Source organism: Novosphingobium sp. YAF33, assembly GCF_052113265.1.
Lineage (GTDB): Bacteria > Pseudomonadota > Alphaproteobacteria > Sphingomonadales > Sphingomonadaceae > Novosphingobium.
The window spans coordinates 341,100-563,406 of sequence record NZ_JBFRCW010000001.1 but is presented as its reverse complement, the minus strand read 5'-3'; the positions used below and the strand labels follow the sequence as shown (position 1 = coordinate 563,406).

The window sequence follows — 222,307 nt, the reverse complement described above, 5'->3', positions numbered from 1 at the left end:
TGACCGGCGAGGAACGAGGCAAGCGCCGGGGAATTGGTCACCGCGCCGGTGGGATAGGCGATCTGGCTGGTACGCAGGTAGACGCCGCTCGGGGTGGTGTCGTGCGAGTAGAGGTAGTCGCCCGAGAGGGTGAGCTTCAGGGTGTCGGTGGGCGTGGCTTCGATCTTGGCGCGGGCGCCGTAACGCTCGTAGCCGTTGACCTCGTTGCCGGTGGTGACGTTGCGGACGTTGCCGTCGTAATTGGCGTAGAGGCCGTCGATCCGCGCGGAGACGTTCGGGGCAAGGCCGCCGGTGACGCCCGCCTTGATGCGGTATTCCTCATCGGTCGTGGCCGAACCTTCGGCGTAGGCGTGGAATTCCTGCGACGGGGCCGCGGTGACGACGCTGATGACGCCGGCGGAGGCGTTCTTGCCGAACAGTGTGCCCTGCGGGCCGCGCAGCACTTCGATGCGCGAGACTTCGCCCACGTCCAGCGTGGCCTGGCCCGGGCGGGTCAGCACGACGCCGTCGAGCACGGTGGAGACCGAGGATTCCACACCCGGCGAGGTGCTGATGGTGCCGACGCCGCGGATGAAGACCGTGCGGTCCTTGTTGGAGGCGCCGTTGCGGAAGTCGACCGAGGGCACCGTGGCGCTCAGGTCCTGGAGGTTGTGGATCGCGCGGTCGTTCAGCGATGCGCCGCTGACGGCGGTAATGGCGATCGGCACTTGCTGCAGCGATTCGTCGCGGTAGCGCGCGGTCACGACGATCTCGCCGGACGCGGTGTCCGGTGCCTCGTCGGCATAAGCGGCGGCCGGGAACAGTACCGCGGAGGCCAGCAGCAGGGTGCGGGCGGCGCGGAGCGAGGTCATGGTCATTCGGATCTCCCTTGGTCGCGCGGATCTATAGTCAACCGTTTTGGTTGAGAAAGATAGTTTTCCTTTAGTCGCCCTATGCGTGGGACGAGGTGGTGTCCTCTGCCGGGACAATCCGGGGCATGGTGAGCTGAATCCAGCCGAGTGCAAGCAGGTAGGAAACCGCAGCAAAACCGAAGAGCGGGCCGTAGCCCAGCCCCGCCGCCAGCACGAGACCGGCGATCTTGCTGATCGCGGTGCCGCCGAGGTTGCCGCAGAACGCGCCGAAGCCGGTCACGCGGCCCACTTTGTGGCGCGGGGTCACGTCGGCGATCAGGCCGAACAGGTTGGTCGAGAAGCCCTGGTGCCCGGCCAGGGTCAGCGCCATCAGGCCCACGGCGGGCCAGTAGCCCTCGACGTATAGCGCCAGCGGCACCGGCACCACGCAGAGCGCGGAAATCAGCATCAGCGTCTTGCGCGTGCGGTTGGCGCTCCAGCCGCTGGAAAGCAGGCGGTTGGCCGCGAAGCCCGAGATCAGCGAGCCCGCTGCCGAGCCGCAATAGGCCAAGGCCAGCGGCGGCCCCAACTCGGTGCCGGAGAGGCCGAACTGCCGGTTGAAGTAGTCCGGCATCCAGAACAGCATCAGCCACCAGGTCGCGTCCGACAGCACTTTGGCCAGGGCGATGGTCCAGGTACGGCCTTCCTTCAGGAACAGCTTGTCGCCCGAAATCAGGTTGCCCGTGGCGGAAGGCTGGCGGTCGCCGAAGTCCACCCCGCGCGACGCCAGGAGCCAGGCCGCGACCCAGAACAGGCCAACCACGCCCGCCAGCACGAAGGCGGCGCGCCAGCCCCAGACCGCCGCGACCACCGGGATCGCCAGCGGCGCCAGGATCGCGCCAAGGCTGTTCATCGCATTGGAAAGCCCGAAGCCCAGAGAGCGCAGGTTCGGCGGGAAGATCGTGGCGATGGTCTTCACACCAGCGGGTGTGCCCATCGATTCCGTGGCGCCCAGCCCGACGCGGCAGAGCACGAACTGGCTGAAACTGTGCGCCCAGCCATGAGTCATCGCCGCCAGCGACCACGCCGCCACGCCCGCCGCATTGGCCCATTTCGCACCCAGCCGGTCCACCAGCCACCCCGCCGCGAGGAAGCCGAACGCCGCGCCGGCCTGGAACCAGGCGGCCAGGGTGCCGTAGTCGTCGTCGCTCCAGCCGAGATCGGCGGCGATCGTCGGCTTCAGTACCGAGATGATCTGGCGATCCACGAGATTGAGCACGCCCGCCGTCAGCGCGAGAGCGAACAGCAGCCAGCGGCGGCGCGGGGACAGGGTCATGCGCGGCACGTCCGGGCTTTGGGGAAAATCTGCATCCCGGATCGTCTAGCGATGGGGGAGAGCAGGGGCGAACAAGAAATTCTAGGGCAGAGAGGGAAGAGAAGTCCTGGGGGATGATCCCCCAGACCCTCGGAATGTCGATGCCGTGCGCTACCGATCCGTCGTGCGCTCCTTGCGGCGCAGCTTGTATGTTGCCGACGCAGTCAATGTCCGCCCCGGCCTCTTTTGCTCTCCCAACTCGTCATTGCGAGGAGGCGAAGCCGACGCGGCAATCCAGAGCGGCGCGGAACCGCTCTGGATTGCTTCGCTGCGCTCGCAATGACGAAGATTGGCTGGGGTATTGAGGTTAAAAAGCCAGCGGCCCGTGATCGATCCGGGGCAGCACATGCCGCGCGAACAGGTCCGCCTCGCGCGCATGGGGGTAGCCGGACAGGATGAAGGCATCGATCCCGGCCTCGCGATAGGCCTGGAGCTTGGCCAGCACCTGATCCGGATCGCCGACGATCGCCGCGCCGCAGCCCGAGCGGGCGCGGCCGATGCCGGTCCAGAGGTTGTCCTCGGCATAGCCGTCGTCGCTGGCGGTCTCGCGCAGCGCGGCCTGCGCCTGCACGCCGACCGACTGGGAGTCGAGCGAACGCGCGCGGATCGCCGCGCCCTCTGCCGCATCGAGGCGGGAGAGCAGGCGGTCGGCCGCGCCGCGGGCTTCCACTTCGGTCTCGCGCACGATGACGTGGACGCGGTAGCCGAAGCGCATGGCGCGGCCGTATTTCGCGGCGCGGGCGCGCATGTCGGCGATGGTTTCCTTCACCGCTTCCATGCGGTCCGGCCACATCAGGTAGACGTCACAGCCCTTGGCGGCCACTTCTCGGGCGGGTTCGGAAAGGCCGCCGAAGTAGAGCGGCGGGCACTTCGAACCCGGTGCGATCATGCGCGGCGCATCCAGCTTCAGGTTCCAGAACCGGCCCTGATGGTCGAGCGACCGGCCCGAGAGCAGGGTGCGCAGGATCTCGATGGCCTCGGTGGTGCGTTCGTAGCGGGCGGGGCCGTCGAGCGTTTCGCCGGGCATCTCGCTGGAGATGATATTGATGTTCAGGCGGCCGCCGCCCTCGCGGCCACCCAGGATCTGGTCGATCGTGGCGATCTGGCGCGCGAGCTGGGCCGGCCACATCTCGCCGATGCGCACGGCCATCAGCAGCTTGATGCGGCGGACCTCGGCGGCGATGGCGGCGGCAAAGGCGGTGGTGTCGATGCCGAGCGCATAGCCGGAAGGCAGCAGCACATTGTCGAAACCGCCTTCCTCGGCGGCCATGACGATGTTGCGGCAATGCTCCCAGCTGGAGCGCAGCATCGGGTCCGGCTGGCCGAGGAATTCGTAGTCATCGTCGCAGAGCGCCGAAAACCAGCTGATCTCGCAAGGGTCCAGCGCGCTCACGGCAGGCGTGCTCCCATCGCGGCTTCGAGCACCGCATACCATTCCGGCGCCGTCCATTCGACCTTGAGCGCATCGCGCGAGGCGAGGATGCGCTCGGGGGTCTGCGAGCCGACGATGGGAATCGCGCGCGAGGGGTGGGCCATGATCCACGACAGTGCGGCAGCGGCAGCATCGGTGCCGTAACGCGCGCCTTGCGCGGCGATCAGCTTCGCGACGGGGTCTTGCGAACCGGCGGCAAGGCGTCCGCCGCCCAGCGGCGACCATGCCAGCACCGCCACGTCGCGGGCCATCGCCTGGTCGAGCGTGCCGTCATAGAGCGGCGCATAGCGCGCGGCCGAGAACTCGGGCTGGGTCGAGACGATGGGGAAGGGCAGGTAGGCCTGAAGCGCGTCGAATTCGGCCGGGCTGTAGTTGGAAACGCCGATGGCCTTGACCTTGCCGCTCTCGACCATGGCGCCCAGCGTTTCGGCCACGTTGCGCGGGTGGGCCAGGAAGTCGCGGCGGTGGATCTGGTAGAGTTCGACCGAAGGCAGGCCAAGACGGTCGAGCGAGGCTGCGAGCGCCTTGTTCAGGTAGTCCGGGCTCGAATCGTAGGGCACGCCCAGGACGATGCCGCCCTTGGTGGCGATGGTCATCCGTTCGCGCAGGTCCGGGCGGGCGGCGAGCGCCTTGCCCAGCAGCAGTTCCGCGCCGCCGAAGCCGAGCGCGGCGTCGCAGCCGTAGATGTCGGCGGTGTCGAACAGGGTCACGCCTGCCTCAAGCGCCGCCTCGATGCGGGCGACAATGGCGCCGATGTCGTCGTTACCGTCGGGTCGGGCGAGCCGCCACATGCCCCAGGCAATCGGGAAAACGGAAATTCCGCTCTTGCCGAGCGGGACGGGTTGGGCCGATAGGCGCATCGTCGTTGGGGAGGTCATGGATCGCCACATGGCACACGGAGTTGCGAAATGGTAGATACGCTGCGTTACGGAATTGTCGGAACCGGAATGATGGGTGTCGAGCACATCCACAACCTCAAGATCCTCGAAGGCGCCGAAGTGGTTGCCATCGCCGATCCCGAGCCGACCTCGCTCGGCTGGGCCAAGGATGCCCTGGGCGACAAGGCCGAAGGCGTGGCCGAATATGCCGACAGCGCCAGCATGATCGCCAGTGCCGGGCTCGATGCCGTGGTGGTCGTCTCGCCCAATTTCACGCACCGCGCGGTGCTGGAGCCGCTGCTGGACAGCGACGTGGCGATCCTCTGCGAAAAGCCGCTCTGCACGACGATGGCAGACGCGCGCTGGGTGATGGAGCGGGCCGAGGCCCGCAAGGCGCCGTTCTGGACGGGCATGGAATACCGCTTCAGTCCGCCCGCCAAGGCCTTCATCGACGAGATTCACGGCGGCAAGGTCGGCCGTCTGCAGATGCTCTCGATCCGCGAGCATCGTTTCCCGTTCCTGGTGAAAGTGCGCGACTGGAACCGTTTCTCGGTCAACACCGGCGGCACCATGGTGGAGAAGTGCTGCCACTTCTTCGACCTCATGCGCTTGATCACCCGTTCGGAGCCGGTGCGCGTCTACTGCTCGGGCGCGATGGACGTGAACCACGTCGACGAGCGCTATGACGGCCGCCAGCCCGACATCATCGACAACAGCTTCACCACCGTGGACTTCGCCGACGGCAGCCGTGCGCTGCTCGACCTTTGCATGTTCGCCGAGGGCGCCGAACATCAGGAAGAGATGAGCGCGACGGGCGACAAGGGGCGCCTCGACGTGCTGATCCCGCCGGGCGATCTCGTCTGGTCGCCGCGCGTGCCGTGGCCGGGACCGAAGGCGGTCGAGCGTTGGCACGTCGCGGTGGACGAGGCGGCGATGGATGCCGGCTCGCACCACGGCGCGACGTTCTACCAGCACGAGGCCTTCGCCCGCGCCGTTCGCGGCGAGGGCGAAGTGCAGGTGACCGCGCGCGACGGGTTGATGGCCGTGGCCATCGGCGCGGCGGCGGAACTCAGCGCGCGGGAGAAGCGCGTGGTGGAGATGGCCGAACTGCTGGGCTGAAGCACAGGCGCTGAATGCTGATTTGAAGAAGGCGTTGAAGAAGGCGTCGTCCCGAACTTGATCCGGGACCGCTGGCAGAGCCGCGCCCAATGTTCAGCGGGGCGCCGTTCTGCCATTTAGCGCCTAAAGAACCGCCAGCGGTCCCGGATCAAGTCCGGGACGACGTGTTTCTCTCCCCAACCTTTCGTCATTGCGAGCGTAGCGAAGCAATCCAGAGTCGCGCAGAGCCGCTCTGGATTGCTTCGCTACGCTCGCAATGACGAAGGGGGAGGGGGGAGGGGCGCGCTTTTTCCTGCATCCTCACCCTACCTCCAACGCCCGAACACGCGGGCGCCGGACGGAGAGACCGGTTCCCGGCCAAGGCAAAATAAGTTCGGCGACCATTTGGCGCGAAACCGCGATCCCGACGATCAATGGGCTCCAGACCCGCGGAAATGCAGGCAACCGGCCGGACAATGTCCGGAATTCCGCTTTGTGGAACTGTTGCACAGCCGTCACATATCGACCCACTTGCGCCCGGGATATACCCCTAATGGGCAACTTTGACCGTAGGATCGCCGTTTCCCGGTGACCCCCGACCTACTTCAAGGACCTATTATGAATATCAAAGCCACCACGATCGCCGCGCTTTTCGCGGCGGGGATCGCCGCGCAGCCTGCGTTCGCGCAGGAAGGTTCTGAAGTCGCTTCGAACGGCACGAGTTTCCGCGGTATCCGCGTCGAAGCCAATGCCGGCGGCGATCGCTTCCAGTCCGAAGGCAATCATAACGACAAGTTCGGTTATGGCGGCACCGTCGGCTTCGACGGTACGCTGGGCGACCGCTTCGTGATCGGCGCCGAAGGCAGCTACTGGCGCCCCGGCAACGGCAATGAGAACTGCACCGGCCTGGCCGACGGCAACAGCATCTGCCACAAGGGCTTCGAGGAATGGGGCGCCGCCGTGCGCGCCGGCTACCTCGCCACCCCGCAGCTGCTGGTCTTCGCCAAGGGCGGCTACGTCAACGGCGAACAGCGCCGCCGCATCGACGGCCCGACCGGCGACACCCTAGTCTACGATCACTACAAGGCGGACGGCTATCAGGTCGGCGGCGGCGTGGAATACACGCTCACGCAGGGACGCCTGCCGGTCTACGTCAATGCGCAGTACGTCTATTCGGACTACCACGGCCACTCGGCACGCCAGCGCGTGATGGGCGGCGTCGGTATCCGGTTCAAGTAATCCCGTAATCCGCGATTCTTCGCAGGGAGTGACCCGGGCCGTCTTTGCGGTGGCCCGGGTTTTCCTTGTCCAGCTTTCCCGCGTCCGGCCTTTTTTCTGCGCCCGCCCTCAGGCGCCCGCTACGCGCAGCGTCGTGAGCGAGGACGAATAGGGCACCACCAGCGCCGCCGCGCGCTTCCAGTCCCCCCGCAGCCAGAGATCGTGTGCTTCGGCCGGGAGGATCACCGGCATCGCGTCCCGGCCCTCGGCCCGCAGCGCAGCATTGGCCTCGCACGTGAGCAGGGCGAAGCTGGGCACTTCGCTGTCCTTCCACACAGCGGCCATCGCGAAGATCGGCTGGTCGGCAGCGCCGAACCAGTTCTGGCGGCGCTTGCCGTCGCGCGGGTCCACCTTGCCCCATTCCATGAACGCAGTGGCGGGCACCAGGCAGCGGAACTCGCTGTTGCGCAAGTTGCCGATCCAGAACGGGCTTTCCAGATTGCGCATGGTGAGGATGCCGTGGCGACGCTCGCCAAAGGCGGCGGGCGGGGGCGGCACACCCCAGAGGCGCGGCACCATGCGGCGCGGCTGGCGTTGCTCCGGCCGGGGTCCGGCCACGAATTCGCGCCCCATCGTCACCACCGGCGCGAACCCGCCACCCGAAACCGGGCCGCCGCGCCACGGGTCCTCTCCGGCTGCGGCGCCCATGGCACGGGCGACATCGCGGGCGGGTGCGTCGAGGCGATAGATGATCGGCATGTCGCCGGTCGGCCTAGACGGACGGGATCGCCCCGTCTATCGTCCGCCCATCCCCGGGGAGCTTGTGCCCAAGGTTTTCGTTTTGCGAGAACCGGAAGGAAACAAATGGCTGAGAGGGGCAGGTCACGCTGCCCGACCCGTTGAACCTGAACCCGTTAACACGGGCGGAGGGAAGGGCGGGCCACAGGACTCATCTGTCGCGACCTTTCTTTCGTCCATAAGCCCTAGGAAAATCGCTTATGGCCGACATCAATTCCACACTGGAAATCCCCCTCCCGGCAGGGCACTTTGATGTTACCACCGGGCCCATTCGCGGGTCGAAGAAGATTCATGTCGGGCCGCTTGGCGTTGCCATGCGGGAAATTTATCTGGAGCCGGGATCGGGCGAGGCGCCGGTGCGTGTCTACGACACCTCCGGTCCTTATACTGACCCGAACGTCACCATCGACATTTCCGCCGGCCTCGCCGCCAAACGTCGCGATTGGATTCTCGCCCGCGGCGATGTGGAGGACTATGCAGCCCGCGCGGTGAAGCCGGAGGACAACGGCCAACTCGGCCCGGACCGCTCGGGCGGCGTCCCGGCCTTCCCCAACGTCGTGAAGCGCCCGCTGCGCGCCAAGCCAGGCATGAACGTCAGCCAGATGCACTACGCGCGGCGCGGGATCATCACGCCGGAGATGGAATACGTAGCCGAGCGAGAGAACCTCGGCCGCGCGATGCTCAAGGAATATGCCCGCGACGGTCAGGACTGGGGCGCCGCCATCCCCGACTACGTCACGCCGGAGTTCGTGCGTGAGGAAGTGGCGCGCGGCCGGGCCATCATCCCCTCCAACATCAACCACCCCGAAAGCGAGCCGATGGCGATCGGGCGCAATTTCCTGGTCAAGATCAACGCCAATATCGGCAACTCCGCCGTGGCCTCCGACGTGGCGAGCGAGGTCGACAAGATGGTATGGTCGATCCGCTGGGGCGCGGACACAGTGATGGACCTCTCTACCGGCCGCAATATCCACGACACCCGCGAATGGATCATCCGCAACAGCCCCGTGCCGATCGGCACCGTGCCGATCTACCAGGCGCTGGAGAAAGTCGGCGGCATTGCCGAGGATCTGACCTGGGACGTGTTCCGCGACACGCTGATCGAACAGGCCGAGCAGGGCGTGGACTACTTCACGATCCACGCCGGCGTTCGCCTGCCTTTCGTGCCGCTCGCAGCCAAGCGCGTGACCGGGATCGTCAGCCGCGGCGGTTCGATCATGGCCAAGTGGTGCCTGGCGCATCACCGGGAATCGTTCCTCTACGAACGCTTCGACGAGATCACCGAGATCATGAAGGCCTACGATGTCGCCTATTCGCTGGGCGACGGCCTGCGCCCCGGCTCCATCGCCGACGCCAATGACGAGGCGCAGTTCGCCGAACTCTACACCTTGGGCGAACTCACCAAGCGCGCCTGGGCGCAGGACGTCCAGGTAATGATCGAGGGGCCGGGCCATGTGCCGATGCACAAGGTGAAGGAGAACATGGACAAGCAGCTTGAGGCTTGCGGCGAGGCGCCGTTCTACACCCTCGGGCCGCTCGTCACCGATATCGCGCCGGGCTACGACCACATCACCAGCGGCATCGGCGCGGCCATGATCGGCTGGTACGGCACGGCGATGCTCTGCTACGTCACGCCCAAGGAACACCTTGGCCTGCCCGACCGCGATGACGTGAAAGTCGGCGTCGTCACTTACAAGCTGGCCGCCCACGCCGCCGATCTCGCGAAAGGCCACCCCGCCGCCAAGGTCCGCGACGATGCCCTCAGCCGCGCCCGGTTCGAGTTCCGCTGGCGCGACCAGTTCAACCTCAGCCTCGATCCCGACACGGCGGAGCAGTACCACGACCAGACGCTTCCGGCCGAAGGCGCGAAATCCGCGCATTTCTGCTCGATGTGCGGGCCGAAGTTCTGCTCGATGAAGATCAGCCAGGAAGTGCGGGATTTCGCGGCAAAGCAGAACCAGCCGAGCACCGGCTTCATCGCGGCGGAAGAAGGCGGCAAGCTCGCCATTTCCGAGGCCGAGGCGGGCATGGCCGAAATGAGCAAGGTGTTCCGGGAAACCGGCAGCGAACTCTACATGGGCGCAGGAGTCCGCGAACACGACTGAGCGTATCGAAGCCGGTTGGAGATAACGCCGTCCCGGGCCCGGCCCGGGACGGCGGCCCATTCCGGCCTCAGCAATTCCCCTTCGCAGGAAACGATTGCGCTGCTACCATCGATTTCCATCTCGAAGGGTTCCCGAATGCCCCGCAATTCCAATGGCGACTGGATGAAGCTCGCCCATGACAGCTACTGGCTCTGGGCCGAATCCATGATGGTCATGGGAATGCGTACCACCGACATGATGACCGGGCGGGGCAGCAACCGCGAAAACATGCTGATGGTCACCGAAAAGCTCCAGGCCAATGCCGAACTGGCGATGAAGCTGGCGACCGGCGGTCTGGCCTCTCCGGAACAGACCGCGCACAAGGCCGTGCGCCACTATCGCAAGCGCGTTACCGCCAATCGCCGCCGCCTTTCGCGAAAGAAGGCCTGATGAGCGCCAGGGGGCCGGGCGAAGTGCACGTCGGCATCGGCGGCTGGAGCTACGACCCCTGGCGGGAAACCTTCTATCCCAAAGGCGTGTCCAAGGCCCGCGAGCTGGAATATGTCGGCCAGCACCTCACCGGTACCGAGATCAACGCCACCTTCTACGGCCGCCAGAAGCCGGCCAGCTTCGCCAAGTGGCGCGATACCGTGCCGGACGGGTTCAAGTTCGCGCTCAAGGGCTCGCGCTACTGCACCTACCGCAAGAACCTGGCTGAAGCGGGCGAAAGCGTCACCAACTTCGTTGAGCAGGGCCTGGTCGAGCTTGGCGACAGGCTGGGGCCGATCAACTGGCAACTCGCCGCCACCAAGCAGTTCGACCCCGACGAGATCGCCGCCTTCTTCGCCCTGCTGCCGGCAAAGCAGGAAGGCCTGGTCCTGCGCCACGCCATCGAGCCCCGGCACGAGAGTTTCCGCGATCCGGCTTTCCTGGACCTCGCCCGCAAGGCCGGCGTCGCGGTCATTCTCGCCGACAGCGCCAAATACCCCGCCTTCGAAGACGCGGCCGAGGACAGCCCCTTCATCTACGCCCGCCTCCAGAACGCGCAGTCGGACCTCGAGCAGGGCTACCCCTCCACCCAACTCACGCAATGGACAAAGCGCGCGCAGGATTGGTCGAAATCCGGCAAGGACGTCTTCCTGTTCTTCATCAACGGCGCCAAAGAACGAGCACCCGCTGCGGCAATGGCGCTGATCGAGAAGTTGAAAAACTGAGCCGCCGAACGAGAGCGCGACGGCTCGTTTCCCTGCCGTCTTTTACCGGGTGATCGCGAAGCCGATACGAAGCCGGCTCATGCGCCGGTTGTAGTCGAACAGGCTTTCGCCGTAGCCGGTGAAGCTCTGGACGAAGAGATAGAAATTCGGTCCACCCACGATCCGATCGATCGGATAGGACAAGTCGGTTTCCAGCGCACCCTTGCCCGAATTGAAGTTATACCGCCCCGAGGCCGAAAGCAGCAGGCCGTCGTCCTTGCCAAGGCTGACGTCCAGCGACGTCGCGCCGCGGTACGTCAGGATATCCGGGTTGCCTGCTTTGCCGCCTACCAGCAGCATTGCGCGCGGGGCCAGCGAGAGCCGGTAGCCGTCGCCCAAGTCCTGACTGATGGTAGGCGAGATATAGACATTGTTGACGCTGCGGCCCTGGATTTTGCCTGAGCGACCGTTCGATTCGTGTTGAAGGCCGACCTGCAATCCCGCACCTGTATGTCCGGAGAGGGCAAATTCCGGTGTCCGGTAGAACAGTTCCGGCAAATAGTTGGCATCGCGGAACGACGAATCGGATGCGATGTCCCAGAACAATTTGTTGGTGAAACCGAAATAGAGGCCATCCCGCCAACTCGGCCGGGCGCCATCGCTATGACTGCCAAGCAAATGATACTTGAAGCTGAGCTGGACGCGCCATTCGCTGTCCTTGGCATTTCCGAAGACGACGTAGCTCGGCTCGTAAGGCGAAAAATCGGTAAGAAAGCCGTTCTCTTCTCTTTCGAGTCGCGATTGCACGGGGCGATGTCCCGCCCCGCTGGTCGCCGCATTAGCCATCGGAGCAGCGGCCGAAGTAGCGGGAGCGGTCTGCTCCGACGCCATAGCGAGCGCAGGCGCAGATTGCGCCGGACCAGCTGCAACCTGGGCAGTATGCCATAGAGGAATGCTGATGAGCGGGGCGTGTCCTGCGGCCCATGGGTGTCCGCCAGCTGCCAGCCTGTAGTGGGCCTTTGCAAAACCGCCCGGTGCCACTGTCAGGCTGGCAGGCGTCTCGATCGACCTTTCTAGCGCGGCGATTTCCACCTTGCTGCTGCGCATTTCGGCATCGATCCTGGCCGGAATGTCAAAGGATCTTCCCGAGTCACCGTCATTGACCAGCAGAACTTCCACCAGGACGGAGCCATCCGCCCCGGTCTCGATTTCGGTGATCACTGCCTCGCGAAGAGGTTCCGCACACGCCGTCTGGGCGCAAAGCGCCGCCATTAGGGCGCTAGCGCCCGCAATCGTTTTCAATTTATGTCACCCTGTGCGCCCGATTATTTCTACCGCATCTGCGAAATGCGGAGAATTTGCAAAGCAAAATCAATCCGTAACGGTTTTTTCGGGCGAGAAATGGGTGCAAATCGGATGCGTTTTCGCAGGCTGTCGAAGGCTCCGGCGCTATTCTGGCGCGATGACCAGCAATCTTGGAAAAGCTCGACAACGCAACCTTTGGCCTCGGATGTGCATTGCGCTGTTCATGAAGAATCTCCTCACTGCATCGATCCTGGCCCTTGCACTTGCGGCCTGTTCGTCCGAGCCTGCGAAGGCGCCCGATCAGGCTAGCGAGGCTGCGACGTCCTCGGCGATGCCGGAAGAGGCCATGTCCGGGTCCGAGGGAGCCGCGCCGGCGTCCGAGGCCACGGCTACGGAGATGCCATCGGGGACTGCCGGGCCGGCTGCCAACCCCAAGGTGCTGGCGCTGGAAGGGCTGGGTAATTTGCGGCTGGGGCAGGCGGTGCCCTCAGGCTCATCGTGGGCGGAGCGCGGTGCGCAGGCATCGGATGCTTGCCGTACGGTCACTTCACCGGACTACCCGGGCGTTTACGCCATAGTCGAGAAAGGCAAAGTGCAGCGGATCACGCTTGGGCAGCGGTCGCAGGTCAAGCTCGTGGAGGGGGTCGGCGTCGGCTCCACCGAGGCGGACGTGAAGAAGTGGTTCGCCGGCTTCCGTGAGGAACCCCACAAATACGAGGCCGCGCCGGCCAAATATCTCACCGCACCCAATGCCAGGAGCGGGGATCCGGCCCTTCGCTTCGAGATCGGGCAGGACGGCAAGGTCAAGATGGTCCACGTCGGCATGATGCCGGTGCTGGGCTATGTCGAGGGATGTTCCTGATAGAAGAAGATGGCTGGACATGATCTCCTGAAGACGATGATCGTGCTTGGCATAACCTTCGTTTTTGCAGCTGTTTCTGCCTGGCTGTCGGTACGGGCCAATGCCCGCTTTCGGCATCACGAGCGGTTGCCGATGCAATGGTCACTTGCCGGAACGGTAAATTGGACCGCCCCTCGCGTGCTCGCGCTCTGCCTCGTTCCGGCTTTGGGGATTGGCGTGTTGGCGGTCATCACGGTGCTGACTTTCCTGGACGTCAGGCCAAGGCCCGGGCAGGAAAGCATGCTCCTGCCGGTGACGATGCTGATGGCCGTCACTTTCGTCGCGATTCAAATCCTGCATTACGGATTGATCGATAGGACCCTGAACCGGAACCGCCGCTAGAACCGGCCGCGAACGCCCCGTTTTCCGCTTCACGGTCTGGTGCGCTGAAATGTGCGAATGCGGGCGAGGCGACACATCCGGCGCATTTCGTGTAATGCGGATGGTCACACTTCGAAGCACGAGAGCCTCGCGATGAACCACTACCTTCTGACCTATCACCTCGCGCCGGATTATCTGGAGCGGCGCCCGGCGTTTCGTGACGCGCATCTCGCACTGGCCTGGGATGCGGCGGAGAGCGGCGGACTGGTTCTGGGCGGGGCGGTGGAGGATCCCGTCGACATGGCCCTTCTACTTTTCGCGGGCGAGGGGCCAGAAGGCGCAGAGGCCTTCGCCCGGGCGGACCCTTACGTCACGTCCGGGATCGTCCAGCGCTGGACGGTGCGGCGCTGGAACACCGTTGTCGGTGCGGGGGCCGCGAACCCGGTGCGGCCCGAGGGGCAGGCATGAGCGGGGCGGAACTGTCCATCCGTGCGCGCCGGGCGGCTTTCAACCGCGCGATTGCCGAAGGCGACGCTGCGGCCATTGCCCCGATTCTCGCGCGCGACTGCGTCATGGTCACCGGGACCGACAGCGCGCTGATTCAGGGGCGCATGGGCCAGGTTAAAGTGTGGCGGCGGGAATTTTCCGGTCCGGCGCGGCTGATCTACACCCGCACGACCCGTGAGGTCGTGCTCTCCCTGGTTGAGCCGATCGCGATGGAGCACGGGCGCTGGGAAGGGATAGACAGCACCTCGGACGTGCTTACCGCTTCGGGCACTTACTTTGCCAAGTGGCGCGAACTGGGCGGGCAGTGGGTGATCGAGGCGGAAGTCTTCCTCACCCTGGCCTGAACGTTCAGGCGCCCTCGCGCTCGGCAGCCAGGACGTCCGCCGCGGCGCCAGCGGCGCGGGCTGCGGAATCGGCGGCGGAATCCCGCGGCGCCGGGCCTGAAGTCCGGGTCTGAGGCGCGGCGGGCTGCGGCGCATAGCTGCGCGGTCCCGCTTGGTAGAGGCGCTGTTCGGAGGGCGGATAGGCACGGGGTGCGGCCATGTACGGGCGTTCCCCGCGCTCCGGGAATGGGGCGCCGCGTTCGTCCCGGTCGCCGTAGCGATCGCTGCCGCGGTCGTCGCGCCACGGGCGGGCGTAACCGGGGCCGCCGTCGTCAGCCCAGCCCGGGCCGTCCAGGATCACCATGCGCCCGCGCGGCGGTCCGTAGYCGGGCCGGTTGCCGCCAGAGGCGTCGTCCGCATAGCCCTCGTCTGGCAGGGCATAGTCCTCCTGCTCCCGATCGGCATAGCCGGATCGCCGGTCTTCACGGGCGGCAGGCCGATGCTCGCCCGACAGCGCGTAACGATCGGGATACTTCGTGATCTTGCCCGTGGTCATGCCCGCCACGACCACGCCGGCGCCGATTCCACCGGCAGCGAGCACCACGAACCACTTTGCGAAACCCATTTCAACTCCACATCACGCCAGCCCACCTACCTCATATAGGACTAACCGAGGTCCCATGTCGGCGAGGTGAATGCTTCGGGGAATATACCCATGCCTCGGGCAAGCAACCGTTCACGACCGGATGAGATGGTGAACGCATGTTTACGAAACGGTCAGACGCCTATTCGCTCACGCCCTGCTGGTTCACGCGCGTGCACGAGCCGGATGGACGGCGCGAGCGGGACGATGACGGCACGCTGGTCTGCACTTGCCGCTATTGCCGCAAGCGTATCCGTTCGCGGGAGGGCAAGACCTGGAACCTGGCCGATGGCCTCGATCTCGATGCCCTGGCCGCCTCGTGCATCGCCAGCCACTTCAGCGTGGTGGACGTGGAAGAGGGCATGGTGCTGGCGCGCTACCAGGTGCCGCCGGACACCGACGCCGGGGCCATTGCCGACATGCGTGCGGCCATCGCCGAAAAACACGGCTTTGTCCCGGGCGGCGATCTGGAGATACGCTTCGTGCGGCACGAAGACGTGCTTCAGAAGCGGCACTGAACCGGCGCCTGACGAAACACCCTGCGACATACCACGCGGGCAACAAAAAGGGCGCCGTTCCGATTGGAACGGCGCCCTTTTCTGTCTCAGGGACGAACCCTTACTGCGCAGCGGCGCCGGCCAGAGCGCCCTTGGCGTCGGCGAGGCGGAAGTTCACGTTGCGCGAGTTGTAGGTGCCGGTGACGCGGTTGCCAGCGACGTAAAGGCGGAAGGGAACCTGGCCCGAAGCGGTACCTTCGATCACGGTAACCTTGCCCTTCTGCTCAGTGGTGTAGTTGTAGTGCACGCCGTCGTGCGAGAAATCGCGCGAATCTTCAGCGTGAGCGGCAGTGGTGGCAACGGCGACGAGAGCGGCGCCAACAGCGAAAACGGTCTTCAGCATGGCAAAATCCTTAGTCTGAACGATAGGAGATTGCCTTGGGCACCCCTTATCTTGTTGCAGTGCAACATGGTTTTTTGACACCGCTGTCGCAATGGAATTACTTGCCACTGGTGTTGCAGAAACCGCAATTGTCCGGAAATCTGCGGCAAACGAGCATGTTAGCGGTAACGGAACTCTCGGAAAAACTTTCGCACATGCAAAATTTCACCGTCAGCGGAGAGACCGGCGTTCTCTTTCAGGCGAATCGCCCGAGCGCGGCGATGAGCAGAGGGGCGGCCTCATCTGGCGATTGCGCGTTTTGCGCGCGCGGACTAGGCCATGGTCATGGAACTGCGATCCGACGCTCCGCTGAGCCGTGCCGCCCTGGCGCTTGCCGCCGTCATGGTGCTTTCGGCCTGCCACAGCGGCGCCAAAAACGTGCCCGGCGATGCCCAGGACCATGCCCCGTTTCACGAGATCGGTTCAGGCGAGCGCATCCGCTTCGTGGGTACCGAGCCGTTCTGGGGCGGGGATGTCGTGGGAGAGCGCCTGACTTTTACTACGCCTGAAAATGCGAAGGGTGAGGCGATCGCCGTCAGCCGGTTCGCCGGGCGGGGCGGCCTGTCCTTCAGCGGCGAGCGCAAGGGCGCCTTGCTGACTCTCGCGATCGGGCCGGGCACCTGCACCGATGGCATGTCGGATCAGACATATCCTTACACCGCGATGCTGAAACTGGGCGACGAAACCCGGCAGGGTTGTGCCTGGACGGACCGTCAGCGGCCCAGCGGGCCTGAAGTGTCGGCAACGGAAAGCCGCTGAGGCTCCTGCGGCCGGGTCGGGGCGAGGTGCTGCTTCCGCTTGGCCGTATAGGCGTTCTCTGCCTTCGTATCGCCTTCCGAACCCGCCGGCAGGCATGCTCCGGCCAGGGCTCCGAAAGCGATGGCGCCGGCAACGGCGCCCATAACATTGATCTTCATCGGCAATGCGGATCTCCGCTCGCCCCCGTCCGATGAGCTAAACGTCGGGGCCTTGCTGCCGTTCCCTTGGCGGTCAGCGCTTGCGGACGAATTCCGCGCGCAGGACCAGGCCCTTGATGCCGGGATACTTGCAGTCGATCTCCTGCGGGTGGCCGGTCAGGCGGATCGACTTGATGAGCGTGCCCTGCTTGAGCGTCTGTCCGGCGCCCTTGACCTCAAGGTCCTTGATCAGCGTAACCTGGTCACCATCGGCCAGCACATTGCCCACGGCATCGCGCACTTCGACGCTGCTTTCGGCGGCGCGCTTGCTCGCCAGTTCGGACGCGGGCATCCATTCGCCGCTGTCCTCGTCATAGACGTAGTCTTCGTTGTCGCCTGCCATGGTCGTCCTTTCCATCAGGACGGACCCGCCATCCTCAAGGCAAGCGCCATGGCAGGCGCCACGTGGCTTTCCTAGCCCTCCAGCGACTTTTCGAGCGTGATCTCGCAATTGAGCAGCTTGGAGATGGGGCAACCGGCCTTGGCTTCGTCGGCCAGCTTCTCGAAGTCCTCGGCGCTGATGCCCGGCACGCTGGCCTTCAGGGTGAGCGCGGACTTGGTGACGGCGAAGCCGCCATCAGCGCTGTCCAGCGTCACGGTGCACTGGGTGTCCAGCGTGCCGTCCGAGAAGCCCGCCTTGGCCAGCGCGAAGCTGGTGGCCATGGTGAAGCAGGCGGCATGGGCGGCGGCGATCAGTTCTTCCGGATTGGTGCCGGGCTGGCCTTCGAAGCGCGTGCCGAAGCCGTAGGGCTGGTCGCTCAACACCCCGGAACGGGTGCTGATGGCGCCTTTGCCTTCCTTGCCGAGGCCCGAATAGCGTGCGGAGGCGGAATTGGTCGTCATGCCGGATTTCCTTTCATGAGGATCGTGCGTGCTTGGGGATGGAATCTTTCAGCCCGAGCCCGGTCGAATGGGGTTCGGGCGCGACGGGCAAACGCAAGGGCGGCGCGCCCTGTTCCCGATTCGCTGGATGGGGGCCCGGTCCGATGTGCAGGAACGGCCGAGACGCCGCGCCCGTGCGCTGGACCGCATCCGAGAAGAGGAAATCGACGTTAGCGAGTGCAGCATCGAATCGCCTCCAGGCCGGGCCGTGGGGCGGAAGCTATCGCGCCGAGGCGGGCTTTCACAAGCGCGATCCTGTCCGTGATCGACAAGGAACCGGCCGCCGGGGCGGGGGCAGGGCATGTCGGGCCTGCGCGGGGCGGCACAGGGCGGGTTCCAGCGCGGTGTTCGCGGGTGCCATATCTTTCTGTCGCAGCGCAAAATAACGGATTTCTGCGGGTTTGCGCCAATGACCGCTTCCGATTCTCCGGGGCGGATGTTATGTCTCCAGGACAAGAGAGGCGGCCCGCTATGATGGAGCCGTCAGGGAAGAGGATGGTGTCATGAAGCGATTCCTGACAGCATTGCAGGTGGGATTTGTCCTGTGCGCTGCGGCTTCGGCCGGCGCGGGCTGGGCAAGCGATTCCGGATCGGAGCCTACCGCGATGTCGCCGAACATGATCGGCGCCTACTTCATGAGAGAGAGTCTGGTTCCCCGAGCGGACGATCTCGCCCTCATCCAGCGCAAGCCGGCGCTTTACCTTGCCAGTTTCAACGACGGCATGGCGACGGTGGCCTATTCGCTGGATGATGGGCGGATCGTCTATCGGGTGGTTTCGGGTACAGTCAACGATACGGCGCGCGACGCGATCGACCGCGCTCTGGTGAGGCTGCAGCGCAAGCTGGCCTGACCGCAGGGAGAACAGGCGGCGCAAGCCGCAACGGCCGAGGGAAGGGAGAAGGTCAGGGCGCGGCGGACCAGAGTCCACGCGCCCTGATACCGCATTTGGCCGGATACCCTATCTGGTTTGCCGGCATTGATGTATTGCCGCCACGATCTCCGGAATTTCCACCGTATCCGAGCCTGTCGAGGCTGGACCGTCCTGGTGCGCCGCAGCATAAGGCGGCATGGAATTCGTCCACCATTACGAGCGCGCGATCACCTGGATCGTTGCGCAGTGCCCGGCCCCCGACAAGTTCGCGCATACTTATGCGGGCCTCACGATCTGGCTGCTGACGGCCATCGTGATGAAGAAGAAGCTCAGCTCCGCCTGGCCACTGGCGATGGTGGTGATCCTGGAGGCGGGCAACGAATATATCGATCGCCTGGCCCATGGCTCCTGGAGCTGGCACGACACCATTCGCGACGTGATCGCCACGCTGTTCTGGCCTTTCGTCATCTCCTTCGCGATGCGGCTGCGCCCCGCCATTCGCGGCTGATTTTTGGCCCCCGTCGAAGCGGGGCGGCATCAGGATTTGCAGCGCAGGCGGGAACCGGCGATGCTCGGGCGCGATTCGAAGAGACTTTCGAACGCGAAGGAGGAAGCCCGATGCAGCATCCGGACCCGCGCCCCTGGCTGGCCGGCGCCACTCTAATCCTTGTCATGGCCGGTCTGGCCGGGTGCAAGGGCGGTTCCGAGCCAAGCCCCGCAGCCTCTCCCACGATCGCGGAACAATCCGCCGCGGCCGAAGTGGAGCCATCAGAAGCCAGCGAGACGCCTTCGGGCGCGGTCGACAGCCTCTCGGTCTATGTCGGCAAGTATCCGCTGGACAAAGTGGGGGACTACACCTTCTTCCAGCATCCACGGGTGCAGGAAGGCGTTTCCCGCGCCGTGACCGACCCCAAGGTGCTCGATGCCATTGCCGCGATGAAGGGGCCGGTGGGCCCGGTCATGCGCAAGGACAACGATATCGGTGCCTCGCAGTGCGAACTGCACAACTGCGGCGCGCATAACTATGCCGTCCACGTCGATGCGACCACGAATGCGGTCTCTTCGGTCTGCTATTACGACGAAAAGGCCGGTCCGATCGCCACCTGGTATCGCCCCGACGGGTCCAAGACCAGCGAGGGCGGCGGCTGCTCGATCGGCTAGAGCCGGCCCAGCCACGCCTCGACAAGCGCCATGTGCCCCGCCCAGTCGGGCGCGCGGTAGTCTTGCAGCAAGCGGCGCTGGCGCGCGGCCTCTGTGCTGTCGCCCAGGCAGGCGATCACGGCATCCTGCCAGCCCTGTTCGTCGTCGGCGGCCAGGAACAGCGGAATGCCGGGCGCCAGTTCGCGATAGACCGCAAGGTCGGTGGCGATCACCGGCGTGCCGCGCGACAGTGCCTCCAGCACGGGCAGGCCATAGCCTTCGACATGGCTGGGCATGAGCAGGGCTCGGGCATCGTCGAGCCAGGCGGCCAGTTCGCTGTCGGTGCAGCGGGCGAGTTCGACGATCCGGCCATGATCGTGGCTTTCGGAATCGAGCAGGTCGAACGTGTCCTGCGCCTCCCACCCGCGCTGGCCGATCAGCACGAGATCGGGCGTGTTCGCGCCCAGTGTGCGGCGAAGGCCCTTCCAGGCGCGCAGCAGCAGGATGTGGTTCTTGCGCGCCTCGATGGTGCCCAGGCACAGGAAATAGGGCCGGTCCGTCGGCGCCGCTTTCGCACTCTCCGTAAAGGCGACGGCAGAGGCCGGCGCAGCGAGCGGCTCGATTCCCAGATGAGCGACGAGCGTGGGGGCAGGTTCCAGTCCCAGGCTGCGGGCGAAGCGGGTGAGGGCCCCGCCGGTATCGGCCGAATTGACGATGAACCCGTCCGCCGCAGCCAGGGCGTTACGCATCCTGGCAGCATGGCGCGCCGCCTCGCCGGCGCGGCAATATTGCGGGTGAGTGATCGGGATCAGGTCGTGGATGAGGAAGACCGGCCTCAGCGCCCGTGCGGCCAGCCAGTCCACCAGACCCGCTGCGTTCAACCCGGTGTGGCCGACGTTGAGGTAGATCTTGCCCGCGACTTTCGGGGGGCGAACCAGAGCGGCGGGAATCGCCGAAGCCAGCTGCGCGACCAGCGCCCCCCGGATCGGCTTGCCGACCCCGGCGCTCAGCACTGCGAAGAGGCGGTCGCTGGCACGCGGGCCGAGCACGATCCGGTGCTCGCGCCATTGCAGCATGGCCAGGGACCTGTCCGCGAACTCCTCGAGATAGGCCAGGCACACCCGGTCGATCCCGGTAGGCAGGCGCCCGGCCCAGAGGCGCCAGATCAGGCGGCTGACGTCGAGCACGAAAGGACGCGGATCGGCGCCGGTTCCAGTGCGGGATGTGGCGGTAGCGGGCGCCCGAGAAGACATGGCGGGCGCGTAGCAGCGGTCAGGATCGATTGGCAAGCGGCGCGCGAAGGGTTACTGGCGGGAGGATGTCCTTAGTGCAGCGTATTCTTCTCTGGGCCTTCCTGGCCTCGCTGGCCGGCAGCATGGTGCTGGCGTTCGCGGATCCGAGCTGGCTTGCCATCCCCGCGATGCTGGTCGCCTGGTATCTGGCGGATCTGCTGTCCGGCGTGATTCACATGTACATGGACTATCGGCCGTGCCGCCCGGGCATGGGGCTGGACACGATCTTCTTCTACGAAGGTTCGCGTGAGAGCGAGGAGTACCAAGGGCTCTTCCGCGAGCGGATGCGGCGGCTCAACCCGTTCGAGCGCATTTCCTACGATTTCAAGAACCACCACCCGCGCCCGGATGCGTTGGGGCGGCGGCAGCTGTGGCGGCTGATCGGCTCCACCGTGATCGCCGGCGCCTTGCCGATCTCGCTTCTGGGCAATGGGGCCGCGCTGATCTGGCCGATTCCCGGCTGGTTCATGGCCGGATTCGCCACGTTTCTCGTGGGCGGGGCCTTCGCCCAGTATTTCCACGGGACGCTGCACCGGCGAGACAACCCCTGGTTCATCCGCGGCATGCGCAAGCTGGGCCTGCTGATGTCGCCGGAGGCACACCAGATCCACCACGACACGCTGAAGCGCGACTTCGCCACGAATTCCGGCTGGTCGAACCCGCTGGTCAACCGCCTGTTCCGTTTCCTGCGTTCGCAAGGGCACTTGCCCGACGCGAACCTGGAGCCGTCTTCCTGAAGGCTCAGGGCAAATTGAACGCCGGCGGATAGCGACGGCGCACGGCGGGGCCTTCGGGGGCTTCCACGGGGACCAGCAGCCGGTCGACACTGTTTTCCACCAGGATGCGCGTGGCCGATTGGCTCGCGAGGCCGCCGCGCACCAGGCACTTGGCATGGAGCACTTTCTTGAAGGCTTCGTAGAGCTTGCTGTCGGGCAGTTCGGGGCTGCGCCAGAAGCGGTCGAGCGAGGCCTGGTGCGTGATGCCCGGCACGTCGTAGACGGCATCCCCCAGCACGATGACCGGCGTTCCCGAGGCCAGCGCCAGGGTGCCCGAGGTGCTGTTCACGCATACCATGCCGATCGAATTCTCGCAGAGCGGCTGAAGATCGCCGCCGTCGATATGCATGACCCGGCCGGCCAGCCCGAAATGGGCGGCGCGGCGGCGGATCGCCGAGCGCCAGTTGCGGAATCCGACGTCGAGCGGATGCTCCTTGATCACCAGCAGCGCATCCTTGGGCGCATGGCGCGCGAAGCTGGCCAGCACGTAGTCGAGCGCCATGGCCATCGACAGGAATGGCGAGTGCGACCGTATCTGGAAGTCGCCCGAAAGCTGGAGCGGGAACAGGAAATAGCGCTTGCCGTCGATCTCGCGCAGGGTGTCCTGCGCCTGCCGCGCGCGGCGGCCCCGGAGCGAGAAGCGGCGGATCCATCCGAAGCCCTCGAGCACGATCGATCCTTGGCGATGGGTGCGATAGAACGGGAAGCGCAGCAGCAGCCGTCCGGTCACGACATTGTGGTAATGCCAGTAACTGTCGTGCGCGCGCCGGTTGAACGAGGCGGTGATCGACGGGAGATCGGGAATATCGGGAAGCCTGGCCGCCGCGGAGAGCAGGTTCTGCGGATCGCGGTCGAACGAGGAATTGCCGTTCACGCCGTCACGCTCCAGCGTCATCCAGTCGGGCCGGATATAGCCTTCCTCGAAAACGTGGAAGTGGATGCCGCGCAGGCGCGCCAGGCGCATCGCCCGCATGTGCATGGGGCGGCAGTCCCCGAACAGCACCACGTCGGTGATGCCATTTTCCTGCACGTAGCGGTCGAAAAACAGCGGCCAGTCGCGCATCAGGCCGCGATAGTCGGTCGAACCGTCCGGCCAGTCGCGCCGGTCGCCTCCGGACAGGTTGATGCGATGGACCGCCGCGCCGCGGCGGCGCAGTTCTTCGCCCAGGGCGCGGAAAAACGGGCCGGGTGGTCCCTGAAGGAACAAGAACCGGCGATCCCCAGTCGTCAGCAGCAGATGCTTCATCGCCGGGTCATCCATCCAAGCACGCGGTTCATCCTCCCTTGAACTTCCCGCAGGCGAATAAGTGCTGATCGCACGTTGGCCTGCCCGCTTGCAATCCTGTCCACCAGCGTTTCCGGCCCGCACGGCAAACGCGTGACGGGATCGAGGTAGCGGGGATAGAGGATCAGCGTAGCCGCGACCAGTTCGTCCAGCGTCCGGCGGCGGGTGCGGCGCGCGGGTACTGCCCCAAGGTCGCGCGTCAGCCCCCAGCCCGCGTAGAAGGGCACCCCGTGCGTGACGACCTCGCGCCCGCGCATCAGCGCTTCGAACCCCGCCAGCGAGGTCAGAACGTGGACGGCATCGACTTGATCCAGCAGCGCCGCGATCGAGGATGTCCGGTCGATCGTGTCGGCGAATTCCAGCGCGCGCGCGTCGGGGACATGACCCTTGCGATGGCCGGCCTCCACGTCGGGATGCGGCTTGAAGACGATATGTGCGCCAGGTTCTTCGGCGCGGGCGCGGCGCAGCAGTTCCAGATTGTCCAGCCCGCCGCCGCCGCGCAGCACCGAGCGGTCGTCTTCGACCTGCCCGGTCACGAGCACGCGCTTGCGGCCGCCGATCCGGGCACCGCCTTCGCCGTCTGCCCGCGGCGCGCGCTCCGCGTCGAGGCCGTACTTGCTGATCCCGCCCGAAACGAGCCGTTCGCGCAAGGCACCGGCCCGTTCGATGACGGCCCGGGGGATTGCCGCGGTTTCGAGAATAATTTCGAGTTCGCTGGCCTGGGCCGGGTCGAAATGGGGGCCATTGGCATCGACGACGATCGAGAGCGGCGGCACGCAATTGGCGCCGAGGCCGGTCGAGCGGATCATGCCGTCCTCGATTTCACCGATGCGGATGCCGCGCGCTTCGAGATCCGCGAGGGCCTGTGCATCGCTGCGCGCGATCCAGGCCAGCGCCAGGGAGCTTTCGGCAGGCACTTGCGCGCCCTCGGCATGGCGCACCGGGCCGCTGCCGTCCCACAGCAGGTTGTCGGCGGTGATCCGCTTCCAGCGGGCGATGCCGTAGACGCCGGCGACCTTGCGGTTGGCGTCGATCAGGGTGCGCCAGCCTGCCAGCAGTCCAATGGCTTGCGCAGGTTCGAGCCTGCCTTCGCCGAAGGGGTCGCGATAGGTCCAGCGGCCGATTTCGCGGGCTGCGACGGCGTCCAGCGCCGCGGGATCCGAAAGCGCGGCGAAGCGCCCGGCCCCTAAGGGTGCGACCTTGCACCCGCAGAGGGCGGCGACCAGCAGCAGCTCGTCTTCGGCATCGGCTATCACTAGCGAGGCCGATGCGCAGGCGGTCCAGGGGTCGCCGTCCGACGGGAGAGAAGGGAGGTTTTCGAGGCTGACAATCGCGCCGCGCGCGGCCGCGCGTTCCGTCAGCCCAAGGTCTCCCAGATGTCTCGTGACTTCGCCGGCTGCCGCGGTGCCGGATGCGGAGGCCAGAACGTCGCGGCCTTCGGGCAGCACAGCGGGGGCTCCCCAGAACGTACTGCCGACGCGGGCCTGGCGCAGAAGCGAGGACAGGTCCGTCGCGGCGGGGGCCTCTCCGGGAGCGGGCTGAGCCAGGGGCGGTGCGCGGTGGCCCGGGAACGGCGGGATGCGCAGGAACGGGGTTGCCGTCATGCCGCCTCGACCGTCAGTGCCAAGGTTTCGCCCAGGCTTTCCAGCTGGCGCGCCGTACGGTCCCAGATGCCCGGATCGACGGCGGCGATCAGGCCCTCGCGCCGGTCGTCGCAGCGATAGGGGGTGCCGTCGGGCCGGGCGGCCCGGCCGCCTGCTTCATTGAGGAACAGCACGCCTGCGGCATGGTCCCAGGGGAGCGTGCGGGTGAACAGCGTGATGTCGTTCTCGCCCCCGGCGATGCGGGGGTACTGGTCGGCAGCGCAGCGCGGGCTGTCGATCACTTCGGCGCCTTCGGCCAATTCGGCGAGCAGTCGGGCGCGCCGGTCGGGGTCGGGAAGGAGGCGCGTCACGGCCATTACCGGGCGCGCGCGCGCTGCAGGAGCGGTGCGAAAAGCCAGGCCGTCGATGGTGGCGCCCTGGCCGGACAGGGCGGCGCAGAACCGGCCGGACAGGGGATCGAGTATCCAGCCGCCGACCGGAATGCCGTTGTCCGCCAGCGCCACCAGTAGCCCGAAGGGCCCGGTGCCCGCCGCGAAATTGGCAGTGCCGTCGAGCGGATCGACGATCCAGCACGTTCCGGCGCCGAGCCTGTCGAGCAGATCCGGCTGGTGATGCACGGCCTCTTCACCCACCACATGAGCGCCGGGGATCAGGCCGGCGAGGCGTTCGCTCAGGATCGCCTCGCATTCGCGGTCTGCGGCGGTAACCGGTTCGCTGCCACCATTGCCTTCGCGCTTGTCGGCCACGAGCGCGGCGCCCGCCGTGCCGAAGCGCGGCATGACGGCGAGGCGCGCTGCGTCGCGCATCGCCTGCTCGACGGCAGGCGTAAGGCTTTGGTTCATGATCAGCGTGCCTCGATGGCGTGTGATCGCCCAGTTACCAATGGCCGAACTCTCCATGCGTATCGACACGAACCGAGGTGTAGGGAAGCTGAACGTGATCGAGCACGGAGTAGGCGGCCTTGCCGAAGCGCGACTGCGAATTGCCCCAGAACAGCTCGCCCAGGTTCAGACCGACGCCGAAGAACAGGTGCCGCTTGGGCTCGATGCCCTTTTCCCGGTCGCTGTTGAGGAAGTCGGTGGCGTAATAGCCGACCTGGAGGTCCAGGAACCGCAGCGGCGTCTTCTGCAGGCCTTCGAAGCCCGCGCCCTTGAGCGAGAGCATGAAGCGCTGCTGGGCGTAGTGTTCCTTGCCGACGTGGCTGTAGATCTGGTCGTTCGGCATGATCTCGATCTTGAAGGCGATCTTTTCCTTCAGGCCGGGAATCGTGTTGCGCAGCACCGAGAGCGTCGCGCCGGTCAGGTTCATCGCGATGTCCTGCATCGAGTAGCCGCTGTCGGGCTCAATGGCGTCGGACACTTCGTTGAGCGCCATCAGGCCCGCGGCCAGCACGCCGGCCGTGACGGCGTCGCCTTCCGAGGCATTGGTGTTCTTGTGAAGGCGGGCATGAAGAATGTCCGCGATCAGGTAAGTGTTGAAGGCATGGGTCAGCTTGTCCATGCCGATGCTGGTCGTATCCTTGCCGAACCAGCCTTCGTCCTTGAAGTGGAACGGGGCGGTTTTCTTCGTCAGCTTGGGGATCGTCTGCACGCCCATGTAGACGGCCAGGACCGCCAATTCGGTCGTGATCGTGCCCGCCTGCTTGAAGAAGCCGCGGTACTGGGCATATTCGCGCGGAACGTGGCCGGTGCCGTTGAGGCTGACGCCGGGGGGCAGCGATGCGGCCGGGCCGGAAACCACCTGGTTCGTGGGGCCATAGACATCGGCCGGCGCGGCCGGCTCGGGCTCCAGGGCGGCAGGCGGCAGGGTCGTCAGGTCCGGCACCGCGCGGGGTGAAGAGATGTCGGCCAGGTTCCACCGCGAGACGGCGACGAGCTGCGGATCATTTCCGTCGCAAGACGCGGCACTGCCGATGCAGCTGGACGCCGTGATCGGGCCGGCGGCAAGCGCCTGATCCTCGATCCGACCCGTCGGAGCCGAAAAACCGGCCTCCGGAAGGGCTGCCGTGCCGCCGAACGCATCTGCCCAGGCGGGAGTGGCCGGCAGGCAGGCGGCCAGCGCCAGAACCGCCCGGCCGCGGGAACCCATCCTCATGTATCGTCTTACCCTGAAAAGTTATGCCATTTACCAGCCAAGGACATTCGACGATCCGAGGACCACGAAATCAGTTGCCAGCGACCTGTCAAAGGGGCCATTGCGAAGCCCTCCGAAATCGGTAGCCCTCTTCATATGATTGTTCTCAAGCCGGTCAAGTCGTTACTCATGCTACCTGTCTGGATCCTCCAGCTCGGCACCACTGCAAAGAGTTTTCTCGACAATCCGCTTCTGGGTTCGCGGCGATTGAACGGTTGGGGCCTGCACCGGGCGCGGGTGAAAGTGGCCGGGGCGCTGTGCAGCTGGCGACGGGCGCGCCTTGCGGGGAAAGTGCGGAAGGACTGGCGCGAGGCTTTCGACCGCGACGGTTTCGTCGCCATCGAGAATGTCATTCCGGCCGAAGAGTTTGCGGCGCTGCGCCAGGCGATCCTGGCATACGAGGGTGAAGCGCGCGAAATGCGGCAGGGCGATGCGATCACTCGCCGCCTCGCCGTCGATCCCGCGATGCTCCGGGTCATTCCCGCGCTGCGCCGCCTGCTCGACCGCGACGATCTCAAGGCGCTGTTCCACTATGTCGCCGGTTTTCGCATCGCACCGCTGCATTATATCCAGACCATCGTGACGCACGACGCCAGCAACGAGGCGGACCCGCAGGAATCGCTTCATGCCGATGCCTTCCACTCATCGCTGAAATCCTGGCTGTTCCTGAATGCGGTCACGGCCGACGAAGCGCCTTTCACCTTCGTGCCGGGATCGCACCGGTTGACCGCGGCGCGGCTGGACTGGGAATATCGCCGGAGTCTTGCCGATCCGCGCGCGATCGACCGGCTGTCCGCGCGCGGTTCGCCGCGGGTGCGGGCGGGGGACCTTGCCGAGATGGGCCTGCCCGCGCCGCGGCCGCTGGCCGTTCCCGCCAATACCTTGGTGGTGGCCGATACCCTGGGCTTCCACGCGCGCGGCGATTCGGTTCGGGCGATCGAGCGTGTCGAGATCTGGTCCTATTGCCGCCGCAATCCCTTTGTGCCTTGGCTGGGAGGCGATCTTCTCAGCCTTCCGGGCCTTGCCGAGCGCCGCGTCGGCTGGCTCTGGTCCTTGCGCGATCGGTTCGAGAAAGTTGCTGGGCAGCCCTGGCGCAGTGTCGGAATAAGGCGCGCGGTAGATTCGTTAGACTGATCCGCCTGCACTTCCTTGCCTCGGAACTGTCACGATTAAATTTCGTCAACTATATGTGACTTCTACCTGTCGGCGCTTGTGCGGAATTTGCGGCAGATCGAGCAATTCAGGGATTATGTGGGGTTTACATAGGGTGGTGTGCTGCGTAGCACAAATTCGCGGACTATGCCGGCGTCTAACAGTACATGTCAGGACTGTGGCGTTGTGCAGTGCGGCCAGCAAGGTGTAGGCGATGCGCAGCAATCGAAAGCACGCGAGCAGGGGGGTAAAGTTGTCGAATTCGGTCGTCCCGATAACAGTCGGGGCAAGCAATCTCATTATATCCAGAGCACGCGAAGTCATCGACATCGAAGCACGCACTCTGGATAGCCTGGCCGCATCGCTGGGCGCGAGTTTCACCAAAGCCTGCCAGCTTCTCGCCAGCGCCACTGGACGGATCGTCGTGGCTGGCGTCGGCAAGTCCGGGCATATCGGCCGCAAGATCGCCGCGACCCTCTCGGCAACCGGCTCGCCCGCCATGTACCTTCACCCCGGTGAGGCCGCCCACGGCGATCTCGGCATGGTGGTGGAGGGTGACGTGATCCTCGCCATTTCCAATTCCGGCAACACTGCCGAGCTGCAGGTCCTGTTCGACCATGCGGAGCGCTGCGAAATTCCGGTGGTCGGCATGACGTCTCATGCCGATTCGCTGGTGGAACGCCGCTCGGACATCTGCGTGTTGCTGCCGGTCGCGACCGAGGCCTGTCCCTCGAATATCGCGCCCACCAGCTCGACCACGCAGCAGCTGGCACTGGGCGACGCCATCGCCATGGTGCTGATGGACATGCAGGGCGTCTCGAAGGAGAGCCTCAAGGCGCTTCATCCGGGTGGTTCGATCGGCCTGCGTCTCGCTTCGGTCAGCCAGCTCATGCACGGCACCGACAAGCTTCCGCTCGTCGACCTCGACCTGCCGATGGACGGCGTCATCACGTGCATGACGTCCATGGGCTTCGGCATTGCCGGCGTCGTCGATCCGGCCGGACGCCTTGCCGGGATCATCACCGACGGTGACTTGCGCCGCCACTTCAAGGTGCTGGACCAGGTCTGCGCGCGCGACGTCATGACGCCGCGCCCCAAGATGCTGCGGGCGGACATGGCGGCGGAGGATGCCCTCCGTTTCCTCAACGATGCGCAGATCACATGCGCTTTCGTGGTCGGCGAAGACGGCCCGCGCTGCGCGGTGGTAGAGGACGAGATGGTGGCCACGATCAACCAGATCCCGGTTGGCATCATCCACCTGCACGATTTCCTTCGCACCGGGCTCAGCTGAACCTCCGTGACATCCCCGAATAGCGGCAACAGTTTTGCCATCATCATCCCTGCGCGCTTCGCGTCGAGCCGGTACCCCGGTAAGCCGCTGGTTCGCCTGGCCGGCGCCACCGGCGAGGAACGCAGCCTGATCCGCCGCAGCTGGGATTGCGCCATGGGCGTTCCCGGCGCGGCCGGCGTCTGGGTCGCCACTGACGACGACCGGATCTCCGCCGAAGTGGAGAGCTTCGGCGGGCAGGTCGTCATGACGTCGCCCGATTGCGCCAACGGCACCGAACGCTGCGCGGAAGCCATTGCCACGCTTGGGCCGGTCGCCGATGTCGTCGTGAACCTTCAGGGCGATGCGCCGCTTTCTCCCGCAGGTGTGGTCCCCGCGCTGGTCGAGCGCCTTTCGGCAGATCCGGAGGCCATCATGGCCACCCCCGCCGTGCGCGCCTCACGTACCGTTTACGAACATCTGGTCCAGGACCAGGCCGAGGGCCGGGTCGGCGGCACCACCGCCGTGATCGACGGCCGCGGCCGGGCGCTTTACTTCTCCAAGCGCGTGCTGCCCTATCTTCCGGCAGAGGCCGCCGCGCGGGAATTCCCGCCGGTCCACCTGCACCTCGGTCTCTATGCCTACCGCCGCGCCGCGCTGGAGCGCTACGTCGCCGCGCCGCCTTGCGAGCTGGAACTGCTGGAAGGCCTGGAACAACTGCGCTTCCTCGACCTTGGCCTGCCGGTCTCGGTCGTCACGCTCGATCCGCTGTCCTGGGATGCGATCGAGCTGAACAACCCGGGCGACAAGCCAGTGATCGAACGCATCCTCAAGGAACGCGGCATCGCCTGAAGGCGATTGCCGAAGGGGGCGGCGCCGCGAAGCAGCCGCCCTGTTTTCCTCAATCCCGGTTTCGCTTAGCCCCGGTTTCGTTCAATCCCGGTTTCGCTCAATCAATGTCGAGGGGCGGGAAGGCCTTGACCAGGCGGTCGATGGCCTGGACCTGTTCGAGATAGGCGCGCAGCCGGCCGAGCGGCAAGGCGCAGGGGCCATCGCAGAGCGCCTTGTCCGGATCGGGGTGCGCTTCCAGAAACAGCCCGGCGATACCGAGGGCCATGCCCGAACGGGTGAGGGCGGCAGCCTGCGTTCGGCGACCGTCGGCGCTGTCGACCCGGCCGCCCGGGCGTTGCAGCGCATGCGTCGCATCGAACACCACCGGTGCCATGGCCTTCATCTCGTCCATTCCCAGCATGTCGACGACGAGGTTGTTGTAGCCGAAGGAGGAACCGCGCTCGCACAGCAGCACGCGGCCATTGCCGGCCTCTTCGCATTTGCGGATGATGTGGCGCATCTCCTGCGGGGCGAGGAACTGCGGCTTCTTCACGTTGATGACCTTGCCGGTGCGGGCCAGGGCGACGACGAGGTCGGTCTGGCGGGCGAGGAAGGCCGGGAGCTGGAGAATATCGGCGACTTCCGCCACGGCCTCCGCCTGGAACGGTTCGTGCACGTCTGTCAGCACGGGCACGCCGAAGCGGTCCTTCACTTCGGCGAGGATCTTCATTCCTTCGTCCAGACCCGGACCCCGGAAGGACGAGATGGACGAGCGGTTCGCCTTGTCGAAGCTGGCCTTGAACACATAAGGAATGCCAAGCTCGCCGGTGACCCGCACGAATTCGGCGGCAACGTCCATCACCGCCTCGCGGCTTTCCATGACGTTCATGCCCCCGATCAGCACGAATGGCCGGTCGTTGGCGAAAGTCAGGTCGGGAAGCAGGGTAACGGAGGGAATCATGGCGTGGCTCGGTCCTCGTCGATCGGGAGAGAGGCCGTCGCCGGGCAGGCCGCCGCCGTCAAGGCGTTTCCGGCTTTCAGGCCCCAGAACCGGCGCGATACGCCATCGCCGCACTCTCCGGCCTGCCTGTCCCGAGGGCCGTTTGGGCGAGCTGCCGTGTCATCTGGGGCTATCGCGTGATGAAGGCTTCGCGGCGGCTGAAATGACGGCTATTCAGGGCGGCGTAACAGTCGCACCCGCCGTCACGAGGATAACACCATGCCCCACCCCTTAGGCATCGACAGCCGCACGGTCGCGGGGATGGGACCGCTCGAACATGTCCGCCTGGCGGGCGAAATGGGCTGCAAGGCGGTGTCGATGGGCCTGCAGCAGGAGGCCGGGCGGAGCGAGGGCTACGCAGCCTGGTCGCTGCGCGAGGATGCGGCCCTGCGGCGCGAAGCCCAGGCCGCGCTGGCGGACGCCGGCCTGCGCATCGGCCTGGGCGAGGGCATCAATGGATCGGCAACTCGCCCGCCCGAGGACCATGCCGCGGACATGGACATCTTCGCCCGGCTCGGCACCCGCCGCATCGGCGCCCGCGACAACGGGCTCGAACGGGAACATGCCTTCGACTACATGGCCCGCCTGGCCGAAATGGCGCGTGAGCGCGACATGGACTTCGGCTTCGAATTCTCTCCTGTCATGACCGTTCGCACGCTTCGCGAAGCCCTGGCTCTCGTGGCGCATATCGGCGAGGATCGGGTGAGCGTGACGGTCGACGCATTGCATTTCTTCCGCGCGGGCGGGGTGGCGCGTGAACTGGCGGAACTCGACGCCGCGCTGATCGGCCATGTCCGCCTTTGTGACGCCGCGCTCAAGGCCCTCGGCGATCATGCCGAGGAAGCCGAGCGCGGCCGCCTGATTCCGGGCGAGGGCGAACTGCCCCTTCGCGAATTCGTGGATGCCCTCCCGCGCGGCAAGACGCTGGGCCTGGACCTTTCGCTTCCGCAGGCGGCGCTGGGGGTGGACGCCGCGCGGGACTATCTCGTGGAAGTGGTCGCCCGCACGAGGGCGCTGCTGGCCTGAACGGCGCGCCGGGCTGGTTCTCGACGGATCACCGGCTGTCGGCCAGGATCATTTCCGCGCCTTTTTCCGCGATCATCATGGTCGGCGCATTGGTGTTGCCGGACGTGATGGTGGGCATCACCGAGGCATCGATCACGCGCAGGCCCTCCACCTGGAGAACGCGCAAGCGGGCATCGACCACGCTGCCCATCGCCGCGGTACCGACCGGGTGGAAGATGGTGGTGCCGATCGCGCCGGCTGCGCTGCGCAAGTCTTCCTCGCTCGCGCGTTCGGGGCCGGGCCGCAGTTCTTCCGGGGCATAGCGGGCGAGGGCGGGCCGGGCGACGATCTCGCGCGTGAGGCGGATCGACTGGGCCGCGACGGCACGGTCCTCTTCGGCAGAGAGATAGTTCGGGCGTATGCTCGGCGCGGCGGCGGGATCGCGGCCGGTCACATGCGTGCTGCCGCGACTTTCCGGCCGCAAGTTGCAGACGCTGGCGGTGAAGGCCGGGAAGGGGTCGAGCGCGCCGCCGAACGCTTCGAGGCTGAGCGGCTGTACGTGGTATTCCAGGTTCGGCGTGGCATAGCGGGCGTGGCTGCGGGTGAAGACGCCAAGCTGGCTCGGCGCCATGGCCATCGGACCGCTGCGGCTGAGCGCATATTCCAGGCCGATCAGCGCCTTGCCCATCAGATTGGCAGCGCGCTGGTTGAGCGTGGACACCCCCGTCACCCGCCAGGCGCAGCGCAGTTGCAGGTGGTCCTGCAGGTTCTCCCCCACTTGCGGCAAGTAGCGCAGAGCGGTGATGCCATGGCCGGAAAGCCGGTCTCCATCGCCGATGCCGCTGCGTTCGAGGATCGCCGGCGAACCGATGGCGCCTGCCGAAAGCACGACTTCGCCGCGCGCGCGGGCGGTTCTGGGCTGGCCGCCCACCGTATAGGCGACGCCGACGGCGCGGCCGTCCTCGATCAATACGCGCTCGACGCTGGCACCGGTCTCCACCTTGAGGTTGGCGCGGCTTCTTACCGGCTTGAGAAAGGCATCCGATGCGCTCCAGCGCCAACCCCGGCGCTGCGTGACCTGGAAGAAGCTGGATCCTTCGTTGTCGCCCCGGTTGAAATCGGGCACCGCGGGGATGCCCTGCTGGCTGCAGGCCTCGCGAAAGGCTTCGAGGATGTCCCAGCGCAGCCGCTGCTTCTCCACGCGGATTTCGCCGCCGCTGCCGTGAAACGCGCTGGGGCCTTCGTAATGATCTTCGGCGCGAGTGAAGTAGGGAAGGACCTCGTCCCAGCTCCAGCCCTCGTGACCGGCCTGCCGCCACTGGTCGTAGTCGGCGGCCTGGCCGCGCATATAGATCATGCCGTTGATCGAGGAACTGCCGCCCAGCACGGCTTCGGCCTCGGTGGACAGGCACCAGTCGGTACGGGGATTGCCGATGCAATAGAGATAGCCGACGGGGACGCGAATCCAGAGGTAGTCGTCCTTGCCGCCCGCTTCCAGCAGCAGCACCCGGCGGCGCGGGTCCGCGCTCAGCCGATTGGCAAGGACACAGCCCGCGCTTCCACCGCCGACGACGATGTAATCGAATTCTCCCATCACCAAGGGCTAGGCCGCGATTTCCCCGCGATCAAGCATTCCGCGAATCGCGCCGTAAACCCGCTCCGGCGATGCTGGAAAGGATGCGCCCGGCAGGGTTTCCGAAGCGTGTCGTTAAATTTCTGCAACGGACTGTCTTCCGTTCGGGACATGGCGAATACACCCGCCACCGAGACGGAGTATTCGGACGAGTAGAGGATGACGCGAAGGCGCCGTCCATACGAGGGCCGTCGGTGCAAGGGATCGATTGTTCGTCGGGGGGCGAGAGATCGATCCGGGGCGGGAGCGCAGCATGAACCCATGCCGCGCTCGGGACACGCTTCCATCGGCGGCTCATTTTTTCACGCACATCTTCGGCGATGTCCGGTTTCGGGCGAATTTTTTCGGCCGAATTCCAGAGGCCGGAGCGGGGTTCAGGGCGCCTCCAGATGGAAGCGCCCCACGTCACGCTTCAGGGTGAAGATTGCGCCGGGGCTTCCTGCTGGGCGCCTGCGGGCGCGAGATGATCGGGGTTGGGGCGGCTCCAGACGCCGATCGACAGCCAGAGAATGACGATGGCGATGGCGAACACGCCGAAGATTGCTGCCAGGATATGCGGAAGGATCGGCAAGGCGGCATCGCCGCCGCGCCGCAGGTCGCCGTCCTGAGCATGTATCGTTGTGGAATGCGTCGTAGTGGAAAGGCCCGTCCGCGCGGGATGGGATTCGGCCTTGTCGGCCCCTGCCGCAAAAGCTGTGTCCTGCATTCCTGTCTTCCTCTCCATGAGGATCCTGCGCCGCCACAAGGCAACGTCGGTCCTTCTCGTTTCTCCCGAGCACAGATCAGGACAAGTCGGCCCGTCAGGCAAGCAAATTCGGCAGGGTCAGTTGCCGAGTGCGTGCTCCTCGGCGGTCACGGGATGTCCCTGGGACGGCGGCTGGTCCCACCAGGCGCGCGAAATCCAGATCGCGGACATCGCCAGAATCGCCAGAATGAGGCTGGCCAGCAGTACATAGCGGACGATATGCGGCGTGCTGCCCGAACGGGCTTCGTCTTCGTCCAGATGAACTTCATCACCGACGCGTTGCATCTCGGCTCTCCCGTGGCCCGACAGCTTTGGGAGCGGCTCTGCGGCCGCCGTGCAATAAGGGCCAGTAAAGGAAACGCGCTGGCGGTGCTTCGGGTTCCCGAACGAGCGAAGCGCTAGGGATCCGGCGCGGTGCCGAGGAGCTGGAGCGTCCGTTCGTCCCGCTTGCCCTGGAAGAACCCATCGAGCGCGCGACCGAAACGCGCTTCGCCGCCGGCCGCTTCGAACAGCGTCATGGCGCTGCGAAACTTAATGGCATCGAGAGCGCCCAGGATCTCGGCCGCGCTGCGTTTGCCGAGCCAGTCCAGCATGATCTCGGTGCATTCATCGAGACGGGCGCCGAGAATTGGATGGGCCAGATAGGCGCGGGCCTCGCTCAGGTCTGAAATGGCGTAGAACTGCGAGGTTTCGCTTTGTCCCAGGCCGGCCACTTGCGGGAAGATGTACCAGATCCAGTGGCTGCGCTTGCTGCCGTGTTCCAGCTCCGCGATCACGCGGGCATAGTCGCGGGACTGGGCCTCGACGAAGCGCGCCAGCCCCGCCACGGGTCAACTTCCGGCCTTGCCTGCGGCCGGCTCGGGGCTCTGGACGCCGGGTTGGGACTGGGGATCGACATCGCCCCGCTGCACGGCTTCGCGGGTGTCGGCGGCGCCGCCGGTATCGTCCGGGGCCTTGACCGCGCCGAAGATCCAGATCGCGGACATGGCGGCAATGGCCAGGACCAGGCTGACAAGCAGGACGTAGCGGACGACATTGGGCGTCGCGCCGGCACGGGCTTCGGTCTTTTCGACGTGAACTTCCTCGCCGCGGGTATCCATGGGCATCTCCCGGTTTCCGGCCCGATCTTCGATCGCTTCAGGCCGATGTTCCAGGGATCAACGCCCCATCGCCCCTGCCGTTCCGAGGGAGCCGGATGCAGAAAGGGGCCGGACGCGCTGGCATCCGGCCCCTTTCGGACGGGATCGGTGAAGCGATCAGTCGCGCAGCAGCTCGTTGATGCCGGTCTTCGAGCGGGTCTGTGCGTCCACGGTCTTGACGATCACGGCGCAGTAGAGCGACGGGCCGGGGGTGCCGTCAGGCAGCGGCTTGCCGGGCAGCGAGCCGGGGACCACCACCGAGTAGGGCGGAACCTTGCCGATGTGGATTTCGCCGGTCGCGCGGTCGACGATCTTGGTCGACGCGCCCAGGAACACGCCCATCGAGATCACCGCGCCTTCGCCGACGACGACGCCTTCGGCCACTTCCGAACGGGCGCCGATGAAGCAGTTGTCCTCGATGATGACCGGGCCGGCCTGCAGCGGCTCAAGCACGCCGCCGATGCCGACGCCGCCCGAGATGTGGACGTTCTTGCCGATCTGCGCGCAGGAGCCGACGGTCGCCCAGGTGTCGACCATGGTGCCCTCGCCCACATAGGCGCCGATGTTCACGAAGCTGGGCATCAGCACCACGTTCTTCGAGATGAAGGTGCCGCGGCGGGCAACGGCGCCCGGGACGACGCGGAAGCCGGCCTTGCGGAAGTCTTCGTCGACCCAGCCTTCGAACTTCACCGGCACCTTGTCGAATGCAGGCGCGCCGCCGGCGCCGTGGGCGACGGGGGCGTTGTCGTTCAGGCGGAACGAGAGCAGCACGGCCTTCTTCAGCCACTGGTTGACCTTCCAGCCACCCTGACCGTCCGGCTCGGCGACGCGGGCCGCGCCCGATTCGATCAGGCCCAGCGCTTCGTCCACCAGCTTGCGCACGTCGGCGCTGGCGGGGGTGACGGTGTCGCGCGCATCCCAGGCGGCTTCGATCGCGGTTTCGAGTTCGGACATGTTCGCGTCTCCGGAAAGGTCGTTCAGATTTTCTGTTCCGGGCGCGCGTAGAGCCTGCGGTGGGCGAGGACAAGTAAGAAGGGCGCGCGGGACATAAGGCCGGCGCTCTCCGGGCAGGCGGGCGGCGGTTTCGGGCTCCGCCTCAGCGGACCGGCGAAAGCTGGGCGGAATCGATGTGCCAGCGCAGTTGCCCGGGCGTGGCCCCGTCCACACCGTTGACGCGGCGCAGGACGTACTTGCCGCGGAAGCGCTGGCTCGATCCGTCGTCCAGCGTTGCGTCCACCGTGACAGGCACCGTCTGGTAGACCGAGCCGGCCCCGGCGTCGCCGGGCTCCATCGCGCCGATGGCGACATGGGTGGCGCGGGTATGGGCGAAGCCGGCCGTGAACTGCGCCATCGTCTGGCGCGGCGGGCCGTCGTCGCCCCACTGCTGCCAGGCCGTCCCGAAGTCGCGGGCATTGAGCGCGGAGTAATAGCGCTCGACCACCGCGGCGGCGGCTTCCTTGCTCTTGGGCGCGGGGCGGCAGCCCGGCATGGGATCCCCCTTCGAATCGAACAAGGCGCAGCTGCGGGCGATCTCGTCCTCGATCATCGCGCAGCTGTTGGCGACATTGCAGGGAGGGCGTGTGGCCGGGGAGACGTTGCGGCACAGGTCCGCGCGGCGCTGGGCGGCGGTGGCGCCCAGTTCTTCCGCGCAGGAGAGCGGGCCGGAGCGCTGGGCCGCGCCGTTTTCCGCCAGCGCGGTCGGCGATCCAGCAGGCGAGGCCGATGGGGAGGCCGAGGTCGTGGCCGAGGCGCTTGCGGGGCCTTGCGGGTCCGAAGCAACCTCTTGCGAGTCCGGCTGCCGATCGGGCGCGGCGTTGCAGGCACCCAGCATGAGCAGGCCCGCCAGGGGCAGGCCCGACAGGCAGAGCGACCGGATCGCGGACTTTCGTGGCGGCATCATCGCTCTCTCCCGTGGCGCGCCCGAGCAGGGCCAGTTCCACATCTACGCGCCAGACGCCCGCAGGTGCCCGAACGAACGGGAAAAAATGCCGGACCGCCTGCTGGGCAGGGCGCGGAGAGGCAGCGGCGCGGCGCGCGGTTGCCCGTCACCCTCGCTGCTTTCCCGAAACCGCGATCAGGGCGTCATCAGCTCGCGGACGAAGCCGATCAGGCCGGTCTGGCGCGCGCGGCGCATGCGTTCCGCGGCGAGGATCTTCTTCACTTTCTCGAAGCAGGCTTCGATATCGTCATTGACGACGACATAGTCGTAGCCATCCCAGTGGCTGATTTCCGAGCGTGCACGTTCCATACGAGCGGCGATCACGTCCATCGAATCGGTGCCCCGGCCGGTAAGGCGGCGGCGCAGTTCGTCGATGCTCGGCGGCAGCAGGAACACGCGCACGACGTCGCGCTCCAGCTTCTGGTAGAGCTGCTGCGTGCCCTGCCAGTCGATGTCGAAGAGATAGTCCTGCCCGTCCTTCAGCCCGGCTTTCACCTGGGCCTTGGGCGTGCCGTAGCTGTGGCCGAAGACATGCGCCCATTCGAGGAACTCGCCTTCGTCCACCATGCGGTCGAACTCGGCCTGGCTGACGAAGAAGTAGTCCTTGCCGTCCACCTCACCCGGGCGGGGTTTGCGGGTGGTGCAGGACACCGAGTTGCAGATGTGCGAATCGTGCTCAAGCAGCATGCGCGAGATCGTCGTCTTGCCGGCGCCGGAAGGCGAGGACATGATGAGCATGAGGCCGCGCCGGGCGAGCGTGTCGGCGGGATTGTCCGGAGAATTGACCATGTGCCCCGATGCCGCCGCCGGGCGCGCAAATCAAGGGGTGAGGTGAAGCAGAGGATCGCGGAGCGAGCGGAGAGCCCTTCGCCCCGGATCAGGTCATTCTAGAATGTCGGGCACCAAGCCGGTTTCGTCTTCGCCGTCCTCGGCCATGTCCTGGATCTCGGCTTCGCCCTTGACGCTGGCCTTGCGGGCGCGGCTGCGGTCGTAGAGCGTCTTGGCCGCCAGTCCGCCGATCACCAGCGCCGCGCCGGGCGCGGAGCCCAGGGCCACGCGGGCAATGGCGGTATGGAGCATGGACTGGGTGAAGGAACGGCCGCGCAGGATCTGCTTGGCCTTTTCCGGGGTGTAGCGCTTGCCCAGCAGTGCGTGCTCGACCGCCCGGCGCGCGAAGAAAGTGCCGCTGCGCAGGGCGATGTCGGCAATGGCCAGGTTGGTGGCCGTGCTGGGGCTGGGCCCCCGCAAGGTGTTGGCGCGGGCGCGGGCCTTGGCGGCCGTGTTCTTGACCGCCGCTCCGGCCTTGCTCACGCCGCTGCCGACGCTTTTGCCGACTTTCTTCGGAACCGAGGTGACGCCCATGGACCTTGCTTTCCCGGGCCTTCTCCTGCCCGCCTTACTTCTTCTTGCCGAAATCGACCGAAACGACGTTCGATCCATCCTCGCTGGGAGTAATGCGCGAAGCAACGTCGCGTTCCGAATCGTTCTCGGGCGCGGAAAGCTCGTCTTCCTCGTCGTCGTCGGACATGGCCTGGAACTGCAGGCCGAAATCGACGGCCGGATCCACGAAAGCGGTGATCGCGGCGAAAGGGATCACCAGCTTGGACGGGAGCTGGTTGAAGCTCAGGCTAACGGTAAAGCCGTCTTCGCGCACCGCCAGGTCCCAGAACTTGTTCTGGAGGACGATGGTCATTTCGTCCGGGAACCGCGCCCGCAGCTCGGCAGGGATCGAGACCCCCGGCGCTCCGGTCTTGAAGGTGATATAGAAGTGGTGCGTACCCGGCAGCATGCCATTGCTGGCTTCCACCTGGCCTAGCACCCGGCCCACAACGGCGCGCAGGGCCTCCTGCACGATCTCATCGTAGGGGATCAGGCTGTCTTGTGGCGTATCGTTCATCGCGCCCTTGGTGCTCATGCTTCCGGTGCCGGTCAAGCGTGTTCAAGCGTAAAATAACACGTTCCGACGGGTTTTCCCTAGGTCGTTTGTGCCGGGCGTGAAAAATCGCCGCGACCAAAGATTACCTGAGAAACGCTTTTCGCGCACACTTGGTGCCGGGCGGAATTGATTCCCTGACATAGCGGGCTATAGGCCCTTGGCATGCGCACTGCCTCGATCACCCGCAAGACTCACGAGACCGACATCGCCGTGGAGGTCAACCTCGACGGCACCGGGGCCTATCAGGTTTCCACCGGAATCGGCTTCCTCGACCATATGATCGAGCAGTTCAGCCGCCATTCGCTGATCGACATCGCCTGCCGCATCAAGGGCGATCTCCATGTGGACCAGCACCACACCACCGAAGACAGCGCCATCGCCATCGGCCAGGCCATCAGCCAGGCCCTAGGCGACCGCGCGGGCATCGGCCGCTATGGTGACGTTCATTCGCCCATGGACGAGGCCCTGAGCCGCGTTTCTCTGGATATTTCGGGCCGCCCCTACCTGGTCTGGAAGGCCGGCTTCACGCAGGACAAGCTGGGCGAGTTCGATACCGAGATGGTCGAGCACTGGTTCCACTCGATCGCGCAGGCCGTGGGCATCACCCTGCACATCGAACTCCTCTACGGTTCCAACAACCACCACATCTGCGAAGGCATCTTCAAGGGCTTCGCGCGCGCGATGCGCACCGCGGTGGAACTTGACCCGCGCAAGGGCGGGGCGATTCCTTCCACCAAGGGCATTCTCGGACAGGACACGCTTTGATGGCCAGCTTCATCATCTCGCTTCGCTACACCGCCCCCGTCGAGGAAGTGGACGGCCTGCTGGCCGATCATGTCGCCTGGCTTCGCGCGAATCATGCGGCGGGCCATTTCCTCGGCTGGGGCCGCAAGGTTCCGCGTGACGGCGGGCTCATCCTGGCGAAGGGCAGCAATCGCAACGAGGTGGAAATCCTCGCCGCCGCCGATCCTTTCGTGGCGGGCGGCGTGGCCGAGTTCGAAGTGATCGAATGGGCGCACGGCTTCCTTGACGACAGCGTCGCCGGGCTCGCCGGATGACGGCAGGCCGGCCGATCCTGGCGCTGATCGACTACGGCGCGGGCAATCTGCACTCGGTGGCCAATGCCCTGCGCGCGGCCGGGGCCGAAGACGTCGCGATCACGGCCAATCCGGACGTGGTGCGCGCGGCGGACCGTATCGTCCTGCCCGGTGTCGGCTCCTTCCGCGCCTGTGCCGAGGGTCTCTGGGGCATTCGCGGCATGGTGGAGGCGATGACCGAGCGCGTCCATGTCGGCGGGGCGCCGTTCCTCGGCATATGCGTGGGCATGCAGCTGCTGGCCACGCGCGGGCTGGAACACGGGGTGACGCGCGGGCTCGACTGGATCGGCGGCCAGGTCCAGCGCATCGAGCGTACCGACCCTGCGATCAAGATCCCGCACATGGGCTGGAACGACGTTTCGCTCGGCCGCAAGGACCCGGCACAGGGCCTGATCGAGCCGGGCGAGGCCTATTTCCTGCATTCCTACCACTTCCAGCCCGACGACGGCGCGCATGTGGCGGCCATGACCGACCATGGCGGCGGCCTGGTCGCGGCCGTGGCGAAGGACAATATCGTGGGCGTGCAGTTCCACCCCGAAAAGAGCCAGGCCTACGGCCTCGCGCTGCTTTCCCGTTTCCTCGAATGGAAGCCCTGAGATGATCGTTTTTCCCGCCATCGACCTCAAGCAGGGCCAGGTCGTGCGCCTTGCCGAAGGCGACATGGACCGCGCCACCGTCTATGGCGACAATCCCGCCGCGCAGGCCATGCTCTTCGCCGAAGCGGGTTCGCAATATCTCCATGTCGTCGATCTCGACGGCTCCTTTGCGGGCCGGGCGGAGAACCGCGAGGCGGTGGAAGCGATCCTCGAAGCGTTCCCCGGCCATGTCCAGCTCGGCGGCGGCATTCGCACGCGCGAGGCGGTGGCCGGCTGGTTTGACCTCGGCGTTTCGCGCATCGTGATGGGCACGGCCGCGCTGAAGGACCCGCAGTTCGTCAAGGACATGGCGCGCGAATATCCCGGCGGCATCGTCGTCGCGGTGGACGCGCGCGACGGCATGGTCGCGACCGAGGGCTGGGCGGAAGTGTCCGACGTCTCGATCGTGGACATGGCCCGACGCTTCGAGGATGCGGGCGTGGCCAGCCTGCTCTTCACCGACATCGGCCGCGATGGCCTGCTCAAGGGCTGCAACATCGACGCCACCGTCGATCTCGCCCGCCGCACCGACATGCCGGTGATCGCCAGCGGCGGCGTGAAGGGCCTCGACGACATTCGCCTGCTGGCGCTCCATGCCGGTGACGGCATCGAAGGCGTGATAACCGGCCGCGCGCTCTACGACGGCCGCCTGGACCTGGCCGCCGCGATCGCCATGGCGGAGAAGGCGTGAACGAGAACCGCCTCGTCGCGGTCCTGGCGCTGGCCATCTTCGTGCCCGGCGCGCTCTATGCCCTGCGCGATTATCGCGAAGGCCGCGCGCGCCTGATGCTGTTCAGCCGGGCGCGGTCGAAAGTGGAAACCTCGCTTCAGGAGAACCCGCGCAAGTTCTGGGGCTACACCGCGTTCAACCTCGCCGTGTGCCTGACCGTGGGCGTGTTCTGCGTGCTGCTGTTCTTCAAGCCGGTGGAGTGATCCCATGACCGTCCGCATCCGCGTCATTCCCTGCCTCGACGTTGCCAACGGGCGCGTGGTCAAGGGCGTGAACTTCGTCGATCTCGTCGATGCCGGCGATCCCGTGGAACAGGCGCGCGCCTATGACGCCGCCGGGGCCGACGAATTGTGCTTCCTCGATATTTCCGCCAGCCACGAAGGGCGCGGCACCCTGCTCGACGTGGTCCAGCGCACGGCCGAAGTCTGCTTCATGCCGCTCACCGTCGGCGGGGGCGTGCGCACGGCCGAAGATGCCCGCGCCCTGTTGCTGGCCGGCGCGGACAAGGTAGCGGTCAACTCCGCCGCCGTCTCGCGGCCGGAAGTGGTGGCGGACATCGCCGAGAAGTTCGGATCGCAGTGCATCGTCGCCTCGGTGGATGCGCGCAGGGTTGCGCCCGGAAAGTGGGAGATATTCACTCACGGCGGCCGTAAAGCCACGGGGATCGACGCGCTCGAACACGCGGTGAAGCTTGCGGACTACGGCGCGGGCGAGCTGCTCGTCACCTCGATGGACGGCGATGGCACGCAGAGCGGCTACGACCTCGACCTCACCCGGCTGATCGCGGACAGCGTCTCGGTGCCGGTGATCGCCAGCGGCGGGGTGGGCAATCTCGATCATCTCGTGGCGGGCGTGACCGAGGGCAAGGCCAGTGCCGTGCTGGCGGCCTCGATCTTCCATTTCGGCAAGCACTCGATCGCGCAGGCCCATGCGGCGCTGCGCGCGGCGGGATTGCCCGCGCGCGGGTGAGGGCGGATGCCTGGGCGTCTTTCGGGACGACAGGACGGAAATGACCCATCCGATCATGCCCCGGATCGGGACAGGCCCCGATCATCCCTTGCCGTTCCCGGCAGGCCTGCCATGGGTCCTGTCAACAGTCCCCCGCAGGAGCCCCCCGTGCCTCGCTACCGCTGCCTGCCCGCTTTTGCGGCGATGGTCCTCGTTCCCCTGCCGGCTTTCGCCGCCGACGCCACGCGCCTGCCGGAGCCGAGCGGACTGTTCCTCCTGGCCCTGGGCGTCACCGGCGTGGCGATCGGCCGCCGCTTTTCCTCCAAGCCCCGGACTGATCGCCGGCCCGCGCATGTCGGGCCGGCCTTGACCCTGCCGCCCGCGCGTCGCATGGGCATGGCATGAGCAGCCCCGACACTCTCGCCCGCCTCGAAGCGACGATCGCCGCGCGCCGCGCCGCCGATCCCGACAGCAGCTATGTCGCCAAACTGCATGCCAAGGGGCTGGGCAAGATCGCGCAGAAGCTGGGCGAAGAGGCCACCGAAACGGTGATCGCCGCCCTGACGGAGGACGACAAGGCGCTGGTGGGCGAAGCCTCGGACCTGATTTTCCACCTCATGGTCCTGCTGGGCGCGCGCGACGTGCCTTTCGCGGCCGTACTGGCCGAACTCGACCGCCGCGAAGGCATCTCCGGCATTGCCGAGAAGGCTGCTCGCGCCGCGGACTGAATGCTCGCCCGTATTCGCATCTCCGGGAGAACCCCATGCCGATCGACCCCAAGCTGCCCTACGACGATAACAATATCTTCGCGAAGATCCTGCGCGGCGAACTGCCTTGCGACAAAGTCTACGAAGACGAATTCGCGCTTGCTTTCAACGACATCCGCCCGCAGGCGCCAGTCCATGTGCTGGTGATCCCCAAGGCCGCTCATGTGTCCTGGGACGATTTCACCGCCAATGCCGACGATGCGGAAATCGCCGGCTTCATGCGCGCGGTCGGCCATGTGACGCGCCAGCTCGAACTCGACGAGCCGGGCTACCGCCTGATGGTGAACATGGGCACCAACGGCCACCAGGAAGTGCCGCATCTTCACGTCCACATCTTCGGCGGCCGGCAGTTCTTCCAGATGATCGCGGAGTAAGGCGCGGATCGGGAAGTCTGCACATGGTCCCGGACCCGATCCGGGACCATGCCGACGCCAGGCAACGACAAATCCGACAATTACGACGCAATTAACCGTCCATCCGCCCGCACGCGCGGGATAAGTGCGACGAACGGATTGCGCTGCCGGTCTCGCCCGCTACACATTCCGGTGGCATGAGCAGCGACCCTATTCCCCCCAGCGGCGTCCTCGATGGACCGACCCACCGCTATGCGCTCCGTGTGTTCTATGAGGACACCGACGCCGGCGGCGTGGTCTATCACGCCAACTATATCCGCTGGATGGAACGGGCCCGCTCCGATCTGCTCGACCTGCTCGGCATAGACCAGCGCGCCGCGCTGGAGGCCGGGGAGGGGCTCTACACCGTGGCGGAAGTGAATATCCGCTACCTCTCGCCCGCGCGCCTCGGCGACGCGGTCGTGATCGACACTCACGCGCTTCAGGTCGGAAGGGTGAGCTGCACCCTTCGGCAAGTCGTGCGGCGCGGAGAAATTCGCCTTGCCGAAGCCACGGTAAAGGTCGGGTTCATCAGTCCTGAAGGACGACCGCGCAAACAGCCCGCCGCCTGGCAACATGCTTTCGCCTCGCTCATGCAAGAGCATCCGAGAGGACTAGAATGACGTTCGAACTGCTCGCCTCTGCCGTGACCATCGGCAGTGATTCCGATCACCTCAATCCGGTAAAACTGTTCCTCCACGCCGATATCGTCGTGCAGGCGATCATGGCCGGGCTGATCCTGGCGAGCGTCTGGGTCTGGGCCATCATCATCAGCTTCATGCTGCGCATCGGCAGCCTCAACCGCAAATGCGCGGATTRCGAGGAAGGCTTCTGGGAAGCCCAGAACTTCGAGGCCTACCAGAAGGAACGCCGCCGCGGCGACGTGCCGATGGGCAAAGTCGCCGGCGCGGGCCTGGCCGAATGGCGCCGCAATGCCGCCATGCCCAAGTTCGACCCCGAAGGCGCGCGCGAGCGCATCGGCCTGGCCATGACCTCCTCGGTCGGCGAGGAGAGCGACCGCATCTCCAATCGCCTGAACTTCCTGGCGACCGTGGGTTCGGTGGCGCCTTTCGTGGGCCTGTTCGGGACCGTCTGGGGCATCATGAACAGCTTCTTCCAGATCGGCCAGCAGCAGAACTCCTCGCTCGCCGTGGTTGCCCCCGGCATTTCCGAGGCCCTGTTCGCCACCGCCATCGGCCTGTTCGCGGCCATCCCGGCGGTCATCGCCTACAACCGCTTCTCGCACCGCGTGAACCTGTTCGAATCGCGCCTGCAGCGCTTCGCCGATCGCCTGCACTCCGCGCTCACGCGTGAGCTGGAGCAGCGCTGATGGGAATGGGCCTATCCGGCGGCGGCAGGCGCGGGCGCCGTAGCGGCGGCGGACGCACGCCGATGGCCGAAATCAACGTGACGCCGCTGGTCGACGTCATGCTGGTGCTGCTGATCATCTTCATGGTCACCGCGCCGCTGCTCAAGGCGGCGGTGCCGATCGAGCTGCCCGACAGCCGCGCCAAGGCCATGAACGAGGAGCAGGACCAGATCACGATCTCGGTCCAGCGCGACGGCACGATCTATTACGAGACCGAGTCACTGGCGCCCGGCGAACTGGCGGAGCGTCTCGCTTCGGTTCCGGACGGTGCCGATGGCCGCAAGCCGCAAGTCACCCTGCGCGCCGACAAGGCGCTCGACTATGGCCGGGTGATCGACGTGATGGGGGAACTCAACCACGCCGGATTCACGTCGATCTCGCTGGTGACGGGTGTCAGCAGCGGTTCAGGCGGCTGAGTTAGGCTGGCACGATGGCAATGCTGGGATTGCGCAAGGACGAAGGGCTGGGCCTTACGCTGGCTGTCGCACTGCATGTGGCGGTGCTGGCGGTGATGGTGCTGCGTCCGGCGCAGAACGAGGTGGTGAAGCCGCCTGAGCGCATCGAAGTGACATTGAGCGATCAGGTGGGCATGACGTCCACCTCGCCCGACCCCTATAGCCAGGCCGCGCCGGACATGGCGCCGGAACTGGGCGAAGCGGCCCCGCCGCCGGCTCCCGCTCCAGCCCCCGAGCCTCAGCCTCAGCCCCGTCCGGAGCCGCAGCCCGCGCCGGTGCCGCCGGCGCCCGCGCCGCGCCCGCAGCCGCCCCAACCTCGGCCTGCGCCCCGCCCCGCTCCGAAGCCTGCTCCGAAGCCCGCGCCCCCCAAGCCGGCGCCGCCGAAGCCCGCCGAAAAGCCCGCGCCGCCGAAGAAGGCTCCGGCCAAGCCCGCACCCAAGGCGCCCGCCAGCCGTGACAGCGCGATCGACCGGATCGTGGGCAAGCCCGGTTCGTCCGCGAGCAAGGCCACCACGCCGCCCAAGAAGGCAGGCGGCAGCCGCGTCGGCGCCGACTTCCTGTCGGGCGTTTCGGGTGCCACCTCGACGCAGGGCAAGGGACAGCCGGCCGCGGCGCTCGGCCCGGCAGCGGTTTCCGCGCTCAACGGCGCGATCAGCCGCCAGCTCAAGCCCCACTGGGCGGCCCCGCAAGGCGCCGATGCGGAACTTCTGGTGACGACCGTGCGCTTCCGCCTCAACAAGGATGGCAGCCTCGACGGGGAGCCGCAGGTCCTGCGCACGACCGGCCAGAACGCGGCCAACTCGGCGCAAGTCCAGCGGCACCAGGAACAGGCGATCCGCGCCGTGAAACTTGCCGCCCCGTTCAATCTGCCGGAAGACCTCTACAACGGTTGGAAGGTCATCACGACCAACTTCGACAGAAGGCTATCGCAATGAAAAAGATCATCCACCTTGCTGCATTTGGCCTGCTGCTTTCCGGTTCCGTGGCAGCTCTCGCGCAGAGCGCCCCGCCGGCAACGCCCGTCCAGCCCGCTCCCGCGGCGCCCGGCGCGCCTGCCGCGCCTGCCGACGAGGATGGCGGCCTTCAGGTGACCGTCTCGGACGATAGCGACTGGCAGGACCTCGGCATCGCCATCACCACCTTCGCGACCGATGCCGACGTGCCCACCGGCACCAATGCCGGCTCCACCGCCGCACTCGGCCGGGCGCTGTCGCAAGTGGTCGCCGCGGATCTCAAGAACAACGGCCTGTTCAAGCCCTCGGGCCCGGACGGTCTGCCGCAGCCGGCCTATGCCCAGATCCAGACCCCGGACTTTCCGGTATGGTCGGCCCGCAGCGCCGACATGCTGGTGCAGGGCTATGTCCGTGCCGGCGCTGGCGGCCAGCTCACGGTGGGCTGCTATCTCTACGACGTGGCGCTGAAGCAGCAGCTCGTGAAGGGCGGCTGGCAGGTTCCGCCTTCGGACTGGCGCCGCGCCGCGCACAAGTGCGCCGACATGGTCTACTCGCGCCTGTCGGGCGAGAGCCCGTTCTTCGATTCCAAGATCGCCTATATCGCCGAGACCGGTCCCAAGGACCACCGCATGAAGCGCCTGGCGATCATGGATTCGGACGGCGCGAACCACCGCTACCTGACCAGCGGCCAGTCCACCGCGCTGACCCCGCGCTATTCGCCGGACTATTCGAAGATCCTCTATCTGTCCTACCTCAACGGGCAGCCGAGCATCTATGTCTACGACCTGGGCAGCAACACCCAGAAGCTGATCGCCCGGACCGGCAACCCCACGATGGCGCCGCGCTGGTCGCCTGACGGCAAGTGGGTGCTCTATTCGATGGCTTCGGGCGGCAATACCGACATCTATCGCATCTCGTCGGCCGGCGGCGGCACGCCGCAGCGCCTGACCAACACGCCGGGCATCTCGATCGGCGGGTCCTATTCGCCCGACGGCAGCCAGATCGTGTTCGAGAGCGACCGCTCGGGCAACCAGCAGATCTATGTGATGGGCGCGGATGGCTCCAACCAGCGCCGCATCAGCTTCTTCGGCGGCCGCTCGGCCACGCCCGAGTGGAGCCCGCGCGGCGACCAGATCGCTTTCACCCATGTTGCCGGCAACTTGCGCATCGCCGTCATGAACCCGAACGGCGGCGGCATGCGCCACCTCACGGATTCGTGGCAGGACGAAGCGCCGACCTGGTCGCCCAACGGCCGCATCATCCAGTTCTTCCGTACCGCGAAGACGGCGGGAACGGCCTCCATCTGGCAGGTCGATCTCACCGGCCGCAACGAGCGCAGGCTGCCGACCCCGGTGGGTGCCTCGGACCCGGCATGGGGCCCCGTTCGCCCCTGATTACCCTCTGAGACCAGCGCCCTGTCAGATCTGCCTGGACGACGTGCCCAAGACGGGGCGTTCGTTCAGGTTGACAGGGTAATAAATTAATCGGAACTTCAAACTACGCAGGCCATTCATAATTGGCTGCGCACGATAGGAGATTGCCTCATGCCTGCCCTCATGTACCCCCGTCATGTGAAGACCGGATCGACAATGCTCCTCCTCGCCGGGGCTCTTGCCATGTCGGCTTGCGCGTCCAAGGCGCCCAAGGAACTGCCGCCCGAGCCGGGCCCGGCCACCACCACCCAGACCACGCCGCCGCCCAGCGGCCCGCAGCCGGGCAGCCAGGCCGATTTCGTGGCCCGCATGATGGGTTCGGACACCATCTACTTCCAGCTGAACGAAGATACCGTCGATTCGGCTGACCAGGCGGCGCTGTCGAAGCAGGCCCAGTGGCTGCAGCAGTACCCGAACAAGCGCGCCACGATCGAAGGCCATGCCGACGAGCGCGGCACCCGCGAATACAACCTCGCCCTGGGCGAGCGCCGCGCCAATGCGGCCAAGAACTACCTCATCAGCCTGGGCATCGACGCCTCGCGCCTGAACACCGTGAGCTACGGCAAGGAACGCCCGATCGCTCTGGGTTCGGACGAAGCCTCCTGGGCCCAGAACCGCCGCGCGGTTACCGTCACGGTAGACTGATCTCTCGGTCGCAAGATGTGAAGAAGGCCCGGTTCGCGATGGCGAGCCGGGCCTTTTGCATGAGGGATCCGAGGGTTTCCAGGCTGCCGGGCCGGCTGGAACCGGAATTCCCGCATGGACCTTGAGCCTTACGCACTTGCATTGGCTTCGGGTCGGCAGGTATCGCCCTTCGAATGAGTCGCGCAGGTCGATCGATGGATTGGGGTTTCCCGCGCTGGCGCAGCTACGGCAGCTCGCGCGAGGCTGCGCAAGTGCGCCTGTGCGATCGGCATGGTTGCACCGAGCCGGGCAATTGCCCCGCGCCCAAGAGCCCGAACAGTCCGGATCGCTGGTATTTCTGTCAGAAGCATGCCGCGGAATACAACGCGGGATGGGACTATTTCGCCGGGCTCGACGCCGAAGAGGCAGCGCGCCGGGAATCGGACGAGCGCACCGAGAGCGCGGGATTCAAGGAATCGGCGCACTATGGCTGGGGAGGCTCCGGCGACGGTTCGCGCAGCCGTGACGAATTGCGCGCGCTGGAAGCGCTGGGTCTCGATCCCGATGCGGAGTTCGATGCGGTGCGCAGGGCCTGGCGGACGAAGGCCAAGGAAGTGCACCCCGATGTGAAGCCCAACGATCCCGAGGCGGCCAAGGCGTTCCAGACCTACCAGCTAGCCTATGAAGTCCTGCGCGCAGCGGAAGAGCGCCGGGAGTGGAAGGGCTGAGAACCGGGAAGCCGGGCGTGGTTCACGGCTGATCCCGGTCATTCGTCATCAGGACGGCCATGACCATGCGGCCCAGAAACAACATGCGGCCCATAGACAAAGAGCGCGCCTTGCGGCGCGCTCTTCGTGTTTTTGCCGTGAATGACGGGCCGAATGCTTACTTGGGCGAAAGCACCATCAGCATCTGGCGGCCTTCCATGCGCGGATAGGCTTCAACCTTGGCAATGTCCGCGACGTCTTCCTGCACCTTGCGCAGCAGGTTCATGCCCAGCTGCTGGTGCGAAAGCTCACGACCGCGGAAGCGCAGGGTGACCTTCACCTTGTCGCCATCGAGAATGAACCGATGGACGTTGCGCATCTTCGTGTCGTAGTCGTGATCGTCGATGTTCGGACGCATCTTGATCTCTTTGATCTCCTGCGTCTTCTGGGTCTTGCGCGCGGCATTGGCCTTTTTCTGGGCCTCGTACCGGAACTTGCCGACATCCAGGAACTTGCACACCGGCGGATCCGCGTTGGGCGAGACCTCAACCAGGTCGAGGCCGACTTCGGCCGCCTGTTCGATCGCCTGGCGCGTATACATGACGCCGATGTTCTCGCCGTCCTGGTCGATAACCCGGACCTTGTCCGACTGGATCATGTTATTGTAGCGCGGGCCACTCTTGACCGGTGGCGTCATCATGCGCCGGGGTGGGGGTGCTATAAGCGTTCTCCTGAATCGTTTCTGTCGCTAGGCGAGTGGAGGCGTCATTAATGCGAATCGCGTCGACACGCAAAGCACGATTTCAAGGAAATCTATAGGACGCCTAAAGTGTCTTGTCCGGGCTCACGCCCGATAGTGGGCCGGTGCCGCAAACAACGACCGGATGGCCGTTTCTGTTCGGCCCTCGGATCGACCGAAAGTGCATATAGGTACTCAGGCGGCCGCGCGCCAGAGGGGGTAGCGCAGCAGCTGGTCCTTTGCCGAGAGAATCGCGTCGATCTCGCGCGCGGGTTGCAGGGCCTTGAGGATCGCCGGATCGGCAGCGTCCATGCCGCCCGTCAGGGCGCCGAAAGCAGGCAGGATCAATCGATTGCCGCTGTGGACCACGCAAGGCCGCGCGATTCGTCGGCCGCGGGCGTTGATGATCAGGCGCGGGTGGAAATGGCCCGACAGTTCGGGGCCGGTGGTACCCGGCCGCGCCTCGTGTCGCAGGGCGATACCCGCGACCTCGATTTCCTCTACCCGCGTGCCGCCAGCCTCGCTGCCGAGATGGGGGTCGTGGTTGCCGGTGATCCACACCCAGTCGAGCGCGCGGGTGAGAGCGCCCAGCATTCCGGCGGCATGGGGATCGAGCCGCTCGGTCCCCTTGCTGTCGTGGAAGTTGTCCCCCAGCGCGAAAACCCGGCGCGCGCCGGTCTGCCGTACCGCCAGCGCGATACGTTCCAGCGTCTCGCGGCTGTCGTAGGGAGGGAGCATCTGCCCGCTCCGGGCAAAATAGCTGGCCTTTTCCAGGTGCAGGTCCGCCACCAGCAGCGCCTGTTCGCGCGGCCAGTAGAGCGCGGCGCCCCGCGCGGCCCCGGAACCGGCCGGAGACCCGGCGGGCGGCGGGACCAGTTGCAACTCCTGTGAAAGGAACGAAAAGGGAACCATGGCTTTCCCTTGCCGCAGGCCGTGCGATTTGGCAAGCGCCCGGCGGAAGAGGAAATGCGATGACCGACTGGATTGCCCAAGACTGGAATGACCAAACCTGCCGAGCCCGCGCGTGGTTCGAAACCCTGCGCGACCGTATTTGCGCCGAGTTCGAGGCGATCGAGCGGGAGGCGGGGTCTTCGGCGGTTTTCGAATATACCCCCTGGCAGCGCGCCGCAGTGGAGGGCCGCGGGGAAGGCGAGGCCGGTGCCGAGACGGGCGGTGGCACGCGCGGGCTGATGAAGGGCAAGGTCTTCGAGAAAGTCGGCGTGAACGTCTCCACCGTCGTCGGGGCACTGTCGAAGGACTTTGCCGGCACGATCAACGGCGCCTCGGCCGAGCAGAACGCCTTTTCGGCCACGGGCATCAGCCTGGTCGCGCACATGGCCAATCCTCACGTCCCGGCCGTGCACATGAACACGCGCTTCCTCACGACGACCAAGGCCTGGTTCGGCGGCGGCGCCGATCTCAACCCGCCGATCCCCTATGCGCAGGATACGGACGAATTCCACGCCGAGCTAAAGGCGGCCTGCGATGCGCACGGGGCGGGCTACTATAACCGCTACAAGGCCTGGGCGGACGATTATTTCTACATCCCGCACCGCAAGGTCCATCGCGGTGTCGGCGGCATCTTCTACGATCACCTCGAATGCGCCGACGCGGCGGGATGGGAGGCGAACTTCGCCTTCACCCGCGCCGTGGGAGAGGCTTTCCTGGCGGTGTTCCCGCGCCTGGTGCGCAGGCGCATGGGCATGGACTTCACCGCCGGCGACAAGGCCGTGCAGCTGGAATGGCGCGGTCGCTATGCCGAATTCAATCTGGTATACGACAGGGGCACGCTGTTCGGCCTGAAGACCGGCGGCAATATCGACGCGATCCTCATGAGCCTGCCGCCCGAAGCCACCTGGTCCTGACCGCATCTGTGCGCCGCAAGCAAAACTGACCGGCTTGAAGCGGTCCTAATCGGCTTTCATTCTTTCCCCTATCTAGCGCCCCGACACCGCAAGTTTGCAAGAAGGATAGCTTCATGGATCTCAAGATCGCCGGAAAGACTGCGCTCGTAACCGGATCGACCGCCGGCATCGGCCTTGCCATCGCCGCGAAGCTGGCGGCGGAAGGCGCCGAAGTCATCGTCACCGGCCGCAACCAGGCCAAGCTCGACGCCGCTGCCCAGACGGTGGGCCAGCTGGGCAAAGTGCGTGCCGTGCTGGCCGACCCGGCGACGGCCGAAGGGGCCAGGGCGCTGACGGAGGCGGTTCCCCAGGTGGACATCCTGGTCAACAACCTGGGCATCTACGAGGCGCGCCCCTTCGTGGAAATCACCGACGAGGAATGGCGCGAGATCTTCGACGTCAACGTCCTCAGCGGGATCCGGCTTTCGCGCCACTATTTCCCGGGCATGCTGGAGCGCGATTGGGGGCGGGTGATCTTCATCTCCAGCGAGAGCGGCCTGATGACGCCGGGTGAGATGGTCCACTACGGCATGACCAAGACGGCGCAGCTGGCCGTGGCGCGCGGCATGGCGGACGCCACGCGCGGCACGCAGGTTACCGTGAACTCGGTGCTGCCGGGGCCCACGCGGTCGGAAGGGATCGTCGAGTTCATCCGCTCGGTGGTGGAGAACAAGGACGCCTCGGAAGCGGAGCGCGAAGAGGAATTCTTCACCAAGCTGCGCCCGCTCTCGCTGATTCGCCGCCTGATCGAGGCGGACGAGGTTGCCGCCATGGTCGCCTTCCTGGCCAGCCCGCTGGCGGCCGTCACCAATGGCGCGGCGATCCGGGCCGAGGGCGGCATCCTGCCGACCATTGCCTGATCGGCCTGGGCGCCTGATCGGCCCGAGTGTTTGACCGGCTCAGGCGCCTGATTCGTTCGGGCGCCTGGTCCACCCCGGCCGATAGGGGGCTCGGCCGGTGGCCGGCGATAGGGGAAGGCATCAGGCCGTCTCGGTATTTGCCCCGATAGGGTAGCCGCCATCCTGCGCGCATGATCCTCCCTCGTTGCCGCCGTGGCAGCGAGAGGGAGAGGCTCATGCAGGATCAGTCTTGGAAAGTCTTCAGCGGCGCCAGCTTCCTCCTGCTGGCCTGTGCCATCGTGCCGCGTGCCTGGAGCCAGGATCCGACGCCGCCCGCGGCACCGGCAGCCCCTGCGGCCCCTGCAGTCCCTTCCGAAGCCGATGCGCGCGACCGGGCCGTGGCCGCCTGCATGACCGAGGCCAAGGCCCGGGGCGCAAAGCTAGGCGCGGTGGACGTGGAAATGCGCCAGGTGGAAGACACCGACAAGAAGAGCGACGACCGCGCCTCGGTGCGGGCACTCGTCGATGTCGTGCTGCGCAAGAAGGACGGAACCACCAAGACGGTGAAGAAGACCTTCAAGTGCGACACCCGCGGCGGGGTGATCACCGCCTTCAAGTACTACTGATCCCGGACGGCCCCGTCGCCCATCGCCGTCGCGGCACCGTCCGGCTCCAGCATATGCAGGAAGTGGACATTGCGCCGCCGATTGGCAGCGCCAAGCGCTTCGACATCCAGCGTGCAGAACAGCTCTACCCCGAAGGCATGGCCTTCCACCCAGCGGACCTGGGCAAGATGCTCGACATTCTCGGGCAGGCGGATGCAGACGATCTCGTCGCCGAGCGGCAGGGCCTTGTAGCCGCCGTTCCCGGAATCGCCCTTGCAGGCAAGGCACATGCCGCGTTCGGAGACATTGCGGACGATGATGGTCTGCGCGGGCAGCATGTCGCGCAGCAGCGTGGCACTGATCAGGGTGCGCAGGCGCGGCGCGCGCGGCAGGTGATCGGGGGCGAAAGGACGCGGCGGCAGCAGAGCGGCCTCCACCAGCTCCGAATCGGTCATGCCCAGCAGGGCCGCATAGATCGCCGTTTCCATTTCGCTCGCCATGGCTGCCTCTCGTGCTTTCGAATCGGAGGGACGGCGGCTCCGGCGCTTCCAGACGCCGGAAAATCTCTTTCCAGGGTTCGGCGCGGTCCCGGCGCGATGGTGCCGCAGGTCATGTTCCTCGCGGCTTAACCGCAGACACCGGGGAATTCCGATGGAATCGATTGCTCGCCCGCCGGCGTCATACTCGCCGTCGCGCGCTCGAAAACGAGGTGGTGCCAATGTCACAGTTTCGTTGCATAATCTGCATGTGAAGACTCGGCCTCTTGCCGCGCCGCGAAAAATCCTGACATGAAGTCCGGGAATGCTGCGCCAGTACGAACTTGTCGAACGCGTGAAGGAATACGCGCCCCAGGCCGATGAGGCCCTGCTCAACCGTGCCTACGTCTATACCGTACAGAAGCACGGCACCCAGAAGCGCGCCTCGGGCGACCCCTACTTCAGCCATCCGGTGGAAGTGGCGGGCCTGATGACCGAGCTGAAGCTCGATCAGCAGACGATCATCACCGCGCTGCTCCACGATACCGTGGAAGACACGCTGGCGACGATCGAGGAGATCGAGAAGCTGTTCGGCCCGGACGTGGCCCGGCTGGTGGACGGCGTCACCAAGCTCTCCAAGATCGACGTGATGACCGAGAACGAGCGCGCGGCCGAGAACCTGCGCAAGTTCCTGCTCGCGATGAGCGAGGACTTGCGCGTCCTCCTCGTCAAGCTGGCCGACCGGCTGCACAACATGCGGACCCTCCACTACATCAAGAAGGAGGACAAGCGCCGCCGCATCGCCCGCGAGACCATGGATATCTACGCCCCGCTGGCCGAGCGCGTGGGCATGTACGAATATATGCGCGAGATGCAGATGCTCGCTTTCGAGCAGCTGGAGCCGGAGGGCTATGCCACGATCACCGGCCGTCTCGCGCAGATCCGCAGCGAGGAAGGCGGGCAGGTCGACGCCATCGCGCTGTCCATCAAGCAGGCGCTGGCGGAAGCGGGCCTGAATGTCGAGGTTTCGGGACGCGAAAAGCACCCCTACTCGATCTGGCGCAAGATGGCCGAGCGCCATGTGACCTTCGAGCAGATCACCGACATCATGGCCTTCCGCGTCCTGACGGACAATGTCGACGAATGCTACAAGGCGCTCGGTGTGCTGCACCAGACCTGGCAGATGATCCCCGGGCGGTTCAAGGACTACATCTCCACGCCGAAGTCGAACGGCTACCAGTCGCTGCACACGGCGCTGATCTTCGAGCGTTCGATGCGGATGGAAGTGCAGATCCGCACGCGCGACATGCACCGCCTCAACGAGTTCGGCCTGGCGGCGCACTGGGCCTACAAGCAGGGGGGTTCCCGTCCCGACGGGCAGGTCGGCTGGCTGCGCGACCTCATCGAGATTGTCGATGCCAGCCACGATGCCGAGGAACTGCTCGAAAATACCAAGATGGCGATCTACCAGGATCGCATCTTCGCCTTCACGCCCAAGGGCGCGCTGTTCCAGTTGCCCAAGGGTTCGACGGCGGTGGACTTCGCCTATGCCGTCCACACCAATCTCGGCAATGCCACGGTGGGTGCCAAGATCAACGGGCGCCACATGCCGCTGCGCACCCAGCTCGCCAATGGCGACGTGGTGGAGATCATCAAGAGCCCCACGTCCGAGCCGCAGCTCTCGTGGCTGGGCTTCGTCGTCACCGGCAAGGCGCGCGCCTCGATCCGCCGCGCGGTTCGCGCCAAGGAGCGGCAGGAAGTCTCGGAGATCGGCGCCAAGCTGCTGGACGAGATCGTCGGCCGCCTGCCGGGCCGCATCGGCAAGAAGGCCATCGACGGCGCCATCCAGCGCCTGGAAATGCGCGACGAGGAAGACCTGATGTTTGCCATCGGCTCCGCCCGCCTGACCGACCGACAAGTGATGGAGGCGCTGGTGCCGGGCAGTACCGCCGAACTCCCCGACGATGGCGAATGGGCTCATACCGAGCGTGCGATCTCGATCCGCGGGCTCACGCCCGGCGTCGGCTTCGAGCTGGGCGAATGTTGCCATCCCGTCCCCGGAGACCGCATCGTCGGCATCCGCCGTCCCGATCACAAGGTGGAAGTCCATGCGATCGACTGCCTCACCCTGGCCAATGGCGCCGATGTGGACTGGCTGGACCTCTCCTGGGGGGAACGCACCACGGGCGCCGTCGGCCGCCTGAGCCTGGTACTTTACAACCGTCCTGGCACGCTGGCGGAAGTGACGCAGATCCTGGCGACCAACCGCGCCAACGTCACCAATCTGCAGATGGTCCACCGCGACGAGCCTTTCGGCACCTACGAGGTGGACCTGGAAGTCAGCGACCTGGCTCACCTTACCCGCATCGTCAGCGCCTTGCGCGCCAGCGAGGCGGTAGCGGAAGCCTCCCGCATCTGACGGCTGCGAGGGAGGTCAGTATTCCAGGCTGACCTCCACCTCGTCGCCTTCCGCCAGCCCTTCGGCGCGGCGCACGCTGGCTTTCACCGGCAGCAGCCAGCCTCCGTCCGACTTGCTGGGGAAAACGGAGGTGGCGAAATGCGTCTCGCCGATCCGCGCCCTGACTTTCAGCGAGCCGAAGCCGCGGGCCGTGCCTTCCAGCTTGCGCATCACCGCCGTGCCCGAAAGGGCCTCGCCCGCCGCCCCCTCGATAGTGAGGAAGTGCCAGGGCCGCTGTTGGCGCCGCCGGTCCAGCGCCAGAGCAGGCCGGTGTGGTCGAATTGCTCGGTCAGGGTCACTGTGCTGCCTCGCGGATCGGCACCGGCACGTTGCAGGCGTCTACCCCGCCGGCGGGATGAACGTAGAAATCGTCCTGCCGATTCGCGCGCTTGTCCACATAGGCGGCGAAGCTGCGGCTGTCGGTGGAGAGATATTCATAAGCGGGCAGGCCGGGCACCTCGCTGCCCAGGCGAACCGAGCGGATCGCCGCGCGCTCGGCAGGCGTCTTGTAGAAACCGATCTCGCCGGTGCCGCGCGGCAGGGCGGAGAGGTTCTCGATGCCCGAGATGACGCGGCCGACAATGGCCACGTTCCGGTCGAGCTGTCGCGGCGCGTGGCCGATCACGGCGTAAAGCTCGGCGCCGGTGCCGGTGTCGGGCGCGTTGTTCCGGCCCACGCCGACATAGCCGTAGCAGTGGATCGGCCAGAGCGAGGCCTCTCGCTGCGAAAAGACGTCCGGGTTCCCGGCGGGGCTTGCGCTATCTGCAGGCCCGCGCTCTCCCATGGCCGCCGGCCAGCCATCGACGAACAAGGTGCGCTGGGCATAAGCGTCCCGGTCGCCGAGCATGGGCCGGGCGGTCTTCCTGCCGCCGTCCTCCAGAACAAGGTCGAGCCGGGCGCTGTCCCGGCTTCCGGCCTTGTCGAGGTGAAGGACGGAGGTCTTGACCTTCGCCGCATAATCCTCGCGCACCACCGCGAGGCCCTTGGGCAGTGGCTTGGCCTTCGCCGGGTTCTCCCCTTCGGGATCGCCCCATTGCGCCACGTAGTTGTCCTGGACCCGCACGACTGCAATCCCGTCGTACCAGCGCGCCGCCACGAGCCTGCGGATATTCCCGACCCAGCCTTGCGAGAAGGGCGCCGGGATCAGCTGGATCACCACCCGCCGCGCCTGGCCGGAAGGATCGGGGGCGAGGTCCATGACCAGGAGGTCGGACGGCGCGATCCTCACCCAGTCCCCGGCCGGTGCGCCCGCGACGATATCGTTCGGCGTTCGCGCTGCGGGGGCGTCCTGGGCCATGCCCGGAGCGGACAAAAGGGCGGAAACCACGAGGGCTGAAAAGAATTTTCGCATCGAGAGCGTGATGGCATGCCGAGACGGCTTGCGAAACCCTGCAACGCAGGCTAGGGCGCCCGCCTTACCAGTGCATGCGGAGCGGTGGCCGAGTGGTCGAAGGCGCTCGCCTGGAAAGTGAGTATACGCCAAAAGCGTATCGAGGGTTCGAATCCCTCCCGCTCCGCCATCTGTTCTCGATCCCACCTGCGAATGTGAAACGGGCCTTCGGGTCAAGCAGGCGGATCGCCGGGACATGTCCCGGATCGGCGCACCGAAAAATCTCCATCTCTGCGTTATTCGGTCGAAATCGTTCGAGCGGACGGCTATCTCCGGAATGTGGGTAGCAGTAATCTCCGTAGGACGATTCTGGTCGCGGTCTTGGCGGGCCTCTTCTATTTCGTCCTCGCCGCCATAGCTCTTCAGTTGACGAGGGGGGCCGACGGTATCGCCACCGTCTGGCCGGCCAGCGGCGTGGCCGTGGCCGCACTCCTGCTGGCGCAGCCCGGCGAGAGGCGATGGGTGCTGCTGTCGCTGACCGCGGCCAGCTTCCTCGCCAACTTCACCTGGAGCGGACTGCCCTTGCTCGCGCTGGGACAGACGGCCGCCAACGTGATCGAGGCGCTGGTCGCCTTCTGGATCATGCGCGACATCGAGCGGCGCAACGATTCCTTTTTCCACATCGCCGCCATCCTGCGTTTCTGCTTTGCCGCGATCCTGGCTGCCTCGGTCAGCGCGGCGATCGCCGCCCTGCTGATCGGGAACGGCTTCGGGCACATGTTCGTCTCCTGGCTGACGACGGCCGCGCTGGGCATCATGATCGTGGTGCCGCTGATCATGAACTTTGCTCACCCCGGGCCCGGCGGACCGACGAAGACGAGCAGCCATGCCGGCAGCACGGCGGTCGTGCTCGTGCTGGTCACGTTCCTGGCGGCGGCGGTCTTCACGCAATCGAGCTATCCGCTGCTGTTCCTGCCCCTGCTCGGCGTGCTGTTCGCGACCTATTTCCTGGGCGCGACCGGCGCCACCTGCAGCATCCTGATCATTGCGGCGATCGGTTCCGTGGCGATCTGGCAGGGTCGCGGGTCGATCAGCCTTCTGAGCGCGCATAGGGACACGGAACTGGAAGTGCTGTTCTTCCAGTTCTACCTCTTCACCCTGCTGGTCTCGGCGCTGCCCCTGGCCGCGCTGATGGCCATGCGCGACCGCAGCTTCGCGGAAGTGGAGCGCGGCAAGCGCTGGCTCGAGATGTCGGAGGGCATTGCCAAAGTGGGGCACTGGCGGCTCGAACTGGCCGAACAGCGGCTGTTCTGGTCGGGAGAGGTGTTCCGCATCCACGGCCTTGAAGCCAGTACGCATCCGGCGCTGGACACGGCGATGAACTTCTACCACCCCGAAGACCGGTCGCTGGTGCAGGACAAGCTGGCCCAGAGCCTGGAATCGCTGGAGCCTCTCGATTTCGAATCGCGAATCGTGCGCTCGGACGGGGAAATCCGCTACGTCTACAGCTGCAGCGAAGTGGAACTGCGCGAGGATGGCAAGCCCGGCGCGATCTTCGGCATCTTCCAGGACGTGACCAACCGCGTGCTTGCGGCAATGGAACTTGCGAGCGCGCGGGCCCGCGCCGAAGCCCGAGCGGACGAGGCGATCCATCTGGCCGAAACCGATTCGCTGACCGAGATCGCCAATCGCCGCAAGGTTCTGTCCTTCCTCGATACCGAGATCGCCAAGGCCGCCGTCCTGGGCGGGCCATTGTCCATCGCCGTGCTGGACATCGACCGCTTCAAGCAAATCAACGACCGTTTCGGCCATGCCGTGGGCGATCAGGTGATCCGCCGCGTGGCGCAAGTCTGCGCCCTGGCGATCCGGGGATCGGACCTCGTAGGCCGGGTCGGCGGCGAGGAATTCCTGATCGTCCTGCCGGCCACCGACGCGGAGATGGCCTTCGCCGTGGCCGAGCGCGTGCGCCGCACCGTCGAGGCCATCGATTGGGAGCCGCTCGACCTTCAGCAGGTGACGGTGAGCATCGGCCTCACGCCGCTCAAGGGCAATATCGACCGCGAGGAACTCATGGGCCGGGCCGATCGCGCGCTCTACCAGGCCAAGGACGAGGGACGGAACCTGCTGCGCCAGACCGGCTGACAGCTATCCCGGTGCCTCGCCGTGAGGATCCGGCCCCTTTACCCAAGGCCGGCCCTTTACCTTGTCCAGATCGAGCGAGGCGAGACGGCGGTGGGTTGCGGCGCATTCTGCGGAGACGATTGTTAACCATTGCATGGCATTGGGCTGCTCTCGATCCAAGCGAGTCCGATGACCTTTCCCGACGTCGATACCCTCCGCCTGTGCAGCATGCTGTCGTCGAGCGCCTTCGGGTTCGTGTTCGGCGTGCTCTGGTTGCGGGACCGATCCGCGCGGCATTTCGTCCACTGGGCGCTCTCGTCGTTTCTCTACACCGCCGTGCTCCTTGCCTTCACCGCCGCTCCGCGCGGTTCGCTGGCGGCGGGCATGGCGATCTATGCCGTGCTGGGACTGACCCAGGCGCTTCCGGTCGCCGGTGTCTATGCGCTGGAAGGCGGGCGGCCCTGGCGCTGGTGGATGATCGTGCCGGTGGCCAGCGCGGTCCTCGGCCACGTTCTCCCGGGCATGCTCGATGCGCTGGGCTGGATGGCGCGAACCGAGCGCGGGCAGAGCGTCTGCGATGCGGCGGGGCTGGCGATTTCCATGGGGCTGGCCGGATTCATACTGGCCTTCGGTCACGGCGCGCGGCGCTCGGTGGGCGGGCGCCTCGCCGGTCTGGCGATGTTGGGATATCTTCCCGGATATGCGCTCTCGATATGCGGCATGTTCTTCGAGCTGCCGGGGAAGAACCTCGTGGCGCTCCTGGCGCTGCTTTCTGACCAGGTGCTGCTGGGCGTGCTCAATCTGGCGCTGCTGGCGATTCCCGTCGAGCAGGTCCAGCGGGCCCTGCGCGCCGCTGCTCTGCGCGATCCGCTGACGGGTTGCTGGAACCGGGCGGGGCTGGAGCAAGTGGCGCTGCGCTTCCTGCGCCCCGGCGCGGCGGTCATCGCCATCGACGTCGACCATTTCAAGGCCATCAACGACCGTCACGGCCACGGCGCGGGGGATCAGGTGCTCATAAGCCTGGGCCGCGAGGCGGCTGCGCTGGCCGGTGAACACGCGGGCCAGGCCGCGCGACTGGGCGGCGACGAGTTCCTGGTGCTGTTGCCGGTAGAGTGCCGCGATCCCGAGGGCTTCATGACGCGCCTGCGCCGCCGTCTCGAAATGAGCGGGGCTCTCACCGACCGCTGGAGCGTGAGCATGGGGCTTGCCGCCGTGGAAGCGGACGACCGGCGGATCGACGACGTGATCGTCCGCGCGGATCGCTCGCTCTATCGGGCCAAGGCGTGCCGCGACCTCGAGGTCAGGGAACTCTGCTGATCGCCGCGTTCAGGGGCGCAGCACCCAGCCGCCATCGACATGGATGGTCTGGCCGGAAATCCACGCGCCTGCGTCCGAACACAGCAGCAGGGCCGTGCCGACCAGTTCGTCCGGCGCGCCGCGAGCCCTGAGCGCGCAAGTCATGTTGAGGAACTGGATGAACGGCGAATCGTCCGGCACCAGCATCTTGCCCGCGTCCGAGGTGACATTGCCCGGGGCGATGGCGTTGCAGGTGATGCCATCCTTGCCGAACTGCTTGGCCAGCGAAGTGGTCAGGCCGACCAGCGCCAGCTTGGTGATGCCGTAGAGCCCGGTTGCCGGGAAAGCACCGCCCGAGGTCTGGTTGACGATCCGCCCGCCACCGCGCGCGCGCATCGAGGGGATCACCGCGCGGGCACAGAGCAGCGCGCCGTTGAGGTTCACCGCGAAAGCCTTGTTCCAGGCGTCGAGGCCGATGGTCTCGCAATTGTCGTAGCTGACGTCGACCATCAGCGCGGCGTTGTTGATCAGGATGTCGACGCCGCCGAAGGCTTCCTTGGCAGCGGCGCCCATCGCGAGGGTGGAGGCTTCATCCGAAACATCCACCTGCACGCCCACGGCCTTGCCGCCGGCCGCGATGATCTCGTCCGCCACGGCCTTGGCACCATCGCCGTTGAGATCGGCGACGACGATCGAAGCGCCTGCGTTGGCAAGGCCAAGCGCATAGGCGCGGCCGATGGAATTGCCGCGTCCGCCCGCGCCGGTGACGACCGCCACTTTGCCGTCGAGGCGGAACTGGTCGAGTGAGAATGTCATTGCAATTGTCTCCTGTCAGCCTGCCGTGATGCCCGCATCGAGCGAGAGGCAGGCGCCGTGAAAGCCGCGACCGGCGGGCGAGGCGAGCAGCACGACAAGGTCGGCCACGTCCTCCACCTCCACTTGCCCGCGCAGGCCCGAAAAGCGCTTGAGCAGTTCGAAGTCGCAGCCTTCCGGCGGGGTGAAGTTGGTCGCGATATTGGTAATCATGCCGCCGGGCGCGACGGCGTTGATGCGGATGGGTTTCTTCTGGAATTCCATCGCCATGGCCTTGGTCATGCCGACGAGGCCCCACTTGCTGGCGCAATAGGCGGCGGCATAGGCCTCCCCGATGTAGGACGCACAGGAGGCGACGTTGACCACCGCGCCGTTCGCTTCCAGCAAGTGCGGGATCGCCGCCTGCGAGAGGAAGAACGGGGCGTTGAGATTGACGTCGATGGTGCGCTCGTACTGCGCCTGCGGCATCTGCGGTGTGTTGGCGAGGTAGATCAGCCCGGCGACGTTGCAGAGCGCGTCGAGCCGGCCGAATTTCTCCACCGCATGGGCGATCACGGCGTGGCAGGCGGCGGGATCGGACAAGTCCGCCACTTCGCTGCCGACCTTGCGGCCATGCGGGGCGAGCAGCTCGGTAGTTTCGGCGAGGCCCGCTTCGTTCACGTCCACCAGCCAGAGGTCGCAGCCGGCCTCCGCCAGTTTCAGCGCGGTCATGCGGCCAAGGCCCGATGCGGCGCCGGTGACGACGGCGGCCTTGCCGGTCATGTCCAGGGTCTTGAAGATCACACTCATGAGGCGGCTTGCTCCATTGCGGTCAGCGCCGCGTCGAGGAAGGGATCGGCGGCGTAGGCAAGCGCATTGTCGGGCGTGGTGATCGTGCCGAGCAGATCCACGTCCTTGCGCAGCAGCTTGCCGCCATGCGCAAAGGCGCTGGGTGAGGGCAGGCGGGCGTAGACCTCGAAACCGAAGCTGCGGCCGCTGGAATGCTTGACCAGATCGGCCAGCGCCGCGCGGTCGATGCCCAGTCCTTCGCCCAAGGAGAGCGCGGCATGGGCAAGGCCCATGTTGGCTGCCATCAGCGCGTTGTTGACGATCTTGGCGCGCTGGCCGGAGCCGACCGGGCCGAGCAGCACCGTCTTGCCTGCGAAGCTCTCGATCACGGGAAGGGCCTTGGCGAAGGCCGCTTCGCTGCCGCCGCACATGACGGTGAGCGTACCTGCCGCCGCACCCGCGCCGCCGCCACTGACCGGGGCATCGAGCACGGCGATGCCGCGTGCTTCGGCTTCGGTCGCCAATCGCTCGCAAGTCTGCGGCAGGATCGTGGAGTGGATGACGAGGACGCTGCCCGGCTTCATGACCGGGAGAAGCTCGGCGCAGATTTGCTCGACACCGGCATCGTCCACCACGCAGACGCCGACATGCCGGCAGCGCTCGCCAAGTTCGGCAACCGAGGCTGCACGATGCGCGCCTTTGGCGACGAGGTCATCGGTCGCCTCCGGCCGCCGCGCCCAGACGGTCAGTTCGTATCCGGCCGCCAGCATTCGCTCTGCCATCGGGCCGCCTTGTGAGCCGAGGCCGATGAAGCCGGTCGTGATCTTGTCACTTGCATGCCAGGGGAGCCCTTTTGCTACCTTGTCGATCATCTCCAGCACCACGCTCTGAATGCGCGAGGCCTTGGGCCAGCCGGCGTGCGTGCCATATTGCAGGCAGAATTCGAGCATCTCGGCAGGCTGGCAGTTACCGCTCGATATGGCCGCATGGATATGGCTGCGGATCGGGATTTCCGCGCCGGATTCGCAGACGCCGACCAGTGTGATCCAGCGGCGCGAAGGCTCGTCCAAGCCGCGACGGCACCACATCTCTCCGAACACGAAGTTGTTGATGCCTTCCAGATAGGGCGTTGCCGGCGGGCCGGGGGCGAAGGTCATGACCTTGGCGAATTCGTCATGCCCGCGCTGGCTGCGGACGTCCGGGTCCCATGGGTCGGGGCAGATCGCGGGGACTTCGGTAGGTGGCAGGCCGAGTTCTTTGGCCACGCGCGTGACCGCGCGGTCCAGCTTGCCGCCATTGCCCCAGCCTGCGTAGACGGCGAGGTGCAGTGCCGCCTCGCGCAGTTCGGCAAGGGTCAGAACCTCGGTGTTCAATGCGCCGCGCACGAAGTCATCGATCTGGCTGTCCTGCAATCCGCAGGTCACCGCGCTGGCGATCGCCACCAGGAAGCGCGGGCGGCGCGGCAGTCCGGGGCGGGTCCATACTTCGGCGAAGACGAAATCGCGCCACGATTGTTCGAACAGCGTCGCCGGTTCGTGGGCGGTGCGGCCGGTGACTTCGGCCTCGGTCTCAAGGCCGCGCTGGCCGCGTTCGATGGGGTCTAGCAGTGCCATGACCGTCTCCTCAGTCCTGAAGGTTGACCCAGACGTTGCGGACCTGCTGGAATTCGCGCAGGCCCTCGATCCCGCCCAGGCGGCCGTGTCCGGAATGCTTCATGCCGCCAAAGGGCACGCAAGGCGTCATCGCCTCGCCCGATCCGTTGACCTGCACTTGTCCTGCCATCATCCGCCCGGCGACGCGGTGGGCGCGGGTGAGATTGGTGGTGTGGACATAGGCGCCGAGGCCGTAGTCGCTGTCGTTGGCCAGCGCGATCGCCTCTTCCTCGCTGTCGAACGGGGTGACGACGAGGACCGGGCCGAACACTTCATTGCGGGCGATCTCGCTGGAGGGGGCGACACCGGCAAGAACGGTGATCGGATAGAAGTAGCCTTCGCCGTGATCGCCTTCCATCCGCGCGCCGCCGCAAAGCACTTCGCCGCCTTGCTCGACCCCGCGCTGGACCATGCCGTCGATGCGATCGAGCGCGGTTTCGGAGATCACCGGGCCCATGAAGGTGTCCATGGCGAAGGGATCACCCACCTTCACATGCGCGGCCATGGCCTTCAGCATCTGGAGATAGGGCTCGTAGACGGAGCGCTCCACCAAGAGGCGCGTGCCGTTGACGCAGCCCTGTCCATTGGCGCTGACCGCCCCGGACAGCCCCCGCTTGGCCGCCGCCTGCAAGTCCGCATCGCCGAACACCACCACGGCCGATTTGCCGCCGAGTTCGAGGCCGACAGGCTTCAACGTCTGCGCGGCGCTGGCGAGGATCTTCTTCGCCGTCGCGCCGCTGCCGATGAATTCGATCTTGTCGATGCCGGGGTGATCGACCATCGCCGCGCCCACGTCCGGCCCGCCGGTGACGAGGTTGACGACGCCTGCCGGGAAGCCGGCTTCGTGGATCGCCTCCATCAGCTTCATCAGCGACCACGGCGCCAGTTCCGGCGCCTTCAGCACCACGCAGTTGCCGGCGGCGAGCGCAGGCGCCATCACCATCGTGGCGGCGAACAGCGGGCCGTTCCAGGGGACGATCACGCCCAGTGTGCCGTAAGACTCGTACATCACGTAGTCGTGCGCCGGGCCGCCCCAGGTGGAGACGGTGCGCCCGTCGATCTTGTCCGCCCAGCCGCCGTAATAGCGGAACTTCTGCGCGGCATCGAGGCTCATGTGCCCGCCGGCAATCAGGATCGAGCCATTCTCGGCCGTAAGCAGAGGGCTCATTTCGGCGGCCTTGCTCTCGATCACCGAGGCAAGACGGAACATCAGGTCGCGCCGCTTGTCGCCGGGCAGGGCGCGCCATGCCGGCTGCGCGGCCTTGGCGGCGGCGACGGCGCGGTCGACATCGGCCGGGCTGGCAAGGCGAACTTCACGCGTGACGCGGCCGGTGCCGGGGTAGACATGGCCCCAGTCCGCGCCGCTGCCGGAACGTGCGCGTTCGTCGCCAATGACCAGCGAAATCTCGGGGAATGCCGAGATGTCGGGATGTTGGAAGCCCATCCTCTTTCGATCCTCTCCAGGGGCGGCGCTTGATGCCGCTCGGTTTCAGGCGAAAGGTATGAAGGCAAATATACGCGGTCAATTGACTTGAATTTGCCAAAATTGGGCCGAGAATGGCCATGAATGCCAAATAATAGGCACATTATGGAGAGTGTATGGATCTGTCGCCGGGACGCCGCAGGGGAACCAACCTGGTGGCACGCACGACCGAAACCTTGCGGGAACGCATTTTCGCCTGCGAAGACGGCGCCTTGCTCGGCTCGCTTCACCAGCTGGCCCGCGCGTTGGAAGTGGGCATCGTCACGCTGCAGCAGGCCGCGCGGGTGCTGGAACATGAGGGCCTGCTGGAAGTGCGGCGCGGCCCGGGCGGGGGCTATTACGGCACGCGGCCCGACGATGCGGCGCTGGAACGCGCCATGGTTTCCTACATGCGGATGAACCCGGCGGGTTACGAGGAGGCGCTCGACATGACCTCCCTGCTGTTCACCGAACTGGCGACGGCGGCCGCGCGATGCACCGACCAGGCCCTGCGGGACCGGCTGGCGGGGCTGGGCGAACGCGCGGCCGCCTTCCGCTCGATGGCGGAATTCGGGGCATTCGAGCTGGAGTTCCAGGAGCTGCTGTTTCAGATGGTCCGCAGGCCCTTGTTCGAAATGCTGACGCGCGTGACCCTGCACTATGCCTCGACCCGGGCCTCCCCGGTGGTCGAATCGTTCGGCGCGGGTGTCGGGCTCTGGCGGGCGGGGCGGCTGCGGATCATCGCGGCTATCCTGGACAACGACCCCGATCTCACCCGCTTCGAGGCAAACCGCCAGAACCGGGAAGTGGTGATGGCCAGTCTGCGCATCTGAGCAGGCCGGGCCGAAGCAGGAAGGACACGCCATCGGATTTACGGTCACGGCTATTGAGAATGCGATTGACTCGCAATATCGAGAAAATCTATGTCGCCGCCTGAGGAAACAGGGGGTTTCATGTTCAGATTTTCCGTATTGCTTACGGGCGTTGCCGCTGCCGCGCTCGCCGTTCCCGTCCAGGCGCAGCAGGGCGTGCCCGGCGATCCCGCGGCGGGGACTACCACCAGCCCGGACGATATCATCGTCACCGGCGAGAAAAGCGCCCGCACGCTTCAGGAAACGCCGACCAGCATCGCGGTCATCACGCCCGAGCGGATCGAGCGGGAAAACCTGATCACCATCCAGGACGTCTACAACCGCACCGCCAATCTGGCCGAGACTTACGGTTCGTCCGGCTTCACCATTCGCGGCATCAGCAATACCGGCGTGGGCGCGGGCGGGCAGGCCGATACGGCCAGCGTCTATGTCGACGGCGCGCCGATTCCCAAGTGGGCGCTCTATGGCGGCCCGACCGACATGTGGGACGTGCAGCAAGTGGAAGTGCTGCGCGGGCCGCAATCGACCATCCAGGGCCTCAATGCCCTGGCCGGCGGCATCGTCATCACCAGCAAGGACCCGTCGCTGGACCGCTGGACCGGCGACGCGCGCGTGCTCTGGAGCGAGCATGACGACCGCACCTTCTCGGCGGCCGTGGGCGGGCCGATCGTCCGCGACGAACTGGGCCTGCGCCTCTCGGCCGAGCGCCGCGCCGATCGCGGACTGATCCGCAACGTCACCCGCGGCGGTTATGACGATGAACTCAAGTCGCTGAACCTGCGCGGCAAGCTCAAGTGGACGCCGAGCGCCATTCCCGGTCTCGAAGCGGTGGCCAGCTACAACCGCGTGCGGCGCGACGGCGGCTACCTCTACGAATATGCCCGGACCGACGTGCCGGACTATTACGACCACCGCATCTCCACGGGCGACCAGCCCAGCCGCGGCAAGATCGACAGCGATCTGGCGGTCTTCAACATCAGCTATCCGCTGACCGACAGTCTCAAGCTGTCGAGCGTGACCTCGTGGAATCGTTCGAAGGTCCATTCGGTGATCGATACCGACGGCACGCCCGAGGACATCCAGGCGATCGACAATCGCTATCTCTACAAGACGCTGACGCAGGAGTTGCGCCTCAATTACGAGAGCGACTGGCTGAGCGGCCTGCTCGGCGCCTGGTATTATCGCCGCACCGGCGCAATCGACCAGAACAGCCGCGTCAACATCGCCACCCCCACCGCAACGATCGCGGGCCTGCTGCAATCGCGCGGCTTCAACGCCGCGACCTCGCAGTTCATCGCCAATGCCTACAGCGCCCAGCTTCCCGTGATCCCGGTGGCCTACAGCGCCGAGCAGCCCGAGAAGGTCGAGACCATGGCCCTGTTCGGCGATGCCCGCTTCAAGCTGGCGGACCGGCTGACGCTGATCGGCGGTTTCCGTTTCGATCACGAGCGCAACCGCTATGCGGCCGAGACCGTCGCCGCCTTCAACGGCACGCTGCCGGACGTGAACTTCATGGGCACGGCCTATGCGCCGGTCATCTCGGTCATCAACCAGGGCGTGCTCGGCCTCGTGTCCGACGCGTCTTCGCCGCTTGCGTCGAACAGCCGCACGTTCAATGCCTTCCTGCCCAAGGCGGGGATCAGCATGGACTGGACGCCGGACCTCACCACCGCCTTCACCGTGCAGCGGGCCTATCGCTCGGGTGGGTCGAGCCAGAACCCGGCCCGCGCCGAACTGATCCCCTACGATCCCGAATATAGCTGGAACTACGAGGCCTCGCTGCGCTCCAAGTGGCTGGACGGGCGGCTGACCCTCAACGCCAATCTGTTCTACATGGAGTGGAAGGACCAGCAGGTCACCGCCTACTTCGGGCTCAACGCCTACGACTACAACACGGTCAACGCCGCCGGATCGCACCTCTACGGCTTCGAGGTGGAGGCGAATGCAAACGTGGCGAAGGGCGTCGACCTCTATGCCTCGATCGGCCACGTTCGCACCAAGTTCGACGATTTCACCCTGCCTACGGGCGCGACGAGCACGGTGGACCTTCAGGGCACGCAGTTCCCCTATGCGCCGCGCTGGACGCTCTCGGGCGGCGCCAATGCGCAGTTCGGCGGCGGGTTCACCGCCAACGTCAATGCCAATTACCGCACCTCGGTCTATACCGGCGTCGGCCAGGACCAGTCGCAATACAAGGTCTCGGCCCGCACCCTGGTGAACGGCAAGCTCGGCTACGAGACGGAGAACTGGTCGCTGTTCCTCTTCGCGCGCAACATCTTCGACGAGAAGTACAAGCAGTACGAATATGCGGCGATCCATCAGGCGATCCTGGGCGAGCCGCAGACCTTCGGGCTGGGCGCGGGAGTGCATTGGTGATCTGGCCGGCCAGCCTCCTRCTGCTTGCGGGAGGTGCGCTCGGCGCCTTCCTGCTGCGGCGCTCGTGGCTGCGGCGTGACGGTTCGGCCCTCGGCATGATTGCCGGGGGCTGGGTCGTTCTGCTGGGCCTGCTGCTGGCCGCGGCGTTCCTGGTCGGGCCGGTGAAGGGCCTCGCGCTGGGGCTGGTCATGGAGGGCATCGGCGCGCTGGCGGTGGTCTGGCTGGGCCGCGTGCGGCGCAAGGCCGCGCGCCTGCGCGAGATGGAAGCGGCGCCCGAGCCGCTGGACGAGCCCGGGCGCTTGTGGCGCGGCGTGCTGCGGACCCTGCTGGCCGGCCCTTTGGGGATGACCGCCGCGATGGCGGTCGCCTTCTGCGTCACGGTCTACCTGCCGGGCGACCCGCGCACCCGCATCGTGATCGGCGGACTGCTGATGCCGGTGCTCTGGGGCCTCGCCATGACCTGGACCCTGGCCGACCGCCGCATCCTGCGCGCGACCGCGGTGCTGGTCGCCACCAGCGTAGTCGGCTTCGGCCTTGCCCATCTGGGAGCGTCGGCATGAGCAATACCCGCAAGAAACAATGGCGCTGGCCGCTTTCGCCCGAAACGGTGCGTTCGGTGCTCAGCAGCCATTCGATCCTGGGCCTCGCCTTCGCGGCGGTGATCTACCTCGTCTGCGTGACCGGCACGGTGGCCGTTTTCGCGCCCGATCTCGAACGCTGGGAAGTGCCCGCCACCCCGGTCGCGCGCAGCCTGAGCGATGCCGCTGCCGCGCGCGCCATTGCCGAAGGTGCGCAGCACGCGCCCGCCGATACCGCCCTTTACCTCGCCCTGCCCACACCTGCGAAGGAGGGCGCGTCGCTGGTTGCTTTCAGCCCGACTTTCGAGCGCAAGTGGGCCGTGGCCGAGGACGGCTCGCTGTCGGACCTCGAAGCCGGCTGGACCGATTTCCTGATCCACCTCCACGTCAACCTGCACTTGCCGCGTAGCTGGGGCGAATTCATCGTCGGGCTGACCGGGGTGGCGCTGCTGTCCTCGCTGGTTTCCGGGATCCTCGCCCATCCGCGCGTGCTGCGCGATGCCTTCCACTTGCGGCTCGGTGGTTCGCGCCGGTTGCAGGAGGCGGACTTGCACAACCGCCTGGGGATCTGGGCGCTGCCGTTCCACTTCACGCTGGCGCTGACCGGGGCGCTGCTCGGCCTCAGCACCATCATCGTCGCGGTGCTGGCCCTGCTGCTCTATCCGGAGGGCGGGATGAAGAAGGTCTACGAACTCTTCCTGGATGCGCCGCCGCCGGTCGATACGCGGGCGGTGCCGATGCCCGATATCGCGGCTCTCATCGCGCAGGCCCGCGCCCGTGCGCCGGATGCCGCGCCGCAGAACGTCATGGTCGAGCGCGCGGGCCGCGCCGACATGCGTGTCACCGTGCTCAGCGGCCGCGCGAAGCTGCTGGTCCAGCAGGACGAGACCCGGTTCGACGCGGCGGGCAAGGTGGTGGCCGACGAACACCCCGAAGACTTCGTGACCGGCACCCGCGTGCTTGGCGGCATCGGCCAGGTCCATTTCGGCTGGTATGGCGGACTGGCCGTGCGGCTTGCCTATGGATTGCTGGGCATCGCGCTGTGCGTGGTGACTTCCAGCGGCGTGACCATCTGGCTCGCCCGTCGCCGCGACCGGGGCCGCCCCGCACCGCAGTGGGAGCGGATCTGGGCTGCGGTGTGCTGGGGGCAGCCGGTCGTGCTCTGCCTTACCGCGCTGCTGGCACGGTTTGCGCCCGAAGCGTCCCTGCCCGCCGCCTGGCTCGCCTTCACCGTGCTTTCCATCCTGGCTTCGGCGCTGGCGAAGACGGTTCCCGGCCCCCGGCTGGCGCGTGCCTGGCGCTGGGCCCTGACGGCGTTGCTGGCGATCCTGGCCTTCATCCACGGAGCGGCGGCGCTGCCGCAAGGGGGTGCGGTGCTGATCGACGCCGTGTTGCTGGCCGGCAGCGCGGGCCTGCTCGCCTCGCTCCTGCGGGGAAGGACCAGGACCGCCGCCTGAGAAATCCATCGTCCCGGTCCTGATCCGGGAACGCTCTTTGATGAGCCTCGTTCATGACGGCATGTGATTTCACACAGTGCCGGAATCCGTCGCCGTGCGTTATCGTACCCGATGGACGGAAACTGCCGTCCTGGTGCGACAAGGACGGGCAATGAGCGAAACGGCGGATTTCGAGGTATCGCGGCGCGCGGTCCTGGCAGGCAGCGCGGCGAGCGTGGGGCTGACCGTGGTGCCCACGATGGCGGAAGGACAGGCTCCCATGGCGCGCAAGCCCCCGACGATGGCCGTTTCGTTCAAGGTCAACGAAAAGGCGCAGGCCTTGATGGTCGATACGCGCACCACGCTGCTGGACGCCTTGCGCGATCACCTGGGCCTGATGGGCACCAAGAAGGGCTGCGATCACGGTCAGTGCGGGGCCTGCACGGTGCTTGTGAACGGCACGCGGATCAATTCCTGCCTCAGCCTGGCGGTCATGCACGAAGGCGATGCGGTCACCACGATCGAGGGTCTCGGTACTCCGGAAGACCTGCATCCGATGCAGGCGGCCTTCGTGAAGCATGACGGCTTCCAGTGCGGCTATTGCACGCCGGGCCAGATCTGCTCGGCCGTCGCGGTGCTGGAAGAGATCAGGGCGGGTATTCCCAGCCATGTGCAGGAGGACGTCGGCGGCGCTCCCGAGATGACGGTTCTGGAAATGCGCGAGCGGATGAGCGGCAATATCTGCCGCTGCGGCGCCTATTCGAACATTGCCGAAGCGATGGCGGAAGTGGCGGGCGTCAAGCTTGCCGAGACTCACGGCGCGGAGATCGAGGCATGAAGGCTTTCACATACGAGCGCGCCAGGACGCCGGCCGCTGCCGCCGCCGCGGTCGCAGGGCACAAGGGCGCCAAGTTCATCGCCGGGGGCACCAACCTGCTCGACCTGATGAAGCTGGAGATCGAGACGCCGACGCATCTCGTGGACGTACAGGATCTCGGCCTCGACCGCATCGAGGAGACGCCGGAAGGCGGGCTGCGCATCGGTACGCTGGTCAGCAACACTGCGCTGGCCACGGACAAGCGCGTGCGGCGCGATTACGGCGTGCTCACGCGCGCCATCGTGGCAGGCGCCTCGGGCCAGCTGCGCAACAAGGCGACGACCGGCGGTAACCTGCTGCAGCGCACCCGCTGTCCTTATTTCTACGACACCAACCAGGCCTGCAACAAGCGCAAGCCCGGCTCCGGCTGCGCGGCGATCGGTGGTTTCAGCCGCCAGCTCGGCGTGGTCGGCACGAGCGAGGCCTGCATCGCCACGCACCCCAGCGACATGGCGGTGGCCCTGCGCGTGCTGGATGCCGCGGTGGAGACGGTCGATGCCCAGGGCAAGACGCGCAGCGTGCCGGTGGGCGAATTCCACCGCCTGCCGGGCGATACGCCGCACCTGGAGAACGTGCTCCAGCCGGGCGAGCTGATCACGGCCGTCACTCTGCCCAAGCCGCCGGGCGGACGGCATGTCTATCACAAGGTGCGCGACCGGGCCTCCTACGCCTTCGCGCTCGTTTCCGTGGCGGCGGTGCTGAACGAGGACGGCAGCGGACGAGTGGCCTTCGGCGGCGTCGCGCCGCGGCCCTGGCGGGTCGAAGCCGCCGACGCGCAGCTGCGCAACGGCGCGGGCGCCGTGACGCGCACGGCTTTCGCAGACGCGCGGTCAACCCATGAGAATGCCTTCAAGGTCACTCTGGCGGAGCGCACGCTGGCGGCGATCATCCAGGAGAACCGGGCATGAAGTTCGATACGCCTGCGGGCTCCAATCCCATCGACGCCATGAAAGTGATTGGCCAGGCGGTCGACCGCGTGGACGGCAAGCTCAAGACCACGGGGCAGGCCCCCTATGCTTACGAGCACAAGGACGTGCCGGCCAAGCCGGCCTACGGGTATGTGATCGGTGCCGGGATCGCCAAGGGGCGGGTCACGGCGATGAACACGGCCGAAGCCAAGCGCATGCCCGGCGTGCTCGCGGTGGTCAGCGCCGAAAATGCACAGCCGCTGGGCAAGGGCAGCATGAACACGGCCAAGCTGCTGGGCGGTCCCGCTGTCGACCATTACCATCAGGCGCTGGCGGTGGTCGTGGCCGAGAGCTTCGAGCAGGCGCGCAATGCCGCCAATGCCGTGCGGATCGAATACGAGCGCGGTAACGGCCGTTTCGATCTCGCCAAGGCGAAGCCCGGCGCGCAGCCGCTGACGGGCAGCGATGCCGACACCCATACCGGCGATTTCGAGGGCGCTTTCGCCTCGGCCGCGGTGCAGCTCGACCAGACTTACACCACGCCCGACCAGAACCACGCGATGATGGAGCCTTTCGCCACCATCGCCTGGTGGGAAGACGATGCGCTCTCGGTCTGGACGTCCAACCAGATGATCGCCTGGAACAAGAAGGAGCTGGCCGCCACCTTCAAGCTGCCGCCGGAGAAAGTCCATGTCCGCTCGCCCTTCATCGGCGGTGGTTTCGGGGGGAAGCTGTTCCTGCGCGCCGATGCGGTGATGGCGGCGCTGGGCGCGAAGGCCTGCGGCAGGCCGGTGAAGATCGCGATGCCGCGGCCCCTGATGCTCAACAACGCCACGCACCGCCCGGCCACGATCCAGCGCATCCGCATCGGCACCGGCAAGGACGGGCGCATCACCGCGATCGGCCATGAAAGCTGGTCCGGCGACCTTCCCGGCGGCGGCCCGGAATCGGCGACGCAGCAGACCAAGTTGCTCTATGCCGGCGCCAATCGCCTCACTGCCCTGCGGCTGGCCGAACTGGACCTGCCCGAAGCCAATGCCATGCGCGCACCCGGCGAAGCGCCCGGCCTCATGGCGCTGGAGATCGCCATCGACGAAGTGGCCGAGAAGCTGGGCATGGACCCGGTGCGGTTCCGCGTGCTCAACGATACGCAAGTCGATCCCGAGCATCCCGAGCGGCCCTTCTCGCAGCGCAACCTCGTGCGATGCCTGGAGGACGGTGCCAAGCGCTTCGGCTGGGAACGCCGCCAGACGCGTCCGGGCAAGATGCGTGACGGGCGCTGGCTGATCGGCATGGGCGTGGCGGCGGCGTTCCGCAACAACATCAACATGACATCGGCCGCGCGCGTGCGGCTGTCGAGCGACGGCGTGGTCACGGTGGAGACCGACATGACCGACATCGGCACCGGCTCCTACACCATCATCGCCCAGACCGCGGCGGAGATGATGGGCCTGCCGGTGGAGAAAGTGCGCGTGAAGCTGGGCGATTCCTCGTTCCCGGCCTCCGCAGGCTCCGGCGGGCAATGGGGCGCCAACAGCTCCACGTCTGGCGTCTATGCGGCCTGCGTGAAGCTGCGCGAAGCCGCGGCGCAGCGGCTCGGCATGGACCCCGCCACCGCGGAATTCGCCGATGGCGAAGTGCGCGCGGGCAACCGCTCCGCCGCCCTGGCCGAGGCGGCGAAGTCTGGCGAGATCGTTGCCGAAGAGACGATGCAGTGGGGCGACCTGGGCAAGAAGTTCCAGCAGTCGACCTTCGGCGCGCACTTCGTGGAAGCGGCCGTGGACGCCTATACCGGCGAGACGCGGGTGCGACGCATGCTGGCGGTCTGCGCGGCCGGACGTATCCTCAATCCCAAGACGGCGCGCAGTCAGGTGATCGGCGCCATGACCATGGGCGTGGGCGGCGCGCTGATGGAGGAACTGGCCGTCGACAAGCGCTTCGGGTTCTTCGTCAATCACGACCTTGCCGGGTACGAAGTGCCGGTCCACGCCGACATTCCGCACCAGGACGTGGTTTTCCTCGACGAGGCGGACGACAAGGTCTCGCCGATGAAGGCCAAGGGCGTGGGCGAACTCGGGCTCTGCGGCGTCGGCGCGGCCGTGGCCAACGCGGTCTACAACGCCACGGGGGTGCGCGTGCGGGACTATCCGCTCACGCTGGACAAGCACCTTGCGAAGCTGCCGGCTATCGCCTGAATCCCAGGTCGGCGGTTTGGCAGGTCAGCAGGTCGGCGATCAGCTCCGGCGCCGAGGGGAAGTAGAAGTGCATGTAGCTGGCCGTGAGCGGTCCGTGGCGGAACAGGCGTTCGCCCGGCCGCCCGTCCGGCGTGACGGCGCTGACGGTGGGCAAAAGGGACGTTTCCAGCCGCGAATAGTGGAACGTGTGGCCCCGCGCGACATGACCGCCCAGTTCCATCTCTTGCATGCCCAGCGCTGCCAGCCGCCTTTGCATCACGGCCCGCGCAGGCAGCAGGCCGAGCAGGGCGGCACTGGCGCCGTCGGTGCTTTCGAGCCTCTCGGAGGCGTAAAGCATGCCGCCGCATTCGGCCAGGATCGGCCGCCCTGCCTGGAAGTGGGCGCGGATCGCCGCGATCATCGGGCGATTGGCGGAAAGAGCGTCCAGGTGCAGCTCGGGATAGCCCCCGGGTAGCCACAAGCCGTCGCAAGGGGGCAGCATGGCATCGCGCAGCGGCGAGAAGAAGGCGAGCCGCGCCCCGGCCCGTTCCAGAAACGCGAGGTTGGCGGGATAGATGAAGCCGAATGCCTCGTCGCGGGCAATGGCGATGCGGCGGCCTGACAGCGCGGAAGGCGGCGCTTCGGCGGCTTCCGGGGCGGGGAAGGGCACCGGCTCGGGCAGCCAGAGCGCGGTTTCGGGCAGACTGTCGGCGGCGCGGTCTATGCGCGCCTCGATATCCGCCACCTCCCCGGCCTGCACCAGTCCGAGGTGCCGTTCGGGCAGGCCGAGCCCGGCATCGCGCCGGAGGGTGCCAAGCCATTCCACGCCGTCCGGCATGCCGCGCTCCAGCAGTTCGGCATGGCGCGCGCTGCCGACGCGGTTGGCCAGCACGGCGGCCAGGGTCACGTCGGCGCGGTAGGTGGAAAGGCCGTGGACCAGCGCACCGAACGTCTGCGCCATCGATGCCCCGTCGATCACCGCCATGACCGGCAGACCGAACAGGCGGGCAATGTCGGCGGAGGAGGGGGTGCCGTCGAACAGGCCCATCGCCCCTTCGACAAGGATCAGGTCGGCGTCCCGCGCGGCCTCGTGCAGCAGGGCGCGGCATTCCCGCTCTCCGCACATGAACAGGTCGAGCTGGTGGACGGGCGCGCCGCTGGCCCTTTCCAGCACCATCGGGTCCAGGAAGTCCGGCCCGCACTTGAACACCCGCACTTTGCGCCCGGCGCGGCGGTGGCGGCGGGCCAGCGCGGCGGTGACGAGGGTCTTGCCCTGTCCCGACGAGGGCGCGGTGACCAGCAGGGCGGGACAGGCCGTCATGCGGGCAGGCACGAATATCGTCCGGACGGAGCGGTATCCGAAAGGCGGAAGGGGCAGGGCGGCATGACGGTTCGATCCTCCTGGGCGCAAGTACGGCTTGTCGTCTCGCGAAAGACCGGGTCCGCGGGGAGCAGCGCTCCGCATCGGGCATGGCCCCCGTCCGCCCGGTTCATCCCGCCCGCGCGAAGGATCGACGGCTGGGGGCCGGTTTCCTGACTTCCTGGGCCCGATTTCTTGGAATCGGCGCGCCTTCCGCCGCCTTCTCGGCACCGCGCGGTGCCAATGGCGTGCTGGCGGGGCGCATCCCCGGTTACAGTTGCGGGAGCAGTGCCGGATTCCAGCGGAATTACCCCTCTGGCCCGGACTTCCCGATTAAGCCCTTGCGGGCACCCCTGGCCCGGCGGGCCTATGGTACTTCGCCAGAGAGCGCAAGCGCGGGACAAGGCAAGCGCAAGCGTCGGACAAGACCAGCGCAAGCGTCGGACATGACCAGCGCAAGCGCGGGACATGACCAGCGCAAGCGCCGGGCTCTTGCACGCGGCACCCCACCGGGATAGGGGCGCTCCAGCGACAGGTTCCCCGCAAGGGGATCAAAAGGGAACGCGGGTGAATGCCCGGGCTGCCCCTGCAACTGTAAGCGGCGAGCCGTGCGGCCAATTCGCCATTGGGGATGCAAGTCCCTGAGAAGGCGGCCGAAATGGCACTGACCCGTGAGCCAGGAGACCTGCCTGACGCCGTCGTTCTTCGACCGGACAGGGTGAGCCGGGCGAACGGGGCCATTCCTCGCGCAACGACAGCCATTGCCGTGCCGGCACGCGCCGCGCGGGAGGGGGGCGTCGTCCGCTGCATGGGCGGCAGAGGCCCTGCCTTTCGCATGCGTGCCGACCCGGCCGGGTCGATGCTCGTGCGAAGGACATGCCGTGAACTGCCGAATTCCCGCCGCCAGCCCCCTGGCTCTCGCGCTCGCCCTTGCAGGGGCGCTGCACCCGCTCGCGGCCCTGGCCGAGGAGGCCGATGCAGTGCCTCTGGACGAACGCATCGTGGTCACCGCCCTGCGCACGCCCGTTGCGGCCGACCGGGTGGCCGATACCGTCACCGTGCTCGACGAGGCGCAGATCGTTGCGGCCCAGCCGATCGCTCTGACCGATGTGCTGCTGCGCACGCCCGGCATCAGCATGTCGCGCAACGGCGGTTACGGCACCACCACGTCGCTGCGCATTCGCGGTGCCGATGCCGGGCAGACGGTGATGGTGATCGACGGGATGCGCCTGTCGGACGCCTCATCGACGGCGGGAGGCTATGGCTTTGCCAATTTCCTGATCGACGATGCCGATCGCATCGAGATCCTGCGCGGTCCGCAATCGATCCTCTGGGGCAGCGATGCCATCGGCGGTGTCGTCAACGTCCGCACTCGCCGCGCGGCCGCGCCGCTGGAAGGCAGCTTCGCGGTGGAAGCAGGAACCCATGACACCGTCTCGGCCCGCGCGGGTCTTGGCGGCACCTCCGAGGCCGTCGACTGGCGCATTGCCGCCTCGCGCTTCGCCACGGACGGCATCTCCGCGCGCGCGAACGGCAAGGAGGACGACGGCTACCGGCGCAGCGCGGCCAGCGGCACGATGACTTACCGCGTCGCGCCCGGCATCTCGCTGGATCTGCGCGGCTACTGGTCGGATTCGCGGAACGCGTTCGACGGTACCTCCGGCGACTCCCTGGCCTATGGCCGGACGCGCGAATGGTCGGGCTATGCCGGGGTGATCTTCGCGCTGCTGGACGGCCGGCTGGCGAACCGCGTGGCCGTGCTCCAGACCGAGACCGACCGCGAGAACTTCGACCCCGCGCGGCAGGTCCGCCAGCTCACGTTCGACGCCCATGGCCGCGTGCGCCGTTTCGAGTACCAGGGCACCTACACGTTCAGCGAGGCCATCCAGGCCGTGTTCGGCGCCGAGCGCGAGGAACAGCGGATGACCACCGCCTCGCCCGCGAACAGCACGGCGGCCTATGCCCTCGTGCCCAGCCGGGCGAATACCGAGAGCGTCTACGGCGAACTGCGCGTGACCCCGCTCACCGGGCTGACGCTCAATGGCGGCGCGCGCTACGATCACCAGTCGCGCTTCGGCGGCAACACGGTGTTCAGCGCGGGCGCGGTCTACACCCCCAATGGCGGCGCCACGATACTGCGTGCCAGTTATGACGAGGGTTTCAAGGCGCCCTCGCTCTATCAGCTCTTCAGCATGTACGGCGTGGCCGATCTCAAGCCGGAGAAGGCGAAAGGCTGGGAACTGGGCGCCGAGCAAGGCTTCGGCGAAGCCCTCCGCCTGTCGGCGACCTGGTTCGAGCGCGATACCGACAACCTGATCGACTTTGCCTACTGCCCCGCCAGCGGCACCCTGCCGGACATCTGCTACGTTCCCGGCACGGGCACGGGCACGGGCACGTCGCGCTTCGGCTACTATGGCAACGTCAAGGCCAGCCATGCCCGCGGGCTGGAACTCGCCGCGTCGGCCAAGTGGGGCGTTCTCTTCGCCCAGGGCAACTACAGCTGGATCGCGGCAGAGGATCGCACGCAAGGTAGCAGCACTTACGGCCGCCAGCTCCAGCGCGTGCCGCGTCATCTCGCCAATGCCGAGCTGGGCGTGGCGCTGCCGCAGGGCCTGCGCGCCAGCCTGGCCGCGCGCTATTCGGGTGAAAGCTACAATGCGGCGACCGGCACCGCCGTGCTGGACGACTACTGGCTGGTGGATGTGCGCGCGCAGTGGCAGGTCATGGAACGCCTGATTCTTCAAGGACGTATCGAAAACGTGGGCGATCAGAAGTACGAAACCGTGAGCGGCTACGGCACGCTTGGCCGCACCGTCTATTTCGGACTGAGGAGCCGGTTCTGATGCTGCTTCCAGTCGAACCCGGCCCGTCCGTAGTCGTGTGCAACACCTGCCGCCATTCCGCCGAAGTCCGCGAGGACGAGGACGGTCGGCGCGACGGTGCGGTCCTGGCAGAGGCCATGCGCGCGGCGCAGGCCGCCGATCCCGCGCTTCAGGGCGTGGCGGTGCAGGAAATGCCCTGCCTCTTCGCCTGCCAGCGCCATTGCACCGTGGCGATCCGGGCGCCGGGCAAGCTGGGCTACGTGCTCGGCGATTTCGCACCCGATGCGGAGGCGGCCCGCGCGATCCTTGAATATGCGGTGCGCCATGCCGCCAGCGAGGAGGGGCAGGTGCCCTATCGCGAGTGGCCACAGGGCGTGAAGGGCCACTTCATCACCCGCACCCCGCCGGAAGGGTACCTGGGCACATGATCCGCTTCGAGAACCGCGCCGCTTTCGCCGCCGCCCTGGCCGACCTGCCCGGACCGGACGCGCCCGCGCTGGCCGCCGCGCGTGCGCGCCAGGCGTCGCTCACCAAGCCTGCGGGCTCGCTCGGGCGGCTGGAGGACATCGCCGTGTTCATGGCTGGCTGGCAGGGGCGCATCCGGCCACGGGCCGAGCGGATCCGCGCCGTGGTCTTCGCGGGCAATCACGGGGTCGCGGCGCGCGGGGTGAGCGCCTATCCGAGCGAAGTCACGGCGCAGATGGTCGCCAATTTCGAGGCCGGCGGCGCGGCGATCAATGCGCTGACGGCGGCCTGCGGGGCGGCGCTCTCGGTCGTCCCGCTCGATCTCGACCGCCCGACCGGAGACATTACGCGAGAGCCCGCTCTCAGCGAGGCCGAGTGCCTCGAAGCGCTCGATCGCGGCGCTGCCGCGGTGTCGGCGGACAGCGATCTGTTCTTCGTGGGTGAAATGGGGATCGGCAATACCACCCCGGCGGCCGCGCTGACGGCGCAGGTCTTCGGCGGGGCTGCGGCCGACTGGGTAGGGCGCGGCACCGGGCTCGACGATGCCGGCGTGGCGCGCAAGGCCGAGGCGGTGACGGCGGCGCTCGCCCTGCACGGCGCGGCCTGCGACGATGCTTTCGAGACCCTGCGCCGCCTTGGCGGGCGTGAGATCGCGGCCATGGCGGGCGCCGTGCTGGCAGCGCGGCATTTGCGGGTGCCGGTCCTGCTTGACGGGTTCATCACTTGCGCGGCCATGGCGCCGCTGTTCGCTGGCAATCGCGATGTTCTGGCCCACTGCCTTGCCGCGCATTGTTCGGCCGAAGCGGGCCATGCGCGCCTGCTCGATCGCTTCGGGCTGGACCCGCTGCTCCACCTCGGCATGCGGCTGGGCGAAGGATCCGGCGCGGCGGTGGCGGCGCAGATCGTGCGCTCGGCCCTGGCGGCGCATGACGGCATGGCGACTTTTGCCGAGGCGGCAGTGGCATCCTCCGTGTCCGGGGCATCATGAGCGGCATCCTCGTCCACCTGATGCGCCACGGGGCGCCTTACGAGCCGGGCCTGCTGCTGGGCCACCGGGACGATGCGCCGACCCCGGTAGGCATCGCCCGCTGCGTGTCGCGCAGCGCGGCCCTGGCGTTCGAGCGGGTGATTTCCTCGGACTTGCGCCGCTCCAGCATTCCGGCCGCGCAGATCGCGGCCATGCGCCGCCTGCCGCACAGCCTCGACCCGCGGTGGCGGGAGATCGATTTCGGCGCCTGGGACGGCATGGCGCCGCATCAGCTCGATCCGGCCGTGCAGGCGCGGTTCTGGGACGATCCCGAGGCTTTCGCCCCGCCGGGAGGCGAGCGCTGGTCGCAGCTCTGCGCCCGCGTGGGAGAGGCCGTGGCGGGTATCGACAGGGCCAGTCTCATCCTCACGCACGGGGGGGCGATGCGCGCTGCGCTCTCGGTCCTGTTCGGGTTCGACCACCGCCAGGTCTGGGCTTTCGAACTCCCTTATGGCGCGCTGGTGAGCTTGCGCATCTGGCCGGGCGAGGGCCTGCCTGCCGCGCAGATCCTCTCGCTCGACAGTAGCAAGGCAGGATGAAGGGCAAGGCAGGATGAAGCAGCTCGTTCTAGCCCTCCAGTTCCTGACGCGGCTGCCGCTTCCGGCGGTTCGCGCCGATGCGGACGACTTCGCCCGGTCGATGCGCTGGTTCCCGGCGGCCGGACTGGCCGTCGGCGGTTCAGTGGCGCTGGCCTGGTGGCTGGCCCGCTCCGTGGCTCCGTTCATGGCCCCGTCCATGGGTGGCGGCAGCGGCGACGGTTGGATCGCGGCGCTTTGCGGCCTGGGCGCCTGGGTGGCGGTGACGGGCGCGCTGCATCTCGACGGGCTTGGCGACGTGGCCGATGGCGCGGGCGCGGCGCACAAGGATCCGGCGCGGCTCTCGGCGGTCATGGCCGATCCCCATGTCGGCAGCTTTGCGGTGGTGGCGATCGGCATGCAATTGCTGGCGAAGCTGGTGTTGCTCCATGCACTGGCGCCCGGGCAGGTCTGGGCCCTGCTGCTCGTCGCTCCGCTGGCGCGCGCGGCGCCGCTGGCCTGGACGCTGGCGCTGCCGCCGCTGCACGAAGGTCTGGGCAGCCGCTTTCGCAGCGCGGTGACATGGCGGCACCTGGCCTCGTGGAGTGTCATCGGGGCTGTCGCGGCGCTGCTCGTGGCACCCGCCCTGCTGGCGGTGTTCCTGGCGGTTCCGGCTTGGGGCTGGTGGCTTCGGCGCCGTATCGGCGGCATTTCGGGCGACGGGCATGGCGCCGGGATCGAGGTCGTCGAAACCCTGCTGCTGCTGGCGCTGGCGGTCGTGCGATGAGCGCGGCCTTCCTGTTTCATGGCGGCCGCGTAAGCGAGGCGGCGCGGGCTTTCGGCGGCACGCCGGAAGACTGGCTGGACCTCTCGACCGGCCTCAATCCACTGGCATTTCCCGCTTCGGGCATCGCGCCGGTCGACTGGACGGCCTTGCCCGATCCCGATGCGCTGCTTCGCCTCGAAGCCGCCGCCGCGCGCCATTTCGGCGTCGCGCCGGAACTTTGTTGCGCGGTGCCGGGCAGCGAGACCGCGCTGCGCCTGCTGGCCAGGGCGCTGGACCTGCCCGGCCGCGCGCTGGTGCCCGCCTATCGCACTCATCGGGAGGCTTTCGCCCCCTCGCGCCCGGCGCTGTTCGGCGAACAGCCGAAAGCCCGGGAAGTCTTCGTCTTCGCCAATCCCAACAATCCCGACGGCGTGCTGCGCGACCCCGAGGATGTGGTGGCCTGGGCGGAGCGCATCGATGCCACGGGCGGCTTTCTCATCGTCGACGAGGCTTTCGCGGACTGTCATCCCGGCGCCAGTGTCGCCCGCGCCGTAGCGCCGGGGTTCCGGTTGATCGTGCTGCGCTCGTTCGGGAAGTTCTTCGGACTGGCGGGTCTGCGCTTGGGTTTCGTGCTCGGCCCGCCGGCGCTCATGATGCTGCTGCGGCAATTGCTGGGGAGCTGGCCGGTCCATGCCGGGGCGCTGGCCATCGGCGCGGCGGCCTATGCCGATGGCGACTGGATCGCGCGCACCCGCAGCGCGTTGCCCGTGCGCGCCGCCGCGCTCGATGCCGTGCTGTACCGCCATGGGCTGGAGCCGCAGGGGGACTGTCCGCTGTTCCGTCTGGTGACCGGCTGCGCGGGCGGCGCGCTGTTCGATCGCCTGGCCCGCGCGCGCATTCTGGTGCGCCCTTTCGCGGATCGCCCCGACTGGCTGCGCTTCGGCGTGCCCGGCGATGCGAATGCGCTGGCGCGTCTGGACGCGGCATTGGCAGGCCGCGCGGCGTGATCGAGCCGATCGCTTTCGCCGCCATGGCGCTGGAGGGCGCGCTGGGCTGGCCGGGGCGGCTCCACGGGCTGATCGGTCATCCGGTCGGCCTCTTCGCCCGCGTGATCTCTGGCTGCGAGCGCAAGCTGAACCGTGCGGAGTGGTCGGACATGGCGCGGCGCATCGCCGGCCTGGGCGCCATGCTCGGCCTGATCGCGGCGGTGGTGCTGGCGACGATGCTGGTGGTCTGGCTGGTGCGCGGTGCGGCAGGGGACTGGGCCTGGCTCCTGCTGGCGGTGCTGGCATGGCCGGCCCTGGCGGCGCGCAGTCTCGATGACCACGTCCGGCCGGTGTTGGCCGCGCTGGAAGCGGACGACCTCGCGCAGGCGCGCCGCGCCGTCGGCATGATCGTCGGGCGGGACACGGCCGGGCTCGATGCCGCCGGGGTGGTCCGCGCGGCGATCGAGAGCCTTGCCGAAAGCTTTTGCGACGGGGTGGCCGCGCCGCTGTTCTGGCTTCTGCTGGGCGGCCTGCCGGGCGCCTGGGCCTACAAGGCGATCAACACGGCGGACAGCCTGATCGGCCATCCGGAAGAACCGCTGCGGGCCTATGGCTGGGCCGCCGCGCGGATCGACGATCTGGCCAATCTGCTCCCGGCCCGGCTGGCGGGCGCGGTGCTTTGTCTTGCCGCCGGAGTGGGCGGCCGGGCTGGCTGGCGCGTCATGCTGCGCGACCACGGCCGCCATGCCTCGCCCAATGCCGGCTGGCCCGAAGCGGCCATGGCGGGTGCGCTCGGCGTCAGGCTCGCCGGGCCGATCCTTTACGACGGCGTTCTTGCCCCGAAGCCCTGGATCGGGGAGGAGGGCCGGATCGCGGGCGCGGCGGACTTGCGACGGGCGCTGGCGATCTATCGCCGGGCCTGCGTCCTGCTGGCCTTTGGCGCATTCGCCGCGGCGTGGGGAGCAGTATGGCTGGCTTGATGTTGCAGGGGACGGGGTCGGATGTCGGCAAGTCCGTGCTCGTGGCGGGGCTATGCCGCGCGCTCACCCACCGCGGATTGAAGGTCCTGCCGTTCAAACCGCAGAACATGTCGAACAATGCCGCCGTCACCCCGGAGGGCGGCGAGATCGGCCGCGCCCAGGCGCTCCAAGCCCTGGCCGCGCGGGCACCGCTTCATGTCGACATGAACCCGGTCCTGCTGAAACCCCAGGCCGACCGGACCTCGCAGCTGGTGGTCCACGGCGAAGTGCGTGGCACCCTGGGCAGTGCCAATTTCCGCGAGGCGCGCCGCACGCTCCTGCCGGAAGTCATGGCGAGCTACCGCCGGTTGGAGGCGCGCTGCGATCTGGTGGTGGTGGAAGGGGCGGGTTCCCCGGCCGAAATCAACTTGCGCGCAGGGGACATCGCGAACATGGGCTTCGCGCGCGAGGCCGGGGTTCCGGTCGTGCTGGTCGGGGATATCGACCGGGGCGGCGTGATCGCGGCCGTGGCGGGCACCCGCGCGGTGATCGACGCCGATGACGCGGCGATGATCCGGGGCTTCCTCATCAACAAGTTCCGCGGCGATCCGGCGCTGTTCGCCGATGGCTATGCCGCCATCGCGCAGCTTTCCGGATGGCCCGGCTATGGCGTGATGCCGTGGTCCCGCGCCGTCTCGCGCCTGCCCAGCGAGGATGCCGTCGTGCTCGAAAGAGGGCTGGGCGGCGGCAACGGCAAGCTGCTCGTCGCTTGTCCGATCCTGCCCCGCATTGCCAATTTCGACGATCTCGATCCGCTGCGGCAGGAATCCGGCGTGGACGTGGCGATGATCCCGCCCGGCACGCCGATCCCGGCCGAAGCCGCGCTGGTCGTGCTGCCCGGCTCCAAGGCCACCATGGCGGACATGGCTTTCCTCCGCACCGAGGGCTGGGACATCGATGTGCTGGCGCATCGGCGGCGCGGCGGGCTGATCCTGGGCATCTGCGGCGGGTACCAGATGCTCGGCCACACGATCGCCGATCCGCTCGGCATCGAGGGGCCGCCGGGCGAGATTGCCGGGCTGGGCCTGCTCGACGTGACCACCGTGCTGGGAGACCGCAAGGCCCTGCGCGAGGTTTCCGGCACGGCGCTCGGCGCACGGATGACCGGCTACGAGATGCACATGGGCGTCACCCGGCGCGGCGGCGCGGCGCCTTTCGCCTTGCTCGGCGATGACCGGCCGGACGGTGCGGTCGATGCCTCGGGCCGGATCATGGGGACATATTGCCACGGGTTGCTCGCCTCGACCGGACTGCGCGCCGCGCTGCTGGCGCGACTGGGGGCGCAGAGCGACGGGCTCGACCACGGCGCTGCCGTCGATGCCGCGCTCGACGAACTGGCGGCGGACATGGAACGACATCTCGACATCGACGGCCTGCTGGCCCTCACGGAGTATCGCGCATGACGAGCACGCTGGTTCTGGGCGGCGCGCGGTCGGGCAAGAGCCGCCATGCGCAGGCGCTCGTCGAGGCGGGGCCGGGACGGTTGATCTATATCGCCACCGCCCAGCCGCTCGATGACGAGATGGAAGCGCGGATCGCTCGCCACCGAGAGGATCGCGGGCCGCGCTGGTCCACTCTGGAAGCGCCGATGGACCTGAGCGAGGCCATCGCGCGGGCCGCTAACGAGGCGGACGGGGTCCTGGTCGACTGCCTCACCCTGTGGCTGTCGAACCTGATGCTGGCGGAGGCGGCGTTGCAACCGCAGTTCGATGGTCTGTGCCGGGCGATCTCGGCATGCCCCAAGCCGCTGGTGCTGGTGGCGAACGAAGTGGGGCTGGGAATCGTGCCGGACACACCGCTCGGGCGGCGGTTTCGCGATGAGGCCGGGCGGCTCAACCAGCGTGTTGCCACCACGGTGGAGCGGGCGGTCTTCGTCGCCGCCGGCCTGCCGCTGGCGCTGAAATAGGGCAAAGAAAAAGCCGCCCGGGACAGGGCGGCTTTTCCGTTTTCAGCTTTCGGTGAACGCTTAGAAGTCCATCCAGTCGTCCGCCGTGGCGAGCGCTTTCATCGGCTTGCGGATCGCTGCCGGCTGCATCGGCTGAGCAGGGGCGAACGAGGCTGCTGCAACCGTACGGACCGGCGCGCGCATGCCTTCGTGTCCGGTGCGGAACATGGAAGCGCGATCCGAAAGCGAGGTGACCTCGCTGTTGAGGTTGCGTGCCGCGGCCGAGGTTTCCTCGACCATCGCCGCGTTCTGCTGCGTGGCCTGGTCCATCGTGCCGATCGTCGCGCTGATCTCGGTGATCGTCGAGGACTGCGCCTGGTTGTCGCTGGCGATGTCGCTCAGCAGCGAGTGCACTTCGGTGACGTCGCCCGAGATGTTCTGCAGGGCGCCGTCGACGCGCTGCACCGCTTCCACGGCAGTGCCGATGTCGGTCTGGGTGGCCGTGAGCTGTTCGCGGGCGCGCTTGGCTTCCTCTTCCGAGCGCATGGCGAGCGCCGAGACAAGATCGGCCACGACTGCGAAGCCGCGACCGGCATCGCCGGCACGCCCTGCTTCGACGGCGGCGTTCATGGCCAGCACGCGGGTCTGGAAGGCGATCTTGTCGAGACCTTCGATCACCGAGTCGATGCCCTTGGCGCTTTCGCTGACGCGGCCCATGGCCTGCACGGCCTCGTCGGCGATCTCACGGCCCGAGCCGACCACGTTCATCGCGCCATCGGCGCGCTGGACGGTGCGACCGGCGGCCGCGGCGGTGGCGCGCAGGCGTTCGTCCATCTGGGTGATGGCGGCGGAGGTTTCCTCAAGGCTGGCGGCGTTGCTCTCGGTGCGGCGGGCCAGGTCTTCCGAAGCCTGGGCGATTTCGCTGGAGCCGGTACGGATGGCCACGGCGCTTTCGGCCACGGCGCCGATCAGGTCGCGCAGGGCGCCGACGGCGGAGTTGAAGTTGCTCTTCAGTTCGCCATAGGCGGGCGGGAAGTCGGCATTGATGGTCTGGGTCAGGTCGCCTTCGCTGATCGCCTGGAGGCTGGAGCGCAAGGTGGACGTGACCAGTTCCTGTTCGCGGGCACCCTTGGCGTCCACTTCGGCGCGGCTTTCGGCGGCGGCGCGGAACTGTTCGACAGCCTCGGCGATCTCACCGATTTCATCGCCGCGCTCGCGGTAGGGGACTTCGGCCTTGCCGCCTTCGGCGAGCGTCGAGGTGACCTGGGCGATGCGGCTCATCGGTGCGGCGACCGAGCGGTTGATGAGCAGCCAGATGAAGACGATGAGCGCCATCGCGCCGAGCGCCAGCGTCACGCAGAGGATCATGGCGGTCCGGGCGGTCTGGGCGCCGTCTTCGGCCTTGGCGGCAACGCGTTCGCGGGTCAGTTCGATCAGCTTGTCGGTCTGCTCGATCATGTCGTGCGAGGCTTTCTTGCCGTCGCCCTTGATGAGCGCCATGGCGCCGTCGTTGTCGCCGGCGGTGCGCAGGGCGAAGATCCGGTCGTTGACCTGGGTGAGCGCCAGTGCGCGCGTGCGCAGGTCGGCGGTTTCGGCAGCGAAGGCTTCGTCGCCGATGACCTTGTAGGCTTCGACCGACTTCAGCAGGTCCTCATCCCCGGACTTCAGGCGGTCGCGCAGGTTCTGGGCGTCGGCGGCGGAAGCGGCGTTGTAGTAGCTGTAGACGATGATCCGCAGCTCCTTGACGTTGCTGATCACGTCGGTGAGCCCCGACATGCCGGCCATCCCGCGCGAGACATGCGCCTCGGCCACGGACTTCAGCTCGCGGGTCGAAAGGAAGCCGTTGATGCCGACGATGGCGATCATGATGTTGATGATCGAAAAGGCAGCCCACAATTTCTTGGGCAAACGCCAATTGTTCAGAAATTCAAGCATTTGTAGTCCAGTTCCTGCTTGGGGGGTCGGTCCCGCCGTGGGCGCGCCATTTTTATTATAGATCGACGGGCAAATCGCGGGCGTGGGAGGCGTGGAATTCCTTGCGAAACCGCCGTGAAGGCGGCTTGCGTGGCTGCGGCGCTCGATGAATTTTGGCGGCAATCTCAGGAAGGCTTCCGGTGCGTCTTCGGCCTCACCCCGCTTCATGGTTCCCGAAACGACAGAAGGCCGGGATGGCGAACCATCCCGGCCTTCCAGACGACCTGTCTCCCGGCGAACCGGGAGACCATCGATCTTCCGATTAACGGAAGAGCGACAGGATCGTCTGCGGCGCCTGGTTGGCGATCGACAGAGCCTGCGTGCCCAGCTGCTGCTGGACCTGAAGGGCCTGAAGCTTCGCCGATTCCTTGGCCAGGTCGGCGTCGACGAGGTTGCCCACGCCGGCGGTGACGACGTCGGTCAGCTTGCTGTTGAACGACAGCTGGCCGTCGATCTGACGCGAAGCCGAACCCAGTTCGCTGAGGCTGGTCTTGACCTCGTCGAAGAAGGTGTCGAGCTTGCCCGAGAAGGTGTCAGCCGCCGTCTTGGCCGTCGCACCATCAGCAGCAGCGGCGATGGCATCGATGTCGGTGTCGGTGCCTGCTGCGCCGAGAGCAGTCGTAGCCTTGGTGGTGAAGCCTTGGTTTCCGACCTGCAGCGTTTCGGTGCCCGAGATCGACTGCAGAGCGCTAACCCTGCCGTCCGTGGCAACCGGTGCAACTTCACCTGCGCCCTTCAGCAGGTTCGTACCGTTGAAGTCCGAACCGTCGATGATCGTGTTGATCTGCTTCTTCAGAGCGCTGAGGTCCTTTGCGATCGCCTTACGGCTTTCGGCATCCAGACCGGCGTCGGAAGTTTCGAGAGTCTTCGACTTCATCTGGTTGACGATGTCGGAGATCTGCTCGGCACCGGCAACAGCAACGTCCGTGACGCTCTTGGCGTTGTTGAGCGAGGTGGTGACCGCGCTCAGCTTGCCGAGGTCGCCGCGAAGCGTCTGGGCAACCGTGTACTTTGCCGAATCGTCCTTGGTCGAAGCGACATTGAAGCCGGTGTTGATGCGGCTCTGCACGGTGTTCATGCCTTTGTTGGTCGCGTTGAGGCTCTGGAGAGCGGCCATTGCGCCAGCATTGGTGTTAACCGAAAACGCCATTGTTTCTTCCTTCTAGAATACAGGCCAAGTTCTGCGGCCAGATAGCGGAAGCGCCGCCATGCGCGCAGCTGGTTCTTCCGGCTGCATGTTCATTCTAGGAAGACGGAAGAAGGCTTCGGATTTTATGGAAGAAAAAATTTGTCGCGGCGTTTCGGTGTACAGTTACCCCTCGTCATTGCGAGCGTAGCGAAGCAATCGAGGGCGGCTTGAGACCGACTCTGGATTGCTTCGCTACGCTCGCAATGACGAAATGAGGGGTGAACGGCGCGTAGATTGCGGATAGCGCGGTGTAAGGACTTTGCAAATACGCAGAAGACCCCTCCGGCTGATGCCGGAGAGGTGCAATTCACATCGCAATAGTACGCCTCGTCAGAACGGGAAGAGGGCGTCGTAGATCTGTTGTCCCCAGCGCGCCTGCTGCGCGTCGGTGAGCTGGCCGCGGCCGCCGTAGCTGATGCGGGCCTCCGCGATCTGGGAGTGCTTGATCGAATTGTCGCGGGCGATGTCCTCGGGCCGGATCACGCCGGTGACGACCAGCTCGCGCAGCTCGTAGTTGACGCGCACTTCCTGCTTGCCGCGGATCTGGAGGTTGCCGTTGGGCAGCACGCCGATGACGGTGGCGGCCACGGTCATGTTGATCTGCTCGCTGCGGGTCGTGTTGCCGACGCCGGTGGCGCTGGACTTCGAATCCGTGCTGACCAGCTTCGAGGGGTCTGGGTTGCCGGGCAGGATCTTGGGGATCACCGTTTCCAGACCGAGCAAGGCGGCGATGCCGCTGTTCTCGCTGCCGTTGCGGGTGCGCGTGGTGGAGTTCGCGACTTGCGCATTGTCGGCGATGTTGATGCGGATCGTCACGATGTCGCCCACGCGCGAGGCGCGCTGATCGCGGAAGAAGGCACCGCCGCCGGTGCGGAACAGGGAAGCGCCGCGCGCCGCGTCGGCCTGCTGACCGCCCGCCGCCAGCGCCCGGTCGTCCACCGAGTGGTTGCCGATCGAGGGTTCGAGGCGCGGGGCGACCGGGTCCTCGGCTTCCGACATCTTCGGCGCCTTGCCGACGTTCTTGAGCCGGCCCACCGAGCCGCAGCCCGAAACCAGGCTGGCGGCGAGGATCACGGAAGCGACGGTTGCGAAGCGGTTGTTCACGGCCAGTCTCCCTACTGCGCGGTGATGCGCACGTCGCCCGAGCCTTCGGCCACGGCGTCGAGCGTGCGGTTGGTGGCAAGGTTGAGCACGCGCACCTGCTCGCCCTTGGTACCGTCGCTGAGCGCGCGCCCGGGCGAGGAAATCTTCAGGTTGCCGGACACGAGCGAGATGGTCACCGCTTCCCCGCGGCGCACGAGACGCGGCGGGGTGAGGTCGGTGGAGCGCACGGGCGCGCCCGCGTTGAGGCGGCGCACCGCCTCCTGCCCCGCCGCTTCGGCCGGGCTCAGCGCATTGCGCGCAATGGCCGGGAAGACCGGGGCGGTGACGAAGTCCGCCTTCGACAGCACTTCGCCGCGTTCGACGGTGCGGGCGAGGACGGGCGCCGCTTCCCCGGCGGGAATCGCCGGGGCGGCGGCCAGTGCCGGGGCGAGAAGGAGTGCGGTGAGCATGGCTTCAGCTGATCTGCGTGGAGGTCTGGAGCATCTCGTCCGCGGTCTTGAGCACGCGGCTGTTCATCTCGTAGGCGCGCTGCGCGGTGATGAGCGAGGTGATTTCCGAGACCGGATTGACGTTCGAGGCTTCGATGAAGCCCTGGCTCAGCGTGCCGAACGAAGGCTGGCCCGGCGTCGAGACGGTGGGCTGGCCGGATGCGCCGGTTTCCAGGAACAGGTTCGAGCCGATCGCTTCCAGGCCGGCTTCGTTGACGAAAGTGGCCAGTTCGAGCTGGCCGACGGTCTGGAGTTCGGCCTGGCCGGCGATCTTCACCTGCACTTCGCCGGACTTCGAGACGGTCACGTCGAGCGCGCCCTGCGGGATCGTGATGTTCGGCTGAACGAGGTAGCCGTCGGTGGTGACGAGTTCGCCTTGGTCCGAAAGCTGGAAAGAGCCCGCGCGGGTATAGCCGACGTCGCCCGAGGGCATGGTGATCTGGAAGTAGCCGGGGCCGTCGATCGCCATGTCATACGTGTTGCCGGTATTGGTCAGCGCGCCCTGTTCGGTGATGCGGTAGACGCCGCCGGTGCGGACGCCCGCGCCGATCTGGATGCCGGTCGGCACTTTGGTGCCGCTGTCGCTGGTATTGGCGCCGGGGCGCGAGACCTGCTGGTAGAGCAGGTCCTGAAACTCCGCGCGCTGACGCTTGAACGCGGTGGTGTTCATGTTGGCGATGTTGTTCGAGATGACGTCGACGTTGGTCTGTTGGGCAAGCATGCCCGTCGAAGCGATGGAGAGCGAACGCATGATGGCTCCTCGTTAGAAAGGGATAGGCGTGAAAATGCTGTAAGGACGCAGGCCGTCAGCTGACCCGGCTCAGCCGGTCGATCGCCCGCTTGCGCATGTCGTTGAGATCGGCGGAGAGGCGCTGGCTGGTCTGGTAGGAGCGCAGGATCTCGACCATGTGCGTGGTCTCGGTGATCGGCTCGACGTTGGAGGCTTCCACCCCGCCGGTCTTGAGCTTGGTCTGCGCCGCCGTGAGCATGCGGCCGTTCGTGCCGGTCATCATGCCGTCGCCGCGCGGCTCCAGCATGTTCTCGTCGGCAAAGTTGGTCACGGCAAGGCGGCCGACCGGGCCGTCTCCCACCATGACCGAGCCGTCCTCGGTGATCGTCACCTGGTTGAGCTGATCGGTGGGCACGGCAATCGGCTGGCCGTTTTCGTCCAGCAGCCGCTGGCCGCCCGAAGTCGCCAGTTCGCCCGTGCTCAGGATCTTCACGAAGCCCGCGCGCGTATAAGCGACGCCGCCTTCGGGAGTCTCGACATTGAGGTAGCCGGGGCCGTCGATCATGACGTCCAGCGCATTGCCGGTCGACTGGAACGCGCCTTGCGACGTGTCGTGTACCGCGCCGAAATCCAGGACAAAGGATGTCTTGCGCGCATCCTCCACCGGAGCGTCCTTCACCGTCTCGACATATTCGTGGAACAGCGCCTGCTCGCGCTTGTACCCCACGGTACTGGTGTTCGCCATGTTGTTGGCGGTGATGTCGAGCTGACGGCGCAGGGCCTGCTCGTGGCTCAGCAGAACGAAGGAAGAGACGTCCATTCAAGCACCTTGCGAAAAAGTTCCAGATATTCGGCGCTAGGCAGATTTTGCCGTGTAGCTTTCCTATAATAGAGGCGAAATCGCGAAAGCGGATGCGCCGACACCATTTCGGTGAAGCGCGCATCCCGACAGCCAAGGGGATGAAAGTTGTCCAGCGACGACGTGATCGACATTACGGCGGTCGATGTGCCGGAGCCCAAGAAGTCCGGCCGGAAAATGCTGGTGATCGGCGGGGCCGCGGTCCTGGCGCTGCTTGCGGGCGGCGGCGGGGCCTGGTGGTTCATGCGCGGCGGCGACAGCGCCGAGGCAAGCGGCGAGCACGAGGCCGCGGCGGAAGCGCCAGAGGGTGAAGCCGGGTCTTCATCCTATATCGAAGTGCCGCCGATGATCGTAAACTTGCGCGGCAGTGACAGTCAGGCGCGCTTCCTGAAGCTGCGCTTCATCATCGTTGCGGCAGACGGCAAGACCGACAAGGTCAAGGACAAGCTGCCGGCGGTGCTCGATGCGCTGCAGCCCTTCCTGCGCGAGCTGCGCCCGGACGATCTCAACGGGTCGGCCGCGGTGTTCCGCATCAAGGAAGAGATGATGACGCGCGCCACCCAGGCGCTCGGCGCGGGCATGGTCAAGGACGTGCTGATCCAGGACCTCGTCCAGCAATGAGCGACGACTTCGACGACTTCGTCCTCCCCGATCCGCCCAAGATGGGCGCGATCAACGACGACATGTTCGACCAGGCCGGTATCGATGCCCTGTTCGGGTTCGACAGCGACATGCCCACCCAGCCCAAGAGCGGGTTGAAGGCCATGATCGAGTCCAACGTGATCAGCCACGAGCGCCTGCCCATGCTGGAAGTGGTGTGCGAGCGCATGGTGCGCTCTTTCGCCACGAGCATGCGCAACCTCACCTCGGACGCGATCGACGTCAGCCTGGAGGAAATCACCTCCACCCGCTTCGGCGAATTCATGAACCATGTGGCGCTCCCGGCGATGTTCGGCGTGTTCCAGGTGACCGAGTGGGAGAACTACGGCGTCGTCACGGTCGATTCCGGGCTGATCTACGCCGTCGTCGATGCGCTGCTCGGCGGCCGCAAGGGTTCGCGCCCGATGCGGGTCGAGGGGCGTGCCTTCACCACGATCGAGACGATGCTGGTCGCCAAGATGGTCCAGCTTGCTCTCGACGACCTGTCGCAGGCCTTCGAAGCGATCGAGCCGGTGACCATGGTGGTCGAGCGCATGGAATCGAGCCCGCGCTTCGCTGCCATTGCCGGACCCAGCAATATCGCTGCCGTCGCCACTTTCCGTGTCGACATGGAAGGGCGCGGGGGCAAGTTCTCGGTGCTGCTGCCCTATGCCACGATGGAGCCGGTGCGCGACAAGCTGCTGCAGCGCTTCATGGGCGAAAAGCTCGGCCGCGATCGCATGTGGGCGGCGCACATGGCCAGTGAACTCTACAATACCGAAGTCACCGTGGACGTTGTGCTCGGCGAAAAGCAGATGAGCCTGCGCGACGTCATGACTCTCAAGGTGGGGCAGACCATCGCCCTCAGCCACAGCCCGAACGATGCGCTTCAGGTCCAGTGCGGCGGTGTGCCGCTGGGCCGCGCGCATATCGGCCAGCGTTCGAGCAATATCGCCATTCGCATGGCCACCGACATTTCCAAGGGGTATCCGAAATGACTTTCGCCACCATGATCAATGTCGTGCTGATCCTGCTTTGCGTATCCGTGCTGGTGCAGAGCGCCCGCATGGGGCGCCGCATGAAGCAGCTGCGCGACACCCAGATTTCCGAAAGCGTGACCCAGATCGACCGCGCCACCAGCCAGGCCCGCGTCGTGCTGGGCGATCTCAAGCGCGTCCTGTCCACTGACGGCGCCGCCCAGGCCAGCGCCATTGCCGCGGCCGAGGAAATCCGCGACGAGCTGACCCTGATGGTGGGTATCGGCAATGCCGTGGCCGACCGTATCATGGATGCGGCCGCGCAGACCCCCAAGGTCGAGGAAGCGGCGCCGAAGAAGCGCGCCGTCCGCAAGCCCCGCGCCGCCAAGCCCAAGACGGCCGCCAAGACCGCTCCCAAGGCTGCTGCAGCCAAGTCCAGCGACGCGGAAAAGGTCGTTGCCGGCATTCTCGAAGCCGAGAAGGTCGTCGCTCCTGCCCCGGCCCGCACCCGTTCGCGCCGCAAGGTTGCCGTTCCGGCCGCTATCAACGACGTGACCCGCGGCGACACCACCGGCGTCGTGCGCGACATCGCCGCCGCCCGCGCATCGCGTGAAAGCGCGGTTGCATGACACGCCCTGAGGCTTCGGGACTGATGGCCGGCGTGCTCGCCCCGCTGCGTGCGCTGGTGACGCCCTCCCGGTTGATCTTCGGCGTGGCCGGCGTGGCGGCAGTGGCCAACGCCATTGCCCTCGCCGCGCCTGCGGTGGACAGCGGCAAGGGAGATTCGGGGCGTCTCGGCGCCTCGCTCCAGGACGCTTCGGTCCAGCGCGACCGCGTGCTGGCCGCCGAGCGGCGCAAGCTGGAAATGCGCGAGCAGGCGGTCAAGGCCGGCGAATCGCGCCTTGCCGGTCAGGCCCAGCAGAACCAGGCCGCGGCGGCGGCGCCCACGGGCGGCAAGAACGGTGCGCCCGAGCCGGAAGTGCCTTATGACAATCTGGCGCGCATCTACCAGACCATGAAGCCCCAGCGCGCCGCGCCGATTTTCGAGAAGCTCGACATCGAAGTGCAGGCGCAGGTCGCCCGCCGCATGCGCGAGCGTGCGACCGCGCAGATCATGGCTTACATGACGCCGAGTTCGGCCGTGGAACTGTCCATGGCGCTGGCCGGCCGCAAGGTCATCAAGGCGCCGCCGGCTCCTCTGCCGCAAGCGAAGCGCGGCAAGGCCCAGGCGCTGGCGGCCACGGCCAAGCCGGCCGGAGCCAAGCCGGCCGCAGCGCCCGCTGCGACGCCGGCGCAGTAACGACGCCCCAGGCAAAAACGAAAAAGCCCCCGTCCAGTCCGGACGGGGGCTTTTTTGCTGGACGACCTGGTTTGCTGCACGCCTGGCAGGGAAAGCCGTCAGCCTTCGTCGGCGGAGACCTTCACGATCAGCACTTTCTCGATGCCCTTGTCGAGCCGCTTGATCGGCGGCGCCATCATGGCGGAGAGCCGGGCGACGTTGACGGGCGTATAGGGGGAGGCGTGAAGGCGGGCGAACTCGATGGCGGCGGCCAGCGAGGCGGCCCGAAGTTCGGGCATGCGCTTCGCCAGTTCCGCGGCGTTCGCGGCAGATTTCGTCTTCACCGTGATCGAGACGTGGAGCACGCCGTCCAGTCGGCCGCTGTCCACGATCGGGGCGTCGATCGGCTCCATCACCACGAAAGAGGGATCGGGCGGGGGCAGGGGGTCGGGCTTCTTGGCTTCGGCCAGGGCCGGCGTCGTCACCGCCGTGGCCGCGAGGCTCGCGGCCAGCAGCGCTGCAAGCCGGGCGGCAAGCTTAGCGGCTCTGGGGGAACGGGCGGAACGCGGCATCGAAGACTCCAGATCGGGCCGACCAGGACGGACCGCCCGGCGGCTTGTTCCTCTATAATAGAACGAAACCCCAGGAGTCAGGTTAAGATGAGTGACGATCGGCGCCCGGCGAAAGTCAGGGTCTTCTCTTCCGGAACGCCGGACGGGAACGCCTCCTCCTCGCCGCAGGCCGGTGGAGCAGCCGGTAATGGTGTGCCCAACCCGGGACGCCGCCGCACCGATGCACCGCAGATAAGTGCAGGTGAGGCGCTCCCCACGGCGACCGGCAAAAGCGGCGGTGCGCTCTGGGTGGCTCTGGCGGTCCTGTTGTTCCTGATCGGCAGCGCGCTGGGCGGCGTGCTCTTTGCGACCTCGGTCCTGTTTCCCGGAGCCCTGCTGTGATCCTTACCCGTCTGCTGGCCACGGCCGCACTCGTCCCCGGCGCTGCGCTGCTCGCTGCCCCGGCGGCGTCGCCGCCTGCCACGCCGCTGGCCTCATTGCCTGCTTCTGCCCCTGCTCCTGCCCCTGCTCCTGCCACGCAGGCGTCGCTGGCGCCGCCGGGCGCTGCTGCGCCGAAGGCGGCCTTGCTGCCGCCCGCGCCGCGCCTGCCCGGCTTCGCCGCCGATCTCGCGCAGCAGCCCGCGATCGTGGGACCGGCCGCCTGGACCCGGATTTCCGACGCCGACGCCTGGACCCGACTGGCGCGCGTACCGCACCCCGAACGGCAGCAGGCGCGCTGGAACTACGCGCGCAGCCTGATCGGGCAGGAGCGCGGGGGCGAGGCATTCGGCGTGCTCGAAGTGATGCGGCAGGACGATCCGGACCTGGTCATGGTCGATACCTTCCGCCTGGCGCAAGGCGCGACGTTGACGCTTCTGGGCCGCTATCCCGAGGCACTGTCCGCGCTGGGCGCGCCCGGGCTCGGTACCAATCCCGAGGCCTGTGCCTGGCGTCTGCGGGCGCTGGCCCAGAGCGCGCTGGGGGAACAGGCGCTGCAGCAGCTCGATTGCGCAAGGTCCGCGCTCAAGACGCCGCGGCCCAAGGCCTTCGTGCTCGCGGCGGCCCGCGCCGGCGTGGAAGGCGGGGCGCCGGACAAGGCGCTGCAATGGCTGGCGCCGCTGCCTGACCGCGATCCGGCGGCCAATCTCTATCGCGGTCGCGCCGAGCTGGCACAGGGCCATGCCGACCAGGCCCGCCTGCGCTTCGCCCGCGTCGAGCGCTCGGGCACGATGGAGCAGCGCATGGACGCGCGCCTCAGCGAGATCGAATCCGAAGTCGCTCACAAGGCGGTCGGCCCCGAGGCGGCGCTCAAGCGGCTCGACGCGATCCGCTATGCCTGGCGGGGCGATGCCATCGAGGAGCGTGCCCTGCGCCTCACTTACCGGCTCTACGATGCGCGGGGCGACTTGTCCGGCGCGCTGGCGGCGGGGGCGGCCCTGTTCCGCTACCACGATGCGACGCGGCAGGGGGCGGACTTCCTGCCCGGCCTCCGGACCAAGCTGACGACCGCGCTGGACCCTGCGCGCAAGCTGCCGCTGGACAAGGCGGCCGGGCTCTATTGGGATTACCGCGACATCGCACCGGGCGGCGCCGAGGGAGACCTCATGGCCAGCCATCTTGCCGAGCGGCTCCAGCAGGCCGGGCTCTACGAACGTGCAGGCGACTTGCTCACCTACCAGCTTTTCGTGCGGGCGGGCGACCTTGCCCGCGGGCCGCTCTCGGCGCGGGTGGCGACGCTGTTCATCCTGGCGGGCCGCCCGGACCGCGCGCTGGAAACCTTGCGCAAGTCGGACGATCCCTCGTTCCCCGATGCCATGATCGCCGCGCGCAAGCGCGTGGAGGCCGCCGCGCTCAGCCAGATCGGCCGTATCGACGAGGCCATGGCCGTGCTTCAGGACGTGCCCGATGCGGATACCCTGCGCGCCGAGATCCTGTGGAAGCAGCGCGACTGGTCCCGCTATGCCGAGGCTTCGGCCGGTGGACTGCCCAAGGGCCGGGCGCTGGACGAAGTGGCGCAGGCCGTCGTGCTGCGCCATGCCATCTCCCTGGCCATGCTGGGCCGCGAGGAAGGCCTTGCCGGCCTTCATGCGCGCTATGCCGCGGCCTTCCAGGGGCTGCCTTCCGCACCCGTCTTCGAGATGCTGACCGGGCGTCCGGCAGAAAGCAACGGGCCGCAACTGGCGCGGGCCATGGCGGCCATGCCCTCGGCCAGCCCGGCGGGCGATTTTGCCGACCTGCTGGAGCGCGCACCCGGAAGCGCCGCGCCCAAGGGCTGACCGGAGCCGGGCGCGCGCTGCAAGCCGGACCCGGCTTCGTTGAACCGAGCTTTGCCGAACGGAAAAGGGCGCCGGGATCGAGATCCCGGCGCCCTTTCTCATGCGCTGCGCTGCCGCCCGGTGCCTATTTGAGGAACTGGGCCAGCGACATCGAATTGAGCTGGGCGAAGACCGAATAGCTCGCTTCCAGGATGGTCTGTCGCTGCGTGATGTCGATCGCGACCTGGCCGAGATCGGCGTCTTCCACCGAACCGATCACTTCCTTGAACAAGTTGATTCGGTCGTCCGCGCGGTCGGTCAGATTGTCGATCTTGTTCTGGTTGCGGCCATTGGTGGCGTTGACGTTGCGCAAGTCGGTGACGCCGGTGTCCAGCTGCGCGAGCGCATCGGTGATGGCCTGCTTCTGCGTATCCGTCAGCTTCTCGCCGAAGGGGCCGGCCTCGGCCAGGGTGCGGAACGCGGGGATCAGGTTGGTGGCGACGTCGCTGGCGCCGATGCCGTATTCAAGCTCGATGTTCTCGCCCACGCGGGTCGACTGGCGCACGTCGTCGTTGGCGAAGGCGTCCGCGGCGTCGAGGCCGACGGTGTCCTGCAGCGTCTTGGGCAGGAACGGGGAGCCCGAGGTCTGCGAGCCGGCGAAGAGGGGAATGCCGCCTTCGTTGGCGTTGAGCGCGGTGCGCAAGTCACCGAAGGCGCTTTCGATGGCGGCCTGAAGCCCCGGCGAATCCCCGGTGCCGATTGCGCTCAGAAGCTGGGTGCTGAGATCCGACAGCGAGGAATCGACCTGGTTGAGGTTGGCATCGTAGAGCGACAGCGTGGTCGAGACCCGGCCGGCATTGTCCTTGTACGATTCCTGCTGCGCCAGCATCGAACGGGCCGAGAGCGTACGCACGGCATCGAGGCCGAGGCCGGCATAGTCGGTGGCCTTCTTGCCCGACGTCAACTGCAGCTGGCTGGTGGCAAGGTTCTCCTGCGAGCGCGTGATGGCGCTGGCAAGCGTGCGCTGCAGGGGGATGGTGGCTACGCGGGTCATCTTCGTATCCTCTCTCTAACTCAGCGGAGCATGCCGATCAGGGTGTCGTACATGTCCGAGGCCGTGGTCATCACGCGTGCCGCGGCCGAATAGCTGTTCTGCAGGATCACCATCTGCGCGAGTTCCTCGTCGACATTGACGCCGGAGAAGGAATCGCGGCGGTCGAGCGCGTCGCTCAGCCGCGAGGAGGCGTCGTTGTAATTGGTCAGCGCCAGCGAGGCCTGCGAACCGGCGCTGCCGAGCAGGCGGTTGGCGAAAGTGCCGATGGTGAGGCTGCCGTCCTTGCCGAAATCGACCGCGCCGGAAAGCGCGTCGACGAAGCCGGAGACATTGCGGATGTCGCCTGAGCCGATGGCCTTTTCGCCCACCGCGGCCGTCAGCTGGAGCTGGGCGAGCGGCAGCCGCGTGGTATCCGCCAGCAGGCTGGCGGGCACTTCGGCCGAAGCGAGGCCGCTCGCCGCGCCGGTGAGACCCGAAAGCGAGGAGAAGGACAGGCCGGTGCCGTTCCGGTCGGTCGAATCCGAGGGGATCGAGATGGTCGAGCCCGAGCTTGCCGCATTGGTGTTGAACTGGATGCGGCCGCGGTCGTCGAGTTCGAAGCTGCCATAGGCGGAAAGCGGGCTGGCGTTGAGTTCGCCCACCAGGTCGCCCCAGGTCGATCCGGTGGAACCGGTAAGGGTATACTGGGTCAGGACCTTGCCGGTGGGATCGCGCAGGACGATCTGCGCGGTCTCGCCGGTGCCGAAACCGTGGGGATCGCTGGCGGTGAAGCCCGAAGGCGCCAGTGCGCTCGTGTCCGAGCGGATCAGGTTGTTGAGGCCGAAGAACTGCGAGAAGCCCACGCCGGCGCGGTCGCTCGGGCTGTCGGGGTCCTGGGCGATGGCGATGCCGTTCGCGCTCGATGCGGCGCCGATCGACAGGACGCCGTTGGTGAAGCTCGCGGTGCCGTCGGGCGAGAGGCCGGCGTTGATCGCGGCGATGGCGTCATCGACGGTGGCCGTGGGGCCCAGCGCATCGAAGTCGACGGTTGTCTTGGAAACCAGCGTGCCGTCCTTGCCGACGACCGCGAACGTGGCCTTCCCGGTGAAGCCCAGGCGGTCCGTGCCGATCAGGCCGTTCGGCTCGCCGGTCATCGTGTTCGGCGGGGGCAGGGTGGTGCCCGCGTTGGAAACCTTGTTCAGCGTCTCGGCAAGCCCGCTGAACAGCTGGCCCAGCTGTTCCGAGAAATTGGGCAGCGCGCGGTCGCGGATGTCCAGCAGTCCGCCCAGCTTGCCGCCGACGGCGGTGGAATCGATCTTCTCGCCGGTGGAGGCGCCCATCACGCCGCTGTCGGACGCGAAGCGGATGTCGATCGCCGGATAGGTCGCCTGCGAGGACGCGGCGCCGGAGGGGTAGCTGAGCTGGCGCAGGCGCTTGTCGAGCAGGACCTGGCCCGAGGCTGTGTCGATGGTCACGCGGCCGTCGCTCTGTTCGCGCACGGTCACGTCGACCAGGCCGCTGAGTTCCTCCAGCGCGGACATGCGCTCGTCGGCCGGGCCGGACACGCTCTTGCCCAGGCCCTGGAGCCGGGCGACTTCGCTGTTGAGGTCGTGGATCTTCTTGAGGAGCACGTTCGTGCGCTCGACCGTGTCGGAGACTTCGCTCTCGACATCGGCCTGAAGGTTGGAGACGTCGCCCCGGAGCTGGTTCAGGCTGTCGATGGTGTCGGACACGTTGCCGGTGAACAGCGCGATCGACTGCGCCGAGCCCTGGAGGCTGGCGATCTGGGATACCGACGTGGAAAGGGCGGTCAGCCTCGACGCGATGCCGGACTTGGAATCGGTGGCGCCGAGCAGCGACTGGAGACGGTCGAGGTAAGTGGCAGCCGCCTCGCTGCGCCCGGCGTTGCCCGCGCGCTGGTAGACGGCGTTCTCCAGGAACTTGTCCGCCACGCGCGAGGGTTCGCCGACCACGACCCCGTTGACCTTCCCTCCGGCCACTGCCGTGGAGAGCGTCGGCTTCTGGCGGGCGTAGCCCACCGTGCTGACGTTGGCGATATTGTTGGAGACCGTCTGCATTCCGGCTTGCGAGGCCGAAAGGCCGGACATGGCGGAATTGAGTATCTGGTTGAGGGACACGGTGCTGGTCTTCCTGAAAATATCGCCGGGAGAGGGAAGGTCTTGAGGGTAAGGGCCGAGATCAGCGCTTCAGGTTGCTGACTTCCTGAAGCATGTCGTCGACCGTGGTGATGATCTTCGACGAGGCGCTGTAGGCGCGCTGGAAGAGGATCATGTTCGAGAACTCGGCCGCCAGATCGACGTTCGAGGCTTCCAGCGTACCGGCCGAGATCGAGCCGCCGCCAAGGGCGCCGGGCTGGTTGATCGCGACGTTGCCCGAAGTGGCCGAGGCAACGTAGGCATTGCCGCTGATGCGGGTCAGGCCGTCCGGGTTCTGGAAGGTGGCGATCGGCAGCTGGTAGATCGCGCGGGTGGTGCCGTCGTCGAAGACGGCGCTGACGATGCCCGTGTCCGAGATTTCCACCGAGGACACGGTGCCCAGCACGCCGCCGTTGACGCTCGACGAAAGCAGGGCGGAATCGCTGCCGAACTGGGTCAGGCCGTCAAGGCCGCCGTTGGTGCCGAGGCCGAGGGTGATCGGCGTCGAACCGGCGCCATTGGCCCAGCCGATGTCCAGGTTGGCAAAGAGCGAGGGGTCCGAACCGGCCAGGTCGAGGCTGCCGTCGGGGTTGAACTTCACCACGCCGCTGGCCAGGACGCCATCGGTGATGCCGGTGCCGTTCGAGCTGGTGATTTCGCCGGGCGTGCCGGAGATTTCCGCAACCCACTCGTTGGGGCCGGTCTTGACGAAGTTGAAGGTCAGGCTGTGCGAGGTGCCCTGCGCGTCATAGACTTCCATCGGGCGGGAGAACTGCTCCGCGACCGCGCCCGATGCCATCGAGCCGCGCACGTAGCCTGCACTGCCGCCCGCCAGTTCGGCGGCCGTCGAGTCCAGGTTGGTGCGCATGGAAATCTTGGTGGTGGGCTGGGCAGCGCCGGTCAGCGAATTCGGCTTGATCGGTTCCAGCGAGTTCATGCTGCCGTTGTTGGTATAGCTGCCGTTGGCGTCGAGCGGCCAGCCGGTCAGGTAATAGCCGGCCGTGTTGCGCAGATAGCCGTCGGCGTCGGGCGTGAAGGAGCCGGCGCGGGTATAGGAAATCTGGCCGCTGGTATCCGAGCTGGAGCGCACGACGAAGAAGCCGGCGCCGTCGACGCCGATGTCGGTCAGGCTGCTCGAAGCCTGGAGCAGGCCCTGCTTCGAGATGAGCGCCTTGGGCGCGGCGGTGACGCCGCCGGCCGAATAGCTGCTCTTCATCTTGCCATCGGTGACGAGCGTCTGGAACTGGGCGGAAACGCCCTTGTAGCCGATGGTGTTGACGTTGGTAATGTTGTCCGCGACGGTGGCCATGGCGCTCGCCTGCGCGCCGAGGCCGGAAACGCCGGCGTAAAGAGCTGAATAAAGGCTCATTTCATTCTCCTGTGCGTGTCGGCCGGGAAAAGTGGCGTACCGGCCACCGAACAGAGGCATTGTAGGAAGAATGGCGCGGCCCGCGTTCGCAGGCGCACGAAAATTTATGACGCTTCGCCACGGACCTGTCTCAGTCATCCTATAACTGATGCAGATGTCTTGGGGGCAATTGACATGACACTTCGTATTTCGCTTCGCAACGGAGAGCCGGTGATCGTGAACGGCGCGGTTCTGCGCGCTGTCGGCCGCACCGATCTCGTCGTGGAGAACGAGGCCACCATCCTGCGCGGACGCGACGTCATGAAGCCGGAGGAAGCGACTTCTCCGGCTCGGCAGCTCTATTTCGCCTGCATGATGGCCTATATCGACCCGGCCGACCTTTCGCGGCACCAGCAGGTGCTGCTGGCCCGGCTGGAAGCGCTGATGCTGGCGCTGGAGACCGCAGAGGCCAAGGCCGTCTGCATCCGCTTCGCCCAGAAGGTGGCGACCGGCCAGTTCTATAATGCCCTGGCCGACTGCCGGTGGCTGATCGGTTACGAATCCGACGCGCTTTCGCGCATCGTGGTGGCGCCGAAGCCGGCACCTGCCGAACCTGCACCGGCGGTGGAAGCCGCGCCCGTCGTGGAGGTGGCCTCGGCCATCGCGGCCACGCCGGCCGCCTGACGCGAAGAAGCGCTCCTCCGATGGCCAGTCTCGCCGCCGCCGCTGCAGGTCTTCGCCTGCTTACCCCCGACCAGCGCTATGGCCGGGTCGTGGCCGTTCGCGGCGCCCTGATCGAGGTCGAGGGCCTTTCGGGCGCGGCGCAGATCGGCTCCCGCGTGACGCTGAATTCGCCGACCGGACAAGTCGAGGCGGAAGTCACCGGACTGGACCGGGGCATTGCACACTGCATGCCGTTCAGCGAGCCGCAGGGCATCGCCTCGGGATCGCGCGCAGACCTTTCCGCCAGCCAGTTCGCCTTGCGCCCATCGAGCGCCTGGCTCGGTCGCATGGTGGACGGCCTCGGCCGCCCGGTCGACGGCAAGGGGCCGCTCGAACAGGGCGCCCTGCTGCGCAAGATCAAGGCATCGCCGCCGCCCGCTTCGGCACGTGCGCGCGTGGGCTCGCGGCTTTCCACGGGCGTTCGCGCGCTCGATCTGTTCGCGCCGCTGTGCCGCGGCCAGCGGCTTGGGCTGTTTGCAGGCTCGGGCGTGGGCAAGTCGGTGTTGCTGTCGATGCTGGCGCGCTGGACCGAGTGCGATGTCGCCGTGATCGGTTTGATCGGCGAGCGCGGGCGCGAGGTTCAGGAATTCGTGCAGGACGACCTCGGCGAGGAAGGCCTGGCCCGCAGCGTCGTGGTGGTCGCCACTTCCGACGAGCCCGCCCTGATGCGCCGCCAGGCGGCATGGACCACCTTGACTGTGGCCGAACATTTTCGCGACCAGGGGCTCAATGTCCTGTGCCTGATGGACTCGGTCACCCGTTTCGCCATGGCGCAGCGCGAGATCGGCCTGGCCAGCGGTGAGCCGCCTGCGACCAAGGGCTACACGCCCACCGTCTTCGCCGAACTGCCGCGCCTGCTGGAGCGCGCCGGACCCGGGCTTCCGGGGCAGGGCGCGATCACCGGCCTGTTCACCGTCCTTGTCGACGGCGACGATCATAACGAGCCGGTGGCGGACGCCGTCCGCGGCATTCTCGATGGTCACATCGTCATTACCCGCCAGATTGCGGAACGCGGGCGCTATCCCGCGATCGACGTGCTCAAGTCCGTCTCGCGAACCCTGCCGCACTGCCTGGGCGAGGAGGAAAACCATATCCGCCTGGCCGCCCGCCGCGAGATGGCGACGTACAAGGACATGGAAGAAATGGTCCGCCTCGGTGCCTATCGCGCCGGGTCGAGCGCGGAAGTGGATCGCGCCGTGGCGCTGGCCCCGCGCATCGAGGACCTGCTCAAGCAGGGCAAGCAGGATCGCGGTTTCGCGCAGGAGAGTTTCGACGCGCTGGCGGCGCTGATGGAGGTCCCGGATGAAGACACCCTATGACGCCGCGCTGCGCGTGCAGCAGCGTGAGATCGACGAAATGAGCGCGGCGATCAGCAACCAGTCCGGTGTGCTGGGCGAAGTGGAAAAGGCGCGGGACCGCGTGGCCGTGTCGATGAGCCGCGAGGCCGATCTGGCGGCCGGCGATCTGGCGGTCTGCTCGCACGCCTATCTCCAGCGCATGCGCGGCGAGCGCCGGCTCCTGACGGTCCGCCAGGTGCAGCTCAAGGCCCGGCTCGACGAGCTGCGCGATCAGGCGGTCGATGCTTATGGCACGTTCCGCGCCATCGAGACGGCCGCGGACGGCTACCGGCAGGACGCCGAGCGGGTGCTCGCCAATGCCGAGCAGGCCGGGATCGACGACTTCGCCGCCATGTCCTTCATCAAGGCCCGCCGCGCCGTTCGGCGCGAGACCTCGTGATGATCGAGGGCGCAACCGCCCATGGCGCTCAGGCCGGCAGCCTCCAGGGCATGACGCCGGCGCAGAAGGCGCAGCTGATCTACAGCCAGGCCCGCAGCGAACTGTCGGGCCGGCTCTGGCGTGCGGCCCTGGGCGGCGAAGACGACACGCAGTCGAGAGGACTGGCCGACAAGCGTTCCGACCCGCTGGGACTGGACGGTTTGCTCACCCTGCTGGACGAACGCACCAGAGCGGCGAGCGGACAGGCCTCCGTGGCCGATCCGGCCATGCCCAAGGCTCCGGTGGAGGATCCGTCCTGCGGATCGGCTGCCGGCGGCTGGGACCGCGAGGCGCGGCGCGACAGCGGCGAGGGCAGGGGCGGCCGCAACGATGACGCAAGCGGCGCCCTGGCCATGCAGGAAGGGCCCAATGCCCGCTACGCCGGTACGCTCGGCACGGCGGCTTCGCGCACCGGCATTCCGGCGGCGGCACTCGCCACGATCGTGAATGCCGAGGCGGCGAAAGGCTCCGATGGCCGGTGGCTCCCTTATTCGCGCAACCCGCGATCCAGCGCCGCCGGGCTCGGGCAGTTTCTCAACCGGACCTGGGAAGGGCAGGCAGAGCGCCAGGGTACCTGGCTTCATGCCATGGCCCAGCAGAACGGCTGGCTCAACGAGCGCGGGCACGTTCGCGGCGAGAGCCGCGGTGCCTTGCTGGCGCTGCGCTACGACCCCCAGGCCGCGATCGAGACGATTGCGGACTATGCCCGCACCAACCTGGACGCCTTGCGCGGATCGGGCGTGCGGATCGGCGGAGACGTGGTCGAAGTCGCGCAGGCAGCTTATCTCGGTCACCATCTCGGCCTGGGCGATGCGGTGCGTTTCCTGAAGGGCGGGCTCTCTCCCGACCGCGCGCGCACCCTGCTCAATGCCCAGGTCGGCACCGCCAGTGCGAATCGCCGCATCGAAATGGCGGGCAGCGCAACGGCTGCGCACCGTTCTTGGCTGCTCGATTATGTCGGCCGCAACATCCGTCCGGACCGTTTCGCCGGCTGATATTACGGCAAAATGCACTTGGTTCCCGACGAAGTGAAAAAAATTATAGGAAATATAGGAAACACGTTTATAGGATTAACCTCGCGTTCAGAAATTCACGAGACAACAGGTCTTGTTGAAGTGGAGCAGCGGCGATGGGCGCCCGAGGCTCCTCTCTAACCGGGGGTTCAACATGTCGAAGATCACAATCGCTCTGGAAGCCGCGGTCGCCGCCGTCAGAGCGAACATGCCGGCCGATGGCCAGCCGCAGTCCGCACGTCAGCGCGTGCTCGTGGACCGCGCCTTCGCGCAGATCATCAAGCTGATCGCGCCGCGCATCCGCCACTTCATCCGCCAGTACGGTCTGGTCGCCCATTGGGACGACGCCGAGCAGGTATGCGCCATCGCGGTGCACCGCGGCATCCAGGCCTACGATCCCGAAAAGGCGCAGTTCACCACTTTCGTGAACTGGCAGATCCGCGGCGAGCTGCAGAGCCTGCGCTTCCGCCTGATGACCGACCAGCGTCCTTCCGCCAAGAAGGTCGAGGCGGTCACTGTATCGCTCGACGCGATCGCCGGGGGCGAGGACGGCGAGGGTCAGTCGATCGTGGCTTCGATCGAGGACGAGGATGCCCTGGGCCGCACGGAATCGGGCGCTTCGGACTATCTTGCCCGTCAGGCCATGGCCTCACTGACCGACAGCTATGTCGATCACTTGCGCAACATCGGCGTGGAGCGCATCCGCCGCAAGGCTCAGCCCAAGAAGGCGCCCCGTCCCGAGGCCGGCACGCGCCGCTCGGTCTGGCGCACCGGCAAGTCCATGCTCGATCCCACCGAACTGGCGGAACTGGAAGAGCGCCTGGAGCACAACCGCAAGGTCGTGGAAGGCCGTCTCTTCGAGATGACCGCGCTTGAGACGGCGGACGATGAAAACGGCGTGGCCAAGGAACGCGTGCGCCAGATCGCCAAGCGCGCCGCCAAGACCATGAGCGACCTGGCCGTGGCCGATCCGCGCTTCACGATGATGGCGGAATACCGCCAGTCGATGCTGGCGCCGGCCGCCGCGCACTGAGCGCGCCGGCGCGACCTGGGGCGCTGCCGCCGGGAAATGCGCGTACCGCGCGTGTCCCGGCCTGATCCAGAGACTTCGCAGCGGCCTTGTAACGCGGGGCCGCTGCACCCCCCGCTCTACCCGGCGCAAGGGGCTTTTTCATCGTTGCCGGGTGTGCTTTGAAGCTGCCAGGAAAATTGGACAGGGCTGAGGGCGAAAACCGGGATCCGGTCGCCTGCGGTTGCGGTCATTATCCTATAATGGACCGCTACTTCGGGAGATCGTGATGAGTGCCTGCCTGTTCGACCCGGTCCGCAAGGACTGGAATTTCGGTCCGCAATCCTGGCGCGCCCGCGCGCTGCTGGGCATGATGGGCGGCGGTCTGCTGCTCGTCGGACATACCGGCACTGCCCATGCCGACGGCCTGCTGGAAACCGCGGTCGGCGCGCCGGAAGGGCTGACCATCAAGGGCGAAGTCCGCGCCCGCGTCGAAGGGATCGACGGACAGTTCCGTCCCACCGCGGCCGAGGACGACGCCATGTTCTCCCTCAAGACCTCGCTCCTGGTCGAATACGATGGTGGGCCCTGGCGGGTCGGCGGCGAACTCTGGGACGCCCGCGCCTATGGCGAGAAGTCCAATTCCTCCGCGGGCACCGGCGAAGTCGATGCACTGGAAATGGTCCAGGCCTATGTCGGGCTGGACTTCGGCATGGGCGGCGGTTCCAAGGCGCAGCTCACGGCGGGTCGCTTCACGATGAACCTGGGATCGCGCCGCCTGGTCGCGCGCCAGTCGTTCCGCAACAGCACCAATGCCTTCACCGGCGTCAATTTCCAGTGGAAGGGCCGCGGCGGAGACCAGCTGACCCTGCTCTGGACGATGCCGCAGCTGCGCCTGCCCGATGATTCCGAAGGCATCCACGACAATTCGGTGAAGCGCGACGAAGAGACCACGGACCTCCAGTTCTATGGCGGCTCGCTGACCAAGGCCGGCGTGTTCGGCGGCTCTCTGGAAGTCTACGGCTATGGTCTGGCGGAACGCGACAGCGCCGACCGGCCGACCCGCAACCGCCACATCTTCACGCCTGGCCTGCGTGCCTATCGCGCGCCGAAGGCTGGCCATCTGGACTACGATGTCGAGGGTGCCTACCAGTTCGGCCGCACCCGGGCGACGACCGCGCCCACCGACCGGACCGACCTCGACGTCTCGGCCTACTTCATCCACGCCGAAGCGGGCAACACGTTCGCCGGCGGATGGAAGCCGCGCGTCTCGCTCGACTTCGACATCGCCAGCGGCGACCGTTCCAAGGCGGGGACCTACAACCGCTTCGACACGCTGTTCGGCGCCCGGCGGTTCGATTTCGGCCCGACCGGGCTCTACGGCGCGGTTGGCCGCTTCAACACGATTTCGGGCGGCGCGCGGCTTGAAGTGAAGCCGGACAAGAAGTCGGACGTGATGGTGATGTACCGCGCGCTCTGGCTGGATTCCAAGACCGATGCCTTTTCCAACACCGGCGTGAAGGACGTGTCCGGGCGGAGCGGCAGCTTTGCCGGCAACCAGGTGGAAGCCCGCTATCGGCGCACCCTGATCCCGGACGTGCTGCGGGTCGACACGGGCGTGGCCTATCTCGCCAAGGGCGGCTTCCTCAAGGACGCGCCCAATGCCCCGCAGACCGGCGACACCCGATACGGCTACGTGGATCTCTATTTCGACTTCTGAAGAATAACCGGCGTACCCTGTGGACCTGCCCCGTCCGGCCTCTCTCCTGAGCCGGGCGGGGCATCCCTGGTATCGCGAAAGCCGCCGCCCGAGCATCCGAGACGCGCGGCGGACTTTCGAAAGGCCCGGTCAATCCATCGGCACGAGGCCCGCCGCAAAGGCGATGCGCAGCACTTCGGAAAGGCTGCGCACCTGCAGCTTTTCCATCAGCTTGGCGCGGTAGATTTCCACCGTGCGCGGGCTGATGTCGAGCGCATGGGCAATGATCTTGTTCGATTGCCCGTCGATCAGGCCCTTGAGCACATCCAGCTCCCGCGGCGAAAGCTGCTCCAGCAGCGAGATCGCCTTTTCCTTGCGCCGCTCTTCCGCGGTCGAGACGGCCTGCTGGGTGAAAGCGGATTCCACCGCGTTCATCAGCTTGAGATGGTCGCAGGGCTTTTCGATGAAGTCGATCGCACCGAGCTTCATCGCCTGCACCGCCACGGAGACGTCGCCTTCCCCCGTGAGCACGATCGGCACGAACCGGGTCGGCCGCCCGCCCACCGTGCTGAGCACTTGCAGCCCTGACGCCCCCGGCATCTGCAAATCCAGCAGCAGGCAGCCCGGCTCCAGCAAGGGCGCCGCTTCCAGGAAGCTGTCCCCGGAATCGAAGCAGCTGATCCGGCTCTCCCCGATCATCGACAGCAGATATTCGAGCGAAGTGCGTACGGCCAGGTCGTCATCGACGATATAGATGCGCCGCGACGTCATCCTGCCCTGAGCTCCAGCTCGCTGTAGCTGGGCAGCGTGAATTCGACCGCCGCGCCCCCATCGGGGACGTTCCGCAAGGAGAAGCGCCCGCCATGCGCTTCCACGATGCGGCGGCAGATCGACAGACCAAGCCCCATGCCCGTCGTCTTGGTAGACGAAAAGGCCTCGAAGGGGCGGTTTATGATGGCTTCGGGCAAGCCCGGGCCGTTGTCGATAACACTGATCATGATGTGACCATCGTTCAGTTGGCGGGTTGAAAGAGTGATTTCCGGCAGCCTGTCGTTGAGGCCCGCGAGCGCGTCGAAGGCGTTGTTGAGGACGTTCACCAGCACCTGCTGCATTTGGATGCGATCGGCAAGGATGGATGGAGCCACGACACTGGGGCGATAGCTGAGACGGACCCCCGGTACCCGGCTGCGCGAGCGCGCAAGCTGCAGGGTTTCGGCGATCACCTCGTCCAGCGGCTCGGCGCGAATTTCCAGCTCGCCCTTGGAAACGAAGGCGCGCATGCGGCGGATGATGGAGCCGGCGCGCAGCACTTCCTGGCGCGCCAGTTCCAGCATGCAGCGGACCTGCTCGGGATCGCCGCCACGCGCCATCGCCAGGTCGATGGCGCCCAGCAGATTGGAAGTGGCGGTCAGCGGCTGGTTCAGCTCATGCGCCAGGCCGGCGCCCATCTCGCCCATGGCGCTGACCCGCGAGGCGTGGAGCACCTGCTCGCGCAGTTCGTTGAGGCGGGCCTGGGTGGCCATCTGCTCGCGCAAGTTGCGGATGAAGGCGATGGCGATCCGCTCGTTGCCCACATTGGCCGCGCCCACCGCGATTTCGATCGGCAGTTCGTTGCCGTTGCGGTCGAGGCCGGCGGTGATGCTGGTGATGGCGGGATTGCCCTGGCCGGGCAGCGCCGGGTCGGTGGAGGGCCGGACATAGCGCGGCAGCAGCAGGCGCACGTCCTTGCCCAGGACTTCGGCCGCGGCATAGCCGAACAGCGTTTCGGCGGTGGTCGAGAACGAGCGGATCTGCCCGCCCCCGTCGATGGTGATCATCGCCTCCGGCACGGTTTCCAGGATCGAGCGCAGTTCGGATTCGCGCGATTTCAGCATTTCGGCATGCTGTTCGCGCTGGGTGGCATCCATCACGATGCCGATCATCGAGACATCGTTCTCGCCCGGGCCGCGGTGGATATGCGCGGTTCCCTCGACGACTTTGACGACGCCTGCCTCCACCGCGACCAGGCGGAAGCCGTAGCGGCCCGCGCTCCAGGCTTCGGGCGGGCCGGGCATGCGGAAGGAGGTTCCGAACGTCTGGCGCAGATGGCGTTTCCAGGCGTCGATCCCGCCGTCGAACAGGCCGGGCTCCAGCCCGAACAGGCGCTCGGCATGGCCGTGAAAGACGAAGCGGTCAGTGGCAAGCGACCATTCGAAGATGCCGAGTTCGTGGAGGTCCACCGCCAGCGAGAGGCGCGCGTCACTGGCGAGCATGGCGTGTTCGGCGCGGGTGCGGGCGGTGATGTCGGTCATGGCATGGACCACCATGGGCGCGATGTCGGAGCGCGGCTGCACGGCCTGGCTGCTGTGCAGGACGCGCAGCATGGTGCCGTCCTTGCGATAGGCGGTCACTTCGCGCTCCTGCCGGGCACCGGCGAGCAGCGCCTCGATGTCGCTGGTGGCGATCGGCGGGGTGCCGGTGAGCTTCTGCTGGAAGCGGCCGAGCGCCTGCTCCGAGGTCCAGCCGTAAAGGCGCTCGCAGCCGGCCGACCAGCGCAGGATCCTGCCGTCGACATCGGTGATGGCGACCGGGGCGGAATCGAGCGCGAGGTTCACCGCCCAGCGGGCGCCGCTCTCGCGGGCGATGCGCATCCAGGCCCAGGCGATCAGGCCGCAGGACAGGGCCACCTGGGCCACGGCCTGGACGATCTCGATCATCTCGGCAGAGACCGCTCCCGAGCGCTCGACCCAGAAATGCGCCAGCGCGGAGACGACCGGCAGGGAGACGCAGAGCAGCAGGCAGGCCTGGAGAGTGGCGGAGCCGAACCCGCAATCGGGTTGCCGCGGCCAGGCGCTCTGGCGGCGCAGGGCGATGAGGCCCACCGCGAGCAGGCAGATGGTCACGGCCGTCGGCACGGACATGAGCGCGTGGCGGGTCTCCGGGCCCGGCGTGCTGATGCCCAGCGGCAGGAGCATGCCCGAAATCGCGGCGACGGCGATGGCGATGCAGGCGAAGACCACGGTGAGACGGCGTAGGGCGCGGCGCGAGGAACCGAGGGAGAGGGCGGAAAGAGCCAGCAGCACGAGGCCTAGCGCGGGCAGCACGCCCGGGCGGCCGGGGTAGGGCCGGGTCTGGTGAAGGACGCTGTCCGCAAACAGCAGGCGGTCCATGCCGAGCGAGACGCCTGCCCATTCCTGGATGAGCGAGGAACATCCTATGACGAGGGGTACGGCCATGGCCCATCGTGCGGCGCTGCGCCGGGAGGCGGCGCCGAGCAGGATACCGATGCCGATGGCGCTGCAGCCCACGGCCGTCAGCGGCTGCATGAGGAAGCCGTCCGTGCCGATTCCGGCAAGGCCCGGCATGCCGAAAGCCCAGCCGCAAAGGACGATGGCGCAGACAAGTTGGGCCGCGAGGACGAGGGCGGGAATGGCCGGTGCCATCCCGACAGGAAGCGACCCGCCCAAGCGCTGCGGCGGTGGATTCAATTCCTGCATTCCGACCCGCTTATTGCGCCTTGCACTTTGGCTTCAAGGCGAACGGGCAAATAGAGCTTTACGCATCTTTGTAAATAGACGGTCGAGATGGCAATCCGGTGCTTTCCGGTGGCAGACGAATAAGCGCTTGATTATCTTTTCTAAAAAAGATGAAGGAAATCGTTAAGTGATTTTCCTTAGTTGCCAGTACCGTTCTCGTTTGCAAGTCCTTCTATGATCGCGCGATTTACCACGATCAAATCGTCGATGGTGTCATGGCCTGTAATGACTTCCGACGTATACTTGTCCACCCACAGACCGATCGAGATGATCCGCGCACGCAAGTCGTCCGGTAGTTGATTGCCCTGGCCCGCGCACATTGAAGAGAAGGTGGACCAGGCCTGGCGATTGCGGTGAAGCGCGGGCGCAAGCTGTGCGCCGCGCAGGCCGGCATCGCGTGCGGCGATCATTTCGCCGGTGATCTGGCTCATCAGCCGGTATTCGTTCCGGCGAGGCGTCGCGGCGATCTGTTGCACGCGTTGGTAGGCATTGAGTGACATGATGGCTCCAGCAAGGACGTCCGCCTCCCTCATATAGGACAAAGACGTGCCGAGCGGTCGCAGGGCGGTCCGTTTTGCGATGCGCCGCGGCGGCATTCCCGATCCGGGACCGCCGAGGAGCCTGAGTCCGTCCTCCCGAAGGCGCCTGGCGATGGCGAGCACCAAAGGGGCCACTGCCGGATCCGCAAGGACGCCGCCGGGCATCGCTGCGCCTAATTTCCATCGCCCCGCACCGCCCCCGGCCCGAGCATCCTATAACTAACGCAGGGCTTCGGCCCCGTAACCTTTTGCGGCCATCAATCGCGGATCTTCTTCATGCTCAACGCCATCGGCCTCGTCGTCATCCTGCTGTGCGTCTTCGGCAGCTTCCTGATGTCGGGCGGTAACATAATGGTCATCGCTCACGCCCTGCCGCACGAAATGCTGGCCATTGCCGGCGCGGCGGTGGGTGCGTTCATCCTCGGCAACTCGATGACCACGGTCAAGAAGACCTGGGCGGGGATCCAGCGCGTCTTCAAGGGCGGACGCTGGACCGAGGTCGACTTCCGCGATCTCCTGGCGCTGCTCTTCACGCTGCTCGCCACTTTCCGCAAGGAAGGCGCGAACTCGATCGAGAAGCATCTCGACGCGCCCGAGGAAAGCAGCATCTTCATGCGCTATCCCCGCCTGCTGGGGGACGAGGGGCTGATCGAGTTCATCTGCGACTACTTGCGCATGATGACCGTCAACTTCGAGGACCCGCACCAGCTGGCCGAGGCGATGGAAGGTGACATCGAGCGCCACCATGCCGAGGAACTGGCCCCGCAGCACGCGCTGCAGATGATGGCCGACGGCCTGCCTGCCCTCGGCATCGTCGCCGCCGTTCTGGGCGTCATCAAGACCATGAGTTCGATCGACCAGCCCACCGAGATCCTCGGCGCGATGATCGGCGGCGCTCTGGTCGGTACGTTCCTGGGCGTGCTGCTGGCCTACTGCCTGGTCGGGCCGATCGCGCAGAAGCTGCAGCAGATCATCGATTCCGATTTCAAGCCCTACCTCATCGTCAAGACCGCGATCGTCGGACACGCGCAGGGCCAGCCGACCGAAGTGGCCATCGAGCTTGCGCGCCGCATGACGCCGTCTCCCTATGCCCCTTCGTTCACGCAGCTCGAGACCGCGCTCGACGAAGTGAAGGATCAGCTCAATGCCAAACCTGCCTGAACCCGTGCCGTTCGAAGAGTTCGGACTGGACGCCGCTGCCGCGGATTTCGCCGGAGAGGACCGCGCGCTGCAACTGCCGGTCCATGGCTCCACCGTGACGGCCGAAGACTTGCGTGTCCGCATGGTCCTGGCCTGCGACTTCGAAGGTGCGATGAACATCGACGCCAGCCGGGTCGAGACGGTGGGCCAGGCCGTGCTGCAACTCCTGGTCGCCGCGCGCACCGAGGCGCTGGACGCCGGCCACGAATTCGAAATCGTCAATCCCAGCACGGCCTTCGTCGAGCGCGTGCAGGCCTGCGGACTGGCAGAAGCCGTCGGCCTATCTGAAGAGGAATTCCCGTCGTGAGCAAACTCATCCTGACCGTCGACGATTCCGCCTCGATGCGGATGCTTCTCAAGGCCTCGCTGGCCGCGCAGGGCTTCCGCGTGGAAGCGGCCGATGACGGCGAGCACGGCCTCGAGCGCATGCACGAGGTGAAGCCCGACCTGCTCATCACCGATATCAACATGCCCAAGATGGACGGCTTCGAACTGATCGAGGCGGTCCGCTCGGTGCCCGAATTCCGCGGCACCCCGATCCTGGTGCTCTCCACCGAGTTCTCGGACGAGAAGAAGACCCGTGCCCGCGAAGCCGGGGCCACGGGCTGGATCACCAAGCCCTTCGAAGCCGCCAAGCTGGGAGCGGCTGTCCGCCGCGTCTGTCCGTGAGCGACGAACTCGACGAAATCCAGGGCATCTTCTTCGAGGAGTGCGCCGAAGGTCTTGCCGTGGCCGAACAGGGTCTTTCGGCGATGGCCGAAGGCGATGTCTCGTCCGAGACGATCGCCGGCGTGTTCCGCGCGGTCCACTCGATCAAGGGCGGTTCGGGCGCTTTCGGCCATGCCGCGCTGCTCGCCTTCTCGCACCGCTTCGAGAACGTGCTTGACGAAGTGCGCGCCGGCCGCATTCCCGCCAGCGGCGAAGTGACCCAGACCATGCTGGGCGCCTTCGACATCCTCTCGGATCATGTCACGGCGGCACAGGGCGGCACCGAGCCGCCGGCCGACGCAGTCATGCTGGAACAGCTCGACGCGATCCTGGAAAGCAAGGGCGCCGCCCCGCAGGCCTCGCCCGTCGTCGCTGCGCCCGAGCCGGTGGCCGAGCTGGATGATTTCGGCTTCATGCCGGTCGCGGCGGTGATCGACGACTTCGATCCCTTCGGCTTCGAGCCGGTGGCGGTCGAGCTGGACGATTTCGCCTCTCCGGAACCGGCGGAGCCTGCCGGATGGACCGTTCGCTTCGGCCCTTCGCGCGGCGCGCTGGCCAATGGCGGCGAACCGATGCTGGTCATCCGCGAACTGGAAGAGATGGGCGCGGCGGTCACCGCCGTCGATACCGGCGCGCTTCCGGGCCTGCGCGATCTCGATCCCGAGGACAGCTATTTCGTCTGGACCCTGACCCTGCCCGGCAGCGTGGCCGAACAGGACATCCGCGACTGCTTCGACTTCGTGGCCCCGGACTCGCTGATCGAGATCGAGCGTGCCGCCGCCGTGGTGATGGTGGTGGTCGAGGAGCCGGCCGCAGAGGACTTCGACGGCTTCGGCGTATTCGAGCCGCTGCCGGTTTCCCTGCCGGATCTTGACCTGGCACCAGCCGAGCCGATGCTGACGCTGGTGCCCGCGGCCGCTGCTCCGGCGGTACCGGCCCCTGTCGTGCAGGCGGCGCCTGCGAAAGCGGCACCGGCCCAGGCCGAAAAGCCCAAGGCGGAAGCCCGCCAGGGCAACGTCGAAGTGGCGCAGTCGATCCGCGTGGACTTGTCCAAGCTGGACCAGCTGCTCAACCTTGTGGGCGAACTGGTGATCCGCGGGTCGATCCTGTCGGACCGGCTCTCGCCCGCCGACCAGGAACGCGTCGAACTGCCGGAACTCTCGCGCCTGACGCGGCAGATCCAGGACAACGTGATGTCGCTGCGCGCGCAGCCGATCAAGCAGGCCTTCTCGCGCGTGCCGCGCATGCTGCGCGATCTCTCGGCCGAGACCGGCAAGAAGGTCGTGCTCGAAACCATCGGCGAGATGACCGAAGTGGACAAGGGCGTGATCGAGAAGATCGGCGACCCGCTGACCCACATGATCCGCAACGCAGTGGACCATGGCATCGAAAGCGCCGAGGAACGCCTTGCCGCCGGCAAGCCTGCCGAAGGCACGATCCACTTGTCCGCCGAGCAGAAGGGCGCGCGCATCATCGTGCGCGTACGGGACGACGGGCGCGGCATCAACCGCGAACGCGTGCGCGCCAAGGCGATCGAGCGCGGCATCATTTCCGCGGATGCGCCGATTTCCGACGAGGAGATCGACGGCCTGATCTGCGCGCCGGGCTTCTCCACGGCCGAGACGATCTCGAACATCTCGGGCCGGGGCGTGGGCATGGACGTGGTCCGTTCCAACGTCGAGGCCCTGGGCGGCCGCCTGGAGATCAACTCGGTACCGGGCGAGGGCACGACCTTCACGATGGCGCTGCCGCTGACTCTGGCGATCCTCGACGGCATGATCGTGCGCCTGGGAGACCAGCGCTTCGTGCTGCCGCTGGCCAATGTGATCGAGACCGTCCAGCCCGAGCCGGGCCAGGTCCAGGCGACTTCGCCCAGCTCCGAAGTGATCGAGCTGCGCGGGCAGTACCTGCCGGTGCGCCGCGTGGGCGAGCTGTTCGGCATGCGGTCCCACCGCGTGCCCGAGGACTCGCTCGTCATCATCGTCGAGAGCGAGACGGCCGGGAACGTCGGCCTCATGGTCGACACGATCGATAACCGCCGCGAAGTCGTGATCAAGAGCCTGGAGGACAACCTCCACCCGATCCGCGGCCTCGGCGGTGCGACCATCCTGGGCGACGGCTCGATCGCGCTGATCCTCGACATCGATGCCCTGGTCGCGCCGACCGGCGGCTCATCCAAGTATGCGCTGAAAGGAATGGCAGCATGAGCACCGAAGATAGCGAACTCGACGAACGCAAGATCGTCACTTTCACCCTGGGCAACCGCCTGTTCGGCATCGACATGCGCTCGCTGATCGAAATCCGCGAATGGGAAGAACCCACCCCGCTGCCGAGCGTGCCGCCTTATGTGAAGGGCGTGACCAACTTGCGCGGCTCGGTCGTGCCCGTGGTCGGCCTGTCCGAGCGCCTGGGCTGGGCGCCCAGCGAGCTGCACTCGCGTTCGTGCATCCTGGTCGTCACCATCGCCGGGCGCCATGCCGGCTTCCTGGTGGACGAAGTGCAGGACATCGTCGTGATCCAGGGCAGCGAGATCCAGCCCGCGCCGGATGTCGAGATCAACGAGCAGGGCGCCATCGCCGGTCTCGTCAAGATCGAACGCCGCACCCATGATGCCGCGGCCAATGCCGAGGCCATGTGCCTGCTGCTCGACCTCGACGCGCTGAGCCTCACCCGCCAGGTGCCGGACTTCGCATAATGACCGTGCTGGCTTCCCCTGAAGCGACGAGCGGCAGCGCGTTGGGCGGCACGGCCGAGCTGCGTCCTGCCCAGTTCCGCGACATTGCCGCGATCATGCAGCGAGAGGCGCGCATCCATCTGGTCGAGGCCAAGATGACGCTCGTCCACTCGCGGCTGAGCCGCCGCCTGCGCGAGCATGGGCTGACGAGCTTCGTGGACTACGTCGCGCTGGTCCAGCGCGATGCCGGGGAACGCCACGCCATGGTGGTGGCGCTGACCACCAACCACACGCATTTCTTCCGCGAGAACCACCACTTCGACCACTTGCGCCGCGACGTCCTGCCCAAGCTGCAGGACCGTGCGCGCAAGGGCGAGAAAGTGCGGATCTGGTCCGCCGGTTGCTCCAGTGGCGAGGAAGTCTATTCGATCGCCATGTGCCTGGCAGGAGACGGGCCGACCAGCGCGGCCTGGCTCCAGCAGGGCGACGTGCGCCTGCTCGCCACCGACATCGCCCCGCATGTCGTGCAGTCCGTGCAGGAGGCGCGCTATTCGGCGGCCACGGTCGAGCCGGTGCCCGAGACCTATCGCCGGCGCTGGATGCGGGCCGAAGCGAACGGCGACCATGTCGTGGCCGATCCGCTGCGCGAGCTGGTGGCGGCGCGGGTGCTCAACTTGTTCGAGCCCTGGCCGATGCGCCGCAAGTACGACGTGATCTTCTGCCGCAACGTGATGATCTACTTCGACGATACCGCCAAGGCCGAGCTGGAGGCGCGCTTCGTCGAGATGCTGGCGCCCGGCGGCTATCTCTACATCGGCCATTCGGAGCGCCTGATCGGCCCCGCCACCCGGCTGATGAAGCCGGCGGGGCAGACGATCTACGTCCGCAACGACGGAGGCGCGGCATGACCCTGGCGCCTGAAAAGACGCGCGTCCTGATCGTGGACGACAGCGCCGCCATGCGCGCGCTGCTGAACAAGTTGCTGAGCCACGACCCCGCCATCGAAGTGGTCGGCATGGCGCCAGAGCCCCACGCCGCGCGCGAGATGATCAAGTCGCTCAATCCCGACGTGGTCACGCTCGACATCGAGATGCCCGGGATGGACGGACTGTCTTTCCTCGAACGCATCATGCGCCTGCGGCCGATGCCGGTGGTCATGTGCTCCACCCTGACGGCGCGCGGCACCGAGGCGACCATCGAGGCCATGCGCCTGGGCGCCGTGGACTGCATCGCCAAGCCTTCCGGCAATCCGCTGGAGATCGCGCAGGACGGGGCGCTGCTGCGCAAGATCGTCAAGGCCGCGGCCCGTTCGTCGGTGCGCCGCACGGCCAGCCCGCCCACGCCGGTCAATGCCGCGCAGGGAAGCCTGCGCGACGTCGTTATCGCGGTGGGTGCCTCGACCGGCGGGGTGGAAGCCCTGTTCTCGATCATCGGCGCCCTGCCGCCCGATTGCCCGCCGGTCATGGTGGTACAGCACATGCCCGCGATCTTCACCGGCAGCTTCGCCACGCGGCTCGACAAGACCGCGCGGGTGCAGGTGGTGGAGGCCCAGAACGGCATGAACCTGCGCCGGGGCACGGTCTATCTCGCGCCCGGCGGCGGCCAGCACATGGAGCTGCTGGGCGGCACCAGTGGGCAGGTCAAGCTGGTGGCCGGCGACACGGTCAGCGGACACCGGCCTTCGGTGGACGTGCTGTTCCGTTCGGTCGCACGGCTCGGCTCGCGCGCGGTGGGGGTGATCCTCACCGGCATGGGTTCGGACGGCGCCATGGGCCTCAAGGCCATGCGCGACGCCGGCGCCCGCACGCTCGGGCAGAACCGCGATACTTGCGTGGTCTACGGAATGCCCCGCGCTGCCTTCGAGGCGGGCGCGGTGGAGAAGGAATTGAGTTTGTCCGCCATGCCCGAGGGAATCCTCGGCGCGTGTCGGAGGTAAATGGAGCGGTTCATGCCGGCAGCGTCTGCAATAAAAGTAATGGTGGTCGACGATCAGACGTCCATGCGCGCGATGATCCGTCGCACGCTACAGGATCTGGGTTTCAAGGACATTCGCGACAAGGGCGGCGCGGTGGAAGCACTCGCCTCCATCAAGACCGACCGGGTCCATCTGGTCATCTCGGACTACAACATGCCCGAAATGGACGGCCTGGAATTCCTGGAAGCCGTCCGCAACGATCCGGTGATCGGCAAGACCGTGTTCATCATGCTCACGGGTTCTGCCGACAAGGAAGTGGTCCAGAAGGCCGCGGCCCTGGGCGTGAACAACTATGTCGTGAAGCCTTTCGCGCCGGCGGCGCTGAAGGAAAAGATCGAACGCGTCTTCGGCGAACTGGTCTGAACGCCATGCGCCGCGTTGCCATCGTCCAGGGTGAATATCATGTGGTCAACCAGTCCGGCGTCGTCATCTCGACGCTGCTGGGCTCGTGCGTCGCGGCCTGCCTGCAGGACCCCGTCGCGCGGGTGGGCGGCATGAACCATTTCCTGCTGGGAGAGCCGGGCGCCGATGCGCCGGTGAACCCGGCGGACATGCAGCGCTACGGCGTCCATGCGATGGAACTGCTCATCAATGCCCTGATGAAGCGCGGCGCGCAGCGTTCGCGTCTGCGCGGCCACCTCTACGGCGGGGCGAACATCGTCGCCGGGCTGGGCGGGATCGGCACCAAGAACGGCCAGTTCGCGCGCAACTTCATGCAGACCGAAGGCATTGCGCTCGATCACAGTGACCTTGGCGGCACGCAAGCCCGCAAGGTGGAATTCATGCCTTACGAGGGCAGGGTGCGCGCGACGCTGGTGATGGACCAGCCGCTGCCGCCCGTCGTCCGTCCCAAGCCAATGCCGGTCTTCCAGCCGACCGGCGAACTGGAGCTGTTCTGATCATGGAACGGGCGGACATTCAGGGGGAAGCAATGACAATCGAATCCGAGGGACTCGGGACGGCACTGGGCACGGAACCGGGCCAGGGTCCGGCGGCCCCGCTCTGGCAGGCCCTGGCCCGCGAGATGCGCGTGGCCCGCGAACTGCTGGAACAGCTGGCCGGCGTGCTGGTGAACGACGAGCGCTTCGTGCTGGACTATATCGACCAGCTCCAGGCCTTCGACCTGATCGCCCAGCATGTGGATGAAAGCGCCGCGCTGCTCGACCGCGTGGCCGGCGGGCAGAGCCCCGGCGAGGCGATCGGCCAGGTGCGGCTGAGCGTCATGCAGGACCGGCTTCGCGCCGCCCTGGACTGAGGAATTCAAAGCGTGGCACGGGGCAACGAAGATCATCCCACGATCGTCATCCGCAAGGTCAAGAAGCATGCGCACGCTGGTCATCACGGCGGTGCGTGGAAGGTCGCCTATGCCGACTTCGTGACCGCGATGATGGCCTTCTTCATGCTGCTCTGGCTGCTGGCCAACCCGGACAAGGAGCAGCTCAAGGGCCTGGCGGAATACTTCTCGCCCAATGCCGACCGGTCTTCGCCGGCGACGACGCTGACCAACCAGCCCGGCTCGCAGCCGGGGCTCGGCGGGCACAGCCGCCGCAACCAGTCGGCCGACAACCGGGCCGTTGGCCAGCCTTCCGCCGAAGCCGGCACCAAGGGTGCGGCACGCGGCGGCACGGCCGATGTGCCCGAGGCGGCGCTGCGCGTCATGGCGCAAGAGATGCAGCTCTCGCTCGATCCGCCTGTCGATCCCAGCGAGGGCAAGCGCAGCGTCGACGTGGAGCCTTCGCGCGACGGCTTCCGCATCCACCTGATGGACAACGCCAACCGCTCGATGTTCAAGGGCCCGACCGCCCAGCTCAACGACTATGCCCGCAACCTGCTGGGCCGTATCGCTCACAAGCTGGCCGGTACCGGCGCCCAGGTCGCCATCGAAGGACATACGGACAGCACCGGCGGGCAGAGCGAGGCCAACTGGAACCTCTCCGCGCAGCGCGCCCTCTCGGCCCGCGCGGCCCTGGTCGCCTCCGGCCTGCCGGCGGATCGTTTCTCCGAAGTGGTGGCCAAGGCAGGGACCGAGCCGGTCTATCCCGACCGCCCGGACCGCCCGGAAAACCGCCGCATCACTATCGTCGTCATGGCCGAACCTTCTGCGCTGCCGCAGGATGCGAGCTTCAAGTTCTGAGAGCCCTCATAAAAATGGCTCGCATTTTTAGAACGGCACCGATTGGGGCCTGGGCCGGTGCCGCAAAATGCGCCTTCGGCGTATTTTCAGATAAACGAGACTGGAGACTATCGTGATCAAGCGGATCGTGATCGGCCTTGTCGCGCTGATCGCCGGCACCGGTGTCGGCATTGGCGGCGCCTATGCGGCCCGGCATTTCCTGCCGCAGGTCATGCCCGACCTTGGCCCTGTCCGGGTCGAGACCGAATTCGTGCCCACGGGCACCATCCTTGCCCCGCTGACATTCCCGGATGGCCGCCTGTCGGGCTACGTCTCGTTCGAGTGCCAGATCGAAGTCGACAAGGGCAAGGCCGAGGATGTGACCGGCCAGCTGCCGCTGCTGCTCAATGCCGTGAACATGCGCACCTATCGCACGCCGCTGGCCAGCGGGCCGGACGGCATGATCCCTGGCGTGGAGGCCTTCCGCCGGGTGGTGATGGACGCCGCCGTGGAAGTCTACGGCAAGGATCTCGTCCACCGCGTGGTGGTCACGCAGGCCTCGCCGGTCTGAGCGGGGCGGGGGAGAAAGACGCGATGCCCTTGTCATCGTCCGCCATGCCGCAGCCTGCAGGGGCCGTCCCGTCATCGTCGCCGGTGCCGCCGCGCGTTGCGCGCGGGCCGCGGGTCACGACGATCCTGCTCATCGGCAAGCTCGCCAGCCATTCGGGCGAGACGATCTGCCGCATCCGCAACATCTCGGACAACGGCTTCATGGCCGAAGTTCACGGTGCTTTCGCCGTGGACCAGAAGGTCGAGGCGACGCTCAAGGCCGGAGACGTGTTGCGCGGCAAAGTCCGCTGGTCGCTCAATGGCCGGATCGGCGTGGAGTTCGATGCGCCGGTCGACGTCGCGGGACTGCTCGGTCATGTCGCCAATCGCATCGGTCCCGAGGGCATTGCGCGCGGGCCGCGCTTCGACGTCGATTGCGGCGCCGAGCTGCTGGCTGCGCACCAGCGCCACGACGTCCGCCTGATCGACCTTTCGCAGGGAGGCGCACGCCTGGTCGCGGAAGTGCAGGTCGCGCGCGACAGCATCGTCAGGCTCACCCTTCCGGGCCTGGGCGAACGCGAAGCCGCGGTGCGCTGGGTGGGAGAGGGCGCCTATGGCCTCTCTTTCCTGGAACCCTTGCCCTTTGCGGACTTCGGCCCCTGGCTGATGAACCGCGTGCTGCGCTACGGCGCCTGATGACAAAAGGGGCGCGGCAGGCCTGATCCTGCCGCGCCCCCTTCAGGCGAACCGGACGGCGAAGGGCGCTACCCGGGCACCCCGAAACTCTTCACCAGCGACCCGGCGATCAGCGCCCAGCCGTCCACCAGCACGAAGAAGATGATCTTCATCGGCAGCGAGATCGTCGCGGGGGGCAGCATCATCATGCCCATGGCCATGAGCACGGCGGCCACTGCCAGGTCGATCACCAGGAACGGCAGCAGCAGCAGGAAGCCGATCTCGAAAGCGCGGCGCAGTTCGGAGATCATGAAGGCGGGCATCAGCGTCGTCATCGGCAGATCCGCGCGCGATGCGGGCACTTTGCCGGAGAGCTGGACGAACAGCTTCACGTCGTCGTCCCGGACCTGCTTGAGCATGAACGTGTGGAACGGCTTGCTGGCACGTTCCAGCGCCTGGGTCTCGTTGATGCGGCCCTGGTTGTAGGGGACCATGCCCTCTTTCCAGGCTGCATCGAACGTCGGGGCCATGACGAAGAACGACAGGAACAGCGCCAGGCTGATGATGACCGGGTTGGGCGGCACGCCCTGGGCGCCAAGGCCCGAGCGCAGCAGCGAAAGGGCAACGATGATGCGCGTGAACGAGGTGACCGTCATCAGGATGCCGGGCGCCAGGCTCAGCACCGTCATCAGCAGGACGAGCTGGATCACCCTTCCGGACATCGCGCCTTCGCCAAGGGCGCCGGCGGCCTTCTGGGCCATGGCGGCTTCGGGCAACACGGCAAGAATTGCCGCCCCGCACAGCGCGGCGGCAATGGCATAGCGTTTATGCATCGACAGGGGCTTTCGGTGTACTTTTCGGGGAGACCGGGCCGATGCACGGCGCGGAATCGAGCATGACGACGCCTTCGGGCGAGATCAGCAGGCTGATCTCGCGGTAATCGCGGCGGATGAGGACGACCGAGCGGCGGGGATCGATGGCAAGGCGCTCGATCAGTTCCAGCCGACGATCGGGACGAGCCTGGCCCATGCCGGCAAAAAGCTGGCCGTTCAGCCACTTCTGCGGCAGTTTCAGGTCATAGCGGCGCACCACCCAAAGCGCGCCGACCAGCATGCCGAGCACCACGCCCAATGCGCCGATGGTGCGCAGCAGAGAGAGAAAATCCATCCTCTCAGCGCTCGCGTTCGACGACCTTGGTGATCTCCAGCGACATCACCTCGCCGTTCACCAGGATCTTGCCTTCTGCCACCAGCTGGTCGTTCACATAGACGCGGGTGGGATCGTTGTGCCCGCAATCGAGCGGGATCATTGCGCCGCGGCTCATCTTGAGAACCTGCCGGATGGGGATGCTGGTCGATCCGAGTACGATCGACATGTCGATGGGAATGCCTTCGAGAACGGACATGACGCGTCTCCTTTCAAGCCTGCTTATAGGAATTATTTTATAGGAGCATGCCGCCGCTAGGCAAAAAATGCCTATAAGGATGCTGACTGCCGCAAGGGGCAGGGCAGGAGCTGTGTTGATGGAACTTCAGAACTCGATCGGCGTCTCGGCATCGGGCCTTCGCGCCCAGTCGCTGAGAATGCGCGTGATCGCGGAAAACCTGGCGAACTCGGATTCCGTGGCGAAGACGCCCGATGCCGATCCCTATCGCCGCCGGGTCGCCACCTTCACTGCCGAAGTCGACCGTGCCAGCGGTGCCACCCAGGTCGCCGTCAAGTCGATCGAAGGCGACAAGAGCCAGTTCGGGCGCGTCTACCAGCCGGGTAGCCCGGCCGCCGACGCGCAGGGCTATGTCAGCCAGCCCAACGTCAACCCGCTGATCGAGGCTGCCGACATGAAGGCGGCGCAGCGGTCCTACGAAGCCAACCTCAATGCGATCGAATCCGCGCGCGGCATGACCATGCGCACTATCGACCTGCTCAAGTAAGGAACATCTCCATGGCAATCGGAGCACTCGACGCCGCGGCCGCCTATGGCCGCGCGATGAAGACGGCTGGGCCGTCGGTCGGTGGTAGCGGGGGCGGCCTCGCCGGCCTCGGCGACATGGCCGGAGGCCTGTCCGGCGCGGTATCCGGCGCGGGCGGCAACTTCGGCACCATGGTGGAATCCATGGTGACCGACGCTTCGTCCTCGCTGCGCACCGCCGAGGCGGAAAGCGCCAAGCAAGTGGCCGGCAAGGGCGATCTGATCGACGTCGTCACCGCCATCGGCGCAGCGGAAAGCGCGCTCGACACCGTGGTGGCCGTGCGCGACCGCGTGGTCAGCGCCTATTCCGACATCATGCGGATGCAGATCTAGACGACCGCGCAGTGGCGGGGCCGGCCGGGACGGAATCCCGGCCTGCAACCGCCACATCCTGCAAACGCCACATCCTTCCACCGAAAGACAGACGGCAGTCATGACCTCACCCGAAGCCATCGAGATCGCGCGCGCGGCGCTGGTGCTGGTGCTGACCATCGCCGGCCCCATGCTGATCGCGGCGCTGATCGTCGGCGTCGCCATCGGCTTGCTTCAGGCCCTTACCCAGGTGCAGGAAATGACCCTGACATTCGTGCCCAAGATCCTGGTCCTGGGCGTGGTCATGCTGGTTTCGCTGCCCATGATCGGTCATGCCCTCGGCGCCTTCATGGACCGCATCGCCGACGCCATCGTCACCGGCTGAAACCATGGCCGGCGCATCCCTCGACATGGTGACCCTGGCGGCGCTGCCGATCGATGCGGCGACGTTCCTGATCCTGTTCTGCCGGGTGGGTGCGGTGATCATGCTGCTGCCGGCCTTCTCCGAAGATTCGGTGCCGCCGCAGATCCGGCTGGTGATGTCGCTGGGCTTCACGGTCGGCCTTTACGGCATGCTCCAGGGCCAGGTCGCGCCCGCGGTTAAGTCGGACGTTTCGTTGCCGCTCCTGGTGATCGGCGAAGTGCTGGTGGGCATCGCGATGGGCATGATCGTGAAGATCCTGTTCAGCGCGGCTGCCGTCGCCGGATCGATTGCCAGCCTGCATGTCGGCCTGGCCTCCGCGCTCGTGGCCGACCCCTCGATGGGCGGGCAGTCTCCGCTGCTCTCGCGCCTGTTCGGGATCGCGGCGGTGATCGTCTGCATGAGCCTGGGCGTCCACCACTTGTGGATCGCCTCGATCTTCCAGTCCTATTCGGTGTTCCCGGTAGGCGGACTGCCGCCCGCCGCGCAGTTCGCCGATCTTGCGGTGAAAGTCACCGGCCAGTCGCTGGCGCTGGGCGTCAGCCTGGCCGCGCCGCTGATCCTCTATGGCGCGCTGTTCAACGTCGGCCTCGGCCTGGCCGCCCGCGTGGCGCCGTCGATCCAGGTCTTCTTCATCACCCAGCCCCTCAACCTGCTGCTCGGCATCTCTTTGCTGGCGATGACTCTCGGCACGATGCTGACGGCCTTCGCGAACGCCATGGGCGCCTTCATGCAGAACGGATGGAGCCTCTAGAGCCATGGCCGAGAGCGACAAGGACCAGCGGACTCACGAGCCGACCCAGAAGAAGCTCGACGATGCCCGCAAGCGCGGCGAAGTGGCGATGGCGCCGGAAGTGCGCCACGCCACGATGATGGCCGGCGCGCTGATCGTCACGGGCTGGGTCGGCATTTCCGCGATCCGCCATCTCGGCATGATGTTGACCCGCCTCTGGGGCAGCGCCGAGGACTATCCGCTCGATCCCGATGGCGCGCAGAACCTGATGACCGGGGTGGCGCGCCATTTCATGCTCTCGATGCTGCCGGTGTTCGGCGTGCTGTTCGCCTGCGCGGTGGCCACGATGTTCCTTCAGGGCCGCGCCACACTGAGCTGGTCGCGCCTGAAGCCGAAGTGGTCCAAGCTCAACCCGGCCAGCGGGATGAAGCGCATCTTCGGCATGCGCGCGCTGGTGGAATTCGGCAAGACCCTGGCCAAGTTCAGCGCCATCGGCCTGGTGGTGTTCCTGGTGCTGAAGCCGCGCGTGACCGGGTTGGACCAGTTGGTCGGCTTCGCGCCGGGCGCGATCGGCGCCGCGGCGGGAACGCTGGCATACGAGGCGATCCGCGCAGTGCTGATGCTGGTCATGGCCCTGGCCCTGTTCGACTTCATCTATCAGCGCCGCGCCTTCATGAAGCGCATGATGATGACGTTCCAGGAAGTGAAGGACGAGCACAAGCAGAGCGACGGCGATCCCAAGATCAAGGCCAAGATCCGTCAGATCCAGATGCAGCGTTCGCGCAAACGCATGATGGCCGCGGTGCCCGAGGCCAGCGTCATCATCACCAACCCGACGCACTACGCCATCGCGCTGAAGTACGACCACGGTGCCATGGCCGCGCCGGTGGTGGTGGCCAAGGGCGTGGACGCCATTGCCCTGCGCATCCGCGAGATCGCCACCGAATCCAGGGTGCCGATCGTGGAGAGCCCGCCGCTCGCCCGCGCGCTCTACGCCGCCGTCGACATCGACCGGCCGATCCCGATCGAGCACTACGCCGCCGTGGCCGAGATCATCGGCTACGTCATGCGCCTGGCGCGCACGGGCAGCGGCGCCGGTGCGGCCCGGAAATACCCGTGAAAATCCCTGCCGCAGCCGCCGCCAGCCGCCTCTTTCTTCCTATAAGGACAGTGATGCCCAAGCCTTTCAAATCGAGGATGCAAGGTCCGCGTCTCGCCATGATGGCAGGCCTGGTGGCACTTGCTTCGGCGCTGGCGCCCACGGCGGCTTTCGCCGGGCCCCAGCCGCGCATCAAGGACATCGTCGATGTCGAGAACGTGCGGTCGAACCAGTTGGTCGGCTACGGTCTCGTCGTCGGCCTCCAGGGCACCGGCGACCGCATCCGCAACGTTCCCTTCACCGAAGAGACCTTGCAGGCCATGCTGGAGCGCATGGGCGTGAACATTCGCGGCACGCAGATGCTGACGCAGAACGTGGCCGCCGTGACGGTGACCGCGACCATGCCGGCCTTCGCCCGCGCGGGTTCCACCATCGACGTGCAGGTCTCCGCGCTCGGCGATTCCACCAGCCTGCAGGGCGGCATCCTGCTGGTCTCCTCGCTGCGCGCGCTCGATGGCGAGATCTACGCCGTGGCGCAGGGCCCCGTCGCGGTATCCGGCTTCAAGGCGCAGGGCGCGGCGGCCAAGCTCAGCCGCGGCGTGATGACCACCGCGCGCATCGCCGGCGGCGCCATCGTCGAGCGCGAGGTTCCCTATGACTTGCGCTCCGCCCAGACGCTGAAACTGGCGCTGAAGAATCCCGATTTCACCACCGCCCGCCAGATCGCCGCGACCATCAATCGCGAGGCGCCCGGCGCCGCCCAGGTGCTCGACCCCGGCACCGTGGAGATCAACCCGGCCGGCGGCTCGGTGATCGATCTCATCACCCGTGTCGAGAACCTGCCGGTACAAGTGGACCAGCCCGCGCGCATCGTCATCAACGAAGCCGCCGGCACCGTGGTCATGGGCGCGGACGTGCGCGTCAGCCCCGTTGCCATCGCGCAGGGCGGGCTGACCATCAGCGTCACCGAGACGCCGATCGTCTCGCAGCCCGCGCCGTTCTCCAGCGGCCAGACCACCGTGGTGCCGCGCACCAACGTCCAGGCGGACGACGGCAGCGGCGCCTCGCTGGCGGTGCTGAACGGCGGCACTTCGCTCCAGACCCTGGTTGCCGGGCTCAATGCCCTGGGCGTCAGCCCGCGCGACCTCATCACCATCCTGCAGGCGCTGCGCACGGCGGGCGCGCTGCAGGCCGAAATAGCGGTACAGTAAAGATGGCAGATCCGATTCTTGCTTCGCTTCCTTCCCGTCCCGCGGTCCAGACGCCGGATCGCAGCCCCGCCAAAGTGGCGCGCGATTTCGAAGGCGTCTTCGCAGGGCAGATCACCAAGATCATGCTGGAGACCGTCGAGCAGGGCGAGGATTTCAACGGCGGCCACGGCGAGGAAATGTTCCGCGGCGTCCTGGCCGAGCAGATCGGCACCCAGATCGCCAAGGGCAAGGGCCTGGGCATCGCTTCGGCGGTGGAAGCGCAGATCATCCGTTTGCAGGGAGGCAATGGCCATGCCCAATGAGCTGATCGAGATCATGACCTCGCTCTCGATGGTCATGCGCGAGGAGACCGAGCGTCTCGAAGGCCGCGAGCGCGCGCTCGAACTGGCCGAACTGGCGGCGGCGAAGACGCGGCTGGTGGGGTCGCTGGAAGAAGTCCTGGCGCGGCGCAACCGGCTCGACCCGGAATGGACCGAGCAGATGGACGACGAGACGCGCGAGCGCCTGGCCGAAGCCCTGGGCGAACTGCGCGCGGCCTCGCTGGTGAACTCGGCCCTGCTGGAGCGCCAGATCGAACTCTCGATGGAAATGATGGGCGCCATCGCCAACGAGGCCAAGCGTCTCTCTGGCAACCGCACTTATACCTATGGTTCCAAAGGCGACATCGCGCGCCTCGACCTGACCACGCCCATCTCGTTCAACAGCGAATACTGACCGGCAAGGCCCGGCGGGGGACCAGCGGTCTCTCGACCGGGCCTTGCCTGGTGTCGGGCTGGACCTTGTGCCAGCACCGGCGCGCACGGTTGCCTTCCGGCCGCACGGAAGCTGCGGCACGCGGCCTTTGCGGGATGGAAGTTCCGGGGCATGGCTCCGACGGTCCTGAAAGCTCTCGACCCTTCACGCGCTTCCATTGCGTTCCAACGGGACGCTGCTTGGCAATCCCGGCCAAACACCTCTTATGCGGAATTCGGACCCGCCCCGTGCGACATCAGGGGCGGCGAGGCGCGCCGATCAACAGGCCAGCGGAACCGTCAGGCCCCCCGCCAGGAGGGCGGCGGTCTCGTCGGCCGGCGCCGGGCGGCCGAACAGGTAGCCCTGGCCGAACGTGCAGCCCAGATCGGCGAGATAGCGTGCCTGCTGCTCGGTTTCGATCCCTTCGGCCGTCACGGGCATGGCAAGGCTCTGGCCGAGATCCACGACCACTTTCACCAGCTTGCGCCCGGCATCGCTGTCGAGCGACTGGACGAGCGTGCGGTCGATCTTGATCATGTCCAGCGGGATCTTGCACATGCGGCTGAGGCTGGCATAGCCCGAGCCGAAGTCGTCGAGCGCCACCTTGATGCCCGCCTCGCGCAAGGCGGCAACGGTGGCCTGGGCAGCGGCGACGTCGTGCATCACTGCATTCTCGGTGATCTCCACCGTCAGCCTGTCGGGCCTGAGTCCGCTGGCGAAGACGATCCGCAGCAGCCGCGAGGCGATGTGCGGTTCGCAGACCTGCCATGGCGACATATTGAGCGCGAGGCCGGTGCCGCCGCCCCACTCGTGCGCATCGCGGCAGGACTGGCGGAACATCGCATAAAGCAGGTCATCGTTGAGGCCCACGTCCTCGGCGATCGGCAGGAAGCTGTCCGGGGCGAGCAGGCCGCGCTGCGGATGTCGCCATCGCACCAGGGCCTCGAAGCGGACCACCCGGCGCGAGGCGAGCGCGACGATGGGCTGGTAATAGGGCACGAGTTCGCCGCGCAGCAGGCCGCCGCGCAAGTCCTCTTCCAGCGAGGCCCGCTCGGCCAGGCTGGCGAACATCTCGGGTGAAAAGCGCCGGGCGCAATCGCCGCCTGCATCCTTGGCATGAGTGAGGGCGATCGAGGCGCCGCGCAGCAGTTCCTCCGCGGGGACTGTTCCCGCGTGGTCCGTGGCGATGCCGATGGAGGCGGTCAGGTGCACCATGTGGCGGCCGAGGCTGACCGGTTCGCCGATCGCTTCCAGCAACTGCGCGGCGAGGCGCTCGGCAGGGATATCGGATGCGGTGATGCCTGATGCCGCGCGGGGCCGATCTTCGGGCAGGAAGCAGGCGAATTCGTCGGCACCGAGATGGATGACATGCGAGCGGCGCAGGACGCGGCGGCAGCGCTCGTGAACGATGTCGATCAGGAAGTCGCCGGTAGCAGGGCCGCAGAGATCGTTGATGAGCTTGAAACGGTCGAGATTGACCATCAGCAGCGAGACGGCCCGCGGTGGCATGGCCCGTGTGAAAGGCGCGCTTTCAGAGAGAGCGCTGCCGTCGGGAGGACGGGCTCCATCGGGCGCCCGGAGGCGGGCGAGGGCGTGCGAGACCAGCGTCAGCGGCGGAACGCGCGCGGCGGAGAAGCCCGCCGGGTCGGCCGTGGATCGCGGCGGGGGCCGCTTTCCATTCGGCTTGAACAGTTTAGGTATGCGCATCGTGCCTTCCGGGGGGTCTGACACATACCATTATATGGGGCCGGTCGGGACTATGGGCCCGGCCTCATGTCAATTGCTGTTACTATTCGAACACGGCCGCCAGGACCGTGGCCAGATTGGCCGGATCCAGCTCGTCTATGGCGACTTCGAGATCGGGGTTCTCGCTGTAGCCGAGCATCCGTCCATGACGGTCGAGCGTGACCGAGAGGACGCGCAGCCCTTCGGCTTCCGTCACCACGGCAAGGCCGCCGGCAGAGGGGAAGCGGTCGGGATCGACGATCAGAACCGAGCGTCCGGGAAGTCCGGCACCGAGCGTGGCCCGGCCCAGGCGCAGGCCATAGGCGCGGGGCCCGGCATTGCGCGGCGCTTCGACCTGGGCGCCGGCCGGCGTGAGGGCGATCAGTCCATCGGCCAGGGGGCTGCCGAAGACGGGCACGAGGCGAACGGAGGGGTGCTCCGCCACCATGGTATCGCCGCCAGCATCTTCCGCCAGAGCTTCCGCAGCGCGGCGCCTGCCGGCACCCCGTTCCAGCATGGGGCGCTCGCTCATGGCGCGGCCCAGGGAAGGACGATCGAGCGGCGGACGATCCAGCAGGGGATGCGGCACGGCGCGTGCGATGCCTTGCGCGCGAGAAGGGCCGTGCAGTTCGTCGCGCAGGGCGGCGATGCGACCGCGGGACTTGGCGATCCGCAGTTCCGGGTTCGCCACGAGCGGCAGCACCGGGTCCAGGTCTCCGCGCTGATGCGCCTCGGTGACGATGGCGATCAGTTCGCCGTCGTCCGCAGCCGCGAACAGCCGGCGCAGGGAAGCACGGACTTCCTCGTTCCAGCGATCGAAAGGCTTCAGGGCATTCTCGATACGCGACAGGATAACCGGGGCGATCCCATATTCGTGTTCGAGAGCGGCGATCGTCAGGGCATCGTCCGCCGCGCGGCGTGTGCGCAGGGCCGCCGCCAGAAGCACGGCGAAACGCTCGGCAGCGGGATCGACACGGTCGCTGCCATGGAGCGGATCCGCCCAGGCCGAGATGTCGAAATCGGGATCGTCGATGTCGATCAGGAGTTCGCCGGCATCGATGCCGAGGGCGGCCGCGATATCGCGCAGCTCTCCGGCACGCGCAAAGATCTCTCCCCTCTCGATCTTCGAAAGGCGAATATAGGTGATCGTCGGAAGCTTCTCCGACAACTCTAGCAGCGATCCAATATTCAGCTGCTTGCGAAATTTCCGGATGCGGTTCGGAAAGACGAGTGTTCGATATGCATCGATCTCGATTGCGGTCGGCGCCGTGGCAAGCGCCTTCCCAGTCCGCTTCTGCGATCCAAGCGGTTTTTGGGTCATTGAAGCTCTTATCTGGCTATGAATGAGGAATTTGTTCCACGGAACGCCCACTTGGTCAATAATCCATTATGTATATCGTACCAAAGTGGGTCGGATTGTCGTGACCGGCAATAACTTCCACCAGTTGCCTTCCTATTTTGCACCATAATGGCTAGTCTTGTGGTGTTTCCCGGAAATTTCAGCTTCGTTGCAGGAAAAACTTTCCTATCAAGTGCCGCTTGTCCAGGAGGCGTCCTCGTCCCGCAAAGGCAGAGTTAAAAAGCTGAAATACAAATAGTTTCGCTTTTGAACGTGCTGCGGCTTATCCAGTTCCCTCCTATCAGAATCGCTTCGTCGATTTTTTAGGATAAGGCAGGGGTAGATTGAAGGCAGGCTGAACGAACCCGCCTGATCGGCGATTCGCCTGCAGAGGGCGGCCTACCCCTTTCGAGGTATCGCACGCCGGATTTCACGCCTGTCGGATCGTCCTTTTACAGGGCGCGGCCCTCTGTGAGGTACCGCGCCCCTGGACATCCTCTCCCGAAGCGATTTAGCCGCGGCCGAGTGCCGTCTTCATGAGGCCCATCTGCTTGCGGTAGAGATTGGTCATGGCCGCGAAGTCGGCCTGGACCTGCCCCAGGGTCAGCAACTGGTCTTCCAGCGTGACATTGTTGCCGTCCGGCTTGGTTTCGGTTGTGTCGCCGTCCAGCACGACATGGCTGCCGGCCAGGGGCGGGCGGGCGCCGAGCGCGGACATGCCGCTGGACAGCTCCACTTTCGGCCGGGAGACGCGGGGCGTACCCGCTACGCCATATTGCGAGACGAGCGAGGAGAAGTCCGGCGCGTCCACGGTCCGCGCCTTGAACCCGGGCGTCTCGTTGTTGGCGATGTTCTCGGCGATCACGCGCTGGTGCTCGGCCATGTATTTCATGGCCTGGCCCATGCCATCGAAAATAGGAGGAAGAGAAGACATCAAGGTTTACCTCAGTAACCGGTAAGCCGCGACAAGGCGGCCTGGTAGTTGGCGAGCTGTTTCTGCTGGTAGACCGTGCCGCCGCCGGTAATCGCGCCGTCCACCAGGGTCGCCTTCGACGAGTCCCAATAGAGCGAGCGATAGGCGGTCTGGGTCATGGAGAGGGCGGACTTGATCTGCGCCAGCGCGACCGCAGCCGTCTTGGCATCCTTCACCGACAGGGTCGTGGCGAGGCCCAGGCTGTAGGTGCCGCCGGGCGTGACCTTGGGCGCATCGGCATCGGGTGCCTTGGAAGCGACCAGGCGGACAGGGTCTATGCCCAGTTTGGACAGGGCGTCCTTGTTGTCCGGACCGGAACCGAGTTCGACCTGGTAGCCGGACTTCACCTGGATCTTGAGCGTCGTCTGGCCGTTCACGCGCGGGGTGGTGATGGTGGCCTTGGTGCCGGTGATCTTCTGGATCTTCTGCGCCAGCGAGACCATCGTCTCGTCCTTGCCGATGGTAATGGTGCGCGTGGCCCCGCCATCGACGCGGATCGTGAACTTGTCGCCCGCCTGCAGGTTGGTCTGCGAGGAAAGGGTGGTCGATTCCTGCTCGTTCAGTGTGCCGCGGTTGAGGCCCAGCGCGCCCAGCACCGTGGAGCCGCCCGCCACGGCGGAGATCTTCACCGGCTCCGTGGTCGAGGTATACATGCCCCACTGCGAAATCTTCTCGATCGCGCCGGTGGAAGCATCGATCCGCGCGACGAAGCCGTCGACAGTGCCGGACTTCGTTCCCGACAGGTCTCCCGCCGTGCGGCCGCCGACATAGAGCGTGCCGTTCAGATACGTGACGCTGTCGGCCTGGTCGGTGGCCGACGTGCCGATATACGTCGTGCTGGCCGAGGACAGGGCGGCATCGATGCGGGTAACGAACGCGTCCTGTCCGCCATTGATGCTGTTGACCTGCGTGCCGCTCACCGCCGAACTCGTGGTGCCGACGACGGCAATCTCGCCGCTGTCGGACACGGCGATGGCGCGTGCAGAAACCTTGCCGAGCGTGATCGAGCCGAGATCGGTGGAGAGCGAGGTGGAGTCGATCCGATGGATCGTGGCCACRCCGCTTTCGCTGGTCAGGGCAAGGAGGTTGCCGTCGTTGTCGATGGCGAGCGAGGTGACGGAATCGAGGCCGCCGCTGTCGATCGCGCGGCGTTCCTGAAGCTTGCCGGTCGCATCGAGCTTGGCGATGAACGCATCGCCGCCGCCCGTCGATGATTTGCCCGCGACATAGATGCTGCCATCGTCGCCCACGGTCACGGCGCTTGCGGTTTCGTTACCGACCTGCCGGATGACGGTGGCGGAAAGCTGGTCGCCCTTGATGTTGTAGCGCGCGACCAGCATGTCGGTCTGGCTGTCGTCGCCGCCGTTGTAGGCACCGTCTACCGTGCCGGCGACCACGATGTCGCCATTGGCGGCAATGCTGACGGCGGCGCCCTGCGCGCTGCCTGCGGCGCCCAGGCTGCGCTGCCATACGACATTGCCCTCGCTGTCTACCTTGGTGAGGAACAGATCGTCGGAGCCGTCCGAGATGCGCGTGCCGACATCGCCGGCCGTGGTGCCGACGACATAGCTGAAGCCCTCGGAATCCGTCGCGATCGCCTTGGCCTGGGTGGCCGCGGCGACCGTATAGTCCTTGTCCTCGTCGTCAGTGGAGGATGCGTTCGCCTTGGCGTCTGCCGTGGCGGTGCCGTCTACCGCGTTGAGCTTGCTCAGGCGCTGCCAGGACAGGGAATCGTCCAGGTCTTCCACCCGGTACACGCGCGCAGCGGTGGCGGCATCCTTCGCGGTCTCGCCGCTGGCCACCATCAGTGCGTCGCCGCCGCCAACCTGGTCGATGGCGACCTTCTCGCTGCCCGCCGGATTGAAGACGAGCCCCCATTTGCCGTCGTTCTTTTCGACGGTGAAGTTCGACTTCCACTTGCTGATCGGGTCGCCATTGGCATCGACCGCGGGATTGCCGCTGGTGTCCAGTGCCTGGCTGCTGCCGATGGCGGCATTGAGCGCGGCTGCGACYGAATCGAGCGTGGGCGGCTGTGTCGTTGCCGAAAGGTCGACGTTGACGGTCTCGGTGGTGCTGCCCTTGGTCAGCTTGATCTGCAGCACTTCGCTGCCGGTCATGCCGGAGATGGCCGCGTTGCGCGTGGCCGATACGCCTTCACCGATGACCGCGCCGCTGGAGTTCGTGGACTTGATCGCGACGGAAGTGGCGTTGCTGGTCTTCGATCCGAAATAGAGCGAGACGAGATCGGTGTCGGCCGAACCCAGGAAGGACTGAAGGTCCAGCAGCCCTTGCGCGAACGTCTTCTGGAGCGAGGTGCGCTCCGTGGACGACGTCGTGGCCTTGGCGGCGCTTTCGGCCAGGATGCGGAGACGGTCGAGCGCCTTGTAGGTGGTGAAGGCGGTCTGGACATCCGGCAGATCGCCCAGCGAGCTGTCCTTGGTGGTGTCCACCAGCGACAGCATCCGCTTGAGCGCGACGATCTGGGCGCTGACCGGGCGGGTATCGGCGGCCTCCTGCCAGGGCGGCGTCGTTTCCGGCGTGGCGAGGGTGAAGGCCTTCTTGGCCTTGAGAACGGCAGCGCTGTCCAGGGCGGCGAGAGAGGACGACAGGGCGGAATAGGCACTGGTGCCACCCAGAACCGACAGTCCGATCAACCCGTTGTTTATATTTATCGTCAATTCTGTCTCCATCGGGCGGTTGCGCAAGCCTTCCTCCTATAAATAGAAGGAACAGCGCCCAAACCGTGCGGAATTGAGCAATTTTTCGGGGGTATCGAAGTGACGATGATGGCCGCGGTGGCTGAGCCGCCGGAGCTCAAGAAATACTCGGGAATTCAGCGCGCTGCCGCGTTGATGCTGGCCCTTGGACGCGACCATGGCGGTCCGATCTGGGAACAGCTGACCACCGAGGAAATCAAGGAGCTGTCTTCCACGATCGCCCAGCTCGGCCGGGTGCCCGCAGTCGTCGTCGAGCACCTGCTCGTCCAGTTCTCGGGCGAAGTGGCGAGCATGGCGACGCTGCATGGCTCCTACGAGACCACCGAAAGGCTGCTGGAAGGCATTCTCTCGGCGGACCGCGTGAAGGAGATCATGGAGGACATCCGCGGTCCTTCCGGCCGCACGATGTGGGACAAGCTGTCCAACGTCAGCGAGGCCGTCCTCGCGGGTTACCTCAAGAACGAATATCCGCAGACCGTTGCGGTGATCCTGCACAAGCTGCGCCCGGACCATGCCGCGCGCGTGCTGTCCGAGCTGCCGCGCGATTTCGCGACCGATGTGGTCATGCGCATGCTGCGGATGGATACCGTGCAGAAGGACGTGATCGTCCAGGTGGAGCAGACGCTCAAGAGCGAGTTCATGACCAACCTGTCGCGCGCCCAGCGCCGCGATCCGCACGAGACCATGGCGGAACTGTTCAACGCGCTGGACCGCTCGACCGAAGAGGCCATGCTTGGCGCGCTCGACGAGAAGGCGCCGGAATCGGCCGAACGTATCCGCGCGCTGATGTTCACCTTCGAGGATCTCGGCAATCTGCTGCCGGGCGCGATCCAGACGATCGTGCGCAATTGCAACAAGCGCGAACTGGCGCTGGCGCTCAAGGGTGCGCCGGACGAGATGAAGAAGCTGTTCTTCGGCGCCATGACCGAACGTGCCGCCAAGCTGATGCGCGACGACATGTCGGCCATGGGTCCGGTGCGCGCGCGCGAATGCGAGGAAGCGCAGACGGCTCTGGTGCGTCTTGCCAAGTCGCTTGGGGATCGGGGCGAGATCATGCTCGTCGATCCCAAGAGCGACGACGCCATGATCTATTGATCGGTGCGATGACCTGTTTGATATCCTGCTCGTCCGGGTTAACGTACGGAACGAGCAGGGAAGATTCCGGTATCCGGTGCGCTCGCGGCTTGTGTCGCGAGCTTGCCATTTGGGGAAGCCAATGGCGTATCGGCCGAACGATTTCGAACTGTTTCATGCCTCGCGGGACCATGTCCGCGATGCGCGACCGGAAGGTCGTCCGAATTCCGAGGGTGCGGCGATGATGGAGGATCCCATGACCATTCAGCCATTCGGTTTCGACAGGATATTTCGTTTTCCGTCCAGCGAGCAGGTCGACGAACGACGACACGATGAACTGCGCGAGCACGTCGAGGAACTCCAGGCCCGTATAGAGCGCCTGCACGAGGACCACGTCGCCGAGCTGGCGCGGGCGCGGGTCGATGGCTTCGAGGCGGGCCTGGAGCAGGCGCGGGGCGAGCGGGCGGAAGCCATGCTGGCCGCCACCGATGCGCTTCATGCCTCGATCGACGATGTCGAGAGCCGTTTCGATGCAGTGATGGATCAGGTCATTGCCGAGGCCGGGGCGATTGCGCTCCAGGCCGCCGAACTGCTGGCCGGACATGCCATTGCCGCCGAGCCCGCGCGCGCCATCGACGAAGCGTTGACCCGCGCGCTCGATCAGGTTTCGCGCGATACCGCGCTGTCGATCCGCGCGAATCCGGCCATGCGTGAAGATATCGAGCGCCTTGTCGAGGAACGCCGCGCGCGCGAGCGGCGGGCGATCTCCATCGTCGTGGTCGACGACGACACGCTCCCTTCCGGCGATGCCCATATTGGCTGGGCCGAAGGCGGCCTGAACATCGACGCGGCCTCGCGCCGGGCCGCGGTCATGGCCGAACTCGCCGGTGTTCTGGGGCAGGAACCCGAAAGCGACGCCGTCTCGGCGTGAGCCGGTCCGGCGCTTGACCGGTTTTCCGGCGCGCTGCAGACCGTCACGTTCCCGATCGGCCGGGAGCCGCTTCCACCGAAAAGACCTGGGTGAAAACCGGGGCGAAGACTTGGGCGAAGAACGGCGCTCAGACCGCGTGGCAATGGCCAGCGGGACTGCGGCCTCGCTGACGGCGGCGCGCTGGTTGCGCCCCTGACATCCCCAGCCCGTCCGGCATCTGCATGGAGCCGTGTCCTAGTTCGACTACCGGCCCGGAAATTCCTGCATAAACTTTTCCTGTTCCCGGCAAGAGTTGCCTAGCGTTTATCCTATAATGTCAGGGGCGACACCAGGGGGTGACGCCGCTGACGTAAGAGGCGACTTTTGAACCCGTTGCGGAACTTTATCGAGCAGGTCGGTCCCCGCCGTGCCCTGCTGATGGGCGGCGTGGCCCTTGCCCTGCTGGCCGGGCTCGGATGGATGGCGTTTCGCAGTCCTGCGACTGAGATGGGCTATCTCTATACCGATCTCGATCCTTCGGCGGCCCAGTCGATCAGCGAGAAGCTCAAGGGCCAGAACGTGCCCTTCCAGCTCTCCGCCGACGGCTCTGCGGTCATGGCCCCGGTCGACAAGCTGGCGGAGCTTCGCATGTCGATGGCCTCCGAGCAGCTGGGCGGCAAGATCGGCTACGAAGTGCTCGATGCGGAGGAGCCTTTCGGCATCTCTTCCTCGCGCGCGAAGCTGAACGAGACCCGCGCCATCGAAGGCGAACTGGTCCGCTCGATCGAGAGCCTCGAAAAGGTCAGCAAGGCCCGCGTCCATGTCGTCATGCCGGACCACGCGATGTTCGAGACCGAACCGCGCAAGGCCAGCGCCGCGGTGACGGTGAAGACCAACGGGCGCCTTTCCAGCGAGCAGGTCCAGGCGATCCGCTACCTCGTCTCCTCGGCCGTTCCCGATCTCAATCCCGAGGCGGTTTCCATCGTCGACCAGACCGGCGCGCTGCTGGCGCGGGCGGGCGAGGGCGGTGACGCCGGTGCAGGCAATCTCGAAGACCGCCAGAACGCCGTCGAAGCGCGCCTGCGCACCGAGATCGAGGCGATGATCGAACCGATCGTGGGCCAGGGCAAAGTGCGCGCCGAAGTGGCCGCCGTGCTCGAACGCGACCAGGTGCGCGAGGAATCGGAAGTCTTCGATCCCGATACCCAGGTCGTGGCCCACACGGTTACCGTGGAATCGAACAACCAGAGCGACGAGAATTCCGCCGGCGCCGAGGGCGTGACGGTCGGCTCGCAGCTTCCCGACAACCAGGGCAACGTCAACGGCAATGGCGGCGACGCCCGCCGCTCGGCGCAGAACGAGACCTCGGAAGACACCACCTACCAGAACAGCCGCACCCAGAAGGTCGCGGTCCGCACCCCCGGCCAGGTCAAGCGCCTGACCGTGGCGGTCATGGTGGACGGCGGGCCGCAGGGCCTTCCCGCGCCGCAGGTCCAGCGCCTGCAGCGGCTGGTCGAGAATGCCGTCGGCTTCGATGCCGACCGCGGCGACAGCGTGGTGGTCGAGAACATGGCCTTCAACGCGCCGACCGATCTCGACGGCGCCGAAGGCGGCCTGCCTTTCGGCCTGACCATGGACCGCATCTTCGACGTGCTGAAGATCCTGATCGTGGGCGGCATCATCCTCTTCGCCATCCGCATGCTCAAGCCCAAGCTGGCCGAGCCGCCGCTGGTCGAAGGCGTGGTGGAGCGCCGCCTGACCGCCGAGGATGCCGAAATGATGGCCCTCAACGAGCGGGCCGCGGCCGGCGACGAGGAGGCCATCCGCCAGCTCGACGAAATGCGCGCCAACGAAGGCGAGATGCTCGACCAGGAAATTGCCCTGGCGCAAGTGGACGGGCGCATCAAGCTCTCCGCCCTGCGCCGCATCGGTGACGCCATCTCGGCCAGTCCCGGAGAATCCGCATCCGTAATCCGTCAGTGGATGAACAGTTGAAAGGTATGACCATGAGCGACGAGCTCGAGCCGCGCCAGCTGGCGCCTGCTCACCTGTCCGACGAAAACCCGAACGGCGAAGCGAGCGAGGATGCCGCAGCCGCCTGGTCTCCCCGCCCCACCACGCCGCCCACGCCCGACGACCTGCAGGCCGTGTTCGACGTGCCGGTGAAGGTCCAGGCCGTGCTCGGCCGGTCGCGGATGGACATCGGCGACCTGCTGCGACTGAAGCCCGGCATGGTGGTGGAACTGGACCGCCGCGTCGGCGAGCCGGTGGACATCTTCGTCAACAACCGCCTGATCGCGCGCGGCGAAGTCGTGCTGATCGACAGCACGCTGGGCATCACGCTCACCGAAATCGTCCGGCAGGAGGCATGATGCCTTACTCCGAACACGATCCGACCCGGCTGATGCTGGTCGGCGACCTCGGCAACGCGATGGGCCTGGCGGTGGAGATGGTGCGCGGTTCGCCCGCCAGCATCGCCGTGGGCACCGCCAGCTCCACCGTGCTGGAGGACTGGCAGCGCGCCAAGGACGATCTCGTGGTCGTGGACATCGCGGTGAACCTGCAGGACGTGCTCTCGCGGCTGCGCGGCGAGCGGGCGAACCAGCCCGTGGCCATGGCCGTCTCCGAGCTGGTCGGGCAGAACATCGCCGATGTCGAGCGCGAGCTGATCCTCAAGACCCTGGAACATTGCCGGGGAAATCGCACTTCCGCCGCCTCGATGCTGGGCATTTCGGTCCGGACCATGCGCAACAAGCTGCGCACGTTCCTGTCCGACGGTGTCGCGGTGCCGCCCGGCCTGATCCGTCATTGACCTCCTGAAAGCCCGGTGAAGCGATGAACGCACTCGTCTCTGCAAGGCTGGACCAGTTCCTGGCCCGCCTCGGCCCCAGCCGCGATCTCGCGCTGGCGCTGGGGGTCAGCGCCATTATCGGCATGCTGATCCTGCCGATGCCCGGCTGGATGCTTGACATGGGCCTGGCCCTGTCGATCACCGCCTCGGTGCTGATCCTGATGACCGCGCTGTTCATCGAGAAGCCGCTGCAACTGTCGAGCTTCCCGACGATCCTGCTGATCGTGACGATGCTGCGCCTGGGCCTCAACCTGGCCTCGACGCGCCTGATCCTGGGCCACGGGCACGAGGGGCATCATGCGGCGGGCGGCGTGATCGCGGCCTTCGGCGAGTTCCTGATGGGCGGCGAGACCGTCATCGGCCTCACCATCTTCGCGATCCTGATCGTCATCAACTTCGTGGTCATCACCAAGGGCGCGGGCCGCATTGCCGAAGTGGCGGCGCGCTTCAGCCTCGATGCCATGCCCGGCAAGCAGATGGCGATCGACGCCGATCTCAACGCCGGCACCATCACCGAGAGCCAGGCGCGCGAGCGCCGCGCCGAGATCGAGGCCGAGAGCGGCTTCTACGGCGCGATGGACGGTGCCTCGAAGTTCGTGAAGGGCGATGCCGTTGCCGGCCTGCTGATCACGGCGATCAACATCGTCGTCGGCCTGATCATCGGCGTTGCCATCCACGGCGTGCCGTTCGGCGAGGCTTTCACCACATACACCATCCTCACGGTGGGCGACGGCCTTGTCAGCCAGATCCCGGCGCTGATCGTCTCGACGGCGGCGGGCCTGCTCGTTTCCAAGGGCGGCGTGGTCGGCAAGACCGGCGCCGCGCTGGGCGACCAGCTCGGCCGCTACCCCAAGGCCTTCGGCATCGTCGGCGTGCTGATGACGGTTCTGGCGCTGATGCCGGGCCTGCCGTTCATTCCCTTTGCCGCGATGGGCGGCATGTGCGGGTGGATGGCCTGGTCGATGTCGCGCAAGGCGCAGGCCAGCGCTGCGCAGGAGCGCATGCAGGAGGCGATGGCGCAGCAGCAGCAGATGGAAGCGCAGGCCGAGGAACCGATCTCGCGCACGCTGGCCATCGACGCGCTGCGCATCGAACTCGGCTACGGGCTGCTGCCGCTGATCAACGATTCCCAGGCCGAGCCGCGCCTCGACGACCAGGTCCGCGCGCTGCGCCGGCAGATGGCGATCGACTACGGCTTCGTGCTGCCTTCGGTCCGCATTCTCGACAATATGGCGCTTCAGCCGAACGAATATATCGTCTTCGTCAAGGAAACCGAGATCGCGCGCGGCGAACTGCGCATCGGCAAGCTGCTGGTGATCAACGCGGCCGGGCAGGACATCGGCATTCGCGGCGAGCCCACCAAGGAGCCGGTGTTCCAGTTGCCGGCGCTCTGGATCGACCGCGACATGCGCCAGGAAGCCGGTTTCCGCGGGCTGACCGTGGTGGACTGCGGCACCGTGGTGACGACGCACCTGACCGAGATCGTCAAGGACAACATCGCCGACCTGCTCTCCTATACCGAGACGCAGAAGCTGCTGAACGAAGTCCACAAGGACACCGAGAAGCTGATCGCGGACCTGATCCCCAGCAAGATCTCCATCTCCGGCGTGCAGCGCGTGCTGCAGAACCTGCTGGCCGAAGGCATCTCGATCCGCGACGTGCCCACGATCCTCGAAGGCGTGGCCGAGGCGACGGCAATGACCGGAAACCTGACGCAAGTGACCGAACATGTCCGCGCGCGCCTGGCCCGCCAGATTTCGGCGCAGCAGACCTTCGACGGCGCAATCCCCATCGTCACGCTTGGCGGCGAATGGGACGAGGCGTTCGGCGAGGCCATCGTCGGCCTCGGCGACGACCGCCACCTGGCCATGGCGCCTTCGCAGCTCCAGGCGTTCATCGCCTCGGTCCGCGACACTTACGACCGGTTGGCCGGGCAGGGCGAAATCCCCTGCCTGCTGACCAGCCCGCCGCTGCGGCCCTTCGTGCGCTCCATCATCGAGCGCGTGCGCCCGGCGACCGTCGTGCTCTCGCAGAACGAGATCCATCCGCGCGCGCGGCTGCGCAGCCTCGGCACGGTCGGTTGAGCGGTCCCGCGCCAGGGGCCTGAATATAGGATCGCACGACCGGGCAGGCTGCAATCCCTCTATGATGAAGTGTTGGCCGCGGATCGTCGGCCGGGAGACGTCCTCTAATGCCGGTTTCCGTGAATTCCCTGTTCCCCATGGCCGCCGCGACGGGCGGCAGCACCTCGGCCGCCGCCGTCTCCGGAGTTGCGGCCGCTGACAGCCTTGCCGGCGGGCTTGCCGGCGGGGGGGCTTTCAAGAGCGCGGAACAGGCTACCGGTTCCTTCCAGTCGCTGCTCGGCGCAGCGCAGGCGGTGCCCGCGGGTGCCGCCTCCGGCACGGTCCAGGCAGGCGCGCCAGCGACCGCAGCGACGGGTGAGGCACCGGCTGCTGCCGAGCTGATCCCGGCACCTGTCATTTCCGCCGATACGCTTGCTCAGGACGCGGCAGCCGCTGCGGGCGCCTTGCCGGCCGAGAACCTGCTGGCGAAGCCGGCGACGTCCACGCCGGGGGCCAAGCCCGCCGATGGGAGCCACGCGGCGAAAGCCGACCATATCAAGCCGCCTGTCGCGAAAGCCGAGGCAGTTCTGCCGCAGCTCGTCGCCGAGGCGGCAGCTTCGGCAGATGCAGCCCCGACCGGCGAGGCCGGCGAAGCCGCAGGTGATGCCGACCCCGCGGCGGAGGATGCCGATGCCCCGAAGGCGAAGCACCTTGACGCCGACGCTTCCGCATTGATCCCGGCCGCCCAGGCGCAAGTCCCGCAGACGCCGACGACTGCGGTGCAGCCGCAACTCGCGGTCGCGCCGCAGGCCGTGCCGGCGCCGTCCGAGGAAGTGCCCGGGGAGCCCGCCAAGAGCGCCACCGACGGTGAGGGCAAGGCTTCGGTGAAGCTGGCCAAAACGGGAAATGCCGGGACGTTCGCGGGGGCCGAGCGCGCCGCAGCGGAACCGGCAGGCGCTCGCAGCCAGGGCGCGGCGGCCAATGCCGCAAGCCCGGTCGATACCGCGCAGGCGCCCGACCAGGCCGCCGCCACGCCCGATGGCAATCTTTCCGCACCGCTGTTCAGCCAGACGCTGAACGCCGCCGCCAGCCGCCCCGCCGCGCTGCCTTACGCGCCGACCGCGCAGTCCGCGCCGCAGAGCGCGACCGTTGCCGTGCAGCAGGGGCAGTTCGGCAACGACATCGGGGTCGAGATCGCCCGCGCGCTCGACCAGGGCAGCGATGACCTGCTGATCCGCCTCGACCCGCGCCACATGGGCCGGATCGACGTGCGGCTCTCATTCGACCACGACGGCGTCCTGCGCGCGGTGGTCTCGGCCGACAGCGCGTCCTCGCTGGACATGTTGCGCCGCGAAAGCACCGATCTCAACCGTGCCCTGGCCGATGCCGGCGTGCGGTCCGACGGGCAGTCTTTGCGCTTCGACAGCCGCTCTGGCGGGCAGGGCGGCGGGCAGCGCTGGCAGGGCGAACAGAACCAGCGTCAGGCCCAAAGCGGCCTGTCCGACGGCTTCGGCGGGAGCGACGACCCGATCTACCGGCCTCTGCGCAGCAGCGGCCATGTCGATCTCATGGCATAAGGCACAAGAGCAATGACCACCGTTTCAGGCACCTCGTCCACCGCGACGACCGACACGACCGCGGCCTCCACTTCGGGCCTGCTGACCGATTACAACCTGTTCCTCAAGCTGCTGACCACGCAGATGACGAACCAGGATCCGCTCGATCCGATGGACACTTCGGAATATACGCAGCAGCTCGTGCAGTATTCGCAGGTGGAGCAGTCGATCCAGCAGACCGGCTCGCTCAAGGACATCCTCAGCCAGCTTTCCTCGCAGCAGATGTCGCAGGCTTCCAGCTACATCGGCCGCGAAGCGCGCTTCGATTCCCCGGTGTCCGGTCTCGGCGATGCTCCGGCGCACTGGACCTATTACGTGGACGGCACGCCCGCCGCGATGACCGCCACGATCAAGGACTCCTCGGGCGCGGTCGTCAACACCGTCACGCTCGATCCCGAAACGCAGGGTTCCTACTCGTGGGACGGTACCAAGGCGGACGGCAGCAAGGCTGCGGACGGCGCCTATACCTTCTCGGTCGCGGCCACGGACAGCGCCGGCAATGCACTGGACACCACGATCAACTCGGTGGCGATCGTCAACGACGTGGTGACGGACGGCACGAACATCATGCTCGGCGTGAACGGCATCCGCATGTCGGCATCGGGCCTCGTCGCGATTGCCGCGGCCGGGACCAATATCGACAACTGAGGCCTTCCACCGGGGCTTCACGGCGCCCCGGTCCGTAAAAGAAGAACACCCCTGAACCACGCGGTTCAGGGGTGTTCTTCGTTCGGCCGGCCAAAGTCTTTTCCCATCAGGTGGAATGACCCGATGCCCCGGAAAAACGCGACAAACCGGAAACCTGAAGCACTCGATCCGACGCAGTGGGATCGAGTGCTCCGGTTCAGGCCTGGCCCACCGTGGAGCGACAATCGCTGCTGCCGATCGTGGCCGCCAGGCTGGGGCTTTCCGAGGCCTGAAGGGCCACGTCCAGCCGCGTGCAGCCCGGAATACGGTCCGGCAGCGCCAGGATCATCAGGCAATCGGCGATCGAGGGATCCTCGATCGGACCGATCAGTTCGTCCACGTCCTCATAGGACATGTCCGCATGGCTCATGCAGCGAAGCGCGGCCGCCTGCCAAAGCTGAGAAGTTGAATCAACCCTCAGTTTCAGCGAGAACCAGAACTCTTCGTGCGAAACGACATTTGGACCGGCCTCGCCGGCGCAATTCCAAGGTAAATTTTCTACCATCGCACTCTCAATAGTACAGCGAACCGAATAGATGCAGTCCGTGCCCCCGGACCTGAGAGGGAATTCCACAACCCCCGCCAGAGCAATGGCTGTAGGGGTCGACAGGACCAACTAAGGGATTTCCCGTATTCGATCGGAATTAAAGTAAATCATCTCTTACCGCGGAAAACCGGCGAGATTCCGAGAGCGATAGCGGTGTGATGCGACGTTGAAATTACAAGATAATCGATTCGCCGAGGGGGCGTGCGAGGGCGGCGTTGCGCATAGCAGCTAACGCTCCGCGAGGCGGTGAATTCTTGGTAATCGGAGGGTGAGAAGCCTTCACAAGGCTCCCGCAGCGGCATTTCCGGCCTTCAGGGGGCCGTTGGCGGGCCTGCGAGGCGGCGGGCGCTGACGATTTTCACCATCGGCTCCAGCATCTGGCCTTTCATCACACCGTCACCCTTGGTGGCGGAGCGCGGCTCGTCCCAGATCTTGCGCACCACGTCCATGCCCGACACGACGTGGCCGAAAGCGGCGAAGCCGGCGCGGGTGTCCGGGTTGTCGGAATCCGGCTTGGCGTCGAGGGAAGGTATGTCCCCCAGCATGATCGTGAAATCGGCGGTGGCGCTACCCGGCGCAAAGCGGGCCATGGAGATCGTCCCGGCCTTGTGGCTGATGCCGGTTATGTTGGTCGGTTCATGGGCGACGGGCGGCAGGACATTGACGCCCTGAAGCCCGCCCTGCAGCAGCCCGTTGGGCTGGTCGCCCCAGTCGATGTGCATGGCGCGGTAGAAGTTCGCGCCGTCGAAGCGCTTGCTGTCCACGTATTTCAGGAAATTGGCGACGGTCAGCGGGGCGTGGGTCTTGTCGAGATCCAGCACGATGACGCCCGCGCTCGTGGTGAGCGCCACATAGACATGCTCGACAGGCGCTGCCGCCACGGGCGGCGCGGCGACCGGCGCTTCCTGGGCCAGGGCAGGGGACGCCATGGCACCCGCCGCGAAGGCCGCCACAAGAGCGAGCGATGCCCTTGCGGAAAGAGGCGCGGCCAGGAGCCGGAATGCCGGGTTCACGGGCCGCGCCTTCATCATCGGATCAGCGTACCCGCGGGCCGCCGAAGGGCAGGGGCGGAGGGGGACGGCGCGCGCCGCGCGGCAGCTGGGCCTGATAGGCCCGGCCGCAGTGCTCGACGCAATAAGGGAACCCGGGGTTCACCTTGTCTCCGCAGAAGTGGAAGTCGGGCTCGCCCGGGTGCCCCATCGGCCAACGGCAGACGCGGTCGTTGAGGTCGAGCAGGCTGGTCTTGTCGGCGATTTCCGCGCTGGGCTTGGCCGGCACCAGGCGGCGGGGCGGCGCCGGCGGGATCGGCTGCTGCTGATCGCCAGGGCCCTGACGCAGGAAGCCGCCAGGACCGACCGAGACCACGCGCGGCCCCTTGGGGGCCGGCGCGGGAGCGGCATCGTCGGCGGCAACCGGCGGCGCGGCGGGTTCCGGCGCGCGCGGAGCAGGCGCGGCGGCCGGCTGCGGCGCAGCAGCGCGTACCACCGGGGCTTCGGCCTGAGGCTCGGGCGCAGCGGGCGCTGCTTCCACCGGCTTCGGCTTCTTGGGGGCAGGCGCCGGGCGCGCGGGCTTCTCGTTGGCCTTCACCGGCGAAGGGCGTGCCTTGAGGCCGAGGCGGTGGGCCTTGCCGATCACTGCATTGCGGCTCACGCCGCCAAGCTCGTCCGCGATCTGGCTGGCGGTGGCACCACCTTCCCACATCTTGGTCAGCTTCTCGATCCGCTCGTCCGTCCAGCTCATTCGTGTTCCATCTCTTCATCGGGCGACCTGAGAATCGCCAAAATTCCGTGGCGCGGCTTGCCTTGGAAAGCCGCAGCCGATACTCGCCGGTCCATGCCCGATCAAACGAATTCGACCGAACTGCCGACGTCCGACGGGATCGCGCCCGCCGCAATTTCGGCGCGCCATTTCCCGGCGAAGGGAGAAGCCCTGATCCACCAGGTGAACTGGGAGGGGCTCAAGACGCTTTATATGAAGGAGGTGCGGCGCTTCTTCAAGGTCCAGACCCAGACGATCTGGGCACCGGCGATCACGACGATGCTGTTCCTCGTCATCTTCACGGTCGCGCTGGGGCGCGGAGGCCGGGAAGTGCTCGGCGTCAATTTCGCCACTTTCGTGGCACCGGGCCTCATCGTCATGGGGATGATGCAGAACGCCTTCGCCAATGCCAGCTTCTCGTTCCTGGCCGGGAAGATCCAGGGCACCATCATCGACTACCTGATGCCGCCGCTGAGCGAAGGCGAACTGATGCTGGCCATGACGGGCGCCGCAGTAACCCGCGCCTTGCTTGTCGGCCTGGCGCTGACCGCGGCGATGATGCTGTGGCCCGGCGTCGACTTGTCCATGGCGCACCCCTGGGCTGTCGTATGGTTCGGCCTCACCGGCTCGATCTTCCTCTCGCTGCTGGGCCTGCTATCCTCGATCTGGGCCGAGAAGTTCGACCACAACGCGGCCGTCACCAATTTCGTGATCGCCCCGCTCTCGCTGCTGTCCGGCACGTTCTACGTGATCGACAACCTGGCCCCCGCCTTCCAGGTGGTCAGCCGTCTCAACCCGTTCTTCTATGTGATCTCGGGCTTCCGCTTCGGCTTCCTGGGTGTCAGCGACATTGGCGATACCAACATGGCGGTGCTGCACAGCGCGCTGGGCATGGGCCTGCTCGACGCGGTCCTGGCGGCGATCGTCTACATGGTCCTGCGGTCGGGCTGGAAGATCAAGGGCTGACCGTCCGGCACTTCAAAGTCTTCGAAAAACCCGGTCGGACCCTCCGGCCGGGGTTTTCTGCGTCTGGAGAGACGGCCTGTCAGGCCCTCAATGCGTCAGCCCACGCCGCAAGTGATAGCGGCCATTGTCGAAGTCATCGAAGATCTGCGAGAGCGAGGGGTGGTCCACCGGGCCGCCATCGGAATCCGTGATCAGGTTCTGCTGGCTGACATAGGCGACGTAGCTGGAATCCTCGTTCTCGGCGAGCAGGTGGTAATACGGCTGATCGCGTCGCGGACGGACGTTCAGGGGAATGGACTCGTACCATTCATCGCTGTTGGCGAAGACGGGATCGATATCGAAAACCACACCCCTGAAGTCGTGGTTCCGGTGGCGAACGACATCCCCGATCGCGAATCGCGCACGCGTTTCACGCGGTGCGTCGATGACGCGGCCCGCTGTCGGAGAAAAAAATGACGCCTTGTTCATAGGAGAAATATAGGTTTCCTGCGGCCTGCCCACAAGCAAGCCTTGTGGACAATCCCCATTTTTTGAAAACAGGGGCTTGGCAAGTCCGATAAGCCGGGCTATCGGCGCGCTTCCTGACCCGGCGGCTCTGTCCGCTGCATCGCATCTCTAGCGGAGAGGTGGCAGAGTGGTCGAATGCGCTGCACTCGAAATGCAGTGTACGGGAAACCGTACCGTGGGTTCGAATCCCACCCTCTCCGCCAAGAGCTACTGCGATGCGCAGTTACCTACAACGACATCGGTATTCGCTGCAAGGCCGCTTCCGCGACATGGTCCCGGTGCGTTTGTCGGCGGAGATGCGGCAGCCAGATCCATCAGCATGACGATATGACCTGACGCGTGCTTCGTGGAGGCAGGCGGGGGTGCCGCCTTTCGATGTCGCTGGGCGCTTGCGGGAAATCGTGCTATCGGGGCGGCGCTGATGTCGCTCTAAACGGATATTGGACCGTTCAGTCGGCTTCCTCGTTCCATAGTCGCTGCAAGAGCCAGGGGCCGCGTCCTGTCGACGTTGGTCTTTCGACGCTACGAACAAGGATCGGTCCATGATCTCCGGCAACGCTGGGTTTTCAATGCAGAGCTTCATGGCCGCTGCGGTCGATCGGTCGCCGGCGTGATCTCGCAGCTGCAGGCATCAGCGGCACTTTCAACCGAGCGCGGCGCGTCTGCGCTTTCGCTAACCACTTTCAAATCGGGTAAGGCATAATGGCAGCATACAAGGAACCAGGGGTTGAGGCCCGCCGCAAGGCCGCGAACGAGGCGCGCGCGAAAGCGCTTGCAGCCTTGAAGGCGAAGCCGCCGATCGATCCGGCCGTCCAGGCGGAACGCATCGCCAAGGCAGAGGCCCGCGAACAGGCCCAGGCCGAGAAGCGCAAGGCGGACAAGGAAAAGCGTGAACGCGCCGCAGCGCTCAAGGCCGAGCAGGCCGCCGCAGCAGCGCCGCCGACCGAAGCAGAGCGCAAGGCCGCTCGCGATGCGCGATATGCAGCGCGCAAGGCACGCCGGAACTGACACGGTAAATGCATGATTTTTCCCCGTGCGGCACCGGAGCTTTCCGGTGACCGCCGTCAGTCTTGATCTTCTTCCCGGCGACGAACTGATCGACGTTGCCCATGTCCCGAACGGAGACCGCTTGCGGCTTGTCCGCAACGGCGAGGATTTCGTCATCCTGCTCGACCATCACGAGTTGATGAGCACGGACCTCTACGCATCGGAAGAAGCACTGGCGACGATGGCCTGCGAGCGCATGGGCGTACGCCCGGCGCCGCAGTGGCTCATCGGGGGCTACGGCATGGGCTTCACCCTGCGGGCCGCACTGGCGGTGCTGGGCGGGGACGCGAGCGTGACGATCGCCGAAATCGTGCCGGAAATCATCGCCTGGGCCAGGGGACCGATGGGAGCCTGGACCGGGGGATGCCTGGACGATGATCGCGTGCGGCTCGTCCAGGACGATGTCGCCATCCTGATCGACGCGGCGGATTGCGCTTACGATGCGATCCTTCTCGACGTCGACAACGGCCCGGAAGGGCTGACGCGCCGGGTCAACGACTGGCTCTATTCGTGCAGGGGCCTCCAGTCGGCGATGACGGCGCTCACGCCCGGGGGTATCCTGGCCATATGGTCGGCCACGCCCGATGCCGAATTTGCGGCGCTGCTGGTCCAGATGGGGTTCGCGGTGACGGTCGTGCCCGTGGAAGCGCGCACCGGCGACACGATCGGCGGTGACGATCTGGAGCACGTCATCCTGTTCGCCCAGAAGGCGGCCTGAACGCTCGTTTGGAAATGCCCATGCGGGCATTTCACGACCCGGCAGCCTTATGGCCGCATCGGCATTTATGCTGGACGAAAAGCGTGCAAGTCATGCACGCAAGTTCGACCTGTGCAGACGATGAGGATGAAGCAATGGCCATGAGCACTTCTCGCCGCTTTCTCTATTCGGGCCTTGCCCTTCTTGCCGGTGGAGGCCTTGCGCTGCCCGCCAGCGCCCAGGCAAGTCTCGAAGGGGCCGGGCAGACTTCCACGCTCGATTGCGGCGGCGGTACCGCCGAGATCACCGGGTCGCAGAACCGTGTCACCGTCGAAGGAGCATGCACTCGTCTCGTGGTCGAAGGATCGGGCAATGTCGTCACGGCCGCACTGGCCGAGAAGGCCACGATCAGCGTGGTGGGCACCAGCAACCGGATCAGCTGGCGCGCGCCGGGCAAGGCCGCGCCGAGGGTCAGCAACACCGGTGTGGGCAACAGCGTCAGTCGCGCCAACTAGGCCGGGCAGGCAGCGCGCGGGGTGAGGGCCGACAGCTCAGGCTCGGGGCTGGTGTTTCCGAACATTTCCTGCATGTTTCAACAGTATGCTGAGCGATAAATATTCCAGCCAATCCGCTATTGCGAGTGACTCGCGATAGCGGATTGGCTATCCGCCCCTGCGAATCAGGGAGCGACCCAGTGAAAACCAGTCTGTTGAATTCTGTCGGCGCCGTCGGCGCCGCCATCTTTTCCTTATGCCCGGCGCAGGCCTGGGCCGACGAGGCGGCCGATGCCGCAAACGAGCGAGGGCCGGAAATCGTCGTCCTCGGCAAGAGCTATGGCGAGGAAGTCGGCAAGACGGTCACGCCGCTCAAGGACATTCCCAATACCGTCACGCTGGTCGACCGGGAGCAGATCCAGGCGCAGAACCTCTTCACGCTGGAAGATGCGCTCACCGCCACGCCCGGCATCACCGTCACCGGCGTCGGCAGCGAGGATCCCTCCTACATGTCGCGCGGCTTCGCGATCAGCAATTACCTGATCGACGGCACGCCGACCCTGTCTTTCGGCTTCCCCTCGGTCGTCCCCGACCTGTTCGCCTATGACCGGCTCGAAGTGCTGCGCGGTCCCGCGGGGCTGTTCAGCGGTTCCGGCAATCCGGCGGGCAGTATCAACCTGGTGCGCAAGCGTCCGCTGGACGAGCTGAAGCTGCAGGGCTCGCTCGGCTATGGCAGCTACCAGAACTTCCGCGGCGAGATCGACGTCTCGGCGCCGCTGGCAAAGGGCGTGGCCGTGCGTGCAGGCGCCATGGTGCAGGACCAGGACCAGTTCTTCGACGTGGCGCATCGCAACCGCGTGACCGCGTTCGGCGTCGGCAAGATCGATATCGGCGAGCGTACGACTTTCACCTTCGGCGCGACTTACGACCGCTTCAAGCCGGCCATCCAGTCGGGCCTGCCGGGCCTGATCGGCGGGGCGGACGGCAGCGACGGCCAGTTGCTCGACATTCGCCGCTCCACTTACCTCGGTGCTGACTGGAACCGCTTCAAGTCCGACATCTGGTCGGCCTTCGCGGACATTACTCATGAAATCAGCGACCGCTGGACGATCCGCGCCAGCGCGCTCTACACCGACGTCGAGCGCGTCGACGTCTACAGCTATATCGGCAACCAGCCGATCACGGAAACCAACGGGCTCACGAACCATATCGCCTATCGCGGCGACAGCTTCATGAAGTCGCATTCGTTCGATTTCAACGCGGTGGGCAGCTTCCCGGCTTTAGGGCGCGAGCAAACGCTGATCCTGGGCTTCGACTATCAGGACAGCTCCTATCAGTCCTACGGAACGCGCCTTTCGAACTATGCGCGGATCGATGTCTACAATCCGGTTTCCCCGCTGGAGCCGCCGCTGGATCCCTACAAGCCTTCGCCCCCTTACCCGGTGCAAGGCGGCACGGGGCAGACGGTCACGCAGAACCTGAGCGCAAGCGACACGCGGATCGCGCAGTTCGGCGCCTATGGCCAGATGCGCTTCAGCCCGGTCGAGGGCCTGACCGCGATCGGCGGCGGACGCCTGACCTGGTGGGATACCGATACCCAGACCCTGCTGCCGACGCTGGGCCGCAAGGGCGGCTATTCCATCGACGCGCGCTTTACGCCTTATGCCGGCCTGGTCTGGGATGCGACGCGCGAATGGAACATCTATGCCTCCTATGCGGACAGCTTCACGCCGCAGGCGGCGCCCGCGGGCAGGACCCGTCCCGATGGCCAGCAAGTCGAGCCGCTGGTCGGTGCGCAGTACGAACTGGGCACCAAGCTCTCGCTGATGAACGACCGGCTTCTGCTTTCCGCGGCGGCGTACCAGATCGAGCAGACCAACCGCCTGTTCAACGATCCTGACGATGCCGCTGTCGTGCTGCAGATCGGCAAAGTCCGCGCGCGCGGGTTCGAGGCCGAGGCGGCCGGAGAAATCCTGCCGGGCTGGCGCATCAACGGCGGCTACAGCTATACCCGCACCAAGTATCTCGAGGACGCCAACGCCAGCTTCGAAGGCCTGCCGCTGGTGCCGATCATTCCGAAGCACTCGGTCAAGGTCTTCACCAATTACAAGGCGCCGGCAGGCGCGCTGGCCGGGCTCAGCCTAGGCGGCGGCCTGACCTGGTTCAGTTCCACTTATGGCGGCAATCCGGCAACCTTCAACGCAGCCGGCGCGCTCGTCACCCGCTCGTCCATCGTGCGGCAGGGCGCCTATGCGGTGGTCGACTTGCGCGCGGGCTATGAGTTCGACGAGCGCATCTCCCTGTCGGTCAACGTGAACAATGTGCTCGACAAGACGTATTATGCGCGCATCTCCTCCACCGGACGCGGCAACTATTTCGGCACGCCGCGCACGGTCTTCGCCACGCTTCGCTTCGCCTATCCCTGAGCCCATCCTTCAGCAAGGAGTTCGACCATGAAAGCCAAGTACCTGGCCCCGCTCGCGCTGGCCATTCTCGCACCGTCCGTGCAGGCCCACGAGGTCTGGATCGAACGCGACGGCAGCGGTCCCGCGCGGATCTACCTGGGTGAACCCGAGGAAGTCCTTCCTCCTGAAGGCGATCCCGAGTTCGACCATCTCAAGGCGCCCAAGCTCGTCCCCGCCAGCAAGGCACCGATGACGCGCAAGGCCGGCTATCTCGAAGTGGCGGTGCCTGCGGGCGACGTGCGCGCGCAGGATGACAGCGTCTTCGATCCCTGGGGCGAAGACGGCAAAAAGGAGGCCGTGGCCTATTACGCCCGCGCCGGCCGCGCCGATGCGCGCGCGGTCATGCCCTTCGAAATCGCCCCTGCCAGTGCCGGAGCCGATCGCTTCGTGGTCGTGCGTGACGGCAAGCCCGTGGCCGGGGCCGAAGTCACGGTGATCTCGCCGGACAAGTGGAAGAAGTCGCTCAAGACCGATGCCCAGGGCGTGGTCGCCGTGCCGTTGCGCGGGAAGGGGCGCTATCTGCTGACGGCCTCGCAGAAGGATGAAGGCGCCTTCGAAACCTCGGTCGGCAAAGTGGCCGTGCTGCACCGCATCGCCACGACCAGCTTCCTGGTCGACTGACCGGAACGACAAAAACGCCGCGGGGAGGTTTGCTCCCCGCGGCGTTTTTCGTGGTCAGCCTTTCCGCCGGAGCGGAAACGGCGCCGAAGAAACCTAGATTTCGTGACCGATGCGCTGTTCGGTCATGATCTTCCACCCGGTCATGAACAGGGCGCCGGCGAGCGGGCCGATCACGATGCCGCTGAGGCCCACCAGTTCGATCCCGCCCAGCGTCGTCACCAGCACCAGCCAGTCTGGAATGCCGGTGTCCCGGCCCACCAACATGGGCCGCAGGACATTGTCGGCCAGGCCGATGACAAGCACGCCCGAACCGACGACCACGGCGCCCTGCCAGATCGCGCCGGTGGCCAGGAGGTAGACCGCGACCGGGGCCCAGATGATGGCCGGGCCGATGGCGGGCAGCAGGGCGGCAATGGCCATGAGCAGGCCCCAGAGCAGGGCGGCGGGCAGGCCCACGATGGCGAAAGTGATGGCGCCCAGCGCGCCTTGCGCCAGGGCGACCAGGCCGCTGCCCTTGATCGTCGCCCGCACCACGATCACGAAACGCTCCGACAGGCGGCGCGCCACGTCGAGTTCGAGCGGGAGCGCGCGCACCACGGCAGGGCCGATCTTCTCGCCGTCGCGCAGCAGGAAGAACGTCACGTAGAGGCCCACGCCGAAGGCGAGGATGAAGGACGCGGCATTGGCGCCGATGGCCAGCGCGCGGCTGGCGATCACGCTGACGCTGTTGCTCACCGCCTCGCTGATGCGGGCCTGGGCGCGCTCGAAGGAGTTGAAGCCGAAGCCGTCGATCTGTTCCTGGATGCGGAAGGGAAGGGCGTCGTGGACCTTCTGGAAATATTCCGCGAAGTTGATCTGTCCATCGCGCATCTGGGCGTAGACGCCGGCGGCCTGTTCGACGACCAGGCTGGTGATGATGAGCGCCGGGATCACGACCGCCACGGAAATGACCAGCAGCGTGAGGGCCGCGGCAAGGTTGCGGCGTTCCGGCCAGCGGGCGAGCAGGCGCTGGAACAGCGGCTGGAACAGCAGCGCGGCCAGCGCGGCCCAGAGCAGGGCGCCGATGAAGCTGGACACCACGAGGGTGAGGGCGATGGTGATCGCGGCCAGGAAGAGGATCAAGCCCCCGTTCTCGACGCGCGCCCGGTTCATGGTCATTTCTGGAATTGCCCCTGTCGAAATTCGTCACGCGTCGAAACGCGCCGTTCCGCGCTTTGCTCCGCCGCCTTGCCGCCTGTCAATTCAGGCAAGCGGCAGCGGCGGGCGCGTCAGGCATATTTGTACGGACCGCCGCTGGCGAGCGCGGCCTGATAAGCGGGGCGGGCGTGGATCCTGTCGAGCCAGGCCATCGTGGCGGGCCGGGCATCGTCCAGCCCGCCACGGCTGCGCGCGGCTTCCAGCGGGAAGCTCATCATGACATCGGCCGCGGTGAATGCGCTACCGGCGAACCATTCGCGGCGCGACAGTTCCTGCTCCACGAAGTCGAGATGAACGTCGATCATCGGTTGCAGCCGCTTCTGGGCATGGCGCCCGAGGATAGGGATCTGGCCGAGCACCAGCTTGACCAGTAGCGGCGGCATCAGCGAACCTTCGGCATAGTGCAGGAAGTGGCGATAGTGCAGCGCATCCTCGCGGTCCTGCGGCGGGCCAAGGCGGCCACCGGCCTTTTCCGTGAGATATTCTATGATCGCACCGGTCTCGGCGACCGTGCGCGAGGCCTGCCCTGCGCCTCCGTCCTCGACAGGCGCGTCATCGACGATCACGGGCGATTTGCCGAGCGGATGAACTTTGCGAAGGCTGGGTGGCGCCAGCATCGTCTTCTCGTCGCGCTTATATCGGCGGACCGCATAAGGCAGCCCCAACTCTTCCAGCAGCCAGAGGACACGCTGGGAGCGCGAGTTTTCAAGGTGATGGACAGTAATCATGCCGGACTTAACGCGGAAACCGGCAACAAGGTCCCGGCAGCGGACCTTTGAAAGGGACAAGGCCCGCCTGGCGCCATCGGAATGGAGCGCAGGCGGCCTTGTAAGGGGTCAGGGCTTTTCGGTGCCCGGAGCGCCCGGCTTCGGCGCCTTGCCGTCTTCGATGCGGCCTTCGTTACGAAGATCGCGGCCTTCCTGGGCCTTTTCCTGGCTTTCGGGCGACTTGCCGTGCTCGAAGGCTTCTTCCTTCACGTAGCCGGCGGCTTCCTTTGCTTGGCCCTTGATGCTCATTTCTCTCTCCTGGCGTTTCTGGTCACGAAGGACCGTGACCTTAGGAAAGCGCGCGAGAAGCCGATTGGCTCCTGTGGGCATAAGTGCTCAGACCAGGCCGAAACCGCGCGCCGCCCACACCGGGCCGGCATGCCCGCTGGCCGGGTCGATCCTCAAAGCTGCGCGGCGTAGAGCGCGGGCCGGCCTTCGACATTGGCGCGATAGACCAGCCAGCGCCCATCCGGCGTGAAGTGCTCGTTCGGCTCCAGGGTATAGTCCTGGCGGGAGAGATCGACGATCCTCTCGCTCTTCAGCGATCCGGTCGCGATCAGGCGGTCTCCGTCCAGCGTCTCGGCGGCTTCGGGGGAAGGGTCCGGCACGGGGCGGAACAGGCTGATGAACTTGCCCGCATCGTTGCCGTCCCCGGCGACGACCGTGCCGTCCGGGGATGTGAGGTAGTGGTAGGATCCCTGGTCGGCCGCGACCTTGTACCAGGTGCGGCGTGCAGGACCTTTCGCCGCATCCCGGCCTGCGCCGATCTCGTGGCGGGCGAGCCAGAGCATGCCGCCGCGGGGCATCTGCAGGTCGTACCAGATCGCCTTGCCGTCGCTTGACCAGTATTCGTGCCCAGCGATCTCGCCCTGCATCGTGCGGTGGTGGATCCGGGTGAGATCGCTGCCGTCGGTGCGGATCGTCCAGATGCGATCGACCTTGTGCCAGGGGCCCTCGTGGCAGAACATCATCAGCGCCGGATCGGTGGGGGAGAACTGGACGTGGTTGAGCCAGTCGGTGGCGCGGTGAATGCTGCGGCTGGCGCCCGTGGCAATATCGAGCGTGAAGATCTCCATCGGCACTTTCGCGGCCAGCCGAGCGTCCATCCAGCGCGCCTTGGCTTCGGCGAAAGGCAGCGGGCGGCCCTGCGCGTCGGTACCGGAATAAGTCGGTGAGCCGGTCTTCGGATCGCGCCGTCCCTGCGCGGCGATCGCCGGCGGCGGAGGCGCCAGTTCGCGGTGGCCGGCGAGCAGCGTATCGTCGGCATTGATGGATTCGATGCGGCCGCCGGGCATGCTGGCGACCTGCCGCGACTTGCCGGTGTCCAGATCCAGCATCCAGACGGTGAACGGTCCCTCGCCATCGTCGCTGCCGGCCGGGCGGGTGGTGTAATAGGCCGTCGCGCGGGTATGGCCGGTGAAGAGCAGGCGGTCCACCTTGCCCCGGAACACCAGTCTGGTGGACCAGTCGCGGGTGGAGGCCGTGCGAATGCCTTCCGCCGTCAGGTAGACCATGCGATCCCCGCCGGGCGTGAAGGCGTTGTAATTGAAGTAGAGGCCATAGACGCCGGGCCGGTCGTCCACCCGGACGATGCGGTGCCCGGTGACCGGATCGACCCATTCGCGCGGGCCGGGTCCAGCCGATCCCGATGCTGACGCTGGCGCCGCGAATATCAGCGCTGCGCCCGCTGCGCCCGCCACGAGTGCCGACAGGGCTCTGTTCATCCTCATCTCCGTTCCATTTTGCGAAATTGAATACCGGATATCGGGATCATGGCAAGCGTCGCGCCGGTGAGAGGCGGGCCGAAAAGGGTCCGGCCCCGGTCGTATTTGGGGACGACCGGGGCCGGAGGCTGGGCGGAAGGAACGCCGTGCGCCTTGGGGGCGCGGGGTTGGGGTGGGGCGGCGTTCCTTGCGCGGCGGTCCGGACCGGCTGGGGCGCCGGTCCGGTGGCCGTTTCCAGCCTTGCTCAGGCGCGGGCGATCACCAGCCGATGGTGACCGATCCGCGCAAGGCGAGGTCGACATGGCCGTGGCGATCCTCGGCCGAGAGTTCGCCGCCCATCGTCAGTCCCAGCGTGCCGCCCACTGCGCGCAGGCGGGCGAACCAGCCGCTGGTGGCCTCGTCGCCGTCGAGCGTGAAGTTCTGGCCACCGGCGAAGTGGGCGGTGGTCGATCCGATGCCGCCGCTGACGATTTCGCGCCAGCCGCCCTCGGTCTCGACGCGGAACCAGTTCTCGTCGCGGCTCTGCATGCCCATGAAGTCGATGCCGAGGGTCAGGCCGCCGTTGACGCCCAGCTCGTCACTGGTGCGCGAGGCCACCGTGAGGTCGAGCGCCTTGCCGCCGCCGTTCTCGGTATAGCCGTCTTCCTTCAGGCGCACGTAGTCGACCGAGACGGCGGGACGGTAGAAGAAGTGGCTGCCGCCGCCCTCCCACGAAGCACCGCCCGCTGCGGTCACGAACGTGCCGTTCCACTTGCCCTTGATCGTGCGGTTGACGTTCTCGGTACCGATCGCGCCGATGAACTGGCGCTCGCTGTCGTAGTTCGAACGGCCCACGGAGGCGCGGCCGAAGCCCTGGACCGCGCCGAACTGGCCGCGCCAGTGACCGGCGAATTCGAACGAGTTCGACTTGATCTCGCTGGTGCCGCCGCTGGTGTGGCGGTTCCACAAGTACGAGAACGTGCCGCCGAACCGGCCGAGCCCGGTGAGGTACTCCGCGCCCAGCGACATGGCGTAGCCTTGCAGGTTGTAGGCCGCGGTGCTGCCCGCGTTCTTGTCGCTGCCCCAGAACGAGAGGTTCATCGTCGTGCTGAACCGGCCTTCGCCCCAGACCGGGTTGACCGGGTCCATGAGCTGGCGCGCGAGCGTGCGTGCGCCGAGGCTGATGCCTTCGAACGCACCGCCAGCATGGTCGGGCAGCATCTGGCCCACGCTCTGGCGGAACTGGTCGCCATTGGTGATGCCCAGGAACACGTCCTCGATCTTCTCGTCCTGGCTGAGGGCCGTGAAGATCGCATTGTAGGCCGTCGCCTGCGAGCGGTTGAGGCCCAGTTCGGCCACGGTGCGGCGGGCAATGTCCACCACCAGGGTATTGGCGGCGGCGGTATCGTTCAGCGTGGCCTTGAACATGTAGGGCACGAGGTCGGTCGCGGCCTTCAGCGTGTCGCGGCCCTGGATCGTGCCGGCAGTGAGCACCTGGTAGCTGCCTTCGGCGGTCGAGACGTCGGCCAGCTTGATCGAGAGCTTGGCCCCGTCCGCGAAGGAGGCGGTACCGGCGACGTTATAGGCCGAGCCCTGGCCCGGTGCCTTGTTCAGCGTCACCGCAAGGACGCCGTCCTTGCCGACTTCGAGCGACCCGATCGAAGCCGGCGTTTTCACGTCGAGCGTGCCGCCGGTGACTTTGACCGCGAGATTGCCGGCATTCGCCAGCGCGCCCGAGAACACCGAAGTGCCGGCAAGGGCAAGCGTATCGGTGCCGCCGCCGAAGTCTGCCGTGCCGACGAAGCGCGACGATCCCGCCAGGGTCATGCTGTCCGATCCGGCGCCGAATGTGACGTTGCCGGTCTGCACGGCATCGCCCGAAAGCGAGAGGGTGTTGTTGCCGCCGCCGAACGCGACGTTGCCGGTCACCGTGCCGTCGGCGATGTCGACCACGTCGTTGCCGCCGCCCAGCAGGATGTCGCCGACGATCGAGGGGGCGGTGAAGCCCGCGCCCACCTGGGTCTGCTTCACCGTCACGCTGCCGGCCGCCCTGGAGAGGTCGATGGCGACGTTCCTGCCCGATCCCGCCTTGGCGCCGGTGGCCGAGATGGCGCCGCTGTTCTCGACGAGGGCCAGCGTGCCGCTGGCATCGCTGATGGCGGTGGCCGAACCGTTCTCGTTGACCGCGGCTGCCTTGATCGTGCCGGAGTTGCGCAAGATGGGGAGGCTGGCGCCGGCGTCGATGCGGACGGCGACGGCCTGGGCGCCCGAGGCGCTGATGGTGCCGGCGTTCTGGATCAGCGGCGTGCTCGCCCCCGCGCCGAGGCGCAGGGCGGTGGCGGCGGCGTCCTTGGAAGTCGCCGCGACCGAGCCGTTGATGCCGATGCCGCCCGCGATGGTCACGTTGCCGCCAAGGCCGCCGATGGCCAGGCCATTGCCGTCGATGCCGGTGTAGAGGCCGTGCCCTTCGACGGTGCCGTCGATCTGGAGGCCGTACTTGCTGGCCGTGGCCGCAACCGGGCCGATGGCGATATCCCTGCCGGCCGCGCCGATCACCATGGCTGGCGCCTTGCCGTAGCTGGAGACCTTGGCCGCGCCTTCGGTGGCGTCGGGAATGCCGTCGCCATCCTCGTCGGCATTGTTGGGATCGCTGTCCTTGGGCGCCACGGCCAGGACGATGCCGCCGGTCACATTGCCCGCAATGACGATCGCGGAGCCGCCCTGCAGCAGGTCGTCGGCGTCGAGCTTGGAAGGATCGGCAGGCGGGGTGGGATAGCGGTAGCCGGTCGAGACGATCGAACCCTGCACCACCATCGCGCCGTTGACGTCGCCGCCGAACTGCGCGCCGATGGCGTTCTTGCCCTGGGCCTGGACCGAACCGGCGAGGCGGACGTTGCCGTCGATCTGGCCGGTCTTCACGCCGATCGCGTTGTCGCCCAGCACGCTGGTCTTGCCGTCATGGGTGAAATTGCCGGTGAGCTTGCCGCCCAGCGAAACGCCTGCGGAATCGTTGCCCTCGATGGTGATCGTGCCGCTCTGGGTGATCTTGCCGATGTGATCGCCTTCGGTGCGGATGCCGATCCTGTTCGAGCCGAGGGCGAAGGGACCGTCGAGATCGCCGTCCTTGTCGTCGTCGGTCGGGGTATAGGGCTCGTCCAGCGTGATCGTGCCGGTGTTGACGATGTCGCCCGTGGTCCCGGCATTGGCGACGATGCCGCGCGCGCCGTTGGCATTGGTGACGGTCAGGGCGCCGGCATTGGCGACGTTGTTGTTGCTGTCCATCGTCACGGCCGTGCCGCCGGTCAGCACGACCGAGCCGTCCTTGGTCACGTTGATCGCGTCGGCCGCACCGGCCTTGATCGTCGAGGTGAGCAGCGGCGTGGTCTTCTTGGTCGTCACGTCTTCGGCGTGGGCGGCAGTCGCCAATGCGAAAAGCGCGGTGGAAGCAAGCAGGTAGCGAGGCATCTTCGTCCCTTCAGGTCGTATTGACACCTGAGACGGAGACACTCGCCGGCAGCCTTGGAAAAAAGTTTCGCTTCCCGTCTGCGCTTGCTCCGCCCGTCAGCAGGGAAGGCGGGAATCCGGCGATGGCCGGTGCGCGGATCGTGCCGTCAGAACCGCGCGTCGAGACCCAGGCGCAAGGTGCGCGGACGCAGCGGCGTCACCTGCTCGCGGCCGGTACTGAACGGCGTGCCGAGCGAGAAGCGGTTGCCCTGGACATCGGCGAGGTTGGTCACGCTCAGGGTGAGGCCGTAAGCAGGCGTGCCGAACCGCATGTCGAACCCGCTGTCGACGTAGTTGCCTTGGGGTGCGCCCAGTTCCGGCCCGATGCCGAGGCGCGAGCGGCCGATGTAATTGACCCAGCCGTTGGCGTTGATGGCCCAGTCTCCGTCCCGGAACCCGCCAAGCTCATGCGTCCATGCCAGGGCCGAGTGGCCGGCGAACCGGGCGATGTTCGGCACCTGCATGCCCCGCGCGGACACGTAGCGCAGGACGTCCGCCCGCGACAGCGTCGCCGCTGCCAGGCCGACCGGCGCCAGCACGTATTGCACCAGCGCCGCGGACGGTTCGTCCACTTTGCTCTCGTTCCAGGTCGCGCCCAGTTCCACGCGCAGGCCTGGCGCGAGCAGCACGCCGCCCGAGATGCTGGCGGACCAGACGCGGCCGTCGCCGATGTTCGCCGTGCTGGGCAGGCCGGAGCCGTCGATGAAGTCTGCCTGGATGTCCCGCCAGCGCGTGTAGGAAAGGCTGAGCGCCATGTCGAACGGGCTGGCGCCGGCGCGGCCATGGCGGGCACCGACTTCGAAGGTGCCGGTGCGGTCGCTCTGGAAGCGGCGCACGGCATTGCTCTCGATCGCGAAGCCGCCGGGGCGGAAACCCTCCTGGTAGCGCAAGTAGAGCGAATCTTCCGGCGAGAAACGGGCGTTCAGCGCGAAGGAGGGCAGGAAAGTGCTCATCGTGCGCTTTGCCGTCACGCCCGAAGCGGCGAGCGCCATGGTGGTGGCCATGGCGATATCCTCCCCGTCGCCGCCGAGCCGCGAGCGGGTGAGGCGGCCGCCGCCGGTCGCCGTCAGCGGACCGGCCAGATGCAGGCTGGCCTCGCCGTAGAGCGTGAATTCGTCGATGGTGTTGCGCACCCCCGTCGCTGCCTTGCGCACCGAGAAGGCCGGGCTCTGGAAGTCGCGATTGAGGGTGGTGCGGTTGTGGGTGTAGCTCGCGCCGAGCAGCCAGCCGAAGCCGTGCCGCTCGCTCTGCCAGAGGCGCGTTTCGTGCACGATCATGCGGGTATCGTTGGTCTGCGAGAACAGCCGCGGATCGCCGCCGGGTTCGCTGGCGTCATAATGCTCGTGCAGGTCCTGCGCGACGATCCCGGTGGTCGACCGCAGATTCACCGCGCCGATCCGGCCCGAGATCACGAACTGGCCGAGGGCATAGTCCGCCCTTGAGCCTTCGGGCACCCGCGCCGAGCTTTCCAGCGGCTTGCCGTCCCGGTCCGCATATTGGCTGTCGTCGGCCTCGGTGGTCTGGGCCAGCGCGAGCAGGTCCATCGTCCAGTCGGGCGCGATCCGGGCGCGCAGGGCCACTTTGCCGCCCAGCACGTTGGAACGGTTGACGTTGGTACGGCCGAGCAGTGGCTTGTCGATGTACCCGCCGGAGGTGGAGCTGTCCAAGGTGGCGCGCAGAGCCACGCTCTCGCCCGCGAGCGGCAGATTGACCGTTGCGCTGGCATCGGCACCGGGCGTGCCGTGCTGCGTCAACGAGCCGCCCAGGATCACCGTGCCGCCCGTTTCCCCCATGACCGGGGCATGAGGCACCAGACGGATGATCCCGCCCAGGGAGCCGGCGCCATAGAGCGTGCCCTGCGGTCCTTCGAGCACTTCCACGCGGGCAAGGTCGGACAGGCGAAGGTCCGGGTCCGGCGCATTGTAGGTCAGCCGCATGTCGCCCAGGTACTGGCCGACGGTGGCCTGGGTCGGGCCGGTGAAGCTGGAATCGGCGATGCCGCGGATGAACAGCTTGTTGCGCCCGCTGCCGAGATGGGTCGAGGACACGGTCGCCAGCTGGCGGGTCAACTTCTCCGTCCCGCCCACGCCGCCCGATTCCAGCGCCTTGCCGTCAAGGATCGCGAGTTGGCCGGGCACATCCTCCACCCGCAAGTCGCGCTTGGTGGCCTGGACGACGATCGGCTCGCCGCGCGTTTCGGCAGGGGCGGAGGGCGCTGCGGTTCGGGCTGCCTCGCGCGGCGGGCGGGCGAGGGGTGCTGCGGGCCGCGCGGCTTCGAGCCGCCAGGCCGAGGGACCGACCGGAACGGCGCGCGCCCCGGCCGCGCGGGCAAGCCGGTTCAGCGCCTCGGCCACGGGCATGCGCCCCCGCAGTGCGGGGATCGGGCGGCGGGCGATCGCCGGATCGGCGATGACGATGCTGGTGCCGGTCTGGCGCGCCAGTTCGACGACGGCTTCGCTCGCCGTGCCGGCGCGCGTCAGCACGTCGGCATCGCGCGCCAAGGCAGTCGCAGGCATGGCCGCGAGGGCCGCCAGAAGCCACGCCGCACCCTTCACGATCAGCGCACGCCGATCACCCAGCGCGGTTCGGCGCCGTCCGGCCGTTCGGCGCGGACCTCGACGCCCAGCAGCGGGCCGAGGGCGGCAGGGTCCTTGCGCAGCGGTGCCACCAGCAGCGAACCGGAAACCTGCCGCTCGGCGCTGCCGGGCGCCACGCGGTAGTCCACGCCTGTCGCGCGGGTGAGATCGGCGGCCACGGCGCCGAGCGCGGTATCCTGGAAGGTCACCCGCCCGCCCCGCCATTCGCCCACTTGCTCCGGCGCGATCTTGCCCAGCGTATAGTCGCCGGACCGGCCGCGCCGCTGCAGGATCTCGCCCGGGGCGATGCGCAGGTCCTGCGCTTCGGGATTGAACTGCACGGCGCCTTCCGACACCGCCACGCTGAGGTCGCCGCTCTGGCTGCGCACGTCGAAGACGGTGCCGACGTCGACGAGGGTGTCCTTGCCCACCGTCACGCGGAACGGCCTGGCCTCGTCGTGGCGGACGGTGAAGAGCGCCTGGCCGCTTTCGAGCCGGGCGAAACGCGGGTCCTTGCGGTCGAACGCCATCGCGGTGCCGCCGGCAAGATCCACCCGTGTCTGCGCGTCGAGCACGACGGTGCGGACCTGGCCCGGTGCGGTCTCGATCCGGTAGAGGTCGCGGCTGCCGGCTTGCCACATCCACAGGCCCGCGACGAGCGCCAGCGACGCGGCCAGCGCGCCGCCGATCCACGGCCGCGCCGACCGGCGCGGCGCGGCGCCTGTCGGAACGGGCGTTTCGCCCCCATCGTCATTGGCCGGCGCGGCGGCGGCGATCAGTTCGGCCCCGTCCAGAACGGACGCGGCGATCCGGTCGTAGGCGGCGGCATGGGCGGGGTTCCCGTCGAGCCAGCGCGTGAAGCCTTCCCAGTCCTCGAAGGCCGGATCGCCCGCGCGCACGGCCCAGTCGAGCGCCTCGGCCCGGATCTTGTCGTCTTCACTCATCGCGCGCTCCTTCTGCGGCGAAGACGGAGACGATGGGCGACGGCCTTGTTGTTCTGAGGCTGCCGGTCCCAGGCCTTTCGGTCTCAGGCCTTTCGGTCTCAGGCCTCATCGCTGCGTTCCTTCCATTGGGCGAGCGCCCGATAAGCGATGCGCAAGTCGCTTTCCACCGTGCTGACGCTGATGCCGAATGCGGCCGCGATCTGCTTCTGCGCCATGCCGTCTATCCGGTGGCTGCGGAAAATGGCCGAGACGCGCGGGCCCAGGCTTTCAAGCAGGGAGAGCACGCGCCCGGCTTCCTGCGCGGCGGCAAGGCGGCGTTCGGCGGAAGGTTCGGGCGAGGCGCCGGCGTCGTCTGCATTCGCGTCCGTCCAGTCGCGCTCACGCGTGCCGGATTGCCGGGCGGATCGGAAGCGGTCGATCATCAGGAGGTCGGCGGTGCGGAACAGATAGGAGAGCGGCGAGGCGACAGGGCCGGGGCTGCTGCGCGAGATCTTCAGCCACACTTCCTGGACGATGTCCTCCGCCGAATCTCCGGCGCCGCGCGCGCGCAGGAAGTGCAGCAGCTTGTCCCGATTCTCGAGAAAGGCGGCTTCCAGGCCCGATCGGGAGGGGGAAGGGGGTGAGGAGGGAGGCATGGTCGCGGTTTTCGCGGCGACAGATAGACTGTCCGCAGCCTCGGGGAAAGCCTCTGGCGCGCAAGGCCGGCGGGTGCGCGGCCCGGGCGCTGGGCCGTCCCGTCAGCGGTGCGCGGCGGCGGAGGCGCGGGATTGGATGGCGCGATCAGTGAACAGGGCCAAGGCCGCCATGGCGCCGCCGGTGAGGCCCGCAGTTCCCATGGCGATGATGACCGGCTGCGCCATGTCGGCGAAGCGGTTGGCGCGGTCGTGGAAGGGTTCGAGAAGGCGGGTCATGGCAGGGTCTTTCGCGGCGTTGGTGGCGGGATCTGTTTCCTCCGTTTCGGCCGTTCAGGGTATTGGGATAAGTTGGTTCGTCTTGTTCCAGTTTCTTGAAGGGTCGCGCCTTGCCTCACGTCGCCGGCGCTGCACGTCAACAGATGTGTGCATGTGTGCTATTGCAAGTCGATAGCAACAATAGTAGTCGCGCCGCTATGTTTGCCGCTGCTGCCTTGCTCCCGGTTCCGATCGATGCCTCCCGCGTCGCCGCACCCGGACGTGGCCGCAGCAGGCGTCTTTCATGCGGAGCGGCGCATGGTGCGGTGAGAGTTTTCGCGCCGCAGGCCGCGCAATGTGCGGCACCGGCGTTCCCGGATGCGTGGCCAAGTCTGGCTTTCGGGCGTGAAAATGCAATTGCGTTGCAAGCCCGGCGAACCGGGCTACTAGGCGAAACCTCCAAGCCCATGATCCCTTTTCGCCTCTCCCGGCACCGGGCGCTTGCGCCTGCGATTGCATCTGCTATGCGCCGCCAGCGCGCGCATGGCGTGCGGAGGGGCGTCGGTTCCGTAGCGATGCGGAATGCTTCCGGCCCCGCTGAAAGCCTTGACTCTGCGGGCTCGCGCCTGTTTGGGCCCACATGTGAGCTTAGCCACTCTACCACCCGAGGAATGAATTGATGAGCGACGGTCAGGCCGTGATGCCCACTCTTGAACCCACGACGGCCCTTTCGGTCGAGGAAGTTCTCAGCGTCCGCCACTGGAACGAGCACCTGTTCAGCTTCACGATGTCGCGCCCGGCATCGTTCCGCTTCCGCTCCGGCGAGTTCGTCATGCTCGGCCTCCAGGGCGAGAAGCGCCCGCTGCTGCGCGCCTATTCGATCGCCAGTCCTTCGTGGGCCGAGGAAATCGAGTTCCTCTCGATCAAGGTGCCGGACGGCCCGCTGACCTCGCGCCTGCAGCTCGTGCAGCCGGGCGACCAGATTTATCTCGGCCGCAAGCCCACCGGCACGCTCGTCACGGACGCGCTGCTGCCGGGCAAGCGCCTGTTCATGCTTTCGACCGGCACCGGCCTCGCGCCGTTCATGTCGCTGATCCGCGACCCGGACGTCTATGACCTTTATGACGAGATCGTCGTCGTCCACTGCGTCCGCCGCGTCAGCGACCTGGCCTACCGCGAGGAACTGGAAAGCCAGCTGGCCGAAGATCCGCTGGTGGCCGAGCAGGCGCTGGTGCAGCTGACTTATGTGCCCACCGTCACGCGCGAACCCTTCCATACCAGCGGCCGCATCGGCGCCCTGGTGGAAAGCGGCCGGATGTTCGAAGGTCTGAAGGGCGATGCGCGCTTCAACCCCGAGACCGACCGCGTGATGCTCTGCGGCTCGATGGACATGATCAAGGACTTCTCGGCCGACCTCGAATCCTGGGGCTTCACCGAGGGTTCGAATGCCAAGCCGGGCGACTTCGTCATCGAACGTGCGTTCGTAGGTTAAGGAAGTCCCGGCTTCTTCCGTTGCCTGTCACGCTTGGTCTATGATCGAGCGTGACACTTTACGGACGGCAGGGTGCTACCTATATACCGACCGGTATGAAATGTTCGGCCCCCACTACGACTCGCGGTCGTCCGCGTGAGTTCGACCCCGAAGAGGCGCTGACGGCGGCGCTTCGGGTGTTCTGGCAGCGCGGCTACGAAGGCGCGTCAATGGCCGAGCTGACCGAGGCCATGGGCATCACCAAGCCTAGCCTCTATGCCTGCTTCGGCAACAAGGAAGCGCTCTTCAAGAAGGCGCTCGACCTCTACGAGCGCGACAAGCTGGCCTATGTCGGCAAGGCGCTGGAAGCCGCCACCGCGCGCGGCGTGGCCGAGCGGCTGCTGGAAGGGGCGATCACCACCCATTGCGGCGGCAGCGATCCGCATGGCTGCCTGGGCGTGATGTCCACCGTCACTTGCACGATGGAAGATCCCTCGATCCGCAACTTCGTCACCGAACGCCGGATCGCCACCGAGGAAGCGCTCATCGAACGCTTCGAACGCGGCAAGACCGAGGGCGATCTGCCCGACACCGTCGATCCGCGCTGCCTGGCCCAATGCCTGACGACGGTGCTCCAGGGCATGTCCGTCAAGGCCCAGGGCGGTTCCTGCGCGCAGGAATTGAAGGGCGTCGTCGATACCTACCTGACGATGTGGCCGGGCCGTTAAGCGGCTTAAGCGCCGAATTCGCGCGCTTTCCCGGATCATCCTGAACGTGTGTCAGGATGACGCCGCGTAAACGGGCCCTTCGAAAAAATCTCATTCAACCGGCGTTCAGGCCTTGAAATGAGCACTTTCGAACAAATCTTACCAAGCGGTACAGAAAGTCGCTTGACGGGATACTGCACCGCAATATATACCGCTTGGTACAGAACGAGGTAACCCGACTCGCCGCTTGAGGGAGTAGCGGGGGCCAAGTTCCCAAGGGTCCGGTCAACCGGGCCTCCCCTCGGTGCCGCCTGTCCCCGCAGGTGACTCCTAGAATACGAACCTGTGCAGAAGACGTTTTCGGAAGTGCGATTCCGGGGAGTGTCCTTCTGCGTCTCAAGACTTTCCGACGCCCCTTGCGCCGGAGAACCCCGGCGCGCGCCCTTTTTCCCCTCCTGTCCCGAGGGCGCGTGCCGGGCACTTTCCAGGGAGCACGAATCATGGCCTTCATCGACTTTTCCGATGCGGCGCTCCAGGCGCTGCCCGTAACCCGCCCCATTCCCGAGACGCCCCTTGGCGCCGTGTCCGAAATCCTCTCGCGCTTCGAGCGCAGGATCGTCGAACTGGCGCGGGGAGATGGTCTCGAAACGCTCCGGCCGCAGCGCAAGCGCGGCTGGTTTGCCCGCCTGATCTTCGGCCCGCAGCCGCCTTCGCCCACGCTCGCCAACGAGGAGCTGGAAGCGCTGCGCCGCCTGGCGGTCCAGGCCTGGCATCATGGCTACACGCTGCCCGCTTCCGTCATGAAGGAAGCCCGCGCGGCCGGCCACAGCGAAGCCAAGATCGGCGCCGTCATCGATTTTATCGGGCGCTCCCGCGCCCCGTTCCGGAGGCTTGCCGCGTGAATTTCCCCGTATCCCCAGAAACCCTCGCCGCGGCGGAAGCGGAAGCCGAGCTTCCGCGCAGCCGCCCGCGAGGCCGCCCGTCCCGCGGGCGCCAGGCCGCCATTGCCGCCATCGCGCTGGTCGCGGTGGCGGGCATCGGCTGGAAAACCTTCAGCCACTCCGAAGCCGACGCAGCGCCGATGGCGCCTGCCGTCGTCCAGGCCGCCAATCCGCTGATCCGCGACGTGACCGAGTGGGACGACTATGTCGGCCGCTTCGCACCCAGCAAGTCGGTGGAAGTGCGCCCGCGTGTCTCGGGCGCGATCACGCAGCTGTTCTTCAAGGACGGCGATTTCGTCCGCGAAGGGCAGCCGCTGTTCACCGTCGATCCGCGTCCTTACCGCGCCGCGCTGGCCGAAGCGCAGGCCGAAGTGGCCTCCGCCCAGAGCGCGCTCGTCCTTGCGAAATCGGACTATGCCCGCGTCGCCGGCTTGAAGGGTGACGAGGCCATGGCCGCCAGCGAAGTCGACCAGCTTCGCGCCAAGGTCCGTGCTGCCACTGCCGCGCTGGCTGCCGCCGATGCTCGCGTGCGCCAGCGTTCGCTCGACGTCGAATTCGCCACCGTCCGCGCGCCGATTTCGGGCCGTATCTCCGACCGCCGCGTGGACGTGGGCAATCTCGTCTCGGGCGAGAACGGCACCGGCGCCACGCTGCTGACCACGATCAATGCCGTCAGCCCGATCTACTTCACCTTCGATGCCTCCGAAGCGCTGTTCCTCAAGACCCAGCGCGAGAAGGCCGAGCACAAGGACGCCGCCAACGTCCAGGTCCGCCTCCAGGACGAGGCCGCCTATCGCTGGAACGGCAAGCTGGACTTCACCGACAACGGGCTCGACCCGCGCTCGGGCACGATCCGCGTGCGCGCCGTGCTCGACAATGCCGACGGGTTCCTGACGCCGGGCATGTTCGGCAACATGCGTCTGGCGGAAGGCGGCACGGTCAAGGCCATGCTGGTGCCCGACGATGCGATCCAGTCCGACCAGGCCCGCAAGGTGGTGCTGACGGTGGGCAAGGACAGCGTAGTCGCGGCCAAGCCGGTCGAACTCGGCCCGCTGGTGGACGGCCTTCGCGTCATCCGCTCCGGCCTTGCCCCCACGGACCGCGTCGTCATCTCCAACTATCAGGCCGCCATTGCCGGCGCCAAGGTCAATACCCGTCGCGGCCAGATCGCGGCGGACCCCAAGGCGGCTGCGGTCGTCTCCGGTCCCAGCGCGCCCGTGGCCGCGCAGGCCACGCTCGCCAACTGACATTCACCCAACCGGGGGAGCGGTCCTCAAACTGAGTGACCGCTCCCCGTGAGAGGGGCATATTCCCATGCGATTTTCCCGGTTCTTCATCGACCGGCCGATCTTCGCAGGCGTCATCGCGGTGATCCTCACCGTGGTGGGTGCGCTTGCGTTCTTCGGCCTGCCGGTCAGCCAATATCCCGACATCGTCCCCCCGACGGTGACGGTGACCGCCCAATATCCCGGTGCTTCCGCCGAAACCGTCGCCGACACCGTGGCCGCTCCCATCGAGCAGGAAATCAACGGCGTCGACGACATGCTCTACATGTCCTCGCAGTCGACCGGCGACGGCAAGGTGACCATCACCGTCACCTTCAAGATCGGCACCGACCTCGATGCCGCGCAGGTTCTCGTGCAGAACCGCGTCGCCATTGCCGAGCCGCGCCTTCCCGACGCGGTGCGCGCGATGGGCGTGGTGACGCGCAAGACCTCGCCCGAGTTCCTGATGGTCGTGAACCTGCAGTCGCCCGACGGCACGTTCAACCGTGACTACCTGTCGAACTATGCCCTCACGCAGGTAAAGGACCGCCTCTCGCGCCTGAACGGCGTGGGCGATGTGCAGCTGTTCGGCTCGCGCGACTACGGCATGCGCATCTGGATCGATCCCACCAAGGCCGCCGCCATGAACCTGACCGCGGGCGAGATCGTCGCCGCGCTCAAGGCCCAGAACGTGCAGGTCTCCTCCGGTGCGATCGGCGCGCCACCGTATGATCGCGGCAACGCCTATCAGGTCGGCGTCGAGATGCAGGGCCGCCTGACAACGCCCGAGCAGTTCGGCGACATCGTCGTGCGCACCGATGCCGAAGGCCGCCAGGTCCGCGTGCGTGACGTGGCGCGCGTGGAACTGGGCGCGCAGGACTACACCACCAACACCTACCTTTCCGGCAAGCCCACGGTGGTGATCGCCGTGCTGCAACGTCCGGGCTCGAACGCGCTCGACGCCGCCAAGGCCGTGCGCGCCGAGATGGACGACGTGGCCACGCACTTCCCCAAGGGCCTCGAATACTCCGTCATCTACAACCCCACCGAGTTCATCGGTCAGTCGATCGACGCGGTGTACCACACCCTGTTCGAGGCGGTGATCCTCGTCGTCCTCGTCATTCTTGTCTTCCTCCAGAACTGGCGCGCCGCCGTCATTCCGATCATCGCGATCCCGGTCTCGCTGGTCGGCACCGCGATCATGCTCGCGGCGGTCGGCTACTCGCTCAACAACCTCTCGCTGTTCGGGCTGGTGCTCGCCATCGGCATCGTCGTCGACGACGCGATCGTCGTGGTCGAGAACGTGGAACGCTACATCGAGGAGGGCATGTCTCCGCTGGAGGCTGCTCGCCGCTCGATGGACGAAGTGACCGGCGCCCTGATCGCCATCGTCCTGGTGCTCTGCGCGGTCTTCGTGCCGACGCTGTTCATCACCGGCATGTCGGGCCAGTTCTACAAGCAGTTCGCCGTCACCATCACCACCGCCACGGTGATCTCGCTGGTGCTTTCGCTCACGCTGTCTCCGGCGCTGGCGGCGATGCTGCTGAAGGAACGCCATGCCCTGCCAGAGGGTGCCCCGCGCTGGAAGCGCACGCTGCAAGGCGCCGCGGACAGGTTCAACCACGGCTTCGAACGCATGAGCGAGGGCTATGCCCGCCTCACGCTCACCCTGGTGAAGCGCCCGGTGAAGATGATGGCGGGCTATGCCGCGCTCATCGCTGCCACCGTGGGCCTGTTCTGGGCGACGCCTGCGGGCTTCATCCCGAACCAGGACCAGGGCTACTTCCTCGCCGCGATCTTCCTGCCGCCGGGCTCGTCGCTCAACCGCACGGACGAAGTGACGCAGGAAGTCGCCAAGCGCATCCTGCCGGTCAAGGGCCTGCGCGGCGCGGTGATGTTCGCCGGCTTCCACGGTCCTTCGCAGACCGCCGCGCCGGACGCCGCCGCCATCTACTTCCCCTTCAAGAGCTTCGAGGAGCGGAAAGCTCTCGGCGTGACCTATGAAGGGATCATGGCCCAGGCCCAGGCCGCGATGCAGGGCTACGACAAGGCGCAGGTCCTGCTGATCCCGCCGCCGACCATCAACGGCATCGTCCCCCCGGGCGGCTACCGCATGGTCGTGGAGGACAAGGAAGGGCGCGGTCTGGCCGAGCTTCAGAAGGCTGCCGGCGCGCTGATCGCCAAGGCCAACCAGGCACCGGAACTGAGCCAGGTCTATACCCTGTTCACCATGAACACCCCGCGCGTCTTCGCCGACGTCGATCGCCGCAAGGCGGACATGCTGGGCGTCTCTCCCGCCAAGGTCTTCGAGGCGATGCAGGTCTACCTCGGTTCGGCCTACATCAACGACTTCAACCTGCTGGGACGCACTTATCGCGTCACCGCGCAGGCCGATGCCGAGCATCGCGGATCGACGGCGGACATCGCCAACCTCCAGACCCGCTCGGACTCGGGTTCGATGGTCCCGGTCGGCTCGGTCGCGACCTTCAAGGACCAGACCGGCCCCTACCGCGTGGTGCGCTACAACCTGCACCCGGCGGTGGAAATCGACGGCAGCTACGGCAAGGGCTACTCCTCGGGCCAGTCGCTGGCGACGATGGAGAAGATCGCAGGCGAAACCCTGCCTTCGGGCTACGGCACCGAGTGGACGGGTATCGCCTATCAGCAGGCCACCGCAGGCAATACCGCCGGCGTGGTGTTCGGCATGGCCGTGCTCTTCGTCTTCCTGGTGCTCGCCGCCCAGTACGAGAGCCTGACCCTGCCGCTGGCGATCATCCTGATCGTGCCGATGTGCCTCTTCGCGGCGATGCTCGGCGTGAACCTCAGGGGGATGGACAACAATATCCTGACCCAGATCGGTCTCGTCGTGCTGATTGCCCTTGCCGCCAAGAACGCGATCCTCGTGGTCGAATTCGCCAAGCAGGCCGAAGAGGAACGGGGCTATTCGCCGGTGGAGGCAGCCGTCTACGCGGCCCGCACCCGCCTGCGCCCGATCCTGATGACCTCGCTGGCCTTCATCCTCGGCACGGTGCCGCTGGTGATCGCCAAGGGTGCGGGCGCCGAGCTTCGCCAGGCGCTGGGCACGGCGGTGTTCTTCGGAATGACCGGCGTCACCGCCTTCGGCCTGCTGTTCACGCCTACCTTCTATGTCGTCTGCCGCAAGCTGGCGGCCTCCCTGCGGCGCAAGCCTGCAGCGGGTCATCACGCCAACCATGCGGTCGTGCCGGCGGAATGAAAGGACGCAAGATGTCCCTGAATATCAAATCCTTGGTCGCGGGACTTCTCGCCGCGACCACCCTCTCGGCCTGCGCCGTCGGACCCGACTATGTCGCGCCGACGCCGCCGGCCCAGGCAGCGGCGCCCTTCGTGGGCGTCCAGACCGCCGAAGTCACGGCCGCCGCGCCGGACGATACCTGGTGGCGGCTCTACAACGACCCGGTGCTTGACGGTCTGGTGACCGATGCCCTGGCCGCCAATACCGATGTGCGGGTGGCCGTGGCGCGGATCGAGAAGGCCCGCGCCAGCCTGCGCGGCGCCCGCTCGGACCGCCTGCCGCAGACCGACGTCAGCGCCAGCGGGACATATGGCCGCGTTTCCGAAGCGCAGGCTCTTCCCGGTTTCGATCGGGAAGGGCGCCGCGTGGATGGCCAGCTTGCGGTCAGCTACGAACTCGACCTGTTCGGACGCGTTTCGCGCGGGGTCGAGGCCTCGCGCGGCGATCTCGGCGCCGCGCAGGAGGATGCCGATGCGGTGCGGGTGACGGTCGTCGCCGATACCGTGCGCGCCTATGTCGATGCCACCAGCGCTGCCGACCAGCTTGGCGTCGCGCAGCGCACGGTGGAGCTGCTCGACCGTTCGGCGCGCATCACCAATGCCCGCTTCGAGCGCGGCCTCAACGAGAAGCTCGACGTGATCCGCGTCACCCAGCTTCGCGAGCAGCAGGCGGCGATGATCCCGAGCCTCCAGGCTGCCCGCGATGCGGCGCTGTTCCGTCTCGCGACCCTGACCGGGCGCACCCCGCAGGACCTGCCCGAGGCGGCGCGTACCCGCACCACCACGCCGGACGTGAGCAGCCCGATTCCCGTGGGTGACGGCGCAACCCTGCTGGCGCGCCGTCCCGACGTGAAGGCGGCCGAGCGCCGTCTTGCGGCGGACACTGCCCGGGTGGGCGTGGCCACGGCCGATCTCTATCCCAAGATCACGCTGGGCGGATCGATCGGCACCACGGCAGTCGGCGCGACCGACATCTTCGGCGGCGGACCGCTGCGCTGGCTGCTCGGGCCGATGATTTCCTGGGCTTTCCCCAACCAGGAAGCGATCCGTTCGCGGATCGGCGGGGCCAAGGCCGATGCCAAGGCCGATCTTGCCAGCTTCGACGGCACCGTGCTGCGCGCGCTGGAGGAGACCGAGACGGCGCTTTCGGCCTATCGCAACGCTCTGCTGCGCAAGGCGCGCCTCGCCTCGGCCCGCGATGCGGCGGAGCGGGCGGCGAACGTCAGCCTGGCGCGCGAGACCAGGGGACAGATCGATGCGCTCGATGTGCTCGACGCCCAGCGCACGCTGGCCCAGTCCGAAGCCGACTATGCAGCGGCGACCCGCGCCGTGGCCTTCGCCCAAGTGGACTTGTTCCGGGCATTGGGCGGTAGCTGGCAGGAAACCTGACGGGCTTCGCGGCCCAAACGAAAGGGGGCGGCAAGGTGATGCCTTGCCGCCCCCTTTTCGTATCGGCCGTTACGGTCAGCGCGAGCCGAAGGCGTAGCGCACGTTGATGCCGAATTCGCGCGGGGCCGTGGTGGTCACGCCGGTATACGTGCTCGTGGCCGTGGCGCCCGTCGGGCCGGTGAAGACCGGGCGACCGGTGGCGGGGTTGAACTGGCCCGCGAAGCCAAGCTGTTGATAGGCCGTGAACAGCGGGTTGGTGCGGGTGAGCGTCTTCGTCGTGTCGAAGACGTTCTTGGCGTAGAGACCGATTTCCCATGCCCCGTCGCCCGAGCGCAGGCCCGCGAAGAGGTTCAGCAGGGCATAGTCGCTCACGTCGTCCCAGGCGTTGCCGGGGTCGCCCTGCGACTTGCCGGTGTAGGTCAGGAGGCCGCGAAGGTAGGCATCGTTGCCGCCGAAGGCCGGGAACGAATATTCGCTCTGCACGGTGGCCGAGAAGGGCGCCATGAACGAGGCCCGTTGCGAGACGTCGCAGGCGGCGATGTTGTTGGCGCCGACAGCGGCCTGAAGGTCCGCCAGCGAGGGCGCGCTGGTGGTCGCATCGGGCACGCCATCGCCGTCCAGATCGTTGCACGGCACGCTGCCGCCCTTGATCTTGCCCAGCGAGTAGCTGGCCGAGGCGTTGAAGGTCCAGCCCTGCGTGATGTCGAACGAGACATCGCCTTCGACACCGTTGACCTCAACCGGCACGGCGCCGACGAAGTTGAAGTTGTTGACCTGCTGGGCCAGCCCGGTGACCGCACCCGTGGTGGGATCGCGCAGGGCGACGGTGTTGACGTAGAACACGCCCGAACCCGGCACGCGGTAGGGGTAGTTCTTGAACTTCTGGTGGTAGCCGGTGAGGTTGAAGCGGAGGCGGCCGTCCATGAGCGTGGACTTCAGGCCGATTTCATAGGATTCCGAGGTTTCGGCCGGCAGGTGAAGGAACGAGTTTTCCAGCGGCGAAGGGGTGATGTTGAAATCGCCCACGACATTGATGCCGGGCCGCCAGGAGCTGCCGGTGGCGGCGTAGATCATCAGGTCGGGCGTGAAGTTGTGCTTGATCGACCCGCTGTAGATCCACTTCTTCGCCTTTTGCGCATTGTTGGAGATCGTGGCGCCGTTGACGATCAGCTGGCTCTCGTCCTTGTAATCGATATGACGCGCGCCGCCCGAGATTTCGGTAGCATCGCCGATATGCACGGTGAGGTTGCCGAAGATCGACTGTTCGTGAGTCTTGCCCTGGCTGGTGATCGGCGTCTGCACGACTTGCGCAATGCCGCCGCCGAAGGCCGCGGGCAGGGCCACGATCGTCGGGTTGGTCAGGTCCGTATGCGGCTTGTTGTGGCTGTCGAAGAAGCCGGCCACGTAGTCGACCATGCCGAACAGGCGCGCTTCGTTCTGCAGCCGGACTTCATGCGATTCCGAGGTGGAGCGGGTATCGGTGATCTGGTCGACATTGCCGGCAAAGGCGTTGCCCTTGTCGAAGTTCTCCGTCGAGTGGATCTTCTGGGTATAGTACTGGCCCTGATAGATCAGGCGCTGGCCCCAGCCGCTGGCTTCCGCGCGCCAGTTGTAGACATCGAAGGCCTGGTTGACGAGGCGCGGGCTCTCGTAGTTCGAGAGGCGGTCCTTCGACGAGATGTAGACCGGGCTGGGCGCGGCGTCCGGATTGACCTCTGAGAAGGAGGCGATTTGGTCGTAGCTGCGCTGGTCGCGGTCGAGGCGCTGGTACATGCCTTCGAAGCGGAGCCAGTCGGTAGGCGTGACGAGGCCGGAAATACGGCCGCTCTTGGTGCGCGACCAGGGATCGCGGTTGGTGTAGATCGAGCGGACGCGGTCCAGCTCGTTCTCATCCCAGACGCCGGCGGCGCGGATCGCGGCGATGCCCTCGATCACGGGGATGTTAAGGCCGGCCTTGATGTTCTGCGTGCCGATGTCGTTGGCCGTCATGTCCACGAAACCGCCCAGCGAATAGAGGTCGGGCTTCTTGGTGGTGACGGTGATCGAACCCGAGGGCGAGGCGCGGCCGCGCAGCGTGCCCTGGGGGCCGCGCTGCACTTCGATCTGGCCGATGTCGTACATCTGCTGCAGCACGATGCCGGCAGTGATCGGCGCGTCGTTCATGTAGAATTCGACGGTGGGGTTGTTGCCGCTGGCGTTCACGTCGAAGTTGACGCCGCGCATCTTGGCGTTGCCGCCGATGCCGTTGGCATTGGTGTCGAGCTGGAGACCCGGCGCCAGCGTCGAAACTTCCTTGAAGTCACGCAAGTTGAGCTTGCCGATCTCGTCGGCGGTGACGGTGTCGATCACGGCGGGAACGTCCTGCACGTCTTCGTCGCGGCGACGGGCCTGGACGATGATGACGTTGGCTTCGTTGGCCGACACCGCATCGGGCGCTTCCTGGGCCAGGGCAGGGGCAACCCACCCCAGGCCGCACATACCCGACAGGCCCGCCGAACACAGCATCAGCTGCTTGAACGCACGCATTGACTCTCCCTCCGATTTCTTTGCTCTTGATTGGGAGAATGGGTGCTTGCGCGAGGCCCTTTTTGTCAAATGAAATGGCTTCATTTCTGACAAACTACGGCATGGCGTTATTTGAACACTCGCCCAAATTCTCGCGAAGCCGCTGAAATCGCCCGATTCGCTCTTGCGGCGGGGTCTGGTCGGGCTTGGGAGATTGTCCGCCGCAACGAAAAGGGGGCGCCGAAGCGCCCCCATGCCGATCGATAGGATGGCTGGCCGCCGACAGCGGCCCGCCATGGGCAGCCGATCAGTTACGGCTGGCCAGTTCCTTGTTCAGCCAGAGCGCCGCCAGCGTGGCGATCGCGCCGGAGAGCAGGTAGCCGCCCGAGGCGATCAGGCCCCAGTGGCTGGACAGCAGCAGCGCCGCCAGCGGGGCGAAGCCGGCGCCGAACAGCCAGGCCAGATCGCTCGTGAGCGCCGAGCCGGTGTAGCGATGCTCGCTGGCGAAGGCCGAGGCGACGACGCCCGAGGACTGGCCGAAAGCGAGGCCCAGCAGGATGAAGCCGATGATCATGAAGGCGATTTCGCCTGCCGGACCGGCATCGAGGAGCTGCGGCGCGAAGCCCGAGAACACCGCGATGGCGACGGCGCAGCTGCCCAGCAGGTTACGGCGTCCGAAGCGGTCGGCAATGCGCCCCGAAGCGATCACCGCGACGACGCCGAAGGCGGCCGCGAGCGCTTCGATCAGCAGGAAGCTGATCGGCGAATCAGGCGTGAAGAGGAACACCCACGAGAGCGGGAACACGGTGACCATGTGGAACAGCGCGAAGCTGGCGAGCGGGGCGAAAGCACCCAGAACGATGGTCTTCCACTCGTTGCGGAGCGTGGCGCCGACGCTGACCGGCTGAAGGTCGCGGCTGGCGAACAGGTTCTCGAACTCTTCGGTGACGACGATGCGAAGGCGCGCGAAGAGCGCGACGACGTTGATCGCGAAAGCCACGAAGAAGGGATAGCGCCAGCCCCAGTCGAGGAAGTCGGCGGCGGGGAGGGCGGCGATCATGAAGGCGAAGAGCGTGGAGGCCACGATCAGGCCGAACGGCGCGCCGAGCTGCGGGATCATCGCATACCAGCCGCGCTTGTGCTCGGGCGCGTTCAGCGCGAGCAGCGAGGCCAGGCCGTCCCAGGTGCCGCCAAGGGCGAAGCCCTGGCCCAGACGGAACAGGCAGAGCAGGACGATCGCGGTGTTTCCGGCCGATTCATAGGAAGGCAGGAAGGCGATTGCCGCGGTGGAGCCGCCGAGCATGAACAGTGCGATCGTCAGCTTGGTGCCGCGGCCATAGGCGCGGTCGACCGCCATGAAGATCAGCGAGCCGAACGGGCGGGCCACGAAGGCCAGCGCGAAGACCGCGAAGGAATAGAGCGTGCCGGTCAGCGCGTCGACGAAGGGGAAGAACAGCTTCGGGAACACCAGCACCGAGGCGATGGCGTAAACGAAGAAGTCAAAGAACTCCGACGTTCGGCCGATGATCACGCCGATGGCGATTTCACCGGGCGACGGCTGGTGATGCTCCTTGAACGTCGGCAGGCCCAGGGCTTCGCGGGGCTGGGGGATGCTGGTCATTTCGATTCTGCGGCCTTCGTTTCGGGTCCGCGCGCGGCCGGCCCTGGATAAAGCCTGCCGGATGCGGACGAATCAAGGCGGGCGCGCGAAACGCCCGGCTACATGGTGAGGCCCTATCGTCATTGATGGCCGTCAAGGGGATTGGACAAAATGTCCTATGTTCGCACTCGCGGCATGAGCCTAGGCGCTCCACCCATGCGCCCACCCGAGTCCAGACCGAAGCCGCGGCAGCTGACCGCGCTCGCCAAAGTCCTTGCCGCCTTGTCCCTGACTGGCGCGCTTTCCGCTTGTAACACCGTCGTGCTGAACCCGGCCGGCGATGTCGCGCGTCAGCAGGGTGACCTCGTCGTCATCTCCACGCTGCTGATGCTGCTGATCATCGTCCCGGTCATGGCTGCGACGGTCCTGTTCGCGTGGCGTTATCGCGCGTCGAACAAGGAGGCTGTCTATCAGCCGGACTGGGATCACTCGACCCAGCTCGAACTGCTGATCTGGACGGCCCCGCTGCTGATCATCATCTGCCTGGGTGCGCTGACCTGGGTGACCACCCACCTTCTCGATCCCTACCGCACCATCGGCCGCATCGACGCCACCACCCCGGTAGCCGCCAATGCCAAGCCGCTGGAAGTCGAAGTCGTCGCGCTCGACTGGAAGTGGCTGTTCATCTATCCCGAGCAGGGCGTGGCCACCGTCAACGAGCTGGTCGTGCCGACCGGCCGTCCGCTCCAGTTCAAGATCACCTCTTCGAGCGTGATGAACTCCTTCTACGTGCCCGCCATGGCCGGCCAGATCTACGCGATGCCGGGCATGGAAACGCGCCTGCACGCCGTGGTCAACAAGCCGATCGAAACCGTCGGCTTCTCGGCCAACTACTCTGGCGCCGGCTTCTCCAACATGCGCTTCGCCACGCATGCCGTTACCGAGGCGGACTTCGCCAAGTGGACTGCCGACGTGAAGGCCGGCACGCCTGCCACGAACGGCGAGACCGGCGGCAATCTTGACCGCGCCGCCTATCTCGAGCTTGAAAAGCCGAGCGAGAAGGTCCCGGCCACGCGCTACGCCACCGTCGCGCCCAACCTCTACGACGCGATCGTCGACATGTGCGTCGAGCCCGGCAAGATGTGCATGAGCGAAATGATGGCGCTCGACGCGCGCGGCGGCCTCGGCAAGGCCGGCATCCGCAACGTCGAGATGCTCGCTTACGACAAGCACGGCCGCGAAGCTGCAGCCACGGCCAATGCCAACCCGAACGCGGCCATCCAGCGCGAGCTGGCCTGGGTTCGCGCGCTCTGCCGCCAGATGCCGGGCTCCGCGCCCGACAAGACGGTCAAGGCGCCCGCCAACCTGCGTTCGCTGACCGGTGCCGGCATGGCGGCCCCGCAGTCGCTGCCGCTCTTCGGCAAGGACGAGCAGGCGCTCTCCGCACCGAAGGGCGAGCCTGTGGCCGCCAACGAAGCCGCGCACTCCTCTCAGATTTCCCGGAACTGATAGAACAATGGAAGTTGTAGACCATTCGCACTGGAGCCCGCTATTGGGCCGCCTGTGGTGGGACGCCATGCCACAGGAACCGATCGTGCTCGCCACGTTCGTCGTCGTTGCCCTTGGCGGCGCGGCGCTGGTGGCGGCGCTGACCTACTTCAAGCTCTGGGGCTATCTCTGGAAGGAGTGGTTCACCAGCGTGGACCACAAGAAGATCGGCATCATGTACATGATTCTGGGTCTCATCATGTTCCTGCGCGGCTTCGCCGACGCGGTCATGATGCGTATCCAGCAGTCGATCGCCTTCAACGGCAACGAGGGCTACCTCAACGCCCATCACTACGACCAGATCTTCACCGCCCACGGCGTGATCATGATCTTCTTCGTGGCGATGCCTTTCGTCACCGGCCTGATGAACTACATCGTGCCGCTGCAGATCGGCGCGCGAGACGTCAGCTTCCCGTTCCTGAACAACTTCAGCTTCTGGATGACGACGGCAGGCGCCGTGCTGGTCATGGCCTCGCTGTTCATCGGTGAGTTCGCGCAGACCGGCTGGCTGGCCTATCCGCCGCTGTCCAACCTGGCCTACAGCCCGTGGGTCGGCGTAGACTACTATATATGGGCCTTGCAGATCGCCGGTGTCGGCACCTTGCTCTCGGGCGTCAACCTGATCGCCACCATCGTCAAGATGCGCGCGCCGGGCATGACCATGATGCGCATGCCGATCTTCACCTGGACCGCGCTCTGCACCAACATCCTGATCGTCGCCGCCTTCCCGGTGCTGACGGCCGTGATGACCATGCTCACCGTCGACCGCTACCTGGGCTTCAACTTCTTCACCAACGACTTCGGCGGCTCGCCGATGATGTACGTGAACCTGATCTGGATCTGGGGTCACCCGGAAGTCTACATCCTCATCCTGCCCCTGTTCGGCGTCTTCTCGGAAGTCACCGCCACCTTCAGCGGCAAGCGCCTGTTCGGCTACTCGTCGATGGTCTACGCGACGCTGGTCATCACCATCCTCTCGTACCTCGTCTGGCTGCACCACTTCTTCACGATGGGTTCGGGCGCGAGCGTCAACTCGTTCTTCGGCATCACCACGATGGTGATCTCGATCCCGACCGGCGCGAAGCTCTTCAACTGGCTGTTCACGATGTACCGTGGCCGCATCCGGTTCGACCTGCCCATGATGTGGACGGTGGCCTTCATGCTCACCTTCACCATCGGCGGCATGACCGGCGTGCTCCTCGCGGTGCCGCCTGCCGACTTCGTGCTCCATAACTCGCTGTTCCTGATCGCCCACTTCCACAACGTCATCATCGGCGGCGTGCTGTTCGGCATCTTCGCGGCGATCAACTTCTGGTGGCCCAAGGCCTTCGGTTTCCGCCTGAACGAATTCTGGGGCAAGGTCAGCTTCTGGCTCTGGGTCCCGGGCTTCTGGTTCGCCTTCATGCCGCTCTACATCCTCGGCCTGATGGGCGTGACCCGCCGCATGCGCGTGTTCGACGATCCGTCGATCCAGATCTTCTTCATCATCGCCGCCTTCGGCGCCCTGATGATTGCAGGCGGCATCGGTGCCATGCTCGTCCAGTTCGCCGTGTCGATCTGGAAGCGTGAGGAACTGAAGGACGAAACGGGCGATCCGTGGAACGGCCGTACCCTGGAGTGGTCGACCTCGTCGCCGCCGCCGGAGTACAACTTCGCCTTCACGCCGATCGTCCACGACATCGACGCCTGGGAAGACATGAAGCGCTGCGGCGTGGAGCGTCCGCCCACCGGCTACCGTCCGATCCACATGCCCAAGGGCACCGGAACGGGCCTGATCCTGGCCGGCCTGTCGACCGTCCTCGGCTTCGCGATGATCTGGTACATCTGGTGGCTCGCAGCCGTGTCGTTCCTCGGCGTGATCGGCTACGCGATCTTCCATACCTTCAACTACAAGCGCGATTACCACATCCCGGTCGAGACGGTCGAAGCGACCGAGGCCGCGCGTACGCGCCAGCTTGCAGCCGCAGGAGCCTGATCGATGACTGCGACTGCAATCAAGACGGAACTGTCCCAGCCGCAACTTCAGGCCGCCTTCTACGACCTGAACGAGCACGACCATCCCGAAGGCGGCAGCACCATGCTGGGCTTCTGGATGTACCTGATGAGCGACTGCCTCATCTTCGCGATGCTGTTCGCCGCCTACGGTGTGCTCGGCGGCAGCTTCGCGGCAGGGCCGGGACCGAAGGACCTGTTCGAACTGCCGCTGGTGGCGGTGAACACGGCGATGCTGCTGTTCTCCTCGATCACCTACGGCTTCGCCATGCTCGCCATGGAAAAGGACAAGAAGGGCGCGACGCAGCTCTGGCTGCTCGTGACCGCCGTGTTCGGCGCCTCGTTCCTCGCGATCGAACTCTACGAATTCGCCAACCTCATCCATGAGGGCGCGACGCCGATGCGCTCGGGCTTCCTCACCGCGTTCTTCTCGCTGGTGGGCACGCACGGCCTTCACGTCACGTTCGGCCTGGTCTGGCTGTTCACGCTGGTCGTCCAGATCGGCAAGAAGGGCCTGATCCCGGCCAACAAGCGCCGCCTGATGTGCCTTTCGCTGTTCTGGCACTTCCTCGACGTGATCTGGATCGGCGTCTTCACCTTTGTCTATCTCATGGGAATGCTGTGATGAGCGACCACGTTCACCCCAACCACCATCTCGACGACGATCACGGCAGCCACGGTTCGCTCCGCGACTATGTGATCGGCTTCATCCTCTCGGTCATCCTCACCGCCATTCCGTTCTGGCTGGTGATGACCGGCGCGATCGCCGACAAGTCGACCACGGCCCTGGTCATCATGGCTTTCGCCGCGGTGCAGATCGTGGTCCACATGATCTACTTCCTGCACATGAACACGAAGGCCGAGAACGGCTGGACGGTCATGGCGCTGATCTTCACGATCGTCATTCTCGTGATCACGCTTTCCGGCTCGCTTTGGGTGATGTACCACCTGAACCACAACATGATGCCGATGACCGCCCACGACATGGGCCAGTTGCCCTGACTCTCGTCGTGATCGAGGCGAAATGAACGATACCAACCTGACCGAAGCAATGCGGACAGTAACGGATCAAGCGGAAGCGCGGCGGCCCTGGGGGCTCGCCGCGTTTCTGTTGCTGGCCTTCGCGATGTTCGCGGCGCTCGGCGTGTGGCAGGTGCAGCGCATGCACTGGAAACACGCGCTGATCGCCCGTGTCGAGGCCCGCGTCCATGCGGCCCCGGTTGCGGTTCCTGACGATGCGCGCTTGAACGACGCCGGCGCGACCGGCGAGGGCACGCGCGATATCGATTACCTGCGGGTGAGGATTTCCGGCAGCTACGAGGCGGGGGCAACCTCGCTCGTGCGGGCGGCCACCGAACTCGGCACCGGCTACTGGACCATGACGCCGATCAGGACCGCCGAAGGTCGGCAGGTCTGGATCAACCGCGGCTTCGTGCCCGCCGGTACCCGGCGCGAGGCGGCTGCGGCCACGACCCCGCCGGGCCCCGTCGAAGTGACCGGCCTGCTTCGCCCCACCGAGCCGGGCGGCAGCGTGCTCCAGTCCAACCAGCCCGCCGCCGACCGCTGGTATTCGCGAGATGTGAAGGCGCTGGCGCTGGTGCGCGGGATCGGCGCGGTCGCACCTGCCTTCATCGACGCGCAAGTCGAGCAGGCCGCCCCGGTGGAGGGCCTGCGCCCGGTACCCGGTCTCACCCAGGTCCACTTCCCCGACAGCCACCTGAGCTATGCGCTGACGTGGTTCGCCATGGCGGCCATGTCGGTCATGGCGCTGATCTTCGTCTGGCGGCGCGGGCGATGGACCGCCTGATAGAGCTGTTCGCCCCGCACGGACTGCCCGGAGGATCGGCCAGCCGCGCCAATGTCGTGCTGCTCACCCAGCTTCGCTGGACGGCGGTCTTCGGCCAGCTGGCGACGATCGTGATCGTGTCGCAAGGGCTGGGGGTCAAGCTGGAGCTGGCGCCGCTGCTGCTGGCGCCGCTGCTGCTGATCGTGGTCAACCTTGCCTCCGCCAGCGTGGTGCTGCGGCGGCGGGACTTCACGCAAGGCGAGCTGTTCTCGGCGCTGATGGTGGACGTGATCGCGCTCTGCTGGCAGCTTTACCACAGCGGCGGCGCGACCAATCCCTTCACTTTCCTGTTCCTGCTCCAGATCGTGATCGCCGCGGTGATCCTCGACTTGCGCTGGAGTTCGCTGGTCGCGATCAATGCCTGTCTCTGCATGCTGCTGCTGACCTATTTCTACGTGCCGCTGCAATTGCCCGAGCGCTACGCCCAGCATCCCTTCGAACTCTACATCTACGGCAGCCTGTTCTGTTTCGTGCTGGCGGCGGTGCTGCTGATCGTCTTCGTGGCGCGGCTGGACTTCACACGGCGCGAGAGCGACGCCAAGATCGCCGCGCTGCGCCAGCAGGCGGTGGAGGAAGACCATATCATCCGCATGGGCCTGCTCGCATCGGGCGCGGCGCATGAACTGGGCACGCCGCTGTCGTCGATCTCGGTGATCCTGGGCGACTGGGCGCGCCAGCCGGGCATTGCCGACGATCCCGACATGGCGGCCGACCTCGCCGACGTGCGCCGCGAATTGGCGCGCTGCAAGAACATCGTCAGCGGCATCCTGATGTCGGCCGGCGAGATCCGCGGCATCGACCCGGCCGTCACGACCCTGCGCGGCTTCCTGGGCGAGATCGTGGAGGAATGGCGCGCCCGCATGCCCGGCGAGCTGCGCTTCATCGACCGGATCGAGGAAGACCGCTCGATCGTGTCCGATCCCGGCCTGCGGCAGGTGATCGGCAACGTGATCGACAATGCCGTGGAAGTCTCGCCCGGCCTCGTCGTGATCGAGGCGCGGGTGGACCATGGCGGGCTGGTCCTGACCGTCAGCGATCGTGGACCCGGCTTCGCGCCCGACATGCTGCCGCGGGTCGGCCAGCCCTATGCCTCGACCAAGGGGCGCGACGGCGGGGGGCTGGGGCTGTTCCTGGTCGTCAACGTGATCCGCAAGCTCGGCGGCAAGGTTGCGGTCGACAATCTCGCCGATGGCGGGGCAAGGGTGCAACTTGCGATTCCCCTTGCTACACTGGCCTACGAGCCCAGGAAGGGCGAGGATACAGCCGGGGCATGATGACGGAAACAGTTGCGAACGAGCCCGGCGGTGCCAGCTTGCTGATCGTCGAGGACGATCCCACTTTCGCGCGGACCTTGCGCCGTTCCTTCGAGCGGCGCGGCTACCGCGTCAGTTCGGCGGGCAGCCCGGACGAGGCCGAGACGCTGAGCGTGGACGAAGTCTTCGACTATGCCGTGGTCGATCTCAAGCTCGGGGCATCCTCGGGGCTGGCCGTGGTGCAGTCTCTCCACGCCCGCTCGCCGGGAACCCGCATCGTCGTGCTGACAGGTTATGCCTCGATCGCGACCGCGGTGGAGGCGATCAAGCTCGGCGCCTCGCACTATCTGGCCAAGCCTTCGAACACCGACGACATCGAAGCCGCCTTCACCAGCGGCGAGGGCGATGCCAGTGTGCCGGTCGACGGCCGGCGCAGCTCGATCAAGACGCTGGAGTGGGAATATATCCACCGCACCCTCGTCGAATGCGAATTCAACATCTCCGAGGCCGCCCGCCGCCTCGGCCTCCATCGCCGCACGCTCGCGCGCAAGCTGGAAAAGCGGCAGATCTAGGGCGCGGTGATCGCGTCGCGGAACCGGGCTCGCCGTCCCGGCCCCTTTCAGGTTCCGTTTCTCGACAGCAGCAGCAATCCGTTCGGCGGGAGGGCGGCCAGGAGAGCGGCGAAGTCGAAGTCGCCGCAAGGTCCAGCAGGGCCGACGAGAGGAACACTGAATGACGGACGAACCCGCTTCCTCCCTGCCGCTGGCGCGCATGCCGGCCATCGATCCCCGCGCCCTGATGACCTTTCGCATCGTCTGCGAGACCGGCTCGATCAGCGCCGCCGCGCGGATGCTCAACCTTTCGCAGCCCTCCGTCTCCAACACCATCGCCCTGCTGGAGCGGCGGCTCGGCGTCGTCCTGTTCGAGCGGCGGCGCGGCGGCATCGTGCTTACCCGCGAGGGGGAAGTGCTGCGCCGCCCGGCAGAGGCCATGGCGCGGCTGCTGTCCGACGCGGTGAGCGATGTCGAGCATGCGCGCCATCGCATAGCCGGTCCGCTGCGGATCGGCGGCACGCCTGGCGCGCTGCTCACGCTGCTGCCCGGCGCGATCCTGCGCGTCGAGCAGGCCGTGGGCGACTTTGCGCTGAGCGCGGTGGAGCGGCCCGACGAGCAATTGCTGGACATGCTGCGCAAGGGTGAGATCGAACTGGCCTTCGTCACCACCCGCATCCAGAACGTGCCTTCCGATGTCGAGGAAGTGACCTCTGCCCGCGATCCCTTCGCGCTCATCGTCGGTCCGCGCCATGCGGACCTGGGTGACAGCGTGTCCCTGCGCGACGTCGAGCATTATCCCTGGGTCTTGCCGGAGGCGCGCGGCGCCTTTCGCCGGCAGGTCGACGCGCTGTTCATCGCCGCGGGCGTCTCGGTGCCGCGCACCACGATCCGCTGCGATTCGCTGCTCACCACCCGCGCGATCGTGCGCGAGACGGACCGCGTCACGGTGCTTCCGCGCACAGTGGCGCTCGACGGCGCATCCGACGGATCGATCCGGGCCATCGCCATCAAGGAAGCCGTGTTCGAACGCAGCGTCGGCGTGCTGCGCCTCGCCCGGCGGAGGCTCTCTCCTTTGGCGGAAGCCATGCTGAAGGCCTTGCCCGTCGTTCCATAGTTTGCATCTATGGCAAATAGAAAACTCATTATTTTACTTGAGGGCCAATAGGGGGCAAAACCTTTCTCAAGCCGGCAACCGGCCGAACGACAAAGCGCGGGAGAGAGAGCGATGCGGACCCTGATCCGCCAGGTTTCCATTTTCGACGGCACCGGCTCCGCGCCGCAGGCCGGTGCGGTGCTGATCGAGGGCGAGCGCATCCAGCGCGTGGCCCTCGGCGCAGACGCGCTGGCGGGGGAAGCGGCCGACACCGTGATCGATGGCCACGGCATGACGCTGACGCCCGGCCTGGTCGACTCCCACACGCACCTCACCTGGGGGTCGTCGGTCGAGAAGATCTATCACCAGTTCATCCTCCCTGCCGACGAGTTGAAAGTCGCTGCCTGGCGCAATGCGCGGGTGCTGCTGGACCACGGCTTCACCTCGATCTACTCGGCCGGCGCGCTGGGCGACATGATCGAACCGGAACTGGCGCAGGCCATCGCCGCCGGCGAGACGCCCGGGCCGCGCATGGTGCCCTCCACCCTCGAACGCAGCCCGGAAGGCGATGAAGGCATCGACACCGGCGACGTGTTCAACGGGCGCGGGCCCGAGGCGATGCGCAATTTCGTCGCCTACTGCAAGGACGAGGGCGTCCAATCGATCAAGCTGGTCGTCTCCGGAGAGGACGCGCTCAAGCCGAATTCGGCGATGGACGTGCTCTACACCCGCGAGGAACTGGAAGCCGCCGGAGAGGCCGCGCGCGATGCCGGCCTGTGGATCGCCGCGCATACCTATTCCCCCGAGGCCATCGGCCTCGCGCTCGATGCCGGCGCGCGCGTGCTCTACCACTGCTCCTTCGCCGACGATGCCACCGTCGATCGCATGGCGGCCGACAAGGACAAGTTCTTCTACGCACCCGGTCCCGGCGTCTCCATCGCCGCGATCGAGGCCAACCCGCCGCCGCATGTCGACATGACGCACATGAAGGCCAGCGCCAACGTCCGCATGGGCCTGGAAGGCAAGCTGGTGCCCGAACTCAAGGCACGCGGCGTGCGCATCCTGACCGGCGGCGACTATGGCTTCCCGTTCAATCCGCATGGCCGCAACGCCCGCGATCTGGAGCACTTCGTCCAGCATTACGGCTTCACGCCTGCCGAGGCGCTGCGCTCCGCCACCCAGTATGGCGGCGAGTTGATGGGGCTTGAGGTCGGGTTGGTGAAGGAAGGCTGGCTGGCCGACCTGCTGCTGGTCGACGGCGATCCCACGGCGGACGTCGCGATCCTGCAGGACAAGGACCGGCTGAAGATGATCATGAAGGGCGGGGCGCTCCATAAGGCACCTGCCGAGATCGAACCGAGCTGAGGACCAGGTTTATTAAGGGCTTACAAGATGTCGTACGACGTGGTTGTCGTAGGCTGCGGCCCTGTGGGCGCGCTGGCTGCGAACCTTCTCGGCCTGAAAGGGCTCAACGTGCTGGTTCTCGAACGGGAACTGGAACACTATCCGCTGCCGCGCGCGGTCCATCTCGATCACGAGATGATGCGCCTGTTCCAGTCGGCTGGGGTGATCGATCGGGTGGAAGGCGACATGATCGCCACCGACGGCCACCTGCATGTCGGCGCCGACCACGGCGTCATCCGCTACATGGGCACCGTGGGCAAGCCGCGCCCGTTTGGCTGGGCCAACGACTACTTCTTCTACCAGCCCGAACTCGAAGCGCACTTGCGCGAAGGCTTTGCAGGCAGGGACAACGTCGAACTCGTGCTCGGCGCGACGTTCTTCGGCCTGACGCAGGACGAGAGCGGCGTTACCGTCGACTATAGCGAAGATGGCGAAACGCGCAGCGCGCAGGCTCGCTGGGTGATCGCCTGCGACGGCGCCCGCAGTTCGGTCCGCAAGGCGCTGGGCGTCGGACTGGACGATCTCGATTTCGAGGAGCCCTGGCTCGTCGTCGACGCCGAGGTCGAGGGGCCGGTCGCGTTCCCGCCGCTCTCCGGCGTGCCCGAGGGGGCCGACCTCCAGCGCCTCTCGGTGATGATGTGCGATCCCTCGCGCCCCGCCACCGTGGTTCCCGGCCGTCGCGATCACCGGCGGTGGGAGTTCATGCTGCTTCCCGGTGAAGACGATGTCGCGATGTCGGCACCGGATAAGGTGGCCGAACTCGTCGGTGCGTGGATGGCCGATGTGCCGCACAGGATCGTGCGCGCCGCGACTTATCGTTTCCACGGCCTCGTCGCGCACCAGTGGCAGGTCGGGAACGTGTTCCTGGCCGGCGATGCCGCGCACCAGACGCCGCCATTCTTCGGGCAGGGCATGTGCCATGGCCTGCGCGATGTCGCCAATCTGGCGTGGAAGATGGACGCAGTGGCCAACCACGGCGCCGACGCTGCGGTGCTCGACAGCTACCAGCCCGAGCGCGACCCGCATGTCCGCGCGGTGATCGGTGCCGCCGTTGCCGCCGGGCGCTACATCTGCGAACTCGATCCCGCCGAGGCCGCCGCGCGCGATGCCCGCATCCGCGAGGAAGCGCGGCAGAAGTCCGGCGAGACCGCGCATGACCTGATCCCGGCGATTGCCGAGGGCGTGGTCCTGCCCGGCACGACCGGCGCGGGTGCGCGCTTCGTGCAGCCGGTGCTCACCGATGGCCGCAAGCTCGACGACCTGACCGGCGGCGACTGGCGCCTGTTCGTCCGAGACGATGCGGTGCCGGGCCAAGCCGAGGGCGTGACCCGCATCGCCGCCAGCACCCTGCCGGACAATGGCGCGGTGACGGCATGGCTGGATGACCACGGCGTCGATGCCGTGCTGATCCGCCCCGACCATTACGTCTTCGGAACCGCCAGCCACAGCGCCGAAGACCTGCTTGCCGCCCGCGCGGCGCAGCTTTTCAGCCATCAGGAGCTTGCCGCATGATTCTCACGCTGGCTCAGGCCCAGACCATCGTCACTGCCACGCTTGCCGAAGCGCGCGCGCGGGGTGCCAAGCAATTGGCGGTGATCGTGCTCGACGCCGGCGCCCACCCGGTCGCTTTCGCGCGCGAGGACGGGGCGAGCCTCTTCCGTTTCGACATTGCCAAGGCCAAGGCCGAAGGCGCCGTGGGCATGGATGCGGATACCGCCGTCCTGGCCGAGCGGGCCAAAGGCAATCCGGTGTTCTTTCAAAGCGTCACCGCTGCCGTCGGCGGCCGCATCGCGTTCTCCCCGGGTGGGGTGGTGATCCGCGATGTCGCCGGCACTTTGATCGGCGCCGTCGGCGTCAGCGGTGACACCGGCGAGTGTGATGCCGACTGCGCCCGCGCCGGCATCCGCGCGGCGGGGCTCTCTCAGGAGACAGAAGCATGAAACTGCGCAGCATCGAACTGGCGCTGCCCGATCCGGCTGCCGCCGCCGCATTCATGACCGAAATCTGGGGCATGGCCGCCGCTGAACCCAAAGGCGATACGCATTACCTGCGCGGCTCCGGCCCGTTTCCCTACCTCGTCGCTTTCGAGAAGTCGGAGGACGAATTCGTCCGCTCCACCACGTTCGTCTGCACCGCCGAGGAACTGGAAGCCCTGAAAGCCCGCGTCGCTGCCGCCGGATGGACGGCGAGCCCGACCACGAGCGACGATCTTGGCGGCGGGCAGGGCGTGCTGGTGGAACTGCCCGAAGGCACGATCCTGCGCTTCCTCGTCGATGCCACCGAAGTTGCACCGATCGCCGGGCGCGATCTGCCGGTGAAGCTCACTCACGTCGTTTTCAACGCCGCCGACGCCGAGGCCTGCGGCCATGCGGTGGAGGACGTGCTGGGTTTCCGCGTGTCGGATCGCACCAAGGGCATGGTCTTCGTGCGCTGCAATGACAGCCACCACTCCACCGCCTTTGCCCGCGCCGGCTTCGCCTCGCTCAACCATGTCGCCTTCGAGATGGAGGATATGGACGCGGTGATGCGCGGCATCGGCCGCTTGCGCGATCATGCGCTGGTGCCCGCCTGGGGGCCCGGCCGCCACGGCCCCGGCGCCAATGTCTACGCCTACTTCATCGCCCCGTTCGGCCCGGTGATCGAATTCTCGACCGCCGTGGAGAAAGTGCCGGAGGACTACAAGGTCGGCGCGCCGGACGACTGGACCTGGCCCGCGGGTCGCATCGACCAGTGGGGCATGTCCGACAAGGATTTCGATGGCCTTCGCCGCGCCGAGGAACGCTTCCGCTTCCGCCGCGACTGGGAAGCCGCACCGCTCTGACCATTTGACCGCTCCCGCTGAAATCGCGGGGGCAGGGGAGACTACGCATGAACCGTTACATCAGCTTCGAACGTCCCGATGGCAGCAAGAGCTTCGGCCGCCTCGAAGGGGACAAGGTGATCGATCTCGGCGCATCCGGCGCGGACGCATGGCTGAAGGACGTGCTGGCGGGGGACCTTGCCGCACTGCCCGCGACGGGCGCGTTCGCCGCGGATGCCGTGAGCCTGTTGCCGGTCGTGCCGAACCCCGAAAAGATCCTCTGCGTCGGCCTCAACTACGCCAGCCACGTGGCCGAAACCGGCCGCGAGCAGAAGGAACACCCGGCGATCTTCACCCGCTGGGCCGACAGCCTAATCGCCGATGGCGAGCCCATGGTCCGCCCGCCCGAGAGCGAACGCTTCGACTACGAGGGCGAACTGGCGGTCGTGATCGGCAAGGGCGGCCGCCGCATCGCGCCCGAGAACGCATGGGAGCACGTTGCCGGTTTTGCGCCGTTCAACGATGGCTCGATCCGCGACTGGCAGCGCCACAACATCCAGTTCACGCCGGGCAAGACCTGGCCCGGCACCGGCGGCTTCGGCCCTTCGATGGTGGCCGCTTCGGACGTGGAAGACCTCGCCTCGCAGCGCGTGCAGACCCGCGTGAACGGCGAACTGGTGCAGGACCAGCCGGTGTCCGACATGATCTGGGATATCCCCACGGTCATCGCCTATTGCTCGACTTTCACCGACCTCAAGCCCGGCGACGTGATCGCCACCGGCACCCCGGGCGGCGTCGGCGACAAGCGCAAGCCCCCGCTCTACCTCAAGGCCGGCGACACGGTCGAAGTGTCCGTGGGCGTGATCGGCACCCTTTCCAACCCCGTCATCGACGAGACCTGACGGGTCGCATCCATAAAATCGGCCATAAAAACCGGCTATAAACAATCAGTTTGGGGAGAGACCAATATGAACACCATCAGCAAGTTCAGCCTGCTTTCCGGCATCGCCCTGGGCGCCGTCAGCGTTTCCGCCCAGGCCCAGGAGGCCCCTCAAGCCGCCGCGCCTCAGGCAGCCGAGGCCCCGCAGGTTTCCGGCACCGACATCATCGTCACCGCCTCCCGCCGCGCCGAGCGTCTCCAGGACGTGCCGATCGCGGTCTCCGCCATCTCCGGCGCCCAGCTCACCGAGAGCGGTTTCCAGAAGCTGACCGATATCCAGTATCAGTTCTCCGGCGTGCAGTTCGGATCCTCGCCCAACGATTCCGGCTTCCGCCTGCGCGGCGTAGGCTCGGCCGGCGGCTTCTCCAGCTCGTCCGAGCAGAACGTCGGCACCGTGGTCGACAACGTCGTCATTCCCTTCGGCAACCCGATCAACAGCCTTGGCGACCTGGAGCGCGTCGAAGTGCTGAAGGGGCCGCAAGGCACCCAGTTCGGCAAGAACGCCTCGTCCGGCGTCATCAACATCACGACCAAGAAGCCCGATCCCTCGCATTTCTTCGGCAAGGCCTTCCTGAGCTATGCCCAGCTGAACGAAGTCAACGCCAATGCCAGCGCCAACGTGCCGGTCTCCCAGAATTCGGCGCTTGCCGTGTTCGGCTTCTACCGCCGCAACGACGGCTTCCTCAAGAACGTCTACCGGGACGAGACCTGGGGCGGCGAGGAGAGCTACGGCGGCCGCGCCAAGTTCCTCTATGAGCCCACGGACGATTTCTCGATCTACCTGATCGGCGACTATTCGAAGATCAGCCGCAAGGGCCCGGGCCAGCTCTGGACGCTTAATCGCCTGCCCAGCTTCGCCAATCCGCTGATGGCCGCGCGCTTCGGTAACCTCACCGCGCTCGGCGTGACGGCAGGCTTCGACAACACCAAGTCGGTGGAGGACTACGCCGGGTACAGCTCGGAGCAGAACTTCGGCGGGTCGATGGAGATCAACTACGCGCTCGGCGATTACAACCTGACCTCGATCACCGCCTATCGCCGCCTCGACGAAGGCCCGCAGGTCTTCTCGATCGACGGTTCGAGCGTTCCCGTCTTCACCGCGCAGCAGACCGGCACGGACCAGTCGTTCCTCTCGCAGGAACTGCGCATCAGTTCGCCGAGCGGCAGCCAACTCGAATTCACCTCGGGCGTCTATGCCTCGCGGCGCAAGGTGGGCGACGACAACGACTTCAACCGTGCCCAGCTTCGTCCCGCCAACCCGTTCCAGAGCTTCATCGTCAACATCTCCGGCGGGCAGGGCAACACCCAGACGCGCTCGGATTCGCTGGCCGGCTTCTTCGACGGCAAGTTCCACGTCTCCGACCAGTTCAGCCTGATCGGCGGTCTGCGCTATCAGTACGACTGGGTGAAGGCGTCCTACTTCTCGATCATCGATCCCAACTTCGCGCCGGCTACGCCTGCTGCCGACGGTTCCGGCTTCGTGACGCCCTATACGCCCACTTCGCTCCAGACCGGCAGCACCAAGAAGGGTTCGTGGTCGGGCCGTGGCGGTGCCGAGTTCAAGATTACCCCGSATGTCATGCTGTTCGGCACCATCGCGCGTGGTTACCTCGGCCCGACGGTGACCTTCACCGGCCTGACCGGCACGCGCACCAACGTGAAGCCGCAGACCGTCCGCGACATCACCGTGGGCATCAAGTCGCAGCTGTTCGACCGCGCGGTGACCTTCAACGCCAACCTGTTCTACGACAAGTACAAGAACCTCCAGACCTCGGTGTTCAACGGCGTGGAATTCGTTACCGAGAACGCCGGTGGCTTCACCGCCAAGGGCTTCGAGATCGACGCCTCCTGGCGCGTCACCCCGGTGCTCTCGTTCAGCGGCGGCTTCACGTATTCGGACACCAAGTTCACCGACTACGTGACCGCCTGCCCCGAGGACGTGAAGGCCGGATATTCCTGCTTCCTGGCAGCCGACGGCGTGACCAGCCTGGTCCAGGCCAAAGGCGAGCCGCTGTCGGGCGCGCCGAAGTACAGCGCCACGCTGGGCGCGGACGTGAAGCTGCCGATCAACGACAGCCTCCAGTTCGATACCTCGGCCAATATCTACTATCGCAGCCGCGTGCAGTACGCGGTGGCCAATGCCTATGCCTATCAGGACGGCTACGGCACGATCGGCCTGAGCATGGGGATCGGCCATCCGGACGGCAACTGGCGGGTCGGCGCCTTCGTGCGCAACCTGCTCGACCAACGCTTCCACGCCTCGGTCATCCACCTGCCGTTCGCGGACTCGGGGGCTTACGTGAACTGGCTCACCCGCGAAGGCCGTCGCACGATCGGCGTCCAGGCCGAAACGAAGTTCTGATCGTATCCGGCCGGGGTCCGCAAGGGCCCCGGCCCAATTCATCGAGGCGCCCTCAAGAGGCGGCCAACAGAGGGGTGATGATGCAGGTTCAACGCGCAATGACGTCGCTGGCGCTTACGGTAGCGGCGATGTCCGCCGTTCCCGCGCTGGCGGCCACGACCTGCCCGGCGCTGCGCTGGACGACGCTGGGAACGGCCGGCGGTCCGGTGCCTACGGCCGAACGTTCCGAACCGGCCAACCTGCTTACCATCGGCGAGCGCCGGATGCTCGTCGACACGGGCGACGGCACCGTGGACCAACTTGCCCGGATCGGGCTCGACCTTGGCGCCATCGACACGGTATTCATCAGTCACAATCATCTCGACCATACCGGCGGTCTCGCCGCCGTGATCGGCCTGCGCTGGATGAACCAGTTTCCCGGCGTCCTGACCGTCTACGGCCCGGCGGGTACGCGGGCGGTGGTGGAAGGCATCGTCGCCTCGCTGGCGACACCGGGCAGCATCGGCTTCGGTCTCGGCACACCGCCGCCGCGCCCGGCGGACTCGGTACGCGTGATCGAACTGGCGGGTGGTCAGGCACTCGACCTTGGGCAGGGCGTGAGCGTGAAGACCGCCGCCAACAGTCACTTCGACCTTGACGGCAAGCCGGATGCGGCCAACGTCTCGCTCAGCTACCGTTTCGCGCTGGGCACCCGCAGCATTACCTATACCGGCGACACCGGCCCAAGCGCTGCCGTTACTGCGCTGGCCAAGGGCAGCGACATGTTCGTGACCGAGATCATCGCCCTCGACGCTCTGCTTGGTGAAATCCGCCAGCGCCGCAAGGATGCTTCGCCCGAGATGCTGGCCGGCATGGAGCGCCACCTTTCCACCCATCATCTCAAGCCTGAAGCGATCGGCGAGATCGCCGCCGACGCAAGTGTGGGCAGGGTGGTGCTGACTCACTTCGCGGTCCCGCCGGGGCCATTGCCGCAGTTCGAACCCGCCATCCGCTCCAGAATCGCCGCGCGCTATGCCGGGCCGGTCGATCTCGCGCGCGATCTCCAGAGCTTCGATCTCGGATGCCGGCCATGAACATCGCCGCCCGGCTGCGGCGTGAGCAAGTGACCAGCGGCGCGATCAATCTGGTGCTGAGCGCGGCGTTCTTCTTCGGCGTTTTCGGCTTTGCGAACCGCCCGCTGCATTTCGCCGCGCCCAACAATTTCGCGCTGGATTTCCTCCCGCAGGCCGCGGCCATCGCCCTGATGTCCTCTTTGGTGCCGCTGCTGGTGGTTTCGGCCAGTCTTCGCAAAACCGGAGTGCGCACGGGTAGCCGCGGCTTCATCGCGCGGACCGTTCTCACCGTCGTGCTGGCGGGCCTGGCGAGCGCTGCGGTTCTCGCCGCGATCGGTCTTTTCGGGCCGTGGCGCGAGATCGGCTGGTCGGTCGCGCTCGTGCTCAAGCTGGTCTATGGAACCGGGCTGGGCGTGGCCGGAACGACTTACGCGCTGACCCGCCTGTTCGCGCATCGAGGGAGTGAAGTGGCATGACCGCTCGTGAAACGGGACGCGCCATCGCCGCGATGGGTACGAAGCTGGGTCCCGATGTCGTTGCGGCGTGCCGGGGTCTGTTCCAGGCCGAGCAGCAGGTGCTCGCCGCCGAGATCGCGCCGGTCGCGCTCGACTGCGCCTATGGTCCTGATCCCCGCAACCGCCTCGACCTCTATGGCCAGGGAGGCGATCCTCGTCCGGTGGTGCTGTTCGTTCATGGCGGGGGCTTCCTCGTTGGCGATAAAGGTGGACAAGCGGGCGGCGGCGAAAGCGGTTGGACCAATGCCCATGTCGGGCGCTGGGCGGCCGCGAACGGGCTGATCGGCGCGGTGATGAACTACCGCCTCGCGCCTGCGCACATGTGGCCTTCGGGCGCGGAGGACGTGAGCCTCGCGGTCGAGTGGCTGCGCGCGAACGTGGCCGGGCATGGCGGCGATCCGGACCGGATCTTCCTGCTCGGCACGTCGGCGGGCGCGGTCCATGTCTCGGCCTTTCTGAAAGCGCGCGAGGATCACGGCAAGCTGGTGCGCGGGGCCGCGCTGCTGTCGGGGCTTTATGGATTCACACCGCTGGATGAGCGCGACATGCTCTATTACGGCCCGCAGGATTGCTACGACTTGCGCATGCCGATGGGCGCGGTGATGGCGACCAGCCTGCCGCTCATGGTCGCCTGCGCCGAGTTCGACCCGCCGCGCTTCCAGGCCGAATGGGCCAGCCTCCTGCAAGCCCGCCTCGGCCGCCACGGCCATCTGCCGCGCGCGCACTACGCCTCCGGGCACAACCACTATTCGATGGCCATGCATCTCGGCACGTCCGACCGCCGGCTGTCCGACGAACTGCTTTCCTTCTTCGCCGACCATTCCTGAGGGGCATCCGATGACCAAGATTGCGAATCTCGACCGCCGAAGCCTGCTCGCCGCTGGAGCACTTGCCGCCGCCGCGCCGGTCATGGCACGCGCCGCCGCGAAGCGTCCAGACCCGGCCTTCCCCAAGGGCTTCCTCTGGGGCGCGGCCACCGCGCCGCACCAGATCGAAGGCAACAATGTCGCGTCCGACCTCTGGTTCGTCGAAAACCAGAAGCCGACCATCTTCGCGGAGCCTTCGGGCGACGCCGTGAACAGCCTGGAACTCTGGGCGACCGATCTGGATATCGTGAAGTCGCTGGGCCTCACCTCCTACCGCTTCGGCGTGGAATGGGCGCGGATCGAACCGGAGAAGGGCCTGTTCTCGCAGGCCATGCTCGATCACTACAAGCGGATCGTCGAAGGCTGCCACGCCCGCGGCCTGGCCCCGCTGGTGACTTTCAACCACTTCACCGCGCCGCGCTGGTTCAGCGCGCAGGGCGGCTGGAGCAATCCGGAATCCGCCCAGCTCTTCGGCCGCTACTGCGACAAGGTGGCTCGCGCGATCGGTGCCGACATCGCCATGGCCATGACGCTGAACGAGCCGAACATCCTGCTCATCCTCAAGAATATCCTGCCCCCGCCGGTATGGGACATGCAGCGCCAGACTCTGGAGGCCGCCACCAAGCGGCTCGGCGTCGAGCGTTTCCTCTGCGCCAATGTCGCCGGGCGCGAGGACGTGGACGTCATCGTCCGGGGCCAGATGGCCGGGCACAAGGCCGCCCGCGCCGCGATCAAGGCCGTGCGCGGCGATCTGCCGGTGGGCTTCACGCTCTCGGTGCTGGACGACCAGGCTTCCGGCAAGAACTCGATGCGCGACAAGGTCCGCGCCGAGCTTTACGGCGACTGGCTGGAGATCGCCAAGGGCGACGACTTCATCGGCGTGCAGAACTACGAACGCGCGGTCTGGAACGACAAGGGCCGCCTGCCCGCGCCGGATAGCGCCGATCGCAACTGGTCCGGCACCGAAGTCTGGGCGCCGTCGCTGGCGGGCGCGGTGCGCTATGTCCACGCCGCGACCAAGGTCCCGGTGCTGGTCTCCGAACACGGCGTCGGCACCGAGGACGATACGCTGCGCGCGCGCTTCATTCCAGCGGCGCTCGAAGGGCTGAAGCAGGCGATGGACGACGGCGTGCCGGTGCTTGGCTACATGCACTGGTCGCTGCTGGACAATTACGAGTGGATCTTCGGCTACAAGCCGCGCTTCGGCCTGTGCAGCGTGGATCGCACCACGTTCGCCCGCACGCCCAAGCCGAGCGCTGCGGTGCTGGGCGGGATTGCGAAGCGGAATTCACTTTGAACGCCTGCACTTCGTAATTGGGAGCGCAGCGAAGCAATCCAGGGCGGCTCGGCGCGGCTCTGGATTGCCGCGTCGGCTTCGCCTCCTCGCAATGACGAGGAACATGGCATGCTGCCTTATCGGGCTGGCGTGCCATTTCCGTCAGGAGACCATCGAACGCGGCGCCGCCCGCAACGGTAAGCCGCGCACCAAGCCCGCCAAATTCCAAGGGCTTGGGGGATCATCCCCCAGAACTTCTTTCTAGGCTATAATCACCTTAACCCCGAGATCCCGCAGCCGATCCGCCATGTCCTGCGGAATCCCTTCATCGGTGACGATGGTATCCACTTCGTCCAACCCGCAGACGATCGCGCCCGACGAGGAGCGGAACTTCGAGCTGTCGACGAGGAGCACGACTTCCTCCGCACGGTCCATGAACCGGCGCTCGGCGGCGACCAGGATCACGTCCTGCTGCATCACCCCTTGCGGGCCTACCGCTGCCGCGCCCATGAACAGCTTGGGCGCGTGGAAGCGCGGCATCGAGTCTTCGCCCGCCGGGGCCAGGACGATGTTCTGCTCGCGAAACACCGTACCCGAGGGCAGCAGCACGCGCGTTCCCGTCTGGGGGAGCAGGGCGTGGACGATGTGCAGCGAGTTGGTGAGCACCTGCATGTCCAGCCCGTCAAGATAGGGGCACATCTGGAGCGTGGTCGTGCCCCCGTCTATCATGATCCCCTCGCTCGGCCGGCAGAGCCTGGCCGCGGCGCGGCCGATGGCCTGCTTGGCGGGCAGGTGCTGGGTGATGGACTGCTCGAAAGGCGTGCCCGCCAGACCCAGGGGGTTTTCCGGCTTGTCGTCTTCCGGCAGCTTGGCACCGCCGTGGACGCGCTGGATGCGGCCGGATTCCTCCAGCCGCGTCAGGTCGCGCCGGATCGTTGCGGGCGAGGCGTCGAGCTGGGCTTCGAGAGCGCGATAGCTCACGAAGCCCGTGTCGGCGACGGCCTCCAGTATCAGGCGTTCGCGTTCCTCGGCGTGCATGCGACTTGTGCTTCCTTCTGGGGAGCCAGGCCGGGATTGGCCTGTTCCGCTTCGAGCTGTTCCAGCGACTTGCCTTCGTTGCGGGGCGCCCAGAGTGCGCCGATGATCCCGCTGATGACAAGGAAGCCGGTAAGAATCCAGGCCAGGTTCGTAAAGCCCGTGGCATTGAGCATGGGCACGAAGAAGCTGAACACGCCCAGCGAGATACGCACGATGGCGAAGCAGACGCCCTGCGCGGTGGAGCGCAGCATCGTCGGGAACATCTCCGAGCTCCAGAGCTGGAAGAAGCTCTGCGCGCCGAAGCCGCCGCCGAACTGGAGCAGGAACACATAGAGCAGGGCGACCGGGATCGTCAGCGGCAGGATGGCCAGGAGCATCATGCCCGCGATCTGGATCACGGCCGAGATGATGAACAGCGTGCGCTGGTTCACCTTGTCCGACAGGCGCATGAACACGAACGTGACCGAGATCATGGCGACGAAGAACGAGACCGCCTGGATGGCGACGCTCTGCGCCTGGGTGGCCGCGCCCATGGTGCGCAGGATGTAGGGGAAGAAGAAGCCGTTGGTGCCGGCCCAGAGGTTCCAGAACCCGTACATGCCCACGAGGCCGAGGATCGAAGTGAGATACTTGCCCTTGAACAGCGAGGAGAAGGGCTGGCGCTTCACGTCCGATTTCTGCGCCTCCACCCAGCGCTCCGATTCCTTCATCTTCGAGCGCAGCAGGGTGAGGCCCAGCGCGATCACCACGAGATGGGCGAAGACGATCCGCGCGCCCAGCACGCCGAGCGAGGTGAGCGCCAGGCTCATCAGCAGGACCACGACCGGGCCGAGATACCACAGCGCCTGCGCCACGCCGGAATGCTTGCCGCGCTTGTTGTCCGGCGCCTGCTCCGCGATCAGCGACCAGCTGGCGGGAATGTCCGCGCCCACGGCCAGGCCGACGATCAGGAAGCCGACGACGATCATCCACGGCGCCACCGCGAAGACCAGCATCGACATGCCGAGCGCGTAGATCAGCATGTCCCACTGGTAGATCTTCTTGCGGCCCAGCTTGTCGCAGAGCCAGCCGCCGATCAGCGCGCCCACGCCCGCGCCGATGGCGTTGGGACCGAAGGCGGCGATCAGGCCGACGAAGTCGTTGGAGAGGTGATAGCTCTCCTGCCACAGCGCGAGCGCGGCGGAGCCGGCGACGATCGAGCCGGCGTCGATATAGTTGGCAAGGCCGGCGAGTATGGTGTTGCGCCAGTTGTCCTCTTGCTCTGCGGTTTCCGTCATTGTCAGGTCCCTCCCGCCAGGATCGTTCTGTCGATCTCTGCGATTTTCGTCGTGCCGGTGAGCGCCATGGCGACGCGCATCTCGGCCTCGATCAATTTGAGCATCTTGGTGACGCCGGCTTCGCCGCCTGCGGCAAGCGCCCAGGCCCAGGCACGGCCGAGCAGCACGCCCTTGGCGCCGAGCGCGAGCATGCGCACCACGTCGAGGCCGGAGCGGATGCCGCCGTCGGCCAGAACGGTCATGCGGTCTCCCACGGCGTCGGCGATGGGCGGCAGGGCGCGGGCGCTGGACAGCACGCCGTCGAGCTGGCGCCCGCCGTGGTTGGACACGACCAGGCCGTCCGCGCCGAGCGCGGCGGCTTCCTTCGCGTCCTCAGGGTCGAGAATGCCCTTGATGACCAGCGGCCCCTTCCATTCCGAGCGGATGAAATCGAGATCGCGCCAGTTGATCGAGGGGTCGAAGTTGTTCCGCATCCAGGCGAAGAAGTCCTCGATGCCGGTCCGTCCCTGAAGCACCGGAGCGACATTGCCGAGCGTGTGCGGGCGGCCGTGGATGCCGACGTCCCAGGCCCATGCGGGCCGCGCGGCCGCCTGCGCGAAGCGCCAGGCCGCGCCTTTCAGGCCGCCGGTTCCGGCAAGGCCGGTGTGATAGTCGCGGTAGCGGCTGCCGGGCACCGGCATGTCGACGGTGAAGACCAGCGTGGAACAGCCCGCTTCGACTGCTTTGGCCAGCAGGTCCTTCATGAAGGCGCGGTCGCGGATCATGTAGAGCTGGAACCAGAAGGGCTTGGCCGCCGCCGATGCCACTTCGCCGATGGTGCAGGCGCCCACGGTGGAAAGCGTGAAGGGAATGCCCGCCTTATCCGCCGCGCGCACCGCCTGACACTCGCCGCGCCGGGCGTTGAGGCCGGCAAGGCCGATCGGCGCGAGCGCGACCGGCAGGGCCAGCTTCTGGCCGAACAGCTCGGTCGAGAGGTCGAGCTGCGACACGTCGCGCAGCACCCGCTGGCGCAGGGCGAGGTCGGCGAGGTCGGAGACGTTCCGCCGCAAGGTGGCTTCGGCATAGGAGCCGCCGTCGATATATTCGAACAGGAAGCGCGGCAGGCGGCGGCGGGCGACCTCGCGGAAATCGGGGATCGAGGCGGTGATCATCAGGCAAGTTCCCGCATATGCGCGCGCCATTTCGCGCGGTAGGCGGCAAGATCGCCTTCGAGCGGTGCGACCCGGCGCAGTCCGCCTTGCGCCTTCAGCAGCGGATTGATGAGCCGCAGCGCGCCGAACGACACGTCGTTATGAGCGTTGGCCACATAGACTTCGGTGTCGGGGCGCAGTGCCGCCAGCGCGCGCACGAAGACTTCGGCATCGGCGAAGCGGCCCTCGATCAGCAGCCGCTCCTTCGAGCCGATCAGGTCGAGCGAAGTATCCGCCACCATTGCGGCATAGAGGCAGATCGCGGCGCGGCGGGCGTACCAGGTTCCCGCCCATTCCTCGGGCTTGTCGACCCATTCGGCGGTGCCGTGAGGGAAGGGGCCGAAGCCCGGCGCCAGAGTGGGCATCATCATCGTGCCGCGCGCGAGCAGGCCGGGCACGGCCTCCATGAGCCGGGGCTGGTCGGGGCGGATGTCGACGCGGCGGGTGTCGATCTGGATGATCGATTCGATCTCGCGCCCGCCCATGAAGCGCGCGGAAGGTACCGGCCAGCCATAGGCGTCGACATTGACCAGGGTATCGCGCGCCTCGGGCAGCGCGGCGATCGAGAACGTCTCGGCGGCGAGGCGCATGGCGATGAACCAGGTGCCGGTGGAGAGAATCGTGGCTTCCTGCCGCGCAATCTCGGCGAAACCGCGGGCGGCGAGCAGGGCGGCGTTCGAATCGTGCAGGCCCGCGAGCACTTGCGCCGTGGCGGGCAGGCCGGTTTCGGCGGCGATATCGGCGCGAAGAGTGCCCACCACGTCGCTCGCCTTGACGACCGGCGCGAAGCGCTCGGCCCAGCCGAACCGTTCGGACATGGGCGAGAACCGGGCATCGGCGGGGCACCAGAGGTCGGTGTGGCAGCCCAGGCTGGTCACTTCGCTGGCGGTGCGGCCGGTGAGGAACCAGGCCCAGTACTGCGCCCAGGGCACCAGCGTGGCGCGGGCCATTTCCTCGGGGAACCGGCGCGACATCCAGTAGACCTGGGTGCCCAGATTGAGACCGTCCGGCAGGGCGGGCGAGCCGGTGAGAGTGAACGCGTCACGCTCGCGGCGGTAGTCCGCCATCACGTCTTCGGGGATGGCCTGTTCGTAGTCGAGCGGGGGGAACAGCAGGCCCCCATTACCATCGGCGCCGTCCAGCGCCGCGAAGCCTGCGCCGTGCGCCACGGGAATGATCGCTTCCACCGGATGGCCCGACCAGCCGCGCAGCGTGGCGCGCAGCCATTGGCCGATACCCTCGACATCGAGAACGCGCAGACCGTCCTGCTCGCAGGCGGCGTTGGGGCGCACCTGACGGTCGAGCATGCGGCCGCCCCGCGTCCACAGCGTCAGCTTGCTGAGGGTCTTGCCGATATCGACGACGATGAATGTACCCGTACCCGTCATGGCTCTCCAACCATCCTCAATCCCGAATGCGTTCTGACCAATTATGATTGACTTTGGTGATCGAACGTGATCGTTTTGTAGCGAAACAGATTGCTCATGCAAGCACGAATTGGTAGAGGATGACTATGGATACCATGACCGCTTCCCGCCCGGCTGCGATGCCGCCCGCGATACCTTTTGCCGTTCCGACCAGCCGCTGGGACGACTCGGTCGCGGCGACGCTTTCGCCCGAGCAATTGCTGCTCTACCGCTCCAACTTGCTCGGTTCCGACCTTACCGTCACCAACTTCGGCGGCGGCAATACTTCGGCCAAGCTGACCGAAATCGATCCGCTGACCGGCGGCGAGGTGGAAGTGCTGTGGGTCAAGGGATCGGGCGGCGACATCGGTTCGATGAAGCTCGACGGTTTCGCCACGCTCTACCAGGAAAAGCTGCTCGGCCTCGAAGCGCACTATGCCGGGCCTGAAGACGACGACAAGATGGTCGGCTACCTGCCGCACTGCACGTTCAACCTCAATGGCCGCGCCGCCTCGATCGACACGCCGCTGCACTCGCTGCTGCCTTTCGCCCATGTCGACCACGTCCACCCCGATGCGATCATCGCGCTGGCCGCCAGCTCGGGCGGCGAGGCGGCCACCCAGGCGATCTGGGGCGGCAAGATCGGCTGGCTGGGCTGGAAGCGTCCGGGCTACACGCTGGGCGTGCAGCTTCGTGACTACGTGGCCGCCAATCCGGGCGTGGAGGGTGTCATGCTCGCCGGCCACGGCATCATCTGCTGGGCCGACAGCGCCAAGTCCTGTTACGAGCACACCGTCGAACTGATCGCCGATGCCGCGAAGTACCTCAATGCCAAGCTCGGCGAAAAGCCGGCCTTCGGCGGCAGCGCCTACGGCACTTCCGAAGACCGCGCCGCCATTGCCGCCGATCTCATGCCGCGCCTGCGCGGACTGATGACCGGGGCACGCCGCAAGGTGGGCCATTTCTCGGACGATGCCGAGGCGCTGGAATTCGTGAACTCGGTGGAGTTCGAACGTCTCGCCGGGCTGGGCACTTCGTGCCCCGATCACTTCCTGCGCACCAAGATCGCTCCCCTGACCCTCGACCCTTCGCGTCTTCAGGACCAGGACTATCTGGCTCAGAAGATTGCCGATTATCGCGACATGTATGCGGCTTATTACGAGCGCTGCAAGCGTGGGAACTCGCCTGCGATGCGCGATGCCAACCCGGTGGTCGTGCTGGTGCCGGGCGTGGGCCGCATGACTTTCGCCACGGACAAGACCACCGCCCGCCTCGCCGGGGAATTCTACGGCAACGCCATCAACGTGATGCGCGGCGCCGAAGCCATCGGCGACTATATCGCGCTGGACGAGCAGGAAGCGTTCGACATCGAATACYGGCTGCTTGAGGAAGCCAAGCTGCAGCGCATGCCCGCGCCCAAGCCGCTGGTCGGCCGCGTGGCGCTCGTCACCGGCGGTGCGGGCGGCATCGGTGCCGCCACCGCCGCGCGCCTGATGGCGGACGGCGCCTGCGTGCTGCTGGCCGACCGCGACGCCAATGCGGTGGAAGAAGTGCGCGCCGGTTTCGCCAAGCAGTTCGGCAAGGACGTGGTCCGCGCCGCCGTCTGCGACGTGACTGACGAAGCGCAAGTCTCCGACGCCTTCGCCGTCGCCGCGCGCGAATTCGGCGGGCTCGACATTCTCGTCGCCAATGCCGGCATCGCTTCCTCGGCCCCGATCGAGGAAACCACGATCGAATTGTGGAACCGCAACTATGACGTGCTGGCGCAGGGCTACTTCCTCACCAGCCGCGCCGCCTGGCCGCTGCTGAAGGGCATGAAGGAGCAGGGCGGTACCTCGGTCGTGTTCATCGGCTCGAAGAACGGCGTGGCGGCGGCCACCAATGCCTCGGCTTATGCTTCGGCCAAGGCGGCGGCGAACCACCTTGCGCGCTGTCTGGCGCTGGAAGGCGCGCCGCACGGCATCCGCGTCAACGTCGTCAACCCCGATGCCGTCATCAAGGGCAGCAAGATCTGGGACGGCGACTGGCGCAAGGAACGCGCGGGCGCTCACGGCATCGACACCGGCAAGGAACTGGAAGAGCACTATCGCAACCGCTCGATGCTGAAGCGCGACGTGCTGCCTTCGGACATTGCCGAAGCCGTCTATTTCCTCGCGGGAGACCAGTCGGCGAAATCGACCGGCAACATGATCAATGTCGATGCGGGTAACGCGCAGGCGTTCACGCGCTAAGAGATATGTATCGGGGGAAGGCGCGAACCGGCGCGTTCCCCCGCACGGGCTAGAGGATAGAAGAATGAGCAGACTGCCGATTTCGGATGAACTGATCGCCGAAGCCAATGCCCGCGCGGCGGACGCGCTGGAGGATGAATATGCCTCGCTCGGCCGCAAGCTGGAGCGTTCGGGCATCGCCATCGACGCGATCAAGGACAAGGTCGCCGCCTTCTCGGTCGCCGTCCCTTCGTGGGGCGCGGGCCGGGGCGGCACTCGCTTCGCCAAGTTCCCCATCGCGGGCGAACCGACCAACATTCACGAGAAGCTGGAAGACTGCGCCGTCATCAACCAGCTTTCGCGCCTCACCCCGCGCGTCTCGCCGCACTTCCCCTGGGACAAGGTGAGCGATTACAAGGCCCTGCGCGAAGAAGCGGCCAGCCTCGGCCTCGGTTTCGATGCGGTGAACTCCAACACCTTCCAGGACCAGAAGGACCAGGCCCACTCTTACGCCACCGGTTCGCTTTCCTCGACCATCGAGGCGACCCGCCAGCAGGCCGTCGAGCACAATATCGAATGCATCGAGATCGGCCGTCAGCTCGGCTCCACCGACCTGACCGTCTGGGTGGGTGACGGCACCAACTTCCCCGGCCAGCAGGACCTCGGCCGCAGCCTCGACCGCTATCTGGACGCGGCCGCTGAGGTCTATGCCGCTCTGCCGGACGACTGGCGCATGCTGCTCGAACACAAGATGTTCGAACCGGCGTTCTACTCCACCGTCATCAGCGACTGGGGTTCCTCGATCCTTGCCGCGCAGGAACTCGGCCCCAAGGCCAAGTGCCTGGTCGACCTGGGCCATCACGCGCCCAACGTGAACATCGAGCAGATCGTGGCCCGCCTCCACCGCTTCGGCAAGCTGGGCGGTTTCCACTTCAACGACAGCAAGTACGGCGACGACGACCTCGACTCGGGCTCGATCAACCCGCACCAGCTGTTCCTGGTGTTCAACGAACTGGTCGAGGCCGAACTGGCCCCGCGTGACGGTTTCAAGCCCAGCTACATGATCGACCAGTCGCACAACGTGACCGACCCGATCGAATCGATGCTGTCCTCCGCCGAAGCCATCGGTTCGTGCTACGCCAAGGCGCTGCTCGTGGACCGCGAGGCGCTGCATCTCTCGCAGGAAGCCAACGACACGATGATGGCCTTCCAGGCACTGCGCCGGGCCTACAATGTCGATGTCAGCCCGATCCTGGCCAAGGCGCGCGTGGAAGCGGGCGGTGCGGCGGATGTGCTGGGCGCCTACCGCGAAAGCCGCTGGCGCGACCGCAAGGCGCAGGAACGCAAGGCCGTGGGCCTGGGCGCCGGGATCGTCTGAGACTTCACACTACCTGAAAATACCGCCGGGACAGGGGCAGCAAGCCTCCCCGGAAACCTCTCCTCGCCGGGACATCACGTCCCGGCGGCGAGGGCAAAAACAAAACTAAAACAATCACAACGATAAATCCGACAACCATCTGGATCCGGGAGGGACTATGCCGATCCATTCACTTCGTACCGTGCTGTGCTCCGCAACTGCACTGGCCGCGACGCTTGTCGCCGTGCCGGCCCTTGCGCAGGAACAGGGGCCTGCCCCCGCTGCAACATCTTCCGAACCGTCCGCCGCCCCGCTGGAGGACCAGTTCCGCGATCCGCCGGGTTCCGCCCGCCCGCGCGTGTGGTGGCACTGGATGAACGGCAATATCTCCAAGGACGGTATCGCCAAGGACATGGCCTGGATGAAGCGCGTCGGCATCGGCGGTCTCCAGAACTTCGACGCCAATCTCCAGACCCCGCAAGTGGTCGACCACCGCCTCGTCTACATGACGCCCGAGTGGAAGGACGCCTTCCGCTTTGCCGCGCATGAGGCGGACCGCCAGGGCCTCGAACTCGCCATCGCCGCTTCGCCCGGCTGGTCGGAGACCGGCGGACCCTGGGTGCAGCCGCAGGACGGCCTGAAGAAACTGGTCTGGTCGGAGACCTCCGTGGCGGCCGGGCAGCGTTTCTCGGGCAGGCTGGCGGCGCCGCCTTCGGCAACGGGCCCGTACCAGGCGCTTGGCGCCGCGCTTTCGATCGAGGAAATGATCTCCGGCCATCCCGCCCCGCCGGGGCCGTCCTACTACGGCGAGGTGGGCGTCTTCGCATTCCCGGAGGCCGCCGAACCCGCTCTGGCGCTGCCGCGCGCAGCCGATGGCCTGGGCAATACGCTTTCCGCCGCCGCGCTTTCGGACAGCGATATCGGCAAGGGCGTGACGCTCGCCCGCAAGGAGGGCGAGGCGCCGAGCCTGCGGCTGGACTATGCCAGGCCCGCAACCATCGGTTCCGCGACCATCTTCGTGCCTGAGGTGACGGTGCCGTTCGCCGGTGCCGCTTTCACCGGCACGCTGGAATCGAGCGCCGACGGCAAGGCATGGACGCCGATCACCACGCTCACGCTTGGCGCGGTGCCAACGACCGTCAGCTTCCCCGCCGTCACTGCCGCGCATTTCCGGCTGGTGCTCAATCCCCGCAAGCCTGACGGCGGGCTCGGGTCGCCGGCGCCGGGCATTGCCATGGGCGGTCTGTTCGACGGCGTCGGCGCGATGCTGGCGAAAAAGCCGCTGATCGTGGGCACTTTCGCGCTTACCGCAGGGGCGAAGGTCGACCGTTTCGAGACCAAGGCCGGTTTCGTGATGAGCCGCGATTATTACGCCCTGGAAGAGCCGAAGGACGGCGCCACCGGCGTTACGCCTGACAGCGTGTTGGACCTGACGGGCAAGCTCAAGGCCGATGGTACGCTCGACTGGCAGGCCCCGGCGCTCCCCAAGGGTCAACGCTGGCGGGTGCTGCGCATGGGCTATTCGCTGCTCGGCACCACCAACCACCCAGCGCCGCCCGAGGCGACCGGGCTGGAGGTCGACAAGTTCGACGGTGACGCCGTGCGCCGCTATCTCGATCACTACCTTGGCCTGTACAAGGAAGCCGCCGGGCCGGACATGATCGGCCAGCGCGGGGTGCGCGCGCTGCTGACGGACTCGATCGAAGTGGGCGAGGCGAACTGGACGCCGAAGATGCTGGAGCAGTTCCAGCGCCTGCGCGGCTACGACGCCCGGCCCTGGCTGCCCACCCTGACCGGCGTGCTGGTCGGCTCGCGGGCGCAGGCGGACAAGTTCCTCTACGATTATCGCCGCACACTGGCCGACCTGCTGGCCAGCGAGCACTATGGCACAGTCGCCAAGGTAGCGCATGAAAACGGCCTGAAGGTCTATGGCGAGGCGCTGGAGGACAAGCGCCCGATGCTGGGCGACGACATGACCATGCGCAGCCACACGGATATTCCGATGGCCGCGATGTGGACCTTCCGCGATGAAGGCCCGCGCCAGACCCTGATCGCCGACATGAAGGGCGCCGCCTCGGTCGCGCATCTTTATGGGCAAAACCTCGTCGCGGCGGAATCGATGACCGCCTCGATGTCGCCCTGGGCTTTCGCGCCCAAGGACCTCAAGCGCTTCATCGACATGGAGTTCGTGAACGGGGTCAACCGCCCGGTTGTCCATACCTCGGTGCACGTTCCGGTCGACGACAAGAAGCCCGGCCTCTCGCTCTTCATCTTCGGCCAGTATTTCAACCGGATGGAAAGCTGGGGCGAGATGGCGAAACCTTGGGTGGACTACATCTCGCGCTCCTCGCTGCTGCTTCAGGCGGGGCGCAACGTGGCGGACGTCGCCTATTTCTACGGTGAAGAAGCGCCGCTGACCGGGCTTTATGGCGACAAGCCGGTGGCCGATGCCCCGGTTTCGCATGCCTACGATTTCCTGAGCTTCGACGCGTTGACCGGGCTGCTCTCCAACGACGGCAGCGAAGTCGTCGCGCCCAGCGGGGCGAGGTACCGGGCGATCTACCTTGGCGGTTCCTCGCAGCGCATGACGCTGGGTGCACTGAGGAAGCTGGCCGCGCTCGTCGAAGGCGGGGCCACGGTGATCGGCGACGCGCCGACCGCGACGCCCAGTATGATGGGGGGCACGGCGAGCGTCAGGGACGGCGAGTGGTCGGCACTGGTGGCGAAACTCTGGTCCGGCAGCGGCGATGCCACGGTCGGCAAGGGCCGCGTGATGGCCGGCAAGGATGTGGAAGGCGCCCTGAAGACGCTGGGCGTGGCCCCGGACTTCCGGTTCACCATCACGCAGATGGGCGCCGGCACGCAGGCGGGTGCGAAGATCCCCTTCGTCCACCGCCGCGAAGCGCAAGGCGAGATCTACTACCTCTCCAACCCCCAGGGCGCCCAGTCCATCGAGGCGCACTTCCGCGTCACCGGCAAGGCACCGGAACTCTGGCATCCCGAGACCGGGACGAGCGAGCCGGTCGGCTACCGGATCGAGAACGGCGAAACGATCGTGCCGCTCTCGCTGGTCGAAGGCGATGCCCTCTTCGTGGTGTTCCGCAAGGCCGCCGCGAAGCAGAGCCTGACGCTCCCCGTCCGGCCGGCGCAGACGCTGGCCTCGCTCGATGACGGCTGGACCGTGCGTTTCCAGGCAGACCGCGGCGCGCCGGCCTCGATCGAGATGGCGAAGCTGGCTCCGCTCGAACGGAACGCGGAAGCGGGCGTGAAGTACTTCTCCGGAGAAGCGACGTATTCGCGCAGCTTCTCGCTGCCCAAGGGTGCCAAGGCCGGGCAACCGCTCTGGCTCGATCTCGGGCAGGTGGGCGATCTGGCGGAAGTCACGGTGAACGGAAAGCCGGTCGGCGCGGTCTGGCATGCGCCTTACCGGATCGACGTGGGCAAGGCGGTGAAAAGCGGCAGCAACACCATCGAGGTGAAAGTGGCCAATCTCTGGGTCAACCGGCTGGTCGGTGACGCTCAACCGGGCGCCAAGGCGATCACCTGGACGGCGATGCCGACGTATCGCGCCGATGCGCCGCTTCGGCCTTCGGGGCTGATCGGGCCGGTCACTCTGGGCAAGTGAGGAAGAGGAAGTCCTGGGGGATCATCCCCCAGGACTTGGGAATGTCGAACTTGCGCGCTGCAGGTGGGCCATGCTCCCCTGCTTTTCCTCTAGTCTTCACTCCCATGCGCATGCGTGGACTTGTCCAGACGCGGCCGGTGCCCCGTCATCCGCAGGTAGAACCGCGAGAAGTACGAAGGGTCGGAAAAACCGAGTTCGTTGGAGACCTGCACGACGCTGGCATTGGCGAAGCAGAGCAGCCGCTGCGCTTCCAGGGCGAGCCGGGCGTGGAGCAGTTCCTGCGGTGAGCAGCCCAGCTTGGCGCGACACAGGCGGGTGAGGGTGCGCGTGGTCATGCCCAGCCGCTCGGCGTACCAGCCCAGCGGCAACTGGTCCCGAAAGTGCAGTTCGACGAGGTGGCGCAAGTGCGAAATGCGCTGGTCGCCGCTGCCTTCGTCCGCCGCTTCATCTTCCGGCAGCAGCGAACGCAGCACCGCTTCGGCCATCGACAGGAACAGCGCGTTCGGCCGCCGCCAGTCCTGCGGGATCGCCAGCATCTCGGCGCAGAGGAATTCCACCCGCTTCACTATTTCCACCGGCGTCGGCGCGAAGCGGCCATGGGTTGCGGCGTGGAGCAGGGGGTCGCCGGAACTGCTTCGCCGCTCCGCGAAACCGCTGCTGAGCATCAGCACATAGCCGATCGTCTCGGGCCGGAAGCGAAAGCCATGGATGCTGCCGGCGGGAATCACGATGTGGCAGGGGGCCTCCAGCGTCTCGGTCGTGTCGTCTATGGTGAGCGTAACCTGTCCCTTCGATACCAGCATGACCTGTACCCCGCGGACATGGCGATGCGGGGCGATTTCCCAGTCATGCAGGGAACTTCGCGCGGCGATCGTCTCGATATGCCCGAATTCCGGTGAGCTATCGGGGATGTCCTCCCCGTAAAGGACGTAAGAGGGAACGGGCCGGGCTGTTGTCATGGCGTGTCTCGAAAGTACCGTAAGAAAGGCCGTCCGGTGCATTCCGCCAACCCGCGCGTCCTGTCAATCCGGATGGCGAAGCGGTGCTCCCCGAAGTTTCGGCGAGAGAGCCCGCAAGGCATGGATTGGGAGATAGCGATCATGCGCACTCAAGTAGCCATCGTCGGCGCCGGACCGGCCGGACTCCTGCTCGGGCATCTGCTGCGGGCCGAAGGCATCGACTGCGTCGTGGTAGAGCGCCAGACCGGCGACTACGTGCTTTCGCGCATTCGCGCCGGCGTGCTCGAACAGGGCACGGTCGCGCTGATGGAGCGCCTCGGCCTCGACGCGCGCATGAAGGCGGAAGGCCTGCCGCACGACGGCTTCAACCTCGCCGATGGCGAGCGTCTGATCCGCATCGACATCAAGGCGCTCACGGGCAAGCAGGTCATGGTCTATGGCCAGACCGAACTGACCCGCGACCTGATGGAAGCGAGCGAAGAGCGCGGGCTTGAGGTGATCTACCAGGCCGCCGATGTCGCGCTGCACGACATCGAGAGCGACGCACCTTACCTCACCTACAAGGCAGGGGGTTCCGGAGACGGCGCCGAGCACCGCATCGACGCGCGCTTCATCGTCGGCTGCGACGGTTTCCACGGCCCCTCGCGCGCGGCGATTCCCGCCAGTGTCGGCCAGACTTTCGAGCGCGTCTATCCCTTCGGCTGGCTCGGTATCCTGGCCGACGTGCCGCCTTGCAATCATGAACTGATCTACGCGCACCACGAACGCGGCTTCGCGCTCGCCTCGCAGCGCAGCCACACGCGCAGCCGCTACTACATCGACGTGCCGCTGACCGAGAAGCTGGAGGACTGGAGCGACGACCGCATCTGGGATGAACTGGCGATCCGTCTCGGCCCGGACGCTGCCGCGCATATCACCCGCGGCCCCTCGATCGAAAAGTCCATCGCGCCGCTGCGCTCGTTCGTTTTCGAGCCGATGCGCCACGGCAGCCTGCTGCTTTGCGGCGATTCCGCGCATATCGTGCCGCCGACCGGCGCCAAGGGCCTGAACCTTGCCGCCAGCGACGTCTATTACGCCTGCGAGGCCCTGACCGGCTTCTTCCAATCGGGCGACAACGATGCCGTCGCGGGCTATTCGGCCAAGGCGCTGCGCCGGGTCTGGGCTTCGGAACGGTTCAGCTGGTCGCTGACCAAGCTGATGCACCGCTTGCCCGAAGACGGTCCGTTCGAACGCCGCATGCAACTGGCCGAACTCGATTACATCGCGTCGAGCGAACACGCGCGGAGGGTGATTGCCGAGAACTACGTCGGCTTGCCGGTCTGACAACAGGCGGGAGGAAGGCCCGGGGCGCGCCCCGGGCCTTTCCGAACAGATCCGGCGCGTGGTTATTGGCAGGGCGCGGCCTGCCGCTACCCACATTTTGTCTTTCCAGACGGCACCAATGGTATTGCGGATGCAGGGGGTCACAGATCTCCTGCAATTTCTTCTTTTCGCAACCTTCGACAACCCAAAGCACTTCCATGCGTTTCGGCAGCGTTCGACCGAAATGCATTGAGGGGACAACGGGAAATGGTTCGGAAAGCGGCTGGAGGCCGGGAGGTCGTCCACAGCGGCCGGATTGATGCGTTTTTGCCCCTTGGCACAAGAAGTTGGTGGCTTCGCATGCGCAGCACGATTGCCTCTGCGGACATTGCTGCTATCGCAGCCCATGTGCGAAACCACACTGTCTTGCGCCGCGGCGGCGGCCCCCTCGTACTGGTCCTGGCCTGTGCGCTGGCCGGGTGCGCCACGTCTGCCGTGCCGGAAACCCACACCAACCTGACGATCGCGCCCGCGGTCGAGGCGCCTGCCGATGGCGACTGGTGGAAGAACGGCGGCGATCCGCTGCTCATCAACCTCATCGAGCGTGGCATTGCCGCCGATACCGATCTGGCCTGCCGCGCCGCCCGTCTCCACACCCAGGAGGAGACCGACGCGGCCGCTTCCCGGCGGCTGGCGGGCAAAGTGCGCGCGCTGGTCGGCAAGGACCAGTCATCCGAGCGTGACGCGGCTCGCATGGCCTGGGCCTATGCTTATGCGCAGGCCCGCGCCGACCGCGCGACCGAAGTGGCGCTCGCCTATGTGCAGGTGCGCCGCCTGCAGCAGATCCTCGTCCTGCGCACCGAGCGGCTCGACCAGTTCCGCGACAATGCCGTGATCGCCGAGTTCCGCCGCCAGGCCGGTTTGGTGACGGCCATCGACGGCGGGCTGGGCAACAGCATGGCCGGCGTGGTCGATGCCGACGTGGCCGCCACCCGCGCGCGTTTCGATGCCGCGCGGGCCAATCTCGCCGGGCTGACGGGGATGACCGATACCGAATTGCTGACCGCGCTGGGCGAAAGCGCGCCGGTGCCGGCGCTGGCGCCCGGCGCCGCGCTTCCCGCCGACGCACCGCTCCACCGCGCCGATCTCCTGGCGTTGCAGAGCCGCCTCGAAGCCAGCCTGGCGCGCGATTCCATCACTCAGGCCCAGCTCGACGCCGCGCGTGCCGCGCCGGACGATGCGGAGACCGCGCCGGCCTTGCGAGAGGCCCTGCAGAAGCTGGACAAGGCCGAGCAGGGCGCCCGCGCCGAGATCGCGTCGCACCGTCAGGCGATGGCGGCGTTCGACGCCCGCCAGTCCGGGCTGGACGATACCGCGGCGCAGGCCAAACGCGCCGTCACCGATGCCCGCGCCGCCTACAAGGCCGGTTTCGGCGATTTCGCAACGCTCTATGTGGCCGAAGCAGCCGCCCTGGCGGCGGACGAAGCCCGCGTGGGCCTGAAGGCAGACCGGGCCGCGGCGATCATCCGCCTGCACAAGCTGGAAGGCGGGGGCTGGTCGGCCGCCGATCTCGATCCGCCGATGGGGACTGCGGCCTGTGACTGACGCCGAAGCGGGTGCGCTCGATACTTTCCTGGGAGCCGGCGCCCGGCGGGGCCGGGGGCATATGCTCAGCCTTGCGCTGCTCACCGTGGCGGCGATTGCCGCGATCCTGCTGCTCGTGCGGTTCCTGAGCGGCACGGATTCTCCTTATTACACCGCCATGGTCGAGCAGGGCGACGTGGTTCCGCTCGTGTCCGAACGCGGCACCATCCACGGCAGCGGGGAAGTGGTCCTGGCCGCTGCGCTCGATGGCACGGTCTCGGCCGAGGGCGTGCCGGCCGGTGGGCGGGTCGAGGAGGGGCAGGTCCTCGCCACGATCGACGCCGAACCGCTGCGCAGCACGATGGCGGCGGATCGCTCGCTGGTCTCGGCCGCCGAATCCGACCTTGCCGCCGCCCGCGCCGCGCGGGAAGACGCGGCGGGGCGGCTGGGCCGCTTCGAGGACGTATGGCGCCGCTCCGGCCACCGCGTTCCCGCCATCAATGAACTGGAGACCGCCCGCGCTGCCCTCGACCGCGCAACGCGTGAGGTTTCCGCAGCGGAATCGCGCCTTTCCGCGGCCAGGAGCAGCCTCAAGGCCCATAGCGAGACATTGGCCGCCGCCGTGGTGCGCGCACCGTTCTCGGGCTTCGTGGTCGATCGCAATATCAGCACTGGCCAGCGCGTGCGCAGCGGCATGCGCCTGTTCACGCTGGCCGCCAGCGACGAGACGCTGGAGATCGAGGTGCCCCTCGCCAAGGCCGGCAATGCCGAGATCGGCACCGGCACGCTCGCCCGCGTGCGGCTGGATGCGATGCCGGACGCAGTGCAGCAGGCCACGCTTGCCCGCGTGCTGGTGGACCGCGCTGATGCCCCCGGATCGCGCCGCGCGGCCTTCACGCTGGAAAAGCCCGCCGAAACGGTGCGCCCCGGCATGGCCGCCACGGTGGAGATCGCCTTGCCGGCGCGCAAGGGCGTGATGCTGGTGCCCGATGCCGCCCTGACGTTCGAACCGGAGAACTCGGCCGATCGCAGCAGGGCGCGCATCTATCTCGTTTCCCCGGACGGAGAACCGCGCCGGGTCTATGTTTCCACGGGCGCCGGCGATGGCAAGCGCACCGAAGTCTTCGCCAACGATCTCAAGCCGGGCGACGAAGTCATCATCGGATGGCGCAACCCGCCGGGCAAGTGATCGCGCGAAACAATAGAGGGACCCCTGCTGCGCAACGAAACTTTGGTTTCGTCTATGCGTATTGACCGCATGAACCGAACGAACATGAGGGGCGAGAGCCCAGAAGTGGGGCTGGAAGCTGGCGTTCCCGTTACGGAACGCTCGCTGGCTCGCCGTGAATTTTCCGGGCTCCTGGCGCTGATGGCGGGTCTTGCCGCCTTTCCGCGCCTGGCCGAGGCTGCGGTGCAACCCAAATTCGCCGCGCCCAAGCCGTTTTCCTGGGATATCCTGGTAGGGCAGGCCCGCGCGCTGGCCGCCCGTCCCTGGGCCGAGCCGCAGACCTCGCCCCACGCCGTGGCTGACTTCGATGCCGTGGGCAAGCTGACATATGGCCAGGCCCAGGCGCTCGGCGGCAATGTCCGCCTGTTTCCCACCGCGCGCGGCACGTCGCCCCATGCGGTGAAGCTGCATCTGGTGGAGAGCGGCTCCGCGCGCGAGCTGGTCGATGCACGGGGGCTGTTCGTGGGCGGCAAGCAGGGCGATCCCGCCGGTTTCCGCGTGATGACCGCCGACCAGCATTCGGACTGGATGGCCTATCTCGGCGCTTCCTATTTCCGCGCGTCCGGTTCGCGCGATCAGTACGGCCTTTCGGCGCGCGGCATCGCCGTCGACACGGGACTGCCCAAGGCGGAGGAATTTCCCTCCTTCACGGCCTTCTGGATCGAGAATCTCGGCGCCGACCACGTTCGCATCCATGCGCTGCTCGACGGACCGAGCCTCACCGGCGCCTATGCCTTCGATTGCCGCAAGGGCGCGTCCGGCGCGGCGGTGACGCAGGACGTTAGGGTCTCGCTCTTCTTCCGCCGCGACATCGAGCGGCTGGGCGCCGCGCCCATGACCAGCATGTTCTGGTACGACCAGTCCGATTCCGCCAAGCGGCGAGACTGGCGCCCGGAGATCCACGATTCCGACGGTCTTGCGCTCTGGTCCGGGAGCGGCGAGCGCATCTGGGTGCCGCTCTCCAACCCCTCGGTGAACCGCACCAATGCCATGCGCGCGGACCATGTGAAGGGCTTTGGCCTGCTCCAGCGCGACCAGGCCTTCGACCATTACCAGGACGACGGGGCCTTCTACGACCGCCGCCCTTCGCTCTGGATCGAACCCCAGGGCGACTGGGGCGCCGGCACCGTGATGCTCTACCGCATGCCCACCGATGCCGAGACGCAGGACAATATCGCCGCCTTCTGGGTCTCCGACCAACCCGCCAGGGCAGGGCAGAGCCGCGACTTCTCCTATCGCCTCACCTGGACCTCGCAGGATCCCAGTGTCGCCACGGGTGCAGGCGCAGCGGCGCGCTGCGTCGATAGCTGGCAGGGTGCGGCGGGACGACCGGGCGACACGCCGACAACGCAGGAAGCCCGCAAGTTCGTGTTCGATTTCGAAGGGCCCGCGCTGAAGGGCCTGACGCGCGACAGCGGCGTGACGGCGGACACCAATCTTCCCGCCAAGGCTCTGCTCCATTCCGCCGCCTATCCGGTGGCCGGGCAGGAGGGGCGTTGGCGCGTGACGCTGGACGTGCGGCCTTCCGCTGTCCCCTCGCCCGAATTCAGGGTATATCTGAAGCGCGGGGAGCAGGCGCTCAGTGAAACGGTGATCCAGGGAGTCCAGCCATGAACCGCGCCTTGCATCCGCTCCCGCCCGAAGCGCCGCTGGCCATGCCGGTCCAGGATCTCGACGGGATCGCGCCCGGCACCATCGCCGTGCCGACCAGCCCGCACGGCATGCTGGTCAAGCGCCTGCTGCTGATCGCGCTCACCGCCACGATCGGCCTGGCCGCCTCCAGCGAAGTGCGTTTCGCGTTCTCCCGCGACGGGCTGGACGTGATCGAAGTGATCCTGCTGCTGTTCTTCGTGCCGCTGTTCTGCTGGATTTCCTTCGGCTTCGTCACGTCCACCATCGGTTTCCTGCAGCTCATCAGCGGCAAGCATCCCGGTTTCACCGCGATTCCCAGCCCTGCCTCCTCGCTGCGCCATCGCACGGCCGTGCTCATGCCGGTCTACAACGAAAGCGTGGAAGCCACCTTCGGCCGCGTCCGCGCCATGACCAATTCGATCTCAGCTTCGGGCGCGGCCGAATGGATCGATTTCTTCGTCCTCAGCGATTCCAACGCCTTCCACGGCAAGCGCGAGGAAGCGGCCTGGCGCGAGATCGCGGCGGAAGCGCCGATCAACGTCTATTATCGCCGCCGCGAGAAGAACATCGCGCGCAAGCCCGGCAATATCGCCGAATGGGTCCAGCGCTTCGGCGGCGCTTATGAGAACATGCTGATCCTCGATGCCGATTCGCTGATGAGCGGGGATGCCATCGTCGGCATGGCGGCGATCATGGAGGAGCGGCCCTCGATCGGCCTGCTCCAGACCGTGCCGATGATCATCAATGCGCAGACCGTGTTCCAGCGCTGGATGCGCTTCGCGAGCGAAGCCTACGGGCCGATCGCCTCGGCCGGGCTGCTCTGGTGGTCGGGCGCGGAATCGAACTTCTGGGGCCACAACGCCATCGTCCGCACGCGGGCTTTCGCGGATTCCTGCGGCTTGCCGGAACTCCCGGGCAAGCCTCCCTTCGGCGGGCACATCCTCAGCCACGACATGCTCGAATCCGCCCTGCTGCGCCGCCGCGGCTGGGCCGTGCACATGGTGATGATCGACGGCAGCTACGAGGAATTCCCGCCCACCATCGTCGATCACGCCATCCGCGACCGGCGCTGGATGCAGGGCAACCTCCAGCACATGCGCCTGCTCGACGCCTCTGGCCTGCACTGGGCCAGCCGCCTGCACCTGCTGATCGGCGCCTCGGCCTATCTCACCTCGCCGGGCTGGCTGCTGCTGCTCATCACCTCGATCGTCCAGGCGGCCGCCAGCAAGGGCGGACAGCTCCTCGGCGTCGGCACGCCGCCGAGCGTGCTCTGGCTGACCGTGCTGCTGCTGTTCGGGCCGAAGCTGATGGGCACGATCTGGGTCCTGGCCGACAGGACGCGTCGCCGCAGCTTCGGCGGCTTCGGCGGCGTTCTGCGCTCGGTCGCTCTGGAAGTGCCGCTGGCGATCCTGCTCGCGCCGGTGACCATGGTCATGCAGGTCAAGGCGCTGTTCGGCCTGGCCCTGGGTATTCCCGCGCACTGGAACACGCAGGAACGCGATGCCCGCCGCATTTCCGTGCGGGAGGTGCTGCCGGACCTGAAGGAACACATCGCGCTCGGCCTGGTCTTCGCGGCCACGGCCTTCATCGACCCGGTGACGGCCCTCTGGCTCTCGCCGCTGACGCTGGGCCTGCTGGCCTCGCCCTGGCTGATCAGCCTGACGTCGAGCCAGCAGATCGGCGAGCGGGCGGAGCGGCACGGCTATTTCCGCGTTCCCGAACCGACAATCGACGATCCCGTCGAACATGCCAATGACGATGTGGAACAAGGCGGCACGCCGCCGCTGGTAATCGGCTAAGACCGCTTGCGTCGTCCCGGATGGGGTCCGGGACGACGATCAGGCGCTCGCCCTGGCCAGCCTGGTCGGAAGCTCCGCGCGCAAGTGCGCTACCAGCGCGCTGACTTTGGGCGAGAGGTGGCGCCGCTGGGGATAGACCGCCCAGATCGGCTCTTCTTCCGGAGCCAGTGCGGCAAGCACGGGCTCCAGCCGCCCGGTCGTGACGTGATCTCCAAGGTAGAACGCCGGCAACTGGCACACGCCCATGCCGGCCAGCGCCGCTTCCAGCAGGGCATTGCCGCTGTTGCAGCGCCAGCGCCCTTGCGGCCGAAAGGTCTTGCCGCCCCGGAAATGCCACTGCACCGCCGAGCCCACGAGGCATTCGTGGCGGGAAAGCTCCGCAATATCAGCAGGGCGCCCGTGCGCGTCGAGGTAGGCAGGGGAGGCGAGGGTGACCAGCGCGCGCGATGCCACCCGTGTCGCCACCAGCCGGGAGTCTTCGAGGTGCCCGGTGCGGATCGCCAGATCGTAGCCCTCGGCGATCAGGTCGACGAGGCCGTTGTCGAGGTCCAGCGTAACCGAAATCGCCGGATAGGCCTGCGACAGTTCGCGCACCAGCGACGCCACGAACTTCTCGCCCAGCGCATAGGAACACGTCACCCGCAGGTGCCCACGCGGCTCGCCTTGCGCGGTGATGGCGGCGATGGCCTCGTCGCGCTCCTCGATCAGGCGGCGGCAGATTTCGAGGAAGATCTGCCCCGTTTCCGTCAGCCGCAGCGAGCGCGTGGTACGGTGCAGGAGCTGGACCTGCAGGCGCCCCTCCAGCCGCGCCAGCGCCCGGCTCATATGCGTGACCGACGCGCCATAAGCCTCGGCCGCCTGGGTGAAGCTGCCGAGCCGCGCCACGATCACGAACTCTTCGATCCCGTCCCACTGACCAAGCATCATTGTCCCCGTATGGTTATAATCCTTTTCAGACTGGCTGCTTTATCACAGCAACGCACGGTCCTACAAAGGCCTTCAGAGATTTAGGAGCATACCCCATGAAGACCCGCGCCGCCGTCGCCTTCGAGGCCAAGAAGCCGCTCGAGATCGTCGAACTGGATCTGGAAGGCCCCAAGGCGGGCGAAGTCCTGGTCGAGATCATGGCGACCGGCATCTGCCACACCGATGCCTATACGCTGGACGGTTTCGACAGCGAGGGCATCTTCCCCAGCGTACTGGGCCACGAAGGCGCGGGCATCGTGCGCGAAGTGGGCGCGGGCGTCACCTCGGTGGTGCCGGGGGACCACGTGATCCCGCTCTACACCCCGGAATGCCGCCAGTGTAAGTCGTGCCTTTCGGGCAAGACCAACCTCTGCACCGCGATCCGCGCGACCCAGGGCAAGGGCCTGATGCCGGACGGCACCACGCGCTTTTCCTACAAGGGCCAGCCGATCTACCACTACATGGGCTGCTCGACCTTCTCGAACTTCACCGTGCTGCCGGAAATCGCCGTCGCCAAGATCCGTGAAGACGCGCCGTTCCAGTCGTCCTGCTACATCGGTTGCGGCGTCACCACCGGCGTCGGCGCCGTGATCAACACCGCCAAAGTGCAGGTGGGTGACAATGTCGTGATCTTCGGCCTCGGCGGCATCGGCCTCAACGTGATCCAGGGTGCGCGGCTTGCCGGTGCGAACAAGATCATCGGCGTGGATATCAACCCCGACCGCGAGGAATGGGGCCGCCGCTTCGGCATGACCGACTTCCTCAACTCGAAGGGCATGAGCCGCGAGGACGTGGTCGCCAAGATCGTGCTGATGACCGACGGCGGCGCGGACTACACCTTCGACGCCACCGGCAATACCGAAGTGATGCGCACCGCGCTGGAAGCCTGCCATCGCGGATGGGGCACCTCGATCATCATCGGCGTGGCCGAAGCGGGCAAGACCATCGAGACGCGCCCGTTCCAGCTCGTGACGGGGCGCAACTGGCGCGGCACCGCGTTCGGCGGCGCCAAGGGCCGCACCGACGTGCCCAAGATCGTCGACATGTACATGACCGGCAAGATCGAGATCGACCCCATGATCACCCACGTCATGGGCCTGGAAGAGATCAACACCGCCTTCGACCTGATGCACGAAGGCAAGTCGATCCGCTCGGTCGTCGTGTTCTGATGGAGACGGTTTCGACGGCCAAGGCGTTCGGGGGCGTGCAGGGTGTCTACACCCACGCCTCCGCCGAGACGGGTACGGAGATGACCTTCTCGGTCTTCGTGCCGGATCACGCTCCGGCGGCCAAGCTGCCGGTGCTGTGGTTCCTCTCGGGGCTCACCTGCACCCACGCAAATGTCACCGAAAAGGGCGAGTTTCGCCGCGCCTGCGCCGAGCACGGCGTGATCCTCGTCGCGCCGGATACCAGCCCGCGCGGCGACGACGTGCCGGATGACGAAGGTTACGACTTCGGCAAGGGCGCGGGCTTCTACGTCGATGCCACCGAGGCACCGTGGAAGGCGAACTTCCGCATGCGCTCCTATCTGGAGATCGAACTCCCCGCCGTGATCGCCGAGCACTTCCCCGCCGACATGGCGCGGCAGGGCATCACCGGCCACTCCATGGGCGGCCATGGCGCGCTGACGATCGCCTTGCGCGATCCCTCGCGCTTCCGTTCGGTCAGCGCCTTCGCGCCGATCGTTTCGCCGCTCAATTGCCCCTGGGGCGAGAAGGCGCTGACGGGCTATATCGGTGCGGACCGGGCGGCCTGGCGGGAATACGACGCCTGCGCGCTGATCGAGGACGGTGCTCGCCTGCCGGCCCTGCTGGTGGATCAGGGCACGGCGGATGGCTTCCTGGAAGGGCAGCTCAAGACTTATCTGTTGGAAGAGATCTGCGCCGAGGTTGGCCAGCCCGCGACGATCCGGATGCAGGAGGGGTACGACCATTCGTACTACTTCATCTCCAGCTTCATGGCCGAGCATATTGGCTGGCATGCGGACAGGCTGAAGTAGAAGGGAAGTTCCGGGGGATGATCCCCCGGACCCTCGGAATGTCTAAGTCGCGCGCCGCCTATCTGGTGTGCGCTCCTTGCGGTGGAGGCTTTAATGTCTTCCGACGCAAGCGGCGCGCTAACCGCGAATGCGGCGTGCGCCGGTACA

At 66.7% G+C, this 222,307-nt stretch carries 215 protein-coding genes, 2 tRNA genes and 2 riboswitches (1 of these 219 running past the window's edge); of the genes, 140 read left to right on the top strand and 77 right to left on the bottom strand.

Features of this window, described 5'->3' with window-relative positions:
* The 4 genes from AB4Z00_RS02635 to AB4Z00_RS02620 form a co-directional block, all read right to left on the bottom strand.
* Positions 1-857, bottom strand: the 5' end (the start) of a protein-coding gene (locus AB4Z00_RS02635) for a TonB-dependent receptor (RefSeq protein ID WP_134093974.1). The gene continues 1,429 nt to the left of window position 1, outside the view; only the first 857 of its 2,286 coding nucleotides appear in the window; it begins with the start codon at positions 855-857; its stop codon lies off the left edge, out of view.
* A 73-nt stretch (positions 858-930) separates the two neighbouring features.
* The gene (locus AB4Z00_RS02630; protein WP_314464060.1) at positions 931-2,166 is read right to left on the bottom strand and encodes an MFS transporter; all 1,236 of its coding nucleotides are present in this window, start codon (positions 2,164-2,166) and stop codon (positions 931-933) included.
* A 346-nt stretch (positions 2,167-2,512) separates the two neighbouring features.
* On the bottom strand, positions 2,513-3,640 hold the full coding sequence (locus tag AB4Z00_RS02625; RefSeq protein WP_442044864.1) for an LLM class flavin-dependent oxidoreductase: 1,128 nt from the start codon (positions 3,638-3,640) through the stop codon (positions 2,513-2,515).
* Entirely contained in the window at positions 3,595-4,515 is a 921-nt protein-coding gene (locus AB4Z00_RS02620) for an aldo/keto reductase (RefSeq protein ID WP_442044862.1), read from the bottom strand. The genes AB4Z00_RS02625 and AB4Z00_RS02620 overlap by 46 nt, the downstream gene beginning before the upstream one ends.
* 30 nt (positions 4,516-4,545) lie before the next feature.
* On the opposite strand from AB4Z00_RS02620, the gene AB4Z00_RS02615 reads away from it, so the two are divergent.
* Both AB4Z00_RS02615 and AB4Z00_RS02610 read left to right on the top strand, forming a co-directional pair.
* Positions 4,546-5,634 (top strand): Gfo/Idh/MocA family protein, encoded by a 1,089-nt coding sequence (locus AB4Z00_RS02615; RefSeq protein WP_442044860.1) that lies wholly within the window; start codon positions 4,546-4,548, stop codon positions 5,632-5,634.
* A gap of 597 nt (positions 5,635-6,231) precedes the next feature.
* The gene (locus AB4Z00_RS02610) at positions 6,232-6,852 is read left to right on the top strand and encodes an outer membrane protein (RefSeq protein WP_132268439.1); all 621 of its coding nucleotides are present in this window, start codon (positions 6,232-6,234) and stop codon (positions 6,850-6,852) included.
* Between the two features lie 108 nt (positions 6,853-6,960).
* Here the strand turns inward: AB4Z00_RS02610 and AB4Z00_RS02605 are convergent, their stop codons facing one another.
* Complete coding sequence (locus AB4Z00_RS02605; RefSeq protein ID WP_442044858.1) at positions 6,961-7,590, bottom strand: SOS response-associated peptidase family protein; 630 nt, start codon at positions 7,588-7,590, stop codon at positions 6,961-6,963.
* 239 nt (positions 7,591-7,829) lie between these two features.
* On the opposite strand from AB4Z00_RS02605, the gene thiC reads away from it, so the two are divergent.
* From thiC to AB4Z00_RS02590, 3 genes are all read left to right on the top strand, one after another.
* Entirely contained in the window at positions 7,830-9,734 is a 1,905-nt protein-coding gene (thiC, locus tag AB4Z00_RS02600) for a phosphomethylpyrimidine synthase ThiC (protein WP_134093979.1), read from the top strand.
* Between the two features lie 135 nt (positions 9,735-9,869).
* The gene (locus AB4Z00_RS02595; protein WP_132268444.1) at positions 9,870-10,163 is read left to right on the top strand and encodes a hypothetical protein; all 294 of its coding nucleotides are present in this window, start codon (positions 9,870-9,872) and stop codon (positions 10,161-10,163) included.
* Positions 10,163-10,927, top strand: coding sequence for a DUF72 domain-containing protein (locus AB4Z00_RS02590; protein ID WP_442044855.1), 765 nt, complete (start codon positions 10,163-10,165; stop codon positions 10,925-10,927). The genes AB4Z00_RS02595 and AB4Z00_RS02590 overlap by 1 nt, the downstream gene beginning before the upstream one ends.
* 42 nt (positions 10,928-10,969) lie before the next feature.
* Here the strand turns inward: AB4Z00_RS02590 and AB4Z00_RS02585 are convergent, their stop codons facing one another.
* On the bottom strand, positions 10,970-12,127 hold the full coding sequence (locus AB4Z00_RS02585; RefSeq protein ID WP_442044853.1) for a phospholipase A: 1,158 nt from the start codon (positions 12,125-12,127) through the stop codon (positions 10,970-10,972).
* 307 nt (positions 12,128-12,434) lie between these two features.
* Between AB4Z00_RS02585 and AB4Z00_RS02580 the strand changes: the two genes are divergently transcribed.
* The 4 genes from AB4Z00_RS02580 (at position 12,435) to AB4Z00_RS02565 (ending at position 14,284) form a co-directional block, all read left to right on the top strand.
* A complete protein-coding gene (locus AB4Z00_RS02580; RefSeq protein ID WP_442044851.1) occupies positions 12,435-13,073 on the top strand; it encodes a hypothetical protein in 639 nt (212 codons plus the stop codon).
* 9 nt (positions 13,074-13,082) lie between these two features.
* Complete coding sequence (locus tag AB4Z00_RS02575) at positions 13,083-13,454, top strand: hypothetical protein (protein ID WP_442044849.1); 372 nt, start codon at positions 13,083-13,085, stop codon at positions 13,452-13,454.
* 132 nt (positions 13,455-13,586) lie between these two features.
* On the top strand, positions 13,587-13,901 hold the full coding sequence (locus tag AB4Z00_RS02570) for a YciI-like protein (protein ID WP_442044847.1): 315 nt from the start codon (positions 13,587-13,589) through the stop codon (positions 13,899-13,901).
* On the top strand, positions 13,898-14,284 hold the full coding sequence (locus tag AB4Z00_RS02565; RefSeq protein WP_442044845.1) for a DUF4440 domain-containing protein: 387 nt from the start codon (positions 13,898-13,900) through the stop codon (positions 14,282-14,284). The genes AB4Z00_RS02570 and AB4Z00_RS02565 overlap by 4 nt, the downstream gene beginning before the upstream one ends.
* Positions 14,285-14,288: 4 nt before the next feature.
* Here AB4Z00_RS02565 and AB4Z00_RS02560 read toward each other — a convergent pair whose 3' ends face one another.
* Positions 14,289-14,888 carry a hypothetical protein gene (locus AB4Z00_RS02560; protein ID WP_442044843.1) on the bottom strand — a complete coding sequence of 200 codons (600 nt, stop codon included), beginning with the start codon at positions 14,886-14,888 and terminating at the stop codon, positions 14,289-14,291.
* A gap of 137 nt (positions 14,889-15,025) precedes the next feature.
* On the opposite strand from AB4Z00_RS02560, the gene AB4Z00_RS02555 reads away from it, so the two are divergent.
* Positions 15,026-15,424 (top strand): hypothetical protein, encoded by a 399-nt coding sequence (locus tag AB4Z00_RS02555; protein ID WP_442044841.1) that lies wholly within the window; start codon positions 15,026-15,028, stop codon positions 15,422-15,424.
* A gap of 100 nt (positions 15,425-15,524) precedes the next feature.
* Here the strand turns inward: AB4Z00_RS02555 and AB4Z00_RS02550 are convergent, their stop codons facing one another.
* Positions 15,525-15,806, bottom strand: a complete 282-nt coding sequence (locus AB4Z00_RS02550) for a hypothetical protein (RefSeq protein ID WP_132268458.1) — start codon at positions 15,804-15,806, stop codon at positions 15,525-15,527.
* Positions 15,807-16,130: 324 nt separating this feature from the next.
* Here AB4Z00_RS02550 and AB4Z00_RS02545 point away from each other — a divergent pair, with 324 nt between their 5' ends.
* Positions 16,131-16,604, top strand: a complete 474-nt coding sequence (locus AB4Z00_RS02545; protein WP_442044839.1) for a COG3650 family protein — start codon at positions 16,131-16,133, stop codon at positions 16,602-16,604.
* 231 nt (positions 16,605-16,835) lie between these two features.
* Here AB4Z00_RS02545 and AB4Z00_RS02540 read toward each other — a convergent pair whose 3' ends face one another.
* Positions 16,836-17,144 carry an alkylphosphonate utilization protein gene (locus AB4Z00_RS02540; RefSeq protein ID WP_442044837.1) on the bottom strand — a complete coding sequence of 103 codons (309 nt, stop codon included), beginning with the start codon at positions 17,142-17,144 and terminating at the stop codon, positions 16,836-16,838.
* A 71-nt stretch (positions 17,145-17,215) separates the two neighbouring features.
* Positions 17,216-17,644, bottom strand: a complete 429-nt coding sequence (locus tag AB4Z00_RS02535; RefSeq protein WP_132268461.1) for an OsmC family protein — start codon at positions 17,642-17,644, stop codon at positions 17,216-17,218.
* Positions 17,645-18,186: 542 nt separating this feature from the next.
* On the opposite strand from AB4Z00_RS02535, the gene AB4Z00_RS02530 reads away from it, so the two are divergent.
* From AB4Z00_RS02530 to AB4Z00_RS02520, 3 genes are all read left to right on the top strand, one after another.
* Positions 18,187-18,534, top strand: a complete 348-nt coding sequence (locus tag AB4Z00_RS02530; protein ID WP_442044835.1) for a hypothetical protein — start codon at positions 18,187-18,189, stop codon at positions 18,532-18,534.
* A 217-nt stretch (positions 18,535-18,751) separates the two neighbouring features.
* On the top strand, positions 18,752-19,063 hold the full coding sequence (locus AB4Z00_RS02525) for a hypothetical protein (protein ID WP_132268464.1): 312 nt from the start codon (positions 18,752-18,754) through the stop codon (positions 19,061-19,063).
* Positions 19,064-19,173: 110 nt separating this feature from the next.
* The gene (locus tag AB4Z00_RS02520) at positions 19,174-19,716 is read left to right on the top strand and encodes a hypothetical protein (protein ID WP_442044833.1); all 543 of its coding nucleotides are present in this window, start codon (positions 19,174-19,176) and stop codon (positions 19,714-19,716) included.
* On the opposite strand, the gene AB4Z00_RS02515 is transcribed toward AB4Z00_RS02520, so the two are convergent.
* On the bottom strand, positions 19,713-20,948 hold the full coding sequence (locus tag AB4Z00_RS02515; protein WP_442044831.1) for a glycosyltransferase family 4 protein: 1,236 nt from the start codon (positions 20,946-20,948) through the stop codon (positions 19,713-19,715). The genes AB4Z00_RS02520 and AB4Z00_RS02515 overlap by 4 nt on opposite strands.
* Positions 20,949-21,013: 65 nt before the next feature.
* On the opposite strand from AB4Z00_RS02515, the gene AB4Z00_RS02510 reads away from it, so the two are divergent.
* Positions 21,014-21,724 carry a fatty acid desaturase CarF family protein gene (locus AB4Z00_RS02510; protein ID WP_442044829.1) on the top strand — a complete coding sequence of 237 codons (711 nt, stop codon included), beginning with the start codon at positions 21,014-21,016 and terminating at the stop codon, positions 21,722-21,724.
* 4 nt (positions 21,725-21,728) lie between these two features.
* On the opposite strand, the gene AB4Z00_RS02505 is transcribed toward AB4Z00_RS02510, so the two are convergent.
* Genes AB4Z00_RS02505 through AB4Z00_RS02490 form a run of 4 tightly spaced genes read right to left on the bottom strand, consistent with a single transcriptional unit; the run spans position 21,729 to position 26,746 of the window.
* Positions 21,729-23,009 (bottom strand): capsule biosynthesis protein, encoded by a 1,281-nt coding sequence (locus AB4Z00_RS02505; protein ID WP_442044827.1) that lies wholly within the window; start codon positions 23,007-23,009, stop codon positions 21,729-21,731.
* A complete protein-coding gene (locus AB4Z00_RS02500) occupies positions 23,006-24,652 on the bottom strand; it encodes a capsular polysaccharide export protein, LipB/KpsS family (protein ID WP_442044825.1) in 1,647 nt (548 codons plus the stop codon). The genes AB4Z00_RS02505 and AB4Z00_RS02500 overlap by 4 nt, the downstream gene beginning before the upstream one ends.
* On the bottom strand, positions 24,649-25,494 hold the full coding sequence (locus tag AB4Z00_RS02495; RefSeq protein WP_442044823.1) for an inositol monophosphatase family protein: 846 nt from the start codon (positions 25,492-25,494) through the stop codon (positions 24,649-24,651). Before AB4Z00_RS02495 ends, AB4Z00_RS02500 begins: the two co-directional genes overlap by 4 nt.
* A gap of 34 nt (positions 25,495-25,528) precedes the next feature.
* Positions 25,529-26,746, bottom strand: a complete 1,218-nt coding sequence (locus AB4Z00_RS02490) for a DUF2279 domain-containing protein (protein ID WP_314464028.1) — start codon at positions 26,744-26,746, stop codon at positions 25,529-25,531.
* 168 nt (positions 26,747-26,914) lie between these two features.
* On the opposite strand from AB4Z00_RS02490, the gene AB4Z00_RS02485 reads away from it, so the two are divergent.
* The 3 genes from AB4Z00_RS02485 (at position 26,915) to AB4Z00_RS02475 (ending at position 30,056) form a co-directional block, all read left to right on the top strand.
* Positions 26,915-27,919, top strand: coding sequence for a phytanoyl-CoA dioxygenase family protein (locus AB4Z00_RS02485; protein WP_442044821.1), 1,005 nt, complete (start codon positions 26,915-26,917; stop codon positions 27,917-27,919).
* 271 nt (positions 27,920-28,190) lie between these two features.
* Positions 28,191-29,228, top strand: a complete 1,038-nt coding sequence (locus tag AB4Z00_RS02480) for a KpsF/GutQ family sugar-phosphate isomerase (RefSeq protein WP_243654375.1) — start codon at positions 28,191-28,193, stop codon at positions 29,226-29,228.
* Positions 29,229-29,234: 6 nt separating this feature from the next.
* On the top strand, positions 29,235-30,056 hold the full coding sequence (locus AB4Z00_RS02475; RefSeq protein WP_442044819.1) for a 3-deoxy-manno-octulosonate cytidylyltransferase: 822 nt from the start codon (positions 29,235-29,237) through the stop codon (positions 30,054-30,056).
* A 97-nt stretch (positions 30,057-30,153) separates the two neighbouring features.
* Here AB4Z00_RS02475 and kdsA read toward each other — a convergent pair whose 3' ends face one another.
* Positions 30,154-30,996 (bottom strand): 3-deoxy-8-phosphooctulonate synthase, encoded by an 843-nt coding sequence (gene kdsA / locus AB4Z00_RS02470; protein ID WP_132268478.1) that lies wholly within the window; start codon positions 30,994-30,996, stop codon positions 30,154-30,156.
* Positions 30,997-31,254: 258 nt separating this feature from the next.
* On the opposite strand from kdsA, the gene AB4Z00_RS02465 reads away from it, so the two are divergent.
* Entirely contained in the window at positions 31,255-32,061 is an 807-nt protein-coding gene (locus AB4Z00_RS02465) for a sugar phosphate isomerase/epimerase family protein (protein WP_442044817.1), read from the top strand.
* Between the two features lie 28 nt (positions 32,062-32,089).
* Here AB4Z00_RS02465 and AB4Z00_RS02460 read toward each other — a convergent pair whose 3' ends face one another.
* The 10 genes from AB4Z00_RS02460 to AB4Z00_RS02415 form a co-directional block, all read right to left on the bottom strand.
* A complete protein-coding gene (locus AB4Z00_RS02460; RefSeq protein WP_442044815.1) occupies positions 32,090-33,634 on the bottom strand; it encodes a GMC family oxidoreductase in 1,545 nt (514 codons plus the stop codon).
* A gap of 451 nt (positions 33,635-34,085) precedes the next feature.
* Positions 34,086-34,379, bottom strand: a complete 294-nt coding sequence (locus AB4Z00_RS02455) for a hypothetical protein (RefSeq protein ID WP_431567228.1) — start codon at positions 34,377-34,379, stop codon at positions 34,086-34,088.
* 117 nt (positions 34,380-34,496) lie between these two features.
* Positions 34,497-34,703, bottom strand: coding sequence for a hypothetical protein (locus AB4Z00_RS02450; RefSeq protein ID WP_442044813.1), 207 nt, complete (start codon positions 34,701-34,703; stop codon positions 34,497-34,499).
* Positions 34,704-34,816: 113 nt separating this feature from the next.
* Entirely contained in the window at positions 34,817-35,245 is a 429-nt protein-coding gene (locus AB4Z00_RS02445; protein ID WP_442044811.1) for a DUF1810 domain-containing protein, read from the bottom strand.
* Between the two features lie 3 nt (positions 35,246-35,248).
* A complete protein-coding gene (locus AB4Z00_RS02440; RefSeq protein WP_442044809.1) occupies positions 35,249-35,518 on the bottom strand; it encodes a hypothetical protein in 270 nt (89 codons plus the stop codon).
* A 156-nt stretch (positions 35,519-35,674) separates the two neighbouring features.
* Positions 35,675-36,511, bottom strand: a complete 837-nt coding sequence (gene dapD, locus AB4Z00_RS02435; protein ID WP_442044807.1) for a 2,3,4,5-tetrahydropyridine-2,6-dicarboxylate N-succinyltransferase — start codon at positions 36,509-36,511, stop codon at positions 35,675-35,677.
* Between the two features lie 142 nt (positions 36,512-36,653).
* Positions 36,654-37,457: a hypothetical protein gene (locus tag AB4Z00_RS02430; RefSeq protein WP_442044805.1), complete on the bottom strand. Its 804-nt coding sequence runs from the start codon at positions 37,455-37,457 to the stop codon at positions 36,654-36,656.
* A gap of 174 nt (positions 37,458-37,631) precedes the next feature.
* The gene (gmk, locus tag AB4Z00_RS02425) at positions 37,632-38,285 is read right to left on the bottom strand and encodes a guanylate kinase (RefSeq protein ID WP_132268493.1); all 654 of its coding nucleotides are present in this window, start codon (positions 38,283-38,285) and stop codon (positions 37,632-37,634) included.
* A gap of 93 nt (positions 38,286-38,378) precedes the next feature.
* Complete coding sequence (locus AB4Z00_RS02420) at positions 38,379-38,858, bottom strand: hypothetical protein (protein ID WP_134093998.1); 480 nt, start codon at positions 38,856-38,858, stop codon at positions 38,379-38,381.
* A gap of 34 nt (positions 38,859-38,892) precedes the next feature.
* Positions 38,893-39,393 carry an SspB family protein gene (locus AB4Z00_RS02415; RefSeq protein ID WP_132268771.1) on the bottom strand — a complete coding sequence of 167 codons (501 nt, stop codon included), beginning with the start codon at positions 39,391-39,393 and terminating at the stop codon, positions 38,893-38,895.
* A 201-nt stretch (positions 39,394-39,594) separates the two neighbouring features.
* On the opposite strand from AB4Z00_RS02415, the gene hisB reads away from it, so the two are divergent.
* The 16 genes from hisB to AB4Z00_RS02335 all read left to right on the top strand — a co-directional run bounded on the left by hisB (position 39,595) and on the right by AB4Z00_RS02335 (position 49,563).
* Entirely contained in the window at positions 39,595-40,197 is a 603-nt protein-coding gene (gene hisB, locus AB4Z00_RS02410; RefSeq protein WP_132268497.1) for an imidazoleglycerol-phosphate dehydratase HisB, read from the top strand.
* Positions 40,197-40,490 carry a YciI family protein gene (locus tag AB4Z00_RS02405; RefSeq protein WP_132268499.1) on the top strand — a complete coding sequence of 98 codons (294 nt, stop codon included), beginning with the start codon at positions 40,197-40,199 and terminating at the stop codon, positions 40,488-40,490. The genes hisB and AB4Z00_RS02405 overlap by 1 nt, the downstream gene beginning before the upstream one ends.
* A complete protein-coding gene (gene hisH / locus AB4Z00_RS02400) occupies positions 40,487-41,125 on the top strand; it encodes an imidazole glycerol phosphate synthase subunit HisH (RefSeq protein ID WP_134094000.1) in 639 nt (212 codons plus the stop codon). The genes AB4Z00_RS02405 and hisH overlap by 4 nt, the downstream gene beginning before the upstream one ends.
* A gap of 1 nt (position 41,126) precedes the next feature.
* The gene (hisA, locus tag AB4Z00_RS02395) at positions 41,127-41,855 is read left to right on the top strand and encodes a 1-(5-phosphoribosyl)-5-[(5-phosphoribosylamino)methylideneamino]imidazole-4-carboxamide isomerase (RefSeq protein ID WP_132268503.1); all 729 of its coding nucleotides are present in this window, start codon (positions 41,127-41,129) and stop codon (positions 41,853-41,855) included.
* Positions 41,852-42,097, top strand: coding sequence for a hypothetical protein (locus AB4Z00_RS02390; protein ID WP_132268505.1), 246 nt, complete (start codon positions 41,852-41,854; stop codon positions 42,095-42,097). The genes hisA and AB4Z00_RS02390 overlap by 4 nt, the downstream gene beginning before the upstream one ends.
* A gap of 4 nt (positions 42,098-42,101) precedes the next feature.
* On the top strand, positions 42,102-42,863 hold the full coding sequence (gene hisF / locus AB4Z00_RS02385) for an imidazole glycerol phosphate synthase subunit HisF (protein WP_134094001.1): 762 nt from the start codon (positions 42,102-42,104) through the stop codon (positions 42,861-42,863).
* 147 nt (positions 42,864-43,010) lie between these two features.
* Positions 43,011-43,247 carry a PEP-CTERM sorting domain-containing protein gene (locus tag AB4Z00_RS02380; RefSeq protein ID WP_442044801.1) on the top strand — a complete coding sequence of 79 codons (237 nt, stop codon included), beginning with the start codon at positions 43,011-43,013 and terminating at the stop codon, positions 43,245-43,247.
* Positions 43,244-43,570, top strand: coding sequence for a phosphoribosyl-ATP diphosphatase (locus AB4Z00_RS02375; protein WP_134094002.1), 327 nt, complete (start codon positions 43,244-43,246; stop codon positions 43,568-43,570). The genes AB4Z00_RS02380 and AB4Z00_RS02375 overlap by 4 nt, the downstream gene beginning before the upstream one ends.
* Before the next feature lie 35 nt (positions 43,571-43,605).
* A complete protein-coding gene (locus tag AB4Z00_RS02370; protein WP_132268511.1) occupies positions 43,606-43,983 on the top strand; it encodes a histidine triad nucleotide-binding protein in 378 nt (125 codons plus the stop codon).
* 176 nt (positions 43,984-44,159) lie between these two features.
* Positions 44,160-44,624, top strand: coding sequence for a YbgC/FadM family acyl-CoA thioesterase (locus AB4Z00_RS02365; protein WP_442044798.1), 465 nt, complete (start codon positions 44,160-44,162; stop codon positions 44,622-44,624).
* Positions 44,621-45,331 (top strand): protein TolQ, encoded by a 711-nt coding sequence (gene tolQ / locus AB4Z00_RS02360; RefSeq protein WP_442044796.1) that lies wholly within the window; start codon positions 44,621-44,623, stop codon positions 45,329-45,331. The genes AB4Z00_RS02365 and tolQ overlap by 4 nt, the downstream gene beginning before the upstream one ends.
* Positions 45,331-45,786: an ExbD/TolR family protein gene (locus AB4Z00_RS02355; protein WP_442044794.1), complete on the top strand. Its 456-nt coding sequence runs from the start codon at positions 45,331-45,333 to the stop codon at positions 45,784-45,786. Before tolQ ends, AB4Z00_RS02355 begins: the two co-directional genes overlap by 1 nt.
* Positions 45,787-45,800: 14 nt before the next feature.
* The gene (locus tag AB4Z00_RS02350) at positions 45,801-46,760 is read left to right on the top strand and encodes a hypothetical protein (protein WP_442044792.1); all 960 of its coding nucleotides are present in this window, start codon (positions 45,801-45,803) and stop codon (positions 46,758-46,760) included.
* Complete coding sequence (tolB, locus tag AB4Z00_RS02345; protein WP_442044790.1) at positions 46,757-48,172, top strand: Tol-Pal system beta propeller repeat protein TolB; 1,416 nt, start codon at positions 46,757-46,759, stop codon at positions 48,170-48,172. The genes AB4Z00_RS02350 and tolB overlap by 4 nt, the downstream gene beginning before the upstream one ends.
* Before the next feature lie 195 nt (positions 48,173-48,367).
* Entirely contained in the window at positions 48,368-48,856 is a 489-nt protein-coding gene (pal, locus tag AB4Z00_RS02340) for a peptidoglycan-associated lipoprotein Pal (RefSeq protein ID WP_132268775.1), read from the top strand.
* A 173-nt stretch (positions 48,857-49,029) separates the two neighbouring features.
* Complete coding sequence (locus AB4Z00_RS02335) at positions 49,030-49,563, top strand: J domain-containing protein (RefSeq protein WP_132268522.1); 534 nt, start codon at positions 49,030-49,032, stop codon at positions 49,561-49,563.
* 157 nt (positions 49,564-49,720) lie between these two features.
* Here the strand turns inward: AB4Z00_RS02335 and infC are convergent, their stop codons facing one another.
* Both infC and pdeM read right to left on the bottom strand, forming a co-directional pair.
* Complete coding sequence (gene infC / locus AB4Z00_RS02330; protein WP_132268524.1) at positions 49,721-50,242, bottom strand: translation initiation factor IF-3; 522 nt, start codon at positions 50,240-50,242, stop codon at positions 49,721-49,723.
* Between the two features lie 234 nt (positions 50,243-50,476).
* On the bottom strand, positions 50,477-51,193 hold the full coding sequence (gene pdeM / locus AB4Z00_RS02325) for a ligase-associated DNA damage response endonuclease PdeM (protein WP_442044788.1): 717 nt from the start codon (positions 51,191-51,193) through the stop codon (positions 50,477-50,479).
* A gap of 59 nt (positions 51,194-51,252) precedes the next feature.
* On the opposite strand from pdeM, the gene hemF reads away from it, so the two are divergent.
* From hemF to AB4Z00_RS02310, 3 genes are all read left to right on the top strand, one after another.
* The gene (hemF, locus tag AB4Z00_RS02320; RefSeq protein WP_442044786.1) at positions 51,253-52,146 is read left to right on the top strand and encodes an oxygen-dependent coproporphyrinogen oxidase; all 894 of its coding nucleotides are present in this window, start codon (positions 51,253-51,255) and stop codon (positions 52,144-52,146) included.
* A 113-nt stretch (positions 52,147-52,259) separates the two neighbouring features.
* The gene (locus AB4Z00_RS02315) at positions 52,260-53,045 is read left to right on the top strand and encodes an SDR family NAD(P)-dependent oxidoreductase (RefSeq protein ID WP_442044784.1); all 786 of its coding nucleotides are present in this window, start codon (positions 52,260-52,262) and stop codon (positions 53,043-53,045) included.
* Positions 53,046-53,260: 215 nt separating this feature from the next.
* The gene (locus tag AB4Z00_RS02310) at positions 53,261-53,650 is read left to right on the top strand and encodes a hypothetical protein (protein ID WP_134094008.1); all 390 of its coding nucleotides are present in this window, start codon (positions 53,261-53,263) and stop codon (positions 53,648-53,650) included.
* Here AB4Z00_RS02310 and AB4Z00_RS02305 read toward each other — a convergent pair.
* A complete protein-coding gene (locus AB4Z00_RS02305; RefSeq protein ID WP_442044781.1) occupies positions 53,644-54,129 on the bottom strand; it encodes a hypothetical protein in 486 nt (161 codons plus the stop codon). The genes AB4Z00_RS02310 and AB4Z00_RS02305 overlap by 7 nt on opposite strands.
* A 301-nt stretch (positions 54,130-54,430) precedes the next feature.
* Here AB4Z00_RS02305 and AB4Z00_RS02300 point away from each other — a divergent pair, with 301 nt between their 5' ends.
* A complete protein-coding gene (locus AB4Z00_RS02300) occupies positions 54,431-56,524 on the top strand; it encodes a RelA/SpoT family protein (RefSeq protein WP_132268535.1) in 2,094 nt (697 codons plus the stop codon).
* Between the two features lie 15 nt (positions 56,525-56,539).
* Here the strand turns inward: AB4Z00_RS02300 and AB4Z00_RS02295 are convergent, their stop codons facing one another.
* On the bottom strand, positions 56,540-56,776 hold the full coding sequence (locus AB4Z00_RS02295) for a DUF1905 domain-containing protein (protein ID WP_442045065.1): 237 nt from the start codon (positions 56,774-56,776) through the stop codon (positions 56,540-56,542).
* An 82-nt stretch (positions 56,777-56,858) separates the two neighbouring features.
* A complete protein-coding gene (locus tag AB4Z00_RS02290) occupies positions 56,859-57,860 on the bottom strand; it encodes a peptidylprolyl isomerase (RefSeq protein ID WP_442044779.1) in 1,002 nt (333 codons plus the stop codon).
* Positions 57,861-57,992: 132 nt separating this feature from the next.
* Here AB4Z00_RS02290 and AB4Z00_RS02285 point away from each other — a divergent pair.
* The 3 genes from AB4Z00_RS02285 to AB4Z00_RS02275 all read left to right on the top strand — a co-directional run bounded on the left by AB4Z00_RS02285 (position 57,993) and on the right by AB4Z00_RS02275 (position 61,331).
* Positions 57,993-58,083: transfer RNA gene (locus tag AB4Z00_RS02285), tRNA-Ser, on the top strand.
* A 149-nt stretch (positions 58,084-58,232) separates the two neighbouring features.
* Positions 58,233-60,035, top strand: a complete 1,803-nt coding sequence (locus AB4Z00_RS02280; RefSeq protein WP_442044777.1) for a diguanylate cyclase — start codon at positions 58,233-58,235, stop codon at positions 60,033-60,035.
* A gap of 168 nt (positions 60,036-60,203) precedes the next feature.
* Complete coding sequence (locus AB4Z00_RS02275; protein WP_442044775.1) at positions 60,204-61,331, top strand: diguanylate cyclase; 1,128 nt, start codon at positions 60,204-60,206, stop codon at positions 61,329-61,331.
* Between the two features lie 9 nt (positions 61,332-61,340).
* Here the strand turns inward: AB4Z00_RS02275 and AB4Z00_RS02270 are convergent, their stop codons facing one another.
* From AB4Z00_RS02270 to AB4Z00_RS02255, 4 genes are read right to left on the bottom strand one after another with little or no spacing between them, the layout of a single operon-like run.
* Positions 61,341-62,126 carry an SDR family oxidoreductase gene (locus AB4Z00_RS02270; protein WP_442044773.1) on the bottom strand — a complete coding sequence of 262 codons (786 nt, stop codon included), beginning with the start codon at positions 62,124-62,126 and terminating at the stop codon, positions 61,341-61,343.
* Between the two features lie 15 nt (positions 62,127-62,141).
* The gene (locus tag AB4Z00_RS02265; protein WP_442044771.1) at positions 62,142-62,912 is read right to left on the bottom strand and encodes an SDR family NAD(P)-dependent oxidoreductase; all 771 of its coding nucleotides are present in this window, start codon (positions 62,910-62,912) and stop codon (positions 62,142-62,144) included.
* A complete protein-coding gene (locus AB4Z00_RS02260) occupies positions 62,909-64,504 on the bottom strand; it encodes an NAD(P)-binding domain-containing protein (protein ID WP_442044769.1) in 1,596 nt (531 codons plus the stop codon). The genes AB4Z00_RS02265 and AB4Z00_RS02260 overlap by 4 nt, the downstream gene beginning before the upstream one ends.
* Positions 64,505-64,514: 10 nt before the next feature.
* Entirely contained in the window at positions 64,515-65,987 is a 1,473-nt protein-coding gene (locus AB4Z00_RS02255; RefSeq protein ID WP_442044767.1) for an aldehyde dehydrogenase family protein, read from the bottom strand.
* 155 nt (positions 65,988-66,142) lie between these two features.
* Between AB4Z00_RS02255 and AB4Z00_RS02250 the strand changes: the two genes are divergently transcribed.
* From AB4Z00_RS02250 to paoC, 7 genes are all read left to right on the top strand, one after another.
* Entirely contained in the window at positions 66,143-66,838 is a 696-nt protein-coding gene (locus tag AB4Z00_RS02250; RefSeq protein ID WP_442044765.1) for a transcriptional regulator, read from the top strand.
* Between the two features lie 120 nt (positions 66,839-66,958).
* Positions 66,959-69,253, top strand: coding sequence for a TonB-dependent receptor (locus AB4Z00_RS02245; protein WP_134094020.1), 2,295 nt, complete (start codon positions 66,959-66,961; stop codon positions 69,251-69,253).
* On the top strand, positions 69,247-69,813 hold the full coding sequence (locus AB4Z00_RS02240; RefSeq protein ID WP_132268556.1) for a hypothetical protein: 567 nt from the start codon (positions 69,247-69,249) through the stop codon (positions 69,811-69,813). The genes AB4Z00_RS02245 and AB4Z00_RS02240 overlap by 7 nt, the downstream gene beginning before the upstream one ends.
* Positions 69,810-71,288, top strand: a complete 1,479-nt coding sequence (locus tag AB4Z00_RS02235) for a PepSY-associated TM helix domain-containing protein (RefSeq protein ID WP_442044763.1) — start codon at positions 69,810-69,812, stop codon at positions 71,286-71,288. Before AB4Z00_RS02240 ends, AB4Z00_RS02235 begins: the two co-directional genes overlap by 4 nt.
* A gap of 151 nt (positions 71,289-71,439) precedes the next feature.
* Positions 71,440-72,105: an aldehyde dehydrogenase iron-sulfur subunit PaoA gene (gene paoA / locus AB4Z00_RS02230; RefSeq protein WP_134094022.1), complete on the top strand. Its 666-nt coding sequence runs from the start codon at positions 71,440-71,442 to the stop codon at positions 72,103-72,105.
* A complete protein-coding gene (locus AB4Z00_RS02225; RefSeq protein ID WP_442044762.1) occupies positions 72,102-73,052 on the top strand; it encodes an FAD binding domain-containing protein in 951 nt (316 codons plus the stop codon). Before paoA ends, AB4Z00_RS02225 begins: the two co-directional genes overlap by 4 nt.
* The gene (gene paoC / locus AB4Z00_RS02220) at positions 73,049-75,247 is read left to right on the top strand and encodes an aldehyde oxidoreductase molybdenum-binding subunit PaoC (protein ID WP_442044760.1); all 2,199 of its coding nucleotides are present in this window, start codon (positions 73,049-73,051) and stop codon (positions 75,245-75,247) included. Before AB4Z00_RS02225 ends, paoC begins: the two co-directional genes overlap by 4 nt.
* Here paoC and AB4Z00_RS02215 read toward each other — a convergent pair.
* On the bottom strand, positions 75,237-76,559 hold the full coding sequence (locus tag AB4Z00_RS02215; protein ID WP_442044758.1) for a cobyrinate a,c-diamide synthase: 1,323 nt from the start codon (positions 76,557-76,559) through the stop codon (positions 75,237-75,239). The two genes, paoC and AB4Z00_RS02215, sit on opposite strands and share 11 nt — an antisense overlap.
* A 173-nt stretch (positions 76,560-76,732) precedes the next feature.
* A riboswitch (cobalamin riboswitch) is annotated at positions 76,733-76,956 on the bottom strand.
* A 146-nt stretch (positions 76,957-77,102) separates the two neighbouring features.
* Positions 77,103-77,293, top strand: a riboswitch (cobalamin riboswitch).
* Positions 77,294-77,467: 174 nt separating this feature from the next.
* Here AB4Z00_RS02215 and AB4Z00_RS02210 point away from each other — a divergent pair.
* Genes AB4Z00_RS02210 through cobU form a run of 9 tightly spaced genes read left to right on the top strand, consistent with a single transcriptional unit; the run spans position 77,468 to position 86,092 of the window.
* On the top strand, positions 77,468-79,429 hold the full coding sequence (locus AB4Z00_RS02210) for a TonB-dependent receptor plug domain-containing protein (RefSeq protein WP_442044756.1): 1,962 nt from the start codon (positions 77,468-77,470) through the stop codon (positions 79,427-79,429).
* Positions 79,429-79,836 (top strand): DUF1636 domain-containing protein, encoded by a 408-nt coding sequence (locus AB4Z00_RS02205; protein WP_442044754.1) that lies wholly within the window; start codon positions 79,429-79,431, stop codon positions 79,834-79,836. The genes AB4Z00_RS02210 and AB4Z00_RS02205 overlap by 1 nt, the downstream gene beginning before the upstream one ends.
* Positions 79,833-80,861 carry a nicotinate-nucleotide--dimethylbenzimidazole phosphoribosyltransferase gene (gene cobT, locus AB4Z00_RS02200; protein ID WP_442044752.1) on the top strand — a complete coding sequence of 343 codons (1,029 nt, stop codon included), beginning with the start codon at positions 79,833-79,835 and terminating at the stop codon, positions 80,859-80,861. The genes AB4Z00_RS02205 and cobT overlap by 4 nt, the downstream gene beginning before the upstream one ends.
* Positions 80,858-81,439 carry a histidine phosphatase family protein gene (locus tag AB4Z00_RS02195; RefSeq protein ID WP_132268570.1) on the top strand — a complete coding sequence of 194 codons (582 nt, stop codon included), beginning with the start codon at positions 80,858-80,860 and terminating at the stop codon, positions 81,437-81,439. The genes cobT and AB4Z00_RS02195 overlap by 4 nt, the downstream gene beginning before the upstream one ends.
* A 13-nt stretch (positions 81,440-81,452) precedes the next feature.
* Entirely contained in the window at positions 81,453-82,202 is a 750-nt protein-coding gene (locus AB4Z00_RS02190) for an adenosylcobinamide-GDP ribazoletransferase (RefSeq protein WP_442044750.1), read from the top strand.
* Positions 82,199-83,188, top strand: coding sequence for an aminotransferase class I/II-fold pyridoxal phosphate-dependent enzyme (locus AB4Z00_RS02185; RefSeq protein ID WP_442044748.1), 990 nt, complete (start codon positions 82,199-82,201; stop codon positions 83,186-83,188). Before AB4Z00_RS02190 ends, AB4Z00_RS02185 begins: the two co-directional genes overlap by 4 nt.
* Positions 83,185-84,147, top strand: coding sequence for an adenosylcobinamide-phosphate synthase CbiB (gene cbiB, locus AB4Z00_RS02180; protein ID WP_442044746.1), 963 nt, complete (start codon positions 83,185-83,187; stop codon positions 84,145-84,147). The genes AB4Z00_RS02185 and cbiB overlap by 4 nt, the downstream gene beginning before the upstream one ends.
* Complete coding sequence (locus tag AB4Z00_RS02175) at positions 84,135-85,589, top strand: cobyric acid synthase (protein WP_442044744.1); 1,455 nt, start codon at positions 84,135-84,137, stop codon at positions 85,587-85,589. Before cbiB ends, AB4Z00_RS02175 begins: the two co-directional genes overlap by 13 nt.
* Positions 85,586-86,092, top strand: a complete 507-nt coding sequence (gene cobU, locus AB4Z00_RS02170; RefSeq protein ID WP_442044742.1) for a bifunctional adenosylcobinamide kinase/adenosylcobinamide-phosphate guanylyltransferase — start codon at positions 85,586-85,588, stop codon at positions 86,090-86,092. Before AB4Z00_RS02175 ends, cobU begins: the two co-directional genes overlap by 4 nt.
* A 60-nt stretch (positions 86,093-86,152) precedes the next feature.
* Here cobU and AB4Z00_RS02165 read toward each other — a convergent pair whose 3' ends face one another.
* From AB4Z00_RS02165 to AB4Z00_RS02140, 6 genes are all read right to left on the bottom strand, one after another.
* Positions 86,153-88,006 carry a methyl-accepting chemotaxis protein gene (locus tag AB4Z00_RS02165; RefSeq protein WP_134094033.1) on the bottom strand — a complete coding sequence of 618 codons (1,854 nt, stop codon included), beginning with the start codon at positions 88,004-88,006 and terminating at the stop codon, positions 86,153-86,155.
* 301 nt (positions 88,007-88,307) lie between these two features.
* Entirely contained in the window at positions 88,308-89,195 is an 888-nt protein-coding gene (locus AB4Z00_RS02160) for a flagellin (protein ID WP_442044740.1), read from the bottom strand.
* 369 nt (positions 89,196-89,564) lie between these two features.
* On the bottom strand, positions 89,565-90,338 hold the full coding sequence (gene flgH, locus AB4Z00_RS02155) for a flagellar basal body L-ring protein FlgH (RefSeq protein ID WP_132268584.1): 774 nt from the start codon (positions 90,336-90,338) through the stop codon (positions 89,565-89,567).
* An 11-nt stretch (positions 90,339-90,349) separates the two neighbouring features.
* Positions 90,350-90,787 carry a flagellar basal body P-ring formation chaperone FlgA gene (gene flgA / locus AB4Z00_RS02150; RefSeq protein ID WP_132268586.1) on the bottom strand — a complete coding sequence of 146 codons (438 nt, stop codon included), beginning with the start codon at positions 90,785-90,787 and terminating at the stop codon, positions 90,350-90,352.
* Positions 90,788-90,791: 4 nt separating this feature from the next.
* On the bottom strand, positions 90,792-91,577 hold the full coding sequence (gene flgG / locus AB4Z00_RS02145) for a flagellar basal-body rod protein FlgG (RefSeq protein ID WP_132268587.1): 786 nt from the start codon (positions 91,575-91,577) through the stop codon (positions 90,792-90,794).
* Positions 91,578-91,632: 55 nt separating this feature from the next.
* Positions 91,633-92,376: a flagellar hook-basal body complex protein gene (locus AB4Z00_RS02140; RefSeq protein WP_132268589.1), complete on the bottom strand. Its 744-nt coding sequence runs from the start codon at positions 92,374-92,376 to the stop codon at positions 91,633-91,635.
* A 147-nt stretch (positions 92,377-92,523) separates the two neighbouring features.
* On the opposite strand from AB4Z00_RS02140, the gene AB4Z00_RS02135 reads away from it, so the two are divergent.
* Genes AB4Z00_RS02135 through AB4Z00_RS02120 form a run of 4 tightly spaced genes read left to right on the top strand, consistent with a single transcriptional unit; the run spans position 92,524 to position 95,331 of the window.
* Positions 92,524-93,036: a flagellar basal body-associated FliL family protein gene (locus AB4Z00_RS02135; protein ID WP_243654380.1), complete on the top strand. Its 513-nt coding sequence runs from the start codon at positions 92,524-92,526 to the stop codon at positions 93,034-93,036.
* A complete protein-coding gene (gene fliM, locus AB4Z00_RS02130) occupies positions 93,033-94,052 on the top strand; it encodes a flagellar motor switch protein FliM (protein ID WP_132268591.1) in 1,020 nt (339 codons plus the stop codon). The genes AB4Z00_RS02135 and fliM overlap by 4 nt, the downstream gene beginning before the upstream one ends.
* Complete coding sequence (locus tag AB4Z00_RS02125; RefSeq protein ID WP_431567265.1) at positions 94,049-94,660, top strand: DUF6468 domain-containing protein; 612 nt, start codon at positions 94,049-94,051, stop codon at positions 94,658-94,660. Before fliM ends, AB4Z00_RS02125 begins: the two co-directional genes overlap by 4 nt.
* Positions 94,657-95,331 carry a MotE family protein gene (locus AB4Z00_RS02120; protein ID WP_442044735.1) on the top strand — a complete coding sequence of 225 codons (675 nt, stop codon included), beginning with the start codon at positions 94,657-94,659 and terminating at the stop codon, positions 95,329-95,331. Before AB4Z00_RS02125 ends, AB4Z00_RS02120 begins: the two co-directional genes overlap by 4 nt.
* Before the next feature lie 98 nt (positions 95,332-95,429).
* On the opposite strand, the gene AB4Z00_RS02115 is transcribed toward AB4Z00_RS02120, so the two are convergent.
* The gene (locus AB4Z00_RS02115) at positions 95,430-95,882 is read right to left on the bottom strand and encodes a hypothetical protein (protein WP_132268594.1); all 453 of its coding nucleotides are present in this window, start codon (positions 95,880-95,882) and stop codon (positions 95,430-95,432) included.
* 87 nt (positions 95,883-95,969) lie between these two features.
* Between AB4Z00_RS02115 and AB4Z00_RS02110 the strand changes: the two genes are divergently transcribed.
* Together AB4Z00_RS02110 and AB4Z00_RS02105 are read left to right on the top strand one after the other, a co-directional pair.
* Positions 95,970-96,263: a hypothetical protein gene (locus AB4Z00_RS02110; RefSeq protein ID WP_132268596.1), complete on the top strand. Its 294-nt coding sequence runs from the start codon at positions 95,970-95,972 to the stop codon at positions 96,261-96,263.
* Positions 96,260-98,137, top strand: a complete 1,878-nt coding sequence (locus tag AB4Z00_RS02105) for a hypothetical protein (protein ID WP_442044733.1) — start codon at positions 96,260-96,262, stop codon at positions 98,135-98,137. The genes AB4Z00_RS02110 and AB4Z00_RS02105 overlap by 4 nt, the downstream gene beginning before the upstream one ends.
* A gap of 124 nt (positions 98,138-98,261) precedes the next feature.
* Here AB4Z00_RS02105 and AB4Z00_RS02100 read toward each other — a convergent pair whose 3' ends face one another.
* From AB4Z00_RS02100 to flgE, 3 genes are all read right to left on the bottom strand, one after another.
* Positions 98,262-99,170, bottom strand: coding sequence for a flagellin (locus AB4Z00_RS02100; RefSeq protein ID WP_132268598.1), 909 nt, complete (start codon positions 99,168-99,170; stop codon positions 98,262-98,264).
* A 20-nt stretch (positions 99,171-99,190) separates the two neighbouring features.
* Positions 99,191-101,287 (bottom strand): flagellar hook-associated protein FlgK, encoded by a 2,097-nt coding sequence (flgK, locus tag AB4Z00_RS02095; protein WP_166675224.1) that lies wholly within the window; start codon positions 101,285-101,287, stop codon positions 99,191-99,193.
* A 61-nt stretch (positions 101,288-101,348) separates the two neighbouring features.
* The gene (gene flgE / locus AB4Z00_RS02090) at positions 101,349-102,674 is read right to left on the bottom strand and encodes a flagellar hook protein FlgE (protein WP_132268599.1); all 1,326 of its coding nucleotides are present in this window, start codon (positions 102,672-102,674) and stop codon (positions 101,349-101,351) included.
* A gap of 174 nt (positions 102,675-102,848) precedes the next feature.
* On the opposite strand from flgE, the gene AB4Z00_RS02085 reads away from it, so the two are divergent.
* The 6 genes from AB4Z00_RS02085 (at position 102,849) to AB4Z00_RS02060 (ending at position 108,894) form a co-directional block, all read left to right on the top strand.
* On the top strand, positions 102,849-103,337 hold the full coding sequence (locus AB4Z00_RS02085) for a flagellar biosynthesis repressor FlbT (protein WP_132268601.1): 489 nt from the start codon (positions 102,849-102,851) through the stop codon (positions 103,335-103,337).
* Positions 103,338-103,357: 20 nt separating this feature from the next.
* Positions 103,358-104,695, top strand: coding sequence for a flagellar protein export ATPase FliI (fliI, locus tag AB4Z00_RS02080; protein ID WP_132268602.1), 1,338 nt, complete (start codon positions 103,358-103,360; stop codon positions 104,693-104,695).
* On the top strand, positions 104,679-105,113 hold the full coding sequence (locus tag AB4Z00_RS02075) for a hypothetical protein (RefSeq protein ID WP_132268604.1): 435 nt from the start codon (positions 104,679-104,681) through the stop codon (positions 105,111-105,113). The genes fliI and AB4Z00_RS02075 overlap by 17 nt, the downstream gene beginning before the upstream one ends.
* Positions 105,113-106,147, top strand: coding sequence for a peptidoglycan-binding protein (locus tag AB4Z00_RS02070; RefSeq protein ID WP_134094182.1), 1,035 nt, complete (start codon positions 105,113-105,115; stop codon positions 106,145-106,147). Before AB4Z00_RS02075 ends, AB4Z00_RS02070 begins: the two co-directional genes overlap by 1 nt.
* A 172-nt stretch (positions 106,148-106,319) precedes the next feature.
* Complete coding sequence (locus AB4Z00_RS02065) at positions 106,320-107,198, top strand: sigma-70 family RNA polymerase sigma factor (protein WP_442044729.1); 879 nt, start codon at positions 106,320-106,322, stop codon at positions 107,196-107,198.
* A 265-nt stretch (positions 107,199-107,463) separates the two neighbouring features.
* The gene (locus tag AB4Z00_RS02060; protein WP_442044727.1) at positions 107,464-108,894 is read left to right on the top strand and encodes an alginate export family protein; all 1,431 of its coding nucleotides are present in this window, start codon (positions 107,464-107,466) and stop codon (positions 108,892-108,894) included.
* 129 nt (positions 108,895-109,023) lie between these two features.
* Here the strand turns inward: AB4Z00_RS02060 and AB4Z00_RS02055 are convergent, their stop codons facing one another.
* From AB4Z00_RS02055 to flaF, 3 genes are all read right to left on the bottom strand, one after another.
* Positions 109,024-109,644, bottom strand: coding sequence for a response regulator transcription factor (locus AB4Z00_RS02055; protein WP_132268609.1), 621 nt, complete (start codon positions 109,642-109,644; stop codon positions 109,024-109,026).
* A complete protein-coding gene (locus AB4Z00_RS02050; protein ID WP_442044724.1) occupies positions 109,641-112,340 on the bottom strand; it encodes a PAS domain S-box protein in 2,700 nt (899 codons plus the stop codon). Before AB4Z00_RS02050 ends, AB4Z00_RS02055 begins: the two co-directional genes overlap by 4 nt.
* Positions 112,341-112,525: 185 nt before the next feature.
* Entirely contained in the window at positions 112,526-112,888 is a 363-nt protein-coding gene (gene flaF, locus AB4Z00_RS02045) for a flagellar biosynthesis regulator FlaF (RefSeq protein WP_132268612.1), read from the bottom strand.
* Positions 112,889-113,203: 315 nt separating this feature from the next.
* On the opposite strand from flaF, the gene motA reads away from it, so the two are divergent.
* The 13 genes from motA (at position 113,204) to AB4Z00_RS01980 (ending at position 122,842) form a co-directional block, all read left to right on the top strand.
* Complete coding sequence (gene motA, locus AB4Z00_RS02040) at positions 113,204-114,088, top strand: flagellar motor stator protein MotA (RefSeq protein WP_021233049.1); 885 nt, start codon at positions 113,204-113,206, stop codon at positions 114,086-114,088.
* Entirely contained in the window at positions 114,072-114,434 is a 363-nt protein-coding gene (locus AB4Z00_RS02035) for an STAS domain-containing protein (protein WP_132268614.1), read from the top strand. Before motA ends, AB4Z00_RS02035 begins: the two co-directional genes overlap by 17 nt.
* Entirely contained in the window at positions 114,431-114,796 is a 366-nt protein-coding gene (locus AB4Z00_RS02030) for a response regulator (protein WP_132268615.1), read from the top strand. The genes AB4Z00_RS02035 and AB4Z00_RS02030 overlap by 4 nt, the downstream gene beginning before the upstream one ends.
* Entirely contained in the window at positions 114,793-117,042 is a 2,250-nt protein-coding gene (locus tag AB4Z00_RS02025; protein ID WP_442044721.1) for a chemotaxis protein CheA, read from the top strand. The genes AB4Z00_RS02030 and AB4Z00_RS02025 overlap by 4 nt, the downstream gene beginning before the upstream one ends.
* A complete protein-coding gene (locus AB4Z00_RS02020; protein ID WP_431567274.1) occupies positions 117,039-117,530 on the top strand; it encodes a chemotaxis protein CheW in 492 nt (163 codons plus the stop codon). The genes AB4Z00_RS02025 and AB4Z00_RS02020 overlap by 4 nt, the downstream gene beginning before the upstream one ends.
* Entirely contained in the window at positions 117,530-118,417 is an 888-nt protein-coding gene (locus tag AB4Z00_RS02015) for a CheR family methyltransferase (protein WP_132268620.1), read from the top strand. The genes AB4Z00_RS02020 and AB4Z00_RS02015 overlap by 1 nt, the downstream gene beginning before the upstream one ends.
* Positions 118,414-119,445 carry a protein-glutamate methylesterase/protein-glutamine glutaminase gene (locus AB4Z00_RS02010; RefSeq protein WP_431567275.1) on the top strand — a complete coding sequence of 344 codons (1,032 nt, stop codon included), beginning with the start codon at positions 118,414-118,416 and terminating at the stop codon, positions 119,443-119,445. Before AB4Z00_RS02015 ends, AB4Z00_RS02010 begins: the two co-directional genes overlap by 4 nt.
* Before the next feature lie 12 nt (positions 119,446-119,457).
* The gene (locus tag AB4Z00_RS02005; RefSeq protein WP_207913048.1) at positions 119,458-119,847 is read left to right on the top strand and encodes a response regulator; all 390 of its coding nucleotides are present in this window, start codon (positions 119,458-119,460) and stop codon (positions 119,845-119,847) included.
* A gap of 5 nt (positions 119,848-119,852) precedes the next feature.
* Positions 119,853-120,383 carry a chemotaxis protein CheD gene (locus AB4Z00_RS02000; RefSeq protein WP_132268626.1) on the top strand — a complete coding sequence of 177 codons (531 nt, stop codon included), beginning with the start codon at positions 119,853-119,855 and terminating at the stop codon, positions 120,381-120,383.
* A gap of 32 nt (positions 120,384-120,415) precedes the next feature.
* On the top strand, positions 120,416-120,739 hold the full coding sequence (locus AB4Z00_RS01995) for a hypothetical protein (protein ID WP_243654383.1): 324 nt from the start codon (positions 120,416-120,418) through the stop codon (positions 120,737-120,739).
* Between the two features lie 12 nt (positions 120,740-120,751).
* Entirely contained in the window at positions 120,752-121,618 is an 867-nt protein-coding gene (locus AB4Z00_RS01990; protein ID WP_431567276.1) for a flagellar motor protein MotB, read from the top strand.
* A 112-nt stretch (positions 121,619-121,730) separates the two neighbouring features.
* On the top strand, positions 121,731-122,168 hold the full coding sequence (locus AB4Z00_RS01985) for a hypothetical protein (protein ID WP_314463893.1): 438 nt from the start codon (positions 121,731-121,733) through the stop codon (positions 122,166-122,168).
* A 23-nt stretch (positions 122,169-122,191) separates the two neighbouring features.
* Entirely contained in the window at positions 122,192-122,842 is a 651-nt protein-coding gene (locus tag AB4Z00_RS01980; protein WP_442044717.1) for a PilZ domain-containing protein, read from the top strand.
* 68 nt (positions 122,843-122,910) lie between these two features.
* Here the strand turns inward: AB4Z00_RS01980 and fliP are convergent, their stop codons facing one another.
* From fliP to AB4Z00_RS01965, 3 genes are read right to left on the bottom strand one after another with little or no spacing between them, the layout of a single operon-like run.
* Positions 122,911-123,654 (bottom strand): flagellar type III secretion system pore protein FliP, encoded by a 744-nt coding sequence (fliP, locus tag AB4Z00_RS01975; protein ID WP_132268631.1) that lies wholly within the window; start codon positions 123,652-123,654, stop codon positions 122,911-122,913.
* Positions 123,647-123,988 carry a FliO/MopB family protein gene (locus tag AB4Z00_RS01970; protein WP_132268633.1) on the bottom strand — a complete coding sequence of 114 codons (342 nt, stop codon included), beginning with the start codon at positions 123,986-123,988 and terminating at the stop codon, positions 123,647-123,649. Before AB4Z00_RS01970 ends, fliP begins: the two co-directional genes overlap by 8 nt.
* Positions 123,989-123,992: 4 nt before the next feature.
* Positions 123,993-124,226 (bottom strand): FliM/FliN family flagellar motor switch protein, encoded by a 234-nt coding sequence (locus tag AB4Z00_RS01965; protein ID WP_132268634.1) that lies wholly within the window; start codon positions 124,224-124,226, stop codon positions 123,993-123,995.
* Between the two features lie 118 nt (positions 124,227-124,344).
* On the opposite strand from AB4Z00_RS01965, the gene flgC reads away from it, so the two are divergent.
* The 8 genes from flgC (at position 124,345) to AB4Z00_RS01925 (ending at position 129,280) form a co-directional block, all read left to right on the top strand.
* Positions 124,345-124,752 carry a flagellar basal body rod protein FlgC gene (flgC, locus tag AB4Z00_RS01960; protein WP_132268636.1) on the top strand — a complete coding sequence of 136 codons (408 nt, stop codon included), beginning with the start codon at positions 124,345-124,347 and terminating at the stop codon, positions 124,750-124,752.
* Between the two features lie 11 nt (positions 124,753-124,763).
* Positions 124,764-125,123, top strand: a complete 360-nt coding sequence (locus AB4Z00_RS01955; protein ID WP_132268638.1) for a flagellar hook-basal body complex protein FliE — start codon at positions 124,764-124,766, stop codon at positions 125,121-125,123.
* 100 nt (positions 125,124-125,223) lie between these two features.
* Complete coding sequence (locus tag AB4Z00_RS01950; protein ID WP_132268639.1) at positions 125,224-125,487, top strand: flagellar biosynthetic protein FliQ; 264 nt, start codon at positions 125,224-125,226, stop codon at positions 125,485-125,487.
* A gap of 4 nt (positions 125,488-125,491) precedes the next feature.
* Positions 125,492-126,277: a flagellar biosynthetic protein FliR gene (gene fliR, locus AB4Z00_RS01945; protein ID WP_442044712.1), complete on the top strand. Its 786-nt coding sequence runs from the start codon at positions 125,492-125,494 to the stop codon at positions 126,275-126,277.
* Positions 126,278-126,281: 4 nt separating this feature from the next.
* Entirely contained in the window at positions 126,282-127,376 is a 1,095-nt protein-coding gene (gene flhB / locus AB4Z00_RS01940) for a flagellar biosynthesis protein FlhB (protein WP_132268643.1), read from the top strand.
* 101 nt (positions 127,377-127,477) lie between these two features.
* The gene (locus AB4Z00_RS01935; protein WP_431567280.1) at positions 127,478-128,566 is read left to right on the top strand and encodes a flagellar basal body P-ring protein FlgI; all 1,089 of its coding nucleotides are present in this window, start codon (positions 127,478-127,480) and stop codon (positions 128,564-128,566) included.
* A 2-nt stretch (positions 128,567-128,568) separates the two neighbouring features.
* Positions 128,569-128,868, top strand: coding sequence for a rod-binding protein (locus AB4Z00_RS01930; protein WP_134094046.1), 300 nt, complete (start codon positions 128,569-128,571; stop codon positions 128,866-128,868).
* The gene (locus AB4Z00_RS01925; RefSeq protein WP_132268648.1) at positions 128,858-129,280 is read left to right on the top strand and encodes a flagellar biosynthesis protein FlgN; all 423 of its coding nucleotides are present in this window, start codon (positions 128,858-128,860) and stop codon (positions 129,278-129,280) included. The genes AB4Z00_RS01930 and AB4Z00_RS01925 overlap by 11 nt, the downstream gene beginning before the upstream one ends.
* Before the next feature lie 297 nt (positions 129,281-129,577).
* Here the strand turns inward: AB4Z00_RS01925 and AB4Z00_RS01920 are convergent, their stop codons facing one another.
* The 4 genes from AB4Z00_RS01920 to AB4Z00_RS01905 form a co-directional block, all read right to left on the bottom strand.
* The gene (locus tag AB4Z00_RS01920) at positions 129,578-131,005 is read right to left on the bottom strand and encodes a putative bifunctional diguanylate cyclase/phosphodiesterase (protein ID WP_442044709.1); all 1,428 of its coding nucleotides are present in this window, start codon (positions 131,003-131,005) and stop codon (positions 129,578-129,580) included.
* An 82-nt stretch (positions 131,006-131,087) separates the two neighbouring features.
* Positions 131,088-132,191, bottom strand: coding sequence for an XRE family transcriptional regulator (locus tag AB4Z00_RS01915; RefSeq protein ID WP_442044707.1), 1,104 nt, complete (start codon positions 132,189-132,191; stop codon positions 131,088-131,090).
* Positions 132,192-132,873: 682 nt separating this feature from the next.
* Entirely contained in the window at positions 132,874-133,296 is a 423-nt protein-coding gene (locus tag AB4Z00_RS01910) for a flagellar biosynthesis protein FlgB (RefSeq protein ID WP_314463883.1), read from the bottom strand.
* An 11-nt stretch (positions 133,297-133,307) separates the two neighbouring features.
* The gene (locus AB4Z00_RS01905; protein WP_442044705.1) at positions 133,308-136,013 is read right to left on the bottom strand and encodes an SBBP repeat-containing protein; all 2,706 of its coding nucleotides are present in this window, start codon (positions 136,011-136,013) and stop codon (positions 133,308-133,310) included.
* Between the two features lie 105 nt (positions 136,014-136,118).
* Here AB4Z00_RS01905 and AB4Z00_RS01900 point away from each other — a divergent pair, with 105 nt between their 5' ends.
* The 8 genes from AB4Z00_RS01900 to AB4Z00_RS01865 all read left to right on the top strand — a co-directional run bounded on the left by AB4Z00_RS01900 (position 136,119) and on the right by AB4Z00_RS01865 (position 145,214).
* A complete protein-coding gene (locus AB4Z00_RS01900; RefSeq protein ID WP_431567290.1) occupies positions 136,119-137,147 on the top strand; it encodes a flagellar motor switch protein FliG in 1,029 nt (342 codons plus the stop codon).
* Positions 137,148-137,382: 235 nt separating this feature from the next.
* Positions 137,383-138,057 carry a FliH/SctL family protein gene (locus AB4Z00_RS01895; RefSeq protein WP_431567284.1) on the top strand — a complete coding sequence of 225 codons (675 nt, stop codon included), beginning with the start codon at positions 137,383-137,385 and terminating at the stop codon, positions 138,055-138,057.
* Positions 138,058-138,420: 363 nt separating this feature from the next.
* Positions 138,421-140,031 carry a flagellar basal-body MS-ring/collar protein FliF gene (gene fliF, locus AB4Z00_RS01890; RefSeq protein WP_132268657.1) on the top strand — a complete coding sequence of 537 codons (1,611 nt, stop codon included), beginning with the start codon at positions 138,421-138,423 and terminating at the stop codon, positions 140,029-140,031.
* Between the two features lie 11 nt (positions 140,032-140,042).
* Positions 140,043-140,408, top strand: coding sequence for a flagellar motor switch protein FliN (fliN, locus tag AB4Z00_RS01885; protein ID WP_207913050.1), 366 nt, complete (start codon positions 140,043-140,045; stop codon positions 140,406-140,408).
* Entirely contained in the window at positions 140,408-140,848 is a 441-nt protein-coding gene (locus AB4Z00_RS01880) for a helix-turn-helix domain-containing protein (protein WP_134094049.1), read from the top strand. Before fliN ends, AB4Z00_RS01880 begins: the two co-directional genes overlap by 1 nt.
* Before the next feature lie 23 nt (positions 140,849-140,871).
* Positions 140,872-142,971, top strand: coding sequence for a flagellar biosynthesis protein FlhA (gene flhA, locus AB4Z00_RS01875; RefSeq protein WP_132268663.1), 2,100 nt, complete (start codon positions 140,872-140,874; stop codon positions 142,969-142,971).
* A 107-nt stretch (positions 142,972-143,078) separates the two neighbouring features.
* Positions 143,079-144,527 (top strand): flagellar hook-length control protein FliK, encoded by a 1,449-nt coding sequence (locus tag AB4Z00_RS01870; protein WP_442044701.1) that lies wholly within the window; start codon positions 143,079-143,081, stop codon positions 144,525-144,527.
* Positions 144,528-144,539: 12 nt separating this feature from the next.
* Positions 144,540-145,214 carry a flagellar hook assembly protein FlgD gene (locus tag AB4Z00_RS01865; RefSeq protein ID WP_442044699.1) on the top strand — a complete coding sequence of 225 codons (675 nt, stop codon included), beginning with the start codon at positions 144,540-144,542 and terminating at the stop codon, positions 145,212-145,214.
* Positions 145,215-145,410: 196 nt separating this feature from the next.
* On the opposite strand, the gene AB4Z00_RS01860 is transcribed toward AB4Z00_RS01865, so the two are convergent.
* From AB4Z00_RS01860 to AB4Z00_RS01850, 3 genes are all read right to left on the bottom strand, one after another.
* Positions 145,411-145,608 carry a hypothetical protein gene (locus AB4Z00_RS01860; RefSeq protein WP_207913052.1) on the bottom strand — a complete coding sequence of 66 codons (198 nt, stop codon included), beginning with the start codon at positions 145,606-145,608 and terminating at the stop codon, positions 145,411-145,413.
* Between the two features lie 503 nt (positions 145,609-146,111).
* The gene (locus AB4Z00_RS01855) at positions 146,112-146,729 is read right to left on the bottom strand and encodes a peptidylprolyl isomerase (RefSeq protein WP_442045064.1); all 618 of its coding nucleotides are present in this window, start codon (positions 146,727-146,729) and stop codon (positions 146,112-146,114) included.
* Positions 146,730-146,835: 106 nt separating this feature from the next.
* The gene (locus AB4Z00_RS01850) at positions 146,836-147,540 is read right to left on the bottom strand and encodes a GcrA family cell cycle regulator (RefSeq protein ID WP_132268672.1); all 705 of its coding nucleotides are present in this window, start codon (positions 147,538-147,540) and stop codon (positions 146,836-146,838) included.
* A gap of 93 nt (positions 147,541-147,633) precedes the next feature.
* On the opposite strand from AB4Z00_RS01850, the gene AB4Z00_RS01845 reads away from it, so the two are divergent.
* Positions 147,634-148,524, top strand: coding sequence for an ABC transporter permease (locus AB4Z00_RS01845; RefSeq protein WP_442044696.1), 891 nt, complete (start codon positions 147,634-147,636; stop codon positions 148,522-148,524).
* A gap of 87 nt (positions 148,525-148,611) precedes the next feature.
* Here AB4Z00_RS01845 and hspQ read toward each other — a convergent pair whose 3' ends face one another.
* Entirely contained in the window at positions 148,612-148,992 is a 381-nt protein-coding gene (gene hspQ / locus AB4Z00_RS01840) for a heat shock protein HspQ (RefSeq protein WP_132268793.1), read from the bottom strand.
* A 152-nt stretch (positions 148,993-149,144) separates the two neighbouring features.
* On the opposite strand from hspQ, the gene AB4Z00_RS01835 reads away from it, so the two are divergent.
* The 6 genes from AB4Z00_RS01835 (at position 149,145) to AB4Z00_RS01810 (ending at position 154,355) form a co-directional block, all read left to right on the top strand.
* Positions 149,145-149,234 (top strand) — tRNA-Ser (locus AB4Z00_RS01835).
* A gap of 499 nt (positions 149,235-149,733) precedes the next feature.
* Positions 149,734-150,039 (top strand): DUF6481 family protein, encoded by a 306-nt coding sequence (locus tag AB4Z00_RS01830; protein ID WP_132261622.1) that lies wholly within the window; start codon positions 149,734-149,736, stop codon positions 150,037-150,039.
* Between the two features lie 46 nt (positions 150,040-150,085).
* Positions 150,086-150,796: a spermidine synthase gene (locus AB4Z00_RS01825; protein WP_134095171.1), complete on the top strand. Its 711-nt coding sequence runs from the start codon at positions 150,086-150,088 to the stop codon at positions 150,794-150,796.
* 140 nt (positions 150,797-150,936) lie between these two features.
* Positions 150,937-151,290: a DUF3060 domain-containing protein gene (locus AB4Z00_RS01820; protein WP_166675303.1), complete on the top strand. Its 354-nt coding sequence runs from the start codon at positions 150,937-150,939 to the stop codon at positions 151,288-151,290.
* 179 nt (positions 151,291-151,469) lie between these two features.
* Positions 151,470-153,695 (top strand): TonB-dependent siderophore receptor, encoded by a 2,226-nt coding sequence (locus AB4Z00_RS01815; protein ID WP_442044693.1) that lies wholly within the window; start codon positions 151,470-151,472, stop codon positions 153,693-153,695.
* Positions 153,696-153,722: 27 nt separating this feature from the next.
* The gene (locus AB4Z00_RS01810; RefSeq protein WP_442044691.1) at positions 153,723-154,355 is read left to right on the top strand and encodes a DUF4198 domain-containing protein; all 633 of its coding nucleotides are present in this window, start codon (positions 153,723-153,725) and stop codon (positions 154,353-154,355) included.
* Between the two features lie 93 nt (positions 154,356-154,448).
* Here AB4Z00_RS01810 and AB4Z00_RS01805 read toward each other — a convergent pair whose 3' ends face one another.
* From AB4Z00_RS01805 to AB4Z00_RS01765, 9 genes are all read right to left on the bottom strand, one after another.
* Positions 154,449-155,513: an AI-2E family transporter gene (locus tag AB4Z00_RS01805; protein ID WP_442044689.1), complete on the bottom strand. Its 1,065-nt coding sequence runs from the start codon at positions 155,511-155,513 to the stop codon at positions 154,449-154,451.
* Between the two features lie 110 nt (positions 155,514-155,623).
* On the bottom strand, positions 155,624-156,280 hold the full coding sequence (locus tag AB4Z00_RS01800; RefSeq protein WP_132261629.1) for a glutathione S-transferase family protein: 657 nt from the start codon (positions 156,278-156,280) through the stop codon (positions 155,624-155,626).
* 108 nt (positions 156,281-156,388) lie between these two features.
* Entirely contained in the window at positions 156,389-156,568 is a 180-nt protein-coding gene (locus AB4Z00_RS01795; RefSeq protein ID WP_132261631.1) for a hypothetical protein, read from the bottom strand.
* 152 nt (positions 156,569-156,720) lie between these two features.
* The gene (locus tag AB4Z00_RS01790) at positions 156,721-158,043 is read right to left on the bottom strand and encodes an oligogalacturonate lyase family protein (RefSeq protein ID WP_442044686.1); all 1,323 of its coding nucleotides are present in this window, start codon (positions 158,041-158,043) and stop codon (positions 156,721-156,723) included.
* A gap of 258 nt (positions 158,044-158,301) precedes the next feature.
* Positions 158,302-161,487, bottom strand: a complete 3,186-nt coding sequence (locus AB4Z00_RS01785; protein WP_442044684.1) for an autotransporter outer membrane beta-barrel domain-containing protein — start codon at positions 161,485-161,487, stop codon at positions 158,302-158,304.
* A 146-nt stretch (positions 161,488-161,633) separates the two neighbouring features.
* A complete protein-coding gene (locus AB4Z00_RS01780; protein WP_442044682.1) occupies positions 161,634-164,042 on the bottom strand; it encodes a TonB-dependent receptor in 2,409 nt (802 codons plus the stop codon).
* A 41-nt stretch (positions 164,043-164,083) separates the two neighbouring features.
* Positions 164,084-165,046, bottom strand: a complete 963-nt coding sequence (locus AB4Z00_RS01775) for a FecR family protein (RefSeq protein ID WP_442044680.1) — start codon at positions 165,044-165,046, stop codon at positions 164,084-164,086.
* A 98-nt stretch (positions 165,047-165,144) separates the two neighbouring features.
* Positions 165,145-165,681, bottom strand: coding sequence for an RNA polymerase sigma factor (locus AB4Z00_RS01770; RefSeq protein WP_132261640.1), 537 nt, complete (start codon positions 165,679-165,681; stop codon positions 165,145-165,147).
* A gap of 102 nt (positions 165,682-165,783) precedes the next feature.
* Positions 165,784-165,957, bottom strand: coding sequence for a hypothetical protein (locus AB4Z00_RS01765; protein ID WP_166675302.1), 174 nt, complete (start codon positions 165,955-165,957; stop codon positions 165,784-165,786).
* A gap of 658 nt (positions 165,958-166,615) precedes the next feature.
* Between AB4Z00_RS01765 and AB4Z00_RS01760 the strand changes: the two genes are divergently transcribed.
* The 6 genes from AB4Z00_RS01760 to AB4Z00_RS01735 all read left to right on the top strand — a co-directional run bounded on the left by AB4Z00_RS01760 (position 166,616) and on the right by AB4Z00_RS01735 (position 174,982).
* Positions 166,616-167,428 (top strand): ferredoxin--NADP reductase, encoded by an 813-nt coding sequence (locus AB4Z00_RS01760; protein WP_132261641.1) that lies wholly within the window; start codon positions 166,616-166,618, stop codon positions 167,426-167,428.
* A gap of 95 nt (positions 167,429-167,523) precedes the next feature.
* Complete coding sequence (locus AB4Z00_RS01755; RefSeq protein WP_132261643.1) at positions 167,524-168,135, top strand: TetR/AcrR family transcriptional regulator; 612 nt, start codon at positions 167,524-167,526, stop codon at positions 168,133-168,135.
* 479 nt (positions 168,136-168,614) lie between these two features.
* The gene (locus AB4Z00_RS01750) at positions 168,615-169,016 is read left to right on the top strand and encodes a hypothetical protein (RefSeq protein ID WP_132261645.1); all 402 of its coding nucleotides are present in this window, start codon (positions 168,615-168,617) and stop codon (positions 169,014-169,016) included.
* Positions 169,013-170,302, top strand: a complete 1,290-nt coding sequence (locus AB4Z00_RS01745; protein WP_442044676.1) for an efflux RND transporter periplasmic adaptor subunit — start codon at positions 169,013-169,015, stop codon at positions 170,300-170,302. The genes AB4Z00_RS01750 and AB4Z00_RS01745 overlap by 4 nt, the downstream gene beginning before the upstream one ends.
* A 67-nt stretch (positions 170,303-170,369) precedes the next feature.
* Positions 170,370-173,555: an efflux RND transporter permease subunit gene (locus AB4Z00_RS01740; RefSeq protein ID WP_442044674.1), complete on the top strand. Its 3,186-nt coding sequence runs from the start codon at positions 170,370-170,372 to the stop codon at positions 173,553-173,555.
* Positions 173,556-173,566: 11 nt separating this feature from the next.
* Positions 173,567-174,982, top strand: coding sequence for an efflux transporter outer membrane subunit (locus tag AB4Z00_RS01735; RefSeq protein ID WP_165921301.1), 1,416 nt, complete (start codon positions 173,567-173,569; stop codon positions 174,980-174,982).
* A 75-nt stretch (positions 174,983-175,057) separates the two neighbouring features.
* On the opposite strand, the gene AB4Z00_RS01730 is transcribed toward AB4Z00_RS01735, so the two are convergent.
* Complete coding sequence (locus AB4Z00_RS01730) at positions 175,058-177,508, bottom strand: TonB-dependent receptor (RefSeq protein ID WP_442044672.1); 2,451 nt, start codon at positions 177,506-177,508, stop codon at positions 175,058-175,060.
* A gap of 286 nt (positions 177,509-177,794) precedes the next feature.
* On the bottom strand, positions 177,795-179,108 hold the full coding sequence (locus tag AB4Z00_RS01725) for an MFS transporter (protein WP_132261652.1): 1,314 nt from the start codon (positions 179,106-179,108) through the stop codon (positions 177,795-177,797).
* A 195-nt stretch (positions 179,109-179,303) separates the two neighbouring features.
* Here AB4Z00_RS01725 and cyoA point away from each other — a divergent pair, with 195 nt between their 5' ends.
* The 18 genes from cyoA to AB4Z00_RS01635 all read left to right on the top strand — a co-directional run bounded on the left by cyoA (position 179,304) and on the right by AB4Z00_RS01635 (position 198,609).
* A complete protein-coding gene (gene cyoA, locus AB4Z00_RS01720) occupies positions 179,304-180,596 on the top strand; it encodes a ubiquinol oxidase subunit II (RefSeq protein WP_132261653.1) in 1,293 nt (430 codons plus the stop codon).
* Positions 180,597-180,603: 7 nt separating this feature from the next.
* Positions 180,604-182,610, top strand: coding sequence for a cytochrome o ubiquinol oxidase subunit I (gene cyoB / locus AB4Z00_RS01715; protein ID WP_442044669.1), 2,007 nt, complete (start codon positions 180,604-180,606; stop codon positions 182,608-182,610).
* Positions 182,611-182,613: 3 nt separating this feature from the next.
* Positions 182,614-183,252, top strand: a complete 639-nt coding sequence (gene cyoC, locus AB4Z00_RS01710; protein ID WP_132261656.1) for a cytochrome o ubiquinol oxidase subunit III — start codon at positions 182,614-182,616, stop codon at positions 183,250-183,252.
* Positions 183,252-183,629 (top strand): cytochrome o ubiquinol oxidase subunit IV, encoded by a 378-nt coding sequence (gene cyoD, locus AB4Z00_RS01705; RefSeq protein ID WP_208324890.1) that lies wholly within the window; start codon positions 183,252-183,254, stop codon positions 183,627-183,629. The genes cyoC and cyoD overlap by 1 nt, the downstream gene beginning before the upstream one ends.
* A 22-nt stretch (positions 183,630-183,651) precedes the next feature.
* Positions 183,652-184,434 (top strand): SURF1 family protein, encoded by a 783-nt coding sequence (locus AB4Z00_RS01700; RefSeq protein WP_442044666.1) that lies wholly within the window; start codon positions 183,652-183,654, stop codon positions 184,432-184,434.
* Positions 184,422-185,747, top strand: coding sequence for an ATP-binding protein (locus tag AB4Z00_RS01695; RefSeq protein WP_132261660.1), 1,326 nt, complete (start codon positions 184,422-184,424; stop codon positions 185,745-185,747). The genes AB4Z00_RS01700 and AB4Z00_RS01695 overlap by 13 nt, the downstream gene beginning before the upstream one ends.
* Positions 185,744-186,298, top strand: coding sequence for a response regulator transcription factor (locus AB4Z00_RS01690; protein ID WP_431568646.1), 555 nt, complete (start codon positions 185,744-185,746; stop codon positions 186,296-186,298). Before AB4Z00_RS01695 ends, AB4Z00_RS01690 begins: the two co-directional genes overlap by 4 nt.
* Positions 186,299-186,458: 160 nt before the next feature.
* Complete coding sequence (locus AB4Z00_RS01685) at positions 186,459-187,394, top strand: LysR family transcriptional regulator (protein ID WP_243841118.1); 936 nt, start codon at positions 186,459-186,461, stop codon at positions 187,392-187,394.
* 111 nt (positions 187,395-187,505) lie between these two features.
* Positions 187,506-188,738, top strand: coding sequence for an amidohydrolase family protein (locus AB4Z00_RS01680; protein ID WP_442044663.1), 1,233 nt, complete (start codon positions 187,506-187,508; stop codon positions 188,736-188,738).
* A gap of 27 nt (positions 188,739-188,765) precedes the next feature.
* Positions 188,766-190,289: a bifunctional 3-(3-hydroxy-phenyl)propionate/3-hydroxycinnamic acid hydroxylase gene (locus tag AB4Z00_RS01675; protein WP_442044661.1), complete on the top strand. Its 1,524-nt coding sequence runs from the start codon at positions 188,766-188,768 to the stop codon at positions 190,287-190,289.
* A complete protein-coding gene (locus tag AB4Z00_RS01670) occupies positions 190,286-190,717 on the top strand; it encodes a GlcG/HbpS family heme-binding protein (protein ID WP_442044659.1) in 432 nt (143 codons plus the stop codon). Before AB4Z00_RS01675 ends, AB4Z00_RS01670 begins: the two co-directional genes overlap by 4 nt.
* Positions 190,714-191,598 carry a VOC family protein gene (locus AB4Z00_RS01665; protein ID WP_442044657.1) on the top strand — a complete coding sequence of 295 codons (885 nt, stop codon included), beginning with the start codon at positions 190,714-190,716 and terminating at the stop codon, positions 191,596-191,598. The genes AB4Z00_RS01670 and AB4Z00_RS01665 overlap by 4 nt, the downstream gene beginning before the upstream one ends.
* Positions 191,599-191,645: 47 nt before the next feature.
* The gene (locus tag AB4Z00_RS01660; RefSeq protein WP_442044655.1) at positions 191,646-192,479 is read left to right on the top strand and encodes a fumarylacetoacetate hydrolase family protein; all 834 of its coding nucleotides are present in this window, start codon (positions 191,646-191,648) and stop codon (positions 192,477-192,479) included.
* A gap of 66 nt (positions 192,480-192,545) precedes the next feature.
* Positions 192,546-194,879: a TonB-dependent receptor gene (locus tag AB4Z00_RS01655; RefSeq protein ID WP_442044653.1), complete on the top strand. Its 2,334-nt coding sequence runs from the start codon at positions 192,546-192,548 to the stop codon at positions 194,877-194,879.
* A 77-nt stretch (positions 194,880-194,956) separates the two neighbouring features.
* On the top strand, positions 194,957-195,952 hold the full coding sequence (locus tag AB4Z00_RS01650) for an MBL fold metallo-hydrolase (protein WP_442044651.1): 996 nt from the start codon (positions 194,957-194,959) through the stop codon (positions 195,950-195,952).
* Entirely contained in the window at positions 195,949-196,407 is a 459-nt protein-coding gene (locus tag AB4Z00_RS01645) for a hypothetical protein (protein WP_442044649.1), read from the top strand. The genes AB4Z00_RS01650 and AB4Z00_RS01645 overlap by 4 nt, the downstream gene beginning before the upstream one ends.
* The gene (locus AB4Z00_RS01640; RefSeq protein WP_442044647.1) at positions 196,404-197,273 is read left to right on the top strand and encodes an alpha/beta hydrolase; all 870 of its coding nucleotides are present in this window, start codon (positions 196,404-196,406) and stop codon (positions 197,271-197,273) included. The genes AB4Z00_RS01645 and AB4Z00_RS01640 overlap by 4 nt, the downstream gene beginning before the upstream one ends.
* A 10-nt stretch (positions 197,274-197,283) precedes the next feature.
* Complete coding sequence (locus tag AB4Z00_RS01635; RefSeq protein WP_132261677.1) at positions 197,284-198,609, top strand: family 1 glycosylhydrolase; 1,326 nt, start codon at positions 197,284-197,286, stop codon at positions 198,607-198,609.
* 240 nt (positions 198,610-198,849) lie between these two features.
* Here AB4Z00_RS01635 and AB4Z00_RS01630 read toward each other — a convergent pair whose 3' ends face one another.
* The 4 genes from AB4Z00_RS01630 to AB4Z00_RS01615 are packed head-to-tail and all read right to left on the bottom strand — an operon-like array spanning position 198,850 to position 203,481.
* Positions 198,850-199,626, bottom strand: a complete 777-nt coding sequence (locus AB4Z00_RS01630) for a DeoR/GlpR family DNA-binding transcription regulator (RefSeq protein WP_132261678.1) — start codon at positions 199,624-199,626, stop codon at positions 198,850-198,852.
* Positions 199,599-200,903, bottom strand: coding sequence for an MFS transporter (locus tag AB4Z00_RS01625; RefSeq protein ID WP_442044644.1), 1,305 nt, complete (start codon positions 200,901-200,903; stop codon positions 199,599-199,601). Before AB4Z00_RS01625 ends, AB4Z00_RS01630 begins: the two co-directional genes overlap by 28 nt.
* Positions 200,904-200,905: 2 nt before the next feature.
* Complete coding sequence (gene lldD, locus AB4Z00_RS01620) at positions 200,906-202,054, bottom strand: FMN-dependent L-lactate dehydrogenase LldD (protein WP_442044642.1); 1,149 nt, start codon at positions 202,052-202,054, stop codon at positions 200,906-200,908.
* Positions 202,054-203,481 carry an FGGY-family carbohydrate kinase gene (locus AB4Z00_RS01615; protein ID WP_442044640.1) on the bottom strand — a complete coding sequence of 476 codons (1,428 nt, stop codon included), beginning with the start codon at positions 203,479-203,481 and terminating at the stop codon, positions 202,054-202,056. The genes lldD and AB4Z00_RS01615 overlap by 1 nt, the downstream gene beginning before the upstream one ends.
* Positions 203,482-203,615: 134 nt before the next feature.
* Here AB4Z00_RS01615 and AB4Z00_RS01610 point away from each other — a divergent pair, with 134 nt between their 5' ends.
* The 3 genes from AB4Z00_RS01610 (at position 203,616) to AB4Z00_RS01600 (ending at position 210,691) form a co-directional block, all read left to right on the top strand.
* A complete protein-coding gene (locus AB4Z00_RS01610; protein WP_442044638.1) occupies positions 203,616-205,730 on the top strand; it encodes a bifunctional rhamnulose-1-phosphate aldolase/short-chain dehydrogenase in 2,115 nt (704 codons plus the stop codon).
* Between the two features lie 64 nt (positions 205,731-205,794).
* Entirely contained in the window at positions 205,795-207,087 is a 1,293-nt protein-coding gene (gene rhaI, locus AB4Z00_RS01605; RefSeq protein ID WP_132261687.1) for an L-rhamnose catabolism isomerase, read from the top strand.
* A 157-nt stretch (positions 207,088-207,244) separates the two neighbouring features.
* Positions 207,245-210,691: a glycosyl hydrolase gene (locus AB4Z00_RS01600; protein WP_442044635.1), complete on the top strand. Its 3,447-nt coding sequence runs from the start codon at positions 207,245-207,247 to the stop codon at positions 210,689-210,691.
* 89 nt (positions 210,692-210,780) lie between these two features.
* Here AB4Z00_RS01600 and AB4Z00_RS01595 read toward each other — a convergent pair whose 3' ends face one another.
* Positions 210,781-211,650, bottom strand: a complete 870-nt coding sequence (locus AB4Z00_RS01595; RefSeq protein WP_134095143.1) for a helix-turn-helix domain-containing protein — start codon at positions 211,648-211,650, stop codon at positions 210,781-210,783.
* Positions 211,651-211,791: 141 nt separating this feature from the next.
* Between AB4Z00_RS01595 and pobA the strand changes: the two genes are divergently transcribed.
* The 5 genes from pobA to mdoH all read left to right on the top strand — a co-directional run bounded on the left by pobA (position 211,792) and on the right by mdoH (position 219,195).
* Positions 211,792-212,973 (top strand): 4-hydroxybenzoate 3-monooxygenase, encoded by a 1,182-nt coding sequence (pobA, locus tag AB4Z00_RS01590; protein ID WP_442044633.1) that lies wholly within the window; start codon positions 211,792-211,794, stop codon positions 212,971-212,973.
* 339 nt (positions 212,974-213,312) lie between these two features.
* On the top strand, positions 213,313-214,557 hold the full coding sequence (locus AB4Z00_RS01585) for a TolC family protein (protein ID WP_442044631.1): 1,245 nt from the start codon (positions 213,313-213,315) through the stop codon (positions 214,555-214,557).
* Complete coding sequence (locus AB4Z00_RS01580; RefSeq protein ID WP_442044629.1) at positions 214,550-215,725, top strand: efflux RND transporter periplasmic adaptor subunit; 1,176 nt, start codon at positions 214,550-214,552, stop codon at positions 215,723-215,725. The genes AB4Z00_RS01585 and AB4Z00_RS01580 overlap by 8 nt, the downstream gene beginning before the upstream one ends.
* A gap of 84 nt (positions 215,726-215,809) precedes the next feature.
* A complete protein-coding gene (locus AB4Z00_RS01575; RefSeq protein ID WP_442044627.1) occupies positions 215,810-217,378 on the top strand; it encodes a glucan biosynthesis protein in 1,569 nt (522 codons plus the stop codon).
* A complete protein-coding gene (gene mdoH / locus AB4Z00_RS01570; RefSeq protein ID WP_442044625.1) occupies positions 217,375-219,195 on the top strand; it encodes a glucans biosynthesis glucosyltransferase MdoH in 1,821 nt (606 codons plus the stop codon). Before AB4Z00_RS01575 ends, mdoH begins: the two co-directional genes overlap by 4 nt.
* 39 nt (positions 219,196-219,234) lie before the next feature.
* Here mdoH and AB4Z00_RS01565 read toward each other — a convergent pair whose 3' ends face one another.
* On the bottom strand, positions 219,235-220,122 hold the full coding sequence (locus AB4Z00_RS01565) for a LysR family transcriptional regulator (RefSeq protein ID WP_442044623.1): 888 nt from the start codon (positions 220,120-220,122) through the stop codon (positions 219,235-219,237).
* 95 nt (positions 220,123-220,217) lie between these two features.
* On the opposite strand from AB4Z00_RS01565, the gene AB4Z00_RS01560 reads away from it, so the two are divergent.
* Both AB4Z00_RS01560 and fghA read left to right on the top strand, forming a co-directional pair.
* Complete coding sequence (locus tag AB4Z00_RS01560; RefSeq protein WP_442044621.1) at positions 220,218-221,330, top strand: S-(hydroxymethyl)glutathione dehydrogenase/class III alcohol dehydrogenase; 1,113 nt, start codon at positions 220,218-220,220, stop codon at positions 221,328-221,330.
* Positions 221,330-222,160, top strand: a complete 831-nt coding sequence (gene fghA / locus AB4Z00_RS01555; protein WP_442044619.1) for an S-formylglutathione hydrolase — start codon at positions 221,330-221,332, stop codon at positions 222,158-222,160. The genes AB4Z00_RS01560 and fghA overlap by 1 nt, the downstream gene beginning before the upstream one ends.
* Positions 222,161-222,307: the final 147 nt, after the last annotated feature.

What these genes read in the sequence shown, in the direction of transcription:
- AB4Z00_RS02630 (WP_314464060.1), bottom strand. Translation starts at nt 2,166, where the DNA reads ATGACCCTGTCCCCGCGCCGCCGCTGGCTGCTGTTCGCTCTCGCGCTG.
- AB4Z00_RS02625 (WP_442044864.1), bottom strand. Translation starts at nt 3,640, where the DNA reads ATGGTATGCGGTGCTCGAAGCCGCGATGGGAGCACGCCTGCCGTGAGC.
- AB4Z00_RS02620 (WP_442044862.1), bottom strand. Translation starts at nt 4,515, where the DNA reads ATGACCTCCCCAACGACGATGCGCCTATCGGCCCAACCCGTCCCGCTC.
- AB4Z00_RS02615 (WP_442044860.1), top strand. Translation starts at nt 4,546, where the DNA reads ATGGTAGATACGCTGCGTTACGGAATTGTCGGAACCGGAATGATGGGT.
- AB4Z00_RS02610 (WP_132268439.1), top strand. Translation starts at nt 6,232, where the DNA reads ATGAATATCAAAGCCACCACGATCGCCGCGCTTTTCGCGGCGGGGATC.
- AB4Z00_RS02605 (WP_442044858.1), bottom strand. Translation starts at nt 7,590, where the DNA reads ATGCCGATCATCTATCGCCTCGACGCACCCGCCCGCGATGTCGCCCGT.
- thiC (WP_134093979.1), top strand. Translation starts at nt 7,830, where the DNA reads ATGGCCGACATCAATTCCACACTGGAAATCCCCCTCCCGGCAGGGCAC.
- AB4Z00_RS02595 (WP_132268444.1), top strand. Translation starts at nt 9,870, where the DNA reads ATGCCCCGCAATTCCAATGGCGACTGGATGAAGCTCGCCCATGACAGC.
- AB4Z00_RS02590 (WP_442044855.1), top strand. Translation starts at nt 10,163, where the DNA reads ATGAGCGCCAGGGGGCCGGGCGAAGTGCACGTCGGCATCGGCGGCTGG.
- AB4Z00_RS02580 (WP_442044851.1), top strand. Translation starts at nt 12,435, where the DNA reads ATGAAGAATCTCCTCACTGCATCGATCCTGGCCCTTGCACTTGCGGCC.
- AB4Z00_RS02575 (WP_442044849.1), top strand. Translation starts at nt 13,083, where the DNA reads ATGGCTGGACATGATCTCCTGAAGACGATGATCGTGCTTGGCATAACC.
- AB4Z00_RS02570 (WP_442044847.1), top strand. Translation starts at nt 13,587, where the DNA reads ATGAACCACTACCTTCTGACCTATCACCTCGCGCCGGATTATCTGGAG.
- AB4Z00_RS02565 (WP_442044845.1), top strand. Translation starts at nt 13,898, where the DNA reads ATGAGCGGGGCGGAACTGTCCATCCGTGCGCGCCGGGCGGCTTTCAAC.
- AB4Z00_RS02555 (WP_442044841.1), top strand. Translation starts at nt 15,026, where the DNA reads ATGTTTACGAAACGGTCAGACGCCTATTCGCTCACGCCCTGCTGGTTC.
- AB4Z00_RS02550 (WP_132268458.1), bottom strand. Translation starts at nt 15,806, where the DNA reads ATGCTGAAGACCGTTTTCGCTGTTGGCGCCGCTCTCGTCGCCGTTGCC.
- AB4Z00_RS02545 (WP_442044839.1), top strand. Translation starts at nt 16,131, where the DNA reads ATGGAACTGCGATCCGACGCTCCGCTGAGCCGTGCCGCCCTGGCGCTT.
- AB4Z00_RS02540 (WP_442044837.1), bottom strand. Translation starts at nt 17,144, where the DNA reads ATGGCAGGCGACAACGAAGACTACGTCTATGACGAGGACAGCGGCGAA.
- AB4Z00_RS02535 (WP_132268461.1), bottom strand. Translation starts at nt 17,644, where the DNA reads ATGACGACCAATTCCGCCTCCGCACGCTATTCGGGCCTCGGCAAGGAA.
- AB4Z00_RS02530 (WP_442044835.1), top strand. Translation starts at nt 18,187, where the DNA reads ATGAAGCGATTCCTGACAGCATTGCAGGTGGGATTTGTCCTGTGCGCT.
- AB4Z00_RS02525 (WP_132268464.1), top strand. Translation starts at nt 18,752, where the DNA reads ATGGAATTCGTCCACCATTACGAGCGCGCGATCACCTGGATCGTTGCG.
- AB4Z00_RS02520 (WP_442044833.1), top strand. Translation starts at nt 19,174, where the DNA reads ATGCAGCATCCGGACCCGCGCCCCTGGCTGGCCGGCGCCACTCTAATC.
- AB4Z00_RS02515 (WP_442044831.1), bottom strand. Translation starts at nt 20,948, where the DNA reads ATGTCTTCTCGGGCGCCCGCTACCGCCACATCCCGCACTGGAACCGGC.
- AB4Z00_RS02510 (WP_442044829.1), top strand. Translation starts at nt 21,014, where the DNA reads ATGTCCTTAGTGCAGCGTATTCTTCTCTGGGCCTTCCTGGCCTCGCTG.
- AB4Z00_RS02505 (WP_442044827.1), bottom strand. Translation starts at nt 23,009, where the DNA reads ATGAAGCATCTGCTGCTGACGACTGGGGATCGCCGGTTCTTGTTCCTT.
- AB4Z00_RS02500 (WP_442044825.1), bottom strand. Translation starts at nt 24,652, where the DNA reads ATGACGGCAACCCCGTTCCTGCGCATCCCGCCGTTCCCGGGCCACCGC.
- AB4Z00_RS02495 (WP_442044823.1), bottom strand. Translation starts at nt 25,494, where the DNA reads ATGAACCAAAGCCTTACGCCTGCCGTCGAGCAGGCGATGCGCGACGCA.
- AB4Z00_RS02490 (WP_314464028.1), bottom strand. Translation starts at nt 26,746, where the DNA reads ATGAGGATGGGTTCCCGCGGCCGGGCGGTTCTGGCGCTGGCCGCCTGC.
- AB4Z00_RS02485 (WP_442044821.1), top strand. Translation starts at nt 26,915, where the DNA reads ATGCTACCTGTCTGGATCCTCCAGCTCGGCACCACTGCAAAGAGTTTT.
- kdsA (WP_132268478.1), bottom strand. Translation starts at nt 30,996, where the DNA reads ATGATTCCCTCCGTTACCCTGCTTCCCGACCTGACTTTCGCCAACGAC.
- AB4Z00_RS02465 (WP_442044817.1), top strand. Translation starts at nt 31,255, where the DNA reads ATGCCCCACCCCTTAGGCATCGACAGCCGCACGGTCGCGGGGATGGGA.
- AB4Z00_RS02460 (WP_442044815.1), bottom strand. Translation starts at nt 33,634, where the DNA reads ATGGGAGAATTCGATTACATCGTCGTCGGCGGTGGAAGCGCGGGCTGT.
- AB4Z00_RS02455 (WP_431567228.1), bottom strand. Translation starts at nt 34,379, where the DNA reads ATGCAGGACACAGCTTTTGCGGCAGGGGCCGACAAGGCCGAATCCCAT.
- AB4Z00_RS02450 (WP_442044813.1), bottom strand. Translation starts at nt 34,703, where the DNA reads ATGCAACGCGTCGGTGATGAAGTTCATCTGGACGAAGACGAAGCCCGT.
- AB4Z00_RS02440 (WP_442044809.1), bottom strand. Translation starts at nt 35,518, where the DNA reads ATGGATACCCGCGGCGAGGAAGTTCACGTCGAAAAGACCGAAGCCCGT.
- dapD (WP_442044807.1), bottom strand. Translation starts at nt 36,511, where the DNA reads ATGTCCGAACTCGAAACCGCGATCGAAGCCGCCTGGGATGCGCGCGAC.
- AB4Z00_RS02430 (WP_442044805.1), bottom strand. Translation starts at nt 37,457, where the DNA reads ATGATGCCGCCACGAAAGTCCGCGATCCGGTCGCTCTGCCTGTCGGGC.
- gmk (WP_132268493.1), bottom strand. Translation starts at nt 38,285, where the DNA reads ATGGTCAATTCTCCGGACAATCCCGCCGACACGCTCGCCCGGCGCGGC.
- AB4Z00_RS02420 (WP_134093998.1), bottom strand. Translation starts at nt 38,858, where the DNA reads ATGGGCGTCACCTCGGTTCCGAAGAAAGTCGGCAAAAGCGTCGGCAGC.
- AB4Z00_RS02415 (WP_132268771.1), bottom strand. Translation starts at nt 39,393, where the DNA reads ATGAACGATACGCCACAAGACAGCCTGATCCCCTACGATGAGATCGTG.
- hisB (WP_132268497.1), top strand. Translation starts at nt 39,595, where the DNA reads ATGCGCACTGCCTCGATCACCCGCAAGACTCACGAGACCGACATCGCC.
- AB4Z00_RS02405 (WP_132268499.1), top strand. Translation starts at nt 40,197, where the DNA reads ATGGCCAGCTTCATCATCTCGCTTCGCTACACCGCCCCCGTCGAGGAA.
- hisH (WP_134094000.1), top strand. Translation starts at nt 40,487, where the DNA reads ATGACGGCAGGCCGGCCGATCCTGGCGCTGATCGACTACGGCGCGGGC.
- hisA (WP_132268503.1), top strand. Translation starts at nt 41,127, where the DNA reads ATGATCGTTTTTCCCGCCATCGACCTCAAGCAGGGCCAGGTCGTGCGC.
- hisF (WP_134094001.1), top strand. Translation starts at nt 42,102, where the DNA reads ATGACCGTCCGCATCCGCGTCATTCCCTGCCTCGACGTTGCCAACGGG.
- AB4Z00_RS02375 (WP_134094002.1), top strand. Translation starts at nt 43,244, where the DNA reads ATGAGCAGCCCCGACACTCTCGCCCGCCTCGAAGCGACGATCGCCGCG.
- AB4Z00_RS02370 (WP_132268511.1), top strand. Translation starts at nt 43,606, where the DNA reads ATGCCGATCGACCCCAAGCTGCCCTACGACGATAACAATATCTTCGCG.
- AB4Z00_RS02365 (WP_442044798.1), top strand. Translation starts at nt 44,160, where the DNA reads ATGAGCAGCGACCCTATTCCCCCCAGCGGCGTCCTCGATGGACCGACC.
- AB4Z00_RS02355 (WP_442044794.1), top strand. Translation starts at nt 45,331, where the DNA reads ATGGGAATGGGCCTATCCGGCGGCGGCAGGCGCGGGCGCCGTAGCGGC.
- AB4Z00_RS02350 (WP_442044792.1), top strand. Translation starts at nt 45,801, where the DNA reads ATGGCAATGCTGGGATTGCGCAAGGACGAAGGGCTGGGCCTTACGCTG.
- tolB (WP_442044790.1), top strand. Translation starts at nt 46,757, where the DNA reads ATGAAAAAGATCATCCACCTTGCTGCATTTGGCCTGCTGCTTTCCGGT.
- pal (WP_132268775.1), top strand. Translation starts at nt 48,368, where the DNA reads ATGCTCCTCCTCGCCGGGGCTCTTGCCATGTCGGCTTGCGCGTCCAAG.
- AB4Z00_RS02335 (WP_132268522.1), top strand. Translation starts at nt 49,030, where the DNA reads ATGAGTCGCGCAGGTCGATCGATGGATTGGGGTTTCCCGCGCTGGCGC.
- infC (WP_132268524.1), bottom strand. Translation starts at nt 50,242, where the DNA reads ATGATGACGCCACCGGTCAAGAGTGGCCCGCGCTACAATAACATGATC.
- pdeM (WP_442044788.1), bottom strand. Translation starts at nt 51,193, where the DNA reads ATGGTTCCCTTTTCGTTCCTTTCACAGGAGTTGCAACTGGTCCCGCCG.
- hemF (WP_442044786.1), top strand. Translation starts at nt 51,253, where the DNA reads ATGACCGACTGGATTGCCCAAGACTGGAATGACCAAACCTGCCGAGCC.
- AB4Z00_RS02315 (WP_442044784.1), top strand. Translation starts at nt 52,260, where the DNA reads ATGGATCTCAAGATCGCCGGAAAGACTGCGCTCGTAACCGGATCGACC.
- AB4Z00_RS02310 (WP_134094008.1), top strand. Translation starts at nt 53,261, where the DNA reads ATGCAGGATCAGTCTTGGAAAGTCTTCAGCGGCGCCAGCTTCCTCCTG.
- AB4Z00_RS02305 (WP_442044781.1), bottom strand. Translation starts at nt 54,129, where the DNA reads ATGGCGAGCGAAATGGAAACGGCGATCTATGCGGCCCTGCTGGGCATG.
- AB4Z00_RS02300 (WP_132268535.1), top strand. Translation starts at nt 54,431, where the DNA reads ATGCTGCGCCAGTACGAACTTGTCGAACGCGTGAAGGAATACGCGCCC.
- AB4Z00_RS02290 (WP_442044779.1), bottom strand. Translation starts at nt 57,860, where the DNA reads ATGGCCCAGGACGCCCCCGCAGCGCGAACGCCGAACGATATCGTCGCG.
- AB4Z00_RS02275 (WP_442044775.1), top strand. Translation starts at nt 60,204, where the DNA reads ATGACCTTTCCCGACGTCGATACCCTCCGCCTGTGCAGCATGCTGTCG.
- AB4Z00_RS02270 (WP_442044773.1), bottom strand. Translation starts at nt 62,126, where the DNA reads ATGACATTCTCACTCGACCAGTTCCGCCTCGACGGCAAAGTGGCGGTC.
- AB4Z00_RS02265 (WP_442044771.1), bottom strand. Translation starts at nt 62,912, where the DNA reads ATGAGTGTGATCTTCAAGACCCTGGACATGACCGGCAAGGCCGCCGTC.
- AB4Z00_RS02260 (WP_442044769.1), bottom strand. Translation starts at nt 64,504, where the DNA reads ATGGCACTGCTAGACCCCATCGAACGCGGCCAGCGCGGCCTTGAGACC.
- AB4Z00_RS02255 (WP_442044767.1), bottom strand. Translation starts at nt 65,987, where the DNA reads ATGGGCTTCCAACATCCCGACATCTCGGCATTCCCCGAGATTTCGCTG.
- AB4Z00_RS02250 (WP_442044765.1), top strand. Translation starts at nt 66,143, where the DNA reads ATGGATCTGTCGCCGGGACGCCGCAGGGGAACCAACCTGGTGGCACGC.
- AB4Z00_RS02245 (WP_134094020.1), top strand. Translation starts at nt 66,959, where the DNA reads ATGTTCAGATTTTCCGTATTGCTTACGGGCGTTGCCGCTGCCGCGCTC.
- AB4Z00_RS02235 (WP_442044763.1), top strand. Translation starts at nt 69,810, where the DNA reads ATGAGCAATACCCGCAAGAAACAATGGCGCTGGCCGCTTTCGCCCGAA.
- paoA (WP_134094022.1), top strand. Translation starts at nt 71,440, where the DNA reads ATGAGCGAAACGGCGGATTTCGAGGTATCGCGGCGCGCGGTCCTGGCA.
- AB4Z00_RS02225 (WP_442044762.1), top strand. Translation starts at nt 72,102, where the DNA reads ATGAAGGCTTTCACATACGAGCGCGCCAGGACGCCGGCCGCTGCCGCC.
- paoC (WP_442044760.1), top strand. Translation starts at nt 73,049, where the DNA reads ATGAAGTTCGATACGCCTGCGGGCTCCAATCCCATCGACGCCATGAAA.
- AB4Z00_RS02205 (WP_442044754.1), top strand. Translation starts at nt 79,429, where the DNA reads ATGCTGCTTCCAGTCGAACCCGGCCCGTCCGTAGTCGTGTGCAACACC.
- cobT (WP_442044752.1), top strand. Translation starts at nt 79,833, where the DNA reads ATGATCCGCTTCGAGAACCGCGCCGCTTTCGCCGCCGCCCTGGCCGAC.
- AB4Z00_RS02195 (WP_132268570.1), top strand. Translation starts at nt 80,858, where the DNA reads ATGAGCGGCATCCTCGTCCACCTGATGCGCCACGGGGCGCCTTACGAG.
- AB4Z00_RS02190 (WP_442044750.1), top strand. Translation starts at nt 81,453, where the DNA reads ATGAAGCAGCTCGTTCTAGCCCTCCAGTTCCTGACGCGGCTGCCGCTT.
- AB4Z00_RS02185 (WP_442044748.1), top strand. Translation starts at nt 82,199, where the DNA reads ATGAGCGCGGCCTTCCTGTTTCATGGCGGCCGCGTAAGCGAGGCGGCG.
- AB4Z00_RS02175 (WP_442044744.1), top strand. Translation starts at nt 84,135, where the DNA reads ATGGCTGGCTTGATGTTGCAGGGGACGGGGTCGGATGTCGGCAAGTCC.
- cobU (WP_442044742.1), top strand. Translation starts at nt 85,586, where the DNA reads ATGACGAGCACGCTGGTTCTGGGCGGCGCGCGGTCGGGCAAGAGCCGC.
- AB4Z00_RS02165 (WP_134094033.1), bottom strand. Translation starts at nt 88,006, where the DNA reads ATGCTTGAATTTCTGAACAATTGGCGTTTGCCCAAGAAATTGTGGGCT.
- AB4Z00_RS02160 (WP_442044740.1), bottom strand. Translation starts at nt 89,195, where the DNA reads ATGGCGTTTTCGGTTAACACCAATGCTGGCGCAATGGCCGCTCTCCAG.
- flgA (WP_132268586.1), bottom strand. Translation starts at nt 90,787, where the DNA reads ATGCTCACCGCACTCCTTCTCGCCCCGGCACTGGCCGCCGCCCCGGCG.
- flgG (WP_132268587.1), bottom strand. Translation starts at nt 91,577, where the DNA reads ATGCGTTCGCTCTCCATCGCTTCGACGGGCATGCTTGCCCAACAGACC.
- AB4Z00_RS02140 (WP_132268589.1), bottom strand. Translation starts at nt 92,376, where the DNA reads ATGGACGTCTCTTCCTTCGTTCTGCTGAGCCACGAGCAGGCCCTGCGC.
- fliM (WP_132268591.1), top strand. Translation starts at nt 93,033, where the DNA reads ATGAGCGACGACTTCGACGACTTCGTCCTCCCCGATCCGCCCAAGATG.
- AB4Z00_RS02125 (WP_431567265.1), top strand. Translation starts at nt 94,049, where the DNA reads ATGACTTTCGCCACCATGATCAATGTCGTGCTGATCCTGCTTTGCGTA.
- AB4Z00_RS02120 (WP_442044735.1), top strand. Translation starts at nt 94,657, where the DNA reads ATGACACGCCCTGAGGCTTCGGGACTGATGGCCGGCGTGCTCGCCCCG.
- AB4Z00_RS02115 (WP_132268594.1), bottom strand. Translation starts at nt 95,882, where the DNA reads ATGCCGCGTTCCGCCCGTTCCCCCAGAGCCGCTAAGCTTGCCGCCCGG.
- AB4Z00_RS02110 (WP_132268596.1), top strand. Translation starts at nt 95,970, where the DNA reads ATGAGTGACGATCGGCGCCCGGCGAAAGTCAGGGTCTTCTCTTCCGGA.
- AB4Z00_RS02100 (WP_132268598.1), bottom strand. Translation starts at nt 99,170, where the DNA reads ATGACCCGCGTAGCCACCATCCCCCTGCAGCGCACGCTTGCCAGCGCC.
- flgE (WP_132268599.1), bottom strand. Translation starts at nt 102,674, where the DNA reads ATGAGCCTTTATTCAGCTCTTTACGCCGGCGTTTCCGGCCTCGGCGCG.
- AB4Z00_RS02085 (WP_132268601.1), top strand. Translation starts at nt 102,849, where the DNA reads ATGACACTTCGTATTTCGCTTCGCAACGGAGAGCCGGTGATCGTGAAC.
- fliI (WP_132268602.1), top strand. Translation starts at nt 103,358, where the DNA reads ATGGCCAGTCTCGCCGCCGCCGCTGCAGGTCTTCGCCTGCTTACCCCC.
- AB4Z00_RS02075 (WP_132268604.1), top strand. Translation starts at nt 104,679, where the DNA reads ATGAAGACACCCTATGACGCCGCGCTGCGCGTGCAGCAGCGTGAGATC.
- AB4Z00_RS02070 (WP_134094182.1), top strand. Translation starts at nt 105,113, where the DNA reads ATGATCGAGGGCGCAACCGCCCATGGCGCTCAGGCCGGCAGCCTCCAG.
- AB4Z00_RS02065 (WP_442044729.1), top strand. Translation starts at nt 106,320, where the DNA reads ATGTCGAAGATCACAATCGCTCTGGAAGCCGCGGTCGCCGCCGTCAGA.
- AB4Z00_RS02060 (WP_442044727.1), top strand. Translation starts at nt 107,464, where the DNA reads ATGAGTGCCTGCCTGTTCGACCCGGTCCGCAAGGACTGGAATTTCGGT.
- AB4Z00_RS02055 (WP_132268609.1), bottom strand. Translation starts at nt 109,644, where the DNA reads ATGACGTCGCGGCGCATCTATATCGTCGATGACGACCTGGCCGTACGC.
- flaF (WP_132268612.1), bottom strand. Translation starts at nt 112,888, where the DNA reads ATGTCACTCAATGCCTACCAACGCGTGCAACAGATCGCCGCGACGCCT.
- motA (WP_021233049.1), top strand. Translation starts at nt 113,204, where the DNA reads ATGCTCAACGCCATCGGCCTCGTCGTCATCCTGCTGTGCGTCTTCGGC.
- AB4Z00_RS02035 (WP_132268614.1), top strand. Translation starts at nt 114,072, where the DNA reads ATGCCAAACCTGCCTGAACCCGTGCCGTTCGAAGAGTTCGGACTGGAC.
- AB4Z00_RS02020 (WP_431567274.1), top strand. Translation starts at nt 117,039, where the DNA reads ATGAGCACCGAAGATAGCGAACTCGACGAACGCAAGATCGTCACTTTC.
- AB4Z00_RS02015 (WP_132268620.1), top strand. Translation starts at nt 117,530, where the DNA reads ATGACCGTGCTGGCTTCCCCTGAAGCGACGAGCGGCAGCGCGTTGGGC.
- AB4Z00_RS02010 (WP_431567275.1), top strand. Translation starts at nt 118,414, where the DNA reads ATGACCCTGGCGCCTGAAAAGACGCGCGTCCTGATCGTGGACGACAGC.
- AB4Z00_RS02005 (WP_207913048.1), top strand. Translation starts at nt 119,458, where the DNA reads ATGCCGGCAGCGTCTGCAATAAAAGTAATGGTGGTCGACGATCAGACG.
- AB4Z00_RS02000 (WP_132268626.1), top strand. Translation starts at nt 119,853, where the DNA reads ATGCGCCGCGTTGCCATCGTCCAGGGTGAATATCATGTGGTCAACCAG.
- AB4Z00_RS01995 (WP_243654383.1), top strand. Translation starts at nt 120,416, where the DNA reads ATGACAATCGAATCCGAGGGACTCGGGACGGCACTGGGCACGGAACCG.
- AB4Z00_RS01980 (WP_442044717.1), top strand. Translation starts at nt 122,192, where the DNA reads ATGCCCTTGTCATCGTCCGCCATGCCGCAGCCTGCAGGGGCCGTCCCG.
- fliP (WP_132268631.1), bottom strand. Translation starts at nt 123,654, where the DNA reads ATGCATAAACGCTATGCCATTGCCGCCGCGCTGTGCGGGGCGGCAATT.
- AB4Z00_RS01970 (WP_132268633.1), bottom strand. Translation starts at nt 123,988, where the DNA reads ATGGATTTTCTCTCTCTGCTGCGCACCATCGGCGCATTGGGCGTGGTG.
- AB4Z00_RS01965 (WP_132268634.1), bottom strand. Translation starts at nt 124,226, where the DNA reads ATGTCCGTTCTCGAAGGCATTCCCATCGACATGTCGATCGTACTCGGA.
- flgC (WP_132268636.1), top strand. Translation starts at nt 124,345, where the DNA reads ATGGAACTTCAGAACTCGATCGGCGTCTCGGCATCGGGCCTTCGCGCC.
- AB4Z00_RS01955 (WP_132268638.1), top strand. Translation starts at nt 124,764, where the DNA reads ATGGCAATCGGAGCACTCGACGCCGCGGCCGCCTATGGCCGCGCGATG.
- AB4Z00_RS01950 (WP_132268639.1), top strand. Translation starts at nt 125,224, where the DNA reads ATGACCTCACCCGAAGCCATCGAGATCGCGCGCGCGGCGCTGGTGCTG.
- fliR (WP_442044712.1), top strand. Translation starts at nt 125,492, where the DNA reads ATGGCCGGCGCATCCCTCGACATGGTGACCCTGGCGGCGCTGCCGATC.
- flhB (WP_132268643.1), top strand. Translation starts at nt 126,282, where the DNA reads ATGGCCGAGAGCGACAAGGACCAGCGGACTCACGAGCCGACCCAGAAG.
- AB4Z00_RS01935 (WP_431567280.1), top strand. Translation starts at nt 127,478, where the DNA reads ATGGCAGGCCTGGTGGCACTTGCTTCGGCGCTGGCGCCCACGGCGGCT.
- AB4Z00_RS01930 (WP_134094046.1), top strand. Translation starts at nt 128,569, where the DNA reads ATGGCAGATCCGATTCTTGCTTCGCTTCCTTCCCGTCCCGCGGTCCAG.
- AB4Z00_RS01925 (WP_132268648.1), top strand. Translation starts at nt 128,858, where the DNA reads ATGCCCAATGAGCTGATCGAGATCATGACCTCGCTCTCGATGGTCATG.
- AB4Z00_RS01920 (WP_442044709.1), bottom strand. Translation starts at nt 131,005, where the DNA reads ATGCGCATACCTAAACTGTTCAAGCCGAATGGAAAGCGGCCCCCGCCG.
- AB4Z00_RS01910 (WP_314463883.1), bottom strand. Translation starts at nt 133,296, where the DNA reads ATGTCTTCTCTTCCTCCTATTTTCGATGGCATGGGCCAGGCCATGAAA.
- AB4Z00_RS01900 (WP_431567290.1), top strand. Translation starts at nt 136,119, where the DNA reads ATGATGGCCGCGGTGGCTGAGCCGCCGGAGCTCAAGAAATACTCGGGA.
- AB4Z00_RS01895 (WP_431567284.1), top strand. Translation starts at nt 137,383, where the DNA reads ATGACCATTCAGCCATTCGGTTTCGACAGGATATTTCGTTTTCCGTCC.
- fliN (WP_207913050.1), top strand. Translation starts at nt 140,043, where the DNA reads ATGAGCGACGAGCTCGAGCCGCGCCAGCTGGCGCCTGCTCACCTGTCC.
- AB4Z00_RS01880 (WP_134094049.1), top strand. Translation starts at nt 140,408, where the DNA reads ATGCCTTACTCCGAACACGATCCGACCCGGCTGATGCTGGTCGGCGAC.
- flhA (WP_132268663.1), top strand. Translation starts at nt 140,872, where the DNA reads ATGAACGCACTCGTCTCTGCAAGGCTGGACCAGTTCCTGGCCCGCCTC.
- AB4Z00_RS01870 (WP_442044701.1), top strand. Translation starts at nt 143,079, where the DNA reads ATGCCGGTTTCCGTGAATTCCCTGTTCCCCATGGCCGCCGCGACGGGC.
- AB4Z00_RS01865 (WP_442044699.1), top strand. Translation starts at nt 144,540, where the DNA reads ATGACCACCGTTTCAGGCACCTCGTCCACCGCGACGACCGACACGACC.
- AB4Z00_RS01860 (WP_207913052.1), bottom strand. Translation starts at nt 145,608, where the DNA reads ATGTCCTATGAGGACGTGGACGAACTGATCGGTCCGATCGAGGATCCC.
- AB4Z00_RS01855 (WP_442045064.1), bottom strand. Translation starts at nt 146,729, where the DNA reads ATGGCGTCCCCTGCCCTGGCCCAGGAAGCGCCGGTCGCCGCGCCGCCC.
- AB4Z00_RS01850 (WP_132268672.1), bottom strand. Translation starts at nt 147,540, where the DNA reads ATGAGCTGGACGGACGAGCGGATCGAGAAGCTGACCAAGATGTGGGAA.
- AB4Z00_RS01845 (WP_442044696.1), top strand. Translation starts at nt 147,634, where the DNA reads ATGCCCGATCAAACGAATTCGACCGAACTGCCGACGTCCGACGGGATC.
- hspQ (WP_132268793.1), bottom strand. Translation starts at nt 148,992, where the DNA reads ATGAACAAGGCGTCATTTTTTTCTCCGACAGCGGGCCGCGTCATCGAC.
- AB4Z00_RS01830 (WP_132261622.1), top strand. Translation starts at nt 149,734, where the DNA reads ATGGCAGCATACAAGGAACCAGGGGTTGAGGCCCGCCGCAAGGCCGCG.
- AB4Z00_RS01820 (WP_166675303.1), top strand. Translation starts at nt 150,937, where the DNA reads ATGAGCACTTCTCGCCGCTTTCTCTATTCGGGCCTTGCCCTTCTTGCC.
- AB4Z00_RS01810 (WP_442044691.1), top strand. Translation starts at nt 153,723, where the DNA reads ATGAAAGCCAAGTACCTGGCCCCGCTCGCGCTGGCCATTCTCGCACCG.
- AB4Z00_RS01805 (WP_442044689.1), bottom strand. Translation starts at nt 155,513, where the DNA reads ATGACCATGAACCGGGCGCGCGTCGAGAACGGGGGCTTGATCCTCTTC.
- AB4Z00_RS01800 (WP_132261629.1), bottom strand. Translation starts at nt 156,280, where the DNA reads ATGATTACTGTCCATCACCTTGAAAACTCGCGCTCCCAGCGTGTCCTC.
- AB4Z00_RS01795 (WP_132261631.1), bottom strand. Translation starts at nt 156,568, where the DNA reads ATGAGCATCAAGGGCCAAGCAAAGGAAGCCGCCGGCTACGTGAAGGAA.
- AB4Z00_RS01790 (WP_442044686.1), bottom strand. Translation starts at nt 158,043, where the DNA reads ATGAACAGAGCCCTGTCGGCACTCGTGGCGGGCGCAGCGGGCGCAGCG.
- AB4Z00_RS01785 (WP_442044684.1), bottom strand. Translation starts at nt 161,487, where the DNA reads ATGCCTCGCTACCTGCTTGCTTCCACCGCGCTTTTCGCATTGGCGACT.
- AB4Z00_RS01780 (WP_442044682.1), bottom strand. Translation starts at nt 164,042, where the DNA reads ATGCCTGCGACTGCCTTGGCGCGCGATGCCGACGTGCTGACGCGCGCC.
- AB4Z00_RS01775 (WP_442044680.1), bottom strand. Translation starts at nt 165,046, where the DNA reads ATGAGTGAAGACGACAAGATCCGGGCCGAGGCGCTCGACTGGGCCGTG.
- AB4Z00_RS01770 (WP_132261640.1), bottom strand. Translation starts at nt 165,681, where the DNA reads ATGCCTCCCTCCTCACCCCCTTCCCCCTCCCGATCGGGCCTGGAAGCC.
- AB4Z00_RS01765 (WP_166675302.1), bottom strand. Translation starts at nt 165,957, where the DNA reads ATGACCCGCCTTCTCGAACCCTTCCACGACCGCGCCAACCGCTTCGCC.
- AB4Z00_RS01760 (WP_132261641.1), top strand. Translation starts at nt 166,616, where the DNA reads ATGAGCGACGGTCAGGCCGTGATGCCCACTCTTGAACCCACGACGGCC.
- AB4Z00_RS01755 (WP_132261643.1), top strand. Translation starts at nt 167,524, where the DNA reads ATGAAATGTTCGGCCCCCACTACGACTCGCGGTCGTCCGCGTGAGTTC.
- AB4Z00_RS01750 (WP_132261645.1), top strand. Translation starts at nt 168,615, where the DNA reads ATGGCCTTCATCGACTTTTCCGATGCGGCGCTCCAGGCGCTGCCCGTA.
- AB4Z00_RS01740 (WP_442044674.1), top strand. Translation starts at nt 170,370, where the DNA reads ATGCGATTTTCCCGGTTCTTCATCGACCGGCCGATCTTCGCAGGCGTC.
- AB4Z00_RS01735 (WP_165921301.1), top strand. Translation starts at nt 173,567, where the DNA reads ATGTCCCTGAATATCAAATCCTTGGTCGCGGGACTTCTCGCCGCGACC.
- AB4Z00_RS01730 (WP_442044672.1), bottom strand. Translation starts at nt 177,508, where the DNA reads ATGCGTGCGTTCAAGCAGCTGATGCTGTGTTCGGCGGGCCTGTCGGGT.
- AB4Z00_RS01725 (WP_132261652.1), bottom strand. Translation starts at nt 179,108, where the DNA reads ATGACCAGCATCCCCCAGCCCCGCGAAGCCCTGGGCCTGCCGACGTTC.
- cyoA (WP_132261653.1), top strand. Translation starts at nt 179,304, where the DNA reads ATGCGCCCACCCGAGTCCAGACCGAAGCCGCGGCAGCTGACCGCGCTC.
- cyoB (WP_442044669.1), top strand. Translation starts at nt 180,604, where the DNA reads ATGGAAGTTGTAGACCATTCGCACTGGAGCCCGCTATTGGGCCGCCTG.
- cyoC (WP_132261656.1), top strand. Translation starts at nt 182,614, where the DNA reads ATGACTGCGACTGCAATCAAGACGGAACTGTCCCAGCCGCAACTTCAG.
- cyoD (WP_208324890.1), top strand. Translation starts at nt 183,252, where the DNA reads ATGAGCGACCACGTTCACCCCAACCACCATCTCGACGACGATCACGGC.
- AB4Z00_RS01700 (WP_442044666.1), top strand. Translation starts at nt 183,652, where the DNA reads ATGAACGATACCAACCTGACCGAAGCAATGCGGACAGTAACGGATCAA.
- AB4Z00_RS01695 (WP_132261660.1), top strand. Translation starts at nt 184,422, where the DNA reads ATGGACCGCCTGATAGAGCTGTTCGCCCCGCACGGACTGCCCGGAGGA.
- AB4Z00_RS01690 (WP_431568646.1), top strand. Translation starts at nt 185,744, where the DNA reads ATGATGACGGAAACAGTTGCGAACGAGCCCGGCGGTGCCAGCTTGCTG.
- AB4Z00_RS01685 (WP_243841118.1), top strand. Translation starts at nt 186,459, where the DNA reads ATGACGGACGAACCCGCTTCCTCCCTGCCGCTGGCGCGCATGCCGGCC.
- AB4Z00_RS01680 (WP_442044663.1), top strand. Translation starts at nt 187,506, where the DNA reads ATGCGGACCCTGATCCGCCAGGTTTCCATTTTCGACGGCACCGGCTCC.
- AB4Z00_RS01675 (WP_442044661.1), top strand. Translation starts at nt 188,766, where the DNA reads ATGTCGTACGACGTGGTTGTCGTAGGCTGCGGCCCTGTGGGCGCGCTG.
- AB4Z00_RS01670 (WP_442044659.1), top strand. Translation starts at nt 190,286, where the DNA reads ATGATTCTCACGCTGGCTCAGGCCCAGACCATCGTCACTGCCACGCTT.
- AB4Z00_RS01665 (WP_442044657.1), top strand. Translation starts at nt 190,714, where the DNA reads ATGAAACTGCGCAGCATCGAACTGGCGCTGCCCGATCCGGCTGCCGCC.
- AB4Z00_RS01660 (WP_442044655.1), top strand. Translation starts at nt 191,646, where the DNA reads ATGAACCGTTACATCAGCTTCGAACGTCCCGATGGCAGCAAGAGCTTC.
- AB4Z00_RS01650 (WP_442044651.1), top strand. Translation starts at nt 194,957, where the DNA reads ATGATGCAGGTTCAACGCGCAATGACGTCGCTGGCGCTTACGGTAGCG.
- AB4Z00_RS01645 (WP_442044649.1), top strand. Translation starts at nt 195,949, where the DNA reads ATGAACATCGCCGCCCGGCTGCGGCGTGAGCAAGTGACCAGCGGCGCG.
- AB4Z00_RS01640 (WP_442044647.1), top strand. Translation starts at nt 196,404, where the DNA reads ATGACCGCTCGTGAAACGGGACGCGCCATCGCCGCGATGGGTACGAAG.
- AB4Z00_RS01635 (WP_132261677.1), top strand. Translation starts at nt 197,284, where the DNA reads ATGACCAAGATTGCGAATCTCGACCGCCGAAGCCTGCTCGCCGCTGGA.
- AB4Z00_RS01630 (WP_132261678.1), bottom strand. Translation starts at nt 199,626, where the DNA reads ATGCACGCCGAGGAACGCGAACGCCTGATACTGGAGGCCGTCGCCGAC.
- AB4Z00_RS01625 (WP_442044644.1), bottom strand. Translation starts at nt 200,903, where the DNA reads ATGACGGAAACCGCAGAGCAAGAGGACAACTGGCGCAACACCATACTC.
- lldD (WP_442044642.1), bottom strand. Translation starts at nt 202,054, where the DNA reads ATGATCACCGCCTCGATCCCCGATTTCCGCGAGGTCGCCCGCCGCCGC.
- AB4Z00_RS01615 (WP_442044640.1), bottom strand. Translation starts at nt 203,481, where the DNA reads ATGACGGGTACGGGTACATTCATCGTCGTCGATATCGGCAAGACCCTC.
- rhaI (WP_132261687.1), top strand. Translation starts at nt 205,795, where the DNA reads ATGAGCAGACTGCCGATTTCGGATGAACTGATCGCCGAAGCCAATGCC.
- AB4Z00_RS01600 (WP_442044635.1), top strand. Translation starts at nt 207,245, where the DNA reads ATGCCGATCCATTCACTTCGTACCGTGCTGTGCTCCGCAACTGCACTG.
- AB4Z00_RS01595 (WP_134095143.1), bottom strand. Translation starts at nt 211,650, where the DNA reads ATGACAACAGCCCGGCCCGTTCCCTCTTACGTCCTTTACGGGGAGGAC.
- pobA (WP_442044633.1), top strand. Translation starts at nt 211,792, where the DNA reads ATGCGCACTCAAGTAGCCATCGTCGGCGCCGGACCGGCCGGACTCCTG.
- AB4Z00_RS01585 (WP_442044631.1), top strand. Translation starts at nt 213,313, where the DNA reads ATGCGCAGCACGATTGCCTCTGCGGACATTGCTGCTATCGCAGCCCAT.
- AB4Z00_RS01575 (WP_442044627.1), top strand. Translation starts at nt 215,810, where the DNA reads ATGAGGGGCGAGAGCCCAGAAGTGGGGCTGGAAGCTGGCGTTCCCGTT.
- mdoH (WP_442044625.1), top strand. Translation starts at nt 217,375, where the DNA reads ATGAACCGCGCCTTGCATCCGCTCCCGCCCGAAGCGCCGCTGGCCATG.
- AB4Z00_RS01565 (WP_442044623.1), bottom strand. Translation starts at nt 220,122, where the DNA reads ATGATGCTTGGTCAGTGGGACGGGATCGAAGAGTTCGTGATCGTGGCG.
- AB4Z00_RS01560 (WP_442044621.1), top strand. Translation starts at nt 220,218, where the DNA reads ATGAAGACCCGCGCCGCCGTCGCCTTCGAGGCCAAGAAGCCGCTCGAG.
- fghA (WP_442044619.1), top strand. Translation starts at nt 221,330, where the DNA reads ATGGAGACGGTTTCGACGGCCAAGGCGTTCGGGGGCGTGCAGGGTGTC.